The sequence below is a fragment of the Dictyobacter alpinus genome (genome assembly GCF_003967575.1).
Lineage (GTDB): Bacteria > Chloroflexota > Ktedonobacteria > Ktedonobacterales > Ktedonobacteraceae > Dictyobacter > Dictyobacter alpinus.
The window spans coordinates 1,153,428-1,384,113 of sequence record NZ_BIFT01000001.1 but is presented as its reverse complement, the minus strand read 5'-3'; the positions used below and the strand labels follow the sequence as shown (position 1 = coordinate 1,384,113).

At 49.7% G+C, this 230,686-nt stretch carries 163 protein-coding genes, 5 tRNA genes and 3 rRNA genes (2 of these 171 only partly in view); 80 read left to right on the top strand and 91 right to left on the bottom strand.

Annotated elements, in window-relative coordinates; genetic code table 11:
* From nuoL to EL633_RS05395, 6 genes are all read left to right on the top strand, one after another.
* Nucleotides 1-1,185 carry the 3' portion of an NADH-quinone oxidoreductase subunit L gene (gene nuoL, locus EL633_RS05420; RefSeq protein WP_126626206.1) on the top strand. It extends 951 nt beyond the left edge of the window, so the window shows 1,185 of its 2,136 coding nt (coding positions 952-2,136); the start codon falls outside the window, past its left edge; it ends in the stop codon at nt 1,183-1,185.
* Nucleotides 1,186-1,198: 13 nt separating this feature from the next.
* The gene (locus EL633_RS05415; RefSeq protein WP_126626205.1) at nt 1,199-2,779 is read left to right on the top strand and encodes a complex I subunit 4 family protein; all 1,581 of its coding nucleotides are present in this window, start codon (nt 1,199-1,201) and stop codon (nt 2,777-2,779) included.
* Between the two features lie 66 nt (nt 2,780-2,845).
* The gene (locus EL633_RS05410; RefSeq protein WP_126626204.1) at nt 2,846-4,342 is read left to right on the top strand and encodes an NADH-quinone oxidoreductase subunit N; all 1,497 of its coding nucleotides are present in this window, start codon (nt 2,846-2,848) and stop codon (nt 4,340-4,342) included.
* A gap of 551 nt (nt 4,343-4,893) precedes the next feature.
* Nucleotides 4,894-5,847 (top strand): hypothetical protein, encoded by a 954-nt coding sequence (locus EL633_RS05405; RefSeq protein ID WP_126626203.1) that lies wholly within the window; start codon nt 4,894-4,896, stop codon nt 5,845-5,847.
* 207 nt (nt 5,848-6,054) lie between these two features.
* Nucleotides 6,055-7,410 (top strand): FAD-binding oxidoreductase, encoded by a 1,356-nt coding sequence (locus EL633_RS05400; protein WP_126626202.1) that lies wholly within the window; start codon nt 6,055-6,057, stop codon nt 7,408-7,410.
* A gap of 73 nt (nt 7,411-7,483) precedes the next feature.
* Complete coding sequence (locus tag EL633_RS05395) at nt 7,484-8,218, top strand: SDR family oxidoreductase (RefSeq protein WP_126626201.1); 735 nt, start codon at nt 7,484-7,486, stop codon at nt 8,216-8,218.
* Nucleotides 8,219-8,288: 70 nt separating this feature from the next.
* Here the strand turns inward: EL633_RS05395 and EL633_RS05390 are convergent, their stop codons facing one another.
* From EL633_RS05390 to EL633_RS05375, 4 genes are all read right to left on the bottom strand, one after another.
* Nucleotides 8,289-9,266 carry a hypothetical protein gene (locus tag EL633_RS05390; protein ID WP_126626200.1) on the bottom strand — a complete coding sequence of 326 codons (978 nt, stop codon included), beginning with the start codon at nt 9,264-9,266 and terminating at the stop codon, nt 8,289-8,291.
* A gap of 129 nt (nt 9,267-9,395) precedes the next feature.
* A complete protein-coding gene (gene rlmB, locus EL633_RS05385) occupies nt 9,396-10,148 on the bottom strand; it encodes a 23S rRNA (guanosine(2251)-2'-O)-methyltransferase RlmB (protein ID WP_126626199.1) in 753 nt (250 codons plus the stop codon).
* A 90-nt stretch (nt 10,149-10,238) separates the two neighbouring features.
* Nucleotides 10,239-12,005: an ATP-binding cassette domain-containing protein gene (locus tag EL633_RS05380; protein ID WP_126626198.1), complete on the bottom strand. Its 1,767-nt coding sequence runs from the start codon at nt 12,003-12,005 to the stop codon at nt 10,239-10,241.
* Entirely contained in the window at nt 12,002-13,756 is a 1,755-nt protein-coding gene (locus EL633_RS05375) for an ABC transporter ATP-binding protein (RefSeq protein ID WP_126626197.1), read from the bottom strand. Before EL633_RS05375 ends, EL633_RS05380 begins: the two co-directional genes overlap by 4 nt.
* A gap of 655 nt (nt 13,757-14,411) precedes the next feature.
* Here EL633_RS05375 and mscL point away from each other — a divergent pair.
* Together mscL and EL633_RS05365 are read left to right on the top strand one after the other, a co-directional pair.
* The gene (gene mscL, locus EL633_RS05370; protein WP_246039086.1) at nt 14,412-14,933 is read left to right on the top strand and encodes a large conductance mechanosensitive channel protein MscL; all 522 of its coding nucleotides are present in this window, start codon (nt 14,412-14,414) and stop codon (nt 14,931-14,933) included.
* A 262-nt stretch (nt 14,934-15,195) separates the two neighbouring features.
* Nucleotides 15,196-15,729, top strand: coding sequence for an adenine phosphoribosyltransferase (locus EL633_RS05365; protein WP_174845158.1), 534 nt, complete (start codon nt 15,196-15,198; stop codon nt 15,727-15,729).
* A gap of 81 nt (nt 15,730-15,810) precedes the next feature.
* Here the strand turns inward: EL633_RS05365 and EL633_RS05360 are convergent, their stop codons facing one another.
* Nucleotides 15,811-16,386, bottom strand: a complete 576-nt coding sequence (locus EL633_RS05360) for a nitroreductase family protein (protein WP_246039085.1) — start codon at nt 16,384-16,386, stop codon at nt 15,811-15,813.
* 561 nt (nt 16,387-16,947) lie between these two features.
* On the opposite strand from EL633_RS05360, the gene EL633_RS05355 reads away from it, so the two are divergent.
* Entirely contained in the window at nt 16,948-18,099 is a 1,152-nt protein-coding gene (locus EL633_RS05355; protein ID WP_126626195.1) for a lipid II:glycine glycyltransferase FemX, read from the top strand.
* Nucleotides 18,100-18,524: 425 nt separating this feature from the next.
* Here the strand turns inward: EL633_RS05355 and EL633_RS05350 are convergent, their stop codons facing one another.
* Genes EL633_RS05350 through EL633_RS36490 form a run of 3 tightly spaced genes read right to left on the bottom strand, consistent with a single transcriptional unit; the run spans nt 18,525 to nt 21,351 of the window.
* Entirely contained in the window at nt 18,525-19,805 is a 1,281-nt protein-coding gene (locus tag EL633_RS05350; protein ID WP_126626194.1) for an argininosuccinate synthase, read from the bottom strand.
* A gap of 2 nt (nt 19,806-19,807) precedes the next feature.
* A complete protein-coding gene (gene argH / locus EL633_RS05345; protein WP_126626193.1) occupies nt 19,808-21,217 on the bottom strand; it encodes an argininosuccinate lyase in 1,410 nt (469 codons plus the stop codon).
* Complete coding sequence (locus tag EL633_RS36490) at nt 21,214-21,351, bottom strand: hypothetical protein (RefSeq protein WP_161981969.1); 138 nt, start codon at nt 21,349-21,351, stop codon at nt 21,214-21,216. The genes argH and EL633_RS36490 overlap by 4 nt, the downstream gene beginning before the upstream one ends.
* Nucleotides 21,352-22,444: 1,093 nt before the next feature.
* On the opposite strand from EL633_RS36490, the gene EL633_RS05340 reads away from it, so the two are divergent.
* The 4 genes from EL633_RS05340 to hisG all read left to right on the top strand — a co-directional run bounded on the left by EL633_RS05340 (nt 22,445) and on the right by hisG (nt 26,773).
* A complete protein-coding gene (locus EL633_RS05340; RefSeq protein WP_161981968.1) occupies nt 22,445-23,356 on the top strand; it encodes a mechanosensitive ion channel family protein in 912 nt (303 codons plus the stop codon).
* A 178-nt stretch (nt 23,357-23,534) separates the two neighbouring features.
* Entirely contained in the window at nt 23,535-24,188 is a 654-nt protein-coding gene (locus tag EL633_RS05335; RefSeq protein ID WP_126626191.1) for a nitroreductase family protein, read from the top strand.
* A 606-nt stretch (nt 24,189-24,794) separates the two neighbouring features.
* Nucleotides 24,795-25,319, top strand: coding sequence for a GtrA family protein (locus EL633_RS05330; RefSeq protein ID WP_161981967.1), 525 nt, complete (start codon nt 24,795-24,797; stop codon nt 25,317-25,319).
* Between the two features lie 572 nt (nt 25,320-25,891).
* Complete coding sequence (gene hisG, locus EL633_RS05325; RefSeq protein WP_126626189.1) at nt 25,892-26,773, top strand: ATP phosphoribosyltransferase; 882 nt, start codon at nt 25,892-25,894, stop codon at nt 26,771-26,773.
* A gap of 153 nt (nt 26,774-26,926) precedes the next feature.
* Here hisG and carB read toward each other — a convergent pair whose 3' ends face one another.
* The 4 genes from carB to EL633_RS05305 form a co-directional block, all read right to left on the bottom strand.
* Entirely contained in the window at nt 26,927-30,160 is a 3,234-nt protein-coding gene (gene carB / locus EL633_RS05320; RefSeq protein WP_126626188.1) for a carbamoyl-phosphate synthase (glutamine-hydrolyzing) large subunit, read from the bottom strand.
* Nucleotides 30,160-31,245: a glutamine-hydrolyzing carbamoyl-phosphate synthase small subunit gene (gene carA, locus EL633_RS05315; RefSeq protein WP_126626187.1), complete on the bottom strand. Its 1,086-nt coding sequence runs from the start codon at nt 31,243-31,245 to the stop codon at nt 30,160-30,162. The genes carB and carA overlap by 1 nt, the downstream gene beginning before the upstream one ends.
* Before the next feature lie 132 nt (nt 31,246-31,377).
* Nucleotides 31,378-32,427 carry an N-acetylornithine carbamoyltransferase gene (locus EL633_RS05310; RefSeq protein WP_126626186.1) on the bottom strand — a complete coding sequence of 350 codons (1,050 nt, stop codon included), beginning with the start codon at nt 32,425-32,427 and terminating at the stop codon, nt 31,378-31,380.
* A 27-nt stretch (nt 32,428-32,454) separates the two neighbouring features.
* Nucleotides 32,455-33,516: a P-loop NTPase family protein gene (locus EL633_RS05305; protein WP_126626185.1), complete on the bottom strand. Its 1,062-nt coding sequence runs from the start codon at nt 33,514-33,516 to the stop codon at nt 32,455-32,457.
* A gap of 962 nt (nt 33,517-34,478) precedes the next feature.
* Between EL633_RS05305 and EL633_RS05300 the strand changes: the two genes are divergently transcribed.
* Complete coding sequence (locus EL633_RS05300; RefSeq protein ID WP_126626184.1) at nt 34,479-36,368, top strand: hypothetical protein; 1,890 nt, start codon at nt 34,479-34,481, stop codon at nt 36,366-36,368.
* A 615-nt stretch (nt 36,369-36,983) separates the two neighbouring features.
* Here the strand turns inward: EL633_RS05300 and ppc are convergent.
* The 3 genes from ppc to EL633_RS05285 form a co-directional block, all read right to left on the bottom strand.
* Nucleotides 36,984-39,899 (bottom strand): phosphoenolpyruvate carboxylase, encoded by a 2,916-nt coding sequence (gene ppc / locus EL633_RS05295; RefSeq protein WP_126626183.1) that lies wholly within the window; start codon nt 39,897-39,899, stop codon nt 36,984-36,986.
* 342 nt (nt 39,900-40,241) lie between these two features.
* Nucleotides 40,242-41,861 carry an outer membrane protein assembly factor BamB family protein gene (locus tag EL633_RS05290; RefSeq protein ID WP_126626182.1) on the bottom strand — a complete coding sequence of 540 codons (1,620 nt, stop codon included), beginning with the start codon at nt 41,859-41,861 and terminating at the stop codon, nt 40,242-40,244.
* Complete coding sequence (locus EL633_RS05285) at nt 41,858-42,412, bottom strand: RNA polymerase sigma factor (protein ID WP_161981965.1); 555 nt, start codon at nt 42,410-42,412, stop codon at nt 41,858-41,860. The genes EL633_RS05290 and EL633_RS05285 overlap by 4 nt, the downstream gene beginning before the upstream one ends.
* Nucleotides 42,413-42,960: 548 nt before the next feature.
* Here EL633_RS05285 and gltB point away from each other — a divergent pair.
* The gene (gene gltB / locus EL633_RS05280; RefSeq protein ID WP_126626180.1) at nt 42,961-47,496 is read left to right on the top strand and encodes a glutamate synthase large subunit; all 4,536 of its coding nucleotides are present in this window, start codon (nt 42,961-42,963) and stop codon (nt 47,494-47,496) included.
* A gap of 205 nt (nt 47,497-47,701) precedes the next feature.
* Here gltB and EL633_RS05275 read toward each other — a convergent pair whose 3' ends face one another.
* On the bottom strand, nt 47,702-48,400 hold the full coding sequence (locus EL633_RS05275) for a DUF6062 family protein (RefSeq protein WP_126626179.1): 699 nt from the start codon (nt 48,398-48,400) through the stop codon (nt 47,702-47,704).
* Between the two features lie 97 nt (nt 48,401-48,497).
* Between EL633_RS05275 and EL633_RS05270 the strand changes: the two genes are divergently transcribed.
* Together EL633_RS05270 and EL633_RS05265 are read left to right on the top strand one after the other, a co-directional pair.
* A complete protein-coding gene (locus EL633_RS05270; protein WP_126626178.1) occupies nt 48,498-49,385 on the top strand; it encodes a J domain-containing protein in 888 nt (295 codons plus the stop codon).
* A gap of 26 nt (nt 49,386-49,411) precedes the next feature.
* Nucleotides 49,412-50,341: a dihydrodipicolinate synthase family protein gene (locus EL633_RS05265; RefSeq protein ID WP_126626177.1), complete on the top strand. Its 930-nt coding sequence runs from the start codon at nt 49,412-49,414 to the stop codon at nt 50,339-50,341.
* A 122-nt stretch (nt 50,342-50,463) separates the two neighbouring features.
* On the opposite strand, the gene EL633_RS05260 is transcribed toward EL633_RS05265, so the two are convergent.
* On the bottom strand, nt 50,464-51,519 hold the full coding sequence (locus tag EL633_RS05260) for a hypothetical protein (protein ID WP_126626176.1): 1,056 nt from the start codon (nt 51,517-51,519) through the stop codon (nt 50,464-50,466).
* A 271-nt stretch (nt 51,520-51,790) separates the two neighbouring features.
* On the opposite strand from EL633_RS05260, the gene EL633_RS05255 reads away from it, so the two are divergent.
* Nucleotides 51,791-53,938: a sensor histidine kinase gene (locus EL633_RS05255; protein WP_126626175.1), complete on the top strand. Its 2,148-nt coding sequence runs from the start codon at nt 51,791-51,793 to the stop codon at nt 53,936-53,938.
* Between the two features lie 43 nt (nt 53,939-53,981).
* On the top strand, nt 53,982-54,464 hold the full coding sequence (locus EL633_RS05250) for a response regulator transcription factor (protein ID WP_161981964.1): 483 nt from the start codon (nt 53,982-53,984) through the stop codon (nt 54,462-54,464).
* A 96-nt stretch (nt 54,465-54,560) separates the two neighbouring features.
* Here EL633_RS05250 and EL633_RS05245 read toward each other — a convergent pair whose 3' ends face one another.
* The 4 genes from EL633_RS05245 to EL633_RS05230 form a co-directional block, all read right to left on the bottom strand.
* A complete protein-coding gene (locus EL633_RS05245) occupies nt 54,561-55,820 on the bottom strand; it encodes a serine/threonine-protein kinase (RefSeq protein WP_126626173.1) in 1,260 nt (419 codons plus the stop codon).
* 138 nt (nt 55,821-55,958) lie between these two features.
* Complete coding sequence (locus tag EL633_RS05240; protein WP_126626172.1) at nt 55,959-57,248, bottom strand: FHA domain-containing protein; 1,290 nt, start codon at nt 57,246-57,248, stop codon at nt 55,959-55,961.
* 212 nt (nt 57,249-57,460) lie between these two features.
* A complete protein-coding gene (locus EL633_RS05235; protein ID WP_161981963.1) occupies nt 57,461-58,669 on the bottom strand; it encodes a protein kinase domain-containing protein in 1,209 nt (402 codons plus the stop codon).
* A 448-nt stretch (nt 58,670-59,117) separates the two neighbouring features.
* On the bottom strand, nt 59,118-60,965 hold the full coding sequence (locus EL633_RS05230) for a S9 family peptidase (RefSeq protein WP_126626170.1): 1,848 nt from the start codon (nt 60,963-60,965) through the stop codon (nt 59,118-59,120).
* A gap of 96 nt (nt 60,966-61,061) precedes the next feature.
* Between EL633_RS05230 and EL633_RS37790 the strand changes: the two genes are divergently transcribed.
* On the top strand, nt 61,062-61,184 hold the full coding sequence (locus tag EL633_RS37790; RefSeq protein WP_281275850.1) for a hypothetical protein: 123 nt from the start codon (nt 61,062-61,064) through the stop codon (nt 61,182-61,184).
* Between the two features lie 104 nt (nt 61,185-61,288).
* Here EL633_RS37790 and EL633_RS05225 read toward each other — a convergent pair whose 3' ends face one another.
* From EL633_RS05225 to EL633_RS05195, 7 genes are all read right to left on the bottom strand, one after another.
* Nucleotides 61,289-62,113, bottom strand: a complete 825-nt coding sequence (locus EL633_RS05225; protein ID WP_126626169.1) for a DUF4352 domain-containing protein — start codon at nt 62,111-62,113, stop codon at nt 61,289-61,291.
* A gap of 334 nt (nt 62,114-62,447) precedes the next feature.
* The gene (locus tag EL633_RS05220) at nt 62,448-63,569 is read right to left on the bottom strand and encodes a glycosyltransferase family 4 protein (protein ID WP_126626168.1); all 1,122 of its coding nucleotides are present in this window, start codon (nt 63,567-63,569) and stop codon (nt 62,448-62,450) included.
* Nucleotides 63,570-63,580: 11 nt separating this feature from the next.
* Entirely contained in the window at nt 63,581-64,735 is a 1,155-nt protein-coding gene (locus tag EL633_RS05215) for a glycosyltransferase family 4 protein (protein ID WP_126626167.1), read from the bottom strand.
* On the bottom strand, nt 64,732-65,901 hold the full coding sequence (locus EL633_RS05210; RefSeq protein ID WP_126626166.1) for a glycosyltransferase family 4 protein: 1,170 nt from the start codon (nt 65,899-65,901) through the stop codon (nt 64,732-64,734). Before EL633_RS05210 ends, EL633_RS05215 begins: the two co-directional genes overlap by 4 nt.
* A 31-nt stretch (nt 65,902-65,932) precedes the next feature.
* On the bottom strand, nt 65,933-66,274 hold the full coding sequence (locus EL633_RS05205) for a histidine triad nucleotide-binding protein (protein WP_126626165.1): 342 nt from the start codon (nt 66,272-66,274) through the stop codon (nt 65,933-65,935).
* A gap of 97 nt (nt 66,275-66,371) precedes the next feature.
* Nucleotides 66,372-67,628 carry an RING finger protein gene (locus tag EL633_RS05200; protein ID WP_126626164.1) on the bottom strand — a complete coding sequence of 419 codons (1,257 nt, stop codon included), beginning with the start codon at nt 67,626-67,628 and terminating at the stop codon, nt 66,372-66,374.
* A 109-nt stretch (nt 67,629-67,737) separates the two neighbouring features.
* Complete coding sequence (locus tag EL633_RS05195) at nt 67,738-70,893, bottom strand: helicase C-terminal domain-containing protein (protein ID WP_126626163.1); 3,156 nt, start codon at nt 70,891-70,893, stop codon at nt 67,738-67,740.
* 359 nt (nt 70,894-71,252) lie between these two features.
* Here EL633_RS05195 and EL633_RS05190 point away from each other — a divergent pair, with 359 nt between their 5' ends.
* Nucleotides 71,253-72,026 carry an NUDIX hydrolase gene (locus EL633_RS05190; RefSeq protein ID WP_126626162.1) on the top strand — a complete coding sequence of 258 codons (774 nt, stop codon included), beginning with the start codon at nt 71,253-71,255 and terminating at the stop codon, nt 72,024-72,026.
* Nucleotides 72,027-72,088: 62 nt separating this feature from the next.
* A complete protein-coding gene (locus EL633_RS05185; RefSeq protein WP_126626161.1) occupies nt 72,089-72,811 on the top strand; it encodes a cysteine hydrolase family protein in 723 nt (240 codons plus the stop codon).
* Nucleotides 72,812-72,868: 57 nt separating this feature from the next.
* On the opposite strand, the gene EL633_RS05180 is transcribed toward EL633_RS05185, so the two are convergent.
* Together EL633_RS05180 and EL633_RS05175 are read right to left on the bottom strand one after the other, a co-directional pair.
* Nucleotides 72,869-73,546: a C2 domain-containing protein gene (locus EL633_RS05180; RefSeq protein ID WP_126626160.1), complete on the bottom strand. Its 678-nt coding sequence runs from the start codon at nt 73,544-73,546 to the stop codon at nt 72,869-72,871.
* Nucleotides 73,533-74,291 (bottom strand): HAD family hydrolase, encoded by a 759-nt coding sequence (locus tag EL633_RS05175; RefSeq protein ID WP_161981962.1) that lies wholly within the window; start codon nt 74,289-74,291, stop codon nt 73,533-73,535. Before EL633_RS05175 ends, EL633_RS05180 begins: the two co-directional genes overlap by 14 nt.
* Nucleotides 74,292-74,790: 499 nt before the next feature.
* Here EL633_RS05175 and EL633_RS05170 point away from each other — a divergent pair, with 499 nt between their 5' ends.
* The 3 genes from EL633_RS05170 to EL633_RS05160 all read left to right on the top strand — a co-directional run bounded on the left by EL633_RS05170 (nt 74,791) and on the right by EL633_RS05160 (nt 78,055).
* Nucleotides 74,791-76,107 carry an ABC transporter substrate-binding protein gene (locus EL633_RS05170; RefSeq protein ID WP_246039084.1) on the top strand — a complete coding sequence of 439 codons (1,317 nt, stop codon included), beginning with the start codon at nt 74,791-74,793 and terminating at the stop codon, nt 76,105-76,107.
* A 21-nt stretch (nt 76,108-76,128) separates the two neighbouring features.
* Nucleotides 76,129-77,064, top strand: coding sequence for a carbohydrate ABC transporter permease (locus tag EL633_RS05165; protein WP_126626158.1), 936 nt, complete (start codon nt 76,129-76,131; stop codon nt 77,062-77,064).
* A 91-nt stretch (nt 77,065-77,155) separates the two neighbouring features.
* On the top strand, nt 77,156-78,055 hold the full coding sequence (locus EL633_RS05160; protein ID WP_126626157.1) for a carbohydrate ABC transporter permease: 900 nt from the start codon (nt 77,156-77,158) through the stop codon (nt 78,053-78,055).
* A gap of 108 nt (nt 78,056-78,163) precedes the next feature.
* On the opposite strand, the gene prfA is transcribed toward EL633_RS05160, so the two are convergent.
* Nucleotides 78,164-79,240 (bottom strand): peptide chain release factor 1, encoded by a 1,077-nt coding sequence (gene prfA / locus EL633_RS05155; RefSeq protein WP_126626156.1) that lies wholly within the window; start codon nt 79,238-79,240, stop codon nt 78,164-78,166.
* 767 nt (nt 79,241-80,007) lie between these two features.
* Between prfA and EL633_RS05150 the strand changes: the two genes are divergently transcribed.
* The 8 genes from EL633_RS05150 to EL633_RS05115 all read left to right on the top strand — a co-directional run bounded on the left by EL633_RS05150 (nt 80,008) and on the right by EL633_RS05115 (nt 94,953).
* On the top strand, nt 80,008-82,251 hold the full coding sequence (locus tag EL633_RS05150; protein WP_126626155.1) for an ATP-dependent Clp protease ATP-binding subunit: 2,244 nt from the start codon (nt 80,008-80,010) through the stop codon (nt 82,249-82,251).
* A gap of 560 nt (nt 82,252-82,811) precedes the next feature.
* Nucleotides 82,812-84,704 carry a sensor histidine kinase gene (locus EL633_RS05145; RefSeq protein WP_246039203.1) on the top strand — a complete coding sequence of 631 codons (1,893 nt, stop codon included), beginning with the start codon at nt 82,812-82,814 and terminating at the stop codon, nt 84,702-84,704.
* Between the two features lie 20 nt (nt 84,705-84,724).
* On the top strand, nt 84,725-85,708 hold the full coding sequence (locus EL633_RS05140; RefSeq protein ID WP_126626153.1) for an MBL fold metallo-hydrolase: 984 nt from the start codon (nt 84,725-84,727) through the stop codon (nt 85,706-85,708).
* Nucleotides 85,709-85,884: 176 nt separating this feature from the next.
* Nucleotides 85,885-87,042 (top strand): sensor histidine kinase, encoded by a 1,158-nt coding sequence (locus EL633_RS05135; protein WP_161981961.1) that lies wholly within the window; start codon nt 85,885-85,887, stop codon nt 87,040-87,042.
* Between the two features lie 275 nt (nt 87,043-87,317).
* On the top strand, nt 87,318-88,580 hold the full coding sequence (locus EL633_RS05130; RefSeq protein ID WP_126626151.1) for a Gfo/Idh/MocA family protein: 1,263 nt from the start codon (nt 87,318-87,320) through the stop codon (nt 88,578-88,580).
* Between the two features lie 132 nt (nt 88,581-88,712).
* Complete coding sequence (locus EL633_RS05125) at nt 88,713-89,786, top strand: SGNH/GDSL hydrolase family protein (RefSeq protein ID WP_161981960.1); 1,074 nt, start codon at nt 88,713-88,715, stop codon at nt 89,784-89,786.
* 537 nt (nt 89,787-90,323) lie between these two features.
* Nucleotides 90,324-92,783, top strand: coding sequence for a DNA polymerase domain-containing protein (locus tag EL633_RS05120; protein ID WP_174845157.1), 2,460 nt, complete (start codon nt 90,324-90,326; stop codon nt 92,781-92,783).
* A 58-nt stretch (nt 92,784-92,841) separates the two neighbouring features.
* Nucleotides 92,842-94,953, top strand: a complete 2,112-nt coding sequence (locus tag EL633_RS05115) for an ADP-ribosylglycohydrolase family protein (RefSeq protein ID WP_126626149.1) — start codon at nt 92,842-92,844, stop codon at nt 94,951-94,953.
* 96 nt (nt 94,954-95,049) lie between these two features.
* Here EL633_RS05115 and EL633_RS05110 read toward each other — a convergent pair whose 3' ends face one another.
* Genes EL633_RS05110 through EL633_RS05100 form a run of 3 tightly spaced genes read right to left on the bottom strand, consistent with a single transcriptional unit; the run spans nt 95,050 to nt 96,870 of the window.
* On the bottom strand, nt 95,050-95,589 hold the full coding sequence (locus tag EL633_RS05110; RefSeq protein WP_174845156.1) for a hypothetical protein: 540 nt from the start codon (nt 95,587-95,589) through the stop codon (nt 95,050-95,052).
* Complete coding sequence (locus EL633_RS05105) at nt 95,567-95,887, bottom strand: hypothetical protein (protein WP_126626148.1); 321 nt, start codon at nt 95,885-95,887, stop codon at nt 95,567-95,569. Before EL633_RS05105 ends, EL633_RS05110 begins: the two co-directional genes overlap by 23 nt.
* Before the next feature lie 8 nt (nt 95,888-95,895).
* On the bottom strand, nt 95,896-96,870 hold the full coding sequence (locus tag EL633_RS05100) for a hypothetical protein (protein ID WP_126626147.1): 975 nt from the start codon (nt 96,868-96,870) through the stop codon (nt 95,896-95,898).
* A gap of 150 nt (nt 96,871-97,020) precedes the next feature.
* Here EL633_RS05100 and EL633_RS05095 point away from each other — a divergent pair, with 150 nt between their 5' ends.
* On the top strand, nt 97,021-99,609 hold the full coding sequence (locus EL633_RS05095; protein WP_161981959.1) for a tetratricopeptide repeat protein: 2,589 nt from the start codon (nt 97,021-97,023) through the stop codon (nt 99,607-99,609).
* A gap of 49 nt (nt 99,610-99,658) precedes the next feature.
* Here the strand turns inward: EL633_RS05095 and EL633_RS05090 are convergent, their stop codons facing one another.
* Nucleotides 99,659-99,853, bottom strand: a complete 195-nt coding sequence (locus EL633_RS05090) for a hypothetical protein (RefSeq protein WP_126626145.1) — start codon at nt 99,851-99,853, stop codon at nt 99,659-99,661.
* Between the two features lie 1,060 nt (nt 99,854-100,913).
* Here EL633_RS05090 and EL633_RS05085 point away from each other — a divergent pair.
* Both EL633_RS05085 and EL633_RS05080 read left to right on the top strand, forming a co-directional pair.
* Nucleotides 100,914-101,456 (top strand): RNA polymerase sigma factor, encoded by a 543-nt coding sequence (locus EL633_RS05085; RefSeq protein ID WP_126626144.1) that lies wholly within the window; start codon nt 100,914-100,916, stop codon nt 101,454-101,456.
* Nucleotides 101,456-102,733 (top strand): hypothetical protein, encoded by a 1,278-nt coding sequence (locus tag EL633_RS05080; protein WP_126626143.1) that lies wholly within the window; start codon nt 101,456-101,458, stop codon nt 102,731-102,733. Before EL633_RS05085 ends, EL633_RS05080 begins: the two co-directional genes overlap by 1 nt.
* 417 nt (nt 102,734-103,150) lie before the next feature.
* Here EL633_RS05080 and EL633_RS05075 read toward each other — a convergent pair.
* The 5 genes from EL633_RS05075 to menB all read right to left on the bottom strand — a co-directional run bounded on the left by EL633_RS05075 (nt 103,151) and on the right by menB (nt 107,294).
* Nucleotides 103,151-103,222 (bottom strand) — tRNA-Trp (locus EL633_RS05075).
* 9 nt (nt 103,223-103,231) lie between these two features.
* Nucleotides 103,232-103,318, bottom strand: a tRNA-Ser gene (locus tag EL633_RS05070).
* Nucleotides 103,319-103,429: 111 nt separating this feature from the next.
* A complete protein-coding gene (locus EL633_RS05065; protein WP_126626142.1) occupies nt 103,430-104,971 on the bottom strand; it encodes an o-succinylbenzoate--CoA ligase in 1,542 nt (513 codons plus the stop codon).
* Nucleotides 104,972-105,179: 208 nt separating this feature from the next.
* The gene (gene menC, locus EL633_RS05060) at nt 105,180-106,346 is read right to left on the bottom strand and encodes an o-succinylbenzoate synthase (protein ID WP_126626141.1); all 1,167 of its coding nucleotides are present in this window, start codon (nt 106,344-106,346) and stop codon (nt 105,180-105,182) included.
* 129 nt (nt 106,347-106,475) lie between these two features.
* Nucleotides 106,476-107,294, bottom strand: a complete 819-nt coding sequence (menB, locus tag EL633_RS05055; RefSeq protein WP_126626140.1) for a 1,4-dihydroxy-2-naphthoyl-CoA synthase — start codon at nt 107,292-107,294, stop codon at nt 106,476-106,478.
* Between the two features lie 37 nt (nt 107,295-107,331).
* On the opposite strand from menB, the gene EL633_RS36485 reads away from it, so the two are divergent.
* Nucleotides 107,332-107,505: a hypothetical protein gene (locus tag EL633_RS36485; RefSeq protein WP_161981958.1), complete on the top strand. Its 174-nt coding sequence runs from the start codon at nt 107,332-107,334 to the stop codon at nt 107,503-107,505.
* Nucleotides 107,506-107,698: 193 nt separating this feature from the next.
* Here EL633_RS36485 and menH read toward each other — a convergent pair whose 3' ends face one another.
* From menH to EL633_RS05025, 6 genes are all read right to left on the bottom strand, one after another.
* On the bottom strand, nt 107,699-108,577 hold the full coding sequence (gene menH, locus EL633_RS05050; protein ID WP_218027419.1) for a 2-succinyl-6-hydroxy-2,4-cyclohexadiene-1-carboxylate synthase: 879 nt from the start codon (nt 108,575-108,577) through the stop codon (nt 107,699-107,701).
* 7 nt (nt 108,578-108,584) lie between these two features.
* Nucleotides 108,585-110,411 carry a 2-succinyl-5-enolpyruvyl-6-hydroxy-3-cyclohexene-1-carboxylic-acid synthase gene (gene menD, locus EL633_RS05045; protein WP_126626139.1) on the bottom strand — a complete coding sequence of 609 codons (1,827 nt, stop codon included), beginning with the start codon at nt 110,409-110,411 and terminating at the stop codon, nt 108,585-108,587.
* Nucleotides 110,412-110,420: 9 nt separating this feature from the next.
* Nucleotides 110,421-111,902, bottom strand: coding sequence for an isochorismate synthase (locus EL633_RS05040; RefSeq protein ID WP_126626138.1), 1,482 nt, complete (start codon nt 111,900-111,902; stop codon nt 110,421-110,423).
* Between the two features lie 1,585 nt (nt 111,903-113,487).
* A complete protein-coding gene (locus EL633_RS05035; RefSeq protein ID WP_126626137.1) occupies nt 113,488-114,591 on the bottom strand; it encodes a DUF1648 domain-containing protein in 1,104 nt (367 codons plus the stop codon).
* A gap of 14 nt (nt 114,592-114,605) precedes the next feature.
* On the bottom strand, nt 114,606-114,992 hold the full coding sequence (locus EL633_RS05030; RefSeq protein WP_126626136.1) for a GntR family transcriptional regulator: 387 nt from the start codon (nt 114,990-114,992) through the stop codon (nt 114,606-114,608).
* Between the two features lie 224 nt (nt 114,993-115,216).
* Nucleotides 115,217-115,789: a hypothetical protein gene (locus EL633_RS05025; RefSeq protein WP_126626135.1), complete on the bottom strand. Its 573-nt coding sequence runs from the start codon at nt 115,787-115,789 to the stop codon at nt 115,217-115,219.
* 547 nt (nt 115,790-116,336) lie between these two features.
* Between EL633_RS05025 and EL633_RS05020 the strand changes: the two genes are divergently transcribed.
* The gene (locus EL633_RS05020; RefSeq protein ID WP_246039083.1) at nt 116,337-117,668 is read left to right on the top strand and encodes an MFS transporter; all 1,332 of its coding nucleotides are present in this window, start codon (nt 116,337-116,339) and stop codon (nt 117,666-117,668) included.
* A gap of 98 nt (nt 117,669-117,766) precedes the next feature.
* On the opposite strand, the gene EL633_RS05015 is transcribed toward EL633_RS05020, so the two are convergent.
* Complete coding sequence (locus EL633_RS05015) at nt 117,767-118,291, bottom strand: hypothetical protein (protein ID WP_126626134.1); 525 nt, start codon at nt 118,289-118,291, stop codon at nt 117,767-117,769.
* Between the two features lie 838 nt (nt 118,292-119,129).
* Here EL633_RS05015 and EL633_RS05010 point away from each other — a divergent pair.
* Nucleotides 119,130-119,600: a lipocalin-like domain-containing protein gene (locus tag EL633_RS05010; protein ID WP_161981957.1), complete on the top strand. Its 471-nt coding sequence runs from the start codon at nt 119,130-119,132 to the stop codon at nt 119,598-119,600.
* Nucleotides 119,601-119,700: 100 nt separating this feature from the next.
* Here the strand turns inward: EL633_RS05010 and EL633_RS05005 are convergent, their stop codons facing one another.
* The 5 genes from EL633_RS05005 to rrf form a co-directional block, all read right to left on the bottom strand.
* Nucleotides 119,701-121,281 carry an ArnT family glycosyltransferase gene (locus EL633_RS05005; protein WP_126626132.1) on the bottom strand — a complete coding sequence of 527 codons (1,581 nt, stop codon included), beginning with the start codon at nt 121,279-121,281 and terminating at the stop codon, nt 119,701-119,703.
* A gap of 45 nt (nt 121,282-121,326) precedes the next feature.
* Nucleotides 121,327-125,478, bottom strand: coding sequence for a glycosyltransferase (locus tag EL633_RS05000; RefSeq protein ID WP_126626131.1), 4,152 nt, complete (start codon nt 125,476-125,478; stop codon nt 121,327-121,329).
* A 663-nt stretch (nt 125,479-126,141) separates the two neighbouring features.
* The gene (locus tag EL633_RS04995; protein ID WP_126626130.1) at nt 126,142-127,194 is read right to left on the bottom strand and encodes a hypothetical protein; all 1,053 of its coding nucleotides are present in this window, start codon (nt 127,192-127,194) and stop codon (nt 126,142-126,144) included.
* Between the two features lie 267 nt (nt 127,195-127,461).
* Nucleotides 127,462-130,377 carry an ATP-dependent helicase gene (locus tag EL633_RS04990; protein WP_126626129.1) on the bottom strand — a complete coding sequence of 972 codons (2,916 nt, stop codon included), beginning with the start codon at nt 130,375-130,377 and terminating at the stop codon, nt 127,462-127,464.
* Nucleotides 130,378-130,587: 210 nt separating this feature from the next.
* Nucleotides 130,588-130,704: ribosomal RNA gene (rrf, locus tag EL633_RS04985) — 5S ribosomal RNA — on the bottom strand.
* Between the two features lie 840 nt (nt 130,705-131,544).
* Here rrf and EL633_RS04980 point away from each other — a divergent pair.
* A 16S ribosomal RNA gene (locus EL633_RS04980) occupies nt 131,545-133,031 on the top strand.
* Here EL633_RS04980 and EL633_RS04975 read toward each other — a convergent pair.
* On the bottom strand, nt 133,032-133,211 hold the full coding sequence (locus EL633_RS04975; protein WP_126626128.1) for a hypothetical protein: 180 nt from the start codon (nt 133,209-133,211) through the stop codon (nt 133,032-133,034).
* Between the two features lie 130 nt (nt 133,212-133,341).
* Here EL633_RS04975 and EL633_RS04970 point away from each other — a divergent pair.
* The 4 genes from EL633_RS04970 (at nt 133,342) to EL633_RS04955 (ending at nt 142,306) form a co-directional block, all read left to right on the top strand.
* Nucleotides 133,342-136,302: ribosomal RNA gene (locus EL633_RS04970) — 23S ribosomal RNA — on the top strand.
* Nucleotides 136,303-136,620: 318 nt separating this feature from the next.
* Nucleotides 136,621-138,156, top strand: coding sequence for a serine/threonine protein kinase (locus EL633_RS04965; RefSeq protein WP_126626127.1), 1,536 nt, complete (start codon nt 136,621-136,623; stop codon nt 138,154-138,156).
* 125 nt (nt 138,157-138,281) lie between these two features.
* Nucleotides 138,282-139,118 (top strand): Hachiman antiphage defense system protein HamA, encoded by an 837-nt coding sequence (locus EL633_RS04960; RefSeq protein WP_126626126.1) that lies wholly within the window; start codon nt 138,282-138,284, stop codon nt 139,116-139,118.
* Nucleotides 139,115-142,306 carry a DEAD/DEAH box helicase gene (locus tag EL633_RS04955; protein ID WP_126626125.1) on the top strand — a complete coding sequence of 1,064 codons (3,192 nt, stop codon included), beginning with the start codon at nt 139,115-139,117 and terminating at the stop codon, nt 142,304-142,306. Before EL633_RS04960 ends, EL633_RS04955 begins: the two co-directional genes overlap by 4 nt.
* Before the next feature lie 46 nt (nt 142,307-142,352).
* On the opposite strand, the gene EL633_RS04950 is transcribed toward EL633_RS04955, so the two are convergent.
* Together EL633_RS04950 and EL633_RS04945 are read right to left on the bottom strand one after the other, a co-directional pair.
* Nucleotides 142,353-142,436, bottom strand: a tRNA-Leu gene (locus EL633_RS04950).
* A gap of 224 nt (nt 142,437-142,660) precedes the next feature.
* Nucleotides 142,661-142,747, bottom strand: a tRNA-Leu gene (locus EL633_RS04945).
* Between the two features lie 301 nt (nt 142,748-143,048).
* On the opposite strand from EL633_RS04945, the gene EL633_RS04940 reads away from it, so the two are divergent.
* From EL633_RS04940 to EL633_RS04930, 3 genes are all read left to right on the top strand, one after another.
* Complete coding sequence (locus EL633_RS04940; protein ID WP_126626124.1) at nt 143,049-144,515, top strand: Ppx/GppA phosphatase family protein; 1,467 nt, start codon at nt 143,049-143,051, stop codon at nt 144,513-144,515.
* A gap of 2 nt (nt 144,516-144,517) precedes the next feature.
* Nucleotides 144,518-145,102, top strand: a complete 585-nt coding sequence (locus tag EL633_RS37785; protein WP_126626123.1) for a CHAD domain-containing protein — start codon at nt 144,518-144,520, stop codon at nt 145,100-145,102.
* Nucleotides 145,103-145,296: 194 nt separating this feature from the next.
* Nucleotides 145,297-145,941 (top strand): HD domain-containing protein, encoded by a 645-nt coding sequence (locus tag EL633_RS04930; protein WP_161981956.1) that lies wholly within the window; start codon nt 145,297-145,299, stop codon nt 145,939-145,941.
* 194 nt (nt 145,942-146,135) lie between these two features.
* Here the strand turns inward: EL633_RS04930 and EL633_RS04925 are convergent, their stop codons facing one another.
* The 3 genes from EL633_RS04925 to secD all read right to left on the bottom strand — a co-directional run bounded on the left by EL633_RS04925 (nt 146,136) and on the right by secD (nt 149,943).
* On the bottom strand, nt 146,136-147,032 hold the full coding sequence (locus tag EL633_RS04925; protein WP_126626121.1) for a VOC family protein: 897 nt from the start codon (nt 147,030-147,032) through the stop codon (nt 146,136-146,138).
* A gap of 209 nt (nt 147,033-147,241) precedes the next feature.
* Nucleotides 147,242-148,531 carry a protein translocase subunit SecF gene (gene secF / locus EL633_RS04920; protein WP_161981955.1) on the bottom strand — a complete coding sequence of 430 codons (1,290 nt, stop codon included), beginning with the start codon at nt 148,529-148,531 and terminating at the stop codon, nt 147,242-147,244.
* An 11-nt stretch (nt 148,532-148,542) separates the two neighbouring features.
* Nucleotides 148,543-149,943 carry a protein translocase subunit SecD gene (secD, locus tag EL633_RS04910; RefSeq protein WP_126626120.1) on the bottom strand — a complete coding sequence of 467 codons (1,401 nt, stop codon included), beginning with the start codon at nt 149,941-149,943 and terminating at the stop codon, nt 148,543-148,545.
* A 417-nt stretch (nt 149,944-150,360) separates the two neighbouring features.
* Between secD and EL633_RS38080 the strand changes: the two genes are divergently transcribed.
* The 3 genes from EL633_RS38080 to EL633_RS04895 all read left to right on the top strand — a co-directional run bounded on the left by EL633_RS38080 (nt 150,361) and on the right by EL633_RS04895 (nt 155,074).
* Nucleotides 150,361-150,546 carry a sigma factor gene (locus EL633_RS38080; protein WP_126629342.1) on the top strand — a complete coding sequence of 62 codons (186 nt, stop codon included), beginning with the start codon at nt 150,361-150,363 and terminating at the stop codon, nt 150,544-150,546.
* Between the two features lie 1,082 nt (nt 150,547-151,628).
* Complete coding sequence (locus EL633_RS04900; protein ID WP_371865554.1) at nt 151,629-152,318, top strand: ABC transporter ATP-binding protein; 690 nt, start codon at nt 151,629-151,631, stop codon at nt 152,316-152,318.
* Nucleotides 152,318-155,074, top strand: coding sequence for an ABC transporter permease (locus EL633_RS04895; protein WP_126626118.1), 2,757 nt, complete (start codon nt 152,318-152,320; stop codon nt 155,072-155,074). The genes EL633_RS04900 and EL633_RS04895 overlap by 1 nt, the downstream gene beginning before the upstream one ends.
* A 56-nt stretch (nt 155,075-155,130) precedes the next feature.
* Here EL633_RS04895 and EL633_RS04890 read toward each other — a convergent pair whose 3' ends face one another.
* Complete coding sequence (locus EL633_RS04890) at nt 155,131-156,411, bottom strand: alkaline phosphatase family protein (protein ID WP_161981954.1); 1,281 nt, start codon at nt 156,409-156,411, stop codon at nt 155,131-155,133.
* A gap of 484 nt (nt 156,412-156,895) precedes the next feature.
* Between EL633_RS04890 and EL633_RS04885 the strand changes: the two genes are divergently transcribed.
* Nucleotides 156,896-157,768 carry a GNAT family N-acetyltransferase gene (locus EL633_RS04885; protein WP_161981953.1) on the top strand — a complete coding sequence of 291 codons (873 nt, stop codon included), beginning with the start codon at nt 156,896-156,898 and terminating at the stop codon, nt 157,766-157,768.
* Between the two features lie 88 nt (nt 157,769-157,856).
* On the top strand, nt 157,857-158,780 hold the full coding sequence (locus tag EL633_RS04880; protein WP_126626115.1) for a protein DA1: 924 nt from the start codon (nt 157,857-157,859) through the stop codon (nt 158,778-158,780).
* On the opposite strand, the gene EL633_RS04875 is transcribed toward EL633_RS04880, so the two are convergent.
* The 11 genes from EL633_RS04875 to EL633_RS04825 form a co-directional block, all read right to left on the bottom strand.
* A complete protein-coding gene (locus EL633_RS04875) occupies nt 158,777-159,709 on the bottom strand; it encodes an ABC transporter permease (protein ID WP_126626114.1) in 933 nt (310 codons plus the stop codon). The two genes, EL633_RS04880 and EL633_RS04875, sit on opposite strands and share 4 nt — an antisense overlap.
* 13 nt (nt 159,710-159,722) lie before the next feature.
* Nucleotides 159,723-160,685: an ABC transporter permease gene (locus tag EL633_RS04870; RefSeq protein WP_126626113.1), complete on the bottom strand. Its 963-nt coding sequence runs from the start codon at nt 160,683-160,685 to the stop codon at nt 159,723-159,725.
* Nucleotides 160,686-160,762: 77 nt separating this feature from the next.
* Nucleotides 160,763-162,472 (bottom strand): ABC transporter substrate-binding protein, encoded by a 1,710-nt coding sequence (locus EL633_RS04865; protein WP_126626112.1) that lies wholly within the window; start codon nt 162,470-162,472, stop codon nt 160,763-160,765.
* Between the two features lie 117 nt (nt 162,473-162,589).
* The gene (locus tag EL633_RS04860) at nt 162,590-163,771 is read right to left on the bottom strand and encodes an AAA family ATPase (protein WP_246039082.1); all 1,182 of its coding nucleotides are present in this window, start codon (nt 163,769-163,771) and stop codon (nt 162,590-162,592) included.
* A gap of 495 nt (nt 163,772-164,266) precedes the next feature.
* A complete protein-coding gene (locus EL633_RS04855; protein ID WP_126626111.1) occupies nt 164,267-165,052 on the bottom strand; it encodes an RNA ligase family protein in 786 nt (261 codons plus the stop codon).
* A gap of 113 nt (nt 165,053-165,165) precedes the next feature.
* A complete protein-coding gene (locus EL633_RS04850) occupies nt 165,166-165,615 on the bottom strand; it encodes a TIGR03668 family PPOX class F420-dependent oxidoreductase (RefSeq protein ID WP_126626110.1) in 450 nt (149 codons plus the stop codon).
* Nucleotides 165,616-165,664: 49 nt separating this feature from the next.
* Nucleotides 165,665-166,573 (bottom strand): LLM class F420-dependent oxidoreductase, encoded by a 909-nt coding sequence (locus tag EL633_RS04845; protein ID WP_126626109.1) that lies wholly within the window; start codon nt 166,571-166,573, stop codon nt 165,665-165,667.
* Nucleotides 166,574-166,732: 159 nt separating this feature from the next.
* A complete protein-coding gene (locus tag EL633_RS04840; RefSeq protein ID WP_126626108.1) occupies nt 166,733-167,707 on the bottom strand; it encodes a glycine betaine ABC transporter substrate-binding protein in 975 nt (324 codons plus the stop codon).
* Nucleotides 167,708-167,795: 88 nt separating this feature from the next.
* Nucleotides 167,796-168,449, bottom strand: coding sequence for an ABC transporter permease (locus EL633_RS04835; protein WP_126626107.1), 654 nt, complete (start codon nt 168,447-168,449; stop codon nt 167,796-167,798).
* Nucleotides 168,450-168,460: 11 nt separating this feature from the next.
* On the bottom strand, nt 168,461-169,123 hold the full coding sequence (locus EL633_RS04830) for an ABC transporter permease (protein ID WP_126626106.1): 663 nt from the start codon (nt 169,121-169,123) through the stop codon (nt 168,461-168,463).
* A gap of 36 nt (nt 169,124-169,159) precedes the next feature.
* Nucleotides 169,160-170,170, bottom strand: coding sequence for an ABC transporter ATP-binding protein (locus tag EL633_RS04825; RefSeq protein ID WP_126626105.1), 1,011 nt, complete (start codon nt 170,168-170,170; stop codon nt 169,160-169,162).
* Nucleotides 170,171-170,623: 453 nt separating this feature from the next.
* Here EL633_RS04825 and EL633_RS04820 point away from each other — a divergent pair, with 453 nt between their 5' ends.
* A complete protein-coding gene (locus tag EL633_RS04820) occupies nt 170,624-172,471 on the top strand; it encodes a S53 family peptidase (RefSeq protein ID WP_161981952.1) in 1,848 nt (615 codons plus the stop codon).
* A gap of 100 nt (nt 172,472-172,571) precedes the next feature.
* On the opposite strand, the gene EL633_RS04815 is transcribed toward EL633_RS04820, so the two are convergent.
* Nucleotides 172,572-172,949: a plastocyanin/azurin family copper-binding protein gene (locus EL633_RS04815; protein WP_126626103.1), complete on the bottom strand. Its 378-nt coding sequence runs from the start codon at nt 172,947-172,949 to the stop codon at nt 172,572-172,574.
* A gap of 487 nt (nt 172,950-173,436) precedes the next feature.
* Here EL633_RS04815 and EL633_RS04810 point away from each other — a divergent pair, with 487 nt between their 5' ends.
* The 7 genes from EL633_RS04810 (at nt 173,437) to argJ (ending at nt 180,503) form a co-directional block, all read left to right on the top strand.
* Complete coding sequence (locus tag EL633_RS04810; RefSeq protein ID WP_161981951.1) at nt 173,437-174,165, top strand: AzlC family ABC transporter permease; 729 nt, start codon at nt 173,437-173,439, stop codon at nt 174,163-174,165.
* Nucleotides 174,155-174,466 carry an AzlD family protein gene (locus tag EL633_RS04805; protein WP_126626101.1) on the top strand — a complete coding sequence of 104 codons (312 nt, stop codon included), beginning with the start codon at nt 174,155-174,157 and terminating at the stop codon, nt 174,464-174,466. The genes EL633_RS04810 and EL633_RS04805 overlap by 11 nt, the downstream gene beginning before the upstream one ends.
* Nucleotides 174,467-174,825: 359 nt before the next feature.
* The gene (proS, locus tag EL633_RS04800; RefSeq protein WP_126626100.1) at nt 174,826-176,277 is read left to right on the top strand and encodes a proline--tRNA ligase; all 1,452 of its coding nucleotides are present in this window, start codon (nt 174,826-174,828) and stop codon (nt 176,275-176,277) included.
* 44 nt (nt 176,278-176,321) lie between these two features.
* Nucleotides 176,322-176,993 (top strand): B3/B4 domain-containing protein, encoded by a 672-nt coding sequence (locus tag EL633_RS04795; RefSeq protein ID WP_126626099.1) that lies wholly within the window; start codon nt 176,322-176,324, stop codon nt 176,991-176,993.
* Nucleotides 176,994-177,003: 10 nt separating this feature from the next.
* A complete protein-coding gene (locus EL633_RS04790; RefSeq protein ID WP_126626098.1) occupies nt 177,004-178,749 on the top strand; it encodes a proline--tRNA ligase in 1,746 nt (581 codons plus the stop codon).
* Nucleotides 178,750-178,754: 5 nt separating this feature from the next.
* Nucleotides 178,755-179,249: a GNAT family N-acetyltransferase gene (locus EL633_RS04785; RefSeq protein ID WP_126626097.1), complete on the top strand. Its 495-nt coding sequence runs from the start codon at nt 178,755-178,757 to the stop codon at nt 179,247-179,249.
* A gap of 90 nt (nt 179,250-179,339) precedes the next feature.
* Nucleotides 179,340-180,503 (top strand): bifunctional glutamate N-acetyltransferase/amino-acid acetyltransferase ArgJ, encoded by a 1,164-nt coding sequence (argJ, locus tag EL633_RS04780; RefSeq protein ID WP_126626096.1) that lies wholly within the window; start codon nt 179,340-179,342, stop codon nt 180,501-180,503.
* A 96-nt stretch (nt 180,504-180,599) separates the two neighbouring features.
* On the opposite strand, the gene EL633_RS04775 is transcribed toward argJ, so the two are convergent.
* Entirely contained in the window at nt 180,600-181,337 is a 738-nt protein-coding gene (locus tag EL633_RS04775; protein ID WP_161981950.1) for an alpha/beta hydrolase, read from the bottom strand.
* Nucleotides 181,338-182,119: 782 nt separating this feature from the next.
* Between EL633_RS04775 and EL633_RS04770 the strand changes: the two genes are divergently transcribed.
* Together EL633_RS04770 and EL633_RS04765 are read left to right on the top strand one after the other, a co-directional pair.
* Nucleotides 182,120-182,698 carry a hypothetical protein gene (locus EL633_RS04770; protein WP_126626094.1) on the top strand — a complete coding sequence of 193 codons (579 nt, stop codon included), beginning with the start codon at nt 182,120-182,122 and terminating at the stop codon, nt 182,696-182,698.
* Nucleotides 182,699-183,364: 666 nt separating this feature from the next.
* On the top strand, nt 183,365-184,789 hold the full coding sequence (locus EL633_RS04765) for a putrescine aminotransferase (protein WP_126626093.1): 1,425 nt from the start codon (nt 183,365-183,367) through the stop codon (nt 184,787-184,789).
* A gap of 58 nt (nt 184,790-184,847) precedes the next feature.
* Here EL633_RS04765 and EL633_RS04760 read toward each other — a convergent pair whose 3' ends face one another.
* Entirely contained in the window at nt 184,848-185,819 is a 972-nt protein-coding gene (locus EL633_RS04760; protein WP_126626092.1) for a uroporphyrinogen decarboxylase family protein, read from the bottom strand.
* A 3-nt stretch (nt 185,820-185,822) separates the two neighbouring features.
* Nucleotides 185,823-186,095 (bottom strand): hypothetical protein, encoded by a 273-nt coding sequence (locus EL633_RS04755; RefSeq protein WP_126626091.1) that lies wholly within the window; start codon nt 186,093-186,095, stop codon nt 185,823-185,825.
* 336 nt (nt 186,096-186,431) lie between these two features.
* Here EL633_RS04755 and ade point away from each other — a divergent pair, with 336 nt between their 5' ends.
* From ade to EL633_RS04730, 5 genes are all read left to right on the top strand, one after another.
* On the top strand, nt 186,432-188,177 hold the full coding sequence (ade, locus tag EL633_RS04750) for an adenine deaminase (RefSeq protein WP_126626090.1): 1,746 nt from the start codon (nt 186,432-186,434) through the stop codon (nt 188,175-188,177).
* 5 nt (nt 188,178-188,182) lie between these two features.
* The gene (locus tag EL633_RS04745) at nt 188,183-189,151 is read left to right on the top strand and encodes an FAD binding domain-containing protein (protein WP_126626089.1); all 969 of its coding nucleotides are present in this window, start codon (nt 188,183-188,185) and stop codon (nt 189,149-189,151) included.
* Nucleotides 189,152-192,124 (top strand): molybdopterin-dependent oxidoreductase, encoded by a 2,973-nt coding sequence (locus EL633_RS04740; protein WP_126626088.1) that lies wholly within the window; start codon nt 189,152-189,154, stop codon nt 192,122-192,124.
* A 965-nt stretch (nt 192,125-193,089) separates the two neighbouring features.
* Nucleotides 193,090-194,022 (top strand): hypothetical protein, encoded by a 933-nt coding sequence (locus EL633_RS04735; RefSeq protein WP_126626087.1) that lies wholly within the window; start codon nt 193,090-193,092, stop codon nt 194,020-194,022.
* 427 nt (nt 194,023-194,449) lie between these two features.
* Entirely contained in the window at nt 194,450-196,432 is a 1,983-nt protein-coding gene (locus tag EL633_RS04730; RefSeq protein WP_126626086.1) for a protein kinase domain-containing protein, read from the top strand.
* A 27-nt stretch (nt 196,433-196,459) separates the two neighbouring features.
* Here EL633_RS04730 and EL633_RS04725 read toward each other — a convergent pair whose 3' ends face one another.
* Nucleotides 196,460-197,125, bottom strand: coding sequence for a response regulator (locus EL633_RS04725; RefSeq protein ID WP_161981949.1), 666 nt, complete (start codon nt 197,123-197,125; stop codon nt 196,460-196,462).
* Between the two features lie 41 nt (nt 197,126-197,166).
* Complete coding sequence (locus tag EL633_RS04720) at nt 197,167-199,107, bottom strand: GAF domain-containing sensor histidine kinase (RefSeq protein WP_161981948.1); 1,941 nt, start codon at nt 199,105-199,107, stop codon at nt 197,167-197,169.
* A gap of 669 nt (nt 199,108-199,776) precedes the next feature.
* On the opposite strand from EL633_RS04720, the gene EL633_RS04715 reads away from it, so the two are divergent.
* Nucleotides 199,777-200,136 carry a hypothetical protein gene (locus EL633_RS04715; RefSeq protein ID WP_126626084.1) on the top strand — a complete coding sequence of 120 codons (360 nt, stop codon included), beginning with the start codon at nt 199,777-199,779 and terminating at the stop codon, nt 200,134-200,136.
* A gap of 317 nt (nt 200,137-200,453) precedes the next feature.
* Complete coding sequence (locus EL633_RS04710) at nt 200,454-201,464, top strand: tyrosine-type recombinase/integrase (RefSeq protein ID WP_126626083.1); 1,011 nt, start codon at nt 200,454-200,456, stop codon at nt 201,462-201,464.
* A gap of 67 nt (nt 201,465-201,531) precedes the next feature.
* On the opposite strand, the gene EL633_RS04705 is transcribed toward EL633_RS04710, so the two are convergent.
* From EL633_RS04705 to EL633_RS04685, 5 genes are all read right to left on the bottom strand, one after another.
* The gene (locus tag EL633_RS04705; RefSeq protein ID WP_126626082.1) at nt 201,532-202,185 is read right to left on the bottom strand and encodes a zinc ribbon domain-containing protein; all 654 of its coding nucleotides are present in this window, start codon (nt 202,183-202,185) and stop codon (nt 201,532-201,534) included.
* Between the two features lie 174 nt (nt 202,186-202,359).
* Nucleotides 202,360-204,867 (bottom strand): ComEC/Rec2 family competence protein, encoded by a 2,508-nt coding sequence (locus EL633_RS04700; RefSeq protein ID WP_161981947.1) that lies wholly within the window; start codon nt 204,865-204,867, stop codon nt 202,360-202,362.
* Nucleotides 204,868-204,991: 124 nt separating this feature from the next.
* A complete protein-coding gene (locus tag EL633_RS04695) occupies nt 204,992-205,267 on the bottom strand; it encodes a hypothetical protein (RefSeq protein WP_126626080.1) in 276 nt (91 codons plus the stop codon).
* Nucleotides 205,268-205,999 carry a ComEA family DNA-binding protein gene (locus tag EL633_RS04690; protein WP_126626079.1) on the bottom strand — a complete coding sequence of 244 codons (732 nt, stop codon included), beginning with the start codon at nt 205,997-205,999 and terminating at the stop codon, nt 205,268-205,270.
* Nucleotides 206,000-206,295: 296 nt separating this feature from the next.
* Nucleotides 206,296-206,712 carry a hypothetical protein gene (locus EL633_RS04685; RefSeq protein WP_126626078.1) on the bottom strand — a complete coding sequence of 139 codons (417 nt, stop codon included), beginning with the start codon at nt 206,710-206,712 and terminating at the stop codon, nt 206,296-206,298.
* Nucleotides 206,713-207,143: 431 nt separating this feature from the next.
* Here EL633_RS04685 and EL633_RS04680 point away from each other — a divergent pair.
* Nucleotides 207,144-207,215 (top strand) — tRNA-Arg (locus tag EL633_RS04680).
* 370 nt (nt 207,216-207,585) lie between these two features.
* On the opposite strand, the gene EL633_RS04675 is transcribed toward EL633_RS04680, so the two are convergent.
* Nucleotides 207,586-208,293: a VC0807 family protein gene (locus EL633_RS04675; protein ID WP_126626077.1), complete on the bottom strand. Its 708-nt coding sequence runs from the start codon at nt 208,291-208,293 to the stop codon at nt 207,586-207,588.
* Nucleotides 208,294-209,047: 754 nt separating this feature from the next.
* Between EL633_RS04675 and EL633_RS36480 the strand changes: the two genes are divergently transcribed.
* The 3 genes from EL633_RS36480 to EL633_RS04660 all read left to right on the top strand — a co-directional run bounded on the left by EL633_RS36480 (nt 209,048) and on the right by EL633_RS04660 (nt 210,878).
* Entirely contained in the window at nt 209,048-209,881 is an 834-nt protein-coding gene (locus tag EL633_RS36480; protein ID WP_161981946.1) for a sensor histidine kinase, read from the top strand.
* Nucleotides 209,878-210,543 (top strand): response regulator transcription factor, encoded by a 666-nt coding sequence (locus tag EL633_RS04665; protein ID WP_126626075.1) that lies wholly within the window; start codon nt 209,878-209,880, stop codon nt 210,541-210,543. The genes EL633_RS36480 and EL633_RS04665 overlap by 4 nt, the downstream gene beginning before the upstream one ends.
* Before the next feature lie 113 nt (nt 210,544-210,656).
* Complete coding sequence (locus EL633_RS04660; RefSeq protein ID WP_126626074.1) at nt 210,657-210,878, top strand: hypothetical protein; 222 nt, start codon at nt 210,657-210,659, stop codon at nt 210,876-210,878.
* 493 nt (nt 210,879-211,371) lie between these two features.
* Here EL633_RS04660 and EL633_RS04655 read toward each other — a convergent pair whose 3' ends face one another.
* From EL633_RS04655 to EL633_RS04635, 5 genes are all read right to left on the bottom strand, one after another.
* Nucleotides 211,372-212,388, bottom strand: a complete 1,017-nt coding sequence (locus EL633_RS04655) for a hypothetical protein (protein ID WP_126626073.1) — start codon at nt 212,386-212,388, stop codon at nt 211,372-211,374.
* Nucleotides 212,389-212,431: 43 nt separating this feature from the next.
* Entirely contained in the window at nt 212,432-214,249 is a 1,818-nt protein-coding gene (locus tag EL633_RS04650) for a hypothetical protein (RefSeq protein ID WP_126626072.1), read from the bottom strand.
* A 21-nt stretch (nt 214,250-214,270) separates the two neighbouring features.
* Nucleotides 214,271-215,830: a TIR domain-containing protein gene (locus EL633_RS04645; protein ID WP_126626071.1), complete on the bottom strand. Its 1,560-nt coding sequence runs from the start codon at nt 215,828-215,830 to the stop codon at nt 214,271-214,273.
* Nucleotides 215,831-216,282: 452 nt separating this feature from the next.
* On the bottom strand, nt 216,283-217,392 hold the full coding sequence (locus tag EL633_RS04640; RefSeq protein ID WP_126626070.1) for a hypothetical protein: 1,110 nt from the start codon (nt 217,390-217,392) through the stop codon (nt 216,283-216,285).
* Between the two features lie 589 nt (nt 217,393-217,981).
* Complete coding sequence (locus tag EL633_RS04635) at nt 217,982-219,112, bottom strand: ABC transporter ATP-binding protein (RefSeq protein ID WP_126626069.1); 1,131 nt, start codon at nt 219,110-219,112, stop codon at nt 217,982-217,984.
* Nucleotides 219,113-219,499: 387 nt separating this feature from the next.
* Between EL633_RS04635 and EL633_RS04630 the strand changes: the two genes are divergently transcribed.
* From EL633_RS04630 to EL633_RS04610, 5 genes are all read left to right on the top strand, one after another.
* Nucleotides 219,500-220,966, top strand: a complete 1,467-nt coding sequence (locus tag EL633_RS04630; RefSeq protein ID WP_246039081.1) for a response regulator — start codon at nt 219,500-219,502, stop codon at nt 220,964-220,966.
* 189 nt (nt 220,967-221,155) lie between these two features.
* Nucleotides 221,156-222,799 carry a RecQ family ATP-dependent DNA helicase gene (locus EL633_RS04625; protein WP_170216683.1) on the top strand — a complete coding sequence of 548 codons (1,644 nt, stop codon included), beginning with the start codon at nt 221,156-221,158 and terminating at the stop codon, nt 222,797-222,799.
* Between the two features lie 208 nt (nt 222,800-223,007).
* On the top strand, nt 223,008-224,090 hold the full coding sequence (locus EL633_RS04620) for an ABC transporter ATP-binding protein (RefSeq protein ID WP_126626067.1): 1,083 nt from the start codon (nt 223,008-223,010) through the stop codon (nt 224,088-224,090).
* A 31-nt stretch (nt 224,091-224,121) separates the two neighbouring features.
* Complete coding sequence (locus EL633_RS04615; protein ID WP_126626066.1) at nt 224,122-225,147, top strand: ABC transporter ATP-binding protein; 1,026 nt, start codon at nt 224,122-224,124, stop codon at nt 225,145-225,147.
* A 161-nt stretch (nt 225,148-225,308) separates the two neighbouring features.
* Nucleotides 225,309-225,818, top strand: a complete 510-nt coding sequence (locus EL633_RS04610) for a vitamin K epoxide reductase family protein (RefSeq protein WP_126626065.1) — start codon at nt 225,309-225,311, stop codon at nt 225,816-225,818.
* Nucleotides 225,819-225,832: 14 nt separating this feature from the next.
* Here the strand turns inward: EL633_RS04610 and EL633_RS04605 are convergent, their stop codons facing one another.
* The 3 genes from EL633_RS04605 to EL633_RS04595 are packed head-to-tail and all read right to left on the bottom strand — an operon-like array spanning nt 225,833 to nt 228,186.
* Entirely contained in the window at nt 225,833-226,384 is a 552-nt protein-coding gene (locus tag EL633_RS04605) for an MOSC domain-containing protein (RefSeq protein WP_161981945.1), read from the bottom strand.
* A gap of 40 nt (nt 226,385-226,424) precedes the next feature.
* Nucleotides 226,425-227,216: an ABC transporter permease gene (locus EL633_RS04600; RefSeq protein ID WP_126626063.1), complete on the bottom strand. Its 792-nt coding sequence runs from the start codon at nt 227,214-227,216 to the stop codon at nt 226,425-226,427.
* A gap of 1 nt (nt 227,217) precedes the next feature.
* Nucleotides 227,218-228,186 carry an ABC transporter ATP-binding protein gene (locus EL633_RS04595; RefSeq protein WP_126626062.1) on the bottom strand — a complete coding sequence of 323 codons (969 nt, stop codon included), beginning with the start codon at nt 228,184-228,186 and terminating at the stop codon, nt 227,218-227,220.
* A 386-nt stretch (nt 228,187-228,572) separates the two neighbouring features.
* Between EL633_RS04595 and EL633_RS04590 the strand changes: the two genes are divergently transcribed.
* Both EL633_RS04590 and guaB read left to right on the top strand, forming a co-directional pair.
* Nucleotides 228,573-228,740 carry a lmo0937 family membrane protein gene (locus EL633_RS04590; RefSeq protein WP_126626061.1) on the top strand — a complete coding sequence of 56 codons (168 nt, stop codon included), beginning with the start codon at nt 228,573-228,575 and terminating at the stop codon, nt 228,738-228,740.
* A gap of 355 nt (nt 228,741-229,095) precedes the next feature.
* Nucleotides 229,096-230,598 (top strand): IMP dehydrogenase, encoded by a 1,503-nt coding sequence (gene guaB, locus EL633_RS04585; RefSeq protein ID WP_126626060.1) that lies wholly within the window; start codon nt 229,096-229,098, stop codon nt 230,596-230,598.
* A 56-nt stretch (nt 230,599-230,654) separates the two neighbouring features.
* Here the strand turns inward: guaB and EL633_RS04580 are convergent, their stop codons facing one another.
* Nucleotides 230,655-230,686 carry the 3' end of an N-acetylmuramoyl-L-alanine amidase gene (locus EL633_RS04580; protein WP_126626059.1) on the bottom strand. The gene runs 502 nt beyond the window's last position, so the window shows 32 of its 534 coding nt (coding positions 503-534); its start codon lies off the right edge, out of view — the gene reads right to left on this strand; the stop codon is at nt 230,655-230,657.

Below are 230,686 nucleotides of genomic sequence, written 5' to 3'. Positions count from 1 at the left end.
GCAACCATGGTTGCCGCGGGTGTTTACATGATTGCCCGTACTTTCCCACTCTTTGTTGAAGCTCCTGCCTTTGCGTTTACTGTTGTGGCTTCGATCGGCGCTTTTACCGCTTTCTTTGCCGCGACAATCGCATTGGTACAGTCGGACTTCAAGCGTGTGCTGGCCTTCTCAACCATCAGTCAGCTGGGCTATATGTTTGTGGGTCTGGGTGTGGCTGGTCCTGAGTTCGGTGCCGGTCCTGGTATGTTCCATCTCTTCACCCATGCTTTCTTTAAAGCGTTGCTCTTCCTGGGCGCTGGTAGTGTGCTGCACGGTCTGCACCACGCCATGCACAAAGAAGTTCAGGACGTACGCCTGATGGGTGGTCTGGCCACGAAGATGCCAATCACTGCGGCTACCTGGTTGATAGCTGTCCTGGCTATCTCCGGTTTCCCATTCATGTCTGGTTTCTTTAGTAAAGAAGAGATCATTGGTCTGTCACTGGAGCATGGTCATATCATCATTTACATCTTGACCTTGATCACAGCTGGCCTGACCGCGTTCTATATGCTGCGTGCCTTTATCCTGGCCTTCGGTGGTAAGGGTGGCAAATTCATGGGCCTGTGGGGTGGTCCTTATCGCGGTACCGGAGAGGTGCATGAGTCGCCTTTGACCATGACCATTCCGTTGATCCTGCTGGCTATCCCGTCTGTGATTGCTGGTTACTGGACTGGTTTCTATCAGTATGTGAATGTGACCGAAGAGGCTGTGCATAACCTGAGCATTCCAACCCTCGTGGCAACACTTGATACCTGGTTTGGTGTGATTGTGTCGCTGGCTGGTCTGGCGATTGCCTGGGCGATTTATGGTCGCTTTGAGCTGGTCAAGATCAGTCAATTTGTGGAGTCCAGGCCTGTGTTGCGTGCGGTCCACCGCGTGCTGTTTAATCGCTACTACATCGATGACCTGTACAACTTGATCACCAACTATGTGATCCTGGGTGGCGTTTCCAAGCTGTCGCAGTTGTTCGATACATATGTCGTCGACGGTATCGTCAATGGTGTGGCACGTGGCGTGACTGGCCTGGGCCAGGGTACCCGCCGTCTCGAGACTGGCCGTGTACAGACCTACATGCTTGGTTTCTTTGGTGGTGTGGCTGTATTAGCAATTGTCGTAGTTGTCCTGATCACAACGGGCGTAAAGTAAAGGATAAGAAAACATGTCGATTTTCGCAAGTCATCTCACATGGATTCTCCTGCTGCCCGTTATTGGTGCACTGGCAATCTATGTCGTTCCAACCAAATGGTCTCGCTGGGCGGCTCTGGCTTTCTCTGCGGCGACCTTTGTACTTTCGCTATACATTTTCTTCAACATCCTGAATAAGAGCGGGATCAACGGATTTGGCGACTTGAATCATCTGGCGGAACAGGTAAAACTTCCCTGGATTGACTTGAATGCTGGCACGGTCCACTTTAAGGTCCAGTATTTCCTGGGTGTGGATGGCTTGAGCCTGCCAATGGTTATTCTGAATGCGTTGCTGAGTATGCTGGCCGTCATAGGTGGCTGGACCAAGAAGCGTGTGAAGGATTATCTGGCCCTGATCTTGCTGCTGGAAGCAGGCGTGATGGGTGTCTTTATGGCGTTGGATATCTTCTTCTTCTTCCTGATGTGGGAGGTTGAACTGGCTCCAATGTTTATCCTGATCGGCGTCTGGGGTAGTGATACGATCAAGCATGGTGTGCCTGGACGTATCTATTCGGCCTGGAAATTCTTGCTCTACACATTCTTTGGTAGTGTGTTTATGCTGGCTGGCTTTATTCTGCTGGCCTTCACCGTTGGTAGCTCGGATATGCAGTTCCTGTCCAGTCACTTGATTGGTGGCACGACAACCATCCTGGGTATCAGCGTTAGCTTGCAGTTGTTGACCTTCCTGCTGGTCTTTATGGCCTTCGCGGTGAAGATCCCGATGTTCCCATTCCATACCTGGCTGCCGGATGCGCACACCGATGCACCAACCGAGGTTAGCGTTCTGCTGGCTGGTGTCTTGCTGAAGATGGGTGCCTATGGGCTGATCCGCTTCTGCTTTACCCTCTTCCCCGGAGGTCTGGGTGATTTCGCGGGTTGGCTGGCGGTGATTGCGGTCATCAATATCCTTTATGGCGCGGCCATCTGTCTTGTACAGAAGGATATGAAGAAGCTGATTGCTTACTCGAGTGTCAGCCACATGGGAATTATCTTGTTGGGTGTCGCTGCTGCCGCTGGTGGTGTTGGTGGTGATGTGGCCTTCCGTCAGGTTGCTTTGACTGGTGCCACCCTGCAGATGTTTAGCCATGGTATTATTACCGGTATGCTCTTCTTCTGTGTTGGTGTTGTCTATGACCTGGCCCATACCCGTGAAATCGCGGTCTTTGGTGGTATTGCCAAGCGCATGCCAATGCTGGGTACGCTCTTCACCTTCGCGGCCATGGCTTCATTAGGACTTCCCGGTCTGGCCGGTTTCGTGGCTGAGTATATGGTCTTCACCAGTAGCTTCCGCGTCTGGTCTGTGCCGACCACTCTGGCGGTCTTTACCATGATCCTGACGGCTGCGTATCTCCTGTGGATGATTAAGCGCGTCTTCTTTGGACCTTTCAACCAGAAGTGGAACTGGCTGCCGGATGCTTCAGCACGTGAACTCGTGCCGTTGTTTGCCCTGGGGGGCTTGATTGTGTTTGTTGGTGTGTATCCCGCACCTCTGCTTGATATGATTTCGAGTAGCATCACGCCGATTATCCATACGGCTGTGACCATGATAAAGTAGGGGGGACCCCCTGATCAGGCAGGGCAATCACACGGTGATTGCCCTGTCGAGGGGTAAGGAGTAATTATGTCTTTTAAGCCTGAGGATCTCTACCTGCTAGCACCGGAAATCAGTGTGATGCTGTTAGGGTTAGTAGTGATGGCCGTTGATCTTTTCACAAAAAAACGGATTGTCATCGCTGCTATCGCGCTGGTAGGTTTGATCGTGCCTGCGGTCTTTACAATCGTGCAGGCCGTTACATTTAGTGGTACCAAAACCGCATTCTCCGGTATGCTGGTGTTGGATCAATATGCGCTCTTTTTCCAGGTTATCTTTTTGATTATTGCCGCCGTGATCGTTCTGGTTTCCTATGACTATATTGGGAAATATGTGAAGGCGGACGGCGAGTTCTACGCGCTCCTGCTGTTCTCGGTAGTGGGTATGATGTTGATGGCCAGTACTGGCGAGTTGATTACGATCTACATCGCTCTGGAATTGACCAGCTTCCCACTGTATGTGATGGCGGGCCTGATTCGGTCGGATACCAAGTCGTCTGAGGCGGCTGTGAAGTATGTCTTGCTGGGCGCGATGTCGTCGGCGATCCTGCTTTACGGTTTTGCTTTGCTGTATGGCTTGACCGGTACAACCGATCTGCAGGGTCTGGCGCAGACCTTTAAAAGCTTTTCAAATGGGAACCTGATGGTAATTGTGGCGGACGTGCTGGTGATTGCGGGCTTCGGCTTCAAGATCTCTGCGGTTCCGTTCCATATGTGGGCTCCTGACATCTACGAAGGTGCTCCGACACCGGCTACTGCCTTCTTCTCAGTTGGTTCAAAAGCCGCTGGTTTTGCTGCTTTGATCCGTATTCTGATCTATGGAGGACTCTGGCAGGTTGACCTGGTACCACTGGTTATCGTCGTGTCGATTGTCGCTGCGCTGACCATGACGCTTGGTAACTTTGTCGCTGCGGTCCAGACCAACATCAAACGTATGATGGCCTATTCCAGTATCGCGCAGGCCGGCTATATCCTGGTTGGTGTGGTGGGAACGCTGAGCATGGCGCCAACGAATCGCGCTGCGGCCGCCACCGGTACTGCGGCGGTACTTTTCTTCATCCTGGTCTATGTGGTTACCAACCTGGGTGCCTTCTCTGGCATTATTGCGCTGGCAAACATGACCGGTGGCGAGAAGATCGACGATTTCCGTGGCCTGTGGAGACGTGCCCCATTGTTGAGTGTGGGTACCGCGCTCTGTCTGCTCTCACTGGCAGGTATTCCTCCAGTTGCAGGCTTCTTCAGCAAAGTCTTTATCTTCTCAGCAGCCTGGCAGCTTGGCCAGCAATGGTTGGTAATCGTAGCTTTGTTGAACAGCATTGTTTCCGTTGTCTACTATGGTCGTATCATTAAAGTCATGTTCTTTGATGAGCCACAGAGAGAAGGTCGCCTGGTTACTTCGATGGGCCTGGCAACCTCAATCACTCTGGCCTCGGCCGCCCTGCTGGTCCTGACCGTCATTGTCCAACTCGTATTGAACGCAGCCAACCCGGCCGCCTTCAACCTGTTTGCCTCACTGATTGGTCGCTAAACCACTCGCAGCCTAAACACACAAGATGGGGTCCCGACGAAACGTATATAGAGTCTCGTCGGGACCCCATCTTCACATAAAACAATATAAACGAGCAGTAGCGGCAGCCCTGGTGGCTGCGAACGCCCCTTTACGAGCGTAGCCGCTCACACCCGGATTCCACCTTCCCCCACGCCTCGCTCAGCGATACCTTCCACCTACCTACCCCTGTGATTATGTTTATGAACCTAAACGTAAGGGCAAGTGGACGGAGGTTATCGTAATGGGAAGCCAGTGGGGAGGTGAGCTCATGGTGTGAGCGGCTACGCTCGATGGGGTACGTTCGCAGCCACCAGGGCTGCCGCTACTGCTCGTTTATATTCCATTATATATTTTTTGAATGATATGTGATGTTGCTGATGGATTATAATCATAACTTTGGATGCGTGATTTTAACCATAAATGCACTTTCGTCATAACCATATAGTCTCTTCAATCCTTTACAATAATGAAGCGCGACCCTGCCCTTTAATAAGACTCCACAAATCGCTTCTTTGAAAGGAAATACCAGAATGGTACAGTCACTGATAAGTACTGAAGTTGCAACGGCTCTTACAGGTTATGTTACGCCGCAGGATCAGGCACAGCATGTGCTGGTGGCAACAGAAGTAGGAAATATCCACGAAATCACGCTCGTGGGTGAGCAGGCGCAAGTTGAGATCCAGCTGCTTGCACATCTGGATGATGCCGTGATAAATACACTGGCAGGCTATGTTACTGATGATGGTGTTCAACATGCAGTTATGTCCACCATTGATGGTAATATTTATCATATATCAGCAGGCGAGCGACAGCAGATCTTCCATGTTGACGATGGTGTCATGGTGGTGGGGCTGGCTGCATATGCTGTGAGCGGCACAGCGGGTCAGCATGCATTGGTTGCGACCAGTGACGATGATATTTATTATCTATCCTGGCAAGCGGGTCAGGAGGCTTTGTCAGAGCGGGTTGTTCATACTGAAGCCAGCGCTACCAGCATCGCTGGCTATTATTCCTCAGCAGATGCGCAACATCACCTACTGATCGCGGCCAGTGATGGCAATCTGTATGAATATACTTTTAAGGCGCAACAGCCAGCACAGCAGCGTGTATTGGACTTTTTTGATGAAAAGTTCTTTGGGATGACTGCTTATCTCTTACCAGGCGATCATTCAGGACATGTTGTGGTTGCTACCCGCGATGGCAAGCTGTACCATGTCAGTTATCCTGCTCAATCAACTCCCGTACAGGTTGATGCCCTGGCACGTTTTTATCTGGTCAGCAAAAGCGATATGATGTACTTTACATCGTATGCGCAGGCGGATGGGTTACAGCACATCATCATAGGGAGCAGTGATGGTGCGATCCACCATTTTTCATGGCGGGGTAGTCCACAGCAATTGCTCAAACTTACTCCAGATGCTTTGGAGCGCCAGCAAAAAGATGTCAACCATGAAATCATGACCACCTTCGGCGCCTTGTATTAGAGACTCAATCTACACCAGATGTCGTAGGCCCCGACCGCTAGCGTCGGAGCCTACGTCGCTAACATCCCCCCTGTGCTATTACCCCAATCCTGTACTGTACCTTTTGGTTGATTCGTAGCGTGAGTTAGTCCCCATGCGTTATTATGGACATAAGAACTAGTTGAAAATTGCCTATTCGCAGTATACTCGATAAGGAATACATACAAAATGGCATCTAAAAATAAACAGCCTCAATCCTGGGGACGTTATCCATCTGTAAAAAATAATCAGATTCTACCAGTATACTGGCGCAACGAACTGCCAGACCTGGCCTCTATCGATCAGTCAATCCTCCCTTATGGTTATGGACGTAGTTATGGTGATAGTTGCCTGAATGAAGATGGCGTTTCTGTCGATATAAGTCACCTCAAAAATTTTATTTCTTTTGATACTGAGCGTGGTATTATTCGTTGTGAGGCTGGTGTCTCACTGGCAGATGTCTTAGAGGTCGCGGTACCCCGTGGCTGGTTCCTGCCTGTGACACCTGGTACAAAGTTTGTTTCGGTTGGTGGCGCGATCGCCAACGATGTCCATGGTAAAAATCATCATGCCGCTGGAACCTTTGGCTGCCATGTGTTGAGATTTGAATTGGTGCGCTCTAGTGGCGAGCACCTGATCTGTTCTCCTGAGCAGCATAGCGAGCTTTTCCGTGCTACCATCGGTGGTCTGGGTCTGACTGGTGTGATCCTCTGGGCTGAGTTTCGCTTACATAAAATTGTGAATCCTTTCATCGACATGGAGTCGATTCGCTTTGATTCATTAGATGAATTCTTTGAACTATCGGCCGCTTCCGATAAGGATTATGACTATACCGTTTCCTGGGTGGATCTCTTGATTGGTGGTCAAAAGCTTTGTCGCGGCAAGTTCTCGCGCGGCAACCACAACCAGGATCCTGATCTGGCGAAGAAGTATAAGCCTAAGACGTTACCGTTGATGGTGCCGATTGATTTTCCTTCTTTCGCGCTCAATACCTTTACGGTCAAGGCTTTCAATGAAGCCTACTACCATGTGCAGCTGGAAAAAGAAGTCAAAAAAGTTGTCCCTTATGATCCTTTCTTTTATCCGCTGGATGCTATTCACAATTGGAATCGTATCTATGGGAAGCGTGGTTTCTTCCAGTATCAGTTTGTGGTGCCGTTTGAGAATGGCCGTGATGCTATGCACAAATGTATCCATCATATTCAGCAGGCTGGTGAGGGCTCGTTCCTGACGGTATTGAAGCAGTTTGGTCATATCAAGTCACCGGGCATGCTCTCCTTCCCACGTCCAGGCATTACGCTGGCTCTGGACTTCTCCAATCATGGTGAGCGCACACGTACATTTATGAATGAGCTGGACACTATTGTTGAGGATAATGGTGGTGTGCTCTATCCAGCCAAGGATGCACGTATGAGTGCTGAGTCCTTTAAGAAGTATTATCCCCAGTGGCAAGAGTTCGAGAAATACATTGATCCCAAATTCTCCTCAAGCTTCTGGCGCCGTGTAACGCAGGGAACCGATCGCAAGACCCCGCTGTACATCTAAATAATCACAAGACAAAGTTTCCATCGTGCAGTCGATGGTGCAATAAAACGTTAAGACGAAAGTAAGATATAAGATGAGAGTAGCAATTATCGGGGCCACATCCGCGTTGGCCCATGAAACCGCCAAGTTCTTTGCCCGTGATGGCGCTGATTTTTTCCTGGTTGGCCGTTCAACCGAGAAACTGGCCGTGGTGGCCGCTGACCTGAAGGTGCGCGGCGCTAAAGCCATTGAGACCTATACCCTGGATGTCAATCAGTTGGAGTATCACGATGAGATGTTGCAGCAGGCCATCTCAACCCTGGGTGGTCTGGATGTGCTGCTGATCGCTCATGGGACGCTGGGAGATCAGCGGGCCGCTGAACTGAGTGTGGCAGAAACTTTGCAGGAGCTGAACACCAACGCTATCAGCGTGATTTCTTTATTGACGTTGAGCGCCAATTACTTTGAGCAGCAGAAGCGTGGCTGTATCGCTGTTATTTCGTCGGTAGCCGGCGATCGGGGCCGTAAGACTAATTATGTCTATGGCACAGCCAAAGCGGCTGTTAGCACCTTCCTACAGGGCGTGCGTAACCGTCTGGCGAAATCTGGGGTGGCCGTTGTCACGATCAAACCGGGCACTGTCTCGACCCCGATGACCGCTCATATGAAGCAGGGCTTGCTCTTTGCTCAGCCTGAGGCCGTGGGTAAAGGCATCTATGAGGCGATCAAAAAGCGCAAGGATATCGCTTATGTGCCTGGTTACTGGCAGGTGATTATGCTGGTCATCAAATCGATTCCCGAAGGTATCTTTAAACGTTTGTCTCTCTAAGTTTTATAAGACAAAAAGCGCGACCGATATACACAATACCGGTCGCGCTTTTTATGTGTGGTGATGGGAATCAGGCGTTGTGGGAGTGGGAGAGGAACATGGTCAGGCCTACGATAACCAGGACGACGCCGATGCCTCCCAGGCCAAAGATGAGCCAGAGCATGCCTGGATTGCTGCCTGAGCCGCCGCTGCTGGCCGCTGTGGGCGTTGCTGCTGGCGTTGGGGTAGCGGTGGCTCCAGGCGTTGGAGTGGCGGTAGCTCCTGGGGTTGGAGTAGCCTGCGCACTGATTGTCAGTGCATTATCCGCGTTAGCCTTCTGGGTAGGATCAGTAGCTCCGGTAACATTGATACTATAGTTGCCTGCCGCTGTTCCGGCTGGAATTTCCACGTCTATACTAAAATTACCATTGGCATCTGGTGTCGTCTGGGCTGTAGCGATAGGATTACCGCCCGAGCCTGCCAGGATGGCGATGTTTAGTGCCTGCTGGGGAAGCCAGTTTTGACCGGTGATGGTGACTTTATCGCCCGCAGTGACATTCTGGCTGGACGATGTGACGGTTGGTGCTCCTACAAATGTAAAGGGCGTACCGGCAGCTGCGTGACTGCCTGAGGCGGAGGCACAGACATAATACTTGGTATTGGGTTGGTTCGCACCATCTGGCCAGGCTGCCTGTACCATAAAGCCGCCATTAGCATCGGCTTTAGCTGGCTGCTGCGGTTGTAAGGCCGCCACACCACCATTACCGGTCGCGCACTGATTGGCGTCGGTAGCGATTGAGAAACTCACATCGCTATTTGGCGGAAACCCCGCTCCAGTTAATTGAATGACCGTGCCTGCATGACCAGCTGGTGTACCACCGGTTGGCAGGGCCAGATTTAAACTGGGCGTGTAGGTCGTGGTCGTGGTTGCTGTCGGCGTCGGTGTTGGGTCGTCCATCGGTACATATGCACTTGCCAGCGCCGCCGGTTGTGTATAAATAAGGGCACAAATTGTCAGCCCGACAAGGCAGAATAAAACACCCAGAGATCTGATGAAAGTTTTGAACACTAGAATTACTCCTGAGAACACGACATTGTATTAAAATAGACGTTGCTGAATGAAATTACGTAACGGATAAGTCCTTATTATTCTTAAACGTCTATCTTTCTGTGTCGGTACCTATTTTCGTGTCGTGTCTTACTTTTTTCCACTTTGGGCTTCCCGTTGACGTAAAGCTTCATAGAGTGAAATGCTACCAGCTACGGCCGCGTTCAGGGAATTGACCCGCCCAAACATGGGTAGTTTGATCAACACATCACAATGTTCACGCACCAGGCGGCCGAGTCCTTTACCCTCATTGCCGACAACCAGGGCCAGGGGACCGGTTAGATTAGCCTGGGTATAGAGTGTTTTGCCTTCTCCGGCCAGCCCAACCACCCAGATATTTTGTTCCTTGAGCGTATCGATGACGCGTGTAATATTGGTTTCCTGCGCGATCAATATGTGCTCGGTTGCCCCGGCCGAAGTTTTAACCACAGTAGCATTGACCTCGGCGGCCCGATGCTCTGGAATAACCACTCCATGGACACCAGCGGCCTCGGCGGTACGCAACAATGAACCCAGATTATTTACATCCTGGATCGCGTCCAGGATCAGAATAAAGGGTGCTTCCTGCTTCTTCTCTGCCAGGGCCAGAATGTCATCCAGACCGGCGTAAGTGCGCTCTTCCACCTGTGCTATACAGCCTTGATGGACGGCCCCGTGGCTGATCTGGTCCAGTCGGTGGCGCGGCACCACATCAACTGGAATATGGCGTTGATTGGCCTCCTTTAAAATTGCCGCGATAGCTGGAGCGTCACGTACGCCTTCTGCGAGTAGCAAACGTTGTACATGACGTCCAGATTGTAGTGTCTCCGAAACGGGGTTACGTCCCCATATATATTCAGGCATGGTACCTCTTTGTGTAGCGTGGTGATTACTAGTAAATTTTTATCGAGTATAGCATAACCACGCGCTGGTCTCTACTCCTGGCTCAATCAGCTATTCATCTTCGGCGAGGTTACCATGCCAGAGTTGTTGTAGCTCTTCATTCTCTACCAGTAACTGGTCAAGCGTCCCGATCGCATCGATCCTGCCATTTTTCAGGACAATGATCTGGTGGGCGCGCTTCAGTACTGCTCTGCGGTGCGAGACCACCAGATAGGTATGTTCGGGTTGCTGGAACAGACGCTCCCAGAGTATCTGTTCGGTTTCGACATCCAGCGCGCTTGAGAGGTCATCAAAGACCTGTAAGGCGGCTTGACGTACAAACATACGGGCCGCGGCAGTACGCTGGACCTGGCCGCCTGAGAGCTTTACGCCACGGGTGCCGATAGCTGTTTGTAGTCCATGTTCCAGCGTGGCGATATCGCGTTCCATGACTGCTGTATGCAGCGCTTTAGCGATGCGTGCAGGCTCCTCTGGCTGGTCAAGCAAGATATTTTCTTGCAGGGTGGCGCTAAACAGGCGTGGGATCTGCGCGGTATAGGCACTATGTGGCGGCACAAAGAAGCTGGCCGGATCCTTTAGTACCTGCCCATTCCAACTGATCTTTCCTGTATCCATTGGCAGTAGTCCAAGCAGGGCCTGTAGCAAGGTTGTCTTACCGGATGCGATGCGTCCGGTGATCACGGTCAGCGTGCCGCCAGTTATGCTAAAACTGATGTCCTCGATCCCACGACCCGTATCTGGATAGCGATAGCTGAGTCCTGTAACCTGTAGGCTGTTCAGTGCCGGCGCTTCTTTTGTCGTGAGCTGGGATGCTGCTGGCAGCGGTCCACGTATATACAGTGGATAATGCGCCACCAGTTGTGCCGCTGGCGCCCCCTGGAGTAGTTCATGCATACGCTGAAAGGCCACGCCAGTCTGGATATAGTGGGCCAGGAACGTACCAAACAACTGTGTGAAATCGGTAACAAAGGCCAGGTAGTAGATAAACAGGGCCAGGTCTCCGATGCCCATTTGATGACTGCGTAGTGCCTGGGCCGCCAGAATCAAGATGAAGCCGGTGCCCAGACCAACGGTATTGCCGAAGATCGCGTTGAGTCCTTGTTCCAGGGTACGATCTTTAAGCATACTGAGGCGGCGTTTTTCATTGAGCTGCTGAAAGTGCTGTACCACCGATGACTCTGTGGCGGCGACTTTGATACCCTGGACATTGCCAAATATCTCTCCAATGGCACTGGTAACCTCGCCGGTCGCTTTACGGCTGGCACGCCGATAGCGTTCCAAGCGTGTATGCATGGCTTGCGTAATCGCGACCACACAGACTAGTGGCAGAAAGACAAAAAGGGTGATCGTGGGACTGATCCTGAACAGGATAATGATCGCGATCAACGAGAAAATTATCTGTCCAATGCTATCCAGTGTCCAGCTCACGGCATCTTCGGCTTGTCTTGTATCATCACGGAAGCGATTGATTGCTTCTCCGGCAGAGGCCGGTACAGCGCGTGCCCCGGGCCGCTCAAGGATGCGGGCAAGCATATTGCGACGTAACAGATTATTGATGCTGAAGCGATGAACCGTATCGATGCCACCGCCGACCAGGATCAAACAGACGCGGGCCAGGGTGGTGACGACAAAAAGCATAATGATCATCCAGAACTGATACGAGAGGCCGCTAGTATGTTGTAGCTGATTAAAAAATTGTTGTGCCAGCAGGCCCGGAATCACTGGAAAGACATGGATAATGGCCCAGATGATCGCATTGACCGCATACAGTCCTGGTCGATAGCGAAAGAGCCGCCAGAGGTATTGATAGGTTTTCATGCAAGCACCTCTTCTAATCCTGTTTGCAGAAGCTGATAAAAGTGTGATGTTGAATCACTGGCAAGTTGTTGACGAGGACCATATTCCAGAATATGGCCATCCTCGATGATTAAAATGTCATCGGCCCGCTGAATAGTGGCCAGTCGATGAGCAATCACGATCCCTGTGCGCTCGGCCAGCAAGGTGTTGATGGCCTGCTCAAGTAATTGTTCGGTAGCCGGATCCAGGCGTGAAGAGGCTTCATCCATAATAATCAGACCGGGATCGCGCAAGAAGACCCGCGTCAGCGCCAGCAATTGTGCCTCACCAGCCGATAAGCCTTCTCCCTCCGAACCCAGGATGGTATCCAATCCAGATGGTAAGCTGTGATACCAGTTGCTGAGTCCCAGCGTCTTCAGGACCTCAATGATCTGCTCGTCGCTGATGTCGTCCTGAAAATAGGTCAGATTAGCGCGTACGCTGGCATGAAACAGTTGCACGTCCTGGGTGACCATACCGATGTGCTGCCGGAGATCATGTAGCCTTGTCTGTTGAATGGGGATACCAGCGAGTAGTAGTTCGCCATGTTGGATCTCGTATAAGCGTAGTAGCAACCTGGCCAACGTGGTTTTCCCGCTACCTGTGCGGCCCAGGACTCCCAGGATACGACCAGCCGGCAATTTGATATTGAGTGAGTGCAGTACCGGCTCTTCTGGTGTGTAGCCAAAGGTCAAATTATGCATTTCCACTGAAAGCGCGCCAGTGGGTAAGAGGGGACCATCACCATCTAGAATGGTAGGTTGGACCTCTAACAGTTGTTTGATACGCTCAATGCCCGCTCCGGCTTCCTGCAGCTGTTGCAGCTGCGTCCGAATCTGTTCCAGGGGCGCACTCAGTAGATTGGTGTAATAGAAAATTAGATAAACGCTACCAGGAGAAAGCGCTTTTTGTCCCCACAGATAAATGGAGATTCCCAGGGCCAGTGCATTGCCAAATCCAAAGAGCAAGAGTGTACTACTCCAGGTGCTATAGCCGGCCAGGCTTGCGCGCACGTTCACTGGTAGCCAGCCCCGCAGGATCTGGTAGAAGCGGCGCAGCACATAGCCCGTGGCGCCATTGGCGCGCAGGTCCTCGGTTCCTGCCAGTTGCTCACCCAGAAAGCCAAAGAACTCGGCATCCTTCTCACGCGACTTTATCCAATAAGGCACAGCAATAGTACGCACGCGAATCAAGATAAACAGTCCTAGCAGCGCAAACAGTGAGATACTGATACCGACCAGCCATTGTTCTCTGAAGAGCAGGAGCAGGACACCAATGATCAGCAGGCAGTTCCCAAGCAGGTTTACAATTGCCTGCGAAAAGAACGAGGCCAACGTATTCACATCGCCATCGATACGCTCAATCAACTCGCCAGCGGTACGTGACTTATGGAAGGCCAGATCTAGCTGCAGACAATGCCTGACTAGATCTGTTCGCAACTGGTTCGTCGCGGTCCATGCCACATTTTCGCTGATATACGTATTCCAGACAATCAACAACTGATTGCCAATTGAGAGTCCAACAAAGAGCACGCCAGCCAGCATCAAAGGAGTGATATCCGCTCCCTGTAGCGCGCTATCGATAAACTGGCGCAGGATCTGTGGATTCGCCAGTTGCAGGATAATACTTCCCAATAATAGTCCAGCCATCAACGTAGCGCGTTTCCACTGTGGCTTCAGATACAGCATCAACAGGTCACGATAGGTCAATGAAGGTTTAAGCTGTAAGCTCATGAGAGCATCCTTTCAACATAAGGGTTGCCAGCATAGACCTCGTAGCCTTTTTTGAATGGGGCACAAGAATTTTGGGCAGCATAAAAGACCACGAGGTGAAGAGAAAAATCTATATCTGACCTTGTGGTCTTTGAGCACATGCCTGGAAGGCAACAAAAACCACGGTCACAGTCCACCCATGGTCATGCGGAGGATTGAAGTTAGATGGCCTCAACTATGCGTGTAGGCATAGAGTAAGCCGCTCAACGAAGCCAGCAGATTCTGGGCGCACTTATAGATAGGTTCCCTGGAGAGGATAAGAAAAATTCTTTGGCTGGGACGCCAATAATTGCTTCAACATCAAATGATGCGCTCCTTCTGCTCGATATAAACCGAGCATACCATATAAAAAATGATAAATCAATATGAAATACCATAATTTAAGAGTAAAGAGCAAGATAAGTTTATTACCACTAGAATTATGCTGCTGTTTTATGCTACCCTGAAAATAGCTACACTTGCAGGGTATATGTATCTGCGCTGCATACCAGTGTGCACCGCGAAAATAGATGCCGCTATACTGTAGCGGAATATTTATGTCATGCGTAATATATGCGTGTGCAACAAACAGGTAACCTTATTGTGTTCTTATCATTTTGAATGAGAAGGAGTATTCATGGCTCGGGACTTATTTGATCGAGATAATCTTATGAATTATGGACGGCGTGGTTTGCAAGGTGGATTAAGTACTCTGGGTGGTTTTCAAAAATTTCTCTTACGTGGAAACGTCGTAGATCTGGCTGTTGGCGTTATCATTGGTGCCGCTTTTAATAATGTGGTGCAAAGCCTGGTTAAAGATCTGATTACACCACTTATTGGTCTCTTTGTTCAACAGAAGAATTTGTCTTCCCTGGCTACTAAATATGGAGAACAAACATTTGCTTATGGTGATTTTATTAATGTTGTCCTTAGCTTTATCTTGACTGCTGCAGTTGTTTACTTCCTGGTAGTGAAGCCGATCAATGCTTTACACGATCGTTACGATCGCTTACGTCCCAAGAAGGAAGAGGCTCCAACCACGCGGGAATGTCCGTTCTGTTTGAGTGAGGTGGCTTTGAAGGCGACCCGTTGTGCGTATTGTACGGCGCAATTGCCACCGGCTGAGGGAACTCAAGCTCAGGCGGCGATGCAAAGCTAAGGTTATGGATGTTGATGTCCATGATCTTTGCCTCGCCAGATGAGCATTTTTCATGTGTTAGAATGAGAGTACCCGCTCTGAAATTTCTTGCATGTGAGAAATGGCTAGCGTATACTGCTAACGGAGAAAATATTGATTGTTATTCATGATCTCGTGTATACAATTAATGTTCCGTGAAGACGAGGGGCAGTCAAGGACAGAGAACGAAAACCCTGGCGGCCCCCGTGTTAGTGCCAATTTCATACAGAGGAGAACATAGCTCATGACGTCAACATCCGAGCCTATAAGATTGGAAGATTGGGTTCGCGATATTCCTAATTTTCCCCAGGAAGGTGTCCTTTTTAAGGATATTACCCCTTTGCTGCAAGATCCTAAGGCATTCCATGTTGCGATGGATCGTCTGGCCGCGCATTATGCTGGGGCTGGTATTGAAGCCGTGGTTGGCGTTGAGTCTCGAGGGTTTATTTTCGGGGCACCGCTGGCATATCTGCTGAATTGTGGCTTTGTGCCGGTACGTAAGTTTGGTAAACTGCCATTCGAAACAGTGAGTGTGGAGTATGCGCTCGAATATGGTACCAACGTGGTTGAGCTGCATACTGATGCCATTAAGCCTGGTCAGCGCGTCCTGATTGTGGATGATCTACTGGCAACTGGTGGTACGGTTTCGGCATCCATTGAACTGGTAGAGAAGATGGGCGGCCATGTAGCCGGTATTGCATTCCTGGTTGAGCTGGGATTCCTCAAGGGTCGGGAGCGCTTGCAGGGACACGATGTCTTTGCGCTAATCCAGTACTAGAGGATTTTGCTCACTCTATATAATAAACACGAGCTCTGGTGGATGAAAAAACCAGAGCTCGTGTTTATTATATGTGTAGTACTACAATCCCAGCCAGGTGGTTTTACTGGCAACTGGTTGTGGGATACGTTCGGTTGGCTGGAGAGCTGGATAACCCAGATACAGGAAGGCCACGATCTGATCATCTGCGGTCAGGCCAAACCAGTGCTTGACCTCTGGATCGTACGCGGCATCGCCTGTACGCCATACTGCGGCCATGCCCATCTCTTCGGCGGTCAGGAGCATGTTCTGAACCGCGGCTGCGGCGGCTTCAACGTTTTCAATCGCAACGATATTGCCTTGTTTTGGTGCCTCTGCGGCCACAACGATGATGATTGGTGAGCGCAGCGGTTTGTGGCGCTCCTTATCGACACTGGCTGGTGTACATAATTGAGGATTATCCTGATTGCGTTTGACGAGGGTCTGGGCCATAATTTCACCCAACTCGTTACGCGCAGTGCTGCCGAGCACAAAAAATTTCCATGGTTCGGCCTTATGGTGATTGGGAGCATGCGTGGCCGCTTCCAATACATGCTCAATCTGCTCCCGCGTCGGGACCTGCTCGGTCATCTTACCTATACTCCGACGCTTCTGGATCGTTTCAAAAACACTCGTCATCTTTTTGCTTTCTTCCTCTATGGCAGCCATGTATGGTCTCATGGGAACACTCATCTATGTTATAAATGCTTTTTGTGGTTGCATGGATGTTTGCTACATCATGAGACTTTATTATAGCTTTTTCCATAGCATTCGGAAAGGGGACCACAAATTTTCCCTTCCTTCCGCCGTCGCAGGCGGTAGAAGAGGGAAAAATGTGACAATAGTTTGGTTTTGTGGTCTATTACCTGCTTGCATGATAAACTGGTTGAGATATCGTGCCCCTGGGTAAACGAAACTGCTAGTATTGTAGATTACTGCCGTTGATTAATTGAAGATGATGGTGTGTTGGTTTGGATCAACCTTCAGCGCTGGTTCGTTCTATGGTTGTAGGCCAGACCAGTTCCATGTTATGTGTTCAACCTGGGCGGCGACACTATTTGCTGTGATCCGGCGCGATAGCAAAATACCATCTACAACACCTGAAATATACTGTTTTTGTTGTATGAGCGGGCTCAGCATATACTGTATTAGAATAAGACTATCAGCCTGATCAGGTTGCTATATGAGGAGAAGAGAAAAATGGAAGCACGTTTCATTACTGATCGACAGCAGTGGAACGACTTCGTGGCGAAGTCTCCGTATGGAATTATTACTCAGTCATACGAGTGGGGTGAACTATCTAAGGATGTCGGTTCAGGCGCTTTACGCATTGGTGTCGTGGATGAGCAAAATAACTTACATGCCGCGATGCTGATCCTGGTGGTCAAAATGCCGATGTTGCGTAGCCGCTTCTTCTATGCGCCACGTGGTCCTGTCATTGATGATCCAAATTCGCCCGTGATGAATGTCCTCTTGAACTTTGTGAAGAGTGAAGCACGTAAGCATGGGGCCTTTATGCTCAAGTTAGAGCCAGGTGCCGACGAGGGCGATGCCCGGTGGACCTCCGCTCTGACACGTCGTGGCTTCCATATTTCCTCGCAATCCTTGCATATCCGCAATGAATGGATCCTGGATATCCGTCCTGAGGAAAAAGATATTTTAGCGAATATGAAAGAGAAGTGGCGCTATAATATTCGGCTGGCGACCCGTAAGGGCGTGACTGTCCGTGAGGGCCATGGTCATGAGGATCATGAGATCTTCTATCGCATCTTGCAGGAGACCAGTGAGCGCGACAAATTCTATATTCATGATATTGAACACTTTGAATTATTAGCTAAGCTTTATGAAGAAGATGATAGTTATGCCCTGCTGATTGCTGAGCATGAAGGTAAAGCGATTGCGGCTATTGTCTTGATGCGCCTGGGCAAGTGGTGCTGGTATCGCTATGGTGCCTCATTAAACCAGGGTCGTAATCTGATGCCGAATCATTTGCTGCAATGGACTGGTATGCAGTGGGCGAAGGCTCATGGCTGTGAATATTATGATTTCCTGGGTATTCCGAATTCCTTAGAAGAGCCTGCCGCCCAGAAGGATCCTCTGTGGGGTGTCTATACTTTTAAGCGTGGCTTTAATGGCTTTCCGCGTCTTTCGATGCCTGGTTATGATTTGCCTTATAATCCTTTCCTTTATCAGGCATATAAGAGTATGCTGGACTTCAAGAATTGGCGCGATGATCGTCAGCAGAAGAAGGCTGAGGCTCTTGAGGAGAAGGGGAGTGAGTTGAAACCTTCTGTTTCTAAGTCTTCTGAGCCTAAGGTTTCTGAGAAGGTTGTGCCAACAGGTAAGGCTTAGTTTTTTCTCTTCTGATTATGTTATGGGTAGTGTTGCGTGGCCACACTCGTTCCCTGACGGGAACTTGCTTTTTTAATTATAGCTTGCAGAAAATGTGCATTCGCACATTTTCTGCAAGCTATAATTAAATGTTTGGGGAAAAATGCTTGGGGCAAAATGCTTGGGGCAAAATGTTTGGGGAAAAATGCTTGGGGAAAAATGTTTGGGGGCAAAATGTTTGGGGAAAAATGCTTGGGGAAAAATGTTTGGGGGCAAAATGTTTGGGGAAAAATGCTTGGGGAAAAATGCTTGGGGCAAAATGCTTGGGGGGGGTATGGTGGGTGTGCTATTCTATGTGCGGTAAGTGTGATGTTGGGGGAATTTGAGCAACATACAAAGGGAGCCTCAAAACTGAGTGTTTTGAGGCTCCCTTTGTATGTTAAGGGTTATGCTTCGGGGGATTTTTCTGTGGTTTTGGTGGCGATCTGGACTTTGTCTGTGTTGTGGTTGAGCAGGTTGCCTTCGAAGCCGATGGATGGGAGTAGTTGTGCCTGGGCCTGGGTTGTGAGTGGGAGGGCCCAGAGTTTGATGAAGCCCAGGGCGGCGTTGTGGTCGAACTGGTCTCCGCTGTCATAGGTGGCCAGGCCAAGGCTGTAGAGGGAGTGCTCGGATTTGCGTCCGACGATCTGGCAGCGGCCGCGTGAGAGTTTGACGCGTACGGTTCCGCTGACGAAGCGTTGGGTGCTCTGGACGTATGCGGCCAGGTCCTGGTGTTGCGCGCTATACCACTGTCCATTGTAGATCAGGCGCGCGTATTCGGCGGCGACGGTCTCTTTGAAGCGGACCTGTTCGCGGCTCAGGGTCAGGCCTTCGAGGGCGTTATGGGCGGCGTGGAGTACTACGGCGGCGGGCGCTTCATAGATTTCACGTGATTTGATGCCAACCAGGCGGTTCTCGATATGATCAATACGGCCGATACCGTATTTGCCAGCCTCGCTATTTAGCTTCTCTACCAGTGAATAGCCGGCAATTTCGTCGCCATTTAAAGCAACTGGTATGCCATTTTGGAATGTGATCTCATGATAGGTTGGCTCAAGTGTGACGCTATCGGGATCAGCGGTCCAGTCAAAGACATCTGCTGGTGGCTCTTCCCAGGGATCTTCCAGGATGCCGCATTCGATGCTGCGACCCCAGAGGTTCTGGTCAACTGAGTAGGGGCTGGCGCTGGTGACTTTGATGGGAATATTATGCTCGGCGGCATAGGCCATTTCATTGTCTCTGGTCATGCCCCATTCACGTACAGGGGCAATGATCTTGAGGTCTGGCGCTAGCGTATTGATTGAGACATCAAAACGGACCTGGTCGTTACCTTTGCCGGTGCAGCCATGGGCTACGGCGATTGCTCCTTCCTGACGGGCAACCTCGACCAGTAGGCGGGCAATCAAAGGACGTGCCAGGGCCGTGGCCAGCGGATATTGCCCTTCATAGATCGCACCGGCCTGTAGGGCGGGCCAGACAAAATAGCGTACAAAATCCTCACGCCCATCAACTACGATTGACTTGATGGCACCAATTTTGGTGGCGCGGTCAGAGATTTCCTGCATATTGCGTTCGTTGCCGACATCAATGGTTACGGCGATGACATCAAGATTGTATTTTTCTTTGATCCAGCGAATCGCGACTGAAGTATCAAGTCCACCTGAATATGCGAGTACAACGGTTGCCATGTCTACTCCTCCTCCAGAATTGTTATCTGTGATGTGCCAACAAGTTGTTGAATAGCGGTTTTAAAGGTTGTAGCGTGCTGCTGCCAGCGTTCCTGCGCGTTGCTGAGGCGCTGCCGATCCAGCTCTAGTCCGGGGTTACCGGTACCTCCCAGGTGACTGCGTTTCTTCAGGCGGGCCAGCAATTGTTCCTGGTTCTCGCCTGGTAGAGGGAGATGGTGATCGAGCTGGGCGGTCACTTCTTTGCCTACGATGCGATAGGCATCGCGGAAAGGCATGTGTTCTTGCGTCACCATATCATAGGCACGATCAGTGGCGAAAAGTTCAAACGAGCAGGCCGCGACGAGGCGCTCGCTATTGACGCTAACGTTGCTGATGACCAGGGTGCAGATCTCAATGCTGGCCTGGGCTAGCTCCAGTGCCTCCATCAGTGGCCGTTTGGTTTCCTGATAATCCATATTATAGCCAGAGGGCAGTCCACAGACGATGCCCAGGATATGTTGTTGGTGGGCCAGCATAGTCTGGGCGCGGGCCCGTACCAGTTCCATGATATCCAGATTGCGTTTCTGCGGCATAATACTACTGCCGGTACACACCTCTTGCGCGACCTGGAAGAAGCCGTATTCGGTCGTGGTAAAGAGCAGGAGGTCCTGGGCCATTTTGCTGAGGTCCAGCATGATCTGGGTCAGCGACTGCACGATCGCGGCTTCAATCTTGCCACGTGCATTCTGAACATAGATGACATTGTTCTGCACGCGCGCAAATCCCAGTAGATCGGCGACCAGCTGGCGATCGATTGGTAATGGAACGCCATAGCCGGCGGCAGAGCCAAGTGGGGATTGATCGTTGATCTCGTAGGCGGCCAGGAGCAGGCGCTCATCGTCCAGCAATGCTTCCGCGAAACTGGCTGCCCAGAGTCCGACGGACGAGAGCATGCCGCGCTGCATGTGCGTGTAGCCGGGCATGGGAATATCCATGTTACTGGCGGCAAAATCGAGTAGGGTTGAGCAGAGCTTGAAGAGTTTCTGGCTGATTTGTACCAGCTGTTCTTTGCTATACAGGCGCAAATCTACCAGTACCTGATCGTTGCGTGAGCGGGCGGTGTGGATATTCTTGCCTGCGGGACCCGCTACTTTGACCAGATAGTTCTCAATGCTGGTGTGCACATCTTCATCTTCTGGATCGATAGTGAAGGTGTGATTTTTTTCTTGCCCCAGGATCTCCAGGAGAGCGTGTTTCAGGCTTTGAAGTTCGTTCTCTTCCAGGATGCCGATCTGTTTGAGCATCGTTGCATGGGCCAGTGAGCCCCAGACATCATGGCGGATTAATTGATGATCCAGAAGGCTATTTTGGGCGGCGGCATAGCTTTCAACCTGTTTGTTGATGCTATAGCCTTTTTGCCAGATTTGTGTCATTGCGCACCCACTTTCTCTCTATCCATTCCAGCATTGCTGGATGGTAGAGTACAGGTTGCGCGTTCGCTGCTTCTTTGTTTGAGGGCACGAATGGTGCTTTTATGGAGGTTGTCCCCCTGTGTAGCGGTTACCATTGTGTAAACTCCTTCGATTGTGCTATGGAAGGAGAGGCGAGGCCATAAAAAAACCCCCGTCCCTTCCGTCAATCTTGAAGGGACGAGAGTGAGGGACCATTTGTCCGATCACGCCCGTGGTACCACCCTACTTGTTTTTCATGTTTTGCTTTGGGTATTGTTCATGAAAAACCACTTTTCCTGGTTGCTGTTTCGACATGGGAACCACCCATCTATCCTACTTGTTTACTGCTGTTTGCGGTAAACTTTCTTCGGCTAGCCGCTCATGAATGCGTTCTGAGTGCCCATCACTGTTCCGAACTTCCACTCTACTTCGGATCGCTGTTAGCTGTAAGCGCTCGTACTACTTTCGTTCAACGCGGGTCTTGTCTGGTATGTGTATCAGGATAACAGTCCTATCTTGAAATGTCAAATAGATGACTGCACATAAAATGTGGTGTGTTTAAGGTTAGTTTTCACATATGTGTGGTTTGGGGTTTGTTTTTGTTGGGGTTGTTGTGCGGTTTCCGTACGCGGGCACTAAAGTGCCCAACTTTATTTATTATGTTGTGCTCAAACATGCGCCGTGCGCATGTTTGAGCACAACATAATAGGATTACTGACAAGGGTGTGGCACTGTCCCAACGTCGTAACTGGTTTTGTGTCTGGTCGTATGTGGACTGAAGCAGCCGCAAGGGTCAATACTTTCAACTTTAGCGCACCCTGATTGAGATGCCGGCGAACAGTGGCACGTCACCCAGCGTAGCGGCACGCCCTTGTGGCTGCTCCAGTTCACGTACGACACGTCCCTGAGACATGTGGTTGTCGTGAGGCGTGCATGGCGCAACATGGCAGCCTCGGGCTTGTGCCTGATCGTACGTGAACTGGAGCAGGGGCAAGCCCTGCCGTTACGCTGGAAGTGCGACCAGGATGTGTTTATGTTGAGGGTATTGGGAGGTTGTGTGGGTGTGGGTATATCAATAGTTGTGATTTTAAAGATAGAATGACACGATTTTTAGTGTAATAATCCGCGTCTGTAACAGGTTGTCTGGCGTATGTTAAGTAGTATAACTGCATGTTGCGGATACTGCTGACATATGAAAGGAGCCAGATTGTGGGTACTGTTACCAACTGGGGGACGGCTATCTATGCATCGTTAGCCAATGCTTTGTCCCTCTTCTTTGGCTTTATCCCTAAGTTAGTTGGATTTTTAGTAATTCTGCTGATTGGCTGGATTGTTGCGGCTGCGTTGGACAAAGCTGTGACTTTGTTGTTGCGGCGTGTTGGTTTTGATCGGCTCGGTGATCGTATTGGCATGAGCCGCTTTACCCAGCAGGCAAATATTCGTATGGATCCGGCAAGCTTGTTAGGCAAAATTGTCTTCTGGTTTGTGTTCTTGATTTTCCTGGTGCCCGCTTGTAATGCGCTGGAATTAAATTCGGTGAGTTCGTTGGTTACGCAGATTATCAGTTATATTCCAAACGTTTTTGTGGCTGTAATTGTCCTGCTGCTGGGCATGCTGCTATCAAACGTTGTGGCTGATCTGGTGCGTGGTACCACGGCAAGTGCGCGTATGGCGAATCCTAACTTCCTGGCAAATATTGCACGTTATGCTATTCTGGGCTTTACGGCTTTAGTGGCCCTGGAGCAGCTCCAGATTGCGCCAGCTTTGATTACGACTCTGTTTACGGCTATTGTGGGTGCGATTGCGCTGGCCTGTGGTCTGGCTTTTGGTCTGGGTGGACGCGAAAGTGCGCAACGGCTGCTTGAGCGTAGTGAGAGCCGTTTAACCTCCGGAAGTATGGATACAGGTATTGGTATGTCGCAGCCTTTTAATGTGGCGCCGCCAATGGGTAAAAATGCGAGTGCTGAATCCACATATACAACTCCGGTTTCGCCAGAGCCTGTGACGCCGGGCCAGGTTTCCTCGGGACAAATGCAGTCTGGTCAAATGCAGCAGGGACCAACGCAATCCGGTCAAGCACGACCAGGACAGGGCCGGAATAATCAATCTCGGCGATCATAGTTGCAGTAATCTGTCCTGACTTGATATAACGAGCTGCACAAATATACTAGTAATCTTTACGGATGGCTAGTATATTTGTGTATCGAGGAATAAGTTTTTCTGTAGTCCAACTTATGTATTTATGGATAAATGTTTGTTCGCTTGCGTAAGCAAGTGTATATAATTGAGGAGAAATATTGTGACCGCTCTACATTTAAGCGCTGATGAAGTTTTGACGACAACGCGTACTGTGCGTAAGCGTCTGGATTTTTCGCGTCCAGTTGAGCCTGAAGTGATTCGGGAGTGTCTGGAGATTGCGCTCCAGGCTCCATCTGGTAGCAATCGTCAGCAATGGCAATTTGTGTTTGTTACCGATCCTGAGAAGCGTAAAGCTATCGCTGATTACTACCGCCGTGGTTATTACGAATATCGGGATGGTCCAACTGCGGCTGGCAAACTCTTTGCGGATCAGCCTGGGCGCAGCCAGGTTCAGAAACGCGTTATGACCTCTGTAGACTATCTGGCTGAACATATGCAGGATGCTCCTGTTCTTTTTATTCCTTGTTTCTATGGCCGACCCGATGGTGAACCAGCTAGCAACCAGGCCAGCCCCTGGGGATCTATTATTCCTGCCACCTGGAGCTTCATGCTGGCTGCCCGTGAACGCGGTCTGGGAACTGCCTGGACCACTCTCCATCTTGACTATGAAAAAGAGGTCGCCGAAATCATTGGCATCCCCTATGAGCAGGTCACCCAGGTCGCCCTGATACCGGTTGCCTACACCATCGGAACAGACTTCAAGCCGGCCCCACGCGAGTCACTTGATAATGTTCTGCACTGGAACAAATGGTAACTACCATACCGCTTCCATCGTTTATACAAACAGCGAGCAATCTCCCATATAGTTTTTCACAAATAAAGTTAGTATAAATTGATTGTTTGAGAAGGCCAGTGAGGCCCACCTGCTGCACGATGTTTAGCGAAACAAGCTAAGGAAAGCTGGGAGGTGCAGGAGGGCCGGCGAGGCCCACCTGCCGCATGATGCTTAACGAATAAGTCGGGAAAAGCCAGGAGGTGCAGGAGGGCCGGCGAGGCCCTTCTGCCGGGGCGCGGGGTGTCCCCGCCCACTCCCCTTCTTACTCCCATCGCAGGCAGGAGTACAGGATATTTAGCGGAACAAGCTGAGGAAAGCGGGAGGTGCAGGAGGGACGGCGAGGCCCTTCTGCCGGGGCGCGGGGTGTCCCCCGCCCACTCCCCCTCACTCCCGCCGCAGGCGGGAGTGCTGAACATCAGATAGTAGCAGATCGAGTTGATGTCCCACAGAATACAATAGTAAAGAAGTCCAGGTTTGGACCGTTTCACCTATCCGACATGCTACAATGCATAAATATATACGCTATGTTTGTAGTGCATGCTAAAAAAAAGGAGCACTCCTATTTATTCTTTCATCATTAATCTGATGCGTAAAAAATTTATACGCTTCGCAGCTATTGGCGGTATTGGAATCGTTCTTAATGATCTGGCACTGGCTGGCTTTCTGAAATTACTTAATTTCTATCCAGTTGCTTATATTTTTGCTTTCGCTGTCAGTAACGGTATCAACTTTTTCTTAAATCAACTAATCACATATCCCGAGCATAGACCCAATCGCACTTCGATATGGCTACAGCGACTCCTGAAGGCAGAACTTACCAGCGTCTCCGCACTGGTTATTTCGTTTTCATTTGCCTTACTTTTTCATTATGTCTTCCATGTCAATGAGTTTATCGCTAATCCGATCGGACTCGTTTTCTCATTTGCCTACAAATATCTGGTCTCCGATCGTTTTGTCTATCGACCACGGGAACAGGCAGCAATGGCCGGGGATGGAACACCGCCCACAGCTACAGCCGACGAAAATAACCAGGTGGTGGTCGAGCACGTTACCGATCCTATGACCCCGCCACCAACTGATGACGAGACCGTGGCCTCGATAGCTGAGTAGCTTATTCTCAACCAGCAGTTCTTGGCGCAACTCATAAGCAGTGTTGCTGGGGAATATTTGATTAAGTGCATTTTATACATACGTTAAAAGATTTTAAGCTTGTGTTTTTCCCTTGACAATGTTTCGGTCGGTTTATATACTAAAGACAAAGCAAGATAAGCGATTAAATTCGTAGCTGTGATAGCGACATAGATAGCACAGCTATGAATAAGATACAGTAGAATCCATAGACAGCAGAAAATTGAAAAGGCGAGAGATCGAGGAAGAGTAGGCAGCGGTGGTATCTACAGCGACCTGGAGTATGGTGCAAGTCCAGGGATATCAGTTGACCGAACACACCGAGAGAGCCTTGTGCGAGAGTGCTCAGAGCACAAACACACCGGATCGACTCATCCGTTATCATGAGCACCTTCTAATCTATTACTCTCCTGCAAAGGATGAACAGATTATGAGACTGAGAGTCTGTCACTATGACAGAAATGAGGATGGGACCGCGGATTTAACCTTCGTTCCTCGAATGGCGAGGAAGGAAGGTTTTTTTATGGGCATTTTGCCTAGAGGAGATGGATGGCATGGCTACAAAATTGAGCGATAATCACATTAAACTGGCAATACAGAAAGATGGGCGGCTGACCGAAGATACACATAACCTGTTACGTACCGTAGGCCTGCACTTTGAGTCCTATAAGCAGCGCCTCTTTAGCATCTGCCGTAATTTTCCCATGGATATTTTGTATGTACGCGATGATGATATTGCCGAATATGTTGCTGAAGGTGTGGTAGATCTGGGTATTGTGGGGCGTAATCTGGTAGTTGAGTCTGAGAAGCCAGTTGAAGAGATCATGCCACTTAATTATGGACACTGTAGCTTAAAGGTCGCCGTACCAGCGGATAGCGGGATTGAGCGCATTGAGCAGTTGTCCGGTTGTAAAGTCGCGACCTCCTATCCAGTTACCACCACGCGTTTCTTTGCGGAACGCAATGTGGATGTCAACGTGATTACGATCAGCGGTAGCGTTGAGATTACGCCCGCTTTAGGGGTAGCTTCAGGGATTGTTGATCTGGTAAGTACTGGCAGTAGCCTGCGCCTCAATGATCTGGTTGCTATTGATGATGTACTGGATTCGCAATCTATCGTGATTGGCAATCGTGATTCGCTGGCTAACAGTCACAAATCTGCCATCATCGAGCGTCTGCTGACACGCTTCCGTGGTGTGATTACCGCCTCCGAATACAAATATGTCATGATGAACGTCCCGACCAGTGCGCTTGAATATATCTCAACCATCATGCCTGGCCTCAAATCGCCGACCGTCCTGCCGACTGCCGACGTTGAATGGATGGCCGTACATACCGCGATCCATGAAGATATGTTCTGGGATGTCATCGAAGAACTAAAAACGCTTGGTGCCCAGGGCATCCTGGTCTCCTCGATCGAGAAAATGTTCGTCTAGTTATTTGCTAACTAACGCCATGTGCAAGTTTTATCTCTCACACCTCGCGCCTACGGCTCTCGCTTGTTTTGAGGAGGAAGATGGCGAGGCGGTCGCGACCGCCTCGCCATCTTCCTCCTCAAAAGAGTGGGTATGTGAAAACTTGCACACTAGTTAAACTAGTGTGCTGATACAATCACAATTGGTTGTGACATGCACTGTAGCTGTTTGAATCGACTGATACTCGTCCCAGGCTTTGATGGGTAGGGTATTCATGTCTTTGCTGGCCAGGGCATGCAGAAAGAGGCGTAGCTGTTTGATTTTGGTGATCAAATGGATGTTGCTATCGATGGCCAGGCGGCGCAGGATATAGTTTTGGTCGAAGTCGCGCTGGATACGGCCGGCGACGATGATGACGGCAAGATCGAAATGCTGCTGACGGAAGGCTGCTTCTACTTCACCATTCTCTTCGGAGAGCAGGGTTGCTTCGATCTGGTGTTGCTGCAAGTAGCTCCAGGTTTCCTGGGTGGCGTACAGTGGTAGCTGTAGTGCTTTGAGATCGGATAGACTTTCCTGCAGCGCGGCCAGTTTTTCATCTCCATGCAGACAGAGGAAGATACCTTTATGTGGTACCGTACCGCCAGAGGCCAGCATGGCTTTGAGGTAGGCTTCCTCCAGGTCCTGCCCAAAGCAGGCGACCTCTCCTGTGGATGCCATTTCAACTCCCAGAACTGGATCCGCTCCAGCAAGCCGTGAGAAGGAGAACTGTGGAGCCTTGAGGGCGACAAAAGATGGTGCGGGTATCTCGACCTCGGCCAGTACCTCTGGTGAGAAGACGGCATCGATAAACAGTTCCATCAGGTTAACATCGGTAACCTTTGAGATAAATGGAAATGTACGCGAGGCGCGCAGGTTGGTCTCGATGACATAGGGCTGTCCATCTTTGAGCAGGAATTGGATATTGACAGGACCTGTGACGGCGAGGGCCTGGACGATCTTGCGGCCGATCGCATCGATTTTTTGTTGCATAGCTGCGGATAGGCTTTGAGGCGGCAGGACGATGGTGGCATCACCTGAATGCACCCCGGCATTCTCGATATGTTCTGAGATGATGGCGGCCTTGACGATACCATGTTGGGCCACGGCATCAAACTCGATCTCACGGGCATATTCAAAGAATTTTGAGACGGTCACTGGATGATCCGGTGAGAGGGCCGCAGCCTCCTGAATATAGCCTTCCAGTTCATCGGGCGTATCACAGACCTTTATGGCGCTGCCTGAAAGGACATACGAGGGACGGATCAGGACGGGATAGCTGACACGCTCTGCAAAGGCGTAGACTTCGTCCAGGGTGGTGAATGTGTTCCATTCTGGCTGTTGGACATCGAGTGTGTCCAGTAAGTATGAGAATGTGTTGCGGTTCTCTGCGCGATCAATATTTTCGGCGCGGGTACCCAGCAAGGTACAGCCATAAGCTGCCAGCGCCTGTGCCCGATTGTTTGGTGTCTGTCCTCCTACCGAGACGATTACGCCGCCGGGTTGCTCAAAATCATAGATATCGGCGATACGTTCAAAGGTCAATTCCTCAAAGTATAGGCGATCAGAGACATCATAATCGGTTGAGACGGTTTCGGGATTGCTATTGATAATAATGGCCTGCTTAGCATATTTTTTGAGGGCCTCGACCGTGCTCACACTGGTCCAGTCGAATTCTACTGACGATCCGATGCGATAAGGGCCTGAGCCAAGCACGATGACGCTACTATCTGCGCCTGGCGAGACATCATGGTGTTGCGCATTATAGGTGAGATAGAGATAATTTGTTTCAGATGGAAATTCTGCTCCCAGTGTATCAATCTGGAGAACTGATGGTGTGACACCCAGTTTTTTGCGTTGCGCACGCACATGCAGCTCGTTGCTACCAAGCAGTTCAGCAATGCGCTGATCCGATGTGCCGATCCGCTTGAGTTGCCAGAGGTGTTCAGCGTTTAGCTGTGTTTGTGCTGTGATTGTTTGTTCCAACTCCACAATATTCTGGATGCGAGCCAGGAACCAGGGATTAATCCCTGTGAGCGTGTGAATAGTTGTTATATCCATACCCTGTTGGAGCGCCTGGGCGATCGCTAATGGCCGTTTAGGGGTAGGCGTAGACAGATAGTGCTGTAGCTCTTCCTGGGATGAGAAGAAGCCTGTTGGTGGCAGTGCGCCCTCAAAGTTTTGCTCCAGCATACGTAGCGCTTTTTGATAGGCCTCTTCAAAGGTGCGCCCAATGCCCATCACTTCTCCCACCGATTTCATGCCGGTGCCAATGGTTTCCTCGGCCCCCTTGAATTTGGCGATATCCCAGCGTGGTATCTTAACGACCAGATAATCAAGGCTGGGCTCAAAACAAGCTTTGGTGACGCCCGTAACTTTGTTGGACAACTCGGTCAGCCCATAACCAAGTGCCAGTTTGGCGGCGATATAGGCGAGAGGATAACCAGTGACCTTGCTGGCGAGCGCAGAGCTACGCGAGAGGCGAGCGTTTACCTCGATCACATAATACTGGCCGCTGACAGGATCAAGTGCGAACTGTACATTACATTCACCGACAATTCCCAGACTCCTGACGATCTGAATTGAGGCCCCACGTAGTAGATGATACTCTTCATTGGTCAGGGTCTGGCTGGGCGCGATCACGATGGATTCTCCGGTGTGGATACCCAGCGGATCCATATTTTCCATGTTACAGACAGTGATACAGTTGTCATGGCGGTCGCGGACAACTTCATATTCTATTTCTTTATAGTGGTGAAGGTATTGTTCAACCAGAACTTGCGGGGCAAACGAAAGTGCATGTTCAACAATAGTTTCAAGTTCTTTCCGCGTACTGGCAATCCCTGATCCCTGTCCACCAAGCGCAAAGCCCGCTCGCACCATCACCGGGAAGCCAATCTTGTCTCCCAGTTCCAGTGCCTCGGCCAGACTGGTGGCGCTCTGACTCTGTGGTGTAGGGATCTGGATACTATGTAAGTGTTCGGCGAACTTCTGGCGATCCTCAGTCAGGACAATGGCTGAAACCGGTGTGCCCAGCACACGTACATTATGTCTGGCCAGCACTCCCGACTCATAGAGGGCGATGGCACAGTTGAGGGCGGTCTGACCGCCAAAGGACAATAAGATGCCATCGGGCTGCTCACGCTGGATGATCTTCTCAACAAATTCGGGTGTTACCGGCAGAAAGTAGACCCGATCTGCCAGTAGTTTAGAGGTTTGAATCGTAGCAATATTGGGATTAATCAGGACGGTCTGGATGCCTTCTTCTTTCAGTGCTTTTAATGCCTGTGAGCCTGAATAGTCAAACTCGCCCGCCTGGCCGATCTTGAGCGCCCCGGATCCCAGTAATAATACTTTATGTAGTTGTTCCATCAAATCTTCTCCAGGAAGTAATCAAAGACCCACTCAGTGTCCACCGGTCCTGGGGCCGCTTCGGGGTGAAATTGCACCGACATGAAGGGTTGCGAGCTATGAATGATGCCTTCATTGCTACCATCGTTAGCATTGATAAACCAGGGCTCAAAGCCGTCTGGAATGTCGCTGACCACAAAGCCATGATTCTGGGTAGTGATATAGCAGCGTTGACTGTCCTTCATGATACAGGGTTGATTCTGGCTGCGATGACCAAACTTCATTTTGGTGGTGTTGCCGCCAGCTGCCAGGGTGAGCAGGTGATTGCCCATACAGATGCCCAGCGTCGGCACCTTATGCTCCAGAGCGGTACGAATAGTCTGGATTGTATCGGTGGCCATTTTAGGGTTACCCGGTCCATTGGAGATTAATATGCCATCAAAATGGAAAGGCGTGTCGCTAGCGAACAACTGATAATCCCAGGGCACAACCACAATCTCAATATCGCGTTTAAGCAGGCAACGTACAATATTTTTCTTGGCTCCACAATCGATCAAGGCCAGGGTTTTAGGACCCTGTCCATATGTCGTTACCTGTTGGGTTGAGACCTGGTCTATCAAATTCTCTTGATTGGGATCATAGAAGGGGATGTCTTGTCCAAAGACGATCTTACCGAGCATCGCGCCATGGTCGCGAATATGCTGTGTGAGCAGGCGTGTATCTTTGATCTCCAGCGCAGGAATCTTCTCCTGAAGCAGCCAATCGCCAAGCGACATGATACTTTGCATGTGTGAAGGCGTGGCAATGTAATTTGAGACAATCAACCCTTTGACCTGGATATGTTCAGCCTCCCATTGATTGCTGGCGGGCACGCCATAATTTCCGGCCAATGGATAGGTCAACACCAGGATCTGCCCTGTGTATGAGGCATCAGTGAGTGACTCTGGATAGCCCACCATGCCGGTACTAAAGACAATCTCCCCGGAGGTGCTGCCTTCATAGCCGAAAGACAGGCCCTCAAATTGCGTCCCATCCTCCAGGATAAGTTTGCCATAGTGAGTAGGAGGAGTAACAAGCTCCAAGGTAGATTTTACTTGCGTTTGCATGGATCATCCTTTCTACTTTATCCCTGCCAGGAGCAGGAATGTATAAGCAGAACATAATGACAGGTCAACCGAAATCGCCGTGCGCAACCATCAAAGTGCGTTCCCGACCAGCGGTTGAAGCCTTGCCTGTTACTAAGCTAAAAGTGTGGCCAGCAGGGCCATCTGGGCCCACATTCTGTTTTCGGCCTCGTCGATGACGATCGAACTGGTACTATCCAGCACGCCTTGCGTGACCTCGACGTTTCTACGTACTGGTAGGCAGTGCATAAATTTGCCGTCTCTGGTACGGGCCATTTTCTCTTCGTTGACAATCCAATGCTGCAAGTTGCTGCGAGCCTCTTTTTCCGCCTCCCAGTTGCCATAATAGGGAAGCGCGCCCCAGCTTTTGGCACAAACGATATCCGCGCCCTCGATAGCTTCATCCTGATCATTGGAGATCGCAAATGATCCACCACTTTGTATAGCACGTTTTTGGGCGACCGCAAGGATCTCAGGATCTAACTCCCAGCCTTGTGGATGGGCGATGACGACGTCCATACCCAGATCGCAAGCGGCCAGCATCTGAGAATTGGTGGTGGCCATTGGCAGGGCTTTCGGATGATAGGCCCAGGTATGCACGTATTTCTTGCCGCGCGTCTCGCCAAAGTGCTCTTTCATCGTGAGCGCGTCACCTAGTCCCTGGCAGGGATGATAGACATTCGATTCCATATTGATAACCGGGACCGTTGCATATTTGGCAAAGCTATTCAGCACGATATCCTGTTTGGATTCTTCCCAACTTCCTGAACTGGCACTCTGGGCCGATTTCGTGACCAGTTCGCTACAGCGAATAGCCAGGCCATCGCAATAGCGTGAGAGTACTGGCGCGACCTCTTTCACGTGTTCGATGGTCGAGCCATCCATCACCACATCATCCTGATATTCAAAGGACCAGACATTGTTGCTACTGATCTCAATGGCCTGACCACCCAGTTTAAACATGGCGGTAGCAAACGAGACACGGGTACGAACCGAGGGATTGAAGAAGAGGGTGGCCAGCGTTTTGCCGGCCAGACTCTTCTTGACTTTGCCCTGCTTTATATCCAGGGCCAGATCGATCAATGCGCTAATTTCCTCTTGTTTGAGGTCGGCTGTATTCAGGAAATTTGGCTGTGCATGGTTATGGGTTTGTGGTAAAAGCATAAAAATTTCTCCTGCATACTACTCGACCTAAGATTTTACCGCTGCAAATTGTGCTTGCTTCTCTTTGACGGTGGAGAGGTTCTTCTCAATGAGATGCAAGGTCTTAGGCATTGCATGCTGGTTGCTCTCTGCGGGCACATGGAAGTGGTTTTCCACATATTGTACGCCAGTATCATTATTGACCGCAGGACCAGTGATTACCGTGACCGGAACACCATACTGGTGCATGATTTCCTGCGCACCCCATGCTCCGACGAGATCGCCTGCGCCAACGATAAAAGAGCTAATATGCTGCTGGATGTGAGGAGATTTGAGGATATGCCCAACATTATATTCACCCAGAATGCCATCGCCAAATTCCGCGATAATCAGATCGGGATTAAACGTATTGGCTGCATGGAGAACGCTGATCGCGGCCTCAATCACCGCTTGTGGATTGCCACAGGTCGAGGGGAGTCCCGCGTCCATAAAGCCAAGGACAGGAGAAGCACCCGCATCCTGGATTTTATCAAGATCCTGGGTGGAGGCGACACCAGAGAGTTTGACACCAGCGACCTTCAGCCCCTGAGCTTTAAAGTGTTTGATGATCTTGCAGATTGCGGTAGTTTTTCCGATATTCATACACGTGCCGACCACGCCAATAATCGGGGCACTTTGTTCCAGTGTAGTGTAGTTGGGAAGGGCGCTCTGTTTAATATTGACAGGTTTGCCATTTTCGAGCAGGCTGCCCAGGATCCTGACCTGTATCGGGGCACCCCACTGCTCATTTATACCGCGAATCTCGCCGACCACTCCGCTCTCGCAAAGATAATACAGCACATCACCGACGGCGACCTGTTTGGGGATATCGCCACTATACTCGCGCAAAGCGCGGCGCTTACCGAGAACGACGGGGAGAATGTCTCCTTCGGTCAGGAAACCGATGCGGCCACTGGTGAACTCAAGTAGATTGTTTTTGCCCGCATCTGATAACGCCTCAGCTATAAGGACGGCCCCTTCTTCAGGGATAATCTGCTCACCAATCTCAACCGTTGAAGGAATGATAAGTTTGCGAACCGCTGAGGGAACCTTTGTAAGTTGCATCTGCATGTTACTGCACCTCTTCTTCCGGACTATTTTGCTCCTACAGCCTGGCTAGCCAGTTCACATGAACTGGTAGTGTGAGCTAAGAGCAAAGAAAAAGTTGGAATACAATGGAAGGTGCAAAGAGGTAAAAAAATCCTCGCCCCCTCCATTAAGGTTGAAGGGACGAGTACAGTCACGTTGGAAGCTATCAAGCTTCGCGTGGAGCTATGCCCGTGGTGCCACCCCAATTGTCACTATCCGCAACTCAGCCGTCTGCACGCCATCGTGACAAAACTGACAGTGACCACTTTTTTTCTGGTTAATAGCGTACGTGGGAACCACCCACCTGTCCTACTTGCATTGCTAACATAACAAGTTCTGCCAGCAAGCTTTCTTCGGTCAGCCGCTCACGAATGCGTTCTGGGTGCACATTCCCATTCCGAACTCTCACTCTTCTTCGGATCGCTGTCGGTAGTTGCCACCATACTATTTTCGCTCAACGCGGGTCTGTATATTTATTTGTCTTGCAAAAAGATTACCATTCGTTTTCTGAAAAGTCAACGCACAAAAGCCAAAAACGAGTGTGAGACGTGCACACTATCTATCTCCACCGTATGTAGAACTCTTACAGGCCTATGTTTTTCTCATCTTTTAGTATATTGTATCAAACAGGACATACGCGCACTATCTGGCAGAATAGACCCAGGGATTTTTAATGTTCGCCTGGAGATCGCGGGGAGATCACTAGCAGACATTATTTCAGGTATGGAGTGTGTGTGGTGCGCGGCCGCGGCCGCGCACCACACACACTCCATACCCCCAACCCGGCGCCGCAGGCGCCAAAAAGGAACATTAAGAAGCCCTGGAACAGACCAGAAAACCTTGACTTTGCAAATAGCATTATGTTATAAATTAAATAGCAAAATGTTATTAGCTTTAGCAATAGTGTCCTCTTTTTTCATTGATAATGAGGGGTGCAAACTTATATGGTCATCTTCTTGTTGGCGTTGATCGCTACCTTGATTGTTATGGCGTGTTTGACCATTGGGCGATTGGGATTTGGGCGTAAAGAGCCCTTTAAAGCCCGCTCGTTTGGACGATGGTTTCTAGGTTACTTCATCTTTAACTATGTGTTTTGTCTGCTCATCCTCTACTTCTCACGGCCCGCCTTAACTGGACCTTTCTGGGGCTGGCAGTGGGTGCTATGGCCGCTTTTGATTAGCAGTGTGCTCAATCTTTTCGCCATTGCTGGTGGGGCACGTGGTGCCTTAGAGATGGGCGTGAACATAAGCCAGGGCCAGACCTACACACCTCCGGCTAATGCTGCAGGCGTATCGCGTCGTTCGATCGCCGCTGGTATCTTTGGTCTGGTGGTGGTTGCGGTACTTGGTATTGCCGCGACCTTGTTGATTAACATTTTTACCACCTGGTTTGATGGCAATGCCAAGGCTTTGGCGGCCATCCCCCATGTTGTTAATCAGAGTACCTCTGATCTGCCACAGACCGACGCCAAACATATCGTGCTGGTCAGTCAGAGTATTGCAACCTATAAGGGTCAGCAGATATTAGGCTCAACCGGCCAGAATCTGGGCTCGGCCTACCAATTTGATCCAGAAAGTTATAATCTGCAGTCGATCAACCATCATCTTTATTATGTGGCGGAACTGAGTTATAACAATTTCTTTGTTAACCTTTCCAATCCGGTCACGCCTGGTTTTGTGATGGTCGATGCTGAAGATCCGCAGCAGCCGCCCCAATTGCACACCGAGGAAAAATCCAACATCCGTTACCTGCCAGGAGCCATCTTCAATCAGGATCTGTTGCGCCACGTTTATCTGAGTGGCTATACCTATGGCCGGCTCGTTGATCCAACCCTTGAACTTGACGATAGTTTGCATCCTTATTGGACCATTTCATTGATGCAGCCCTCACGTGGCTATACCGGTGATACATTGGCCAAAGTTTTGCTGGTGGATGCCCATACGGGCGATATCAAAGAATATAATCCGCAGAATGTACCTGCCTGGGTTGATCGCGTAATGCCAGCAGAGACCGTCTCGCAATACCTTGACTGGTGGGGACTCTACCATGCCGCGCCCTGGTTTAATCCTTCAGGTCTGGGACAACAGGCACCTTCAGGAACTCCGGAATTGCTGTATAACAATGTTGACCAGCCCGTCTGGTTAATTGCCATGACTTCGGCATCCGCGAACGACAATTCAAGTACCGGAGTCTTTTTGTTCGATACCCATAAGAATGAGGCCACCTTATATAGCAAATCCTCCGGTTTGGGTATTGGAGATAATGTCGCCAAAACCTTTCAATCGACGCGTGCCAATATCCGTGGCTATGGTGTGGCCTCGGTTCAGCTCTATCAAATCTATAATACACCGACCTGGGTCGCCATCTATGCGCAGACAACCAGTAGTGGTGATATCTTCCAGGCAGTTGGTCTGGTCGATGCCCGCGAACTCAACGGCAATAACGTCCAGTTTGATCCCGACCTTAATTCGGGACTGCGTGATTACCAGCAATGGTTGACCTCGCAGGCCAGCAATGGCAACCCTGGAGGTACTGTCAACAACCAGCCCCAAACCGCGACCGGTAAAGTACAACGTATCTCATCGGTCCAGCAGGGAACTAGTACCATTTATTACCTGCAGGTTGCAGGCCAACCCTACATCTTTACGGCCAACCTCTCACTCTCGCCCAAACTTCCATTGGTGCAGACTGGAGACACCGTAACCATCACCTATACGAGTGGTAGCGGCAACGTCATCAATCTTAAAAGCTTTGATGATACCAGCATCAATCTTGGGGCCAATGGCGTAACACCTACGCCAACCGCCACCGCTACTCCAAAAGCCAAAAAATAAGCGAGGGCACCTCAATAAGGAGCGGGCAATGATGAAATGGTATCATTGCCCGCTCTTTATTTTTCTAGCTCTCTAATGGGGTGCCATTCATTTTTTGCAACGACATGTGTTCCATCATGGACATGCTTAGGGACCTTGACGTGAAATGGATTGGACCCTGGTTCTTACGCTCATGGTTGCTCTTGCAAAAAAATGAATGATACCCTCTCTAATGCTTCAGCTTGTTTAGTTAACCTGTTGTAGTGTACAATTTATGTAGACTTAGTGTATTGATAACACCATGCGATCTGATTTAGTTAACCTAAGAGGATAAGTAATAGATTTGAATACAAATACCAATAAAAACACTTTTAATCACAAATATGGTAATGCAATCACCGTAGCTTTGTGGACCGTGGCTCTAGCGTCACATGCGATTCTTATTCCAAAGCTGATACGTGAATTTAAGCGTTAGGTTTGTTTCTTACTTTTGTTGGTGTGTGTATAGTTAGCTGCACTCGGGCGCCTCTGGCGCTCCAGGGGTTTTTAAAAGAGTGGCGTCAAAAAATGAGCAAAGCTCATTTTTTGACGCCACTCTTTTAAAAGAAGTTAACTTTTAAAAGAGGTTTGATTGGTTTAGCCGGTATTGCGTACGCCGGCGGCTATGCCGTTGATGGTGAGTAGGACGCTGTAGGTGAGGCGGGCGCGTTCTTGCTCTTCTGGCGTGGCTTGTTTGAATGCTTCAGCATCCAGTGTGAGCGGTCCACCCAGGCTACGTAGGCGTTTGAGTAGGACGATCTGGAAGTAGCTGAGTGGGTCGACATAGGGATTGCGCCGCTTGATTGATTCTTGTAAGGTGGGGGAGTTGTCGAGTAGCTTTTTGCTACCGACAATGGCGACAACCGCGCTCACTGTGCGGTCGTACTCGGCCTGTATCTCGGTTGAGATACGTTCCCTTAATGCCTGATCTTCTACCAGGAAGGCGGCATAATCATGGGCGATACTCATATCTGCTTTTGAGAGTGTCATTTGCAGATTGTCGATAAAGGTTTTGAGGAATGGCCATTGTTGATACATCTGCTGAAGCTTGGCCAGATGGCCTGGATCTTCGCGCAAATATTCCTCCATGGCGCCCCCAACACCATACCAACTAGGTAAGACATAGCGGGTCTGCATCCATGAAAAGATCCATGGGATGGCCCGCAGCTCGTCGATGGCGCGTCCAACGCTGCGGCGGGCTGGCCGTGAGCCAAGGTTGAGCCAGCCAATTTCTTTGATTGGCGTTGCCTGCTCAAAGAAGCTCAGGAAATCCGGATCATTATAGATCAGTTTGCGGTAGCGGGCAAAGGCGCTATTTGAGAGCCGGTCCATGGCCTCAATCCAGTCGGGTCTGGCTTTGGGATGAATCTGCGACTCGATGATATTTTCGTCTGGAATACTAGATTGGATGGCTCCGGCTACGACCAGTTCCATGTTGCGGATCGCGATATCATGCAGTCCATATTTGAAGGAGAGCATTTCGCCCTGCTCCGTGATGCGTAGATGGCCATTGACCGATCCAGGAGGCTGTGCCAGGATCGCCTCATAGATAGGACCACCCCCACGTCCGATGGCTCCACCTCGACCATGGAAGATCGTGATGGCGATGTGATGTTTCTGACTCAACTCGGCCAACCGGCTCTGGGTTTGATAGAGTTCCCAGCTAGAGGTCAGAATTCCACCATCCTTGCTACTATCCGAGTATCCCAGCATGACCTGTTGTTCGCGCTGGCAGTTTGCCAGGTAGCTTTGATAGAGTGGGTGGTTAAACGCTGTTTCTAGAATATCGGTACAGTTGCGTAGGTCCTCAATCGTTTCAAACAGGGGCACAATTGGTAGATCAGTAATACCCATCTCTTTGCAGAAAAACTGGACTTCCAGTAGATCACTTAGCGAGTGGGACATACTGGTGATGTAGCAGGTGACTGCCCGTTTGCCAAATGTTTCGCGTACCTGGCGAATGGTATCAAAGTTTGTCAGGATCTGCTGGGTGTCAGGACTTAGATGTAAGCCGGGACGTGTCAGGATACGTGGATCCTCAAGGAGATTTTCCAGGAGCTGAACGCGCTCCGCCTCAGGGAGACTCTTATAGTCATCCTTCCGTAAGCCTGTGACCTGGAGGAGTTCTGTAAGGGCGGAGGCATGGCGCTCACTATGCTGGCGTACATCCAGGGCTGCGAAATAGAAGCCAAAGACCTCAACCTGCCGAATTAAGGTATGCAGCGCACCTCTGGCGATTGAATTCTCGCCGTCGGCCAGTAAGCTGGCTTCAACCATATGCAGGTCAGCGAGCAGCTCTTCGGCGCTTTGATAGGCAATGCTCTTATCGCTTTTAGCCTCAGCCTGTGGAGTATTTACAAACCAGGCTGCCTGGGGGGGTAGGGGAGGGATGGTTTTTGTCTCTCCCAACCGTTTCCACATGAATGACAGTTTGGCACGATATGGTTCCAGTGCTGTCTGAGGCCCCAGTTCCGCGGCATAGTCAGGCATCTCTTCTTTATCCCTGGCCAGGGACGCCTCAAGTTCTGGTGTGATCGTGGCATGGTCAATAGATTGTGAACATTCGCGTGCCAGTTCAAAAAGTGCCCGGCGATAATGGACCAGGACATAGTTGCGTTGCTGCGAGAGGGCCGTTAATAATGTATCAGCATGGATAAATGGATTACCATCTTGATCGCCACCGATCCATGAACCTACCCGCAAAAATGGTGGAACGGTTAGATCTGGATAGTCTTTCTGCAGTAGTTCTTCTAACTCTCCATAAAGATCTGGCAGCGCATCGTAGATAATCTCATCCAGATAATAGATGCCCATTTTGATCTCGTCGAGTGGCTCTGGCCGTACCTGGCGTATCGCATCTGTACGCCACAAAAGATCAATCACCGTATCCAGATTGCGTTGCCAGCGACTGCGTTCATGCTGCGTCATCAAGGCCGCATTATCCAACTGATTCAACAGGGTCGTAATGCGCCGAGATTTGGTGATCAAGCTACGACGGGTCGCCTCAGTGGGGTGAGCAGTGAAAACCAGATCGATACTTAAATTATCAAATAGCTGTTGAAGTGTCGCGCCATCCAATTGATTGCGCTTAAAAAACTCCACCAATGCTTCCAGGGAACCCCGTTGTGGAGTTGTCTCTGGATCAATCTCATGGGCCCGACGGCGACGGATACGATGATATTGTTCAGCCGTATTTACCAGGTGGAAATAAACCGTAAAGGCGCGAATAACATCAATAGCCGTATCCAGATCACTCTCGCTCACAATCTGCAAGATCTCTTGTTCCAGAGCCTGAATATCGCGGAGCAACTGACTTTTTTCCATTGTGTCTGCCTGATGCAGACGTTCGCTATAATCTCGCAGGCGTATACAGTGGCCACGCAGTTTTTCAACTGTATCAAAGACGGTGTGCCCTTCGTGCCGTTGGATAGCCTGCCCCAGTGCATTTCCCAGGATACGGATATCCTGACGGAGCGGATTGCCTTTTTCTCGGCGATACATTTGTTCTGACATTGAATTGTCCTTACTTTAAGCACATCTTATTGGTACAGGATCAACATCGTTGCCAGCCTGTTTCAGCCCAGAGATATCCATTGGCCATCGTTGGCTCAACTAACCTCAGATACTGGCTTGATCGTATGCACCCACCCATAATTCTAGCACATATTCCCAATCCAGCCTTCTGGTCTATCCCTCACGTGCTAATCGCAGCCACCACTCGCCGCGGCATGGCTGGTACCCAATGCACCAGACGTTTACCCTGATTGCAATATATAAAAAAGGACTGAGGGCTATAGCGCCCCCAGTCTATCAAGCTATGCTATTTCTGATGACTATGGTGATAATAAAACTTGCTTAATGCACGATTGTTATAGTGTGCATGGCAGTAGCAAAATCCATATTTTTGCCAAACAATGTATTAAGTGAGATATTGACTTTACTATTACCTGAATGCACATCAATTCCGATGATGTTTGAGCTTGTCGCGAGAAAGATCGCATGATCTTCTGGTACAAAGTGAGCGGTGCTCCACGATTGCCACTGGGGGATTTTAAATGTGGTGATTTTATTATTTTGCTTTCCCGTTCTTGTATCAAGTGAGATGATACGTCCAGAAGCATCCTGCCCATAGTTTTGTAACTGTTCAATGTACATGGTATTGTCTACAATGATGGATGATCCACGAGTAGTCCAACCAGGAAAGCTCTTTTTCCAGGCAAAGGTGTTCGTGAGTGGATCCAGAGCATCTACCTCACCTTTGGTTGCATCGATAAAGTAAATCAGTTTCCCTTTATCGAGTATTGGTTCTGTGACATTACCACTGTTGATTACAGGTGATTTCCAGACAGGTGCTCCAGTCTGGATGTCGAGACCATACATATAGGATATTGGCGTGTATGGACGGCTTGTCCCCTGGTAAACAGTGCTTAGATCAGCTGGCACATAGAGAATTGATCCCTGGACAGAGACGTGTGCTATAACAGAGTGCGTATTAGAGAAACCTGGCCAGACCTGCTTTCCTTCACTAAGGATACGTTGCCAGAGTTGATGACCATCGCTGATGCGTATTGCCGTGAGTGTATTTTTAATTGGCTTTGTTTCACTGGGACTTGATGGTGTGTTTGGTTGTAATGTACATGTATATGTATACATCACACCGTTGATAATCCCTTCAATAGTGCCAATTGAGCCATAATTTTTTTTGATTGTGCCATTGGTATTGAAAGCTCGGACTTCCGTGAGAATTTGATCGTTGTTGTTAACCTTGTAACCCACATACACAACACCATCTACTATATAAGGTTGTTCTACCATAATGGTACTCAGGAGATTATTCCAACGTAATTTTCCTGTTTGCGCATCAACCGCATATATTTTTCCGGTCTTCTGCATAACAAAGTAAATTGTATTGCCACTGACCACAGGATTGCCGGTAATCACGTCTGTGTTTGGATCGGTACCGATTTGATAGCGCCATAGTACATGTTTTGTTTGCGGATCCAGTTTGACAAGTTGATTTTCAAAATTCACATAGATTGGTTTAGATTGCGTGTAAGTCGGTGTTATTGTCGCTGTAGGTAGTGAAGGCTGCCGTAGATGTAACGCAAACAGAAAGCTGGCGACCAGCAAGATGGCGGCGGTACTTGCCACGGCCAGCACTACGCGTCTATTGATGATGGGTCCACGTGGCGCATTTACTGCTATGTTCATGGGGTGATTCCTTTCACGGTGATCACGTTGAGTTGTCGAACGTTGCGCAGCGAGTAAATTCTTTTTTTGTGCTTCTATGGACATATGCAGGTGTAAGCGTTGATGAACACGTTCGAGTGCTGCATCTTCTTCGGCTTCCTCCTGGAAGAATTGCTGAAGATGAGTGTTCAGACGTGCCTCGGCCGGTTCTCCATTTGCCATCTGCGCGATATACTGATCGATGTTTTCGGGAGTCAACGACTCTCTTGCTTCATCTTGGCTCATGAACGTTTCCTCCCCTCATCATCTCGAGTATAGATCTCACGCAATAATTTGATCGTTCGTGCCAGAATCATACGTACAGCACCGTCGCTTTTATTCAGGCGTTTCGCAATCTCAGGAGAACTCATATTCTGTCCAAATTTGCAAAGCAGAATTTCTCTCTGCTGATCTGTTAGTGAGCTTAAATGTTGTTGTAGTACGCGATATTCTTCTTGTTGGATAGCTATATTGTGTGGTTGATATTCATCTTCAGCATAGAGATTGGTAATCACTAGATCCAGGGGCACCACGGGCCTTCTGGTGGCAGTGCGATGGTAGTCAAAGCATTTATTGTAGGCTACACGATAAAGCCATGCCTGCTGTTCATTATTATTTAATTTTGTAAATGTTTCGCTTTGTAGTGCAGCGATAAATACTTCAAGCATAATATCTTCTGCGTCTTCTAGTAAGTTAATCTGCCGCCGCACTAATCTTAAAATGTTCCTAGCATATTGGCGATATAATTCATCTATAAGTGCGGCATCAGTGACTTTTGACTGTGGCGACAACTTCAATGGGTGCACCCTCATCCTTTGTCAGCGATTTATCTTTTTGAGACCTCATTTACTCATCGTTATAGCGATTCTAACTGTCACACTTTTTTTATAGAGCGTGTAAATCCTCTGGTGGCGCGTACCTATGTGCAAACGTTACAAAGCCGCTATGTTGTTTTTCGTAACTCATACACTTGAACTGTGATCAGATAGGATATCTTCTGCACTTCATAGATAAGACTTGAAAAAGAGAGTCAAAAATATACTATCCTTGCGGGATCAGTATAGGCATTTTCTACATATACAAAGCTTGTTTGGATGCTTATTTGTATGCTATACTCTCACCACAAGTGGTAACGTTACATTTCTTTAAGAGCTATGACGCTCTTGTGTTCCAACGCTTTGACTGGCGTACTCCATAGTCTAAATTTCAAAAACGAAGTCCCTCTTGCGATTACCCGAAACTACAAATGATTTCGGCGGCCAACGACAGTTCGTCGAACTCTCCGGCTCCGGCGCAGGTGCCTCTTAGCATTGAGCAAGATAGTCATTAATTGGGAGAGCAATGCATGACGCACAAGCATGAAGCCATTCAATCTGCGTGTCAAATGTATCCGCTTTATGATAGCCGCATGGAACATGATGCCTGCGGTACAGGGTTTTTAGCGCACGTTTCAGGTGAGGCTAATCATTCCCTGGTTCAACAGGCCCTTGAAGCGTTAGCGCGCCTCACCCATCGCGGTGCTCAGGATGCAGACGCAGAAGTTTATGATGGCGCTGGCATACTTACACAGATTCCTAGAGCATTGCTTCTTGAGGAACTTGAGAAACAGCACATTACCGTCTCCAATCCTACTGACCTGGCCGTCGGTATGGTTTTTCTCCCCTCTCGTGGCAGTGACCGGACACAGCAGTGTCGCCAGATTATTGAACAGGTGCTTGATGAGGCTGGCCTGACAGTTTTAAGTTGGCGTACCCCCCCTATCAATTATGACATCCTTGGCGCCCGTGCCCGCGAAATCGCGCCAGAGATAGCGCAAGTGTTAATCTCGCGTCCGGCCCATGTTACTACTGAGGCTTATGGGAAAGCTTTGTACCATGCTCGTCGCGTAATCGAGCGCAAGCTTTCCGAGGCTCAGATAACCGATTGTTATGTTGTCTCACTGTCCCATACCATTGTTGTGCATAAAGGTCTGCTGGCACCGCACGATCTGGCGAATTTCTACCGTGATCTTGCCGATCCACGCTATACAAGCGCGCTGGCAGTATTCCATCAGCGCTATAGCACCAATACATTTCCAGCCTGGCCACTGGCACAACCAATGCGTTTGTTAGCCCATAACGGTGAAATTAACACGATCCAGGGTAACCGTAATTGGATGCAGGCACGTGAAGGATCAATGTCATCTCCTTATTGGAATGAGCAGATCTCGGACCTGCTGCCCGTTGTTCAGCCTGGCAATAGTGATTCAGCCCAATTGGATAATGCGCTGGAGTTCCTGGCGGCCTCTGGTCGTGGACTCTTACAAAGTATGCAGATGTTGGTCCCGCCCGCCTGGGAGCATGATGATGAATTGGATGCCGCCCAGCGTGCCTGGTGTGAGTATCATTCAGGCTTGATTGAGCCTTGGGATGGTCCTGCCGCGCTGGTCTTCACTGATGGTCGTACGGTTGGTGCCGCATTGGACCGCAATGGTCTACGTCCTGCACGTTACGTTCTGACGGCCCAGGGTCTGTTGATCGTGGCTTCGGAAGCTGGTGTTGTCTCGGTTGAGCCGCAAGATGTGGTTGAGAAAGGTCGCCTCGGACCTGGAGAAATGCTGGCCGTTGATTTAGAGCAACAGGTCTTTTTGCGCGATCATGAGATCAAGGAAGTATTGTCCCAACGTCAACCGTATCAGCAGTGGTTGGAAAGTCAGCGTTTGAGCCTCGCCCACTTGCCAGCTGCTAGCGTAGAAGAGTTCGCTGAAAATCCCGAAAACGTTGATGTATTCACCCGTCAACAGATCTTTGGGTATACACATGAGGATGTAGAGATGGTACTGCGCCCAATCCTGTCGGAGAATAAAGAGCCGACATGGAGTATGGGTGATGATGCGCCGCTGGCCGTACTATCAAATCAGCAACGCTCGTTTTCAGATTACTTCCGTCAGCGTTTTGCCCAGGTGACAAATCCTCCAATTGATCCATTGCGTGAGCGCGTGGTCATGTCGCTGGATAGCTATATTGGTCGTCGTGGCAGTTTGCTGACCGAGACTCCTGAGCATGCGCGTCTGATCCATCTGACCACCCCCATTTTAACGGAGGCCCAGTTACATACCCTGCTAACTCTGGATGATGAGCAGTTCCGCTCACGCAAATTATTAACAACCTTTGATATAACTGATGGTCAGGACGGTCTGGAGAAGGCCCTGGATCGATTGGAGCAGGAAGCGATCGCCGCCATTCAAGACGGAATTACATTGATTGTCTTGAGTGATAACGATGCATCCCTGAAGCGTCTCCCGATTCCAATGGTGATTGCTATCGGGGCGGTGCATCGCACACTGGTTGAGAAAGGTTTACGTTCTAGCGCTTCATTGATCTGTGAGACTGGTAAGGTCTGTGATGTCCATCAGATCGCCCTGGTGCTTGGCTATGGTGCCGAAGCAATTGTACCAACCCTGGCACTGGCAAGTGTACGCGCCCTGGCTGGTGAGCGCCGTCTGGAACATGTGACACGTGAACTGGCGGTTGAGCGCTACATTCATGTGATTGAAGATGGCCTGTGTAAAATCATGGCGCGTATGGGTATCTCAACCCTGCGCAATATCATCGGAGCAGGACAATTCGAGGTACTGGGTCTGGCCCCCGAGTTTGTGCAGCGCTGTTTCGTTGGTTCCACCTTCCATACTGGAAGGATTACGTACCGGCTGGTCGCTGAACAGTTAATCAAACAGGCTAAAGAGTTGGAGCAAGGGCAGGCGGCGCTGGATGCAACCAATCCAAAGAAGCGTAAACTGGCCGACCTTGGTCGCTATCGCTTCCGCCGTGATGCTGAATATCATGCCTTTAATCCCTTGATTGTGCGTGCCCTACAAAAGGCGGCCCAATCGGGTACGAAAGAGGATTATCAGCAGTTCACCTCACTGGTCTATCAGCGTCCCGCGACCGTGCTACGCGACTTGCTATCCTTTGCGCCATCTCAATCAATTCCACTGGATCAAGTAGAATCCATGGAGTCCATTCGTATGCGCTTCGTGATTTCAGCAATGTCTGTAGGTGCGTTAAGTCCTGAGACTCACCAGACGATTGCGGCGGCGATGAATAGCATTGGTGCCCGTAACAACACAGGTGAGGGTGGTGAAGATCCCGAGTGGTATCACAAGACCATCGAGGGCTATCCTGTGAGCAGTAAGATCAAGCAGGTGGCTTCGGCACGCTTTGGCGTTACGCCGGAGTATCTGGTACGAGCTGAAGAGCTTGAGATTAAGATGGCTCAGGGTTCTAAACCAGGTGAGGGCGGTCAGCTACCACCATTCAAGGTAACGCCGTTTATCGCCAAACTGCGCCATACGGCTCCCGGCGTACAATTGATCTCACCACCACCACACCATGACATTTATAGTATTGAGGATATTGCTCAGCTGATCTACGATCTACACCAGGTCAATCCGACTGCCCGCGTTGGCGTAAAGCTGGTTTCAGCAGCTGGTGTGGGAACGATTGCTGCCGGTGTGGCTAAAGGTCATGCTAATTATGTCTTGATCAGTGGCCATGATGGTGGCACCGGAGCCTCCCCGATCCAATCGATCAAGCATGTTGGTATGCCATGGGAACGTGGTCTGGCCGAGGCCCAGCAGGTGCTGGTCAAAAATGGCCTGCGCAAACGCGTCAAATTGCGTGTTGATGGTGGCTTCAAGACTGGTCGCGATGTGATTATTGGTGCCCTGCTGGGTGCCGAAGAATTTGGCTTTGGTACCTCTGCACTGGTCTCCCTCGGCTGTGATATGGCTCGTCAATGCCATCTCAACACCTGTCCAGCCGGTATCGCGACCCAGCGTGAAGATTTGCGTGCCAAATTTACCGGGCGCCCCCAGTTCCTGATCAACTACCTGACCCAGGTAGCTGAAGAGGTACGGGAATTACTGGCCCAGCTCGGTTATACACGGCTAGAAGATATCATTGGACGAGCGAATCTCCTGGAGTGTAGAGAGTCCTGTGATCTGGATGTTGCTCCTTTACTGACCTCGTTACCAGTGATCTCGGATCCTGCGGCCCAGACTACTGTGCCTCAGTCCAGGGTTGCCGAACAGTTGTTGGTAGATGCGGAGCCAGCGTTGCGGGGCGAGCAGAGTATTATTGCTCAGTATGAGATCAATAACTATGATCGCTCGATTGGTGCTGGTCTGGCCGGTGAGGTGGCGCGCCGTCATGGCAATGCGGGTCTGCCCGGTGTCAGTATCACCTGCAACTTCACTGGTTCGGCTGGACAAAGCTTTGGTGCCTTTAATGTGACTGGTATGCGGCTGATCCTGAGTGGCGATGCCAACGATTATGTTGGCAAGAGCATGGCTGGTGGACAGATTATTATCACACCACCAAGTGAATCGACCTTTGCTTCACAGGATAATATTATCCTTGGTAATACCTCGCTCTATGGTGCCACTGGTGGCTATCTCTTTGCTGCTGGACGCGCTGGCGAACGTTTCGCGGTCCGTAATAGTGGTGGCGTGGCGGTCGTTGAGGGCGTGGGCGATCATGCATGCGAGTATATGACTGGTGGTATGGTAGTTGTTCTGGGTGAGACCGGACAAAACTTTGGCGCTGGTATGTCTTCTGGTGTCGCTTACGTACTGGATCGCGAGGAGCAGTTTGTGCGCCGCTGTAACACCGAGATGGTTGGGTTGAGCCGCCTGTCTGATAATGGTGAGCTAGAGGCATTGCGTAGTATTGTTGAGCTTCATGCTCGTAAGACGCGCAGTAAATACTCTGAAGAGATTCTTGCTAACTGGGATCAAGTGGCTGGTAAGTTCTGGCGTGTGCAGCCGGAAGGGGCTTCTGTCTCGGCGCAAGATTTTGTTGAAGGTAATGATTATGCTGGGTTGTTGAGTATGTCTCACTAGTTCCAGTGAATTATGAAGAGGGGGAAAGCGAGGTTGCTTTTCCTCTTTTTTTGTAATGGCTCGCGCCTGCGGCGCTCGCTGGTTTTATAATGTTTGGTGGCCAATGGCGCTGATCGCGCCATTGGCCACCAAACATTATATAGGATAGGCGTGTTAGCGAAACACTGTAAAATGGGATGGGTGTGCTAAGGATAGACGCTTATTTCTATTGGTTCAGGATGTTTTCGCCGGTTACGAGGCCGGCGGCGCGTTGCCAGGATTTCATTTCGTTGCCTCGTTCTTCGCTTTTGAAGCGGTAGTCGTGTTTGCGGATCAGTTCTCCTAGTTGTTGGTCCAGGCGTTTTAAGCAGGTGAGTTGTGCCTGGCGTAGGCGTTGTTGCCAGCCACCGGGTACGTCGGCGGTACGTAGTTCGCTTGCCAGGCGAAAATGGTCGAGGCAGAGGCCGGTGGATGCTGAGAAAGCGGCTATAAATTCGTCATCCAGCAAGGCCTGGCGCAGGCTACGAATATGGCCTTCTTCGGCCTGCACTTTTTGTTTACAGGCGGGACAGGCAGGTTTCTGGCTGCTGTCACTTTTATTGTCAAAGAGGCGACGGAATAAGCCACCCGATGAAGATGTGCCTTGTGAGGAGCTTTGTTCCAGTTGCTCGATAGTATCCGAGAGGATGTCTCGATAAGCTTGAGCGATTGGCAATGTTGCTCCCATTTGGACCAGTTGCCAGGTGTGAATATAGCAGAAGCCCTGGGTATTGCGTAGTTCCTGGCGAATATCCACATCAGTGAAGAGCTCATATTTCCAGGAATCCAGATAGCGAAAGACACTCTCATGTACTAGATTGCAAAGGAGGCAGCCTTCCTGGTTGCAGGCGCTTAGTAAAGTTTGATATTCTCGTGTTTTTACCATATGTACAACCTTTTGATCTGTTATTCGTCTATGTACTAGAAGATACCTTGTTTTATAAAAAATTGCTAGCGGGCATGTTTCCAACGCTGATTGATAAATGAATACTTTTACTGATTACTATGAAGTGCTTGGGGTGGACTCAACTGCGTCACCAGGCACCATTAAGGCTGCGTTTAAAAAGCTGGCGCTTCAGTATCATCCCGATGTCTATAAGGGGGCTGACGCCAATGAACGTATGGCCCATATATTGCAGGCTTACCAGACGCTGAATGATGTTGAGTCACGCAGGCAGTATGATGCTCAGCGCTCTGAACATTTGCTGACAGGTCGTAATGGTTCGGCGTCTTCTACGCGTTCGTCTGCTGAAAATTTCTCAGGGATGCGCACAGCGGCGAGGAAGTCGGGGCAGAGCGAGGTTTCTCCGGGTGCGCGCCGGGATCGGCAGCGGCACTATGCATTTCCCACGCTACAGATGGGCAAGCCCGCGCTGGTGGATCTGGTGGATAGCGATTATAAACTCGCTCCACATGAGGTCCAGCAACTGGTAGAGGATGGCTTGTTGCGTGGCGTGGCGCCTGAGGCGAAGCAGCGCTATTTTTGCCATCGCTGTCATCATCATTGGCAGGATCAGGCGCTCCCACGTTTTTGTCCTAACTGCCATGCCACGGATTGGCCGGAATATCTTTTGTTGCGCTGCACCCATTGTACCGCCATCTTTGAGAGCGAGCAGATTCGCTATGAGATCGGCTCCTATTCCTACGGACAGGACAAGGCACCCAATCAGGGCGGGCTCTGTCCTCCCTATGAGCTCTTCCCTCTCTGTCCCTATTGTGGTATGGCTCATTGGTCGCCGGCTGAAGAGTCGCGTGTAAGCGAGCTACGCCAGAAGGCAGCTCAAAGGGAGCAGTTTATCCGCTTCCTCTGGATCGGGGTGCTGGCGGCTATCGTGGTCCTGATTGTGTTGTTGGCGTTGAATGGTCGTTAGGTGCGTAAGTGAGCAGGAGGATATCTATGGCGATGCAAGCAAAGCCTTTAGCGGGCGGTATCTATCCACCGGTTCCTACTTTTTTCGGACGGGATGAGCAGCTGGATCTCCAGACGTTTGAGCGGCATCTGCGCCGTCTGGCGACAAGTGGGATCGCGGGCTATGTGTTGATGGGTTCTAATGGTGAGGCGGTCCATTTAGAGGATCGAGAGCGGTCACAACTGTTGGCCGTCTGCCATGAAGTAGAAAGTGCCATGGGTGTTCATCTGCCGGTTGTCGCTGGCTGTGGCGCGCAATCTACGCGCCAGACTATCGCTTACTGTCGGCAGGCGGCCCAGTATGGCGCTGACTTCACGCTGATACTACCACCCTCATATTATCCACGCCGTATGAATGACGCGGCCCTCAGCAACCATTACCGAGCCGTCGCCGATGCCAGTCCTGTACCTGTGCTGATCTATAATATGCCCGCCAGCGCCGCCGGTATCAATCTCAGTGTTGAACTGATCTGTGAGCTGGCCGAGCATCCAAATATTGTTGGTGTTAAGGATAGTTCTGGTGATGTCAGTAAGTTGATGCAACTGGTGGCCCGAGCCACCCCGGGTTTCCGTATCTTCGCTGGCAGTGCCGATATGTTGCTTCCTGCGCTGGTCGCGGGCGCTATTGGAGCTGTGGCCGCTCTGGCCAATGTCTTTCCGCGTACAGTTTGTCGGGTACAAACCCTGTTTGAGCAAGAGAAAATCGAAGAGGCGCGTATCCTGCAGGCGCTTTTGATTCCTGCTAATAGTGCGGTTACCTCCAAATATGGTGTGGCGGGTCTAAAAGCTGCCCTGGAACATGTTGTTGGTTATGGTGGCCTGCCCCGCCTCCCATTGCAGCCCCTGACTCCACAAGAACAAAGTGCACTGCTAACCAGCCTCCCCCTGCTCATTGCTCAGGAAGAAGACAAGGCATAAAAATAAAAAAAGCAGCAGCAGCACTCGAGCACTAAAGTGCTCATACTTAAATAATATGGTCTGGTCAAATGATGCGCCTTGCGCATCATTTGACCAGACCATATTATTTGCATTTTTGTGTTTTAGGCGACCGTAAATGGAAGATGTTTGATGAGTACTCCATTGGTGCAGGCGTCTGAGCTGGCCCAGTAGACGTCGACAGAGCCTGAGCCGGTGGCGTTTGGTTTGTAGTAGAAATAAGCACTGGTCTGGGCGGGATAGGTGCCTCCAGGGGAAGCTGAGTTAACGTAAGGGAATTTTTGCTGGTTGATTGACCAGTTAAGGCAGACCGCTCCATTATATGCGGCCTGGTGAATGGTCATGGTGACGTAGATAGATTGACCGAGGTGAAATTGATTGGTAAGTTGTAATGGTTGACCCGTACGGGTATCTACAGAACTAGCCAGATTGGTCTGGTCGATATATTGGTTGGCTGAAGCGACCGTTGCTGTTGCTGCAACGGTCGGGGTCGCTGTGGCCGCTGCTGTGGTTGGCGCGGGCTGTTGGGCCTGGGCTTTTTCAGTGGCGGTTGGCGCAGGCTCGGGCGTGGTCTGAGTGAGTACAGGTGCAGGTGGTGTCGTGGCCAGCGGCGCTACTGGTAGACTCTGTGCCATGATAAATACAAAGATCATAATCAGGACACCGCTCATGAAGCAGAGTCCGGCAATAGTGAAACCCAATCTGGTATGTGGTTTGCGCTTAGGTGTAGCAGGCCGGGGTTGTACAGGTGTAATCGGCCGGGGCTGTACAAAGGAGGGAGCACCATTGCTAGGAGTTGGAACGGGTCGTGATGGTGTTGGCGATGGTGTTGATGGCATATACATCTGATTCTGGTTAGCCACGGGCGGAAAGCTGGCAGCATAAGGCTGATAAGGATTGTTCCCCTGTTGCGCAGGTGAAAATTGTCCAGGTTGTGCTGGAAATGCTCCTTGTTCAGACTGTGGTACCTGTGGCGTAGCCGCTGGCGCAAGTGTTCCCCAGGGGGCATACTGGTTATTCGCGCTATTTTCCTGGGTCGGTGACTGCGTGTTCTGGGACATAGACGATGCGCGCCCGCCTGCATTGCCACTTGGTGCGCCACACCGTGGACAACTGGTACGCGCTGGAGAGAGCGGCATGCCGCATTGTGAGCATTTCATCTTCTAGCAAACCTCTTTATCAAACAATTTATCCTGCCTGCAAACATCATTTATATGACGAAGAAGGAAGCGGTGTAGTAAAAAAAAGCCGATGGATAGGACATTCGTCATGGTTACAAGCTATCTAAGCAGATTTTTGGTGTCGGTGGACGTATACTCTTCTCTTGACACTGTCTCATAGCCCAACTAAAATATGTTAGATGGACAAAGTACGATGGATAGTAGGGTATGCCGTATTTTAGCGTGGAACGAAGCAGATTAGGAAAAAAACGTGATATTAGGCGAAGACGTAGAGCAAGTGTTACATACCCATCTCTCACGCCTGCAGGCTCGCTTGCAGCGAGCCTCTGGCGATAGCCAGGGTCCAGAGGAGGGGAGTGATGCCTGGCTTCTTCTTAATGCTCTGATTGGAAATGAAGGTGTCACCAATGAAAATCTGGCTGCCCGCTTCGAGCAGTCTGGTCGCTGGCTGGCAGAACAGGGTGGGAAGTTAGATGGGCGTTTAAACGGTTTACAGCTGTATATCGATGCTCTCTTGAGCGAACTGAAAGAGATATTGCAGGAGCAGCCGATTATGCTGGCCGAGGCAACTGCCCGCCTGTCGCAACTGCAATCTATCAGTGTGATGTCGCTGGCCCGTGGCTATCAGAGCGTAACCGATCAATACAAAGTCGAGAGTGTCCACACGACACAGCAATTAGAACAGCGTCTGACTGCGCTTCAGCGTATCAATGGTGTCAGTAATTCTGTGATGGATCTGGATCAGACCCTGGAAATTACGGCCCAGGAAGTTGCGGCTGAATTACACGTTGAGCTTTGTTCCATCTTTTTCTACGATGAATTGCAGCGTGTCCTGACGTTGCGCGCCACCAATGGTCCTCGCCCTCTAGGTGGTATGCACTATACCTTACGCCTGGGAGAGGGCTATAGCGGTTGGGTCGCCGATAAAGGACGTCCCTTGTTCGCGTCAGATGCACTGACGGATATGAACTTTGCTACCGAGGCACGCGCCTACCATACCGATTTTCATGGTTTGATGGCCTTACCAATCATCTTTTTCGGCGGTACGGAACGCTTGATCGGCGTGATCAGTGTCCAGTCAATTGAGCCACGCGAATTTACGCGTGAAGAGATAAGTTTTGTCGAGGTTGTGGCAGGCATTGTCGCCATCAATATTGAGAATGGCCGGCTGTATGAACAGACCGATGAGCAGCTGCGCCGCAAAGTACACGAATTAGCGACCATCCATCGTGTCTCATCGATCATTGCCTCCACCTTAAACCTGGATGAAGTCCTGCAGATCATTACCACGCAGGCCGTTCATCTCTCAGGGGCTGAGCGTTCCTGTATCTTTGAACTGGACGAGGATCGCCAGAAGCTGCATGTACTGGCTCATTATGGATTGAATACGAACCTGGCCTCTAGCATCCAGATTGGCGTAGGTCAGTGTTGTGCAGGACGTTCCGTGCAAACAGGCCGACCAAGTATGGCTGTAGACTGTTTCCAGGCCGATGAGACGTGTTTTATTCATAGTGATCCCTTTGTCTCATCCGAAATACACTCGGTCCTCTGTGTTCCCCTGAAGGTCAAACAGAAGGTATTGGGATGTATCTGTATCTATAGCAATCATCGACACCTGTTGAGTCCCGAGCAGATGCAACTGGTGATTACCTTTGCCAATGAAGCTGCGATTGCCATTGAAAATGCCCGTTTGTATGAAGAGGCACGGAGAGGACTGGAGTTGAAGTCGGTCTTGCTGCGTGAGTTGCATCATCGGGTTAAAAACAATCTGGCTACAGTTGCTGGCATTCTTTCCTTGCAGCGCCGCCGTACGAAATCGCCTGAGATCCGAGCCACGCTGGCTGAGAGCGTTAACCGAGTACAGGGTCTGGCCTCAACCCACGATCTGCTGGCTCATGAAGATGTCAGCGAGGCCCGTGTCGATGAGATCGCCCGTAAGATTGTAGGCGTCGCGCACTCCAACCTGTGTCCACCAGAGAAACGCATTACCTTCCAGGTGGAGCCGAGTCCGATCGTGATTCCATCACGGGCCGTTACTGTGCTGGCCCTGGTCGTTAATGAGATGATCTCTAATTCAATCAAACACGGCATGGCCACGAAGACTGAAGGTTCAATTATCATTCGAGGTATGGAAGAGGATGGTATGGTGATCGTGCAGGTCTTAGACGATGGTGTGGGACCCACCTTTGAACTGTCACTTGATGAGAACGCTGAAGGAAGTTCAGAGGGCCTGGGGCTTTCACTCATCAAACATCTGATCGCGGATCTCGATGGCAAGTTCTCCTTGCGCCGTGGTCTGGTAACACTCTCAAATCGCAATGCGCAAGATAATAATGAGCCCGTTGAGCGCACGATCTCTGAAGTGCGTTTTCCTCTGGTCAGGCGCAGCCGTAAATAGTAGATAATGTGATATGCTGGTGGATAGTAGAGGTTTAAGAAATATGTATGAAGCAACTGGACAGAGAAGGATACTTGTTGTTGAGGATGAGATGTCTATCCGGCAGGTGCTTTGTTTCTTTTTGAAGCATCAGGGCTTTGAAGTTATGGCAGCTTCCAATGGTCTGGACGCGATACGCATCATTCCAGATTTCCAACCACACCTGATTGTCCTGGACCTGATCATGCAACCTGGTTCTGGCTGGGACGTTCTGCACTGGTTGCGTGCAAATCGGTTACTTCCACATATTCCAGTACTGGTGATGAGTGCTCTGGTCCAGTTGCAGGAGCAGATGCATGGTTTTGAAGAAGGGGCCCTTGAATATCTGACCAAGCCGACTCAACCCAGCGTTATCGTTGAGCGCGTACGTGCACTGCTCGCCTTAAGTACAGAGCAGCGAACTATGTTGCAACATAAGCGTATGGATGAGCAAAGGAAAACATTGAAAAGGTTGTCATCATTCGAGATTGATGAATTTGCCTACTAATTAACAACGAAAGTGTTTTAGAGAAGAAAAAGGAGTATGATTTTCATTATGCTCCTTTTTCTTCTCTAAAAACATAGGGGACATTTACCTGTGGCGCTACATAGCCAGTGGCTGTCCACAATGAGTGCAAAAACGATTACCAATGGGATTGCGTTCTCCGCAGACTGTACATTGATTGAGGAGGTAGCCGCAGCGTGTGCAGTAGCGCATCTGAGGTTTGTTGAGATGCTGGCAGTTAAAGCAAGCAAACAGAACGTTCTGTTGGCGGTTATCCATCACTGTGGGTGTTTGTGGTATCGGTGGCTGGCCCATAGGCTGCTGGGACTGTGGTTGGCCCATAGGCGGCTGAACCATGGGCTGTTGCAGCACAGGTGGTTGGGATTGTGGCTGAAGCATAGGTGCTTGTGGCTGCGGCTGCATATGTTGAGGCATGAAGCCTGGTGCCGGTCCAGCGGCCATGGGCGATTGGTTGAAATAGCCGCCGATAGCTGATTGAGCTGGATTATTGATCATTTGCAATGCCTGATTTAATGCTTCCGCCATATCCCTGGCTGTCTGGTAACGTTGAGCAGGATTTTTGGCCAGCGCGGTTAAAATTATTTGCTCAATGGGTGGAGGTATGTGTGGATTAATCGCCCTTGGATAGGGCGGCTGTTCATAGATATGGCTATGGGCCAGCGCCGGATAGTTATCTGCCATGAATGGTGTACGCCCGGTCTCCGCTTCAAAGAGCATCGTGCCCAGGGCATAAATATCAGCACGTCCATCTACAGGACCACCCTGGCATTGCTCTGGCGACATATATTCAGGCGTACCGACCCCGGCCCCGGGACGCGTAAGATTGGTCTGGGTACTGGCCAGCACCTTGGCGATCCCAAAATCAGAAAGGATGGGACGGCCAGAACGATCCATCAGCACGTTAACCGGCTTGATATCCCGGTGAATGACTCCCTGTGCATGAGCATAGGTCAGGGCATCAGCCAGCTGGATAAAGATAGAGACCAGCTCAGCCGTGTCCATAGCCCGTTTCTCATATAAAGATCTATCAAAGCGTTGTTTTAATGTTCCACCATCTACAAGTTGCATCACAATATACAGATGACCATTTTGTTCGCTTGCATCATGTACGGTCACAATATTTGGATGGTTGAGCGAGGCGACTAATCTGGCCTCCAGATTGAAGCGCTCAACGAAACTACGGTCAGCGGCATACCAGGGTGGTAACACCTTCACGGCAACATCACGTCCCAGATTTTCCTGGTGTGCCTTATACACCCGTGCCATTCCTCCCTGTCCAAGTGTCCCCAGGATTCGGTAATTGCCGAGCGTTGTTCCAATCAGATCGTCTTGCTGCATTATGTCATAGGGCCACACTGGCCGTAACTGCTCGTTCGTTGTGCTGGCAGTACAACTGTGTGGCCCCTTTCCCTCTCTAAATGGCGCTGTTCTATGAGCGTAGTATAGACATTGGAATATTAAGCGTAGGAACGCCGCTTACTTTTTAGCAAACACGAGGACGGTTTGCCCAAGTTGGATGCGGTCTCCTTCTTGTAACGGATAGGTCTGGAATTTATTAACAAGCTGACCATTGACTTTTGTGCCGTTAGCGCTGCCTTCGTCTTTTAATGCATAACTTCCATTACCCATATTGACGAGTGAGGCATGCAGCCGTGACACTGCCAGATCTTCCAGGAAGATGTCGCTCTCGCGGCTTCGCCCCATGCTTAACGACTCTTTGCGAATCTCATAGATGCGACCAGGCTCTTTTCCTTCTTCAACGCGAACATAACCGATTGCGCCGCCCACCTGTGGAGCAGCCCCCATCTGTGGTCCTTGTGAACGCAACATGGTTTTGTCGCTATCCGCATTGCCGCCATACATGGCATTTGGATCCTGTCCGAAGCCGCCCTGATTTGACTGCCAGGAAGGAGCCGAACTAGGGTTAGCAAATGGAGATGAAGGAGTCGCATTAGGATTAGCAAATGGAGCCGAGGGTGGTTTAGGTGCTGCGCCCCAGGCTTCAGGTTGCTGTTGTTGATTCCAGGCAGCTGGTGCCTGTGGCTGTTGTGGTTGCGCTGAACCTGCAGGCGCTCCCCACTGCTGGCCTGAACCCGAGCGGGGCTGATTCCAGTTATCCTGTGTCTGTGGCGCTGGTGCTGCAGCTGATGCGGGATCCCATGGAGATGCTGGATTGCCCTGACCGCCCCAGGATGGCTGTGAAGGATTCGGCGCGCCCCATGGTTGCTGGTTAGCAGGCTGTGCTGGTTGAGCAGGATTATTGCCCCATGGATTGACCGTCTGCTCTGCCGGAGCAGGATTATTGCCCCATGGATTAGCCACCTGATCTGGTTGAGCAGGATTATTGCCCCATGGATTAGCAGGCTGTGCTGGTTGAGCAGGATTATTGCCCCAGGATGGTTGTGAAGGATTTGGCGCACCCCATGGATTCGCCCCCTGCTGTTGTTGTGGCTGTTGCTGAGGAGCTCCAGGTGCTCCCCAACTATTCTGGGCCTGGCCTGGTTGTTGCTGCTGATTCCAGTTACCGGCCGAACTTGGTGGATTCCATGCCCCTGCCGCACCCGGCTGAGACTGACGCTGCCAATCACTTGTTCCACTGACACCGCCTGGCGATTTAGCTGGCTTTTTCTTGTTACTGCGCAGAACGAAAACGGCACCAAGGATCACGAGAATAGCAATAGCGAGAATCGCTACAACTATAACTGGCGTTGAGATAAGGCCGTTCAATCCTGCGAATGCGAAGGTCATCAAATATGGCTCTCTCATAACAGTTCACCCCTCTAAGCGTAGGGGCGGCAATATACCTCATGTGATGAGATCTGGCTAACCAATGGCCGGATTCCAACTGAGGGTTTTGCCACCCGATCTGGATCAGGCACCCCTTCTGGGCACCCCTACAACTGCGGCTCAGTGCTATTCACACCACAGCGAGCGCAATGTTGCGTATTATTACTATAGTATCCGAAATTGGCCTCGAATTAACGCAATTCGAAACGTACCTCGACGCTACCAAAGCGTAGAATGTCACCGTCTTTAAGGGTACGTTCCTCGTGTGGTGTCAAGGTCACGCCATTTAAGCGAGTTTTATTTAGAGCGTTCAAGTCTTCAACTGTATAGGCCCCTTGCTGATTGCGCAAGTAGGCATGTCGTCTTCCCACCGTCTTGTCCGCCAGATTAATCTCGGGATAGATACCCAGGGTTGGATCTTGTCGACCAACTACCATTTTATCTCCATGTAAGGGAATAGTGTGTCCACTGGCAATAACCACGACACGTCCTTCCTTACTTGGGGGTGGTAGAGGTGGGGGTTTGGGCCCCTCTATTGATTTGTCCGGTGGATGTGAGGCCGTTGGTAATAGCTGAATAAGTTGTTCTAGCGCCGCAATGAAATCCTGTGGGGTTGCAAAGCGGTTGGCCGGCGATTTTGCCAGCGCCTTCTGCATGAAGGTATCCATTTCTGGAGGCAAATCAGGACGTAAGCGCAGAATCGACGGGACTTTCTCATTCAGATGTTTGATGACGATATCGACGGCCGTCTCACCCTCATAGGGAGGTTGGCCGGCCAACATCTCAAACAACACTGTGGCCACAGAATACAGGTCCGAACGGGTATCTGCTAAACGCCCATTTTCGGCCTGTTCAGGCGAAATATAATAGGCGGTGCCCATAAATACATTTGTGTGCGTCAGTGTAACAGTGTCTTGCGCACGGGCGAGGCCAAAGTCGGTAATCTTTACATTGTCCTTACTATTTATCAAGATATTTTGTGGTTTTATATCCCTATGCACTACTCCTTGCTTATATGCTGAATCTAATCCTTCCGCTATTTGTCGTGCATAGTTAATGGCACGCAATGGATCCATTGGGCCTTGATTGATCATATAGTACTTAAGGTTTTGTCCATCAATATAATCCATCACAATATAGTGCATGTTGTTATCATTTCCATAGTCAAAGATGCGCACAATATGTGAATCGCTCAGATTCAAAAGGATGTGTGCCTCTCGTTGGAAACGAGCTAGCAGTTCGCCATCACCGGATAACTCAAGGTGCATGACCTTAAGCGCGTAGATCCGGTTGTCTCCAAGGTCGCGAACAATATAGACGGTGGCAAAGCTTCCTCGGCCACGTTCATCAATAAGTTTATAGCGACCTTTGATGACACGACCTATCATGTCACCATTCATGGGCGTGAACTCCTCTAATAGTAGGCTACTGTTTGCGGCTACATTATACACCATCCATTCGCTTGTGTCATGATGTCCCTGGTTGCTGCTGGTCTTGATTCACTCTGGATTGTTGGTTGGCCGCGTTTCCCTGTTTTGAAGGACCAGATATAATTCCTTCTATAATGAGAACGGTAAGACCTGGTGACTATTTACAGCAGTGGGTATGGTGTACTATTAGTGGCCTGTAATCCATCAATGTCAGGAGTACAGGACTATGATATCCGCTCAATGCTCAGTTGCCTGACAGAACTGATTAAATATTCCTTGCTCTTTTCCCTGCTGAGGAAAAGATGAACTTCCTGAATGAGTAACGTTCACGACTCCCTTTTTTACAGTTAGAGATATGGAGAACCCATATCTCTAACGAAGTGGTTGTGATCGCGGTGACACTACAAGTGTGCCTATGTCAGTCTTCGTAACGTCCATTCAGGTAGCGGGCCAAGAACTTCTCGGCGGCGGCATAGAATTTGAGGCGATTCTCCGGTTTAGCAAAACCATGGCCCTCATCCAGGAAGAGCATGTACTCATGCTGGATACCTTTACTTTTCATTGCTGCGACGATCTGTTCTGCTTCAGCCTGTTTGACCCGTGGATCGTTCGCGCCCTGGGCTATGAGCAGTGGAATCTTGATGTTATCCACGGCGAATAGTGGCGAGCGGGATTTCAAGAATTCTTCCTCTGTATCAGCGTTACCGACGCGTTTCTGGAAAGTTGCCAGCGCGGTTGACCAGTAAGGAGGAATGGTACGGATCAGAGTGATGAGATTGCTGGGTCCGACGATATCTACGGCGCAACAGAAGAGATCCGGTGTAAAGGTTGCGCCCACCAGCGCGGCATAGCCACCATAGGATCCACCATAGATGGCGACTTTCTTTGGATCTGCGATGCCCTGTTTGACCGCCCACTCGACGCCGTCAACCAGATCATAATGCATGTTGCGGCCCCATTCTCTATCGCCAGCATTAAGATGTTCTTTCCCATATCCGGTTGAACCACGATAATTGATCTGTAGACAGGCATAGCCGCGATTGGCGAACCATTGTGCTTCAGCATCCAGCCCCCAGCTATCACGGGCCCAGGGACCGCCGTGGACGTTAACCACCAATGGTAGATTTGTCTGTATTTCGCCGACGGGTAGCGTCAAGTAGGCATGGATTGTCAGCCCATCGCGCGCGCTATAGCTAACTGGCTGCATCTGTGCCAGGGTATAATTGCTCAGAGCTGGCATATTCACAAACAGAAATTCCGCGCTCTGCTCCTTGCGATGATAGACATAGTAAGGGACCGGACCATTATCGGCGATAAAAGCCACGACCCAGTTTTCATCAGCGTTATCGCGACTGACAATCGAGAAATCTCCTTGATGGATCTCACGAATACGGTCAAAGTCCAGCTGGATCGATGGATCCAGAATCTGCCACTCCACCCGATCCTTGTTAAATGCGACCGCCTGGATCTCATAGGTATCGGGATTCGCCATGATTTCGCCAACATCATACTGTGGATCTTCGGCGATAATGCTCTGCTCGTTGGTGGTCAGATTTAACGCTACCAGTCGACCAGCGTTGGCTTCACGCGAGTCTTGTAGATAGATAGATTGTCCATCAGGAGTAAAGGAAAGTCCCCCACTGGTCAGTGCGTCGTCGGAATCCCAGCCAAGCACATGACGCCACTCACTCTCAGGATTTTCACGCGCCAGGAGATCCATACCACCATCTGGTCGGGCCGCCATCGCGCCGCGTACCTGAAATTTTGTGTCTACAATCCAGCCTGCGATATTGCCAGGATTCTCTGCCACGCGTGTCAATTCTCCGCTGGTCAGATTAAGGTTATAGACATCATGGACCTGTGGGTTCTCTTTATTCATGGCGATCAAGAGCTCATTAGGAAAATGCTTATCCTGATCGATAATCTGCACCTGTACATCTTCAAACGGTGTCAGGTCGCGTGTCTCCTGTGTTTCCAGATTGGTGGCATAGAGGCGCCAGTTTTCGTTGCCGCCCACATCCTGTATGTACATAATATGTTTATTATCAAAAGCCCAGAAATAGTAGCGAATGCCGCGCTCTGTATCCTTTGTTACTGGATGTGCATCATCACTGCCAATCGTTTCCACCCAGACATTTAATACATCATGGACGGGTGCCAGATATGCCAGACGTGTGCCATCTGGCGCTAGACGTGGACTGGCCTTTACTGGATTGCCAAATAAGATCTGACGTGGAATGAGTTCCGTATGTGGTGAAACTGTCATGAATCCTCCTCTTTTCTTCCCGGCACGTCGCTCGTAAGTGTGCCCATAAAACTATTGTACGTTCTTTTTAGTTTTACGTATCATTGAAGAGGAAAGTTGAGCGATGGTCTGGTCGATGCCTGTGGCATCAACCAGTATATGGTGTTGCAGAACGTTGTCGGCCGTGCCGACAACGTTCTGCAACACCATATACACGTGAAGCCGAGCAAGGATATGTAAGCTTTGTGAAGCCGGACAACGGCCTAAGAACAATTTAAGCTCTGTGGGTAAGAGCAAGCATATGTAAGCTCAAAATGGCTTTGAATAGTTGCTAATATGTGTTGTTAGACTGTAAGATCCCAGTTGGCTTGATCGGTGCCGGTGATATCTGGAGTAAATTGTAGGGTGAAATCGTGTTTGGAGGCTGGTACTTCATAGACAAGAAAGCCTGCCAGTGGTGAGTTCGCCGCTACCTGCCCATCCGGGGTGGTACCGGCGTCGGGATAGATGGTTTCGGTATAGTTTAGTCCGTCTTTATCGTGTAGCTTAAAAAAGAGAATACTACTCATATTCTGGGTCTCTGCTGAGGTGTTTTTCAGGCTGACATGGACGATCACATATACATTGCCACTCTTAGGTTTAATAATCTCGCTACCCGTCGATGTTTTAACATCCACCACTTTCGCCGTCCACTTATCATTGACTTTGACTTCATCCCCAACCTTGCTATTTCCCGAAGCAGTAGTGGCAGGTTTATCAGTAGACTTTGTCGTCGGATCTGTTTTAGCGGAAGAAGTTGTCGTGGCTGGTAGATCTGTAGTTGTGGCGGTAGGTGTTTTGGTAGCATTTACCATGGCGGCAATAACGCCAATAACAACACACAAAACCAGTACCCCCACAACAATTCCCACGACCATCCCCACCTTTGACTTTTTCTTTGGCTCAGGCGTCATGGGTGCGAAAGGTGGCTGACCATAGGGTGGTTGCCCATAGGGCTGCTGTGGTCCATCTGGTCTTTGCTGATAGGGTTGCTGCTGTGGATTGTATGGGTAAGGTTGAGGAGGCTGTCCTGGCTGGTTATATTGAGTGGGCTGCTGAAATGGTTGCTGTGGCTGTCCTGGTTGATTGTATTGATTCGGATCGTTAGGATAGTTTGGATTGCTCTGCATGGCTAAAATTCTCCTCGATACATTCACATACATATACTTCTTAATGATATTGAATGCAGTCTACTATGAAATTAACGCCAGAGCAAGCAATTTTTAGGAATATGAATATATTGTAATTATAGGTACAAATATTGTGTAATAAATACCGTAGCGGCAGGTCTTGTACCTGCGCCCTGTACACGTAAGTGACGTCCCTCAACCCGCGGTCATGTAATGTCGAACATAGCCAGGTGCGTACTATTTATGCATGGTAGTACGTGTACAGGTTGCAGGTGCAAGACCTGCCGTTACGAGAGTATCGTACGTGTACAGGTTGCAGGTGCAAGGCCTGCCGCTACGAGAGCGGGGAGTGTATGGCCAGGTAGGCTTCGTAGGTTTGGCGGGCTATTTGTTCCTGGGTATAGTTTTCCAGGACGCGTTGACGGCCACGTTGTGCCAGTATGGCATAGAGTTCTGGATTATCCAGGAGTTCCTGTACACAGGTGCTAAGTTCGCGGGCATCACCTTCCTGGAAGACCAGTCCTGCGTCGCCAATGACATGCGGGATCTCGCCACTGCTGGAGCCGATTACCGGGGTTTCACAGGACATAGATTCGGCCAGCACACGGCCAAATTGTTCGATCCAGTTGGGGCGTGAGAGTGAGGGGAGCACAAATACATCCAGCTTCTCCATCTCGCGTGGCACTTGATTGGTAGGGACTCCAGCTTTAAATGTGACGCGTTGACTGACCCCTAACCGTGTGGCCAGTTCTTCTAATGGACCTTTCATTGGTCCGTTGCCTATAAAGACGACCTGACAGTATTCAGGTAGATAGGTCAGGGCCTCAACCATCAGGGTCAAGCCTTTTTCTTCTTTGAGGCGTCCAATAAAGCCCAGGGTAAAAGGGGCATGCGCTGCGCGGACGGGACGTGGTGCGCTCCGTTTGTAGATGTCGGTATCAAAACCAAACTGTGGGATGATGCGTATAGGTCCCTGATAGCCCTTCCGCTTTAATACATCCGAGGCATCCTGGTTGCCGGCGATGGCCATGGCGGCATGTTTGTAATTATAGAGCTCAATCTGGCGAAATGGTGGCGGATAGGAGCGATACAGATTTTGCCAGGTAAAAAATAAAGCCTGCGCCTTTTGTTTTCTGGCCAGATACATGGCTTGTAAGGTTGCCAGATTGTATGGTTCCTCATCGATATGTACGATATCTGGCTGCACCTCGCGCATAATCTGGCCGAGTTTAGGATAGTAATGCCAGTGGAACTTGCCATTAAAAGCCATTGGCGTCACAATTATGCGATAACCATTGGTGTAGAGCCGCTCCAGTATCTGCTTACTACCATCATCGCTCTGCCAGTAAGGAGGCGTCACCAGGGTCAATTCGACCTGCGGACATTTTGCAATCTCTTCTAGTTTTCGTTGAGATGTACCACCAACCAGGGCCTTGGAAAGCATCAAAATTCGCATGGTTGTTTTCGTTACCTTTTCTTTTGTGCCAGAACCTCTTCATAGACGGCAAGGGTCTGTTGCGCGGCGGTGCGCCAGCTAAAGCGTGCCGCCTGTTGTAGCGAACGCGCACGTAGATCAGCTTGTAGCTCATCATTGCTTAGAACACTGTACATGGCATCAACCAACGCTTTTGTGTCCTCCGGATCAATGCTAATGGCAGCCTCCCCGACAACCTCTGGCAGCGAAGTACGGTTAGAGCAAACGACTGGCGCACCACAGCTCATCGCCTCCAATGGATCCAGCCCAAAGCCTTCATAGAGGGAGGGAAACACAAATACACTGGTCCCACTATAGAGCGCGGGCTTATCTTCTTCCTCAATAAAGCGATAAATAATCTGACCACTTATACCCAGTTCGTCCGCGACTGGACGAGGATCGGGAAAGAGTGGTCCCTTTTTTTTGTCGGGATTGCCAGCAATCATGAGTTGTAGATTGGGATCGCCAAGCTGTTTATAGAGCTGCGCAAAGGCACGTACCAGTTGAATGACATTTTTGCGTTGGTCCAGGCCTCCCAGGTAGAAGACATAGCGCTCACCCAGTCCATAGCGGGCCCGTGCGGCCGCCAGAGCCTCGGCATCTTTGATGGGCCGGTACTCTTCGCCAGCAGCCTCATAGATGACGCGGACACGCTCAGCGGGCAATTTGAGGGTCTCTATGATATCCTGTTGCGCATGTTTGCTGGGTGTAATGATCATACTGGCTCGTTGGGTGGAGTGGCTAATCAGTTTCGTATATGCTTTGACTTTGCCATTGGGCTGATATGCTGGCAAGCGTAACGCGATCACATCGTGGATCGTTACCACTGTTGGGGTGCGTGGAAAGAGGGGTGGAGCAAAATGCGGCACATGGTAAAGATCAGCACCGGCCTGACGTGCAGCCTGGGGGCCAGTAAATTGTTCCCATACCACTTTCTCGATATTCTCATTGCGCGCCGCCAGAGCCGGGACCGCGTGTGCTTGATAAGGATAAGCGGTTACTGGTATCTGCTCAAGTGGCCGTGGGCCTAGCAGGAGATAATCATTATGCTTATCTACTTCAGCCAGTGCGTTGAGCAGGTGAGAAAGATACTGGCCACTGCCCGTGGCTGGAAATTGAAAGAAGTGCGCGTTCACACCAATTTTCATGACACACTTGCCTCACTTGCAAAATTTCTTTGTCCTGTGCCCAACTGCTCATACACATGCAGCATTTTCTGAGCTGAACGCTCCCAGGTATAGTGTTGCGCGCGGCGATAGCCTTTCTGGCGTAACTCTTCCTGAAGATTTGTGTCCTGCAATAGTCGCATGATAGCAGCGGCTAGTTCCTCAACACTATGGGGATCCACTTGTAGCGCGGCATCGCCTACCACTTCGGGTAATGATGAGGTATTTGAAGTAATTACGGGGGCGCCACAGGCCATGGCTTCAATGGGGGGAATACCAAAGCCCTCGAAGAAAGAAGGAAAAGCAAACACGTCGGCCAGACTATACAGGGTAATCAACTCGTGGTCGCTCACACGTCCCAGAAAGCGTACCTTCTCTTCCAGATGCAGGTCGCGCACCAGTTGCTGCGTCTCTTCATACAGCCAGCCATTGCCGCCGGCGATAGCCAGCATGGCCGGACCCTGTTTCTGACGCTGAGCCTGATGGAAAGCCTTAATAATATTTTTATGGTTTTTGCGTGGTTCCTGGGTACCAACGGCCAGTACCAATGGATGTTGCAGCTTAAATTTATAACGTGTCGCATCCAGGATAATAGGATCAGTGATACGGCGGAAATAAGGCTGGACGCCATTGGGAATAACCACCAGCTTTTCTGCTGGCGTATTAAAGTGCTCGATCAGTGTACGGCGTACCTCACTGGAGACGGCCGCAACTACATCGGCAGCTTCAATCGAGGCTGGTACTACTTTGCGTAGATACTCAGCCAGAGCCGGAACCGCATATTCAGGATGCTCCAGAAAGGCAAGATCGTGGATCGTGACCACCTTACGCACCCGTTTACCCAATGGTGGCAGCGCGAAATCAGGTCCATGATAAATATCGGTAGGACCAGTAAAAAGCGTTGCAGGTAGAGGAGCGCGCAATCGATACCAGAGAATATTCAGATAGCGATCAGGAATCAATATATCCCGTCCACGAACATTCTCCGCAACAGGAAATGGACGCTCCGAACTGGCGCGTCCACTTGTTAGCAAGGTATAGCGGTTCTCAGTGTCCTGTGCAAGCATCGCGGCCACGAGGTTTCGTACATACACCCCGATGCCTGCACCCTGTCTGATCGCCGCAGTATAGTCAATCGCAATACGCATGAAATCACCTTTGTATTGATGTGGCCCCGATTTAGCCTGGAGGCCAGGTCATTGTGCGGCCACCCAGCAGGTGAAAGTGCAGATGGAAAACGCTTTGTCCCGCCTGTGGACCGACATTTGTTAGAAAGCGGTAGCCCTGATCCAGTCCCAATTCGTGTGCCACCTTACTGGCAGCCGTAAAAATACTGGCCAGGAGCGGTCCATCCGCAGGAGTCAGATCGGCCATTGAGGCGATATGACGTCGTGGAATAAACAGAATATGCTCCGGGGCTTGAGGACTCAGGTCCCGAAAAGCAAACACATCATTATCTTGATACACGACCGTACTGGGAATCTGGCCGGATGCTATTTTACAGAATATACAATCGTCCATAAAAAACCTCAAGAACCAGATGAATTATCGCCTAACTCATCTGGTTTGACCAGATAGCTGGAAAATGGGATGACTAAAGTCCCATTTTCCAGGTAGCCTATGCCTCTGCCGCTGGACTGCTGTCCGTAGTTGATGGCACCGTTTGTATTTGCGCCTCTTCTGCTGGACTACTGTCCGTAGTTGATGGCACCGTGTCCATCTGTGTCTCTGCTGGTTGTTCTGTTGTGGTACTAGTAGTGGGTTCAGCCGTAGTAGCTTTAGCCGCAGCGGCAGCCTCTTTTTTAGCTTGCAGCCGTTTTCTATGTTCAGCCAGTTCTTCCTCATGATATTTAGGATCATTATATTGAGGAAGATTCATCTCAGTGCGGATCGTCTTGATTGCCTGATAGACTGTACCAGGTTTTAGATTGAGGGTGTCAGAGATTGTCTTATGGACCCCCACTGGCGGTACTGGTAGAAATGGCTGATAGACTTCTTTGATGCGCTCCAACTCTTCCTGACTTCCTTTGTAGGTTTGAACCTCCCACCAGCTAGGGATATGTTGTCGATCGCGTAAGTCCTTGATGATTTTTTTCACAGCCTTCTTAGGAATATTAAATTCCTTTGAGATCTGTGTGCGAATACCATCAAACTCAGCGGGCTGGGCCAGCAAGGTATAGCGCTCTTCAACCTGTTTGATCTGTTCCTCGGTAGGCGTAAATGGCTCTGGCGGTGGTGTTTTCTCGCGTTTTGGCTTGGGTGCGGGGGCCGGCTTATGTGGCTTAGGTTTTCTGGCAGGTTTGGGGCCACCAGGACCTGCATTTTTCGCCCAGAGTTTAGCAGGACCACGGCCAGGGCCGGCAGGTCGATAAGGAGGCCGTTGTCCTGGAACTGTAGCCTGTGTGGTGCCATTGCTGCCCGCATAGGTTGCGGGTTCGCGTACAGGACCATTGCCGCGATTATTCTGGTTCTGGGCGTCACGATTGAAGGTACCTGTTCCACCTGAACCATTTGGACGTGGGGAACGAGCGTCTCCTGCTTCACCTCTGCGGTCTCGTTGTACAGGAGGGGATGGCAGTTTGGGACGTACAGGCGGCGTATCGGGTTCGCCAACCTTTACATCAGACAGACTGTCAAGCCATTGGTTTGTTCCGCCTTTGACTGCCTTCGGTTTGGGAGGCGGTGGAGGAGCCACCGGTCGTGGTGCCGTCGAAGCACCAGCAGCCGTAGCTTTATTTGACGCGGACGGCATATTTTTCGCCGCTAACTTTTCTTTTCTGGCTTTTTGCGTGCAGTCAGGGCAAGTGGTATCTCTAGCATTAGCCGACTGGAACCACTTGCCGCAGGTGACACAACGCATCTTTGTTTTGCTCATGCGCGAACTCCCCTGTACCAATGAAAAATTTTACTGCTTCATAATGCGTCGGAATGCACTTCATATTCTATTCTCATTGTGCGGTTCTGTCTACCCTGGATTTAATTGATCAGTTTTCTTCGGCGAAGAAACGTTCTACATCCCGGATACTTGAGCTCCGGCGTGCAGGCGGCAGAGCATTCAGTACTTGTCGCCCATAGCCCTTGGTGTGTAGGCGGGTATCCAGAATGGCCATTACACCACGATCCTCGCGCGTGCGTAAGAGACGTCCAATACCTTGTTTCAAGCGCAAGACTGCCTGTGGCAGCACATAGGTACCAAACCAGTTCTCATTAGCCGCCTTCATCTGCGCGACACGGGCCTCATGAACGGGATCATCGGGTGGATCAAAAGGGAGCTTGTCAATAACCACCAGTGAGAGCGCGTCGCCTGCGATATCCACGCCTTCCCAGAAGCTTTTGAGACCAAAGAGGACCGAGCCCTCTTCTTCGCGGAAGCGGCGGGTCAGTTCCAGGCGTGTCATATCACCTTGTTTCAAGAGTGGATAGGGGAGATGGGGTGCCATCAGCTCATAGGCACGATCCAACATACGCCGACTAGAGAAAAGCAAGAAGGCTCGACCACGTGAGAGCTTGACCAGACGATACATCTCACGCGCAATATCCACCATATAATCATCCGCGCCCGCACCAAAGGTGGGAGGTGGCAGGTGGCGTGGTAGATAGAGCAACGCCTTACTCTCATAATCAAAGGTCAGCGGTAAAATATTCTCCATCACATCTGGCCGCTCAACCGGATCAAGTCCAATCCGGCGACGGAAATAGGAGAAGTTAGGACCCTTGTCGTCCGGTTTCGCCGGATTGGGGCCGATGGTCGCCAGTGTAGCGGAGGTACTGATCACATTGCATTTATTAAACAGGCGTTCCTGCAACCATGAGGTTACATCCAATGGTGCCGCAGAGGCTTGTAGCACAAAGCCGCGCGAGACCGAGCCCTCCATGCGCTCCACATAATAGACAAACTTCTGTTGATCAGCGACCGCAAAGACCGTGCGAATATTCTCAGCCAGATTCTGAGTACGCTTGAGCAGCTTGTCGTAGAGCTGTCCCTCTTTCTCCGGCAGATCTTTTGGACGCTGTCGGCGCAGTGAGTCGCCCAGATCAGAGATAGCGGAGGCCAGTGTTAGTCCTTCTTCCATTGGACTTTCCAGGTTGACACGTCCTTTAAAGCCAGGATTCGCTACCTGCTCCAGCCGCATCCACATCAGCTGCGCGGCACGCATCGCATCATCCTGCAAGCTAAGCTGGCTGTGATCCTTGAGCATGCGTTGGGCCAGCAGGGTTTGAATCTGGCCGGGGTTGATCGTAATCGTAAACGAGCGCGTGGCCTCTTCCTCCAGATGGTGGGCCTCGTCCAGAATGATTACATCCCGTTCCGGCAGCAGGAAGCCACCGATGGCGGCATCTAGTAGCAGCAAGGTATGATTAACCACAATTACCTGGGCCCGCTCCGCCCGTTCACGCATCTGCCGTACATAGCACTCATCAAAAAAGCTACACTTGGACCAGGCACACTGATCACTATCTGTGGCGACACGTCCACGGACATCTGATGCCAGTTGAAAGCCCAGTGTCTCAAAATCACCGGTCATGCTATAGCCGTTTTCTGGATCCTGAATCATATCGTAGAGGCGCTGGAAATCACGGTTCTTGGTGAAAAACTGCATACCTACGCGTTCACTCTCAACGCGATCCAGGCAAATATAGTTATTTACGCCTTTTACCAGAGCCGCCTCAAAGTACTTGATGTATTTCTGCACAAACGGAATATCTTTATAGAAAAGCTGTTCCTGTAGTGCTTTATTGGCGGTACTGACAATGGCCACCTGACCTGAGCGCACTACCGGAACCAGATACGCCAGAGATTTACCGGTACCGGTGGCCGCTTCAATAATGGCCGGTACATTTTTATTGATGGCGCGTGAGACCAGCGTCGCCATCTCAATCTGTGCGGGCCGTTCCTCATAGCCTGGCAGGCTGCGTGAGAGCACACCCCCCTGGCGTAAATCCTCGGAGACCATCGACACCAGGCGGGAATCCCGCAGGGGGGTAGCCTCCTCATCCTCGGCCTCTAATGTGTCCAGGCGCTTAAGATCCTCTGCTGAGAAGGCAGCAACCTTTGAGCCGTTGGTCGGCACATCGCTGACAGGCAAGACCTCTTCTGCATTGTGTTGGAGCAATGTGTCCAGCATATCTACCTGCTGTTTATCCTCAACTGGCATATCCTCAGCAGGTCTGGCCAGGGCGAGCATATCCTCAGGGACCTGTTTGGCGCGGCTCTTTATACGGCGATCAGGTTCGACAGTTAAAGATGCTGGCTGGAGCGGCTCTGCGCGGCGGATGGTTGGCGTGGTGGGTACCACCGGACGTGGCGTACTGCGGATCTCCGGTGTTTTGACTGGTAGGCCCATCAGCGCGCTCAGATAGGCGTTGGCCAGGGCCTGCGTATGCGGGAAGCGCTGTTCAGGCTCCAGGGCAAGAGCTTGCAGCAGTACTTGCTCAACAGCAGGTGTAATTTTCTGATTGAGACTCGAAGGTTTAGGGAATCCACCTTGTTGCTGCTGGGCTAACAATTCTGTCCGGTCCGTAGCCTCATAAGGTCGGCGACCACATAACCACTCATACGTCATCACGGCCAGCGCATATTGATCGCTGGCCGCTGTTGGCTGGCCCTGTAATTGTTCAGGTGCCATATAAGGAATGGCGGCCTCTTCATCATCCAATGAAGGGGTAAAGCCGGGAGGTGTTAGCGCGAATCCTGTCAGCAACATCTCCTCGCGTTCCGTTTGCAGGATCACGCCGGGATGCAGATTGCCGTGGACAACATGGCTGACATGGGCATAGTGTAAAGCGCTGGCAATAGGGGAAATATAGCGTCTAACTACATCAGATGCCAGGCAGACGCCTGGTGTTAATAATTGTTGGAGGGGTTTACCGCCTGGTTGCTCAAGGACCAGATAGCCTGCATCGCCATCAAAGTTAGCTTCGAGGATCGCGACAATGGCTCGATCTTTCAATTTTTTGAGTTGTTTCGTGCGAGCTAAAAAAGCCTTTTTGTCTTCAGCGTTGGAAAAAAGAACATTCGTTCTTTGAATAAGAACAGTCTTCTTACGATTTTTTCCCAGATAAAAGTTGCTCGTAGAACTCTCGCGCAGCAGTCCAGTAATCGTATATGTGCCGATCTGCTGAAGCTCTACCTCTGCCATGTTACTGCCTCTCCACAAATATTTGAACACGTGTTTTGTTTATAACGTGCAGTATAGCACAGGCGTGTCTTTGGAACAAACTGGTGTACCCCAGGGATGCCTTCATTGCGCATGAATAATGCCCTTTATGCGCTTGAGGCTTGACAGATTTGGCTGTGTGGGGTATAAATAGTGTGTAAAGTACACTAAGTAGGGTGGTGATGAGATAAGGTAAGGCAAGTGGGAGAAGTTGCCTTCTTCTTAGTTAAGCATATAATACCCTCTGGCCTGTGAAATGTCGAGTTTGTGTAAGGTGGTGAAGTGAAGCGGTTAAAATTTCTTCTGCAATTGTCCAGTTAGACTAAAGAAGGCGAAAAAACATGGAAGAGCAAAGTGAAGCAACGGGAAACGGCATCAATAATGTCCAAAGTCTGCGTGAGGTCCCGATCAAATCTTCTGAGCATGCACAAAGGAACTCAGATGAAGCGCGCCAGTATGATGTAAATCAATATGAACGTCCATCGGTAACTGTGGATGTTTTGATGATGAGTTTGCGTCAGCGCGACCTGCAAATATTATTGATCAAGCGACGTTCATGGCCGTATGAAAATATGTGGGCTATTCCTGGTGGTTTTGTCAATATAAATGAGTCACTGGAAGCGGCTGCCAAGCGTGAGTTGCAGGAGGAGACGGGGGTTCAGGATGTGTATCTGGAGCAACTTTATACCTTTGGCGATCCTGGACGCGATCCTCGTACGCGTGTGATTACGGTTGTCTATTTTGCGTTGTTGGATTCCGAGCGCTTGCAGCTGCGGGCAGCCAGCGATGCGACCGATGTGGATTGGTTCTCCGTCTATGAACTACCGCAACTGGCCTTTGATCATCAGGAAATCATCGAGTATGCGTTAAATCGCTTACGTAATAAGCTTGAATATACCACCATCGCCTTTAATTTGTTGCCCGAGCAATTCACTCTGCGCGAATTGCAGTGGGTCTATGAGATTATTCTGCATAAGAAACTGGATAAGCGCAATTTCCGTAAGAAGATCGTTTCAACCAATATTTTAGAGGATACCGGTGCGAAAAAGATGGAGGGGACCCACCGTCCTGCGCGCCTGTATCGCTTTAATCCTGCTGCTGAACATAAGTTATAGCTTTGTTTTGAGGTGTGTTTGTCTGAGCGCTGTTTTGTCAGGATGACAGGAGTGTAAGTACCATGGTAGTACCATCTGAACAATTTTTGTCGCGGGCCAATCTTTTTATGCAATCCATTGTAGACTGGGAGCAGCAGTTAGCCGACTTGAAATGGCAGGATCTGGCCGGGATGGCCCAGGCCGGGCGCATGGCGGTTTTTAGTATTGATATGATCAATGGCTTCTGTCATAAGGGTGCGTTGTCCAGTCCACGTGTTGAAGGTATTATTCCGGCTGTTGTGGATGTGTTTCAGCACGCACACGCTGCGGGTGTGCGTGAATTTATTCTGGCTCAGGACGCCCATACACCTGAATCTATCGAGTTCACGCAGTTTCCTCCCCATTGCCAGATAGGTACCGAGGAGGCTGAGAATATTCCAGAGCTGGCTGGTTTGCCATTTGCCAATCTTTATCAGATCATTCCCAAAAACTCATTGAATGCTTTCCAGGGTACCGCGCTTGATGGCTGGCTGAAGAAACAGACAGAGCTACAGGCGGTGATTGTCGTTGGTGATTGTACCGACCTCTGTGTCTACCAGACGGCCATGCATTTGAAGCTTTATGCCAACGCGTATAATCTTCCCTTACGTGTCATTGTACCTGCCAACGCCGTCCAGACCTATGATACTCCAGTGGCGACCGCGCAAGAGCTGGGTATTTACGCCCATGATGGCGATGTCATGCATCTCTTCTTCCTCCATCATATGAGCCTGAACGGCATCGAAGTTGTACGTGCCATCAAATAAACCTTGAGCGTAGCGGTCGCAGGGACAGCCCCGCGACCGCTACGACAAATGGGCGTTTTAGCGCCTGGCTGTACAATAAGAGATCTGGGCTGCGGCCCAGCCAATGCAGTCGATGCGCGTGCCTACAGGGGTCTCTAAAAGTGTTCCCTCGTTTGGTAGGGGCAAATTGCTGGCGTGATCCCATAATGCCGGCAGTGCTTCTACGCTACTTATACGTGAAGGTGGCAGGTTGACTGGATAGAGACGGCGCAGGCAGGCATCAAAGAGATGATGGGGAACGTGCAAGATCTCGCGACGCCAGACCACATATGAATCGTCCTGGAAGGTAGGTTCGGGCAGGTCTTCGTTGGTTGTGCTGGCATGGAGGATGCCGGCGAACTGATACGATTGTTGGGGGCTGAGCGTGACGCGTTCGATATAACGATGCAGGGGATTCAGGATGGCCAGGGCCTGTGTACTATGGTGCAAGAGTTTACGCAATGGAGTTGCTAGATGGACCAGGTAGACGCCCCATTCCTGTGAAATGATGGTCTCGCCGCGCTGTTCGTGGTGGCTATGCCAGACCTGGAAAATCGTTTCTTGCGTCTTAAAATCGCAGCGACATTCTTCCCAGCTTGGATATCCACGGCGTGCAATCTCCCGACGTATATAGCTTACAAGTAGAGAGGTCGTACCTGTAACAACACCCAGGGCTGTGCCAGTCAAAAGTAGTAAGCTCCGTTTATTTGTGCTCACCTTCAAGTCTTTCAACCTCCAATATATCAAGTAGCTCTGTGAGTGAGTGAACTAACAAACAATCAAGTGTTTTTTCTGTTACTCGGTGTTCACGATCTAACAGGACCGGTGTAATGCCAACGGCGCGTGCTCCGATCACATCATTTATATAAGAGTCACCGATATGAATGCTGTAATCAGGAATAGCATTGGCGCGTTGTAATGCCAGATCATAGAGCGTCGGCGAGGGTTTGGCATGGCGGGTCGCGGCCGAAATTAACACACAGTCAAAGAATTGTGTCAATTGCATCTCACGCAGAATTGGTCCCAGCGAGATACCCCAATCTGAAATAACACCGAGCGTATAGCCACGGTCATGCAGCGTCTTCAAGGTCCCATATACATCTGGATAAAGTTGCCAGCTGGTATGCTTATCAAATTCATCGTTGATGGTAGAGGCCAACTCATAGAGGCGCTTCTCATCATGTTCTTCTATAAATGGTCGCAGAAGATGGGCATAGTAATCAATCCAGAATGTGTTGATATCCTGATTGTTTGACCAGATAAAAGGATGAGAACGGGTATGACGGAAATAGAAATCTTCCGCGTTTTCAATTTGTGCTTGAATCTGTTCCAGATCGATATGCAGTGAAAGTTGCTGACAGATCTGCTGGCAGATTTCAGCGATAGAAGGGTGAGGTTGAAGCAAAGTAAAACCAGCATCGAAGAAGACTGTACGGATAGATTGTGGTTGTTCTAGCTTCATTGAAGTGCTACCTATCTGAAGATGATACGACATTTGAAGCGAGTATAAGCATCCTGGCAGACAACTGAGATGTTATTGGCACCATGTTTCTCGCTTTCTGCCCTATATGAGCAATATAGAAAGTCTAGCATGCTAATTGCTCGCTTGTCAAACGGAGCATTTGTACGTCTGTTACAGCATATTTGTAACCTCAGGGTTTCCAATGGGTTATTTAAATGTGCGGAGTGCGCTACTGATCATATATTTGATGACTATCACTAAACAAATATATCGAGATATATCTAATATGAAATGTAGATAAAATGGCTTTCTACCTAATTAGCAATGTGTGAAAATAATGCATAAAATTATGATCATAAATACTTGACAAGCGATACTCCTTAAAGTTATCTTTTGTGATAGGCAGTTTGTTATCTGACGAGTCCATTTGTAGTCTGACTGTTTCAATGGTGATTATGGGTCAGGCTGGCACTCATCATAATGCTCTTAAGGAGGAGAGATGCCTACGATCGCGTCACCGAGCCGACGTTCCTTCCTCAAGTCTGCCGCAGGACTAGCTGTTGGTGGTAGCTTATTCCTGGATGGCTGTGCGCCCGCGTTCAACCAGGGCGCAAAAAAGACGCTCAATTTCTGGGCCTTTTCTGACACACGCATTATCTGGCAAAAGAAAGCCTGGCAACTGTACAAGCAGCAGAAAAAGCCTGATTTTGAGATCAACTGGTTAATTTTCCCCTACACACAGATGCATGATCAGGTACTGATCACCTCACAGGCTGGTTCAGGTGGTCCGGATATCGCGGATATCGAGATCAGCCAATTCTCCCGTTACATCAAAGGCGACATCATTTTTGCCGATCTGAGCGCTAAATTGCAGCAACTTAATGTGATGGACAAACTTTACCGTCCCTCTGCTACCGATCCCTGGACCTGGAAAGGTAAAATTTACGGCATTGGTAATGAGCTCAACACCTGTCTTATGAGTTATCGTTGGGACATTTGGAAAAAGGCAGGCTTAAAGGCACCAGTGGCGACCTGGGATGATTTCGCTGAACAGGGCAAAAAATTTCATGCCGATACGAAAAACTACCTGCTCGACTTTCCATTCAGTGATTGGGGATACTGGTGGATTATGAGCCTGCAGCAGAAGGGTGGTTTTTTCAACGATCAAGGGGTCCCTACCTTGAATAGTCCTGCCAATGTAAAGTCCCTGCAATATCAGAAGGATGCTATTAAGGATGGCTGGGGAACAGTACGTCCGAATGGGCAGGCATACAATACTGCCCTGGGACAGGGAAGCATCGCTACGTTGCTGGGTCCCTCCTGGAATTTTAGTGGCTTTACGCAGGAGAACTTGCCTGAGACCAAAGGCAAATGGCAGCTCCAACCTATTCCAACCTGGGAGACGGGCGGATCACGTACCGCTACCTGGGGTGGTACTGGCGTCTCGGTACTTAAAACCTCAAGCAGTGTAGACGAGGCGATAGACTTTGTGCTTTTTGAGCATACATCGACAGAGGCCCTCCTCTACGATTTCGCGGCTCGCCAGGTCTGGCCAACCTATCGACCCGCCCTGGATGATCCCACCTTAACAAAGCCGCTACCTTTCTTCAACGATCAAAAAGTTGGAGACCTCATCAAAGAAGTATCACCTGAAATCAATAAGTGGTATAACTCTCCGTTCTGGCCTGAAACGACCGGTGCCTGTGTGAACTATGGTCTTACTCCCGCTATCCAAAAGGCTGACGTCTCGGCCCAGCAAGCGTTGGATGAGGCCCAGAATCAGTGCCAGAGTGTTATCAGCTTTGAATCAGCCTAGTGCACAAGGAGGTGTCTTATCATGGCTGTCGCACAGACGAATGTTGCGGCCAGACCGCAGACGACAAACTCTGGAAACTGGTGGCGTCGCCATCAACGTAAACTGGCGCCATTTTTGTTTATCGCCCCCTTCTATCTGATCTTTATGGTGTTTGGCCTGTATCCGATCCTGTACTCCTTCTGGCTCAGCTTCTTCAAGGGCTTTGGTTTTGAGCAGAAGACCTTCTTTGGGCTTGGTAACTACATCCACATGTTTCAGGATCCTCGCTATATCAATGCGGTCTGGGTCACGACACGCTTTGCGCTCTTCAGCGTTTTTATTCTGTCTCCCCTGGCACTGTTGGTCGCACTGGCCATCAATTCCACCTTTGTGCGCTGGAAAGGTCTGTACAAGACAGGACTCTTCCTTCCCACAGTTACTTCGGCGGTGATTATCTCCGTCATCTTCTCTCGTGTGCTGGATACCAATTATGGTCTGCTCAATGCTTTGCTTGGCTGGTTTGGCATTACGCCAGTTGGCTGGCTGACCGATGTTCATGTTGTGCTCATCGCCTTTATGATTCTGGCGATCTGGAACTATCTGGGCATCAATACGCTCTTCTGGCTGGCAGGCTTGAATGGTATTGACCGTGAGCTCAATGAAGCGGCCTCCATTGATGGCGCCGGACGCGTAGAAAGTTTCTTCTATATCACCTTACCACTGTTGCGACCAATCATGCTCCTGGTAACCATTCAGGCATTGATCGGATCATACAATGTGTTTGCCGAGCCTTTCTTGCTAACCGCGGGTGGTCCATCGGATGCCTCGCTCTTCATCTCGGTTTATGTCTATAACCAGGGCTTCCAGGCCTTTAACGTGGGTTATGCCAGTGCGATTGCCTATTCAATGACAGCCGTCTTGCTGGTGCTATCGTTCTTAAATATCAAGCTGTTTGGTTTTAAGGGAGCTGGTGACTAAACCAGACTGTGGTCTGTGCTACCTTCTGTTCAGTTGAAGGTGGAGCAGAGAGCAGGAGATTGGTAGCGAAGAAGAGAGGAAGAAAAGCATCATGGCTGATGTCAATCTTACTACTGCATCAGAGCTAGAAGAGCGTCAGGACAGGCAGAGCCGACGCAACAATTCATATAAGACGCGCTTCTATGTCGGATCGACAATAATCAATGCTATCTTGTTAATTCTGTTAGTCTTGACGGTGGTGCCTTTTATATACATGATCAGTAGCGCGTTTAAACCCAACTCCGAGATCTTCGGGACGCCGCTGACATTGATTCCGACGCATTTTACGCTGGAGAATATGAGCGCGTTGCTCACAAATTTTCCGTTTGCGCGCTGGGCTTTTAATACCGCGACCGTGGCGATATTAGGGACCATCACCTCATTGGTATTAGGTTCGATGGCAGGATTTGCCTTCGCCAAGTATGATTTCCCTTTTAAGAACGTCCTGTTCACGGTTTTGCTGGCGACTATGTTGATTCCGGGGCAGGTGACGCTGGTACCGCAATTTGAGGTGATCCGTTTCCTGCATTGGTTTAACACCTATCAGGCTCTGATCGTGCCACGTGCGGTGAGTGCCTTCACTATCTTCCTGATGCGCCAGTATACACTGAGCGTTCCCAATGAATTGTTAGATTCGGCCCGCGTGGATGGGGCGACCGAGTTCAACATCTGGTGGCGTATAGTTGTTCCGCTGGTGCGTCCAGGACTGGCCGTGGTGGCAATCCTTTCCTTTACCGCACTCTGGAACGACTACCTATGGCCACTGGTCGTCACAACCGATCCTTCCATGTTTGTGATGAATCTGGGTATCTCATCCCTGGTTGGTCCTTATGATTATCAGTATGGTATCCTCCTGTCAGGAGCTGTACTGGCTGCGCTACCACTGATTATCATCTTCTTCTTTTTCCAGAAGCAGTTCCTTCAGGGTTTGACCGAGGGTGCTTTAAAGTAAAGAGAAAAGCAAAAAAAGAAGCAGAGCCAGCGGCTCTGCTTATATGACTGCCTATTCGTCGGATGTTGCTCGATGCAGAGGAGCATCCGACTTTTTCGTGCTAACGGTTTATTGGAACATACTCTGGAGCCGATCGGCTTGATCGACGGCAATCAGATTGTTCAGGAACTCGTCGATATCGCCGTTCAAGACGCCGGGCAGATTATGGCGGGTCAGGCCGATACGATGGTCCGTCACACGATCCTGTGGGAAGTTATAGGTACGGATCTTCTCACTGCGATCGCCGGTCTGAACCTGTGAGCGACGATTCTTACTCAGCTCTTCCTGGCGTTTGGCTTCTTCCAGGTCCCAGAGACGGGCTTTAAGGACGCCCATCGCCTTGGTCTTATTTTTCAGCTGAGACTTCTCATCCTGACAGGTTACGACCAGACCGGTTGGAATATGTGTGAGCCGGACCGCCGAGTCGGTGGTGTTCACGCTCTGCCCACCGTGACCGGTTGAACGATAGACATCGACACGTACATCGGCATCTTTAACATCGATATTGATATCATCGTCAGCCTCAGGCAGTACAATGACTTTGGCGGTAGAGGTATGGATACGTCCGTTGGCCTCTGTGACTGGTACACGTTGGACGCGATGGGTGCCACCCTCATATTTCATGCGGCTATAGGCGCCTTTTCCTTTAACCACAAAGGTAACATCTTTAATACCACCCTGCTCGGTATCATTGATATCGAGCACCTCGATCTTCCAGCGATGTGTATCGGCGTAGCGTGTATACATACGATAGAGCTCACCGGCAAAAAGAGCCGCTTCATCGCCACCAGCACCACCCTGGATCGTAATGATGGCATTTTTGTCATCCATGATATCCTTTGGCAGTAGGGCGACCTTTACTTCTTCTAGCAGTTGCTCTTTATGCGCGCGCTGGCGTTCAAGTTCTTCATAGGCCATATCGCGCATCTCGCCATCTTCACTGTCATACAGTTCCTGCGCCTCTTCGATCTGCTGATTGGTGGCTTTTAGTTCATCATATTTGTTAACGACATCTTCCAACTCGGAATGTTCGCGGCCATAACGTTGGAGGAGTTCAATGTCTGACAGCACCTCAGGTTGGGCCATCAGCTCATTCAATTCCTGATAACGTTTAGATAAACTGGCCAGCTTACCCATAAAATCCATGCTAATTTCCTCCCAATATCTCACGATCCGCCCGGAAGCATGTTTGTGTGTCCAGCATGAGCAAGATTATCGCTTAATATGGTGTCGACACAGGGGGGCGGACATACGAATGCTCTATAATGAATGTCTACGAATAGATTAGTGTGGTTTGTCCTCTCAAATAAAGCATGAAGATATGATTTCATGCAGAAGAGATGATTTCGAGGCAGGCTGAGGCGTCGCTACCCGGCGGTTAGCAGGTAGCGTTGATTTGTCGTATGGCGGGTATGCTGTTGTACGTGTGTGCAATACGACCGAAACATATATAGACTGGTAATAAAGAATTGCTGTAGCCTCATGCTTCCTATTATACCATGTTTTGAGGCTGATGGGATAGGTGGTTCATTTTTTGGGGTTGAGGTTAATTTGTCCCTGTTGGAAAAAAACTTTCTGGTCAGGCGTGGATATTTTATAGACTTTATTTCGTATTACTAATAACTTGCATTGTGTAATTTTTGTTAGCTTTGCTATCTGGTGCATGCGGCCTGGCGTCCACGGCGCTCAGCGATAAAACGAGAAGGTGTGGGAGCAGGGTTGTTGCGATGTTTTATCAGGAATAGAATGATTTGAATTTATGTTATCGTAAGTAGATTAGCAATCTTTAACTATGAGTGCTAGACAAGCAAAAAACTCATGTGTTATAATCAATATTAGCAGTCACTAAACAGCTTTGCTAGAAATGCTACATGTGGGAAGCCACAGAAAATAGAGTGAGGAGCCTAGAAGACATGAAATGCGAACGGTGTCAGAAGAATCCTGCCCGGGTACGTGTGGAACAGATGATTGATGGTCGTCGTGAGTCCCACTTTCTCTGTCAGTCATGCGTTGATGAGATGATGAGCGCAATCGGTCAGCTTGGCGACGTGGACGGCCAGGGTCCTACCAGTGCTCCGATTGGATTTTCTGCCAATAATACTTCGAATAATAAATCTGGTTCTGGTAACGTCAATACCGCGACTGCTGAGCGCCACAATAAGAAGCATAGCAAGACGCCCACGCTCGATCAATATGGTCGGGATCTAACGGATGAGGCGGCTGAAGGTAAATTGGATCCAGCGGCCGGTCGGGCGCGTGAATTGAGACGCGTGATTACAGTTCTGGGCCGCCGCCAGAAGAATAATCCTGTGTTGATCGGTGAGCCGGGTGTAGGTAAGACGGCTATCGTCGAGGGCCTGGCGCGTAAGATTTATGCGGGCGATGTGCCTGCAACCCTGCGGGGTAAGCGCATCGTTACCTTGAATATTGGTGGTATGGTGGCCGGAGCAATGTTCCGTGGCCAGTTTGAGCAGCGTATCAAATCGATCCTGGAAGAGTTACGCCAGGCACCTGAGGTGATTGTTTTCATCGATGAGCTCCATACAGTGGTAGGTGCAGGCGCGGCCGAAGGTGCGGTCGGTGCGGCAGATATGATTAAGCCGGCGCTGGCCCGTGGTGAGCTACGTTGTATCGGTGCTACCACCCGCAATGAATACCGCAAACATGTCGAAAAAGATGCCGCTCTGGAGCGTCGTTTCCAGCCCATTGTGGTCGATGAGCCCAGTATTGAAGAGGCCATCGCCATGCTACGCATTATACGGCCCAACTATGAGTCCCATCATGGTGTGACGATTACTGATGAGGCCGTGGATGCCGCAGTGAAATTATCTGATCGCTATATCAACGATCGTTTCTTGCCAGACAAAGCCATCGACCTGATGGATGAAGCGGGTTCAGCCCTGCGTTTAGAGGCTACCGAAAAGGGTATTATCAGTCCTACAACCATTGCAGATCTAGAGAAAGAGCTAGCCGAGATCCAGGCTCAAAAAGAGGCGGCCGCCAATGCTGAAGATTATGAGCATGCAGCCATGATGCGTCAGAAAGAACTGCTCGTCCTGGGAAATCTGGAGAAGGCGCGGTCCGACAAGTCCAATACCATCTCCTTGATTGTGACCCCTGAACATATTGCTCAGGTCGTAGAGATGTGGACCAGCGTACCGGTAAGCCAGATGTTGGAGAGCGAGCGCCAGAATCTACGTGGTCTGGAAAATGATCTGCGCAAACGTGTGATTGGTCAGGACGAGGCGATTGGAGCCGTTGCCCGTGCCATCAGGCGTTCACGCGCGGGACTAAAAGATCCGCGTCGGCCGATTGGTTCCTTCTTGTTCCTGGGTCCAACCGGTGTGGGTAAAACCGAACTGGCCAAATCGCTGGCCGCTGAACTCTTTGGCGGTGAAGATAACTTGATCCGTCTGGACATGTCGGAGTATATGGAACCCCATACCGTGTCTCGGCTGTTTGGTAGCCCTCCAGGATATGTTGGTCATGACGATGGTGGTCAACTCACCGAGCAGGTACGCCGTCGCCCATATAGCGTCATCCTGCTGGACGAGGTCGAGAAGGCCCATCCTGAAGTCTTCAACTCCCTGCTACAGATCATGGACGATGGCCGTTTGACCGATGGTCAGGGTCGCACAGTAGACTTTAAGAATACCGTGGTGATCATGACCAGTAACGCTGGTAGCGCTGATCTCAAACGCGCGATCAATATGGGATTTGTGCATAAAAAGGGAGATGATGACCTTGATGAGCAGCATGAGGCAATGCGCTCTAAAGCCATGGATGGACTTAAAAAGATCTTCCGACCTGAATTTATCAACCGCATTGATCAGGTAGTAGTCTTCCATTCACTGGGTCGAGACGAGCTGTATCAGATCGTTGATATGTTACTGAATCAGGTGCGCAGTCGCCTGGCAGAGCAGCATATTGAACTGGGTATCAGCAACGAGGTGCGCGACTTCCTGTTAGATGAAGGCTTCGACGAGGAATATGGAGCTCGTCCATTGCGCCGAGCAATCCAGACCTATGTTGATGATGCGCTGGCCGATGCCTTACTGGCCAACGAACTGGCTAGCGGGCAGGCCGCCCTTCTGACCATGAAAGATGGCGTTGTCGTAGTTGAAGCTCAGCAGCACATACAGATCCAGAATTCTTAAGCCCGAATACGTATAAGCAGCCATGTCGCAAGTAATCGCGGCATGGCTGCTTTTTTGTGTATCTATGACACTAAATTGCTCACCATCCTTTTTTTATGGATGTGGTGTGTTTCATGCTGCGGGTACCCGCAGCATGAAACACACCACATCCATAAAAAACACGAGCGCCGTAGGCGAGAGGTGTCAGCTAGCAGGGCAGAAAATATTGGGATGAGGGATTGCACTCTATACTTTAGGTAGTAGAAATAGCTAATTGCTGGTAGCAAGAACTTTGTACTGAATACATTGAGTGACGCATCTATTTGGGAAGATTAACCGTGTAAATACTAGAGCTTGACCCACGCACAGAGCCCTTTTCAACTTTTTTTGGTAGGTCTGACGACCATACCACACAATTCTATCTATCATCAGGATAGTATCAGGACTGAATTGTTTTCTGTCGTGCAACTTAGAGACAGTAGATATATAAAATTCCTCTGATTTTCTCAATAGAAGAGAATGTTCAGTATCTATAGCGATGTAGCTATGGGGAGAAGCTAATAGATAGTCGTGTGATAATAATGAAACGTAAAGACAATATTTATTCTGAACATCCGCTAGCAGCTATGGATGTCCATGGTGAACAGCAAGGACTACCAGTCTGGAAGCACGCAACTATGACACCTTATCAGCAACTCCTGGAGCATGCCGCACTTGGTATTATTTCTCTCAATGCTGGTGGCTATTGGCTGTATGCCAATCAGCAGTTCTGCGCACTGGTTGGCTATACTCAGGAAGATCTGCTCCAACACCGCTTTCAAGATATCATCCATCCAGATGACTGGGAAATCAGTCGAAACATGTTTCAGCGCATCATCAAAGATCGTGCAGCTAGTGAGACAGCAGTGATACACTATCTGCGACGTGATGGTTCCGCCATCGCGACAAAAGTCACCCTCTCCTCATCAGGTGATAAAGCAAGTCAGGATTATGCATTATTGGGCTTTGTTGAAGCTATAGAGGACAAGCAAGCTGAAAAAAACACCTCACCCCTGGCCGCTACCCCCCATAATGAAGCGCCATCCCCCACACAAAATGGTCCTGATGATGATAAAATAGGATTGCACACACAGACAGTTGCGCAAAGCTGGCTGGAAAAGACCGCACGTCTGCTGCAGTCATCCACGCTCGCGGACGATACCAGGACCGTTAGTCGTGAATTGGCCGCGCTGACACAGAACATGCTAGACTGTGCGCGTGTAGGAATATATCTCGTTGAGGGCGATAAGTACTATTTAAGCTTACAGGCAGCCGTAGGACTTTCGGAGGAGCAGGAGCAAGTATGTATGCAGCGCTTAGCCTCTGAAACCATTAGCCTCTCAACCTTGTTACCGCCAGCGATGCTGGCATCTTTATTGCATAATGAAGTGTTAGTCGTTGATGGGCGTTTGTCAGAATTCGCTCACTGGCAGCGCCTCTATCCCGTTGAGAATTTGTTAGTGGTACCGATGATGTCCGGGGAAGGTTTGTTGGGAGTGGTCATGTTAGATTATGGCATACTGCAACACAACTATACATCCAATGAACGTATCCTTGCCAGTGCTATTGGCAGTGTGGTCACGGTCTTACTTGAGCGTCCACGCTTCCTGGCAGAGCGGGTTAAAGCTGAGGCTCGTGTGCAGACATTGCAAGAGGCCCGGGTACGGATGGAAGATTTTCTCGGTCTGGCCAGCCATGAACTGCGTACGCCGCTGACAACGATCAAAGCCAATACCCAACTGGCCATGCGCCGTTTGAAGAGTCTGTTACAGCGTTCCGAGTTACTGCCAGAAGGATCTCAGGGTAAGGTCAAAGCTTCCGTTGAAATGCTGGAGCGTGTTGATCGACAGATCGGAGTCCTGAATCGACTGGTTGGTGATATGTTGGATATTTCACGTATCCAGGCTGACCGCTTGCAAATGCATATGCGTCAGGAACCATGCGAGTTGATAAGTATTGTCGAAGCTGCACTTCAAGAGCAACAAAAAGCACTGCCCGAACGTAATATTATCGTGAAGCTTGCCAGCCATGATCCAATTATGATTATGGCTGATTCAGAGCGTATTAAACAAGTACTGAATAATTATCTGACAAACGCATTTAAGTACTCTGAGACTGATCAGCCGGTTATTGTAACCGTCCAGCTTGAACCGCACACAACTGGTAGTTGTGATGTGCGTGTAACTGTTCAGGATACTGGAACAGGTATCGCACCGGAAGAGCAGCCCCATATCTGGGAATGTTTTTATCAGTCGCAAACAAATAAAGGCATGGGGGGCTTTGGTGTAGGTCTGGGCCTTGGTCTGTACCTCAATCGGACGCTCATTGACAAACATGGCGGCCAGGTTGGTGTGAAGAGCATCCAGGGTCAAGGATCACAGTTCTGGTTCACTCTGCCGCTCTTACCTATAGAGAAAGCGACTGCCGAAAACTAATACATGTAGAGGGAATATTTATGAAGCTACGTAACTGGTTAACGCTAGGAGGAATGACACTTGGTTCACTGGCAGTGGCAACTGCCGTCAAAAGTTTTCTCCCCAGGCCCTTTGGTACGGATCAACTTTATGAGCGGCCTGTCGAGGTAACACCGTCTCCTCAGCACCTGCCAGACATCGAGATTACTTTCTTGCGTTGTGGAAGCGTTGTGCTGCCAGAATGCATTGCGATACGTGGCTCTTTTTCCCTGACCCCACGGACGATTTCCCATAGTGCAGTCCTGATCCAGCATCCTAAAGCAACTTTTCTTTATGATACTGGTCTGTGTACCGACATTCCATTATTTTTGTTGGATCAATCTTTCTTATTCAACAATACACTGGGACGTTTTACACTGGAGCAATCACTGGGACATCATCTAGAACGGCTTCAATTGCAGCCCTCTGATCTGGACTTCGCCATCTTATCCCATCTCCACTGGGATCATGTGTCCGGAATTCCTGATCTGCCTGATGTCCCTTTGCGGGTCAACCGGCTTGAGTATGACTTTGCCAGTCAGGGCCTGCTAGAAAAGAATCAGGGTCTAGTACGTCGTTTATTATCGAATAATCCGGTCAACTTCCTAGACTTTTCCGGGCCAGCCTACGAAGGATTTCGTAGTAGCTATGATCTCTTTGATGATGGATCTATCGTACTGGTGCCGTTGCCAGGCCATACACCTGGTCAGATTGGTATGTTTATTAATCGAGCCCACGGCCCACGCGTCTTTTTGATTGGAGATGCGGCCTGGCTCTCAAATAACTATGCCGAGCCGGCTACCATGCATCCCGTCCTCTGGTCGATGGTCACGAGCGATGACGCGATGGCCAGGCAGACGCTGATAGATTTACATCATTTTTCTCGGCGGCATCCGGAAATACCTATAATTGGCATGCATGATGGACAGTTGCAAGAAGCATTTATGGCAACTGAACAGCAGCGGTTACAGGTCCATACGGCCTGAACATGCGTGTAAGTAATCAGGCAGTGTTTTAAACAGCTACCGGCCCACAGTAGCGGTAGTAGAAGAGAGACATGCCCAATATTCTGTTGATCTGGTTGTGAGAGGAAGTGGAATAAAGCATGAGAGTAGCTCATGGTGACATATATACTGACAAGCGAGGAAGGCGTTATCGGCGCATGACATTAGCACAGCAGTCACAATTACGGAAAGACTATATGGCTAATGTCCCCAAATGGCGCTATCCATTCATTGGTTACCTGGTCACTATACCTGTCACGGTGTTGGTAGTGCTTTGTACTATCTATGTTGCAAAAATGTTTGGGCAATTCTTTTTTCCCAGCACTTTCTGTGTAATCTCTATTTTATTTGTTGCCCTGTTCTGGGGTGCTGGACCGGCTATCTGGTCGATCTTGCTCAATTCGGCGGCTCTCTACTATTTCTTTATCTATCCTACTATTGGTTATGATATAACGAACTGGCGCGATGCCCTGCAATTATTGCCATTTATTGGCTCTGGCCTGATCATCGCCTTGATTACCGCACAGCGTGAACGGGCCCGTTTTCAAGCCATGGGCGCTGAATTAGAATTACAATCATATGCTCGCGAACTAGAGGAAAGTAATCGCCAACTTGAAGATGCCAATAAGATGAAGGATCGCTTTCTGTCGATTGCTTCCCATGAGCTTAAGACGCCTGTCACGACGATCCGTGGGCAGGCACAACTGATGTTACGACGCATCTCCAAGCAGAAAAAAACCTCAGATCTGGATGGGGTCGCGACGACATTAGAACGTATCAACGATCAGACCGGGCGCCTGACTATCCTGATTGATGAATTGTTGGATGTCAGCAGTATGCGGGCCGGCAAGGTGGTACTCAACAAGCGGCTCTGCAATTTAACCTCGCTGTGTCAGGATGTGGTTGATGATCACCGGATGCTTTCCGAGCGGCGCATTATCTATGAAGCGCCATCTGAGCCCGTTTGCATTAAGGTGGATGTTGATCGCCTGGCTCAGGTGATGACCAATTTGATCAGCAATGCCCTTAAGTACTCGCCTGATAATAGCACAGTTGAAGTCAAGCTTCAGCCAGAGCCCACCCACGTTCTGATCTCTGTGCAGGATCGTGGAAAAGGGATTGCGAAGGATCAGCAGGAGCATATTTTTGAGACCTTTTATCGTACTCCGGATGCACAATCCTCGACCAAGCGTGGTCTGGGCCTGGGTCTAGCGATCACCAAGGATATTGTTGAGCGCCATGGGGGGCGTATCTGGTGTGAATCTGAGCCCGATCATGGTAGTACCTTCCTGGTTGAATTGCCATTTAGTGGCTGATTCATCCCCTATTTATTGACAAAATAAATAATTAACAGTAGCGGCAGGGCTTGCCCCTGCAACCTGTACACGTACTAAACCATAAAAGCATAAATATGATATCCAATGCATAATAACATCATTGGAAATACTTAGTGCGTGTACAAGTTGCAGGGGCAAGCCCTGCCGCTACTGTGTTTTATTCTGCGATTGATGTTTCATTTATACTTGAAAAACATGTTATGATAAATGCAGCATGTTGGATATGTTTGACGCTCACAAATGGAGGAATCAGCATGAGAAAAGTGACGATAGCTTTAATTGGTGCCGGCCAGCGCGGAATGAATTGTTATGCACAGTATGCGCTGAAATTCCCTCATGAGGTTGAGTTTGTGGCGGTTGCTGATGCGAAGCCCGAGCGGCGTGCGAGTTTCCAGGCGTTACATGGTCTGGCTGATAAGGATTGTTATGCCGACTGGCGTGAGTTGCTGGCACAGCCCAGGCAAGCCGATGCGATCCTGGTGTGTACGCAAGATGCTATGCACTATGAGCCGGCGATGGCGGCCTTGCAGGCGGGCTATCATGTCTTGTTAGAGAAACCGATGTCGCCCAATCCTAGAGAATGTCTGGAAATGGGCGCCTGTGCTGAAAAGCATGAGCGCATCTTCTCAATCTGCCATGTGTTACGCTTTACCAATTTTTTTACTACCATCAAACAGATCCTGGATCAAGGAGAGATCGGCCGACTGATCTCGATCCAGCACAACGAAAATGTTGCTTACTGGCACTACGCCCATAGTTATGTACGCGGCAACTGGCGTAACTCGCAGTTATCCAGTCCAATGATTCTCGCCAAGTCCTGCCACGATATGGATATCATGCTCTGGCTGGCCGGAGCTGATTGTGAGCATATTTCCTCGTTTGGTTCCCTGACGCACTTTATCGCTGAAAATGCGCCCGCCGGTGCGCCTGAGCGCTGCCTGGATGGATGTCCCGTGGCTGATAGCTGTTTATATTATGCCCCCAGACACTATCTGAATGAGCACATTGGCTGGCCTGCTACGACGATTAGTGACGACCATAGCTATGAGGGGCGCTATAAAGCCTTGCAAGAGGGACCATACGGCCGTTGTGTCTATCATTGCGATAACAATGTGGTGGATCATCAGGTGGTCAATTTGGAGTTCGCCAATCAGGTCACGGCCGTCTTTACCATGTGCGCCTTCACCGAGAACTGTGAGCGTACCATCAAGTTGATGGGTACCAGAGGCGAGATCCGAGCGGCTATGGAGAAGGGTGAGATAGAAGTCACTGATTTCGCGACCAAAGCGCGCAAGGTGATTACGCTACCGGATGTCGAGGGGACATCGGGCCATGGTGGCGGTGATTTTGGTCTGATGCGGGACTTTGTGCGTCTGGTTCAGTATGATGGACAGCAGGTTGGGCGGACCTCTGCGGCCACTTCGGTACAAAGTCATTTGATGGCCTTTGCCGCTGAAGAGGCTCGTGTGAGCCGGCAGACGATCTCGCTCGCAGACTTCCGACAGGCGCTACAGTAAGTACCACATATACCCTATATATGCTAGAGCACCTGGAACTCTCTTGGTATTTTTGCGCGTATTATGTAGTGAGCGGTGGGTACAATGGAAGAGAGATGCCGGAGCAAAAATAGAGAGGTCGGTGGTGGTTTTATGTTGCTGAAGTCAATGCGACGTTATAGTATGGTTGGACTTGTCGTCGTGGCGCTGATTCTGGCGATCATTTACACATTGTATGCCTGGCAGGGACAGCATCCCTATCAGCCGGGCATAAAGCTCTTGCCGAAGAAGATTCCTCCCATCAGCACGGACATTAAATATTATGGGCGTTGGGATAATAAGGATCGCCAGGAATATGTGAGCTACTGGGGAGGAGCCTATTTCAAGACGGCCTTTACTGGTCAGCATGTCAAGCTACGACTGGGTGAGAAGGCTGCACTCTATGCCAGCATCGATGGGGGTCCGGATATGCCTTACCATGACGTTGATGGCCTGGTGAATCTGACACCGCAGCCATTGGCGCCGGGTAAGCATACACTACGTGTGGCCGGTGGATCTGAATGGACCACAATACATTTCCAGGGACTGGTACTTGATCCCGGTGCCAGGAGTGTGGAGCCTACCGTCTCGTCCGATATGATCGAGTTTATTGGCGATTCCATTACCGCTGGCTTCTCCGATAGCAGGAATGATCTCTCTAGCTATGCCTGGTTAACAGGTGAGAAGTTAGGGGCAGAGCATGTGCAGATTGCCACGTCAGGTATCTGTCTTAGTTCGACCGCACCTTCCTGTGCTGGCATGGATACACAGTTTTTCAAGTTACAGACCCTTCAATATCCCGATTCCCCCCTCTGGGATGCCAAACGCTATACGCCCGATGCCGTAGTAATCAATCTTGGCACCAATGATTATAACCATGGACAGTCTGCCGATGCCTTTGAATTATCATATCTCGTCTTTATCGCGAACCTGCGGCTCCGTTATCCCAACACCGCCATTTACGCCATGCGAACCTTCTCAGGATACATGGAACTACCGACCAGAGCAGCCGTCTACCTGCTCAACGCGGCTGGCGATCACAACGTCTTCTATGTTGATACCACCGGTTGGCTCACCCCTGGCTCATCTGATTTTACCGACGCCATCCATCCCAGCGATAGCGGCCAAAGCAAAGCCGCCACCTTCCTGGCATTCCTGCTCCAACACCGCCATGCAGGAGAAATATAAAATGTATGTATTATGTGCGCAGGCACGAGGACTACTGGCGGGTGTCATGCATTTTTTGCAAGAGCGACCTTGAGCGGAAGATCGGAGGCCCAATTCATTTCACATGAAGAGTGTCGCCCGGAACAGAGAGACCGAATCGTGTTGAAGCAACCGAATCGAGAGGGGAGGAGACGGCAACCCGCAAGGGGATTGCCCTACACGAATCATTTCCAGGTTACTTTATCATATCTTTCAAGCTTGAATATTTATTTTATCTTCAAGAAGCATAAAAGAAAAATGATAGATGTAGGGCAATCCCCTTGCGGGTTGCCGTCTCCTCGCTCCATGTCAAAGCGCCTGTTTACGATCATGATCGCCGTCTCCTCGCTCTGTGTGATGTTGGGCCTGAAAGGTCGCTATGTGAGACGTATTGGGCACGAGGGCTGCTGGCATTGTGCTTGCTATTGTTCGCTTGCTCATGTTATGATTAGAACAAACGTTTTTATGCATTTTATGGTGCGAAGGTGAACGTATGATAGCAGGAGTGCATATTTAGCTATGCAAGCACAAACTGATCCTATGCCGATTGCGACTGAGGATGAATATCTCTTTGGTTGGAATCCTACGCCGGGTATTGTTTCTGTGTGGGCTCATCGGGACGGGCGGGCGCTGGTGTGGCGGCGGATTGGGGAGAAGGTTGTGCGCTCAACTGAGCGTTATCGACCGTGGGTGTTGGCGACCTCTTTGCAGGATGTGAGTTATCTTGGGGCGGCTTTACAACCTTATAATGAACATGTTGGGCATAAGGTTACTTTGCGCTATCGCGAGTTGGAGGGGCCTGCATCCGCGTATCGCTATCTGCTGTTCGCGCGCGATTCGCGTACACTGGAGCGCGCGATCCTTGAGGGGGCTGGGCATCGTTTGCGGCGTCCCTACAATACGATTGGTGAATTGGGCGATGCCTATTATCGTGTGGGGCCGGTCGAGCAATATTTGATGAGTAGCGGCAAGGTGTATTTCCGGGGCATGGTCTATAATGATCTGCACCGCCTGCAATTTGACCTGGAGACGACCGCGCTTGATCCACATCGCGGTCGCATCTTTCTGGTTTCGATCCATGATAATCGCGGCTTTGAACGTATCCTGGAGGCTGCTACGCCTGAGGAAGAGGCGCATCTGATCTATGAGTTGTGCGCGCTCATTCGCGAGCGGGATCCTGATATTATTGAGAATCATAATCTATTCGGCTTTGATCTACCCTTTCTGGAGCATCGGGCGGTCGTGAACCGCGTTCCGTTGGAGATTGGGCGTGAGGGCGGATCAATGATCTTGGATAGTTATCAGGAGACGCTGGCGGTTGGTCCTGAGGCACGTAAGCGTAATCGTTATAGTGTGGCGGGCCGCGAACTGATCGATACGCTGGATGCGGTGCGGCGCCACGATTTTGTGGTGCGTGATATCCCCAGCTATGGTTTGAAGGAGGTCGCCAAATATTTTGGGCTGGCCTCGCCTAAACGCGTCTATATCGAGGGTGCTGAGATCTTTGAAACGTACCAGACCAATCCTGAGCGTGTGCGGCGCTATGCTATGGATGATGTGATTGAGGTCGATGGCCTCTCACAGCGGCTGCTGGGTGCGCCCTTCGCGCTGGCTGGCATGGCCCCCAGGCGCTATGAGCGGCTCGCCTCGGCGGGTCCCGCTATGGGTATTCTAGAGCCGATCCTGGTACGAAGCTATCTGAAACGTGGGGCGGCCCTACCCTATCGGGCGGCCCGGCAGAGTGCCGAGGATGGCCTGCATGAAGGCGGGGCTGTCCACCTCTTCGCCGCCGGTATTGCCGAGCAGGTCGTCAAAGCTGACGTGGCCTCGCTGTATCCTTCGATCATGCGTACCTTCCAGATCGGACCCTCCTGTGATCGACTGGGAATCTTCCTGAATATTCTGAGTCGCCTGACCGATCTACGGCTGGAACATAAGGAGCAGGCGCGCCGCTCGCGTCGAGGCTCGGTGGAGTCCAATCATCATGGCGCGACCCAGGCAGCCATGAAAATATTGATTAATGCCGCCTATGGCTACATGGGGGCAGGCACGATGGCCCTTTTCGCGGATGGTAAGGCGGCGGGCGAAGTCACCAGTCGCGGCCGAGCCATCCTTGGTACTATCCTGGAGGCCCTGCGGCAGCGAGGGATGGCGCTGATCGAAGCCGATACCGATGGCGTCTACTTTGCGGTGCCTAAAGGTTGGAGCGAAGCGCAAGAACTGGCGCTGGTCAATGAGATCGCCTCCACGCTCCCCCATGGAATCCACCTGGAGTATGAAGGGCGTTATCGAGCCATGCTCAGCCATGAAGTAAAAAACTATGCCTTGCTCACCTATGATAATCGCCTGCTGGTCCATGGTGTGGCCCTGCGCTCCAGTCGGGCCGAACCCTATGGGGAGCGCTTTTTACGGCAGGCCCTGCCATGCGCGATGGTCGGCGATATTATCAGGGTGCGCAAGCTGTATCTGGAGACCGTCTCGGACCTGCGTAATCGGCGCCTGCCGGCCTCTGATCTGGCTACGCGGGTCAAGCTCTCTAAATCTCCCGAAACGTATCAGGCCGCCCGTAATGGACATCAGGAGCCAGCTTATGAGGCTCTGCTCAAAGCTGGCCGTACAAACTGGCACGTTGGAGAGCGCGTGCGCTTCTATCGTACGAAACGCGGCTATGTCTGGCTGCCAGAGGAGAACGATGAAGCTACGGTCGTCGCCAACTGGCGTGAGCAGACCGATAGCCAGCCTGCCGTCCAGAAAAAGAATATTGTCATCACCCATCATGATATCGCCGAGCGACGCGACTATGATGTCGAGCACTACGTCCAGGTTCTACGCACCTCCTACGCGGCCCGGCTCAGCAAGGCCTTCAGTAAAGAAGCCTTCGAGCAGCTTTTCCGTACCGAACAGCAACCCAGCCTCTTTGATGATGATCCACCTGTAGAAAGCATCCAGCCCTTATGGATCCGGCATCAGGAAGTATAATAGGATAAACGCTACCCAGCGTACTGTTTGATAATGAAAGCTACGAGGGCTATTTTTTATGCTACCTACGACATTGCCGCTTGATTATGCGGAGCGCGTCTATGCTGGTGTACTGGGAAAGATCATCGGTGTTTATCTGGGGCGGCCATTTGAGGGCTGGACGTATGAACGAATTATGCGGGAACTGGGCGAGATCCAGTATTATGTGCATGAGCGCTTAGGCATGCCGCTGATCGTGACGGATGATGATATCTCCGGCACCTTTACCTTTCTGCGGGCGCTGGCCGACTATGAGTATACACCAGAGCTAGCGGCGGCCCAGATCGGGCAGACATGGTTGAATTATATTATTGAGCAGCGAACCATTTTGTGGTGGGGTGGCCTGGGTCATTCTACCGAGCATACGGCCTATCTGCGCTTGAAGGCGGGTATTCCTGCTCCGCGTAGTGGGTCGATTGAGCTGAATGGGAAGGTGGTGGCCGAGCAGATCGGGGCGCAGATCTTTATTGATGGCTGGGCTATGATCTCGCCTGGTAATCCTAAGCAGGCGGTCAGGCTGGCCGGAGAAGCCGGTCGCGTCAGTCACGATGGCGAGGCGGTCTATGCGGCCCAGGTGATTGCGGCCATTGAGGCTCAGGCCTTTGTTGAACATGATATCCAGCACCTATTGGATACTGCCCTTGCGTATATCCCTGAGGATGCGCTTATCCATCAGGTGATCCAGGATGTGCGTGGCTGGCATCGTGAGGAGTCGGATTGGCGCCGGACGCGAGAGAAGATCGCTGAGAAATATGGCTATCATCTTTATGGCGGGGGCTGCCATGTGATCCCGAATCATGCATTGATCATTATGGCTCTTCTCTATGGGGAAGATGATTTCCAGCGTTCACTGATGATAGTGAATACAGCGGGCTGGGACACTGACTGTAACTCGGCCAATGTTGGCTGCATACTGGGTATCAAAAATGGCTTGCCGGGTCTCGATGCCGGTCCTGACTGGCGCGGACCGGTTGCGGATCGTCTCTATCTACCGACCGCCGATGGTGGACGGGCCATATCGGATGCGCTGACCGAGACTGATTATATCGTTAAAGCTGGCTCGCTTCTGGCTGGTCATGAGTATATGGCCCCTAAGGATGGCGCTCGCTTCCATTTCTCCTTGCCGGGCTCGGTCCAGGGTTTCCAGTTGGATAAGCAGGATGCTGGAGCTGTGCTACGCAATGTCAGCCATCCTCACAGGCTGTCCGAGCGTTGGCTGGAGCTTGATATTAGCAGCGCAGCACAGCCGGTTCGTGTGTTGACCCCAACGTTTGTACCGCAGGTCGCTCTTGAGATGGCGGGCTATGATCTGCTGGCATCTCCCACTCTCTATCCTGGACAGAAGGTACGTGCCGCTGTAATGGCCGGACCGGAGAATGAGTATCCCATGCAGGTGCGACTGGCGCTCCAGGTTTATCACGAGCATGACCAGTTGCGTGTGGTAGACGGACCGACGGTAGAACTGGCTCCAGGTGAAGAGAAGGTCCTGGCATGGACCGTGCCGGATACGGCTGGACAGCCAGTGGCGGCGGTTGGTCTTGAACTGGGTGATCAGCAGGCGGGCAAGCTGTATCTGGATTATTTAACCTGGGATGGGACACCCACGCTCCAATTGGTCAGGCCTGCGACGGCTGGGAAGGCCTGGCAGCGTGCCTGGGTCAATGCTGCCGATCAGGTAGATTTTGGTGGGGGCAATCCCTATCGGGTCATCCAGAATCATGGTCGTGGTCTATTGATCCAGGGCACACGTGAATGGCGCGATTATGCGGTCAGTGCCAGGATCACGCCGCATATGGCCGAGGCGGTCGGGATCGGTGCATGTGTGCAGGGCTTGCAGCGCTATTATGGACTCTTATTGAGCAAGGATGGTCGAGTTCGATTGGTCAAGCTTTTGGATGGAGAGATCGTGCTGGCCGATGCCGCATATAGCTGGGAACTGGATCGCCAATATACATTGGAGCTGCATGTGCACGCTAATATGCTCCAGGCCAGGATTGATGGGAAGGTACTTTTCAGTGTTGAAGATGCTGTAAAGCCGCTGCTGACGGGTGCAATTGCCTTGATCAGCCAGGAAGGTCGACTGGACTGTGAAAGTATCAGCGTACAGCCCTTGAACGCTTACGAGAGGTAGGTAAGTAATAGGGACAGGACCGGGCCATAGTGGGATATGGCTCGGTCCTGTCGTTACAACCAGAAAGCACAGGGAGGACATAGGGAGGTGTATGAGTTAGCGCCTTCCGGCAACAACTTTGCGTGATTCCTCGTATTCTTCTTCTTCTTCCGGTTCGCCGGTCACGAGCAAGATATAGCCAGTGGCCAGGATAGACGAGATGTCCACGTTGAATGAACGTATCTTGAGGCGAGTACGCGAGAGGGCGCAGCGCACCGGTCGCATCTCTTGATCCCAGTTACCTTCAGCCATCGCTTCTTCCAGGTGTTCACGGGCCTTCACTATATCCTCTTCATTGGCTTTGCCGCCAGCATAAAAATGGGCGTACAGGACCTCGTAGGGACAATAATAAGGGAACAGTTCGAGGAGCGGCATCAAGACGCTCAACTCTGTATTCGTAAATTGTTCCTGTTTTAAGAGGCGCGGGATGTTCATTTCATCGCAGGCCAGATAGGACAGGGTCCCAAAGTGCGTATTCAGGACCATGATATGGCCGGCGGGCAATGAATCCTGTAACGAGAAATGTAATATTTTGTTTTGCTGCTGGCTCGTATAGTCTGCTGTTGCTTTGGGTTTACGCAGGTAGACTTTCTGCATGGTGATACTCCTTCATAGCAGGTCTTTCAGTAAGGCCCGCCACTCTCAACCGCATCGCCACTGTCCCGCGTGCACCAACCGTGGGCGCCTCTCGGCTAGTGGAGCGATAACTCTGCTCTCCTTGCGCTGCGATGCGCGCAAACGTGTTACTACGTGTTCTACTCTCTTGAGTATACTGCATAGTATGCGTTTCAGATGAGATGCCAGAGTTCGCAGCCGTGACGACAAAGCGCACAGCGATGATTAACCGGGTGTTAATGGGACGATTTAGATGAATACGATGTACATAAGTTGCCATAACGCTGTCTATATCCCCCAGACTGTTTGCAAGAGTGAGACTGGCACTTGATGACTCTGGGTGGAATGTACGACTTGCAGGAGATAACTGAAGCCGACGCCACCGAGAATACCCAGGATGACCAGCGCCACTAGAAAGAGTAAGAGCTTATCCTGTTGCAATTGCTGGAAGTGCGTGCGGAGCGGAGACGGCGCGCCAGGTGTACTGATCGCGGCCACTTTTCCCGTCTCTTCTGCGGGCACTGGTATATGTAAAGAGAACTCGGCAACTGGCAAAAATGGTGCCTCATGCTCTTTTTCGACCAGCGCCACGGTCGTTCGTGCGCGCACTTCACGGATTCTCTGCCCGCCTCTGATGGAACCATAGGCGGGAAGCCGGTCTAACGGTTCTGTGACACGAGGAGTGAAAGGACGTTCAGCCAGCATTGTCTGGCTGGACCTGTATTCAGGTCTCCCAACTGGTGAGAATTGACCGGAAGGCCTGCGTAAGTTAGCAACGGCCACTTCAGCCATGGCGCTATGATACGTTTCCCCCTTCGTACCATCGTCAGTCTGCTCATAGCTGTTCCAGGGACCAGTAAAACTGGTGACAGGTGATTGCTCAATCACCGTACGCAAATCAGACTGAGGCTGAGGTCCATCAGAGAAAGACGGCCAGGACGGCGGATTTCCCTGCTGGTGTAACGCCTTATGACAGGTCTCAACCATCGAGTAGACGGTAAAGCCATGTCGGCGTGCCCATAAGCGTAGTCGTTCATTGCCCTCTATGACCAGAACCAGGCGTGCATTGTGCTGGGCGGTAGCCTGTTGTAACTCACGCAAATCTCCCGGACGCCGAAAAACGGCATCTGGCGGCAACACAACGACGACCGGCTGTTGATAGCGCTGGCCCAGATGGTAATAGAGCCAGTTCATCACAGAAGTACGCTCGTCGGTCGATTCGATCACCAGGGTGATGATGTCGTTTATCTTCTCGTGTCTCATGTCCCGTCCGTATCTTTGCTTGCATTTACTCACTACAAACTTTTTCTATGCTAATTATGCAGCAAAATGAGGTATACTTTTAATGACAGATTTATCAAAACCATTTATCATATTTATCATTTTTACGTGATTAGGAAGAATGGTGAACAGATGCCAGCTTTAGAGACGCCCCATCAGCCGCGTATACGCTTAACTGAAGCGCGCATCAGCTATAACCTCTCACAGCAGGAGGTTGCAGACGATATAGGCACAACCTATGTCAACGTCAGTCGCTGGGAACGAGGGATTACCAGACCGAATCCTTATTTTCGGCGTAAACTCAGCGCGCTCTTCAATAAAACCGAAGCCGAACTGGACCTGCTACCAGCCAAATCCGAGCGTGCCAGCCGGACGACTGAGGCGGCCGCAGCGGTGCCCATCGTCCCTGTTCCAGTGGTGCCACAGACGATTTATGATCCTGCAATTCCCTTACTACCAGCCGTCCAACTGGTTGGCCGTGAAAAAGATATGGTTTTGATCAAGCAGCGGCTACAAGGTAGTGGGAATAGCTCCCTGACGGCCCTGAACGGCCTGCCGGGTGTAGGGAAGACCGCGCTCTCGGTGGCCCTGGCCCATGATAGTGAGGTGCGAGAATTCTTCAAAGATGGCATCCTCTGGGCCGGCCTGGGACCGCAGCCAAACCTGCCAGGTATTTTTAGTCGTTGGGGTAATCTGCTGGGCATCTCATTCGCTGAAATGACCAGGATGAGTAGCGACGAGGACCGCGCCAAAGCCATCCGTAACGCCATCGGTGAGCGGACCATGTTGATCGTGATTGATGATGCCTGGAAGCTAGAGGAGGCCCTGGCCTTTCGCGTTGGCGGCGTACATTGCGCCCACCTGTTTACCACGCGCTTTCCCCATATCGCCGCGCATATGGCGCAGGACAGTGCCATCATGATCAAAGAGCTAGGGGAGAGCGAGAGTATTCGCCTGCTCAACCAGCTGGCCCCGCAAGTCATCTACCGTGAACAACAAAAGGTTCATGACCTCGTTCACGCCGTAGGAGGGCTGCCACTGGCCCTCACCCTGATTGGCAGCTATCTACGCAAACAGGCCTATAGCGGTCCAGCGCGCCGCATCACATCCGCGCTGGATCGACTCAGCAAAGCCGAGAACCGGCTCAAACTCAAAGAGCCGCACATTCCAGCTGAGAGCCATCCCAGCCTGCCCGACGCGCAGGCGCTATCCATGCAATCCATCATCGCCGTCACCGACCAGCTCCTCGACGAAGAGACCCGGCGCACCTTCTACGCGCTCTGCGTCTTCCCGCCCAAGCCCAACACCTTCTCAGAAGAGGCCGCCATGGCCGTCGTCGCCTGTAGCACCGACGAACTCGACGCCCTCTCCGACGCCGGCATGCTTGAAAGCAACGGTGAACGCTACCAGCTCCACCAGGTCATCTCCGACTACGCCCTGCTCCAGATCCCAGAAGACCAGCTCAGCGCCATCCAGGAACGCCTGGTTGACTATATCGCCGACTATATCGAAGAGCACAAAAAAGACTACGACCAGCTAGAAGAGGAAAGCGACACCATCGAAGCCGCCCTTGAAATCGCCAACGAAATAGGCAAAGGTCCCGAATTCGTCAGAAGCGTCTGTGCGTTCGCCCCCTTCCTACTTCTGAGAGGCCTCTATCGGCAGGCTGAACACTATCTCGAACAAGCCTATGAAGCCGCCGTTGAGCAAAATGACCAGAGCCGTCAAGCCCAGGCTTTACTTTACCTTGGAGAGACAGCTCAAAAAAGAGGCGAATCGCAAAAAGCAGAGACATATCTTGTGAAAGGTTTGGAGATAGCGCGCGATATCAAGGATGACGAGCAGATATGCGCTTTTCTAAGTAATTTAGGAGATATAAGACGTAAGAAAGGAGATTTTGAACAGGCTGAGGAGTATCTAACCGAAGGGTTAACTTTGGCGCAACAAATTGGCGACATTGAGAGAATGAGCAATTTGTTAAAAAGTTGGGGTCCAGTAGTCACTGGTCAAGGTAATTACCAAAAAGCTATTGATTATTTGAAAGAAGGCTTAACTTTAGCTAGACAGATTGATAGTCCAGAACAAGCCTGTATTATTCTTAGTAATCTAGGAGTACTATCGGGTATGATGGGTGAATATATACAGTCAGAGCTTTACTTACAAGAAGGGTTAACGATAGCTCAACAAATTGGACATAGGGCGCAAAATTGTATATTACTACTAAATTTAGGAGCAGTATATGCTGGTAGAAAAGATTATCAGCAAGCTAAAGCTTCTTTTGAAGAAGCTTTGCGGATCAGTCGGCAGATGGATTATCCAGAAGGAACAAGCATGTCACTGCTTAATTTAGCAGAAATTGCTATTATTGAAAAAGATCATATACTGGCAGAAAAATATCTGGAAGAAACGCTGATATTAGCAAGACAACTTGGGCGACCTTTGATTATTGCTAGAACAATGAATGAATATGGAAAGCTGCATTTGCAACAATTAGAGATAGAGTCAGCTGAAAAAGATTTTCGCGAGGTGCTTAATAATGCTCCCAAAGCAAGCCAGGATTTAATAGCCATGGCTAATTATGGTTTGGCTCAAGTGGCGGCACTTAATAAAGATGTAGATCGGGCTATTATACTTGGTAAGGAAAGTCTGGCCATGTTGGAAGTTATGGGCGATAACAATGCTAATGAAGTAAGAAAATGGTTAAAAACAATAGGTGGTTAAAACACAAAAATGGCACGAAGAATTTAATTCTTCGTGCCATTTTTGTGTTTTAATCGAACCAGAAGTAGTTTGGGGAAACCTTTTTTGATGGTGTGGTTGTTGGTGTTGTGATCGGAGTCGTGGTTGGTGATACTGTTTTCACGCCAGCTGCGTGGCTGAAGATGGCAGGTCCTAGTACGAGGACGGTAGCCATAATGAGAAGTGCGAGAATAGGTAAGATCCAACGAAGATATTGTTTACGCATGATGATCCCTTTCCTGTGCCCGGGAGTGCAGGGCCGCTTCTGTACGGTCGCTCTTTACCGTCATGCCTGCATGTCTGGGGCTTACTACATTTTTTAGAACTTATAAATGTTGAACTACAGTAATAGAGTTGTCACAAGTGGCATATGCTCTAACCTCTAGAAGGCGCGCTCGACCAAAGGCTGGGTCAATGTCAGGGTGGATCCCATCCCACCGCGCTTGTGAATCGGGCAGGTAGTCGGAATGTGTGCTTGTCCAATCTTCCTATCTACCGTTCCGATGTTGACGATCCTGTAGGAGCATAGACTAATTTTTTCGGTAGAAGACATTTATACGCATTTCTTCTACCTGTCGAGCGCTTCGCTCGTGTTTGTCTTATACCGGAACAATATCATCAACAAGATCTAAGGTATAAGATTTTTCGTAAATCATCATTATTGCCCTCAACCCCTACCAAAAAAGTACTACGCCATAGGACAAAGTTGACGGCCATAGAGTAGGGCCGCATCAGGAGCGCATCCACAGGCATTTGGAGCCGACATTTACGGTGTATGAATGAGAAATTTGTGGTGAAAATGGCTATTAAGATTCTATAAAGATTATTTGAGGTACCAGAAATTTGGTACGTGGGAGTAAAAGGTCTTGATTGCGAAGTGCTAAAAAGGCGAGAAAAGATGTACAACCCATGTTATACTGATAACAGGTGGCCTGGCCCCAACGGTTTGAGATGGCCGATATTTCCCAGGCTGCCCTGGTCCTCTTTCTCTCCTCCCCTATCATTTCTCCTTGTATTCATGCCATGTACATTAGTAGCGGCAGGGTTTGTCCCTACTCCTGTTGCACGTACGACCAGGCACAAAACCGAGGCTAGACGTGTCTGGCCATGCTCGCCTCAACACGATCACGTGTCTAAGGTACCTTTCTTACGTGAACTGGAGCAGGGACAAGCCCTGCCGCTACTAATGTACATGGTGTGACTTTTGTGGGTGGTGGTGAAATGCTGTTACAAAGCGTGGGTGGGTGCGAATATATTGGTGAGATCTCAAACTGTGGAGTTAATGAATGTATCACCAATCATCAGCCCGGGTACCAGAGCCGATGGATTTATATGAGCGCTATGCGCCTGCCGTGCTGGCCTATCTGTTGCGTCAGGTTAGCTTGCGGGAGGATGCAGAGGATCTGCTGCTAGAGATATTTCTGGCGGTGGTGGAGAAAGGCGCCGCGCTCCATCAAGATGAGCAGCTTGTACGCGCTTTTATCTGGTCGGTGACGCGTAATAAGGTCGCTGACCACTATCGTCGCTACAGCCGTAGAGCGAGTATTCCATTGGTGGATGTCGAGGAAATGATCTATGAGCGAGATGACCGTGAGCCAGAGCAGGTGGCCTTGCGCCGTGAGGAATATGCTCAGCTTCACAAGCTGATCAACGAGTTACCAGAGACGCAGCGCGAAGTTGTGCAGCTGCGCTATGGCCATGAACTCAGCTATGGTGAGATCGCTCAAATAGTCTCTAAAAGCGAGAACGCAGTACGCATGATTGCGCATCGAGCTTTAAATATATTACGCGGCGCCTATAGTGGCAAGCCAACAGGGAGGAGCAAGTAATGGCTGACAACGAAAATAATACTTTCTCGGACATGACAAATCAACAACCGGACAGCTCTACTGACTCCTTTGAGGCCGTTGATGCCAGATTACGCGAAGACATACAGCATGGCTATCGCTCATATAGACAAGAGAACCAAGCATCGCTATCACGTGTCCAGGGACGCCTGGAGGCGCGTTTACGGCAAGCGCCAGACCAGACAAATATTCACTCTTTCGAGAAGTTTTATCAACAACGTCAGAAGGAAAATAGCATGGATGAAAAGCCAGTGCAAAGAGGACGGAGCCGCCTGGTACGCACCTTAAGTATCCTTGTGGCAACCCTGGTCGTTATTGCGGTAATCAGTAGCGCCGCATTATTATTCAATACTAGAAGTCACCTGGTTGTCGGTATTCCAACCGCAGGAACTATGACGCCAACCGCGACAGTCAGGCCAGACACAAAGCCGAGTCCTACGCCGACCGCTGCCATTGATGAGGCCGCATGTTCTTCTTCAGCTGATCCAGGCGAGCAATATCTGTGCTCGGCAGGTCAGGAAAAGCAGCTTAATATCTCGACCATGGTGGGCAAAACCCGCTTTACCATACAAAGAGGCTATGCAGACTCACAGCGTGTGCTGCTGACAACTGTATCTACTATTAATGACAAAGAAAATATGATAATAGGGATTGATCGCCTGACTATCCAGGGGGGAATAGTTCTATTTGGAGGAACCGGGGGCGGCCCTGATCTTAGAACAAATCAATGGTATGGTTTAGGTTCTTTCGACGCCAGCAAGATACCTGCAGGTACTAAGGAGCTACAGATAACAGCTCACCTTAGCAAAACTGCAGTAAAACCACCTGTAGTGAGGGAAGATGCAGGAACGGTGCAGTTGACACTGCCATTTCATCCTGAGAAGCGTGTAGCGACACTCAATCAGACTATAAATGTCGGTGGAACACCTGTCACACTTGATCATGTCATTGTGACACCGAGTCTTACCAGGGTTTATATTAAGAGTACGATAATTGCCCGTAATGGTCTCGCTCAACCTGAAGATATGCGTTTATCTGTAGATGGCGAAAATTCAAAAGATCTGGCCTCTTTGGGAGGTGGAGGGACATGGACCCCAACCGGAGATAAATATGGTACGCCGATCGGCTGGGTCAGCAATTATACCAATCCGCTCTTTGATCGGCAGGGAACATGGACATTACAGATTGCCGCCAGCGACCTTGGTAGTAGCAGTCCCGAGCCCATCACTTTTAATTTTACCGTGCCGCCCGCGCAATAGGTTTATTATGCGGACAACACGAATTAGCAGTAGTATTAACAAGAGCGATCCTGTCCCGGAGCATAGTTCTATGCGTCGGGGCAGGATCGCTGGCATAGTTAAAGGTGGGTCATTCACTTTTTTGCAAGAGCAACCATGGACCCATCCCCTCATACATCTCCCATCACGATAGGTCATCTTTAACATGATCATGATGAGGGAAGTTCACGTGGGGCGAGGAGACAGTGATTATGATCGTAAACAGGGACGTTCACGTGGGCCGTCCCTTCGCTCCACGTGAACGTTCCCGATCATGATCATGTCCACGATGGTATGGATGTCGTTGCAAAAATTTGTATGACACACGCTATTTAAAAAGGTTCTGTGAGATGAAAGGAACGAAAAAAAGCCTCTGATATTACTCAGAGACTTTTATGACAGGGGAGACAGGACTCGAACCTGCAACAACACGTTTTGGAGACGTGGACTCTACCATTGAGCTACTCCCCTAGAACCGGGCGGAGAGGGAGAGATTCGAACTCTCGGAAGGGTTACCCCTTCAGCGGTTTAGCAAACCGCCGCACTAGGCCACTATGCGACCTCTCCTTAGTGCGTTCTCGAAACGGATCCATTGTTTTCAACGCTGGCTGATAACTCATGAAACCGTCGCTTGCAGAATGATAATAACATACCACATCTATCCTGTCAACACTTTTTTCAGTGTTTTTTCGGCATCTTAGCAATGAGATAGTTTGGGAGTTCGCGTCTGAGTAATTTCCCCGCTGAATTGCGTGGAAGCTGGTCAACTATATGTATAGCTCGTGGTAGTTTGTAGCGTGCAAGTTTTGGGGTAGCATAAGCTAGTAACATGTCGGAAGAGAGTGAACTGCCAGCTTTGAGATGGACAAAGGCGATCGGCACCTGTCCCCATTGAGGATCGGCTTGCCCACAGACTCCCGCCTCTTCAACCTCTGGATGTGCCAGCAGGATGGCTTCAATCTCCGCTGGATAGACATTTTCACCGCCTGAGATGATCAGGTCGTTGCGCCGGTCGAGGACATAGAGATAGCCCTCTTCATCCACATAGCCGATGTCTCCGGTCGCCAGCCAGCCATCGGTGATGGTCGCGGCCGTAGCCTCTGGCCGATGATCATAGCCTGTGGTAATGCTTGGACCCTTGAGGCAGATGATGCCGGGCTGATGGGGTTGGGCGACCTTCTCTTCGTCCATGATGTGTAGCTGTACGGGGAGCAAGGGGCGACCGGCCGAGCCCAGCTTACGTAAGGCATCACCTGGAGCCAGGGTTACCGCTTGCGAGCAAGATTCGGTCAGGCCATAGGTTTGCACGACAGGCACATGGCGGCGCGCGCACTCTTCAAGGAGCGGCCGTGGCGCGGGACCTCCACCGAGCAGGACACAGCGTAACGTGGTTGGATAGTGTTGCTGCCGGTCATCCAGGTCTGCCAGCATACGTTGAAGCATCACAGCTACTACTGAGATAATCGAGACGCCTTGAGCTTGAATGGCTTGATTTATGCTACGGGCATCAAACTTCTCATACACTATAATGCGGATCCCATAGATCACATTCTTGAGCAGAATCGAGAGGCCCCCAATATGGAACAATGGCATACAGAGCAGCCAGCAATCGCTCTCGGGATGATGTCCCAGATTTAAAGAAGATCCCAGCGCATTCCACCACTGCATCTTATAGGTGATAAGCACGCCCTTTGGAGTTCCTGTGGTGCCAGATGTATACATAATCGCCTGGATCGCCTCTAGATCGATTTCATCTAAGAGTGGTGTGTGCAGATCTGGTGCAATATTTTGTAATGTGACCTGACGATCAGCGAGATCGAGTAGCAGTCTAGCCTCAAGTAGAGCTGGGAAGGCCTGCTTGAGTTCGCTGGCCCGTGTATGATACTGCTGATCACTGACGAGAGCCAGAGCATCCACATCGCGCAACAGCCAGACCTGCTCCTCAAGCGTCAGGCGCACATTCAAAGGAACCAGGATCGCCCCCAGGCGCATCAGTGCGTGTACACAGACAACAAAGGGCAGGCCATTACTGGCCAGCAGAGCCACCCGGCTATTCTGCCTGACTCCTAACGCCGCTAATTGGCGGGCCAGTTGGATCGCCTGCTGATTCAGTTCAGCAAAAGACCACTCGATCTCCGGTGTACTTACCGCGATCTTTTGTGGAGTATTTTCAGCACTACGCTGTAACCAATTTGGTAGCTGAGATCCTGGTATATTCATAAATTGTCTCCAATAATGAGTGATAATGTCATCATATGATAATAATTGGGTATCTCTCCCAGAGTAGCGGCAGGGCTTGTCCCTGCGCCAGTTCACGTACGACACGTCCCTGAGACACGTGGTCGTCGTGAGGCGAACATGGCCAAACATGTCAACCTCGGGCGTGTGCCTGCTCATACGTGAACTGGCGCAGGGACAAGCCCTGCCGCTACTGGGCTACCCTATCGAGATGGACGCCGAGGCCAGGTGCGGTTGGGACTGTCAGGAAGCCTTGTTGGATGGGTAGGGTTTCCTGGATCAGGTCATCGGCTAGCATGGGTAGGGTGGCGAGACCACATTCCAGTTGGATTTCGGGTGAGGCTGCGGCCAGGTGCAGTGAGCTGGCAAGGCCGATGCCGCTTTCGATGGTGCTGGTAATCACACACTGGAGGCCTGCGGCTGTCGCGGCCCGGATGATCTCACGGCTACTGCATAAGCCACCAGCGAGCTGTGGCTTGATTACCAAGATATCCGCCGCCTGCGCCTCCAGAACCCGCCGGGCACTGGTCAGATCGGAAAGTACTTCATCGGCCGCGATGGGAATGCTGGTAACGTGTCGCAGCGCGGCCATGCCTGCCAGATCGGTACGGTGCAATGGCTGTTCAACATATTGGATAGCGTATGGCTCACAGGCTGTCAACATCGTTCTGGCCTGCTCGAAATCCCAGGCCTCGTTCGCATCCAGGCGTAGATGCGGCTCTGGACCAAGCGTGCAACGGACCGCCATCACCAGTGCTTGCGCCTGCTCAATGTCCTGTCCTACCTTTAGCTTGATGCAGCTGTAACCATTGGTAATAGCTTGCAGGGCCAGCGTTACCGTGGATGCGATGCTCTGTGATCCGACCACCGTATTTGTCGCTACCCGCTCGCGTAGACGGGCCTGAGCAGATTGCAAGAGGGCAGGCGTGGGAGCTTCCGTTAGAGATGGCAGTGCCAGCAAGGTTGCCAGTGAGCATTGATAGTGTTGTCCCAGGGCATCCAGGAGCGCGGTCTCCAGGGCGCAGATAACGCTTGTAGGCAGAGTTGCGCCATGCTGGTAGATCAGCTCAAGAGCCGAGGCGAGAGAGCGTCCCTGGATGAGTGGAGTGATCAGCGGAAAACTTGTCTGGGCATCTTCGATGGTGCCACCACTAAACTTTGGCAGGGGCGCACACTCCCCGAAGCCGATAATGCCGGTGCTGGTCTGTAGTGTAAGGATAAAACCCTGACGTGTAGCCAGTTCTTCATGGGCACTGGTAAAGCTGGCAGGCAAAGGAATCCGATAAGGATGCCAGTCCAGATCGCGCACAAGCGGGATAGGTGATCTCTCTATTGAATCCTGGCGATTAGTACTCAACGTTCATGCTCCAGACTTTTCAAACAGATCTGCTTTTGTATTCAGACACGTACATATCTTGAGAAAAGGAGAAAGGCTCCCGCGCACGCTAAGTCGCCGGAGCCTTTTAAGGGATATGCTAATGAATGCCTATGGCAGGCGAGGGAATTTTGAGAAGTCAGGTTTGCGTTTCTCAAGGAAAGCATTCTTGCCTTCACGGCCCTCTTCGGTCATGTAGTAGAGCATGGTGGCGTTACCAGCCAGTTCCTGGATACCGGCCAGGCCGTCTGTATCAGCATTGAAGGCTGATTTCAGGAAGCGTAGCGCAACAGGGCTCTTCTCCAGAATCTCCTGGGCCCACTGGATCGTCTCTTCTTCCAGTCTGGCCAGAGGAACCACGGTGTTGACCAGTCCCATGTCCAGGGCTTCCTGGGCGTCATACTGACGGCAGAGGTACCAGATCTCACGAGCCTTCTTGTGACCAACGATACGGGCCATGTAGGTTGCGCCCCAGCCAGCGTCAAAGCTACCGACGCGTGGGCCTGTCTGGCCGAAGCGGGCATTGTCAGCGGCCACGGTCAGGTCGCAGAGCATATGCAGGACGTGGCCACCACCGATGGCGTAGCCGGCGACCATGGCGATAACTGGTTTGGGAAGGTATTTGATGACTTTCTGCAACTCAAGGGCGTTTAAGCGTGGCACACCATCGTTGCCGACGTAGCCACCATCGCCACGGACGCGCTGGTCTCCACCGGAACAGAATGCTTTATCGCCCTGACCGGTGAAGATGACGACACCGATCTCGGGATCTTCACGGCAGAGGGTGAAGGCTTCGATGAGTTCGTCGAGTGTTTGTGGGCGGAAGGCGTTGCGTACCTCTGGGCGGTTGATGGTGATTTTGCCCATGCCGTCGGCTTTTTCAAAAATAATGTCCTGGTAGTCGCGTACTTTTTGCCATTCAACTGACATGTGAGTCTCCTTTTATTCTTTATATGTTGTGGAACATATGACAGATAGTTTTTTTTTCTCTCTCTGTGACTCGCCGCCTGCGGCGGCGGTCGAGATGCTGGCGAACAGTGGCACGTCACCCAACGTAACGGCAGGGCTTGCCCCTGCTCCAGTTCACGTACGACCAGGCACCCTGGTCGAGCTGCCGGCAACCGCACGTCACCCAGCGTAGCGGCAGCCCTTGCGGCTGCCCCAGTGCACATACGACCAGGTACAAGCCCGAGGCTGACATGTTTGGCCATGCTCGCCTCATGATGACCACGTGTCTCAGGGACGTGTCGTACGTGCACTGGAGCAGGGGCAAGCCCTGCCGCTACGTTGGGTGACGCGCTCAATGGGCGGCAGCCCCTAACTATCTTACTTTATTATTGCACAGAATTTGTGAAGTTTCGAACCAGTGTTTCGAAAGCTTCTGGTTGTTCGAAATGGACGGTATGGCCGGCATTGGGAACAATCTGGTGTTGTGCCTGTGGTAATTGGGTGGCCATTTCACGGGCGATGGCGCAGAACTTTGGGTCGTCCTGGCCTGTGATGAGCAGGACTGGGACGGTGATTTCGTTCAGGCGTTGATGGAGCGCTGGCTGTATGCCGGTGCCGACGCCACGTAGGCTGTTGGCCAGGCCACGGGGTGTGTTGTGCAGGCGCTGCTCGCGTAGTTTGGCGCGTTGCGCGATGGACAACTTTTCCTGGCTGGCAAAGAGCGGACGACTTTCCCAATAACTGACAAAGGCTTCAAGACCATAATCCTCAATGCAGGTTGCCAGCGCTTCATCGCTACGCTGACGCTGTTCGCGCTCTTCGGCAATGGCCAGTCCTGGTGATGCACTTTCAAGTACAAGCGCCCTGAAATAGCCTGAGAGAGCCGTATAGAGGGCAATGCGCCCACCCATGGAGTAGCCAAGCAGGATAGCTGCGCCAGGGGCGATATGGAGCGCCTGTAACGCGGCCAGGATATCTTGCTGACAATGCTCCATGGAATAGCGCGTGGGATCCTCAGGAGCGGACGAGCGACCATGACCGAGCATCTCTAGTGAAATGACATGCATATCCTGGCCCGCCAGATGTTCCAGTAGCGCCCCCCAACTGGTCGCATTGCCGGTAAAGCCATGGATAAATACCAGTGTGGGCCTGAGCTTAGCGGTAGCGGCGGTTGGCTTACCAAGTTCCACCACACCCATTTGTACCCCATTAATAGCAATTGTGCCAATTTCGACATCTTTATAGTTGAGGGGTTGCATTCCCATTATCGATTTAGTCCTCCTGGTTACGGAGTGCACTCCCTACCACCTGCCATAACTGGCGATGCATAGTCACATTACTTGTGCGCTCAGTGCGTAGTTCAATAACGTGGAGTCCGCTCGTTTGAATATCCTGTTGAAACACCCGCCGAAAAGTTGTCCAGTCGGCAGGTCGTTGATAGCTGCCGCCATACATGCGTATGACCGGCTCAAACTCAAGTCCGGTTGGGGTGCCAAAGACCTGCTCAAAGTGCTCCGGATAGGCGGCCTGCGGCAAGAAAGAGAAGATGCCGCCACCATCATTATTAATCAAGATGACCACCAGATCCAATTGATGCAGGCGCGCCGCCAGCAAACCATTGAGGTCATGGAAAAACGAAAGATCGCCGATGACCAGAACCGTTGGGGTGCGTGCATGCTTGCCCGCGCTCACTCCCAGCGCGCTGGAGATCACACCATCGATGCCGTTCGCTCCACGGTTCCCGACTGTCTCTATGCTATGGGGAGCACCCCAGAAAAAGGTATCCATATCGCGTATCGGCATACTGTTGCCCGCGAACAAGGTTGATCCCGCTGGTAACAGCTCGGCCAGCTCGGTAAAGACGCGTCCCTCAAATAGCTCTGGAAAATCCTGGATCGTCGTATGCAAGGCCTGGCGTGTCAGGCGCTCTGCCCGCTGCCACTGTGCAAGCCACTGCTCATCGCGTGTATAGGTCTGGGAAAGCAAGCTACTGAGCTGCTCACAGAAAGCGACCGGATCAGTATGGAGCATTTGAGAGGCGAGCTGGGTGGGCTCATGCCAATCATTTTGCGCATCAATCACGATCTGTGGACAATGCGCGTAGCGCTTCATGTAGAGCAGGAATGGCTTGGCGACCGGCATTGGACCGAAGCGCAGTACCAATTCAGGCACATGCTGGTCCGTAAACGTGTCCAGGCGCAAAAAGGCATCGTAGCTACTGAGAATCAGACTTTGATCGTGTGGACCACCACGCAACTGTGAGAGCGGATCCGCCAGAATAGGATAGCCCAGCGTTTGTGCGAGTTGTAAGAGTGGCTCGGTCAGCGCGGGGTTAGCCAGGGGTCCAACCACAATTAAGCCATGTTTGTGGTCTTGTAGCTGTGTGGCGATCTGCTGGAGCGCCGCCGCTGGCAATGTTCCCAACGGGGCATCTATCACACTCACATAGGGTTGATTGGCGGGCCGTCCCTGCCAGGCAAGCGGGTCGCGTTGCTCGGGAGGGAGGAGGGGCTGATTGGCCAGCGCGGCAGGCGTGAGCGGTTCGCGAAAAGGAAAGTTCAGGTGAACCGGACCAGCAGGCACGGCACTGGCCAGTGAGGCCACGCGATTGGCTAACGTGCGGATGTAGCGCAACGCTTCATTTGTCGCTTCAGGGAGCGCGACTTCAACAAACCATTTGGCGTGTGTGCCATATAAGCGATTCTGATCAATGGCCTGGGGGGCACCGTTCTCGCGCAATTCATGGGGGCGATCAGCCGTCAACACCAGTAGCGGTACATGGGTTAGATGAGCTTCTGCCACTGCAGGCAGGAAATTAGCCGCCGCCGTACCCGAGGTACACACCAGGGCAACCGGGCGACCCAATTGTTTGGCCAGGCCAAGCGCGAAAAAAGCTGCCGAGCGCTCATCTACATGCATCCAGGCCTTGAGCTTTGGATGGGCCACAATCGCCAGCGCCAGCGGGGTTGAGCGCGAGCCAGGGCAGATCACCACATTGCGTACATCCGCCCGTTGCAATTCATCGATAAAAGCATACACATATGCATACGTAGGATTTTCAGCCTGCGCCCCGTACTGTGCATCATTCACATCTACCATAAGACCTTCTCACTTCTCTCCACCGAGACCACGCAGCATCACCTGCAACTTCAGGCAGGACTCCTGATATTCACTTTCTGGATTTGAATCCGCCACGATGCCGCAGCCAGCGAACAGCGTCGCCTGCCGACCTTCAACCAGGCCAGAGCGTAGCGCCACCGCGAATTCTCCATTACCGCCCGTGCCAATCCAACCCACCGGCCCCGCATACCAGCCACGATCCAGATGCTCATCCGCGCCAATCGCAGCCAGAGCAGGTAAGCGTGGATAGCCGCCGACCGCTGGAGTAGGATGCAGATCTTCAATCGCCTCCAGAATACTGTGTCCGGGTAAAAGATCGCCCATGATGGGAGTTTCCAGATGCTGAATATTCTTGAGTTTCAGCAAGTGTGGAGCATCCGCCACCCAGACGCGGGAACAGAGAGTGGATAGCGCATCGCGAATGGTCGTGACCACAAACTGATGCTCACCTTGATTTTTCTCACTGTGTAGCAACTCGTTCCCAAGATGTTCATCTTCCTCTGCAGTTGTGCCACGAGGAGCCGAGCCGGCCAGAGCCATCGTTTGAATTTGTCCATCCTCGCTACATACCAGGCGTTCAGGTGTTGCACCCATAAAATAGCGCGATCCGCGTTGGATAGCAAACACATAGGCGCCTGGATAAGACTGGCTCAAGCGTTGGAGCGTAGCATCTACATCAAACGGGTTGGCCTGCTCAACCTGTACAGCACGAGCCAGGACCACCTTCTCAAACTCGCCCGCCCGAATCTTCTCCACGGCCTGTGCCACCTGATTTTTCCACTGTTCAGCGGGCAACAGATTATGGGTGATAAACTCTTCATTTGTTGGCGCAGGCTTTTCAGTTGACGGCGCGGAGGTGCTCTGCAATGCATGTGACAACCGCTGTAACGTCTCAATCACCGCATTGGCCCGCTGCTCATAAGCATCCGTCGCATCGACCAGAGCATTAATCGTCAGGCCGGCCTTATCCTCATCCGAATGAAAGAGCAGATAAGGCAAGATCAACAAACCATCCGGAAAATTTTGCCAGAGATCAGTACGGGGTGTCAGGGTATCAAAAGTAAAGCCACCCAACAGCACCGGACCAGACGTATAGGCGGGCAAGTCTGTTGAAATCTTCTCAATGATCGCATCGCGCCGGAGTTCACGCCACGCAGTTGCCGCGCTCGATACACGCTCAGGTCCCGTCGTCTCAATTGCCGCCGCTTGCCCTACTCCTACCAATGCTCGTGCATCGACCGAGCGCGACCAAAAAAAACGATCCCCAAGATCAAGCTGTTGAAAAAGCGTAAAAAGCCATTGAGGATCATGCAGGGCAATGGGGAGTGTAATACTCACAAGAATCTGGCGTCCTAACTGGTTGGCGCGCTCCGTAGCCAGCCGAAACGTCCTTACAAAGTGGTCTCGGTCGTAAAGATGGGACCCTGAATTATTCGTACTACGCGCATTATCAGTAAAAGCTATATCCATTTATCTCACCAGAATTATGAATGTTTTGTATATTAAAAGCAACCGTGTGCAATCATAGCGGAATATCGTATTTTAGTTGACAACTTTCTATCTATCCACCGGATCACCCACCAATCATGCTCAGCGTGAATAGCTAGAAGTACACAATACGTCACAGAAGTATGATTAGGCGGGGCGACATGCTGCGGTGGTGGGTTAGCCAGATGCCAAAAGCAGTGCCTGTAGTATTATAGCACGGGATTGAAATTCGTACCAAGAGCCTGAAAAAGTGAGAATGTATAGAACCATAGCCATGGTGCCTCTGCTTAGCCATATTTTTCCTGTACAGCTATTAAACCTATCAATGAACATTTTCCCGGAAAATTATCATTTGTATTCTGTTGTCTGCTTATGAATTTCACTATAGGTGCTAAAAGGCGCTACAATCGATTTCTGAGACTTTTGGCAATATATACCTCCTGTCATGCTCTCTTCACTCCAAAGTCTCCCTACGTTCCTTACAAGCGCAAATAAAGGCATTGTATGCCTAAACATAAAATATATTATCATAAGAATTCTATAGCTATTGAAAATAGTAGCAGGTACAGAATATCTGAACGTATGTAAAATGCAAAATGATTATTAGATGAAATAAATGAGCAATAATAGTTTATAGATGCAAAAGACAACATATCTTACGGCTCACCGTCCTTCAAGGTTCCCGATCATGAGCAGCTCCTATTGAGTGCGTCTCCATGACCATCACCTGCTTTCGTGCATGGATGGTTCTCCCTCAGGAGACGGAGAGCTTATCTCACGTCGAGATATCGGGCGCCCATGCCTGATTTGTTGGAAAAAAGCTGACTGAGTTCGACAACTTAAGACATTTAAGAACTTAGACACCAGAGACATGTGCAGAAATGTCTTAAGTTATGGCGCAAAAAGGTGTTTGAGCCTGGCAACTTAAGACATTTAAGAACTTAGACACTAGAGACATTGGCAAAAATGTCTTAAGTTATGGCGCAAAAAGGTGTTTAAGCCCGGCAACTTAAGACATTTAAGAACTTAGACACTAGAGACATTGGCAAAAATGTCTTTAGTTCATTTAGGAAATCTGTTATTTCAGTGAATCAGGCTGTGCAAGAATGGAGTGGACTGTCTTGGACATTTACATTCTTCATTTCAGGTTACACTTACGTATGTATGTTATAATAATATATTTATATATATAAATATATTATTATATATATTATTAATAAATTAATTAAAATAGAAGAAAGATAAATTTCCCATAAAAAGAAAATGAAACGCTTTCATACCATATTTTTGCAATGTTAAGACATTTCTGCACATGTCTCTAGTGTCTAAGTTCTTAAATGTCTTAAGTTGCGAGCTAAAAACTAGATTTAACCAACAGCTTAAGACATTTTTGCCAATGTCTCTAGTGTCTAAGTTCTTAAATGTCTTAAGTTTGCCTGGGAATGGGTTTTATAGATATAAAATTGGGTCTATGTGGATAGCATAAATAGGCTAGTGATGATGCATACCCTCAGATTGCCAGTGTATTTTTGGATGGCGAGGTGAGGGTATGCCTGGATTTTTAGGGTTAGCGTACAAACAGGGTGATGCTAACGATTGCCAGGATGATGGCTATGATGGCGATAATAAAGGTTTTGCCCCATGGATTGGCCATATTGACGGTCCAGCCGATACCGATACGTTTATCGATCCAGAGGGCAGGATCATCGGGGTTGTAGTAGAACATGCCGCCGATCCAATAGCGGTCGTCGTCCCGGGCGACAAATTTGGGATTGTTTTGTGCCTGGTACTGGTGTTGATTTCTCTGGATGATTGTGCGAGTCAGGTAGACCAAGGTGCCGATAATGACCAGTAAGAGAATGGTGACTATCCCGATCAAGACGGCGTTGGCGTTACTTTCAGGGATGGCGCCAAAGATGAGCAGCGAGACAGCTAGAAAGACCAGATTGGTGACGGTGGCCAGCACAAGCAGGATCTGGCTGGTGCGATGGCGTAACTCATGCTGGTAGGCGACATCAGCTTCAGGATTGGCAGGGTCCACCTGCTGACGCGCGGTGGGTATATAGCGGGCCAGTCCTAGCAATAGCGCGGTCGTAAAGATCGCAGGCAACGGTAACGTCCATAGCGCCACCAATTTGTCGGTCCACTGATTGGGCTGTCCATCGGCCCCGAAGTGGGTAGGAATCTGAGCCGGCAGGACTGGATAACGTACCAGGGCGATGACAACCATGGCGACAATGATGGCTAGCGCAGGTACGTACCAGAGAAAGGGAATATGATATGGGGTCTGGTTGGTGCTGATATCAGCCATCACTACCTGGCGCAGGCCGCTATACCAATTGCCGCGCTGTTTGGCCTGGCTAATACGGCGGCGGGCACTATAAAAGTTCAAGTAGATCAAGAGCATCGTGCCGAAGAGTCCGGCGATATTGACAAAAAGCAGAGAGCTATAGCGGCTAAAAAACCAGCCGATGGCTGCGACCAGCAGCAAAATGACCAGCAGGCCAGCATGGTAATCGCGCTTCGCATGCTGAATGACCGGCTCATTGACACGATCGGGAGGGATACGCACCCCAAAAGGGAGCGTCCGGGCCATCAGCGAGGTCCAGAACCAGGCAAAGATTATCAACAGTAATGATGCCATACTCAAAAGTATATAGGTAGCATTCATCAGTCGCTCCAATCCTATGAATTGTTGGAAAGTTTATGCTGTGCAGCAAACTCTCCCAGAATTAATTGACAATGTTGTAAAATTTCAGCGGAAGAAACATCTTTTGCATAGGCTTCAGCCATGAGCGCCTGTAAGCGTTCATTCCAGGTATCAGACAATGTCCCCGAAACCTGCACGACAGCGCCAGTTTTGCGCCTCAGCTGAATAAATCCCTCGCGCTCCAATAGATCATAAGCCTTATTGACGGTATGGAGATTAATGCCAAAGTCGGCCGCCAGTTGCCTGATCGATGGCAGGCTGGTTCCAGCCGGAAGCTGTCCACTGGCAATGCCTTCAATGACCTGGTCACGTATCTGCATATAGATGGGCTTATCGCTATCAATCTCAATCATCAAGAACATGGCATACACCTTTCAGTCATTTGTTCTATATAAAATATAACAAATAGAACAAAGAATTGCAATATGTTATATGACCAGATTTCAAAAATCTGGAAAACACACATGGATTTCCGGTCAAACGGATAGATAGCATGGGGAATTTGAGACTGACAATTACAGAGTAGTGAAGAGAGGATTCAGCGGGCGATTGAAGCAATTCAATTGCCCGTACTGGACAGGGAATATTAAGAGCGTTTAATCGTTAAAACACTCAAATCTTCAAGTTCGCGTAGGATGATCAGGATCTCACGGATATGATCCTCATGAGGATAAAGAATAGCCGCAATTTTACCGACCGTCCGTACACCATCCACCAGCACCAGGACACGCTTCATATGGCGCGGGAAACGCTTCAGAATTTCAGAATTGATGTTGACTAATCTTTGAGGCACAAAATTTGAAGCTGGATGAGGATTCGAACCCTGGCCAATATAGGATCGAGAGATAGCAGGGAGATAGCCAGACGTATTTTGCCGAATCGCAGGCAGGCGTGGACTTGTTTGTATATATTCCTGGACCACAACCCAATTCAGCACGCCCATATTTGAAACCAGACTCATCGCCTCCTGTCCCGAGAGGACCAGTTGACCATACGCATTGACCAGATTGCAAGCAACAGCGCTACCTTGAACCATATCGATAAAGACGTAGCCACCTTGTAAGCCAAAGATACCAGCCGGCAACTGGGCGCGCAAGCGTCCATTATGCCGATACCCCTGTAAAAGCTGGAGGAGAGACGATTGACCGATATTATACATCGTAAACCCTCAAAAATAACAATCCCGGGAGAGCCAGGCCCTCCCGCTGCGTAAAATAATGCGCCGTCCTTAATTGCATATAGTTTAAATAGAGTAACAAGGATAGTCGCCGTGTATATCCATGTGATCTTTTGAGCAAGCAAGGTGGCATCAAAATGGTAAAGGAACAACCCATCCAGCATTCCAGACTGGAAAATACAAAATAAGTATTGAAATGAGAAAACAAGTCAGGAATCGGGCGTCAAAAACCATGTCTGGAGGAATGACCAACATATATGATCGAGAATGATTCCATGCATGAGTATTGTAACACAACTCATCCAAAAAAAGTTGTGTTTATCCTATAGTAATGGGGATATTTTTCAAATCTGCTTGATTGTCAATGGGCAGTTAAGGCTTTTGGCCTGGCGTGACGTAATAGTATAGAAAGACACATTGTTTTCTTATATTCTTAAATAATGTAATACGATTTATGGTATAGTTGCTAATAGAGTAATCTCCACAGCCAAAATTCCACATTTGAGTGAACTAGTTAAGAGGTATACACGTGAGTCTTGTCGACAAGGATGATCAGCAACCGGATTCTGCACTTACTGAAGCTTCACCACCAGTCCAGGTTCATAGTTCCAGGCGTGCCCATGATCCATATCAGGCCATGCGCTATAGTGATTTCCGTTTATTATTGATCGGTTCGTTTATTGTATCGATGGGTGAGCGGATGCTTGAGGTGGCCTTAGGGTGGGAACTCTATGAGCGCACCAATTCAGCACTGGCATTGGGAGGCGTTGGGCTCGTCTTAATTATTCCCGTTATCTTATTGTCGCTGCCTGCCGGGCAGATTGCCGATCGCTTTAACCGTAAAGGCATCGTCTTAATTTCGCAGATCGTAATGGTGCTGGCTTCGCTCGCCCTGACGATCCTATCCGTGCTTCATGGTTCGATCGCTTTTATTTATGTCTGTCTATTCGTGATTGGTACCGCCAGCGCCTTTCTGAGTCCAGCTAGTTCCGCGCTGGCCGCCCAGACTATTCCTGAAGAGGCCTTTGAAAACTCAGCGACCTGGAATAGTAGCTCCTGGCAAATGGCATCCGTCATGGGACCTGGTCTGGGCGGCATGCTGGTCGCTTTTTTTCATAGCGCGACCCTCGTCTATGCCTTGAATACGCTGGCCATCTTTATTTTTGTGATCCTGCTGTTCTTTATTCAGGCACGCTATCAGCCGGTCTCGAAAAAAGCCCTGGCAGAGAAGGCCAGTTGGAAGTCAGTCTTTGAAGGTGTACATTTCTTGCGGCGCACGCCAGTATTGTTAGCGGCGATTACGCTAGACCTGTTTGCGGTCCTTCTGGGTGGAGCCACCACGCTACTGCCAATCTTTGCGAAGGATATTCTGCATGTTGGGCCAACCGGTCTGGGCTGGCTACGGGCGGCTCCATCGATTGGGGCGCTCTGTGTCGTATTGATCTTAACCCATCGACCGCCATTTAAACATGCGGGTCCCACCCTGTTGATTGCGGTCGCGGGCTTTGGTATTGCTACCATTATCTTTGGGCTCTCGCATTCTTTCTGGCTCTCACTGGCCATGCTGTTCTTGTTGGGTGGGTTGGACGATGTCAGTGTCGTGATTCGTAGCTCGCTCTTACTGACGCGCACCCCTAATGAGATGCGTGGTCGTGTTTCAGCGGTCAACTCACTCTTTATTGGAGCCTCAAACGAACTGGGCGGCTTTGAATCTGGTTTAACCGCCCAGTTATTTAGTCCCTTGCTTTCCGTCGTAGGAGGTGGAGTGGGAACTGTACTGGTTGTTATCTGCGTCGCCCTGTTATGGCCCGAAATGCGCCGTCTAGGAACCTTGAGAGAGACAGAGAAGCAACCTGTATAGGTTAGAACATTCCCTGTCATTGCACAATTTGACGGCTCCCGGACGGCGCATAGAAAAAGATTATGGCGAGTGAAACTCGTGCAAATAATTGCCGGCTGCTATTCCTGAGTATCAGGCGTAGCAGCGGCGAAGGCCAGGGAGACGGCTACGCCATCTTCCGCGAGCGCACAAATGAAATCTGGTAATCCTGTAGCTTCAGGGACAATACTACGATAGGTCGCGCCAGCCAGTGTGCCGATAACGGCTCCCAGTCCGCCACGTATAGCGCCAGGGAGGAGGGGCTGCTGTAGACGTTTACACAGTAAGGCACCTGAGAGCGCACCTAGCGCGATTCGACCCATAAACGGGCCCGACTTGATGCGGCTCGGCGTAAGCGGTAATTTATCCCCAATAATTTCCCCGACCGCCAGAAATGCGGTCACATTGCGCAACACTGGTGGCGTACTCTCACTGGTCCAGGCTAACGCGGCCAAAGGAGTCATTGAGCGCAAGCCAGCCACAATACCCAGGCGTGACGCCTTCTTCAGGGCATCGGCGGACTCCACGGTATCTCCCATTAGCCTTAATCCAGGCCTGCCGCCAGCTAAATATGTTTTATCTTTATCAGTACGTATCGCGCTCATTTCTACTCTACCTTTCTATCGCACAACTTCCTCTGCTTTCATCGTACACGTCTCAGCGAAATTGTTTGATACAAATAAGGCAATCAAAGGTCACATGCTACGATTGACGAATAGTTGAAATTGTACGATCCCACTTTATTTTCATGATTTTATTGATAGCATTATTTGTTATATACGCCTTACACGTGCCAGCCCTGGAAAAAGTTGTGGGCTTTTCAGGTGATGTGTGGCATGCAATAAAATGAATAGTAAAAACAGGATTAATACATGCTTAGTTTTCAAAGATTAAAAATGTGTAAAGAAAATTATGAAACCATAAAAAGATAGTTTTTGGGTGTGATAATGGTTTACAATGCTATAGTTGGATGCGTGAATAGTCTTCATCTGGCGCATCCTGATCAAGATGTCGGCGAACAGTGACATGCTTCCCAACGTAACGGCAGGTCTTGCGCCCAAGACATCTCATGTAGGATTTGTTGCCTGGACAGAATCATGTTGAAGCAACAGAACCGTGTGGCGAGGAGACGGCAACCCGCAAGGGAATTGCCCTACATCTCTCGTTTTTCTTGTTTCATGGCTTCCGGATGGAATGAAATATCTATGCCGTAAATCTATGATAAAGGAACCTGGAAATGACTATTGTAGGGCAATCCCCTTGCGGGTTGCCGTCTCCTCGCTCTACGTCAACGCACCCAACCATAATCATGATTGGGTACGAAACATCGCAACGTTGAAAGACTTGAGGACAAGACCAGCCGTTACGTGGGGATACGTCTCAATAAGAGTGGGCACGTTGGTTGCCGACAAGTATCCAGCAGCAAGAAAAGGGGAGAGTGGTATGAAGCAAGTAGTGGATCCAACTATGTTATTTGGTACATGGATCCTGGTGGCAGTTGAAATACGCTATAGTAATGGTGATGTGAGCTATCCATGGGGGATTGAGCCTGATGGACACCTGGTGTATGCCGCTGATGGATATATGTCGGCCGTCATTAGCGCTCATAATCGAGAGCACTTTACAACGAATGACATCCTGACTGGAAGTATGGAAGAACAGGCCAGGGCGGCCCGCTCTTATATCTCTTATGGAGGTCCCTATGAGCTGCAAGGTAACGAAGTCACCCACCATGTCGCGGTCAGTTTATTTCCCAACTGGATTGGTCAGGCGCAGAAGCGCTTTATAGAATTGGTTGATAGTGAGCGACTAATACTGCGTTCAGCGCCCCTGCTGGCCTCTGGTAGAGAAGGAATAGGCTACCTGATCTGGCAGCGCAGAGATCAAGACTTAGATAGTTCTACGCAGCTATAGACTTTAAAATATTGATAGTGTGTAGAGGAGAAATAGTGCACAAATGCGTACTCTTTTCTCTACACGCTATCAAAGAAGTATGCGCCCTCTAATGTTCGCTTTAGGGGAGCCGAACCTGCTTAAGGCTGGTAAAGTTGCCCTTGCCTGGCGTCGCCTTGTGCCAGAGATAGTAGTAGCCGATACCAAAGGAATTCTGGAACTTTACTTTGCCCACAAGATCATAGTTTTTCGTGGCCGCCATTTGCTGAGCGATGGAACGGGCCTGATAAGGTTGATAGTTAAAGCTGAGCTCAACCACATCAAAGTAGCCATCATCGATGGCTCTGGTAAAAGCATCATTGCCACTAAATTGCTTGTTATGCGGATCAGTATAGTAGAGGAAGTTGACGCCGTTCCATTGCCAGGAATCGCTGACATCCTCCGCGTAATAGCGTGCCACCTCAATATCTTCAGAGAGATAGCGACCGCTACCGGCGCGCAACTGTGTATGGAGTTGATAGCTCAGATTCGTTGTATCAGCCCAACCAGCATAGATTGTCTGTGCCTGCTGTGTTCCGATCGTGAAGACCAGCAGTACGATGGCCAGACCCGCCAGCCAGTTGCGTCCAAGCGAGAAGCGCTGCTGTGTATAGCCTGAAACTTTAGATAGGGTATAGCCTACCAGAGGCATAACATAGAACAGACTAAAGGCCAGGTGCTTATCCAGCGAGACATACTCCTGTTTGTACATATGATAGGCAGGAACCAGTAACGAAGCGCCAAAGAGGACCAGGGCTAACCAGCGGGAACGCTTTTCTCTAAACATCAGATAGAGGCCCACAATACCAAGCGCATAAGCTATACCGCCCAGTTGCAAGACATGGATCAGTAGCTCCAGAGGAGAGCGCTGCACAATGGCTACGCGGTTGGTTGTGGTCAGACTTAAGCCTTTCAGGACATCTTTATCCATCAGCTTATAGGCCATAACTCCCAGGATTGCGATAGTCACGATCACGATGGCTACGCGCAGCAGCGTGCGCCACCAGCCCTGTTTCTCCAGGCTAAGTACAATCAGGATACCCAGTACCGGCAGCGCCAGCAGCAAGGCCGCATATTTGGCTGTCACGGCCATAAGCAGCAGTGGCCCGATCCAGACAGCCAGCCACCAGGATTTACGGGCAAGGCTCGTCTGGTATGCCAGGATGGTCGCAATGCCCAGTAGTAACAGACACAACGCATCATAGGTCGCCAGCCGACCCATAAACAGGACTGATGCCAGGCTCACATAGAGTGCGGCCGCGAAAATGGCGGCATTGCGGCTGAACACCTTTTGGGTCACCGAGTAGACGCAGGCCGTAACCCCCATCATACATAGCAAGCTAAACCAGCGCGCCAGTTCTACCCCACCAAGCTTATCAAGGATACCAGCAATCACCGGGTAGAAGTAGGGATAGCCCGAAAAGTAGATGGCATAGGGATCCAGTACCGGTGGACCCCCAAGCCAATGGTTAAAGATCTGCTGACCCGCATAGAGGTACAACGCCTCATCCTGGAAAGCAGTATTACGCAATGTCGTAACCGAGATGATCATCTGGAAGGCCAGGATTACCAGTAAGGGCCAGCGAGCCATAAGGGCCAGCAGCGTAAACTGTCTTTTGGTAATGTAGCGCGTTTCAACTTTCGGCGCTGATGTCGCTATCACGATTTCATACTCCTATTTTTCTGCACTTTCACGTACAGCTACTTCTTATCGTTTCAGTGTTGTCGCAATTTGCTGCATCACATGGGTCGAGGCAGGATCAGAGAACATCGACCACTGATCATTCTCTTTCACCGTGCTTTTAAGTGCGGGAGATGCATCGTGATAGATCAATGCGTAAATGTCGTGTGTCTGTTCAACAGTTTTTCCTACCTTTTGAAGCCAGGCCGCTTTTTGGGCCGCATTGCCAGCCGCGCTGACCTCCAGAATCACCGGTTTGTCAGGATAGCGCTGCACCACCGCATTGACCGCCTTTTGGGGATCAGTCCACTTCGTTTTAGGATAGCTAATCATACTCAGCAGTACGGCATCGATAGTTGAGGCCGGCGGTGCATATGCCTGATCATGCGCGGGATCAGCCGGCGACCAGACCCAGGAAACATTTGTGGCCCCTTGTTGTTCAAAGACACTCTGTACATGCTTCCAGGCACGCGGTGCATCCTGTGGAATACCTCCATTGGCCACCGCCGATGATAGCGACCAGTTGCGATCAACGTGCAGGAGAATAGTGATATAGACCGGCTTATTGTAGGAGCGGACCTGCTGTGCCCAGCGTTTCAAGGCATCATCATGTAAGCCATTCGCAATCGATAGCAGACTGGAATTAGTAGCAGGCAAGCCATTAGGCTGGAACGCACCAAATTGTAACGTAATCCAGGGGCTACTATGCTGTGCAGCCAGTTGGTCTGCCCAGGGACGATCAAATTGATCATTGATCTCCTGCGTCCGACCAACAATTCCCAGATCGGTGCCCAACTTTTGTTTGACCAGCGCAGGTCTCTGTTTGACCAGCGTGACCGGTAGAGAAACACCTATATATGGGGCTTGTCCTGGTGCCAGTCGGGTTGTAAATGGCGTAGCCGCCGCGCCAGTTGCATGGAAGAAGGTACTAGCAAAAATCAGGCCAGCCAGGGCCAGGGCTAAGGCACTATTCCAGGCTGCACGCATACCCTGCATACGTTGTGGCGTACGAGCTGGATAGTCAAAACTTCCCTCTTGTAGCGGCGCGTTAGCCGACTTCTGCTCAGACTTCTGCGCACGCCAGTCGCAATAGCAGAGCCACAAGAAACTACTCAGCATCGCAATGGCATAGATGACCCAGAGCACACTGATCAACATCGAAACACGTTGCTGCACATTCGCATACAGGGAATAGGCGATAGCCGCGATACTGGCCACCAGGAACGTTAGATAGATCCAGATGTAAGAGTTTGAGTTTTTCGAGCCACGTTTCTTGGAAGTAACGGTAAAACCGACCTTACGTTTAAGGATCACCGCCACCAGGCTCTCAATGAGTACCGGGAAACAGCCGAAGCCGATAATAATACCGCGCAAGCCGGTGATACCCCGACCCGCATACCAGAGCACGGCCGCGCTAGACAGGAAGTAAGGCACGAAATGCCAGATGAAAGCATCCAGAGTTGAGCCCCGGACAGCCGGAATACTGGTAAAGATGAAGAGCAGAGGACAGATCAGATAGATCAGATCGCGAATGCCACACAGATAGTGCGTACAGGCGAGGAAGTACTGAATACGTTGTCCCAGGCTCAAACCACCTTTTTTCGGCAACAGAATATCGCGCCAATGTTCGCGCATCACCCCCAGTGTACCAATAGCCCAACGGCGCTGCTGCTTCAAATAAGCAGGCATATCCATTGGACCCAGGCCAGTGGCCAGCACATCTGTCAGATAGATACTTTTCCAGCGTGTATGCAAAGAAATCGAGGCCGCGAAATCTTCCGTCACAGAGTCCTGTGGCAGCCCGCCGATCTCGTCCAGGGCCTGGGTGCGCAGCACCACATTTGTGCCACAGATAAAGGCAGCATTCCAGGTCGCCTTACCAGGGCAGAGCAAGTTGTAGAACATCGCCTGCTGATCATCCGCCCAACGCGTCACAGGGTTGTCCAGATTACGATAATACTGTCCCGTCTGGACCCAGCCCACACGTGGATCGGCAAACGGAGGAATGGTTTTCAGCAAGAAATCTTCTTTCGCCACCTGGTCCGCATCGAAGATGATCATCAATGCGTTGCCAGTCGCGCCCAATTGCTGACGCGCATTCTCGATATTACCCGCTTTAGCACCGCCCGGCTGCCTGCGCGTAATACAGATGACCCCCATCTGTCGGGCCAGTTCTTCTGTGGCCTGCCAATCAGGGGCTTTCGCTACATAGCCATCATTACACAAAACGATATTGACTTCACCATGAGGATACTTCTCCAGATAGCTCTTGCGAGCACCTAGAATACCATCCAACGTTGGCTTAAGGACGGCGACCCCTTCATTTACCGTAGGGATAAAGACAAAAACCGGATACTGGGTAGGATCTTCGGTCCGTTTTAGCGATAGCTGCTGACGTGGCCAGAGCGTAAACTGCAAACCTACCGTATGAACGGCGCCCAGTGTCTCCGCGAACAGCAACGGTACAGCAATCCACCAGCCAGCCCAGTTAGTAACCTCAAAGCGCCAGCTCACATAGTCCATAAATGAGATACCGACGGCAATCGCCAGCAGCATCGTAATGATCTGGTGAAAATTGGTCTTCTTATAGGATGCCGTCAGTGAAATGCTCAGACCAAAGAAGAGGGCCGCAATAATCACCCAGGCATTGGGCAAGGCATAGCTCGTCAGGCCCAGTGCCATATAGCCGATCCACCCCAGCGCGATCAGCACCAGGAGCGGGACCAATAGCGAGCCAAGCTTATTTGTACGGGTAGATTTTCTGGTAACTGTGCGACCCAGTCCAGAAGGAACGCTCGTAGTCCTTACCGTTTGTCGTTGGGCAATGCTATCAACCTGCGTTGCGGATGTCGTCTTGACCATATTAGGACGTACAGCAGGAATGACAGAGGTTAGTTCCTGATCGACCGAGACCAGCGAGTTAAATTCATGCAGCTCATCTTTCTCACGGCGTGGTGGGAAAACGAAGCGATTTAAAAGTCCCAGGTTAATTAAAGCCAGAAACACAAAGATAAAAATGCTGAGAGGATTCCAGAAGCTGGTTGCATATGGATACACAAAGTACATCGCCAGCAATGCTATAACATTCAACAGGATCAGTGCGCCCAACTTCCAGACGCGTCCGGCAGCAGGCACCTCTTTAAATAAGCGTCCCATATGCTGCAATGCCCACACACCTTGCTGGAAGTCAGCTTTACTCTCGCCATGTTCACGTTGCTGAAAATGATACGGAACCTCCGCCAGACTTTGCCACTGGCAGCGTACCAGGATCTCTAACAGAATCTTATAGCCAATCGGACGTAACGTCACATCGTTGAGCAAAGAACGTTTGAGGAGAAAGAAGCCGCCAAGTGGATCTGAGACGCCTGCCAGCTGGGAAGGGAAAAGAATCTTAGCCACCCATTTAAGACCAACCGAGAAGAAGAGCCGGCTCGGTCCAGCCAGACCACCGGGGCTACCTCCCTTGATATAGCGACTGGCTAACACCAGATCTACATCTTGTTTGACCGCCTCATCATAAAACACGCGCAATTGTGCTGGTGGATGCTGTAAATCCGCATCAATCACCGCTACATAACGAGCTTGAGCCACATGCAGACCCAGATCAACCGCTGTCGCCAGTCCACCTTTGCGTTCAGGACCTTTGACCCGATGCTCAATATGCACATGAAAATCCGGAGATCCTAACGTTTGCGTGGCCTGTTTTACGACTTCCGGAGTATTATCATCGCTATCATCAACAAAGATAACCTCGACCCGTATGCCTGCCAGAGCAGATTTCAAGATCTGCAGTAACGGTAAAACGTTATCTCGTTCATCGCGGGTAGGTGTAACCACCGATAAATCATAGACGCCAGCTTTAGAAATAGTTGTCTCGGATGAACGCTTCGCAGCCGGTATGGCTGGAGACGTTATCTCGTTCTCAACCGGAGATGTATCAATATTGGAGGACTTCACTGCAGGTATTTTATGTGTATTTTCGTCAACATCAATTTTAGCAGAGGGTGTATTAGCTGAACTATTAATTGTAGCGCCAAAGTGGTCGCCGACAGCATTAGAAGTGAAATCAATTTGTGGGGTAGATAATGGATCCTGGCTGTCTGCATACCTATCCTGTTGGATCGACCCTGGCTTCTCATCTTGTGATTTTCCAGAAAAGGAAGGGATTTTTTTTAGCATTTATAATCCTTTAAAAAGGTAATATGTGCATACGAAAAGGTCAGGAATGTCCAACGTGTTAGCTATACTTTCGTATGCAAAAAAAGTTATAAGACTATAAAGATTTAGATGTATACTGAACGCTCCAGAAAAAAGAGCGCAAAGAATCCTGGCTGAGCATCTTTAACACAGCAAAACATCTAAAACGCGATGAGCTTATAATAGCGTGTGTAATGAATACATAGGCTGCAATGCCGAGGAGTAGTGGCCGGTGCATCAAAACTCTCAATGCGGATTTGGCAACGGCGCCGGGGAAAAGTCATTATAATCCATAAATAGCATTCAACTGGCAGCCATGCTAGTTGAGCGGCTAAGCACTTCACAAAGAATAGAGTAGAAAATACATTCTCGTTTACTGCTACTATTGGATCCACTGGCTGCACATAGATTACATCTAATTTTGTGAACTTACATATAAGTTTTTTACCATGTAGAGTGAAAAAAGTCAATAAGACAATACTATCAGTAATATATTTCTTTTATCGATAGTACAATTTACTAGAACACGGCGCATCCATCCATTACATGCCATTGGCAGCTAATGGGTTAAATACATCAAATGAAACGAAAAGAGTACGCGCCATGATAAATATAGTTCTGAATATTTTCTCGGTGTGTATCAGCTCATTGTTTTGGTTTATACTGCTCTATCACAGTACTAAGCGCCTTGATTTGCGGATATGAGGTACCGGTGGTTGGATCAATCATATCGAGTGAACCATTACCCGCACCACTTGCCAGATCAAACTGGTTAGAAATAGTGACGCCTGCCTGGATAAGTGCCTGGAGTGAGGCAGTCGTAAACTGCCGCATATAGTCATTATCGTGTGGTGTCTGGCCAGGTTTCCAACTATAGTTCCATTCTGTAATTGCCAGAGGCAGGGATTGACCGATGGTTTGTTTCATCTCCGTTTTCACCTTTTGTACAGCGATGGTGTAATCACCGATATGCTGAGGGCAAGCAGTAATAGCTACATCGGTACAGGGATACGTATGATAGCTTATGGCATCGGGCAAGTTACCAGCAGCCTTTGTTTGTTGTAGAAAGCTATGGATATACTCAAGATTGGCAAAGGATACCGCTGGTCCAATAAAGGCGGCCTGAGTGTTAATCAAACGGAGAGTGGGAATCGTTTGATTCCAGGAACGTGTGTAATCATTGACATTAGGCCCACCATTATCTGGCTCATTCTGCCACTCATAAAGATTGCAGCGCTTCCCCAGCATATGCACAACCTGTGCGGCATCCTCAGGATGCAAGACACCCAGACAGGTAGCGCCCGCCTGCTCTATGGCAGTCACCCGCTGCAGCGCATCGGCGCGTGTGAGCGGTGTACGAATAAGCGTGATACCAGCTGCCCTGACGGTAGCGCGCACCGCTGAATTATTGCCCATATTCTGCTTCGACCAGTCCCAGGATGCATCGTTGGACCCAAACATAAATGAAGAAACCCCTGACCAATTCTGCACGCCCGGTAATGGCCGTGGCTGGTAGGGCGGACGTGATGCCAGGGGCGTGGGTGGAACATACGTTGCAGCAGGCGCAACAGTAGGAGTTGTATCTTTGCTTTGAGGTTGTACCTCAGCCTGCTGCACACTTTGACAACCGGTCAGCATCAGTGCCACCATAATGGTAACAGAGAGAAAGATCAACAGTGACTGTTTTCTTCTGTCCATAGTATTTTGTAATCCAATCGTTGATGTGTTTTCTCTTAATTGGCCCATATATGCAATTTATGTTCCACAACACAAAAGAGTCGGCGCTCAAAAAACTGCATATAGTATGAATTAATAGTGCTGGAAACCTTCAAAAATATAATCTCTATCTCAATTCAAGATAGAGTCAGAATCTCCAGATAATGAGAAAACAATGGCTATTGTTTTAAATAAAGGCGAAACGCCATAAAAATTCATATCTATCATACACGAAGGGATGAATAATTTCTAGCATGGAATTATCCCTTGCTTCTGGCAGAGATAGCGGATATCACAGCTCTGACAAACCGTTGCCTGTGGTGGTGTCCCGACATTGAATTGTTTAGTAAGAATCTGGCTACTGATAGTATCAAAATAACGATTAACCTGCTCAAGATCCTCTTCATGAAATGGAATCTCCATCAGCGCATCCGCTTTATTCTTTTCGGCGGTCCAGTAAAGATAGAGATGAGATGGTAATTTTTGCGTACGCCGTTCCAGTGCATAGGCATACAAATAGAGTTGTTGGATATAATTATTAAGCAAGGCCGCATTTTTGTCAGGTCGAGGACCAGTTTTAAAGTCAATAATCTCCAGTCCCTGATCACCCTCCACCAGAAGATCCATTTTTCCAGTCAGAATATAATCTTCCTTCTCAATCTGAAAGCTATGTTCCGCATCATAAATACGTCGAAGCATGCCTTGATTTTGATCAAAATAGCGTAATAGTTGTACCAGCGCCTTGTTTTTTGCGCTGTGATCCAGAGGCGTCATGCCGGTACAGGTCAGGAAATAAAAGGTCTGCTCAAACAGATCCACCAGTAGATCCTCATGTATAGAAGAGACAGGCCGCTCTAAGGCCAGGCGATGAAGCCCCTCTAATGTCTGGTGGATCAACTGTCCATAAAAAGTATTGGCCGAGTGGGCAGGTGTAAAGTTATACTCGCGTAAAAATTCAAACTGGCGAGGACAAGTTGCGTAGAGGGCGATATGGCTGGTCAGGCTTAGCCGACGTTTTGGGGGTTCATGCATACTGACCGGATCCGCGGGAGGCATCTGCATTAATTCCCGATAATGGTATTCCAGGGCACGCGTATTATGCCAGAGCAGGGCAAACTGTGCGTGTGGCTTCTTAGGAGCACTGAGGATCAAGACCTGCCGCGCTCGTGAAAAAGCCACATAAAACAAGCGCCGTAAATCAAAGGCCGGAATATACTTCTCCGGCTCAATCGGCTTACGATGATAATAATCCCGCAACGCCCGATCTTCATTCCCGCCCTGTGGAGGAGCTTTATCCAGGCGGCCCACAATCACCACCGGAAACTCCAGTCCTTTGGCTTGATGAATAGTCATAATCTGCACATGATCGAGAGGGACCAATTCGTCAGGATGTTCAAACTGATTAACGCCATCCAGGTGAAGTAGATAGAGAAACGTATGAAAGAAATCATACTGAATGGCGGCCAGCGTGCGATTCGTAATCGTCGTATGTTGAAAACTGGTCAAAAAAATCTTCAGGTGTTGTGAAAAAATGACCAGATTAGCCATGGCCAGCTTTTCAGCACGGAAGTCCTCAAAGGCCGTGGTAAAGATCAGACGATAAAAGTAATCTGCCAGTTGTTTCTCTGCCGTCTCCACATACTCTTCAGCCGACCAGATCTCTTGTTGGATGGCCTGCAATTCACGGTTAAAATCGGCATGCTGACGACAGGATTGTATAAGTAGTCGTTGGCAGAGTTGCAGATAGTCCACAAAATTGGTTTGTTCCTGCGTAAAATCAGCATCCTGTAAATGCAGCAAACGCGCGAAGCAGCCAATAAGTAATTGAATTTCAGGTTGCTCAAAATAATCGCGTGCACGTGGGCAGTAAGCGGCAATGCCATAGTTTTTCAATGCTTCAATATACGGATTACTGAACGCTGAGCGCACGCTATGTAAAAGAATCGCCACCTGACTGTAGTCCTGGATTCTTCCTAGTTGTTTAAGCTCACTGATCAGACGTGCAAACTGTTCTGCCTCAGCATATATATCTTCAGTGGCCAGTGTAATCACAGCCGGATAAGAGGCCGTTGGCTCAGGCTGTAGTGCCGGACGGATCACCTTTTCTGTACGAAAGACATTGGCAAATGCACTATTCGTAGTAGGGAAGGTGGCGGCTAGTGAAGCCATCCACTGATTGCAGGTATCGATAATTGTGGCATGTGAGCGATAATTAGTCGTCAGTTGAATCTGCTTACAATCGGGAAAGGTATGAACAAATTCAAGGATATTACGAACGGTCGCCCCCCGAAAGCGATACAGGGACTGATCCTCATCTCCCACTACGCACAGATTCTGTTCTCCCGTGGCCGAGGCTAATAAGCTCAGAATTTGTTCCTGAATATAATTCGTATCCTGATATTCATCCACCAGCACATAGCGAATGTCGCGTGCGATTTGTTGAAAAGCAACGGGCTCTTTTAGTAAATCATATGCGTAACGCTGGAGATGAGCGAAATCCACATAATTGGCATTTTGTAACAGGGCAATATAGTTTTGGTAGATATGTGGGAGCAATGACGCGATCGTGTGTTGATCACTGGCTGCATCAAACTGTGGCTGCGGAAAACGCTGTAGAAGTTTTTCAGCAATGAGTTCCTCTGCTATTTTATCAAACAAGAACTGTAGTTTTTTGCTGATCTGCCAGGGACTGCCCCATTGTTCGGCGAAAAAAGCCAGCATTGGAGGTGTACAAAGATCATCTAAATGTTGATAGATCAATAGTTGCTGAGAAAATTGATCTAACGTCTCAAAATTATTTCCCAGCGGAGTATGGTGAAGATGACGAACAAGAAACTGTTTACAAATACTATGGATGGTCCCGATTTTAATTTGCGACAGGTCGGTCTGGTAATTGATTGTGCGAGCAATTTGCATGAGCCGATCCTGCATTTCATAGGCCGCCTTTTGGGTATAAGTACAGAGCACAATACCTTCAGGCGTGGTATGCCCACATAAAAGCAAGTTCATCGCCAGCAGTGTCAGGCTATAGGTCTTCCCTGAACCTGGTCCTGCAATGACGCGCAGTGGACCTTGTTGATGAGAAATAATCTGGATCTGCTCATCATTCATCGCATAATGGTCTGACAGATGAGGAGAAATGTGGCCGTAGGATTCTATCGTCATCTACGCATATGCTTTCTATAGAGTATTTGCTGGATGAAAATTTCAAGCAGCAAGCAAGCAAAAGCGTCTGCCCATGTTTTTCTTGCTCATAGATAGATATACGTATAGAGGCTATTTCTTTTAACAATTTTGGCAAATGGATCTAAAGAGGCTAAAATTGGTGCATAGGATCTAGTTGAAGGCAACAAAAAACACCCATGTGGGCGGGTGAGACGGCGACTTCCTATTTTCCCACGCAGTTGCCCACGTAGTATCATCGGGGAGGAAGAGCTTAACTACCGTGTTCGGGATGGGAACGGGTGTACCCTCTTCGCTAAAGTCACCAGCTCACCTGCACATACAGGTGTTCTTGACAAAACGAATAATACTACGGCTAAAAACTTTTGTCAACCCCCTCTTCCGCATCCTGCTTGAACGCTATCAGCTCGAGACCAAATTATCGCCACAGCAGGCTTTTCAGGTTACAGAATCACCTTATTAGGATTATCGAATATGACATTTGTGCGTGTAACCTTTTTACGGTAGAGAAATCAGGGTAGCAATTTTGTGGTCGAGTTAAAATAAGTATGAAAAGTGCTTGACAGAGTTAATGGAGTTATGGCATAATCACTGAGCTGTCGAAACAAGACAATCACCCGCTTCTGCATAAAGTATGTATCGAGTGCTCCTGTCCCTTTCGCTCCATGTGTGCCACGTTAAGGTGGCTCCTCCGAGATGGCATGTATCTCATCACTTGTATCAACAATAGGTTGTGTCAGTGGGAGTTCTAGCTCTTTTTCTCAATGGCTCATCTGGCTTGCCAGGCGGGCGGGTAAGAAAAAACGAACTTTCGGAGTCAGTCAAAAATTGGTTGAAAAACCGCTTGACAAAGCCCAATGGATCTGCGATACTACAGCACGTGAGACAAGCAAACGAAAAACATCAAGCGCTTGTTGCACATGAAACAAACGTTTCATATGGTACCTTGACAACTGAAGAGTGGAAAGCAGAACAGCAACTGGAACACATGAATAAGTTTCACGTTCCTGTCAATTCGATCCCGAACGTTCGCGTTCGGTGATCACACAATAATCTGCGAACAAATTACAGCCAATGTTGTAAAACTTGGCCTTGATCGCAATTCTCATGCAATATAGCGTTACTCGTTGAGTAACTCTTTTATAAAATTGGATGGCGAGTTTGATCCTGGCTCAGGATAAACGCTGGCGGCGTGCCTAACACATGCAAGTCGAACGCCCTACGCAAGTAGGGAGTGGCGGACGGGTGAGTAACACGTGGGCAATCTACCATCAGGTGAGGAATACCGGCGAGAAATCGCCGACAATACCGCATAGGCTCTTTCGCGAGGAAGAGCAAAGCTCGCAAGGGCGCCTGAGGATGAGCCTGCGCTCGATTAGTTTGTTGGTGAGGTAATGGCTTACCAAGACTGCGATCGATAGCTGGTCTGAGAGGACGATCAGCCACACTGGGATTGAGAACGGCCCAGACTCCTACGGGGGGCAGCAGTGAGGAATTTTCGTCAATGGGGGCAACCCTGAACGAGCAACGCCGCGTGCAGGATGAAGGTTTTCGGATCGTAAACTGCTTTTCTCTGGGACGAGAACGGACGGTACCAGAGGAATCAGCCCCGGCTAACTACGTGCCAGCAGCCGCGGTAATACGTAGGGGGCAAGCGTTGTCCGGATTTATTGGGCGTAAAGCGCACGCAGGCGGTCAGATCAGTCTGGGGTGACAGTCGTCGGCTCAACCGACGAAGTACTTCGGATACTGTCTGACTTGAGGGCTTCAGAGGGACACGGAATTCCGGGTGGAGTGGTGAAATGCGTAGATATCCGGAGGAACACCGATGGCGAAGGCAGTGTCCTGGGAAGTACCTGACGCTCAGGTGCGAAAGCTAGGGGAGCGAACAGGATTAGATACCCTGGTAGTCCTAGCCGTAAACGATGACCACTAGACGTTGGGGGTATCGACCCCTTCAGTGTCGCAGTTAACACAGTAAGTGGTCCGCCTGGGGAGTACGGTCGCAAGATTAAAACTCAAAGGAATTGACGGGGACCCGCACAAGCAGCGGAGCGTGTGGTTTAATTCGATGCAACGCGAAGAACCTTACCAAGGCTTGACATGGATTTGCACCAGCCGTAACTGGTTGTCCCTTCGGGGCGGATCCACAGGTGCTGCATGGCTGTCGTCAGCTCGTGTCGTGAGATGTTGGGTTAAGTCCCGCAACGAGCGCAACCCCTGTCGTTAGTTGAATTTCTCTAGCGAAACTGCCATTTTAAAATGGAGGAAGGCGGGGATGACGTCAAGTCAGCACGGCCCTTACGCTTTGGGCGACACACACGCTACAATGGTCAGGACAAAGAGTTGCGAACTCGCGAGAGGGAGCCAATCTCGTCAAACCTGGCCTCAGTTCAGATTGGAGGCTGCAACCCGCCTCCATGAAGTTGGAGTTGCTAGTAACCGTAGGTCAGCACACTACGGTGAATACGTTCCCGGGTCTTGTACACACCGCCCGTCACACCACGAAAGTTGGCAACACTTGAAGCCGCTGGGCTAACTCGCAAGAGGGGCAAGCGTCGAGGGTGGGGTCAGTGATTGGGGTGAAGTCGTAACAAGGTAGCCGTACCGGAAGGTGCGGCTGGATCACCTCCTTTCTAGGGAGCTTTGACATCGGTCATGAGTGATTGTGACCACCATGATGTCACACTTCCAGGTCGAACAGGACGACGAAAGTATTCATCCAGCAGTTGGGCTGGTTTCCACTCTCCAGATGTTGGGGTCAACAGGGCCACGCTACGGCGTTGTACCTGCCAGCATCGCACCTTGACAACCAAATACCGTATATCTTCAATTTTGCTGAGCCATGATAGGTCAGCCAGAGTTGAAGCAGAGGATCGCTGTTCTTTCTCGCAAGAGAGGGAACGGTAAACAAGCATTCACAGAACAAACATGATGAAGAGAAGAGAACAAGCTACACAGAGTACGAGGTGGATGCCTTGGCGCTAAAGACCGAAGAAGGACGCGGAGACCGGCGAAACGTTTGGGGGGAGCTGCATACAAGCCATGAACCCCAAGATTCCGAATGAGGCAACTCCTCCAGAGTGATGTCTGGAGACCGCCTGCTGAACACATAGGCAGTGACGGGGGGCAGCGGGTGAACTGAAACATCTCAGTAACTCGACGAAAAGAAATCAACCGAGATTCCCGTAGTAGTGGCGAGCGAACCGGGAGGAGCCCAAACCAATCATCTTTCGAGATGGTCGGGGTTGTAGGACCGATAACAAACAATTTTTGCTTACTTGAATATGTTGGAAAGCATAACCAGAGCGGGTGAGAGTCCCGTAGAGGACGAGCGAGAAACGTGGATCGGTATCCTGAGTACCACGAGGCACGTGAAACCTTGTGGGAAGCTGGGGGGACCACCCTCCAAGGCTACACATCTTTAGCGACCGATAGCGAACAAGTACCGTGAGGGAAAGGTGAAAAGCACCCCGAGAGGGGGATGAAACAGACCCTGAAACCACGTACTCACCAGCAGTCAGAGGCCACTGTTCCGTTGCGGAACCAAGGGCTGATGGCGTGCCTTTTGTAGAATGATCCGGCGAGTGCATCGTCGTAGCCTGGTTAACCAGCGTTAAAGCTGGGGAGCCCCAGGGCAACCGAGTCTGAACAAGGCGACTGTTGCGGCGATGCGACCCGAAACCGTGTGAGCTATCCATGAGCAGAGTGAAGCGGATGTGACAGTCCGTCGAGGCTCGAACCCACCAGTGTTGCAAAACTGGGGGATGACTTGTGGATAGGGGAGAAATTCCAATCGAACACGGAGATAGCTGGTTCTCCCCGAAATGTATTGAGGTACAGCTGTATGAAACACTATCCTGGAGGTAGAGCACTGAATGAGCTAGGGGCCAAGTGCTGGTTACCAAACTCAACCAAACTCCGAATGCCAGGACAGCATGCATGCAAGTGAGACGGCGGGGGCTAAGCTTCGTCGTCAAAAGGGAAACAGCCCAGACCATCGGCTAAGGTCTCAAAATCCTTTCTCAGTGTCAAAGGGGGTCACAACGCCCAAACAGCCAGGATGTTGGCTTAGAAGCAGCCATCATTTAAAGAGTGCGTAATAGCTCACTGGTCGAGTGTCGTGGCACCGACAACGTATCGAGGCTTAAGAGAGGTACCGAAGCCATGGAATCCATCCTAGATGGATTGGTAGGGGAGCGTTCTGGAGCAGAGAAGCCAGACCGTGAGGACTGGTGGAGCGATCAGAAGTGAGAATGCCGGAATGAGTAGCGTCATGTCTGTGATAACCAGACACACCGAATGCCTGAGGGTTCCTGGGCACCGTCAATCGTCCCAGGGTGAGTCGGGTCCTAAGCCGAGGACGTCATAGTCGTAGGCGATGGCAAGCAGGTTGGACATTCCTGCACCGGAGAAATTTGTGATGAGCAATGGGGGGACGCGGTAAGGAAGGTGAGCCCATCGATTGGACAGGATGGGTCTGTACGGCGAAGTGCGAAACCGAGGAAAATCCCGGTTTCCTGTGCATGACACGTGCAGCGAGCGGACGCAAGTCTGCGGAAGTCATTGGCCCCTACGCCGCCGAGAAAAGCCTCTCGCCAGAATCTTCTCCGCCCGTACCGCAAACCGACACTGGTAGGCAGGGGGAAATCTCCCCAGGTGATCGAGCGACCCTCTGTTAAGGAACTCGGCAAATTGACCCCGTACCTTCGGAAGAAGGGGTGCCCTAGTAGCGATATCTTTCGGGATGGCGTGAGGGGGTTGCAAGAAATTGGCTCAACCGACTGTTTACCAAAAACACAGGTCTCTGCGAACGCGAAAGCGGAAGTATAGGGGCTGACTCCTGCCCAGTGCCGGAAGGTTACGAGGAGCGGTGCACGTAGCTGCGAATCTAAGCCCCGGTGAACGGCGGCCGTAACTATAACGGTCCTAAGGTAGCGAAATTCCTTGTCGGGTAAGTTCCGACCCGCACGAAAGGAGTAACGAGTTGAGCGCTGTCTCGACAGAGGACTCGGCGAAATTGAAGTACCCGTGAAGATACGGGTTACCCACGACAGGACAAAAAGACCCCGTGGAGCTTTACTACACCTTGACCTGGAAACGAGTTGAAGCGTGCGTAGCATAGGTGGGAGTCGGAGAACCTTTCCCTTTGGGGGAGGGGGAGACAACAGTGAAATACCACTCTCGTTGCGGTTTGTTTCTCATACGTCACCGTGAGCCGGGACGTAGACAAGATCAGGCGGGTAGTTTGACTGGGGCGGTCGCCTCCCAAAGAGTAACGGAGGCGCCCAAAGGTTCCCTCAGGGTGGATGGACATCACCCGTAAGAGTGCAAAGGCAGAAGGGAGCTTGACTGCAAGACGGACAGGTCGAGCAGGGACGAAAGTCGGGCTTAGTGATCCCACATTCCCGAGTGGAAGGAGTGTGGCTCAACGGATAAAAGCTACCCCGGGGATAACAGGCTTATCTTGCCCAAGAGTTCACATCGACGGCAAGGTTTGGCACCTCGATGTCGGCTCGTCGCATCCTGGGGCTGGAGTAGGTCCCAAGGGTTGGGCTGTTCGCCCATGAAAGCGGCACGCGAGCTGGGTTCAGAACGTCGCGAGACAGTTCGGTCTCTATCCGTCGTGGGCGTAGGAAAATTGAGGGGCGTCATCTCCAGTACGAGAGGACCGAGATGGCTCGACCGCTGGTGCGCCAGTTGGCCCGCCCGGGCCAGAGCTGGATAGCTATGTCGAGAAGGGATAAGCGCTGAAAGCATCTAAGCGCGAAGCCGCACCCAAGACGAGTTTTCCCACTTTCTTCGGAAAGTCAAGATCCCAGGAAGACGACCTGGTAGATAGACGACACGTGGACACCTGGTAACAGGCGCAGCGAAGTCGCCCTAATGATCGTACGGCTTGTTTCACATAGTATCTTCATCGTGGACCTCGCGTGAGTGCTTCTCAGCTTCAATCATGGCTGACCAGTGACTCGGCAAAATTGAGGATATACAGTATCTGGTTGTTGACAAAGGTACAGCAAAGAAAAACACTTCAGGATTCGTTATATATATATAACGAATCCTTTTTTTGCGCGCAAATTCTTCACTCTATCTATCAACAGTTGTTTCCCTTTTCGCTTTTTCGAGTTATCATAATGTAAAGCGTTTGAACTATTCCATACCCTTATTTGCAAGCCTTTTAACCCTGTACCAGTTATTTTAGTGAAAAGGGCGTAGGTCTTCATGAAGGTAAACGATGATTTTATCGGAACGATCCTGGGAAATTATACCCTCGAAAGAATTGTTGGCTATGGTGATTGGAGCACCGTTTACCTGGCCAGACAACTACATCCCGGGCGTCTGGTGGCTGTAAAGGTAGCGCAATCGCATCCTTCAGTTGACCGTGATTCAAGCTTAAAGTTCTCCCATGAGATCGTGAATATTACGCAGTTGGATCATCCAAATGTGATTTCTTTGCTGGATTACGATGATTGTAATCAACAGGCCTATCTGGTGATGCCATATATTGGCGGTGGTAGTCTTGATCAAGCTTTAAAGAGGTATGGTAAGCTACCAACTCAGCAAGTTCTCTCATATTTGCTCCAGGTCGCGTCCGCCCTCGATTATCTGCATGCCCGGCAGATAATCCATGGTAATTTAAAGCCAGCAAATTGTCTGCTTTATCCTGATGATCATCTGGTACTGACTGATTTCGCGGTCATGTCTATGTATGATGCAGGAAGTGGTGGCGATCGGTTGCTGGATCAAACTACTATGCCACTATACATGTCCCCTGAAATGGTTCAAGGTGAGCCATTGACTATATCTTCTGATATCTATCAATTAGGCATTCTCTTATTTCAAATGTTATGCGGCCATGTGCCATTTAAAGCGGATGGTACGTATGCTATTATGCGCCAACACCTTCAGGAACCACTGCCTTCGATTCATACACTGAATCCTGACCTGCCTCTGGGCATAACCAGGGTGTTACAGAAAGCAACCGCCAAGAAATCTGAAGAGCGTTATCAATCGGCCGGTGAACTGGTCAGAGCGTTTGCTCTGGCACTTACGTCAGTGGATAGTGGACAGCAGCATAGAGCGCATCATATCCATCCAGCAGAGCCTATACTTGTTCTGGCCGATCCTGGTATACCTGAATACATTTCCGCACCTGCGGCAACGCTTCCTGCCCCGATCCCAGACACTGCCACACCAGTTATGATTGAAAATATTCCCGATATGAAGATTAGCGGATTCACGGCTCCTCAAAAGAGAATCTATCTACGTGCATCTACCGTTTCCCGCAAGTCTCATGTGCTACAATTTTTGTTGTTGAAGTGCACGCCACTCATCTTGCTAGTTGCCATTGTAACCCTCGGCTTTCTCCATGTTCTCGGAGCTTTTGCCAGTCCTACATTAACCTCTTCGGAACAGGCTGGCATGCTCATAAATCAGTTTTATGAAGACCTTAATCAACATAATTATCAGGCAGCTTATGCACTATGTAGTCCAGGATTTCAGAAACACATGAGCTATGAGCAATTTGTGTTGAGCTATCACCAATTCCTGCATAGCGACATTGTGGTGCGTCAAATGGTAGAGCATTCCAGGAGCGATGTAGGGATTACCCTGAACTTACAGGTGCGCGAGCAAGGATATCCCGCTAAGGTCGTGCAATATTATCGCTGGAATAGTAGTGTAGATAGACAGCCAGATGGTTCATGGAAAATCGAACAGGCAGACCTCTCAATGGATCGTACGCTACAACCAATTTAACAGTTATACCTATCCATTTTTGCCTATTGTACAGCAAAAATAATATATGCTATTATAGAACATACAATGCAATCACTTAAATTAACTTTGTACAATGGCTTCCACTAGTAAAATGGATGCTTGCTATGACAGCGCCTTTTGTACAGACTGACAATTTTGACAGTGATGTTCATCATTATCGCGTTTATGAACCTGAAGTTGAAGAAGATAAAGAGTGGTTGTACCCCATTGCAGAAGAATATGTAAAGTTACTGACCCATCATGAAGCTCCATTAAAAAAAATCAAGCTCACTACTGATGAGAGCGTACTGGATGTTACCAGCATCCAAAAATATGTACGCAAAGCCAGTATCCCAGGCTACAAAAAAGGAAATTTCAATGTTGTGCGCAGCGATTTTGGCGAATTACTCTGTTATATGTTATTAGAGAAAGAATATAAAACGTTATTCGGATCCAAAAGCATTTTTTCGCGTGAACTGAGAGATACTCCTGGACGAGGTATCGATGCAATCGGCATCGAAATGGGTGATGTGCTCACGTTAGTATTGTGTGAGGTGAAAGTTTCTGATGAGAAGCCCTCGCCTCCACGCGTGGTTGATTATAATGAAGATTGTTTAAGCAAGCAACATCGTTATCATTTGGAGCATCTAGCAGAGGCAACTAAGGATAAAATCTGGCGTACCGCGCTGCGGACACGGGACGAAGAGGTGGCAGAGTTATTAATGGCCGCAGCTATCTATCTGGAAGAGAACCAGTTTGATAAGCTCCGTATAGTTGTGTGTAATGTACTTGTACGACCCAAATCTAAATATACCAAAGCCGACTTTGGCAGTTTCCGTGCCCAGCCCGTTCAATATGGTCCTGCTGACATTCGCTTTCTTATTGCTTGTGTACCCAATAATGTAGATGTGATTGTTAAAGAATGGTATGACGTCATCCAGAATATAGAGGTGTCAGCTTGAATGGCTCTATATTGAAAAATGCCCTTAATGATTTAAAGGTGCCTGCATATATACAAAACGCGGACAACGTGACTCTGGTTAGTATGTTAGCAAGCGAATATAGTGATGCGCTTGAGCAACCACACCCTGAGCGTCTCTCGCGTTATGGCCTGATTTATGAGCGTCAGGGACTGCGCTTAGTGAAACGAGCCATTTTGGAGCGCGCACCTGTCCTTAAGGAAGAGATCCAGGCTTGTTTTCAAACAGCCTATACCTGTTGGAGGGCGCTGGTCTTCCTTCCACATGAAAATGCTTCTTCATCAACGGTTTCGGCACAGGGACTTGCCCTGCTCGTTGCTAATCCGGCAGATGATCTTTTGTCGGCTGAACTGACCCTGGCTTTCCGGCTAAGTATTGCTGGATTGCTGGGATCGCGCACAGCTGAAACACGCCTGGATCTCAAGAAGTTCCAGCTCTCGACTTCTTCTGCTGTAGAGAGTGGCTGGAGTGAGCATGTGGCCCTGCATATTTTTAGTGCCTTTGTACGGCTTGTACGCAAGGATAATGGTTGGGATGATATCCAGCAGGCCATCCAGAGCATAAAAGAGTTGCGAGCGATGCAGCAGCATTATGAGGGAGCATATCTAAAGAGTCTGCGCGATCCTGTGCGCCAATCGCTGGCAGCCCTGGAATTGACTGGCCTTTATTACCTGGCCCAATTGATAATCGTGACTGGAGAATACTTACAATCCGGTTCGCCTGATTATGAAGAAGTATTGGATCAGCTCAACAATTACTACATGCGAGCCCTGAATGTATTGGAAGAGGAGCAACTGGCCGATGTGGCACATCTGGCGGATCTCCTATGGGCTGGTTGCTGTGAGTTAACCCACAATGCGATCTGGACGCATGTGAGCCATCTAGGGGCACATGTACAGCAATATGTGCGGCTACTCACCTCAGCGGCCCGAGATCAGCCTGTGATTGAATTGTGGCCCAGTCAACAAGAGGCTTTCCGGCGTCATGTGCTGGATGCATATCAACGGGCGATTTTAGTAGAAATGCCGACCAGCGCCGGCAAGACATTATTGGCCAAATTTGCCATCGTCCAGACAAAGGCATTGAATCCTCATGGTTTAATCGTCTATGTGGTTCCAACGCGCGCATTAGTTAATCAAGTAACCAGTGATCTACGGATGGATTTCCGGCAGTTACTAGTGGTTGAGCAAGCTGTACCGGTCTTTGAATTAGATCCAGCCGAAGAGCGTTTGTTGAACAGCCATATTGATGTTCTGGTGACCACGCCAGAGAAACTGGACCTGCTGGTACGGCGCGAGCATCCTGTTGTCAATCACATTATTCTGGTAGTCGCGGACGAGGCTCACAACATCAATGATGAGAGGCGTGGCGCGCGGCTTGAACTATTACTTGGCACAATCAAGCGCGATTTTGCGACCGCTCGCTTTTTATTATTGTCCCCATTTCTCCCGAATCCTCAGGATCTGATGCAGTGGTTGGGCGATGGGCAGGCATTGCCACCGATCTCAATCGATTGGAAGCCTAATCGCAAATTGGTTGGAACCGTACAATCCAGGAAAGATATGGAGGCATGGAACCTGGAATTTGAGACGTGCCAATCCGCCCATGCCATGGATGTGCAGGCAGATATGAAGATTGTGATTGGAGACTGTCCGGCTCGTCTCTCAACAATTTATGCACTCTCAAAAGCAACGATCCATGCCTTGATCAAACGTGGCTCCATCCTGATTCTGTGTAAAGGCCCCGGTACAGCGGCCAAGCGTGCCAGGCAAATAGCCGAAGAGCGACCGTTGCTGGCTAGCGGTGAGGTGCTGGATGCAGTCTGCCATTACATAGAAGCTGAACTGGGCTACAACTGTGAACTGGTCTGGTGTTTGCGCCATGGTGTAGCCTATCATCACCGTGGCCTGTCGCATGAGACACGCTGGCTGCTAGAAGTGCTCATTCGAGATGGTATTGTCTCGATTGTTTGTGGTACGACCACGCTGGCACAGGGCATTAATTTTCCCATTACCACCGTGATTATCGAGACGCTCGGCAAAGGTCGCTCGGCCAAACTGACTTTTCAGGATTTCTGGAATGTAGCCGGTCGGGCTGGTCGTACGCTGGTGGATTCTTTAGGTGTGGTTATTTTTCCCGCGCCTGAAAAAAGCAAGCGCGACGAGGTAACCGAGTTCCTAAAATCTGATGCCCAGGAGATCGCCAGCCAGCTAGTAGAACTGATTGAGCGCGCTGAGACTGTCAGTACCGAGTTCAACCTGCAATCCTTACGCGAACATCCACAGCTCTCACCATTATTGCAATTTCTCGCCCATGCCATGCGTGTCGCAGGCAATGCGAATCTGGCTGTAGAGGTAGAAGATATCTTGCAAGATAGTTTGATCTATCATCAGATTCAGAAGCAAGATCATGATGCCGCGCAGCGCCTGGTGCATATCTGCCAGTCCTATATGGAGCAAACAGTTCAGCATCGCAATATTCTCAAGCTCGCCGATCGTACCGGTTTTGCTACCCCTAGCGTCCTCTCCTTGCTTCACCAGAGAGGGCAAAGCCTGGAGCTTTCCCAGATTGAGAACTGGCTGCCTGAACGTTTGTTTGGTGAAAATCTAGAACCCTTGATTGAACGTCTACGTGTGGTGGCCGCGTTGCCTGAGATTGATTTTGAGCAGGTGGATCAGCGCTTCGAGGTGAGACGGACCGCGGAAATACTGCGTGATTGGGTGAATGGGGAGACCGTTGAGGAGATGGCGAAGCGCTATGGTGGTTATGTGCGGGACAAAGATAAGCAGGTAGCGGATTTCTCCAACTATCTCTTCTCCATTTTAAATCGAGCCTCCTGGGGTATCAGTGCATTGCAAACGGTCAGTCTGGCCCAGGATGAGCCGATTAATTGGAATGAAGTAGGCTATGTACCATCGATGATCTTTTTTGGGGTGCGCCAGAAGGATGCGATCTGGTTACGTATGGTTGGTGTACCACGCATTGTCGCCAATCGTATGGCATTTCTCTGGCAGCAGCGCATGATCCTTGAGCCGGTCAGCTATGATATGGTTCGTGAGTGGGTAGCCGGCCTCTCAGATCAAGATTGGCAGGAGGTTATTCCTACTGATACGCCGCTCACTCCTGGTGACATGCGCATCATCTGGCAGATCTTTTCTGGCCGGCGCTAAAAACAAAACCGCCTTCCACTGGAAATCAATGGAAGGCGGCCATGGGTGCCGAAGGGGGGACTCGAACCCCCATGCCCTTTCGAGCACAACGCCCTGAACGTTGCGTGTCTACCAATTTCACCACTTCGGCTTGGAATGGATATATCTTACAGGATTTCCCTCTCCTTGTCAATGAGATATTTCATGCATTATCCTCTTTTTTTACTCTCTTTTCCAACGCTCGCCACAAGAGTTGGATGTTGCTGGCATTTTTCTGGCCAACCTGCTCTTTTATGGTGATAGCTTGAACATCTGCGGACATACTGGCAGGGAACACAAAACCGCCTTCCACTGGAAATCAATGGAAGGCGGCTATGGTGCCGAAGGGGGGACTCGAACCCCCATGCCCTTTCGAGCACAACGCCCTGAACGTTGCGTGTCTACCAATTTCACCACTTCGGCTTAGGATGGGTATATCTTACAGGATCTTGCTCGTACTGTCAATAGTTTTAGCTCTATAATTTTTAGCTGACGTATTTCAGATCAGCTTGCTTTTGCTGCTATGGTCTGGACATCCTGAATCGATTTTCTTTACATTTACATAAACTCAACATTATAGAAAAGCCAGATTCATGTTATAATAGCATTGATGTTTCCCCAAGGAATTAGCCTGGGTCGTTGTGTGCTTAGAATACTGTTTGCTCGATATACTATGAATTGATGCATACATATTCTATTGGATGCTAGAAATGTGGAGCCTTTTATGCAAGAACGAACCGCAACTATATGTGCTGCAATTGATATTGGTAGTAATACGCTGCGTGTTGTGATTGCCCGCTGCTCTCCCTCTGAGTTCCAGATTCTTGATGCTGATGAAGCATTGGTCCGTATTGGTGAAAGCGTTAATGCTACGGGGGCTATTTCTACTGAAAAGCAGGAACATGCTCTCTCAGTGTTAAAGAATTTTCAATCTTTAGCTGAAAAGCATTCCGCAGATGCTGTACTGGCTATTGCCACTGAAGCGATTCGCAAAGCTACCAATAGAGATGCTTTTTTGCAAACAATTAAAGAGCAGACTGGTATTGATGTTCACTGTATTGGTGGTGATGTCGAAGCAACGCTCACATTCTATGGGGCTACTTATGAGATAAGTAAGCAGGCAGAGCCGCCGGAGCGGATTGCCGTGATGGATATGGGTGGTGGTAGCACTGAACTGGTGTTTGCCCAGAATCTGGATATCTCCTGGCATACATCTTTACCCATTGGTTCTGGTTGGCTGCATGACCGTTATCTATCTGATCCGCCAAGCGAGGCCGATGCGATGACGGCGCGTGCATTCCTGCGTACCTACCTTGGAGGGCTAAACATCAAGTCTTTTCCTCCCTTTCTCCTGGCTACGGGTGGCAGTGCAAACTCATTGCTCCTGCTCTCCCAGCGAGCCTTCAGGCTGGACCCGCAGCGCGCCACACTCACGTATGATGACCTGTTACGCTGTCAGGGATTACTCTGGGCATTGTCTGCTGAAGAGATCGCTGAGCGTTATCAACTGGATGTCAAACGTGCTCGTATTATTTCAGCGGGTGCCTTGATCCTGAGTGCTGTGCTTGAGACTTTTAAATTGAAAGAGCTGCAAATCAGTACCCTGGGTATTCGTGAAGGGCTGGCGCTGGCTTATGCCCGCAATGGAGACCAATGGCTACAGCGTGCGGAACAGCAAGCCAGGCAAGGGTCACAGTCTTCTCAGCAGCTGATCAAGGATAGTGTGGCGGATTTCGCCCCAACGCTGAAGCAAGAAACCTTTGGTGAAGCTGGTCGCAGGATGTTTCGTGAGCGGGCTGAGATCATGATCAGCTGGCACGAAGAGGTTCTGCGCCATGAGGATATCGAAGCGGTCCATAAAATGCGCGTGGCCTCGCGCCGATTGCGGGCGGTTATGGATGCCTATCAGGCCATCTGTGATCCTAAACGTTTCAAAGCTGTCTATCGTCAGGTAAAAAATACTGCCGATATGTTGGGTCTGGCACGTGATACAGATGTAATGATCGAAAACATACGCCGGCAAGGGGCAAAGGGTTCTTCAGCTGAGCAGGCTGGCTGTAACTGGCTGATTGAACAATTAGATAGTTATCGTCAGCAACATCAGAGACAATTGGAGAAGTATTTGCAGAATCTCGATTATGAAGCATTTCTGCAAGAGCTTGATGCGTGCTTACCAGCAGAGGAGGCATAACGATGGCAAAAGCAAAAACTGTCACAGGCCTGGATATGCAATCTCCTGTCGGAGTGAGCGCGCGCAAAATTGCCAGAATACGTCTGGAAGAAATGTACAGTTGGGATTCCTATGTGGATAATCCCTATGAAGTACTGAATTTGCATAATCTGCGCATCGCCTCCAAGCGTTTGCGCTATACCCTGGAGATCTTTTCAGAAGCATTCCCCGCAGATAGTGGAAAAATTCTCAAAGAAGTAGAACAAATCCAAGAAGAATTGGGCTCATTACACGATGATGATGTCATGATCGCCTTGCTGCGTCTCTGTCTGGGTGGACAGGACAGTGGATCGGGTTACGAGCATGCGCTCACCACTGTTGCTCAGCATGCTGACAAAGGACATTTGATGGTCAATCCAGCGCTGGTTGAACATTTGCTACAGCCTTCGTCAACCCTCAATGCTGAGCAGCGAGAAGGATTAGAATTGTTGCTAAGCCAACTGCAGCAGCAACGTGAGTCTCAGTACGAAACGTTTCGCGACCACTGGTATCGACTCAAAACGCAGAATTTCAAGCGGCAAGTTCTGGATATGCTCAAAGATGCATAGCTAGAGTTTTTCTAATAATACAATAAAGCCGTCGTGCTATCTTTCGACTTTATGAATAAAAAAGAAGATAGTGACCGCGGTCATAGCCGGTTCGTGTAATGAGTGAAAAGATGAGAATGTTGAGGATGAGGGGCACTTTTTGCGGTCCATGGGGAAGACCTGGATATAGACTGTATCTTTGGAGGTAAATGCGCATGATAATGCAAGATTCGGTTGAAATATTGAGTTGGATGAGACATGATCAACCGACAGCGGATGAGCTTCGTTTAAGTGGTGGCTTGCAAGTTGAGGACTGGCCCCATGCTCGACAAGTGATGCATCTCTCCATACAGTTGTTTGAAGCAACTCGGCCTTTACATAAATATGGTAAGCGTGCATTGAGTTTATTAGAGCGTGCAGCTTTACTACATAATACCGGAATGATGGTGGAAGCACGTCGTCACCATAAGCATTCCTACCGTTTGATTAATGCCACACCGCTGCCCGATTTTTCAGAGAAGCAGCGCCATGAGATTGCCTGTATCGCTCGCTATCATCGCCGGGCCTTGCCTAGCGCTGAACATGAGGAATATGCGGCCCTCTCTGCCTCTTCGCGCAAACGTGTCTCGGCCCTGGCCGCCCTGCTGCGCATCGCCGATGCCTTTGATTATAATCATGATGGTCGTATTCTCGGGGTAGCGGCCGATCCTGCACATTGTACCGATAAGCATTGGACAATCACTTTACGGGTGCGCCCATTGGCTGATATCGATGAAGAATTAGAACATGCGCAAGAAAAGGCCGATCTCTTTGAACGGGTATTTGATCGCAAGCTGCACTTCGTGACCCTCAATGATTAACCACGAAGCGCCTGCTATGCTTTTTTGATAGGTGCTGGATATTTAACTAACGCCAGGTGCAAGTTTTCCACATACCCACTCTTTTGAGGAGGAAAATGGCGCGGCGGTCGCGACCGCCGCGCCATTTTCCTCCTCAAAACAAGCGAGAGCCGTGGGCGCGAGGTGTGAGGGATAAAATTTGCACATGGCGTTAACTAACTTTCCTGTAAGACGATTAGCGCGCCAGAGGTTTGATCTGGACCTATCCATAGCGTTGGCTGCTCATCCTGTAGAATTGTGTAGCTCACCTTATGGATGTCCAGATAGTGCTGGCTCGTGGCGAAGTGCTTTACACCAAGTGTGATGCGATACAGACTTTCTCCAAAGGTGTGTAGATGAGTTGCCAGTCGGGCTTCTTCTGGAAGCTTGACCTGCAACTCTGCCGTTGGAGCGGAAAGCTCCAGACGTTGTTGTTTATCTGACAGCACAAAGCTAACCACCTCTGCGCCCCAGGCGGTTGTTTGCCGTGGTGTAGAGGGGGCAAAGCCATAAATACGCTGGAAGCGCTGGCTGGCCTCTGACAGATCCGAAACGGCCAATGTTGCGCTAAGGACCTTTTGTGCTCCCAGTGGATGGCTTGGAGGAGGATTCCCGCCTGCCAGCCTGCGCTGCCTCTCCTCACCGCTACTATCATGCTGGATAATGAATGGATAATGTTGTGTCAGATCAGGCCTTTCAACATCCGTACGTTGCCAGCTCCGGGAGATGCCATTGGCGCTCTTCAATGATCCTTCATTTGGTCCTATCACTTTGACACCGCGCTCAAACATGGCCCGACTATCGTGCTGGATATCATCAGAGGCCAGCACAAAATTCATATAGCCATCACCCTGAGCCAGCCGTGTCAGCATACTTTGTTGAGCCTCATCCTGAGCCCGTACAGCAATCAACTCCAGATACGTATCGCCAATTACAATGATGCGATTAGCTGTGCCTCCACTGGGATGATTCCCACCACCACTACTGATTAGTCCCAGACGCTCAGCAAATATCTGATCAGCTTTTGGCAGATCATTAACACCAATAATAATATGATCGAAGGCAGTCAACATCCTTTACTTACTCCATTCTATAGTCAGACTTAGCAATGCTTGTCATTTACATTGCCGTTACAATCAGGTGGCCCTGCAGGCGCGGCGCTTAGGTCCCATAAAAAAAAGAGCCGATTAACATGCATTGTCCATCGTAGAGGACACACATGTCAATCGGCTCTAGCCGAACTCGCGCTTGAGAGGACAGCGGCTATAGAGTTCTAGCGAGTTTAGCCACGGGTCTGGGCCAGTTCACGAACCTCGCGCTCGCGCTTCGGGCTGTATGGTTTCTGATCACGGTTACGTTGCAGGTATTTGGTACCCAGTTCGCCTTTTTCCCAGATGACCAGCATCATACTGGCATTGAAGATCGAGGAGTAAGTACCACTGAAAATACCAATCAGCAAGGTCAACGTAAAGGTATGGATATCGGTGCCGATACCCGTGAAGAGTGTCAGTGCCAACAGGGTAAAGAGCACTGTCAGCGAAGTATTCAACGAACGAGCCAGCGTCTGGATCAGGCTGGCGTTGACCACCTCTTCAAAGGTTTCAATTGTGCGATGCTGCATATTTTCACGGACGCGGTCAAATACCACGATCGTATCATGGACGGAGAAACCGATAACCGTCAGCAAGGCAGTGATAAACAGAGCATCAATCTGCATCCCGAAGAATTTACCCAGGATTGAGAAGACACCCAGCACCACCAGTACGTCGTGCAGCAGGGCAATGATGGCACAGACACCATAGCGCAGAGCGCGTGGGATTTTACGGAACGAGAACCAGACATACAGTAGGATCAAGAACGAAGCTGCGATTACAGCCAGGATCGACATCTCTACTGTACGACCAGCCACGGAAGCGCCCACCAGCGAGTTACTCTGGACCAGGAAGTAGGGTCCACCATGCTGCAAGAAAGCATTCTGAACCTGGTTCAGATCGACCTTATTGGCATCGTTACCCGCAGTACGACTAATCGTAGACTTGGTCAGGATATCGATAGTCTGACTGCTATTGCCAACCTGTACATCCTGGATTTTGGCTGATTTGCTGGCATCGCTATTGGTAGAGATCTCGCTCAATGCTGTTTTTATATCCTCAGCTTTTGGTAAATTTTTGAACTGAGAAAAGACCATCAGCGTATAAGGTTTTTTATCAGGAATCGTATTGAAATCAGTTTGCAGATTTGTCTGGTTATATTTTTTTGCCAGCGCATCTGAAAATTTCTTGACGCCTGTTTTATCAATCTCTGAATCCAGGCGTACCCAGGCGGTATTGGTTCCTGCTTTAGAATCTGTTCCCAGTACGACCTGTTCGCTTTCCAGGTTAAATGGCTTGAGTAGATTGCGTACGGTATCCGCATCGGCAACTGCATGTTGGGGACGTAGCGTAACCGTTGTGCCACCAGCGAAATCAATACCAACGTTTAGCCCGAAAAGGATCAAAGAGATAGTACCTGGAATGATCACGATCAGTGAGATCAACAGAAACAGTTTGCGATATTTTACGAGATTTAACACTGCTGCCTCCTCTACACCGTGCTATTGCGCCGTGCAGCCACTTTTGCGCTGGGCAGAGCATCGGCAGGTAATCCAAACAGTGCAGGGTGATTGATAACGCCCGTCGGCACTAGCAGATTCAAGAATGTGCGCGTGACGACAACGGCGGTAAACATACTAATGATAACGCCCAGGAACAGGGTGGTAGCGAAACCAACGATGATTGTGGCACCAAAGTTGCTGCCAAAGGCGTACAAGACGGCGCAGGTAATCATCGTTGAAATGTTTGAGTCGCGAATCGAGGGCCAGGCGCGTCTCCAACCAATATCAATAGCGTTCTCTAACAAGCGGCCATCGCGTAGTTCTTCTTTTACGCGCTCAAAGATGAGCACATTTGCGTCTACCGCCATACCAATTGACAGGATAAAACCAGCGATACCGGCCAGCGACATCGTGACGCCGATCAGTTTAAAGATCGCGAAGGTCAGAATGGAATACAGGATCAACGCGATGTCGGCCAGGAAGCCAGGCAGGCGATAGTAGATCAACATAAAGAGCGCGACAATGCTGAGTCCAATCGCACCGGCCAGCAGGCTGCGATTAATTGTCTCCGCGCCGAGGGTACCACCGATAACCTGTTCGCTGGTCTCTTGCAGAGCAACCGGCAGCGCGCCAACCTTAAGAATGTTCACAGTCTGCTGGGCCTCGTTCAAGGTGAAGTTACCTTCAATTGTACCAGGGCCAGTGATGGCACCGTTGATAACTGGTGACGTTACAACCGTTCCATCCAGGGTTACTGTCAGATAGTGGCCAACATGACTGGCGGTAAACGAGCCAAAGCGGGCGGCCGGTCCATTATTTTTCATCTGGAACTGGATCAGGTAGGCATTGGTCTGCTGGTTCTGACCCACACTTAAGCTATTGGGATCCAGATCATTACCGGTGAAGAGTGGCTTCCCACCGGGATTGTATTGTGCATATTGCTTAGGATCGAGTCGCTGATTTTGTTGAGCTGTAGCCGTAGTACCAGTATCCCAGAACTCCAGTTTACCGGTTTTTAGCAGGGTACGCAGTGTCTCTTCCTGGTTACCACTAAACTTTGGCATGTCAACCACGATACTGGTGTTGCTGCCAAAGCCCTCTTGTAAGCGCACACTTGGCTCTTTTACACCGGTGGCATTGACACGGGTTTCAAGCAACTGGCGGGTGGTCTCCATATTATCGTGCGTAATCGGACCCTGGTTCGGTGCTGGCTCAAGCTGGATACGGGTGCCACCCTGTAGGTCCAGCCCTAAGGTTGTCGTAAAAGGATTGTTGATACCGTAAAGGGGCTTACCATTGCCAGAGCCAGAGTTGGGCCAGAAGACGACAAATGATGCGCCCGCGGCTAACAAAATAATAAAGAAGAGGAGTCCAATTGTTCCTCGCCGCATAAATATTTTCCTCTCAACTGGGTGGGTTCAAATCTTTCCTGGGAGCGCCTGGATGGTGCTCCAATCTTCTTCCCATTGGCGCATCTTCAATAGTATATTTCTAGACAGGAACACGGAATGCGCCACACTTTTCAGAGCAGTATAGCATAGTTGACCACAGTTGCATATCCTGTTCATTTATTTATAGCTGCATACGCGGGCGTATACAGCGGTTTTTTAGGATATTTGTGGACCTTTGCGGCACTTGTGTCGTAGTCACTATGGAATAAAATCTCTATTTATATTATACAGAAGAAAGAGTACTGTGGAAACGCTACGTGACGAACAGTTTAGGATGGACATGCTAACACATACTGAGGAGCCCTAAATGCACTTCATAAGTACTGTTATGAATCCCTACCCGTCTACCTCTATCGCATAAGGCATAGGGAGCATCAACCAGGTGAAGATGCCATACAAGAAACATCTTTACACATAATGCAACATAGTGAAAACCAGCCAGGCCATGCTTGTAAACGCTGGCTCTATACTATTGCTACAAATATTATACGTGAATACTTCAAGATTGTTGTGACTGGCTTAGCATTAATGAGATTCTACTAGCAATGTTACCATGCCTCACCCGGCCCAGCAGACGCCACACCTTCCAGCCAACAGCGCAACTACCTTCAAATCCCTCTCCAGCACGGATAGCAGAAGAGTACCAGAGTACTATGCATGGCGATCATGATTGATGATCTGGTCTTGGATCGGAAAATGGGTGAAGTGGACCGAGCGTACGTCGGATGAGCGCCACAGTGCATGCATCATGCCAGGCTATCCATCTGAGAAAGAAGTTACGCATGGCATTAATATAACCTGATACAAAGCTCTGTCGTATCTGTATATAGAATAGTACAGTTGCACTTATGCTTCAGCTTGAATGAGGGTTTGATTCCCACTCTCATCGAGGAGCGTGCAGCCAACCGCACTCGGGCCCTAAAGGACCCATGCTTCTTTTAAGTGTGGTGTCAAAAAATGAGCAAAGCTCATTTTTTGACACCACACTTAAAACCGTTGGAGTGCCAAAGGCGCGAAAAAGCGATAAGCAGGTCATGGATTTCATGCGAATCAATCACTATCTGAGTGAGAGTTTGATTCCCATGAGCATCGCACCAGGTTAACTTCAACATTGTATTTGATAGTGTGTCGCACCAAATGCTTCCAATGTTTTATTCAAGAGTATGTCGTACCACGATCTCTCTATTTTATTCTATGCTGCAAAAAATGTGCTGTGCACATTTTTTGCAGCATAGAATAAAATAAGCAAGTTCCCGTCAGGGAACGAGTGTGGGGGCAGCGAACCAAACGCGGCAGAAAGAACAACCAGACCCTTCCCAAAAAAGAAGAATCAAAGCTGCAATTGGGCAGCAGCACCACTAGCATCTGTAAGAAAAGTAAATATCTACCCATCTCTTTTTTTACGTGCTATGCTACGAAGCGGTACTCATTGGCGACTACCTCTCAACAGGTGAAATCTCCTTGACCCGATTCCGCGGGTGCTAATGTCACTTGTATAGAAAAGATATATCGTTTCAAAATCTATTATCCTGTATAAAAGGAGAGCGGTTGCTTCCATGGATGAAATAGTCACTCAACAACAGACGGCGCCAGAGCAGGTCTCTGTGGCGTCGCGCAAAATAGTTATGGATGTGCGAGATATTACCAAAAGTCTTCCCCTGGGAAGAGAGCGGATAGATATTCTTAAAGGTATTAGTTTTCAAATTCTCAGTGGAGAATTTGTCTCGATTGTCGGCCCTTCTGGCTCGGGTAAAAGTACTTTGCTGGGTATCATCGCTGGCCTGGATAATCCTAGTAGCGGCCAGGTGCTGGTGGATGGGATCGATATTGCGCGGATGAGTGAGGGGAAACTGGCCGCCGTCCGTAATCAGAAGATTGGTATGGTTTTTCAGGCGTTTAATCTAATTCCAACCCTGACGGCGCAGGAAAATGTTGAGGTGCCGTTGTATGTTGGTAAACATAAAGGACTACCATCGGCCCGCGCTAAAGAGTTGCTGGCATTGGTAGGTCTTTCGCACCGCCTGGACCACCGTCCCAGCCAGTTGTCGGGAGGTGAGCAGCAGCGTGTGGCGATCGCCCGTGCGCTCTCTACGGATCCCGCGATTGTGATCGCCGATGAGCCAACCGGTAACCTGGATGCTCGTAACGGTGAAAATGTGCTGAACCTGATCGCTGATTTGCGCGCCCAGACCGGCAAAACCTTTATTATCGCCACCCATGATCCAAATGTGGCCAGGCGTGCTGATCATGCGATCCGTATCGTTGACGGTCTAATCGGGGAGCTTGATGTCGCGAGCGGGAGCATCACACAATAATGAAAGCCTCAATGTATTTTAACTATACCTCGCGTTCGCTCATTCGTGGCGGACAGCGCACCCTGCTGGCCATTTTTTGTGTGGCCGTGGGCGTGATGGCGATTGTGGCTCTGCAACTGGTTGGTCTGATGATCAACAATGCCTTTAACGGCAATGTACGTGATGCAAACGGTGGCGATATCGCGATCCGCTCGCAGCAGCCCTTTAGTCAGGATGATCTCAAGCACTTTGATGCACTGAAAAAAGATGGCAGCATTACTGATTATGTGCCTGTGATTACCACACAGGGCTCAACCGGAGCCCAGGCCTCAAAGCGCCAGACCTTTAGTATTCGTGTGGTTGATCCAACACATTATCCTGCCGATACTGTCACGCCACCAACCTTTACCAGCCCCAATCGGGGTAACCTGATGGATCTGGTGAAGAATAATGGGGTGGTGGTGACCCAGGCCTTTATTGATCAGTATAAAAAGAAACTGGGCGATCCCTTTGATATTACCATTGGCAGTGGTATCAGCCGTAATGGTAGTCTGACCGGACAGGGTGGCAGGGTTATCCATGGCAAAATTGCTGGTATTGCGACAGAGACAGGTGTGCTGGCGCAGTCTGGTAGTGTTGTTCTGCTCTCTATTAATGATTATAAAGCGGCGGCCCCCAAACAGGCGATCACCTATGATACCGTAGATGTGACGGCCGAGTCCGCGAAAGTTGATAGCGCGGCCAAAAAGATCCAGCAGCAGTTCCCGATTGCAACCACGCAGACGGCGGATGACGTGCTCAAGCAGCAGCAACGCGTTATCGATAATATTCAGAAGTTTCTGGAGATTGCTGGTCTGCTAGCCTTGCTGATTGGTGGCGTAGGTATCGTCAACACGATGCAGGTCCTGTTGTCGCGTCGACGTACCGAGATTGCGATGCTCAAGACCACCGGCTACCGACGTTTTGACCTCTACCTGCTGTTTGGCCTGGAGGCGGGCCTGCTTGGATTACTTGGAGGTGTGCTTGGAGCCCTGGCTGCCACTGGCATCAGTTATCTGGTACGCAACCTGGTCGAGCAGAACTTTGGCTTGAACGTGCCCTTTGTCTTTAGCTGGTTTACCTTTTTCGGCGGTATCGTCATTGGTGTGGCAACCGCATTGATCTTTGGCCTATTGCCCATTGTCCAGGCAGCCAATATTCGTCCGCTCAATGTCATTCGTGAGTTGCCCGAAGGTCGCCGGGCTGGCAGCATCATCCTGACCGGTCTCCTGTTAATTGTGCTCTCCATCTTGTTCTGCGTGCTCTCCATTGTAATTCTCAATGGCGATATTCGACTGGGTGCGATCTCAGTATATGGCATCTTCATCTTCCTGGGCCTGCTCAGCCTGTTCCTGAGTTTGCTGGTCCTGCTGGTCAGTCGACTACCCGTGCCGGAACGTTTTAGCTTCTGGCATCTATTACTGGTCGTGGTAGTGGCTGCGGTGGCCTATGGACTCTATCGCGTGGCTGCACCGTATGGCCTGATCTTCCTGGGTTTTGCATTGCTGGGACTCCTGGTGATGTTCGTGCCACGCAGTATGAAGGCAACGGCCAAGATGGCCCTGCGAAATCTGGGACGGCAGCGGACACGCACCACGACGACGATGCTGGCACTCTTTGTTGGTATCTTCACGATTGGCCTGATTCTGGCGCTGGGCCAAAATTTGCGCACCCAGGTCAATGATGTGATTTCGCATACCCTCAATTATAATGTGTATGTGATTACCTCAAACGATGATAGCCAGAAATTGCACGATTTGCTGCCTCGTGTTCCTGGTCTTGGTGCGTATCAGCAGCGGGATCTGGCCTCGACGGTCCCTGTCGCCATTAAGGGTCAACCGCTTCAGACCTATGTTAGTGGCAATAACGCAACGCAGGTACGGCGCCAGATAAACTCCTCCCTGAATGGAGTTGAAGGTTATGATGTTGGTAACAATCAGTTGCCATCGCTTAACTTGGTGGAGATCAAGGCCGGTCGTAACCTTACCAGTGGGGATGCGGGCACCAATAATGTGCTGGTACTCTCTTCTCTGGCGGAGGTGCAAGGCATAAAGTTAAAGGTTGGCGATAAGATTACGCTACTTGGTGTAGATCAGGTGAGCCGCAAGACTATCACCGTCGTTGGATTTTATGATGCCAAAACCCTGGGTTCAAATCTGGAGCCGATCCTTAGTACTACCGATACGGTTAAAGCGCTTTCACCTTCAGGCTTGTCGCAGACGGCTTTCTACATGAAGGTGGATCCAATCAAACTGAATAGCGCGGTAGATCTCATTGGGCAGACGGTTCCCAAGGCATTTCTCTTGAATCTGGCCAGCCTGACAGACTTTATCAATCAGCTCTTGAATGATATCCTGTTGACCCTGACCACTATTGCCTCGTTGACATTACTGGCAGGACTGATTATTATCGCTAACGCGGTCGCCCTAGCCATGTTAGAGCGCCGTCGCGAACTCGGCATCCTGAAGTCCGTAGGCTATACCAGTGGTACGATTTTGAGCGAAGTCATGCTCGAAAATGGACTGGTTGGGGGACTTGGAGCCCTGGTTGCAATATCTCTGGCCTCGCTGGTCACCTGGATCCTTGGCAAACAGGTCTTTAGCGCGGACTTTGCCGTTGATACTCCTATCGTGCTGGGACTGGTGCTCGGCTCGGTGGTATTGTCGATGGTGATCGCGGTCTTTGTCGCCTGGGGAGCAGTGCGTGTTCGTCCTCTGGAGGTGTTGCGCTACGAATAGGTGCTACATTAATTTAATAGCAGTATAATACGCAGAGATACCACTTTTGTTGCCTATCAAAGATTTAGCAACAAAAGTGGTATCTCCATCTCTTCAGGTGTCAGACCGCCATGGTGACCCTGAAAGTGCATGTTAAACTTGTTTTCCTCATACCACCAGACCGTCTCACGCTTATAAGGCAGGATCACCACATTCCCGACGCGATCCAAAAAGGTCCGTGAAGGAGCCTCCAGGCCAAAGAAATTCTGTGCCAGTAGTTCTCTGGTCAGATACACCTCTGCCCGATTGACCAGACGTTGCTTTAATTCTGCCACCGTAGTCGTCAAATACTCCTCTTTAATATGCAAGAACATATCCCGAGCTGAACCCGCCGGAGCCAGGACGCGACCATGGCTATTGGTCTTTAAATAGCGATTGATGATCGGCATCTGCTGATTCAGATAATAGGTATTATAAGGACTTACCTCCACTTGTCCATGATCAGCAGTCATCATGAACAGTGTCTTGCCTGCTTTATTGCGTGTAGCCTTCAGGAAAAGCTCATCCATTTGTTTGAAGCAGGAATCGACCGCTTCATCCAACTGTTTCGACGAAGGACCATAATTATGGCAGGTTGTATCGATACGATCAAAATAGAGGAAATAGTAGTTTGGCCGTTTCTTTGGAGTTTTGAGCATGGTACTTAAATCGGTGAAGGCCTCTGAAATAACCCGATAGGGATGGACCTCCGCTCCGCGAAAGACAATGTCCGAGTAGGTTGAGGGCGTATAGGCCTGATATTGCAGGATATGTGAATCGATACCCTGCTCCGCCAGCGTCTGATAGAAAGTTTTGCGCGGGAAAAATTCCGTGGGCGCAATGCCCGAGTGTTTAATTGTGTCGCGGGCAAATTTATCGCCGGCAAACGAAAAGGTCAGTGGTGAGATAATATCATTGACCAGCGGCTCATAGTAGCTCCATTCGTAGACGCCGCTCTGACCTACATTGAGACCCGTATGGATACAGGTCACGTGGGCCGCAGTCGTAGAAGGAAACTGTGAGGTTAGCTTTGAGACCACCCCCTCGTCGACGATCGTCTTGAGAAACTCATACTTCTTCGCATATTTCTCAAAGAAGCGCCAGCCAAAAGCATCGATGAAAAACAACACCACCGTATCATACCGTGTGGGTAGATCTCCAAACACATCGAGTGGCAGTGTGCTTTGGCCGTTACCTGTGAGCAGAAACTGAATCGTCGAAGGGATATTGGAGAAGCAATAGGAATCATAGCGTGGACGGATAAACCGTTGTGAAAATCGCGAGCTATTAACTGCCTTCAGTGACACTGAATTGAGCATCTTGTTCCTGCTTCCTAGATAGGGAGGTTGTATTTTAGGGTCAGCCATACAATCGTATAAACGAAGCTAACCGCAAGCGAGCGGCAATTACGGTTGATCCAAATAGTGTAACGAAGCTAGCTGCAAGTGAGCGACATCCACACATCCTTAGTGAGTGTTTGCATTGTGTGCCCATTCACCAGTAAGTATATCACGGAACGTTCGGGAAGCAGATATATTTTTTGGGATTGCAGATTGGCAAACACTCAGATTGGCAAACACAAAATACTATCTTGCTTAATACTTATAGAACGAAACATATCGATATTGTGTTTCAGCTCCCGCTGACCAGCACCAGCCTCAGGTGAAGCAGTCGGGAAAGCCCTGTGTCGAGGATAAGTTTTCTGTACTTTTAGACGCTTTTATTGTATTATGAATGTATATAGATGAGCATTAATTGTAGATAGGGATGGGTGGAGAACAAGAAGGGATAAAACGTACACGTATGAGCTTGAGACACGGTTTTTATGCCGCCCAGGGGTTGGCAGAGGATGAATTGGCGGCGATCAAAGCACTGGCCGAGGAATGTAATCGCTATGAGGCATTAGATCTTAAGTTGAACTGGTCGACGTTGAGAGGGCGCTCCAGGCAGGAGACCAATGATTTCCTCTATTATGATCATGGGACGCTGATCGGGTATCTCCCCATCTTTCACTTTAATACCCAGGAAGCAGAGATTAGCGGTATGGTTGCTCCACAATGGCGCCGACGTGGTATTTTTACAACTCTTCTTGAAGCCGCACGTAAAGAATGTCAGCGGCGTAATGTACCCAGCTTGTTGTTTATCGTCCAACATCAATCAGCTTCAGGGCAGGCCTTTGCAGCGGCCTTGCATCCTCAGTATGATCACTCGGAGTATAAGATGAAGTGGGAGGCGGCGGCAATGCCTGAGTCACTACCATCCTCATCCATGCATTATCGTCAGGCCGGGGTTGAAGATCTGCCTGACCTTAAATCCATTACCGCGGCCGCTTTTCAGATGCCGGTAGAGGGTGTGGATTGGTATTCAGAGGAGGCGATCAAGTATTCCAGCCGTACCTATTATCTGGCCAGTATTGATGCCAGCATAGTTGGTAAGATTGATGTGCTCTATGATGCTGAAGAAGCTTATATCGCCGGCTTTGGTGTGTTGCCTGAATATCAAGGGCGTGGGTATGGGCGCCAGATTTTGAACTGGACGATCCAAGAAATTTTGCGCCGTGGTCAGTCGAATATAGTTTTAGAAGTCTCTGTAGATAATGCACATGCTTTAGGCTTATATACATCGTGCGGCTTCAAACAGCTGAATAGTGACGATTACTACCGCCAGACAATCTAATCCTGCTTCGGATAGTATAGTTTGAAGGAGTTCGTTTGCGGGATGCGCCTGCTTCAGACTATCCATAAGTGGGGAGGGTCAAACAATTATGAGTACAGTACAACCGGTCTGTAAAGGCTGTGGGCAAGCTATCTGGGGCAACTATCTCAGAGCTCTGGGCGCTACCTGGCATCCTGAGCATTTCCTCTGCGCCGGCTGTGGACAGGCTATCCAGGGAACCAGCTTTCAGGTTCATCAAGGCTCTCCCTACCACGTGGAATGTTATCGCCGCCAGATTGCTCCCCATTGTGTCTATTGCGATAAGCCGTTGATGGGGGAGTATCTGGTTGATTATTGGGGACAGAAATTCTGCCGTGAACATGAAAAGCAGTTCGCCCACTGTGCCTACTGCGGCCGCCTGGTCTCTCCCGAGCAGCAGGAAAGTGGCGCTCAGGCTGTGCGTTGCCCCATTTGTCGCAGTACGGCTATCGAGACCTCCTCCGAAGCAAAACCTTTGTTCTCGCACGTTATTCGCTGGATGAACGCGCAAGGATTGATGTATAACAATCTTAAATTGAGCCTGGACCTGTGTGGGCGTGCCCATCTTGCTGATCTTTTGCGCGAAGGAAATGTTGGTCACTCGCTGGGTGCCACGACCAGCGCCATGTATACCCAGAATGGCCGTCTGGTGCGTACCGAGATCAACGGGATTGCTGTTCTGCAAGGACTGCCGGCCATTCTTTTTCAGGGTGTGACGGTTCACGAACTTGGTCACGTCTGGCTGATTGTCGCGGGCGCCCATGATCTGCCACCCTGGGCCGAAGAAGGCTTCTGTGAACTGCTCTCCTACCGCTATTATGTTGAAGCTAATACGCCAGAGAGCAGATATCACAGTACCAGCAAAGAGCGCAACCCTGATCCTATCTATGGCGAAGGTTTTCGTCGTATGCGCCAGTTAAGTGATCGTGTGGGCTTTCCTCGCCTTATCGAGTCATTGCGCACCACGGGAAACCTGCCGGTTGTAAGAGGCTAGCGCTCAGTCATCTGTGGATCCAGCGCATCGCGCAGGCCATCGCCGACCAGATTACAGCTTAAGACGGTCAGGAAGATCAAGATGCCTGGAATCAGGATCAACAGTGGCGATGAGTCAAAATAGTCGCGCCCCTGATTGATCATGCTACCCCAACTGGCAACTGGTATACTGACGCCAAAGCCGAAAAAGCTCAGGACCGATTCCAGAATAATGTTGCTGCCCACCAGCAAGGTAGCGTTAACAATAATGGGACCGGCGGCATTGGGCAGAATATGATAGAACATCAGGCGCATCCCACGCGCGCCAATCGTGGCCGCGGCCTGCACAAACTCGCGCTGCTTCAAGGCCAGGAATTCTCCCCGTACCAGGCGAGCCGACGTGGTCCAGCCGAAGATCGCGATCAAGAAGATCACGCTGGCCGGCGTCCCATCAGCAAAAGTAGCTGAGAGTACAAAGAGGAGTAGATACAGCGGGATCGTCAGGATGGTATCGGTGAAGCGCATGAGAATATTATCGATCCAGCCACCATAGTAACCGGCCAGCGCGCCGATGACTGTTCCCAGCAGGATTGAGATCAGCATCGAGCTCAGCGCCACCAATAGCGAGATGCGGCCCCCGATCATCGCACGGGCAAACGTATCACGTCCCAGATTGTCGGACCCAAACGGATACTGCCATGAGAGACCAGAGAAGGGTCTGGTTTGTCCGACCGCATCCGGGGTTGTATGGCCGGGAATGAATGGAATCAGCAGACAGCAGAGCACCAGGATTGCTAGAAAGATTGCTCCCGCCGTCGCCACTTTATTGCGGACAAAGCGATCAAAAATGATCCGTCCCTGGCTCCGTCTCTTCTGAGTCAGTTCGGCCGTCAATTCGTGGGGAAGCTCAAAATCTTCCTCGGGCACCTGGACTTGTTCGGATGTATCCATCACGCTCCCTCCTTTACGAATAACGAATGCGTGGGTCCATCACGCCATAGAGTATATCGGCAAGCAGATTAAAGAGTATGACGAAGATGGCGCTTAACAATAAGGCGGTCAGCAGGACAGGATAATCGCGGCGATTCAACGAATCGATAAAGAGTTGTCCCATGCCCGGCCAGGCAAAGACACCCTCGGTAATCGCGGCCCCACCCGCCACCGAGCCAAAGTCGATCGCCACAATCGTAATCAGCGGGATCACCGCATTACGCAGCGCATGCTGTAGTAGCAGCCGTCCAGGGGCCACCCCCTTTGCCTTGCCTGTGCGCATATAGTCCTGTCTGGTCACATCGATCATACTCGTGCGTAGATAGCGACTCCAACGCGCCGTAAAGGTGACCGCCAGCACAATCATCGGCATAACCAGATGCATCAGATGATCCAGAAAAGCATTGAACGGACTAAACGTATAGCCCAGCGTCGCCGTGCCAGAGGGGGGAAGCCAGTTCAAGGAGGAGGCAAACACATCCTGCATCAACAGTCCCAGCAAAAAGATAGGCATAGAGATCCCGAAATATGCCAGTGAGGTAAGAGTATAATCGAGCGGCTTCCCCTGATAAGCTGCCGAGGCCGTACCCAGCACAACCGTCATAAGTAAAGACAGCACAAACGCAGTGAGAAATAATTCCAGGGTAGCAGGGAAGCGCTGGGCCAGGACCTCTCCTACCGGCTGGCTGGTGTAGAGTGAGTTCCCAAAGTTTCCATGCAAAGCATTGCCGATCCATTTAATGTATTGTATTGGCAAAGGATCATTGAGGCCAAAGCTGGCCCGCAGCGCCTGGCGACCGGCCGCATCCAGGTTGGGATTATCATACACAGCCTCAGGTCCACCTGGGATGGCATGGATTAATAAAAACATCAGTATTGATGTCAATATCAGGAGAGGAATCGCTTGTAGTAGTCGTCGTATCAGATATTGTCCCATAGACACTATCCTTCCTTCTTACCACCGGCGGCGGTGCGTGAAGGCTGGGGCGAGCGCCCCAACCTTTTTCAACTCATTTAACCTTTAGCGGGACATTTTCCGTTGTCGCACCACCAATTCATAATATTGACGGTTTCAGAGGCCACAAAAGGACCCGGTTGATAGTTGTGCGTGCCCTTGATCGCTACAGAAAGATCATTGGGACTGAACAGCGTCGCCGTGGGGAAATCTCTCAACAGGATATCGTGAATCTGGTTGAAGATCTGCTGGCGTTGATTGGCGTCGGTGGTCTGCTGCTCCTTGCCAAACAATGTATCCAGTTCAGGATTGCAGTACCAGTTAAAGTTGGATTTTCCAACCTGGTCACAGGCAAAATTGGAGGCATCGTTGGCATCATAGTTATAGCTACTTGACCACTCGGCCAGATCGTAGGTACCGGGTTTGCCTCCACCCAGGAAGGTGCTGAAGAACGTTGAAGCGGGATAGTTCTGGATATTGACCTTCACACCAATTTTTTGGAAATTGGACTGATTGATCGTTTCATCCTCTTCACGCCAGGCATTATTCGCGGTAGTCGAATACTTGAATTCCAGCCGCAAGCCATTTTTCTGGCGCACCTTATCCGCGCCTAATTTCCAGCCCGCATCATCCAGCACTTTATTGGCCGCATCGATGTTAAAGTCTGGACATTTAGCATCTTCCTGATAACCAGGCTTATAGGCGGCACTATGATCCGTACAGATCGGTTGGGCGGCCCCCTGACGAGCAATCTGGATCAACTGCTGTCGGTCCACCGCCATCGCGATAGCTTTCCGTACATTCACATCTTTAAGCGCGGGATTATTCTCATTAAAGTGGATGGCCTCGTAACCAGCCGAGGTCGTCTGGAACAATTCATAATTGTTCAACTTCTTATAGGCAGGAATCTTTGAAGCATCCAGGAACCAGGCTGAATCGATGGCGCCAGATTTCAGATCCTCCAGGACAGTTGCCTGGCTACCAACGGCGCGAAACACCACTTTATCCAGGTGCGGCAGCTTTTCCGCGGCCCGATAATATTTAGGATTACGTATGACTGTATAGTGATCACCGGGTTTACTTTCAGACATCGTGAAAGGACCACTGACCACGCTCGGCGAGCGATTATCGCTGGACTTCTTAATCTGATCCGGTGCAATACTCTCAAAGTGATGTTTTGGCAATGGAGCATACCCTCCATCTGTCCAGGTTGTCAGGAAAGGAGCAAAGGCATCTTTGAGATGGAATGTGATTGAGAGCTTATCGGATGAGACCTCCGCGGACTGAATATGGTTAATAATCGAGGTATTGGAGGCAGCGAAGGCAGGATTTTTCCAGAGCTGCCAGGTAAAGTAGACATCATCCGCGTTGAGTGGTTGGCCATCGGACCAGACGAGATTTGGACGTAAATGGAAAGTCCATGTCTTCTGATCCTGGCTGATATCGCCATTCGCCACAGTAGGAACACGGGTCGCAAGACCCTCGTGAATCTGTCCTTTCGCATCTCCGACAAAGAGGGGAGCATAGAGGGCCTGCATCACCATTTGTGCGAAGGTTTGGACCGTCGCATTAGGAATAAATGAATCCGGTTCATTGACCAGATCATCGATCCAGGTGCCTCCATTGGTAATCTGATTAGGTGAGGTGGTATCCGATGGTCTGTTGGCAGTGCCTGCTGGCGTACAACTGCTCAAGATAAGTGCCAGCATGGTGACACAGGAAAAGATAAGAATGCTGAACCGATAACGTTGTCGAGTTTTTGCGAGCATGTTTTACTCCTCAAATATTCATCCTGCCAGCAGAAGCATCTGGCTGGTTTGCCAGTAAAGTAGCTTCTCGCCAACTGATGAGGTGATAGTGACACATGTCGAACCACTTTTCCGTTGTCAGGTCGTAATCCACTCAACCTGATGGGCTTCAGTTATATCTGGTACCTCCAATTTTCCTGCTAACTTGCTAATAACAGAAGAGGGCACACTGGCGTGCCTTTCACTGTTCCTCTTTAATATGACGTCATAAGGGGCTTGAAGATATACAATATGGGTGCGGGCTCCATAAGATATAAAAAAATCGATCAGTTGACGGCGCAGTAAACGTGTAACATTCGTGCCATTCCAGACAAACGATTGGTTTTTGCGCATATATTCGCGTGCCCGTTCACGGGCCAGTTGAATGACATGTCCCTGATTATCTTCGGCCGTGACTCCGAGTTCGCGTCGAATACTATCCAGCGAGATCACCGGCCAATCCGCATATTTGTGTTGTAGCCAGCTATCTTTCCCGACGCCGGGCAAGCCTGCCAGCAAGACGACCTCAAAGCGTGTATCATCATATGCCTCATAGTCAGGATATCCTTGTTCGCTATGAAAATAGACGAAACGACTATACTCTGAAGGAAATGCACGCGGCTCAGTATAACAATGTTGCTCCTGACACAGCAGACGAAAAAGTTCAACGCGCTCCAGCAGTTCCGCCTGATCGGCACAGATGCGCCCACGCACATCTGCTTCAGCCAGCAGCGCCAGATGATCCATACGAATACTCTGGCTGGCCTCGATGACCGCCTTCTCCGGTTGTGCGCGATTTAAGAATTGCAGCGGCAGTCCATGCCAGCGTACCAGGCGAGCAATATACTCGCGTTGCGCAAATGGCACAGGTTGTGCTAGTTCCTCGCCCAGCCAGAGCATACGTCGGGCCATAAACTCGCCCCGGCGGCTATGTCCACGCGACGTAATCAACCCATCGGACTCAATTTTCGTGCAGGCTGGTTTACCCACATCATGTAACAGTGCCGAAGCAAACAGCAAACTGCGCTCTTCTTCTGGCAGATTGCGCCACTCATTCAAAGCCACCATAGCCTCCACCACCAGATGTGTATGGATCAACACATCGCCTTCCGCATGATACGCAGGATATTGAGGCACTCCATCCATCACCTGTAGCCATGAAAATTGCCGCTGCAGCCCCTCCCAATCCAGAAACCATTGCTGCTCCGGTCGTGGACAAAATGGAAACGTAATCATTCCATTTTCTGTCGAGTTATCAAGCATATAAGGTATACGTGACATAGTGCCCCCATCTTAAGTGTCATTTTTAATTTATATGGGAAGGACATGGCGAGCAGGCGCTCCGAAGCGCCTTCTCGCCATGTCCTTCCCACATAAAAAACAGGCGTGAGGCGCAATACATCTCACTTAGCGACCATTCAGACCCAACATGGTCATGCCCAGAAACCTTCACATAGAGCGAGGAGACGGCAACCCGCAAGGGGATTGCCCTATAATAGTCATTTCCAGGTTCCTTTGTTCTCTATTTCAATTATGAACGTTTTTTACACCTTGAAGCAATGAAACAAGAAAAACGACAGATGTAGGGCAATCCCCTTGCGAGTTGCCATCTCCTCCGCCCACGTCAATGTCCCTGTTTACGATCATGATCGCCCTCACATCGACACGTTGTTCGGTTTGCTTCACCGGAATACTGTCCATTCGTTCCAGGTGGAAGCCTGAAGTAAGATGTATTGGGCGCGAGATATCAGCAAAAGAAGCTATATACCGCCATAACTAGAAGAGAGTCGCATCTTTGCGTAAAAGGTTAGGGATGATCGGACGATTCATCCAATGACTTTCCGAGCCAGTGAGCGCCTGCTTAAAACTGGAGCGCACATATTTCCAACGCTCACTGACACTAGCCTCATCCTCCACTTTCAGGTACAGACCCTCCATCAGGATGCTGGGATCCGTCTCTTTAAGCGCGAGATCGGCGCGTAACTGTTTCTGCTGACATATTTCCTGTAGTCTTTCAAGGTGGCGATCACCAATATAGGGTGATTGCGTCAACAGGTCTTGAAGTTGTTGCAGGCTTTGTAGCTGTCCCTGATAGACGATTCTGGCCGAGACTACAAATGGTAGTTGATCTAGCAAGTTACGGCGTTGTGCGGTACTTAAAAATGTCTCTGTCTGCTTATCATAGATATCAAATTCCAGAAAATAATGGGGGAGTTCGGTATAGAAGACGGTATGTTTGGCGTAGAGCCATTCTCCATAGAGAATGTAGCGCTCACCTAGCACTTCCCAGAATTCAGCTGTATGGCTGTAGGCCCAGGTTTTCAAGAGCTGGAATTGGGCTTCGCGTGGCCCGCCGGTCAGATAATGTCCACGACTCTGGAGCAGGAGTTGACCACTGGTATCCAGGCTGATGGCACTATTGGCTCCATCAACTTTTTCCTCGATGACCAGTTGCTTACCCAGTAAACTACGAAAGGGCAGGATCGCCAGATCTTCGTCTCCTTTTTGCAAGCCAGAACCCTCCAGGTGTGGTGTACGCGGATATTTATAGATCGCAGACATAGATGGACCTCCTGAAGCTTTAGCTGTTCTGGTCAATAAGCCAATCTATTATGCATCAGTAAAGCTTCGACGTCAAACTGCTATACTTTGCCAGCTGCGTTGGAACTGTGTAATTATACCTGTTGTGCGGGAATACCCCAGGAGCGGATGCGCTGTGGAACGAGGTGGATAAAGGGAGCATCTTCGAGTTTCATGTCTCGATATTGTTGGTAGCGCTCACGTAGTAAGATTAGGGCTGGTGAGTGAAGGGGATGATCAGGATAAATAAGTTCGGCGTAGGCATAGATCTGCACATAGCCGAGCTGGCTCCAGTCGTCACTATATTGATCGATCAGGAGGCTGGCTTCATGGCGTGCCGTAATATTGTGAACACGGCGCAATTGCGTGCCAGGGACGCGCTTGGGCTTCTGGTCCAGTGGCGTAAAAAACGAGGAGCCATCGAAGGCATAGCAGACAGGCACCAATGTCGGGCTTCCATGCTCATCTGAGGTTGCCAGGCGGGCAACCCGTAAGCGTAACACGAAATCCTTTTCAGTGGCGCTCAATTCTGTCCATGTGGCCATCGATGGCTCCTCCTTAGTATGTGATTACAACTAGAGTACGTGATTACAACTAGCGACCGGCTACTTTGATCTTTTCTACTTCAGGTACAATGCGTGTGGCCAATAGTTCAAAGGGTTCTGGATCGGACACGTTTGGCATGCTGAAGATTGCCTGATCGATGCCCTGTTCGGCCAGGCTGGCAAACATGTCGATCGCGGCATTAGGAGACAGCGTGTTGTCGCGGCCATCTTTGGTTAGATGGATAACATCCAGCGTCGTCTTTTCGATGTCTGTATAAGGACGACCAAGGGTCTGGCAGTGATTTTGTAGCACACCGAGTTTGCGCTGGAGCTCATCTTTACCAATACGAGCAAAGATGTTACAGGCATCTCCATACTGGGCTACCATACGCAGTGTCTTCTTTTCGCCTGTACCACCAATCAAGATTGGAGGATGAGGCTTTTGGATCGACAATGGAGAATTTAAAGGGCGCTCCAGTGTATAGTGGGTGCCATTAAATGCTTTATCATCACCGGCCCACATCTGGTGCGCGATCTGTAGGGTTTCCTCCAGGCGTTCAAAGCGCTCTGCCAGTGGAGGAAACGGTACGCCCAGGCCTTTATGTTCTTGCTCATTCCATGCGGCCCCGATACCCAGATAGGCCCGACCGCCTGAGAGGACATCCAGGGTGGTTGCTGTTTTAACGAGCAGTCCGGGATGGCGATAGGTGACGCCTGTGACCATCGTACCCAGTTTGATATGGTTGGTGCGACCAGCCGCGAAAGCCAGCGCGCTCCAGCCCTCCAGCATCTCATTTTCAGCTGGTCCAACCATCTGAATCTGGAAGAAATGATCCATCACCCATAAACTATAGAGACCTGCCCGCTCCGCTCGCTGAGCGATCGTGGCAAACGTATCTCCCAACGCGGCCTGATTCTCTGACCAGGTAAAACTTGGAACTTGTAATCCTAAACGCATACGACACTCCTGTATTACCTTGCTTAAATAGACAGGAGTACAATGATCATTCTTCGTCATGTACTCCGTTAATATACAACCACTGAACCGGCAGAAACATTCCCAAAAAAAGATCGCCCTCTAGAAAGAGAGGGCGATCCGGATTGAAATGGGAATAGGTTATTTACAGCCGTTTTTACAAAGACCCTGGTCTTTCAGGAACTTTGTGGCGGCTTCCGTGATGGCTTTCGCCTTGGACATACCCTGAGCGGCATTGGTATCGACATCCTTCTGCAATTGCAGGCTGGCCTCGGTCGTGATTTTTGGAGCCAGAGCATTCAATGCATCCTTGATAGCAGGAGATTTTTGCAAGACACTATCACGCACGATTGGAGCAGGATGGTAGGCTGGGAAAGCGTGCTTGTCATCCTGTAATGCAACCAGTTTGTTGATGTTGATGCCATTATCGCTGGAATAGCAGAAGGCGGCATCCGCCTGTCCGCCAGCAACCTCTTTGAAGCCGATAGCATAGTCAACTTTGTGGGTCGCTTTAAAGCTATCCAGGGTCAGACCATACTTGGCTTTCAGGTAATCCATCACATAAGCACTATCGCTAGGCAGATCAAAGGTAATCTGCTTGGCTTTCGATGACAGATCCGAGATGCTCTTCAGTCCCATGCTGTTATCGGCTTTAGCGCAGATCGCGTAGGTATCATTGAGTGGGGAGTAATCCAGCCAGTCAATCTTGAACTGATCTTTAAAGCCAGCTTTTACGGTATCATAGTCCTTCTGATCATCCAGCGTAGATGTCTTCTTTAAGGCATCCAGTCCAGTGGCCGTAAATTCTGGATACAGATCAATGGCGCCGCTTTTAATGCCCTGGAAGACAATTGTGTTATTACCAAAGGCTGGTTTCTCATTTACTTTGAAGCCCTGATCGCGTAGGACAAGGGTATAGAGTTTGGTGAGCAACTGGGACTCTACATCCAGCTTACCGCCAACGGTAAGAGAGACGTTAGCGTTGGCGTTGTTGGCGCCACCGGTCGTGGTGCCGCCACCATTACCAGCATTGCCACAGGCGGACAAGAGCAATAAAGGCACGCAGGCCAGGGCAAATAAAGTTTTAACTCGTAATGAGCGTAATAATGAAGGCATGTTTCCTCCTGAAAATGTAAGACAACACAATGAAAGTCAATGGACCGGCTGCGCGTCACAGGTGGCACACACGATGTCCAAAGAGAATTTAACTGGCTTGAGCGACTTTCCTTAATCCTTTTGGTGTCAGGATACGTTGTAGCCAGCTCATAAACAACTCAACAATAATGGCTAGTAGCGCTACCGGAAGAGCACCAGCCAGAATCGAGACATTATTTAATCTGTTCAAGCCATCAATGATATATTCACCGTAACCACCAGCACCAATAATGGCGGCCAGCGTGGCCGTAGCGACAATTTGCACCGATGAAGTGCGAACACCAGCGGCGATAATTGGCAGAACTAGCGGTGTCTGAATTTTGCTAATAATCTGCCATTGGGTCATCCCCATTCCACGTGCCGCATCGATCATGGCAGGATCAATGCCACGAATACCTGTATAGGTATTTAACAGAATTGGTGGAATACCCAGGACGATTAATGCTACCACAGTTGGCGTGAAGCCGACTCCCAGATACGGAAGTGCGGCGATCAAAAAAGCGATCACAGGTACGGCACGCATCAAGCCGCTTAAATTTACAGCCACGAATGCAAGAATGGCATTACGTGCAACCGCCACGCCCAGTACCACCCCGATGATGATCGCAACCAGGATCGAGACGCCACAAATCTTTAGATACGTCAATGTATGGTCTGCAAAGGCGTTGCCTGGATCATTGATAAAATGCAATAAATCACTCATGGTTTCTTCTCCTATGCAACCGCGGTCGCGCTACGTCCTCGGCTCAGGAGTATCTGGACTCCCAGCAGGATCAGGTCAGCAAGAACGGCGAACAAACTCATGAGGATTGCTCCGGCAATGATTGCCTGTTCATCAAAACTGGTCAGGTTTTTGAAGATCAGATCTCCTAATCCTCCCTCATCAACCAGCGAGGCCAGTGAGGCGGTACCTACCGTGGTTACAGTCGCGATGCGTATACCCGCGATAATCACTGGTAGGGCCAGCGGCAATGTGACCCGGCGTAGCAACTGCCAGCGGCTCATGCCCATGGCTTTTCCGACCTCCAGCAGCAATGGATCAACGCCATTAATCGCTGCGGCCGTATTGCGGATTAATACCAGTTGTGTATAAGCCACCAACGGTACAATAATCGTCGCAATACTCAATCCAAACATAGGAACAGTAATCAGCAAAGCAATCAAAGCGATACCTGGAATACTATAGAGCACACCGGTAAACGTGATCACAGGTGTGTAGAGCCAGCGATTACGCGCCACCAGGATGCCTACCGGGATCGCGATAATTAATGAAATTAACATCGTCAATCCAACCAGATAGAGATGCTGCAAGGCCAGATTAGGAATGCTGGTCGGATCGCTCAAATCATAGTTATAAGCACTCAGCAAGTACTTCATAAAACTCCTTTAATCCAGGGCTAAAACCAATTATGTCTAGATTCTGGATTCAGCACGTGACGACTGCTCTCCACGTAACTGGGAGATTTCTTTATTGATGCTGGAAAGTGTCACGTATCCTGTACGTTGCTGGCTTTGAGGATCTTCGGCGGCGAGGGCTGGAGCATTTGTTTCGAGGAGTTTCAAGAGGGCATCGAATAGCGTTGCCTGATTTGAAATCGTCGGAACGTCTCCCCAGTGGGCTGAAGATACCGCCTCCGGCCGGTTATCCAGGGTACCATCAATAGGTAGATACTGTAATTGGCGTACAATATTATCGGCCCCAACCAGCTTGCTGACAAATTCATTGGCGGGTCTGGCCAGCAGCTCAACCGGTGTCCCCAACTGGATTAGCTTGCCCTGAGACATCACGGCAACCTGGTCACCCAGTTTAAAGGCTTCTTCAATATCGTGTGACACAAACAAGATGGTTTTATGTACGTCGCGTTGAATGCGCAACAGTTCATCTTGCATACGTGCTCGTGTAATCGCATCCAGAGCCCCGAATGGCTCATCCATCAACAAAATGGCAGGATCAGTCGCCAGCGCACGGGCCAGGCCAACACGTTGCTGTTGTCCACCCGATAACTGGCGCGGGAAGCGCTTGCGATACTCCGAAGGAGGAAGACCAACCAGATCCATCAATTCATCGATGCGTTGATTAATCTTTTGCTTGTCCCAGCCGCCCGCGATATCGGCTGTGATACGAATATTTTCCGCGATAGTCATATGCGGAAAAAGACCAACCTGTTGAATTACATAGCCGATGCGCCGACGCAATTCTATTGGGTTTTCGTCCAGGACATTCTTGCCTTCCAGCAGGATTGCGCCAGAAGTTGGTTCAATCAAGCGATTGACCATACGTAACAACGTTGTTTTTCCTGAACCGGAGGTGCCTACCAGCATGCAGGTGCTTCCCTCAGGTACCTCAAAACTAACATTGTCAACGGCTGGTGCCTCTGTACCCGCATACCGCTTGGTAATCTCGTTAAAGACGATTGTGGCCATGCCGTGGCTTTTCCTCTCAAAAAAATACAATGATGAGCTTCAATTATACGCCATGGCAAATTTTTTTGCCTGCATACATGTTACGGCTCAACTATTTCTGGGCATTATCTATAATACGATATGTTTGCTTGATTCGTCTCGTCTACTTGCATCTAACGATCTGTCTTCTTTCCCCTTTCCTCCAACCCAGATAAAAAAATGTAACGACAGTTACTTATTTTATTCTACCGTAAAAATCAACTAAATACTAGCCATTTTGGTTGCTTTGCTGCAAAAAACTCAAAGCTGCATTTCTGGCACGTTTATTCTCATGAATAGCAACCTGCTCTTCTTTAATACCTGTCTTTTATTGTTGTAGCGCAGCCGCTGCCCATAGTTAACGGGTGCATGCCTATAGACGCGCTATGAAGACATTTAGTGTAATGTATGTTTTTTTGTTTTCAGGAGCAATGGATGAAACATCGATTAATACAAATGCTCTGGTTGTGGGTGGTTGCGGCTGTTGTCCTGGGCGCAGGACTTGTTGGAATGTCGGTGATGGCGTCTGCCCAGACTAATCAGCGGGTACCAATGGTAGGACAGACCGTCCCACTGGTAAAGCAGGCTAAAAAGGTGGGAGACATGCAAGCCCAGCAGACTATGAAGCTCTCGGTTGGCTTGAAGTTGCAGCATCAAGAAGAGTTGTCACAGCTGCTACAGGATATCTATAATCCCAGTTCTACTCACTATCGTCAATTTTTAACGCCACAGCAATTTGCCGAGCGCTTCAGTCCAACGCATGAACAGCAGCAACAGGTGGTGGATTATTTGAACAATCAAGGATTGACGGTGGATAATGTTGCGCCTAATGGTCTGTTGATAAATGCCCACGGGAGCGTGAAACAAGTTGAGACCACCTTTCAGGTGCCACTGCATACCTATCAAGTTGGCAAACGCACCTTCTATGCCAATGAACATGCACCATCGATTCCTGCATCATTATCTGCGCTCATCCTGTCCGTAGGAGGATTGGATAACAGTGTGCAACTGCATCCATTATCCCAGCGCGTTCCTACGCCACGAGCTGGCTTTGCCCAGCCTGAACTGGCGGGAGCCTATGATATCAATCCTCTTTATCAGGCTGGCATCCAGGGAAAAGGCCAGACAGTGGCTGTGTTTGAACTAGATGGCTATCAGCCCGCTGATATCAGTCAGTTTGCTACCAAACATAATCTGCCGCAGCCGGATCTGACCAATGTGCTGGTGGATGGCTTTGACGGTTCCGCGGGCGCGGGCGCGATCGAAGCCGAGCTAGACATCCAGGTAATCAACGAGATTGCTCCGCTAGCCAAACAACTAATCTACGAAGGTCCCAACAGTACCGCAGGCGTTAACGATACCTATAATCGCATTGTGACTGATAATCAGGCCCAGCTTGTCTCGGTCAGTTGGGGACAGTGTGAGGCCCAGTCTGGAGCAGCGGAACTGCAAACGCTGGACGGCATTTTCAAACAAGCAGCGGCGCAGGGTATATCGATCTTTGCCGCTTCAGGAGATTCTGGTGCCTATGATTGCAATGACCAGACACTCTCGGTTGACTCGCCTGCTGGTGATCCTTATGTTACCGGCGTAGGTGGCACTAATCTCCAACTTGGCAACGGAGGCACCTATGGGAGTGAGTCTGCATGGAGCGGCCCCAACGATACCCAGCGTAGCCCCAATGGAGCCGGCAGTGGTGGTGGTCTCAGCAATACTTTTAGCAAACCAGCCTGGCAGGTAGGACCGGGAGTAGATAATCAGTATAGCAACGGAATGCGCCAGGTACCAGACGTAGCCGCCGACGCGGATCCACAGTCCGGTTATGCCGTTTACTGTACCGTTGCGGCCTCAGGCTGTCCGACATCGGGCGATGTAACCATCGGTGGAACCAGCGCGGCAGCCCCCTTATGGGCTGGCAGTGCCGCCCTGATCAATGAATTTTTGCAGCAGCATGGACAGCAGCGTATTGGTTGGGCGAATCCACTACTCTATCAGCTTGCCAACAATACGCAAACCTATGCGCCATTCCATGACGTGACCAGCGGCAATAATCTGTATTATTTTGCCGCCGCCAACTACGATCTAACCACAGGACTTGGTTCGCCCGATGTCTATAACATTGCCCGTGATGGTATCAATGGTACAGCCACCACCGGTAACGTGCCCCCCTCCGCAACCCCAACCCCAACCGGGACTCCTACTGTGCCTGTTCCGCCGATCGCGACTCCTACTCCGAGCGTGACACCGGTACAATCTCCTGCCAATGTCGCCAGCCAGCCATAGGGTCAGGTGCAGTAGGGGAAAATATCCTGTAGCCATATAAAAATAAGGAGCAATCTCTCATAAAAGAGATTGCTCCTTAGATTATGTGTCGCGCTCGGGCTTATTTGACCACGACAGACATCTTCATGCCAGGATGTAACGTGCAATAAAGCTGAAAGGTACCGGCAGTATTGAATGGGCCTACGGTGCCGCTGCCATAACCATCAACCTGAATATTTGTTTTGGGTGCACCCGCCTCAACTCCTGGTTTCTGAGTCCCATCATTCCAGGTCCCATTAACGACAGTATGCGGTGAGGCGCCATCATTAATAAAAGTAACGACTTCACCTTTTTTGATCGTGATTGAGAGCGAAGTAAAGCTCATACTATCCATATGTACTGGATTAGGGCCGGTCGCCGTATTTCCGCCAACCGCGCAAGCAGAAATAATCACGGTAAAGAAACTGAGAACTATAAGGACGCCAAACAACTTTTTCATGTTTGCGAATATGCTCCTGAATAGTACAGGTAAAGATAGCCCGCATCGCTTACAGCAGATATACCTGAGCTTATAGTGTAAAGATGCACTATCCTTGTCTGTCTGTAATAGATCGATAATTCTGTTCCTATTATAGACTCAGCAACAGCAAAATACTACCTGATTTTTTATCAGGGAAACTCCTGATGGGTGTCATTCATTATTTGGCAAGCGCAGCCATGAGAAGAAAAACCATCCTCCAGTGATCCCGCTCCTCATCACGAACACGTTCCCGTAGTTACGACCCTCAGTGGTCGTTTGCCACCCGCCGCAGCGTGGTGGCAAACGACCGCTGAGGGTCGCAGCTACGTGGTCTTTTCCATGGGGCGCATACCTGTGCAAAAAAATGAACTGCACCCCGTTACCTTTCTATTCTTCTCTTCGTCGTAATGGTATCAATATATTTTATGGCGTTACGTACTGGTTACCGACGAGAGGAAATGTGGCTATGTCAGAAACTGATACCATCAGGAATACCCTTGCGGCGCAAACTCCTGTCAATTTTGGGTATGCTGGCGCACTGGCTGGAATGAAAAGGGCATTGCCATTGGCGATTGGTGGTTGCGTTTATGGCCTTATATTTGGCATTCTGGCCCGTCAAAGCCATCTTAGTATGCTCGAAGTTTTGTTAATGAGTGGACTGGTCTATGCTGGTTCTGCCCAATTCGCGGTTCTCAGCCTGTGGAATATGCCATTTGCCTTTGAAGCCATCCTGTTAACGACTCTGCTGGTAAATGCACGCAATCTCCTATTAGGGATAACACTTCATCCCTGGCTCTCGCGTCTACCTCCGTTTAAAGTTGCGCTCACCGTTTTTTTTCTAGCTGATGAAAATTGGGCTTTAACCATGAACGAATTCGCGCGTGGAGGCCGTGACGCTGCCTTTCTGTTGGGGAGTGGTGTGGTTCTTTTTGTGGAATGGCTCATTTCTACTTCGCTAGGATGGTGGATAGGAGAAGGGATTACTGATCCGGCACACTGGGGACTCGATTTTGCCTTTACGGCGGTCTTTCTCACCTTGCTTGTTGGTGTCTGGAAAGGCAAAGCGGATAGTCTTCCCTGGATTGTGGCGGCGCTAGTTGCAGTGGTGAGCGCGCACCTGTTACCTGGAACGTGGTATATCCTGCTGGGCGCGTTCGCTGGCAGTGCTGTAGGAGTCATACGTCATGCAGACTAATCTAACATCAGTTCTCACCATTCTGGGGATGGCTTTAATTACATACGCGACGCGAGCCGGTGGGGTATGGCTTATGAGCTCTTTGCCACTATCAAAGAAATTGCAGGCATGGGTGAATATCCTACCAGGAACCCTGCTTGTGTCCATTGTCGCACCCACTGTATTTACTGCGGGCTTTGCTGAAGTAGGTGCTTCCCTGGCAACTATATTTATCGCCATACGCACACGCAATATCTTGCTCTCGATGCTGATTGGCGTCGGGGTCGTGGTGGGATTGCGATGGGTACAGGCTTATTTCTGAACAAGCTAAACCCTTGCTTGACACGCATGGGGAGATAGTGTATGCTGGGCATAACTAAAAAGAAGATCTTAACGCGCTGACCAGGACTAGTAGGTGTTCAGGGGATCAAACAGCGAGCCGGGATAGTGGAAGCCGGTAGATGGAGCCTGCATCGAACCCACCTGAGAGCGTCAGTATAAAACCTGACCGGGACCCCTTCGCCGTTATCAGAAGGTGCGGTTTCTATTGACTGCATAAAGTGGAACTGTTTGCCATACAGTTCAAAAGAGGTGGTACCACGGGTTTATCGACTCGTCCTTTCGGAGGACGGGTTTTTTTATGCTCGTTTGTTGCTAAGTGAAAAAAGGGGATGCTCTAGTATGGTCAACGAAGAAAAATTTGTGGAGGATATCGTAGATCAAGACGATAACTTCTCAATGTGGTACAACCAGGTTGTGCGTAAGGCGGAACTGGCCGAATATGCTCCTGTCCGTGGCTGTATGATTATCCGCCCGTATGGTTATGCTCTCTGGGAAAACTTGCAGCAGCGCATCGATGCACGCTTTAAAGAACATGATGTGCAAAATGCCTATTTTCCTTTGCTGATTCCACAGAGCTTTATCCAGAAAGAGGCTGAGCATGTTGAGGGCTTTGCGCCCGAACTGGCCTGGGTGACCCGTGGTGGTGGCGAAGAATTGGAGGAGCCGCTGGCCATTCGCCCTACCAGTGAGACTATCATCGGCTACAGTTTTGCTAAATGGATTCATAGTTACCGCGATCTGCCCTTGCTTATCAATCAGTGGGCCAATGTGATGCGCTGGGAGAAGCGCACCTCCCTCTTCTTGCGTACGTCGGAGTTCTTATGGCAGGAAGGCCATACCGCCCATCGTACCCTGGAAGAGGCCGAAGAGCGCACTCGCTTGATGCTCGATGTGTATCGCGCCATCGCTGAGGAAGATGCCGCGATTCCCGTCATAGCTGGCCGTAAGAGCGAAAACGAGAAGTTTGCTGGAGCGTTACGTACCTATTCGATTGAAGCGCTGATGGGTGATGGCAAGGCTCTGCAATCTGCTACCAGCCATAACCTGGGTGACAATTTTGCCCGTGGCTTTGATATTCAGTTTCTGGATGCCGATGGTCAGCGCAAATACTGTTCTACCACCAGTTGGGGGATGAGTACCCGCATGATTGGCGGACTAATCATGGTCCATGGCGACAAATCCGGCTTGATCCTGCCTCCACGACTGGCGCCTTATCAGGTGGTAATCGTGCCGATCTGGCGCAAAGACAAAGAGCAGGAAGCCGTCAACGCACTGGTCAATCGTGTTGAGAAGATGCTCAAGGGGAAGATTCGGGTTAAAGTAGATCGTAGCGAGAACACTCCCGGCTGGAAATACAATGAGTGGGAGATGCGTGGCGTGCCGGTGCGCATGGAGATTGGTCCACGCGATGTGCAGAATAATAATGTCATGCTGGTGCGGCGCGATAATCGTGCCAAAGAACCTGTTCCGGTCGAGGCCCTGGAAACGCGCCTGCCAGAGCTGCTGGAGGAAATTCAGCAGGCCCTGTATCAGCGGGCACTGGCTTTCCGTGAGCAGAATACCCATAGCACCGAGAGTTATGCTGAATTTAAGGAGATTATCGCCGGGAAGCGTGGCTTTGTGCGTGTGAAGTGGGCCGAGGATACAGAGGCCGAACTGGCTATCAAAGAGGAGACAAAAGCAACCTTACGCATTATCCCGTTTGATCAGCCTGAAGGTGGGGTACAGGGCAAATGTATCTATACCGGTAAGCCCGCTACCTGTGAAGCCATCTTTGCCCGTTCATATTAAGTTCTCTTCATCAAGTCAGCACGGATAAGAAAGGCAGGACTTCTATGTTACTACAGCTTGATCCCGGCTTACGGGAACGCATTTTTGGGGTACGCTTTGGTTGTGCGACCATTAGCGGAATCGCTGTGCGTGATCGTGATGAGCAGATCTGGCAACAGATGCAGTCCCTCGGCCAGCAGATGGCGGCTGACTATACATTGGAGCAACTGAGTGAGCAGCCCCAGATTGCGACGGTACGCGGTATGCAGCGCGCCTTCGGTTTTGATCCGACCCGTTATCGGCCTTCATCTGAAGCCTTGTTGCGCCGGGTACTTAAAGGACAGGGACTACCTCAGGTCAATACCGCGGTCGATATCAATAATCTCTGCTCATTAGAGTTTTTGCTGCCGATGTGTATGTATGACTTGCAGCATGTCAAAGGGAGCGTAGAAGTGCGTATTGCCGCTGCCGGTACCGCTTATCCTGGTATTGGCAGGCAGACCTTTCAAGTCGAGAACAAGGTCATCATCGCGGATGACGATGGGGTAATGGGGACTACCGTCTCGGATTCGGAGCGCACCAAAGTGACGACCGAGACAAAACAGATTTTAGCGGTAATCTATGCGCCGGCGGAAAGCGATCTCACCACGATCGAGCGCCACATGGCCCTCACCGCGCAACGAATGATAGATTTTCATGGTGGGCGGGTCAATGATATGGCCGTACTCACCGTTTAGGAGCAATTAAATGCGGATCTCACAGCAATTAACCACCACCCTGCGTGAAGTACCACGCGAGTCCGAGGGTGTTAATCAGGAATTATTAGTGCGCGCTGGTTTTATGCGCCAGCTCACCTCAGGTGTGTATAGTTTTCTGCCCCTGGGCAACCGGGTTATTCAGAAAATTTCGACCATTGTACGCGAGGAGATGGATCGTGCTGGTGGACAGGAAGTGATCATGCCAGTGATCCAGCCCCGCGACATCTGGGAAGTCAAGCCTGCCGATGGTGGACCTTCACGTGCTGAAGGCGTTGATGTCCTTTTCCAACTCAAGGACCGTAAGGGTCGCAACATGGTACTGGGTCCTACCCATGAGGAAGTGGTAACCCTGTTAGCCAAAGAATTTGTGCGCAGCTATCGTGATCTGCCACAGCTCGTTTATCAGATTCAGGTCAAGCTACGCGATGAGCCACGTCCTCGTGGTGGTCTGCTGCGTACCCGTGAGTTCTTGATGAAGGATCTCTATAGCTTTGACGCTGACGAAGCGGGTATGGACAGAAGTTATCGTGCTCTCAGCCAGGCTTATAGTGCTATCTTCAATCGTTGTGGTCTGCGCTTCATCGTCATCCAGGCCGATAGTGGAGCCATAGGTGGTAAAGATTCACAGGAATTTATTGCCATTACCGATGCCGGTGAAGATGATGCCGTTGAATGCGATACCTGTGGCTATGCCGCTAATACCGAGAAGGCTGAGTTTGTACGTAGCGAGCTGGAGAGTGAGTCAGAGGTCGCTTTAGAAGAGGTACATACACCCAACGCTTCCTCGATTGAAGATCTGGCCGCGTTCTTAAAGATTCCAGCAGCCAAAACCATGAAGGTGGTCTGCTATGGTGCTGGCGGCAAAATGGTCCTGGCCGCCGTACGCGGGGATCTTGAGGTCAATGAGGTCAAGTTGACCAACGCACTGCGCCGGGCCGGTATTGCCGCCAGCGACCTGCATCTCGCTACTCCCGAAGAGCTACAGCGCGCCGGTATTGTGGCCGGCTTTACATCGCCGCTCAACAAGGACAAAGACATCTTCATTATGGCCGACACCTCACTTAAGTCCGGCAACAATTTTGTCGCTGGGGCGAACAAGGTTGATTATCACGTGAAGAACGTCAATTATCCTCGTGATTTTCGCGTCGATGCTTGGGAAGATCTGGCTTCCGCCTATGATGGCGCACGCTGTGCTGTCTGTGGTGGCACCTTACATGTCGTACGCGGTAGCGAGCTGGGACATATCTTTAAGCTCGGCACTCGCTATAGTGTGCCTTTTGGCGCGACCTTCCTGGATGCTCAGGGCAACGAGAAGCCACTCTTGATGGGTTGTTATGGTATTGGTATTGGTCGTTTAATGGCCATCGCCGTTGAGCAGAGCCATGACGAAAAAGGCATCATCTGGCCCTTTGGCATCGCGCCCTATCAGCTTGCTCTGGTGGGACTGGACCTGGACAAAGGCGATAATGGTCAGTTGGCGGAACAACTGTATGAAGATCTGCAAGCTGCCGGCGTCGAAGTCCTGTTCGATGATCGTATTGAGAGCGCCGGCGTCAAGTTTAATGATGCGGACCTGCTCGGCCTGCCCTTGCGCGCAGTATTGAGCAAACGCTCCATAAAAAATGGCGGTATCGAGCTCAAACTGCGTAGCCAGAAAGAGAGCCGGATCGTGCCTCTTGCCGAGGCTGTCCAGGTTATCAAGAACGAGATTCAACAAGGACTCAAACAGGACTAAAAACCATGGGGGATATCACTATTCGTGAAGCGCGCATGGAGGATAGTAGTGCCATCACTACTATCCTCCGTGACTTAGGTTGGACTGAACCTATCCAGAAGGAATCCTTTACAGAGACGCTGGCACAGATTCAGGAACGACTGGCACGCTCAAATCGCGAGCAAGAACATACTATTCTGGTGGCGGAACAGCGGCAAGAGGGGACGCAAGAGCAGGTGGTTGGCTATCTCGCCGTACACTGGTATGCGCATCTGATGCGTGGAAGCGAGGCGTTTGTCTCAGAGCTGTTTATCCATCCAGACCAAACCGGACAGGGCATCGGCAGCCGGCTCCTGTCCACTATCGAAGAGCAGGCGCGTCGACGTGGGTGTACCCGTTTACTGCTCATGAATCGGCGCATCCGTGCATCCTATGCGCGCAAATTTTATATGAAAAATGGTTGGGAAGAACTGGGCGACGCTGCTTTTTTCTCCCGCACCCTGTCGGCACCGGCTCGGTAGCCGATCACCCGGACCTGGGGGAGCCCAATGCTGTACCCCTCCTGGCTTATTCAGAAAAATTGCTTAGTTGTAATGGGAGGAAGGGTATCTATGCAGTCGCTACCATTCTATCCAAAGGGTTTTCGCTCATGTGCTAAAAATGTGGGTATCAGGGATACTACACTTGATTTTACCGTCATTGCCTCGGATGTACCGGCGGCGGCGGCGGCTATGTTTACGCAGAGCCGTTTTTGTGGGGCCGCGATTACCGTTGGTCGTGAGCACATTGTCGATGGTCAGTTGCAGGCGTTTGTTATTAATAGTAAGAATGCCAATGTAGCTACCGGTGAGCAAGGGCTGGCCAATACCCGTGATATTGTCCAGCTGGTCGCCGATGAGCTGCAAATCGCAGCCAAAGATATCCTGCCCTCCTCGACCGGTGTGATTGGCTGGCAGTTGCCCATGGACAAAATGCGCGTTGGTATCCAGGGTATCGCCGCTGAAATGCGTCCAGAGCAGCTTCATGTCTCGGCCCACGCGATCATGACCACTGATACCCGACCCAAGATGCGTGCCTGCCGTATTGGTGACGCTGTCCTGGTAGGAATGTGCAAGGGCGTAGGCATGATCGAGCCCAATATGGCAACCATGCTGGCATATTTTATGACAGATGCCCAGCTTGCTCCTGATCAACTCAAGCAATGCCTCAACGAAGTCGTCAACCTGACCTTTAACATGATCAGCGTTGACACTGATACCAGTACCAGCGATACCGTCGCGATCATGGCTAATGGCCTGGCCGGAGAGGTCCCCCTGGCGGATTTCAAGCAGGCGTTCCTGGCCATGGCTACCGATCTGGCGCGTGACCTGGCCAGTGACGGGGAAGGTGCAACCAAGCTATTAGAGGTAACGGTAGAGCAGGCAGCCTCCTTTGAGCAGGCGAAGACCGTTGCCAAATCCATCGTCAACTCGCCCCTCGTCAAGACCGCCATCTTTGGGCTGGATCCAAACTGGGGCCGTGTCGCCATGGCGATCGGCAAATGCCAGCAATATACTGATATTTTGCCTGAGAAGGTCTCCATCGCCTTCGGTGATCTACTCGTTTATCAGGGCCAGGCGCTTGGTCAGGACAAGCTGGAACAACTGACCGCCTACCTACAAAACTCCGAAGTCGCGATCCGCGTCTCCCTCGGTACCGGAGATGCCAGCGCCACCGTCTGGGGCTGCGACCTATCCTATGAATACGTCAAGATCAACGGCGAATATACCACATAACCCATACAACATTAACCGAACGTGAAGGAGCCGGTCCTGGATTATACTTTCTACTCCAGTGCCGGCTCCTTTATATGTATATATGGAATACAGGTTTTATTGGATTTGCTGTAAGAAGCTCAAAGTATGATTGAGGATCTGTGTGCGGGCATCGTCACGAGAGATTTTGGGGTCACCATCGCCTGATTGGTGACCATACTCGCCAAAGTAGCTGTGGATGCTACCCTGGATCACGACATACTGGGTGTTGGCGGGTAGCAGGGGTTTGTTGACCTTGATTTTAGCGGGCGTGGCCAGCCCGTCCTGACTGCCAGAGATTGATAGAACACGGGTATGGGGGAGTTGCTGTGAGATATTGGAGGCAGGATAGGAAGCATAAAGGACAAGGCCCTGGACCTGATTGGCGTGTTCGGCGGTAAAGATACTGGCGCTTACCCCTCCCAGTGAATGTCCCCCCAGCACCCAGTGTTTGATTTCTGGATGGGCGGCAATAATACTCGCGGCACGCTCATTATCGAAAAGAGCGAAACCAAAGGGCATCTTTACAATGAAGGTTGCGATCTGGTGCTCGGCCAGATTGTGCATGTAGTAGGCATAGGCGTCTGGATCCACGAGAGCGCCAGGGTAAAAAATATAGCCTGTCGTTGCCTGTTTCGCTGGCTGAAAGGTGATGGTATTACTATCGGTCGAAACTGTGACACCTGTACTGCTATGCATGGCAGCCAGAGCCGGCTCAGTTGCTGGTAGAGGTTTAAAGTAGTACAACAGGTAAGCTAGCGCCAGTACAATCAGGATTAAGCCGATGCGGCCAGCATTACGAAATATTTTATGCATGATGATGCCTTTTGAAAGGTTAAGGATTGACATCTATTAATAGTCGTAGATTCGATACTAGTAAAATTATCATAATTGAGGAGCGCTGACAAGATACTGTATTTAACGACGAATTATGCTATAATTATTTTCAATTAGTTACTACCATGTATAGTTTTTTGTTAGCACTTCGTGTCTGCGAGGTTCGCTTATTTTTATGTGTAGACTTATTGTAGGTAGTTGTGATCGTTCACAATAAATCGATACATAAAAGCATTGCTACTAAAAACTTGTATCGTACGTTAACTGCAAAAAATTATGTTCTTATTTTTATTGCAAGCAGTCTAGAGGGGAATAATGCGATGTCCTGGAAAGCAAAGTATTCCTGGTTTACACTTATATTGATAGTGTTAACTGCGTTTTTATGTCTCGAAGTTGCACTGCTTTTTGCCACCGATTATACTGCGATTGTAACCGGTCATCCGGCCTACGAAGTAAGTTTAATTGTAGTGGGCGCCGTTTCACTGCTGACATTCTTTGGTCTCCTGTTACGCCCTAATCGATCCCGAGTTTTACCATCTAGCCGGGCTACCCAGCAGCCAAAAAAGCTTCCTGGCATATAAATCAGACGACTAAAAACAGGTAAGTGTACTGGCTTACCTGTTTTTATGTATCTATTCATGTCTAATCATACGTACTACACATGAATATCTATGTCTGGCTGTCGTCTGGTAACCCCGATTATGTAGTTTACCTGCTTTGCAATGATATTATTTAAATCTACAAATTTTTAGGATGATATTGTGACTAGTTTACAACTTGATGGAGTAATAATCGTTAATCGTTTGCATGCCATTGACTTTAATGGTTTGCTAGAGGCTGAGATTCCAGCAGCCAGAATGTACACCATTGCTGGCGTTAATGCAGCAGGAAAGATACAGATTACTTTTAATCGTGGTCAAATCGTGGCCTGCCAACTCTGGGTGGGTCCGAATCAAGGATCGATCGCCTTGAATCGGATTGAAAGCATCCTGAATCTCGCTGGTGTGCTGGAATGGCAAACGTCTACGATGAGTCCACAAAATACAGACCAGATCTCCAGGGTTTATCTCTCTTCACAAACGGCTCCATTAGCGATATCACCACAAACATCGTCGGCCATACCCGCGGTTATGCCGCTGACCTCATCAGCTATTCCATATCGGATACGTGAAACCCCACTCAATCAATTTCAGGATGCGAGTACACGCAAAGTCTATCAATTGATCGATGGACAGCGTACCGTCGAACGAATTGCCCAACTCTGCCGGCTTTCAACCGAGACCACCATGTACATCATCCAAAAACTGCGCGCCCAGGGAATCCTGAGTTTTTCACAATAACGTTTTCACGTTTCGTTTTCACAGGGCTTTTTCATTTTCAGCCGGGAGTAACTGTCAGGCAAATCATATACAGAGTATTTCTGGTCTGGTGTGTGTTCTGTGGGCGGCCGCGGCCGCCCACAGAACACACACCAGACTCCGGCGCCGTAGGCGCCAGGAAGAGGAAAATTTAAAAGCCCTGTCGTTTTCACATGACGCTTGCTTTATTCGGGGTTGTCAGCTATACTAAGAAATAGAAAATTTTACCAGGCTCAATCTCGAAGAACGGTGTCTTATGAAAAAAGCACTTGCCTCTAACCCACATAAAGGTGGTTATATCCCGAAATTCTATGTCTTTCGGGGTTTTCACCTGTCTACTTGCTACCCCTGAGCAACTCTCCGCTCTGTTTTCTGCTATCCAGTTAGTCAGGTTTTTTAACTAATCTCTAGCGAAAACCGTGTATCTCTATGCCCTCTAATGGGTAGATGCACGTTTTATGGTGTATTAGCTTAAAATAACGTCAGCAAATTATTCTTGTCCTGCTCTATTCACTCCTATCTTCAAGGATAGGTATCTCTCTACCCACAAGCACTAGTTGCTTACAAGCAAGCATAGTGGTGCTGTCAGATGTATGCGGATCGACCGTGGCAGAGATTGCTTTTGCCGCATTCCCGGAAAGGATTTATATGAGTTCCGATGGTTTACTAAAGGCCCTTAATGACTCCCAGCGCTATCTTGATGTTGTGCACAAGCCCCAGCTAGGAAAAAGCGAGGCTGAGTGGCTGGTGGAGACCACGGTTGAGAATTTTGCCAAATATTATAACAGTGGATTTATCGAATATCGTAAATCGGTCGCGGAAGCAGGTGATTTTGCTTCGGTGGAATGGACTGGCCGTGGAGCAACCTTCAGAGATGTGATGGGGAAGGAATATATCGACTGCCTGGGTGGCTTTGGTGTCTTTAACCTGGGCTGGGCACATCCTAAGGTCATAGGGGCCGTACAGGCACAGCTACAGAAGAGTCCGTTACCTACACAAGAGTTATTAGATCCTCTACGTGGTATGCTGGCACATCTGCTGGCAGAGATTACTCCTGGCGATATCCAGTATAGTTTCTTTGTTGGTAGTGGTACCGAGGCGGTAGAAGGTGCCATGAAAGTTGCCAAGCTGTATACACGTAAGAGTGGTTTTATCGCGGCTGTGCGTGGTTTCCATGGGAAGACAACTGGCTCGCTTTCGTTAACCGGAAAATCAATCTTCCGGCGGCCAGCGATGCCATTGCATAACAATATCTATCACGTGCCCTTTGGGGATGCCGAGGCGATTGAGCAGCAATTAAGTATTGCCAAAGAAGTGGGCAATGACATTGCAGCCGTTGTGCTTGAGCCGATCCAGGGTGAAGCGGGCGCGATTGTGCCGCCAGATGACTACTGGCCAAGGGTGCGACAGCTCTGTGATGAACATGAAGTTTTACTGATCGCGGATGAAGTACAGACTGGACTTGGACGGACTGGCAAGTTGTGGGGGGTTGATCATTGGGATGTGGCGCCAGATATTATCACGTCTGCCAAGGCTCTGGGTGGTGGTGTCATGCCGATTGGGGCTTTTATGGCCAGTCCAAAAATCTGGAGCGTGTTTAATAGCAATCCTTTTATTCATACCTCCACCACTGGTGGCAATCCATTGGCCTGTGCCGCTGCCATTGCCGCTATCAATGTCACGCTTGAAGAGAATCTGGTCGAGCAGGCTGCTGAGAAGGGCGAGTATTTCATCAAGCATTTGAAAGAAATTGCCGCGCGCCATTCAGACATTTATACCGATATTACGGGCAAGGGACTGCTGATCGGACAGCATTTTGTTAATGATGATATCGGCTATGAGATTGCTTCAGGCCTGTTCAAACGTGGAGTGTTGATTTCAGGTACCTTGAATAACTCCCGTGTGATTCGTATCGAGCCGCCACTGGTCATGACCATGGACGAGATCGATACGGTCTTGAATCGTCTTGAAGATACTATTCAGTCTTTGCATAGCACCACTTCAGGTACAGGTGCCGAGCTACCGAAGGTGTCTCTCCTATCCGATGACACCAAAAGCCACATTGTGGCCTGATTGCTAGCTTGATGGATGTGTGCTCCATATAACATGATGGAGCACACCCATATCTCCATTAGTGTAATTGATCAAGCAGCCTACGTGCGATCTGTAGTGGCCGTTCCGACACATCATCAGGAATTGAGCAGCCATTAGCCAGAATCAAGCGATGGCCTTTCGTCTGCATGATTGCCCCCAGCATCTCATTCTCAATCTCAGTCTCGCTACCATGGGTCAATGGACCCCGCTCCCAGAGACCACCCATCAGACATTTATCGGTCAGTTCCAGGGCTTCACCCAGGCTTGGTCCAGTCAGGCGATCACTCCAGCTCAATACCTGTACTGGATAGTCGGTGAATAGATCAAAGTAGACCTGATCCTCTATCTGACTGGGATCCGCATGGATATGGACAATATTGAGCCAGCCGGCCTGCGCACCCTTGAGCGCTTCCAGATCATAAGGACGGCCGAAGCGTAGATATTCTTCACGGCTAAAATCCGCATTGGTAGCTCCCATACAGGAAAAGAAAATACCACTGGCACCGGCAGCAATGGCAGCCTGCATCAGGCGCTGTAGATTGTCCGCGACTATCGCCAGTCCTTTTTCTATTGGAGCAGGATTACTGCGAGCTCCTGCCAGGATGAGATTTTTTCCGGTGAAGTCGGCTCCCATAAAGTTAAAGAGGTAGGTGAGTGGACTAAACAGGGTCAATATTAAGGGATAATCGGGGCCTAGTTGCTGGCGCAACAGGCGTATGCAGAGTAGTTGCTCTTGAAAAGCCGGTGTCTCTAGCTCCAGGCGAGGCAGAAAACGCAGCTGCTCCACCTCCTGAATACCTTCTACCGGCTCAGGATAAGGCAGATCTGGCATAATCTTAACGATATCCAGTTCATACTTCGTTTTAAAGAACTCAAAGGTTGCCGCCGCCAATTGTTTGCCAGAGCCTTGTGGTCGAAAATGATGCCAGAAACAGAATGGCACCCGATCCACTGTTTCTCCTCGCAAGGCGGCACGCACCCGTTCGCCCGGCGTCATCTGCTGAGACATATATTATAGGTCCTCTTCTTCCTGATACGCCTGATAATCTCCGTGCTCAATTTTGATGATGCGTGTTTCATTTTTGTTGGTACTTCGCTCTTGCGCAGGAATTTCCCGCGAGCTAAGTCCCTGTGCATAGCGGGCCTTGTCAAAATCTGATCGTTCATGAGCGATATCACTCAGTACCTTATCGAACCAGTTGGCAAGGATTGCGCCAGCGATCGCGCCGCCGGTCAGGGCAACGATCTTGACGATCGCGCCACCAACAGTATTATTATTTTCCATTCTGGTTATCCTTTCGCTGCATGCGCAGTGGGTATTAACAACCGTCTGCTATAGAGTATACGTTAGAGAGGTCCCGCGGGATGAAAATCTGGTTTTAAATTGGCTTCTTATGATATTGTGGCTTAAATCTGGTACCCATGTACACCCATAATGGTTATCGTGTCGGCTGAATTAGAGCAAAAGTAAATCTATGTGTTAAAATCTGCTACTGAGTTCGATAGAAAATGGCTTTCGCCAGAAGAATAATAAGGTAGTATTTGGGAGTGGATGCATAGTTAGAAGGTGGCGAGTTGGGTTCTTTGGATGCAGCTATTTGCAGCAGAAGTGAGGATATTGATGGATGAATTACGAAGGCATATTCGGATCGCACGTGGTGAAGAGCCAGCAGATCTGTTGCTGCGTAATGCAAGGCTGGTGAATGTCTGTAGCGGAGAGTGTTATCAGGCAGATATCGCGATTGCGGATGGTATGGTGGTGGGTGTACTGGCTCAAGATGATAGTGCACACACACCCTATACTGCCCATGAGGTGCGTGATTTGCAAGGTCGCTGGTTAGCTCCTGCGCTGATTGATGGTCATATGCATATCGAAAGTACGATGTTGACCCTGGCCGAATTCGCGCGTCTGGTGGTTCCGCGTGGCGTGACCACCGTTATGCTTGATCCCCATGAATTTGCCAATGTCCTGGGCCTGGATGGCATTCGCTATGTGCTAGAAGCAGGCCGCAACGTGCCTATGGCCGCCTATGTAATGTTATCATCCTGCGTGCCTGCATCCAGCTTTGAGAGCCCTTATCGCACGTTATTAGCCGAGGATCTCATACAGTTGTTGGGTGAAGAGCGTGTGCTGGGTCTGGCCGAGATGATGAATATTCCTGGTGTCCTGGGAGCGGACTCCCAGGTGCTGGCAAAGATTCAAGCCACACAGCAACACCGTCTGGCGGTGGATGGACATGCTCCTGGTGTTAACGCACGCGATTTGAATGCGTATGTTGTGGCAGGCATCCAGTCAGATCATGAGTGTACAACAGTAGAAGAGGCGCGACAGCGTATTCGTCTGGGCATGTGGCTGATGATTCGTGAAGGGTCGGCCGCCCAGAATCTCGATGCGCTCCTCCCGTTAGTCAAAGAGCTACATCCTCCCCGTGTATTTTTTGTGACCGATGATCGTGATCCTGCCGATATCATGACCCGTGGGCATATCGACTCGATGGTGCGCCGCGCGATCGAGCTGGGACTGGATCCGGTTGAGGCCATACGTCTGGCATCATATAGTACCGCTCAATATTTTGGTTTACAGAATCGTGGCGCGATTGCCCCGGGGTATCGCGCGGATCTGGTCGTTCTGGATGATCTGGCTACATTTCAGGTGGCGGAAGTTTATAAAGATGGTGTTTTGACTGCGCAGGCTGGCTCTTTGCTGGCTGAAATTGTGGAAGAGCCCTCAAGTATCACCAACATCACCGGTACTGTACATATTGGAAATGTTACTGAAGCTGACTTGCGCATCGCCGGAAAACCAGGGCTGGTGGAAGTTATCGGTATCGAACCTGGACAGATTACGACCAGGCACCTGCGCGAAGAGGCTCCTTTGCGACAGGATGAGATTGTGGCTGATCCTGAGCGCGATCTGTTGAAACTGGTAGTGATTGAGCGACACCATGCCAGTGGACGGGTAGGGCTGGGCCTGGTTAAAGGCTTTGGCCTGCGAAAGGGGGCCATCGCCTCCAGTGTCGCTCACGATGCTCATAATATAGTAATTGCGGGCGCGAGTGATAGTGATATTCTGCTGGCTGCATATACATTGGAAGAGATGGGAGGCGGTTTTGTCTGCGTCGTAGATGGGCAGATCAAAGCGCGTGTCGCGTTGCCGATTGGTGGTCTGGTCTCACCACTACCAGCGGCCGAAGTGGTGCAACAATTACGTACACTGGATGCCGCTGCCGCTGAACTGGGATGTTCCCTGGAGCATCCTTGTATGACCCTGAGTTTCCTTTCACTTTCAGTTATCCCGTCACTTAAATTGACGGATCAAGGCTTGATTGACGTTGAAACGTTTACTCGCATCCCTCTACAAAGGTAATACGCATGCTACTGGAGCTGATTGAATATCATTGGGCGGAGGATATCGATGATGTCCTCCTTCTGCTAGGCCGTCTGGATGTGAAGACCGTGCCACTGGCTGGTGGAACGTATCTCCTGGGTATACAAGATGACAGTATTGAAGCTGTTGTGGATTTACGTGATCTGGAACTGGCCTATATTTCTGAAGATGCGCGCGGTCTGCATATCGGCGCGATGACTACCCTGCAGCAGTTGGTGGAATCCCCCCTGCTTAAAGACTTTGCTACAGGGTTGCTGATGCGGTCAGCCTCTGCCTCCTCTTCATCTCGTCTGATTCGCAATAGCGCGACCATTGGTGGAACGATCGGAGCCGGCATCAAATCGCATGCCGATCTGCTGACCGCACTGGTGGCGCTGGATGCTGAGGTCCTGGTGCGCTCAGGCTCAAAAACGCAGGTAGATCTGAGCGGTGGCACCAACGAGCGACCAGGGCTGTCCCTGGCCGGTGTGGTCTACAAAGGCAAGCAAGAGCGCCGTATCCCATGTCGTGAGGTAACGATTGAGCGCCTCCCTGGTGAATTGATTATTGAGGCTATCGTGCCTCGTCCGAGTTTAAGTAGTGGGGCCTCATTTATGCGTGTCAGTCGCACTCCTGCGGATGTGGCCCTCTTAAATGCCGCGGCGGTAATTGAGATTGAAGGCAATAGCTATCGAAAGGTGCGTCTGGCTATGGGAGGAGCCTCAATGGAACCGGAGCGCCTGCTCGCCGTTGAGCGGCTGCTCGAAGGCACACCCGTCATGAATCCACTCAATAGTCAGAAGCTTCTCTCCTTGTTGCAGGAAGGTATGGCGACATTTCGTCCACCGGCAGATCTCCGTGCCAGTAGCAGCTATCGGCGTGTAAGTGGCATGGGGCTGGCGTATCGTGCGCTGGAAGAGGCGATGAATATAGCCAATTGGCGCAGCATGGTCACATCGGAAAGAAGAAGCTAGATGGAACTCGAATTACGTATTAATGGAGTCACTGAGGGTATCGAAGCTGCCCCCAATGAGTCATTACTTTCTTTATTGCGTCGTCAGGGATATACCAGCGTCAAGCATGGCTGTGAAACGGGTGAATGTGGCGCTTGCACCGTGCTGGTGGATGGTGTGCCGCGACCCAGTTGTGTGATGCTGGCAGCCCAGGTTGGAGGATGTAGCCTCTCAACCGTGGAAAATCTGGGCTCTGCTGAGAAGCTACATCCTTTGCAGTCTGCCTTTATTGAACTGGGAGCAGTCGGCTGCGGCTTTTGTACTTCTGGTATGTTGCTCTCGGCCCAGGCCCTGTTACAGAGTAATCCCACACCTTCGGAAGAAGATGTGCGTGACGCTTTGTCAGGTAATCTCTGCCGCTGCACCGGTTATGCCAAACCTGTACAGGCAGTTCTACGTGCCGCGGCCCTTATGCGCGGCGATAAAGCCGAGCCCGTTAAACATGCCATTATTTCAGCCGATGAGCAGCATGTGGGCCAGATGGATGGTGATACTGATAAGCAGCCAGGCCTGGTGTCCAGTGGCACGACGACCAAGATCGGAGCCGTTACCACCAAGATTCCAACGTTGACACCACAAATGCTGGCGGCAGCCAGCACGGCAGCAGCGCCGGTTGTCCCGCGCCCGCGCATCCCGCTGCAAGTAATGGGGACCGCGACCCCGGCCAGCAATGCGCTCAAAGCTACAACTGGCAAGACGATGTTTGCCGGAGACCAGACATTGAACCGCATGGCCTATGCACGTATTTTGACCAGCCCGCATGCCCATGCCGTCATTCGAGCGATCGATGTCTCACACGCCCAGGCCCTCTCAGGTGTCCTGGCAGTACTAACATATAAGGATGTGCCGCGCGTACCCTATTCCAGCATCGAGCGTATTGGGAGTGAAGAGCCATTGCGCGATCAGTACTGTCTGGATTATGTGATGCGCTATGTTGGAGATCGTGTGGCCGTCGTCGTGGCGGAGACCGCCGAAATAGCCGAGCAGGCGCTAACGTTAATAAACGTTGAATATGAGGCGCAGCCAGTCATTCTGGATCCGCGCCAGGCTATGGCTCAAGGAGCCGCAAGAATCCATGCTGAAGGCGAGTCGCATGGTATTTTAGATGCAACCCGCAACATCGCTGCCAGGGTACGTACAGAAGTTGGAGATGTTGAGAAAGGTTTTGCGGCCTCCGAGCATGTCATAGAGACAGAATATCTGGTGCCACCAACGCAACAGGCACCGCTTGAGAAGTATAGCGTTATCACCTATTTTGATCCTGAAGAGTATCTGGTCGTACGCACAAATAGTCAGCTGCCACATTATTTACGGCGGACCCTGGCTCAGGTGATTGGTTTGCCCATGCGCCGCATTCGGGTTGAGCAGCCAGAAATTGGTGGTAATTTTGGTGCGCGGCAGCATATGGAGGGCGAGGATCTTTGTGCCTTGCTCACCATGGTCACCAAACGTCCCGTCAAGTTAGAATACTCACGGGCTGAAGAGTTCCAGCATAACCATATGCGGCAACAATATATTTTGCGTATGAAAACAGGCTTCCGACGTGATGGAACCCTGGTGGCCAGCCAGATGGTGGTCCTGGCAGATACAGGTGCATATGCTACCCATGTGCTAACTAATGCGATCCAGGCCGTTAATGCTCTTGCCCTCTATCCCTGCCAGAATATGCGTTTCCTGGCTGAAGTCCTCTATACTAACCATGCGCCAGCCAGTTCATCCCAGGGGTATGAGTTACAGCATGAGTATCTGGCCCTGGAGAGTCATCTGGATGATGTGGCGCGTCAACTGGGTATAGATGCGTTGACGCTACGTCGCCGCAACTGCCTGAAGGTGGGCGACCGCTATCCATTACCGCCGACCGTGGGCGGAAGCAACGGTAGCAATATTGTGATCGAGAATTGCGAGCTGGCCGCCTGCCTGCGCCAGGTTGAGGAGAAATTAGGCTGGAAGGCCAAACGTGGACAAAAAAGCAATGATCGCTATCGACGCGGCGTAGGTATGGCTATCTCCTTTTATGGCGATGCCGGTATCGTTAATAGCACCAGTGGAGCCAGTATTAAACTAAATGAAGATGGTTCCTTTGATCTCTTTGCTGGCCGCAGCGAAAATGGGACTCAGTTGAACACCTTCTTGAGCCAGATCGCCGCCGAAGTACTGGGTGTTACTAGCAGCGACATCCTGTTGCATAATGCTGATACCAGCGTGGCTCCCTTTGAAAATAGTGCCAATGACGTTGCGGCCTTTTACATGGGTGGCAATGTCGTCAAGAAAGCGACCGAGCAGATCAGACGCCAGATTATGATGGTGGCTGCCCGTATGCTCGGTGTAGTACCCGAAACCTTGAAGATCAATAACGGCATTATTCGGGGTGCACATGGTGCGCAGGTCACCATGGCCCAGGTTGCGATGCAGGCCATGTATACCGAGAATCGTCAACTTATGACTACTGCCTCCTGGAAGGCTCAGCAGATGCCACTGACCTTCGCTGTTCAGGGAATAGAAGTCGAAGTAGATATCGAGACCGGTGGTATTCGCATTGTAAAAGCCATCACGGCTATTGACGCCGGTCGCCCTATCAATCCCGCGCTCTTAGAGGTACAGGTTGAAGGAGACGTGGCTCAGGCCCTGGGAAGAAGCATCAGTGAAGAGATGTTCTATGATGCTGATGGTGTGCCACTGATTACCAGCTGGCAGGACTCCCATCTCTTCTCCGCTATAGAGATGCCGGAGTTGCAAACCTATCTGATTGAATCGAACGATACCTCTGAACTATTTGGTGCCCGAGCTGTGGCCGGCATTGCCCTGTATGGCATTGCTCCCGCCATCTCCAATGCTATTTTCGATGCTGTGGATATTCGTATTCGCCAACTCCCCTTTACGCCTGAGCGCATCCTACGCGCGATCCACGCCTATATGGCCAGGCAAGCGAGCTAAAAGCGTATCCCTACCAAAACAAGAGAGAAGCTCAGTACCAGATGTGCTGAGCTTCTCTCTTGTGGTCTTCTCAATAACGCCATGTTCCTCCTCAAAAGAGTGGGTATGTGGAAAACTTGCACATGGCGTTATTTAGCTTCCTTATGCATGGTTCAGAACGAGCTTGAAAGGATGTGACAGTTTGGAAAGTCAAAGATCATCCTTATCAGGCTCAAAAACCTTTTTTTATGGCCTGGCACTACGGTTCAAAGTGTCACAATGATTTGAACGATGCTTAAGAAGTCCGAGATTCACCGAGCATTGTTTTCGCGCCTCTGTGCGCTTCAACGGTTTTACATGTGCTGTCAAATGGTGCGCTTTGCGCACCATTTGACAGCACATGTAAAAGAAAGATGGGTGCTTTAGCACCTGCGTGTGGCTGGCTGTACGCTTTCCAATGGGGGTGGGCTTCATTAGAATATGTTTATTTCTGTAGTACTTATGATGGAGAAGGGAGAACAATTCGCAAAGGATGATGTCTGGAAGGGGGGGGAGGAGAATAGTCCTTTTTGCCTACTGTTTTGTCTATCAAAAACCTGCCGTCTGGCCGAATAAATAAGTAGATAATCCTCTGTTGCGCATCTTACATAGAGCTGACATGACATGTCATTGTGCGCTTATAAGAAAGGAGGTAGAGTAGATGAAATCAGCAGCACTAGATGTATTGATACAAGATGATGCCAAAAGGAATAGGTACTCTTTTTTACAGATAGCCTGGAATGATTGCCTGCATACTTTTTAGTATATACAGGTACTATTCCTATTTTGATTGATAGTTCTTGCCGTCATTCCCTGCTATAATGCGTGTGGGATAAGACTAGTTTAGATTGGAGTCGTTCATGGCTCGTCGTTTTCATCCAAAAAGCACGCCAAGAGAAAACCTACATATCTTTTTTATTTCCATACCATGGAAATTAATTGTAATATTGCCCATTATGATCGTCCTTGCGGTTCCTACTTTTATCTATGGTGCCCATGCGGGGAGTGGCGTCCTATCATCTGTGACCAATATGTTCTACACGTTGTCGAATGTCTCCAACGAACCAACACCGACCCCCTTGCCAGCCTTCCCAACTGTCTTGCCGCGCGTCGGTGTCATTGAGCATACCATTGGGGAAGGTGATAACTGTGACGCCGTTTTAACCTATAAGATGAATATGCTCGGTGCAAGTGAGATATTCAGTGATACGAATCCTTCAACTGTACAGCAGCTTGGTAAAGATGTGGGACTGGATTGTCATCGGCTACAGCCGGGTATGACTATGCATCTCTCACCGCAATATCCGTTGGTCGCTCTGGGAGGAGTTTTGCTCAAGATCGAGCCTGCCACGGCTCGTGAAGTTTTGCCGACACCATTGATCAAGGTACAATCAAAAGAAGAGTATGCCCCCGATTGTTCCCATGGTTGTCTGTTAACTGTGCGCATCACACCAGAAGTCAAGGTGCGCCTGACGGTGCATACCACCCTTTCACTCCATCCGGGTGCATGGATCTGGACCCAGGCCAGGCTGGCTCGTAAGGCGATTCCCAACTTCCCGAATTATCCTTATGCTGATCCAAATGCAAGCTTGAATGGTATGGCATTGCAGGCCTGTGATTTTCAAGCTAATGATACCCATGATGATGACTCGTTAGCCTGTAGCCAGTTGGATCCCAATAGCATTGATACGGATGGTGGATCCTGGTTATTCGGGGTAGCTGGATCGAATGCATTGGACCACTGGCATTATAAGATTAAAGCGCCAGCTGGAACGCAGATCCTGGTCTGGCTACAAGAGCATGGAGGGCGTTTGAGTTATCATGCCGGTGATCCCATTTACCGCTATGATCCTGCGACACGCCTGTACGTAAAACTCTAATGTAGTATAGCCAGGCACAGATGCACCTGACACATTGAGGAAAGAGACCGGTTCGTGATATAGTGAGGCATACACTTGTGTAAGGCAAGGTTTGCCTCACTATTGTATTGTGAACGTAGTTTTTCGCTAAAAAAGATTTTGGAAGCGCATTATTCATTCCCTTCATCTCAATCAAACAAACACAAACAGCATAAAGGGGTGGTCGTGATGGTCACCGGTGCGTCAACAGACCCTCTTATCATGACGCATCTTTTTTTTGACTGTACGACATCCTTTATTTTTATACACACATTTCGTTGTATCTTTATGATAGGGAATCTCAAGATATAGCAACGAAACGCATGTAAGATCGTTTTATATCTTGTATGTATCAAAAAAAATGGCAGCAGGCATAATCTGTTTGCTTTTGGGGTTATTGGAGTAAGTTATGGCAGACCTGGAGGGAAGAACCCTCGATCGGTATGAATTACAGGAACTCACAGGACGAGGTGGAATGGCAGATGTCTATCGGGCATATGATCCTCACTTTGAGCGTGAAGTTGCTGTAAAGGTGTTTAAACGCGAGGATGAAGATCTGCTCAGGCGCTTTATTCGTGAAGCCCAGTTGATGGCATCCCTCCACAATCCGCATCTGATGCCTGTCTATGACACAGGAACCTGCCGTATTGATGGCATGAATGCATATTATATCGTGATGCCATTCATGGACGGTGGAACGTTACGAGGCCGTGTGCGCCGTTCGGCTCTTTCACTGAAGCAGGCCTGTAACTACCTGCGTGATATCGCCGATGCTCTGGATTATATGCATGAGCAAGGTATTATCCATCGTGATATTAAATCTTCCAATGTGCTTTTAGATGCCGATGGACGCTGTTACCTGGCTGACTTTGGTATTGCGCGTACGGCCTCGGATTCCACACAGTTAACCAGTACCGGTAATGTGCTGGGAACCGTTGATTACATCGCGCCAGAACTCTTTGAATCGAATTATCGGGCCGATGCGCGTAGTGATTATTATTCTCTGGGTGTCCTGCTCTTTGAGATGGTGACGGGCCATCTGCCATTTGTGGCGGAGAACCAGATTGCTGTGGTAGCGATGCATGTGAATAAATTGCCGCCATCCCCACGTACATACGTGCCTGATCTCCCCGTTGCCGTTGAGAACGTTGTCTTGCGAGCGTTGGAGAAACGGCCAGAAATGCGCTATGGTACTGCCAGTGAGCTGGCTACTGCTTTCTGTCGGGCCACCACCGCTAAAGCAACCGCGGCCCTGCCCGTTGCTACTCCCCAGCGGCGGCAGCAGGCTGATGCAGTGAGTGCGGCCTCGTGGCAAGGTGTACCACCACCAGCCTCGTATCCACGCACCAGTCGGCCCATGCCCGCCGTTTCAGCGCCAGCTACAGGCTACTATGGAGCGGCCCCAGGTGCGTATCCTGAACCGGCTCCATATTATCCGCCACCAGTTCCGCAGAAAAATCGGACCGCCCGTAGCCAGGCCTGGATTGTCACCATTATGGCTCTACTGGCTTTACTGATTATGGGTGTCTTTATTTCCTATGCAGTAAATAATAATATTAATCATCGCGCGACCGTTACTACTCCTACGGTCCCGACTGCGACGCCGAATCTGCAGGCGACCGCCCAGATCGGCACTTCGACGGCTCTGGCCCAGGCTAACGGTTCAGCGACCGCGGTCGCTAATACTACAGCGACCGCGGTGGTTAATGCTAAAGCAACGGCAACCCAGAAAAAACAGGCGACCGCTACAGCCAAAGCCAATGCTACAGCCACAGTGCAGGCCAATGCCAGCGCCACAGCAGGAGTTATCCAGACCGCCACGGCGGCCCAGCCTCTTTATACCGATCCATTGAACAATAAAGACAATGCCGATACCCAGGCAGCGCAATGGGACGAAAATGCTGTAAGCTGCACGTTTCAAGATAATGGATATCTTGTGCGGGCCTCGCGCTTGAATGCGTTTGCGCAATGCCATGAGGCGGCAAAGCAATTTCAGAATTTTGCTGTTCAGGTTGACGTCTCAATTCAAAGCGGCCATTCAGGTGGACTCTTTTTCCGCATGGGGACGACGCCGTTGAGTGGATATCTCTTCGAAATTGATGATAAGGGCAATTATAAAATCTCTGTCTCTAAGAATTATGACCTGGGATCGATGAATGTGTTGCGTGATTGGACCAATACTACGGCACTAAAGACAGGGACGCAGAAAAATCGCTTGCAAGTAATTGCTCGTGATAACACCATTCTCCTGTATATCAATGGCGTCTATCAACCGGCACCGATTCAAGATGATACGATAAATACAGGCAATATTGGCTTTTTAGCCAGCCTGGATAAAGGCGATGCCACTAAAGTTCTGTATAGCAACCTCAGTGTTTACCCGCTCGCTTGAGCGGATAGACACCGGGTTGGAGGGGCATTAATTATTCTGCCTGCGTGGCGTCGTTAATTTATGCTCGACTGCGTATGCGGCAGCCTCGCTACGCCGGGAGAGGCCAAGCTTCTCCAGGATATGGCTGACATGGTTGCGCGCGGTTTTCTCGCTCAGGTAGAGCGCTTCGGCGATCTGTTTATTGGTATAGCCGCGCGCGATCAGAGCAAGGACTTCGCGTTCGCGCTCGGTTAAATCATTGCCTGGAATTGATGTTGAGTGGGAGGCCAGCGAATTCATCTGTGTAATGGCCTTCTGACTGGACTCAGGCTGGAGCAAGGATTGTCCAATGGCAACCTGCCGTACGGCTTTCAGTAATTCTGTGCGGCTCACATTTTTAAGCAGATAACCACTGGCACCGGCTAGAATCGAGGCGGTGACAGCCTCATCGTCTGGATAAGAGGTAATCATCAACACGGCAATCTGTGGATGCTCGCTTCTAATCTCACGGCAGGCCTCAATGCCGCCCATCTTCTCCATTCGTACATCCATCAGGATGACCTCTGGCATCAGGACTGAAATCTTGGCCAGAGCTTCGGCGCCATTACTGGCCTCACCTACAACATGTATATCTGGTTCAAGTTCAAAGGCGGCACGCATACCCAGGCGTACAACTTCATGATCATCGACTATCATCAAACGTATTCGGGCCATGGCAAACTCCTTTTTGGCTGGCTAAAGTGGTTCTGATCTGGCTAAAGTGGTATGCTTGCTCGTATTGTCGTGCCGCCAGTAGCTGGCGATAAGACACTGAAATCCCCCCCAAGCTCGGTTGTGCGCTCCCGCATCCCACCCATGCCGTGTCCGGATAGGATGTGTGGTTCTTCAATGGCCTGCTGGGGATCGTTGGAGGCTGGCGTGGGAAGTCCACGGCCGTTATCACATATGTCAACTTCAATATGGTCGGATTGATAGCGTAGGTAGACATCCAGCCGAGTTGCATGGGCGTGTTTATAGGCATTGGTGAGCGCCTCCTGGACAATGCGAAAGAAGGTGGTCCCAATCTGTGCATAACGGCGTGAGCGCAGACGTTGTTCCTCATAACTGGCATCAGACCCCTCGACCGTTAGATGGGTGGGAAGGTCGCTGATAGCCTGGAATTCACGTAACTGGTTACTGAGCATCTGTGTCAGGGTAGTCGTGCCACTCATCAAAGGTTTGAGTGAGAACATATAATTGCGGGTCTCCCACAGAGCCTGTTTAGAGATCGTGACCATCTTGCCCAGCCGCTCCGCCAGCGGCGCGAGCAATTCCGCATCCTCTTCGGAAGCCTCGATAATACGTTGGGCCTGGGCCTCACATGTCTCAGCTTGAAGACTGAGCATATAGGTGAGCTGCGCAATGCCATCATGAATATCGCGGGCAATACGACCACGCTCAGCATCGGCGGCCAGTTGTACCGTTTGTTCTGCCAGACGGATATTTTCTAATGCCACCAGAAGCTGTGTGCCAGCGATAGTCAGGAACTTCTCGTGTTGTGGTCTAAAAGGAGTCATCCTTATGCTCTCAGCCGCCAGTACCAGTTGTATGTGACCATCTTTATGCAGCGGTAAATACAAGCGGGCAATGCCGCTATGTTCATTTTCCAGTGGTTCAAAGCTCATGAACTTTTGCCTGGACCGCAGCACCTTTTGTAACAAGCTTTCACTATCATGTGGCAACTGTTCTGAAGGCAAGGCTGTCTCGGTACAGGTAATCATATTGGACTGAGTTGTGCCCACTCCAACAGGGGCATCTTCATGTTGTTGCAGATCGATAAGCACAATGGTCAGGCGATCAAAGCGACCGTTTTGGATGGGCTTGATACTGCGCTGTAAGAGCTCCTGACGATCACCAGTGCTCTTAAGTAATGTTTCACCAATGTGCACCAGCGCAGCCTGTGTACGTGCGTTCTCGCGTTCCAGACGCTTACTACGGGCATAGTTCTCCAGCAGATTGGATAGATACGCTACCAGAATGGCTAAGATGGGAGTATCAATTAATGAGCCGACGACATCAACCGCGTTTGGCGTATAGGGGACCGCGCCAGGAGCATGGACAAACATACCGAGCAGTGCGAACAGATCATAGCCTAGAGCCGCAATGAGTCCGCCTCTGTAACGGAAGGCCGCGGCGGCGGCAAATACAGTCGACATACCATAACGATAAAAAGGTGAGCCAAGTCCGAAGGGTGGATTAGAAAACGGTCCACTATAATACATGATCAGGCCACAAATAATAACATCCGCACTATAAATAGCAATATTCCAATAGTGGTTACGTGTCTGCATAAATGGAGGAAGGATCTCGGCGTCATCCTCAGCTTGTTGATGTAGCCGTTCCAGTTGCTCCTGCTCCTTGCGTTGCCTGGATGCGCTGGAAAGCAGGCGTGGAAACACAATCTGCAAAACAGGCGCATAGAGTGTCACGATGAGCGTTTCAATAAACGTAATCGTTAACAGCAGGGTCGCCATCGATTTATAATTTACAGCTGGCGTATCGATGTAGCTGGGTTGTGAGAAAACGATCACAATGAAGGCGTAAAGCCACATACTCCAGCGCCAGACCAGGAAAAAATAGCTAGGGATAACCCGAAGTCGTCGCAGGGTTGCGCGTGGCACATTACGCGCCCGAAAAAATTTTCCAGTTTGGCTCATCGCATTTGCCACCTCCATTAGTTTAAAGATGTATGTACCGCAAGCGTACTATTGTAGTAATTATGCATGTGCATATTGTTGAGCGTCAATGAAATAATACCATTCTGTTTGTATTTGTTTGTCTTTATGGAATGTGTGGTGGGGGCGGAATTGTTCTCTATAATAAGACGATGGAAATGATCGGTTTTTCTCTCATTAATTATCCGCATCTACCCATCTCAAAAAGAAATAGATATCATATAGGTGTATAAATAAAAGTGTTTTTGAACGGTTCACATGGAACTATGCTATTTCTTTCAGTGCTAAGCGCGACTATACGTGGTATAATTTTAGCAGAGCTTCCCTGATAAACGGATAGTTTAAGCGAAATCGTTCAAGAACTCTCGTAAAGTTGATAAAAGCTAGCAAGTTATTCGTGAAAAATAAAAGGGGAGCAGCAGATATTTACTATCTGCTGTAAAAGTATTCGACGAAATCCTAATTTGCCTTTGAATTACAGAGAAAAGCGTGGTATCATTAGGCAACTAGGTGTTCAGGTTTATGAGTATCCCAAAAAGGATGCCAAAGGCCGGAGATACGAGATACAAGTCTCTCCACATTAATTATTGGAGGTGCTTCGTGGGATCAACAACACTTATAGCCGTTCTGGACGAGCTGAGAAACCGACCTTTGCGTGTCCGCCCGGTACGCTACATGGGTCGCGAATGGTGGGCTATTGACACCGAAGATATCTGGCCCGGAATGGTAATGGACCTGCGGCGTCTGGGATTTGAATCTGTGGCTATGGAAGAGAACGTTTTAGTGCGAGAAAGTTCTCCAACTCCTGAATTGCAGATGGCTGGCCCCAATGCGCTTGAAGGGTTAAAGCCTTTTCCAACGATTCATCCGACAATTCAGATCCGCCGCGAATCGTACTTAACCGACTATTCGAATATGGATGAACTAACTGAATTTGAATACAATGAGGATGAGGACGACAACGCAGATGAATGGGAAGAAGAAGATCTGGATGTGAGAGAAGAAGAGTAGCTCCAGGTCTGCTTCTCATACAAAAATAAAGCTATCTTTAAAGCCATCCTGTGCTTACAGGATGGCTTTGCTTTTTTGCAAGGCGATACGCTAGAGAGACGCATTTTAGCTAAAAAGGGATGCTTTGCTATCTTCTAATGTTCTGCTATAATGAAATACATATGTATGTCACGCGCAGGAGTGACGGAATGCGGATCAACATGCGCATTGCCGCCGAGCCTGACCAGCCATCGGTCCGGGTGGTGAGGCGTACATAACATGCGTTGTGCTGAAAAAGAGATTGCAAAAAGAATATAAAAAGTAGTGAGGAGCTAACAATGCAGAAGGATTCTGAGCAGGAAACACAGCCTATCGCGGTACAGACTGAAGAGAAGATGGTTGAACAGGATAACCTTTTTGGAACTCCCATTGTGCTTGATGATGAAGGAGATGAGCCTGAGGCTCCGGCGTCTCCACCTGAGCATATAGCATCACTCACCGATCAAACAAGTTTAGCCGCTTTTATTGAGCCGTATCGAAAAGAATTGGTGCTGCGTGGCAAATCCAATTATACCGTGACATGCTTCCTCTCGGATTTAAAGATGCTAGTTAAATTTATGGGAGCGGATCTGCCGGTTGGCCGTGTGACGAAAGATATGGTAACTGACTGGCTGATGAATTTGAAGTTTGGGACTCCCGGTGTGACGCTGGCCCCTAAAACGATGGCTCGGCGTGTCACCTTCCTCAAGAATTTCTTTACCTGGTTGGAGCGCGAGAACATTATTCGCGAAAATCCATCTTCAAGTTTGACCCTGGAGCGTCCACAGCCACCCCTGCCTGATGTGTTGACGTATGATGAGGTACGTAGTTTGTTAAAGGCAGCTCAGGAAGATGCACGTTGCCATTGTCTGGTCTACTTGATCTTACGAGCAGGACTCAAGAAGGAAGAAGTGATGGGCTTGAAAGTGCATCATATTGATTTGATTGATCCTCTCACTCCACTGGTCTCTGTGCGTTTTGCCGCATCAGCCAATAAGCAGCATCGTGAACGTCGTATCGCTCTACCTGCTGAATTCACAGATATCTTCCGCCGCTACCTGCAAAGCTATCGGGTAACGGATGTTGTTTTTCCCTGCACTGATCGCAATTTAAACTACATCCTGGCTCGTGCAGTCAGTGCCGCGGATATCAAGAAGCGTGTGACGCTGCAATTGTTGCGTGATACCTATGCTGTCCAGCAACTGCGTGCCGGAACCTCACTGGATGGTTTGCGCGAAAAGCTTGGTCTGTCCGATGAAGCCTGGCTGGAAGCCCGAGAAAAATATCGTCGCCTGGCATTTCCTAAGTAAACATATTTCTGATAGTTGATAGCGGCAAGAAATTTTTTTCTTGCCGCTGCTTTTTTTGGGGGAAAAATTAGTGGCGCTGTGGAGGTACTGTCATTCGTTGTGGTGGCTGTTGAGGGGTAATCACAAAACGCGTAGCTTTGCGATTGATGGTGCTGTTAAGTAAGACAATATTTACAATGATCGCCGCGATAACCAGTGGTCCCAGGCAGATTAAACCCAGGCCGAGCGTAAAGAGCGTACCCAGAATCACTAATGGCCAATAGATCAGGAAGCTACAGACAAGTAACGCCACGCCCACAGTTGTTTCCCGTGACATCAGCCAGCCAATCCCAAAGATGCCGAAGAGGGAGAAGATGATTTCAGTGATCAAGGGCGTATTGTCCTTATGGGTCACCGTGAATGTACTATTATTGACGCCTGGAACATAACCTGGAGCATGCGCCTGATAGGCGGGTGGTGGTTGATATGGTGGTGGCGAGGATTGATAACCATTGCCATATGGTTGATGAAAAAGATGCGGATTGTCCTGTACCGGAGGCACCTCGGCCACCGGTGGATAGTTGCGTGGCTGCTGGTTTACTGCTGGTCGTACCGGTTCTGCATAGGAACTGTAGGACGTATGTGCATGCTTGTTGTGAGGCCTATGCCTGACAACACTGCCACATGCGGGGCATATTTTTGTTGATTCTGCAATTTCTTTTCCGCAACGTTCACAAAACATGGCTTGCCGATCCCTCTGATCTCAATGGTTACGCAAATACTACGACTCTTTGAAACGCTTCTTTCTGTTAGAACTGTTGAGCAGGTAGAAACAGTTTCAAAAAGATAGGTATGTTACTTACTTGTACGTACTGAGCAAGCATGGGTTGTAGCTAGCAGACTATCTTGCCACCTGTTATGGGATGGGTTGGAGGTGCCACCCGGCTTGATTGCCGGTGATTTCGATGTTCCCTTGTTGTTGAATGCTCAGTATATGGGTGGTTGAAAGTAGTGGAGGGAGGTGAATTGGTTGAGATTTGGTGGACGTGGTCTGAGACTGGCGCTGGCTGGCTGGAGGAGTAATGATCAGCAGGGTAGGCTGGACTTTTTGCAGGAGGGTAATCAATGCGCTTGATAGTGTTTTGCCTGGATCGCCTACAATTTGTATGATATTGGCCTGGAGGGCGCTCTTCGCCGTGTAGGTAGTTAACTGAGTGAGTGCATAAGGACTCTGGGCGGCCGCTCCCAGGAAAAGTATGCGTAGTCCTGACATGTTTAAACGTGTGATGAGCGTATTGTCGCGTGTTTCGTTGCTAATGTGGAGTTGCGTCGTGGGCCAGAGTATCTGTAGCTGTGTGTGTTGATCAAGGGTAATATTTTGTCCCTGTGAGACAGTGTGATATGGTTGACCCTGCTCCTGGATTGTGCGCCGCCAGCGTGCATAGGCCGTGGATGGATGAAGCATTCCGGCGTCGATAATAGAGTTAATACGGTAGCGTGTCACCACATCTTGTAGACCCAGGAGGTGTTCGGCTCGGGGGACTGTCAACATCACCATATCCAGGTTACGTTGCCAAGATGGTAGGCGGCTATCCAATGCTTGAGACAGCGTACCAGCGTCGAGTCCACCATCGATTAACAGCGTTTTATTTTCTGCTGTACGTAGCAAGATGGCTTCTCCCTGTGCTGGTTTGCTGATGGGACCAACGCGTAGGAAGGTGAGCGAGAATTTTTCGCGGGCCTGAGATTGTTGAAGTGAGACTATACCCGTTACGGTGATAATGAGCAGCGCCAGACCCACATAAAGCCAGCGCTGGACACGTTTGGTAATAACTTTTTTACGCTGTGTGTGTTCGCCAGTTAATTTGGCGTGAGGCCAGCGGTAGAGCAAGTATACCAGGGTACATGTCAGAGGCACATAGTACAGCCAGGAGATACGATTATCGACGGCCGTAACGGTAATATACGCACCGGGCAGGGCAGCACAGAAAAGAATGCTCTGTCCCATATACCATAGCAGTGGCCATGCCAGCCAGCCTCCTAACATTCCCAGTGGTAAGAAAAAGAGTCCCAGCAGGCAGATCAGGAGCCCAAGCGTAATGCTTAGACCGAGTAAGGGCACGGTTAGCATATTGGCAATGGGAGCGATAAATGAGATTTGCTCAAACGTAATGGCGAAGATTGGCAGGGTAGCGAGCTGGGCCGCCATGGTGACCGCGCATGTCTCCGCCAGGAAATAGCCACCAGGAAACTTTGCCAGGGAACGTAATGGATATTGTATATAAGGGGTAAACAGCACAATGCCCAGCGTACCCAGGAAAGAGAGTTGGAAGCCCGTATCCCAGAGAACTACTGGATCAAGTACACTCATGCCGATGGCGGTAACAGCCAGCGCGGTATAGATATTATAGCTACGGCCGATACGCGGGGCGAGAACCAGCAGGCTACCCATGACACCAGAACGAATGGCGGCCGCGCCAGCGCCGCTGAGGACCGTATAGACGGCGATACTTAGCAGTACGATAGCGGTACTGAGCCAGCGTTGCCAGCTACGTTGGGGAGATCCTGGCAGATAGTCGGCGATACGACCCGTGTAGAGCCAGCGTGTACAGCTCAACATTAAGCCAGCAAGAACAGTTATTTTAAATCCTGATGGCACAATGAGGTGTGCGGTCCCAGTAACATTGAAGGCCTGAGATAGTGGGGCCAACTGTGGTGTACGTAGTCCGAGAACGATGGCAATCAATAAAGCTGCATAAGGTTGAGGCAATATCTGGCTCAAGATGGTCGCGAAGCGGACCCGCCAGTGATAGAGAAAGACGATAGCCGGATTGCCACCATGCTGATTGACACTGATTCGTGGGAAGGTCATCTGGGCCTGGATATCCGCCGGCCCATGAGGCTCGGGCGTGACCAACTTACCCTGAACGGTTACTATATCTCCATAGTTCGCCCCATACATATCCTCAAGCGTCGTACCCGGTGTCTGAACCTCTAAAATACCACGGACCACCTGCCAGTCCTTTGTGTCCAGACGATTAAGAGCACTGACCGCTATCTTTAACTGACGAGCCCGGCCTGCAAGTTTAGGGGCGTCGCTGACCATGCCCTTTACTTTGACCACCTGCGAGCCAATTGCATGGACAATGGACTGAGGATCATTGGCCGGCTGGATGATGGTGTAGCGCCACGCTCCCAGGATCAGACATAATAGCGTGATAAACGTAAGACGGCTGAGGGGTAGCCGGCGTGCCAGGAATATAGCCACTACTACTACGCCACTGCTACAAAGTAGGAGGAAGGGGGGCAGTACAAGCCAGGAGGCAAGCACAATGCCCATTAACCAGGCCGTAGCCAGAACCACAATAGACATACCTTGTAACTGCAATAGTGAGTCACTTTGAAATCCTGCTACCTTTTTCATCACGCCACCCCTACCCATCCCCACTAGTATCAAAATGCAGCAGTATGCAATGATCTGCCAGGGAAATCTTTATTATGTTGTACGCAAAGCCCATTAGCGAGAGACACTATCCAGAGAAAAACTGTCAATGAGTAGTTAATTGTTGTGCTGCCAGAGCTGACAACTGAGTCGCATAAAAGATCGCGCAACCAATGCCTAGCATGACACCAGCAAAGGTCCCTAGACGCTTACCCAGGCGCCCCCCTTTGGAGATATTAGCATCCAGAGAGGTTGCTATCATCCAACCCAGTAGCGTTCCAGACCAGCGACCCACCAGGGTGCCCAGACCCATCCCTAATGCCAGACATACAATCCAGGCCACAACCTGTAGCACAACTATAATCTCATGTGGTATTGTCATCTACACCGTTACCTGATCCTTTATCTTCGCATAAATTGTTTTACTCACAACCTTTGCTAATGTATCTACGGATGTGAATAGACCATGTTGTAAACGATAGTTGATAATAGTTTGTGCCGACTTCGTACTTAATTGAAGTCCCTGTCGTAATTCATCGGCGCTGGCAGTATTAATATTGATCTTTGTCGTTTCGCTATCAGCGTTTGTGGGCTCAGGAGTCTCATTGGCGTGCAATACATAAATTTGCTGTCCATCACTCAAATGTGTCGCCAGATTTAACGCCGCCAGATTGGCTCCTGGCTGTGGACCGCCTGCGGCCTGGAGTAACTGATAAACACGTGACTGGCTGGCTATAGTATAGACACCAGGATGCTGGACCGCACCCGTAATATAGACCTGAATATTACCATCTGCCGAAGTATCTGAGTTAGTTACATCCGCCGAAGCAGTGGCCGAACTTGTCGAAGCTGTTGTAACTTGAGGAGCCGAGGCTGCAGAAGGTTGCTGCCAGAGCCAGACAATAGCAGCGATTAGAGCCAGAACTAAGCCCAATGCGAAAGCGCGCGAAAGATACTGCTTCCGCTTTAATTCAGCTGCTACCGGAGCAGCATCGGCTTCTATTGAGGGATCGACAACATCAACCTGCGCCGAATAGGGTTGAGTTTGTTGTTGAGTAACATCATACAAGGCCAGTGTATCATGAGGAGTTGAATGAGGTTCAAATGGTATCATAAGTTGCTCCCTTCTATCCACACCACCAATCGTCGTCGCCCACACAGAATACCACAAGCTTTGATATATATCAATAGATAAAAACAGCAATTTCAGAGACCTTCAGAAAATTAGTAATGTATGGATAGAGCACCGGTTCTGCTGGTCGAAATTTCTGAAATTATTGATGTTTCAAGCTAGTATTGTGAAGAACTTCTATGTACAAAAAAAACCAAGCTATGTGCACTTATAGAGCACAAGACTTGGTCTTTTTTTGCTCTAAATCTTTACTACAACCTTGAGCAAGCCATTATTTGTTAGTCAGTCATAAGAATTAGTGCCTCTCTCCTCCGATAGGCGAAATAGAGGCTGAAAACACTGATGAGAACAAGGATTAGTGTCATAATACAGGTTGCTCCTACAACGGCTTCAAAGACGAGCAAGGTGTGATAGCTTTCATCTGCACGACGTACCAAGTCGGCTCCTGCCCCGGGAACTCCTGCACAAATCAAATAGTTCCGACTGGTCACGCTTGCCAATACGAAAGACCAGATACCTCCTACAAGCGTACTTCCTATTAAAAGTGCATAACCAAATTGTTTCAATGAACGCTTCTGCCAGAAGATCAAGCTTGCTGTGATGATGAGCACGACGCCACAGAAAGTAGCCTCTTGCCAAAGGGTCTCGAAAGAGGTAGGAAAGGCACACATTGCAAGAATCAAAACTGATGCCATACAACAAATTCCTTTTTTATCCTAGAGACAACATTTGAGCTATTCTATCATGTCATTCTCATTTTAACCACTGCCTATTCACTCACCATGCTGTTCAAAAATGTCTGTACCTTTGCTTTTCAGGCATTCATGAAATGACTTTAGACAAGGGGAAGGGTTCTTCTCGAACAGGTCTAGCGCGAATGCGTTTCTATCGAGGTCTTTCCTGGGCGAAAAGAACAGACGCTTAATTAAGTCCCACCCTTCAGAGCTAGATGCATACGCATAGAGCTTTTTACCTTGATGTCTGGATACTGCTCACAGTTTACGTCACAAGACATTCTAGATTTGCCAGTAAAACGAGCTATAAGGGGTTTTCCTATGATGTGGCGTTATGCGGCTTGTGGAGCGTATTGAGAAAGTTTGACAGGTGTGTTATAATCTTCTATGAAGTTCCCGTAGCTCAGTGGATAGAGCACCGGTCTCCGGAACCGGTGGCGCTGGTTCGATTCCAGTCGGGAACACTCAGCAATATAAAGCGGCTCCAGAAGCCAGGTTAGCCTGAATTAGAGTAATACAAAAAAGCTCTAATCAGGCTATTTTTTTGCCAGGTCTTGTTGCGATCAAGCCCAATTCAACACGACAATTCATAGAACAATTGCGTGTTTTCAATTATCATGTATATTTTTTTAATCTTTTACTTGATTAATAAGTCTAAAGTTACAAATGCTGAAGGCTTATCTTGATCTAGATGCGCAAACATCAAATTAAGAAGCGATAAAAGCATGAAGCTGGTGTAGAGATAATATTTGCGGCATTATCTCCACACCAGCTTCATGAAGTGCTATACCTTTAAGCATCAAATGTGGATCTTTTATTGCACGAGCCTGATTACTAATTGTGCAATTGCTGGGCATGCTGTTGTTTGATCTTTTGTAGCGCAGAGCGATTTTTGTAAGCGTAGTATAGTGAGAATGCTGCGCCACCACCAATAATTGCTACATTCAAGATCGATCCGAGCGCCACCACCGTAGCCACCGATAGAGTCATTACAAGTAAAACCTGTAGCGCAACATGGGCAACCATTAAGAATCCCCAGAAGCTGGTCAGGACGCGGTAGAAAGTGCGGACCTGGGGATACTCCCAATCGGTATTGAAGTTTGTGATTAGCTGGGCATCATTATGGCAGCGTAGTGAACGCATCACATAGAAGAGTAAGGGCTTCTGGAACAGCAATGAGATCAGGAAGATGAGGCCGAACAGACCCGAGACAACGGTTGATTGCAAGAGCAAAAGCCTGGGACTATTGAAGATGTAGGCGGTGGCAGCGGTCAACACAAAACCCAGTACAATTAACACTCCCATCATGTCGACGCGACGTTTTCTGATCAGTTCAACGGTGGTCATCACCAGCGGTACTGCACTGGCCAATAGCAGAGCATTTACAGTGGACATATGTGATGAAGCCAGGCTATAAATCAGAAAGGGAGCTCCAGTATTAATCAACATACCTGGCAACATCTTCAATAACATAGATTTTTGCGATAGACCATTATGCTGTTTCTCAATAACTTGAGTGAGAGGTAAAGTATTGGTTGACATTGTGGTTCTCCTTCTTGTAATGAGCAACTGTATAAATAAAGATTGCTAGCAACAGCTTTCTCTCGTTTGATTTCTGTTTCTTCAGCAGTTCGTGCTTACATGGGCAAGTATAGCTATATAGTGGGGCTAATACATCGGAGTCAGGTTTGATATTGGGTTGATCTTTGCGGGCCCATTTTCTCCACCCTGGAGTGGATGAACTTTCCTGCCAGACAGGCTATAATTAGAGCAGAAGAGAGGCAAAAGAATATATCAAAGGGAGAGAGTGTTTGATGTGAATATATTAACAAACCTCAGTCTGTTTGAGCCAGCGGATGGGATAGGAGGGTGGAGGAATATGCGCACTGTGATCGCGACAAGATTCTTTATGAGGGGTCTTATGCTTGCCGCTGACTGTGTTGCTGCATTTATAGCTGTGCAAATTATTCTTATCGGACTACATTCTTCGCTAAGTCAGACGATAGTGATAGAGTGCTTTTTTCTGACGATAGCCCTGCTCCTGATAATTTCGCGTGCACTCAAACAATTTCTGCTGCTCGTTGCTATCTATTGGATTTGCCTGCTACTCAGCCTGCTTCTTAGCATATCCTTTGCTGGTAACTGGGGATATTTTAGCATATATATGATTTGCAGCATAGCTTTTTATCGCTTTCCCTTAAAATGGTCTTTACCACTACTGTCAGGCTGCATGCTTGCATTAATATTGACCAATGGATCAACCCACTTTTTACTCTCACATCAAGTAAAGGATTTGATGCCCAACACAATATTACTCCCAGTAGCTATTGGTGTCAGTTGGGTGAGTTGGACACGGCGCATAGAATTTCTCCTGATCAATAAATTACAAGAAACCCAGGAGCAATTGCGAGCAGAAATAGCCCGCTCAGAAGCATTGGCCGCCGAGCGCGAGCGCACACGTATAGCACGTGACATCCATGATGTACTCTCGCATACCCTGTCAATTCTCTCCATACAGGTACAGGCCGCCCGCCATCTGGCCACACGCGATCCCAATCGCCTCTCAATCAAGCTGGACGATATGGCAGCCTTGATCCGCGAGAGTATCGCGGAAAGTCGACGCGTGGTGGGCTTATTAAGAGAAGTACCGAGGACTCCTATTGATCAAGGTCGCCTGACGCTGAAATTGAATCGTGCTGCCACAACCTTTGGTGAACGCACTGGAATCCACTGCTTGTTTACAGAAGAAGGTTTGCCACCCGCCCATGAAGCGCTAAGTATAGTTCAGCAGGAAACGCTGCAATATGCCTTACGCGAGATGCTCACGAATGCCAACCGCCATGGACACGCTCAAACGATCTGGATCACACTACGTTGGCGCGAGTCAGCCTTGACGCTGCAGGTGCGCGATGATGGTCAGGGGAAACAAGCGCAAGCCAGTGATGAGCCCGTACATAAGGCAGACAACTTACATGCATATGGTCATCATGGCTTGCAGGGCATGCGCGAACGTGCGGTAGCACTTGGCGGCGAGGTCGAAGCAGGACCACTGGATGAGGGAGGCTTCTCAGTCACCTTGCGTATCCCATTCATTGCTACCGGCCTACAAAAAGCAAGAGGAATAGTATGAATATACAACAGATCCGGGTGCTCATAGTGGATGATCAGCGACTGATGCGCGAAGGATTGCGCATTATCCTGGAAGATGCAGACGATATTGATGTCATTGGTGAGGCAGAAAACGGTATGCTGGCCATACAACTGGCCCTGGAAAAAGAACCCGATGTAATCTTGATGGACATACGCATGCCAGTCTGTGATGGGATAGAAGCCACCGAGCGCATTCGCAAGCAAGCCAGCTCATCCAGGCCACGCATATTGTTGTTAACCACCTTTGATACTCCTGAAATGGTCATTGAAGGTATGCGGGCCGGGGCCGCAGGCTATCTACTCAAAGATTGTAGCGCCGAAGAGGTGAGTGGTGCTATCCGCACCGTAGCCCGAGGGCAGATAATATTGCAAGCGGCCAGTGCCGCCCAGCTGCTGGCTGGCCTATCCGCTCCAGCTGCTCCACCGCTCCCAACTCCCCAATTGGAGACCAGTGGCCTGACCACACGCGAGCTGGATGTAGTTAAATTGATCGTCAAAGGGCATAACAATACCGAGATTGCTTCCGCCCTCTCGGTCAGTGATTCTACTATCAAAACTCATATCAATCATATTTTTGCCAAACTGGGTGCCCGCGATCGAGCCCAACTGGTGGTACTGGCCTACCAATTGGGTATTGCCTGATGGCTATTTTATTTTTGCAACATTTTTACGTATATCTGTATATATAACTAAGAATATAAATGATATGCACTTGCATTAAGGTATAAAAAACTAGCATATATAAGGAGTCTATAATGTTTCTACTGGTGATATTATTCGTGATTATACTTTTCACCGCTCTGGGTAGCCTGTTCAGACCCAGACGTTGGATGAGCTATGGCTACTATCGCCCATATCGCAGACCCTTTTTCTTCCGTCGCCCCTACATGCGTCGAGACTTTTATGGTGGGGATTTCTATGGTCGTGAACATCATCACCACCACCATGGCCACCATCATCACCACGGCGGCTGGTAGCAGCAAAAGTAAAGAGATAAGATGAAAAAGCCCACTTGCAAAGACAAGTGGGCTTTTCAATTATGTCCTAAAATCTATGAGATGTTTGATAAAATTTAGGTATATGCAGATGCTTATATGGATAGGACGAGCTACAGTGCATGCCACACACGTACTGTCTTAATGCGCACAGCCTGGTTCCGGTCTATCTTTGATAACTATGAGGCAAGAACAGTCATGTCGATTAAGAGCGGCATAACTTTCTGGATGTAATGGATAATCATCCACCATAATCTATCTTGCTTTCTCTTTTATTTAAATATTGGAACTACTTTGAGATAAACATCTTTTATTAATAATGCCAGCTAATAATTAGTTTCGTTTCTCTTGAAATATTATAGCTTAATTTTATTCATTTATCCAGGAGCCAATTTTCAACATATATCTTAAATAGCAATTATTGCTATGTAATACAAAATCGCACAACAATAATTGCCGTTGAACCTGTGATCAGTTAATGAGACGAACCGTCGTTTCTTTGACGCTGGTTGGGTCTGTTTTGATTGATATCTGTAACGTTCTGATCAATCAGGCGTGGTTGTTGGGAGGATCGCTGCTGTAAGCGTCCATTAATTAGCTGTTTTATTTCAGGATGCGTGTTGATAAAGCCAGCTATCTCTGGATGTCTCTGTAGAATTTGGGTTGGAGTAAAGCCTGTCTCGATCTCCATCACAAAAAGCGAGATAATATAATTTTCCATTTCGCTTACGATGCGCTCGTTTAGCTTTTCTCCACGTTGGAACGATTGTTTTTTTGCGTTCTCGCCCAGGCTGAAATCCGTATCACGAGATTTTTCCTGACGGTTGTACATAGCTTCCAGGCTCTGGATGTCGGCCTGGGTGCGCACTTTCGTCTTTTGGATTTCAGCCTGACGTTCAATAGCCAGCATTTGTTGTCTTTGCGCATCCCAGTTAATCATGGCATGTGTACGTATGATCCAGAGACCTGTACGGCGTCCCTTCATATTTTTATTGGCGGCGTATTCAAAATCTCTTTCTTTTATGCGATCGTGATCATTCTCGCGAGCATAGCGTTGGAAGGCTTCCTCGATGCCCCTTTTCATAAGGCCCAGCGGATCCAGGTTTTGGACATAGCATTGTAAAAAGGCCTGTGGATTGTTTATACGCAACATCACAGTGGCAGTATAGCTGGGATTATAGCGATCTTTGGTAGTGAGACGTGCGCTTAATTGCAATTCCTGGGGGCCGAGGTTCACATAATGAATGACATCTCCACTGCGTAGTTTGGCTTCTCCTATGCTTTGAGGAGTATCCTGGCCCATTCCCTGGTCGGTAGTACGTAATGAGCAGATGAAACGGCCATCTCGGTAAACTTCCATACTAAAACCTTCAACTGCTAAAACGGTGCGATCAAAAAAGCCAAATACAGGTTCAACCGTTTTTCTGATGATCATGTTGTAATAATTTGTGAGTACATTTGATCCCTGGTTCGAATTGTACGATGATGACATGGTATCAACCCCTCCTTGGCATGTATGTAGAATAGATCTGCTTTTACCAGTCTGCTTGTTGTAAGATGTGTCGCGCTAACATCCCGATACTTTTTGATTGTCCTCCACCCTCTTGTAACCAACTGGTCAATCTATTTTCGTAAGCTTGTAAGGCCAGAGCGTAGTGACCACTTTTGTCCGGCTGGTCATGTTGCCAGCATTGCAACATTTTGCCGAGATTAACCATAAATTCTACAAAGTGTGTATAGAGCTCTTCCGATTGATCGTTTGATTGGCTCAGAATAATAGAGGCCCATTGATGTAATAGATCAATGGCTGGTTTACTTTTCCCTTCAATGATTGCTGCACAAAGCAGTATAGAGAGATTTTGACGCCACTGGTTTTCGTTTATTGCGAGAATTCCCGACAGTAATGTGTCTTGTTTATTTCGATCAGGAAGTGTTGGTTGTTCAGGAAGAGACTGGTGGATATTGTATGGGATGTTAATCGTTGGATTTGATGTAGAAAGTGATGAAGCGGCGATAAGAAAAAAAGCATCAAAGATTATGTTGAGCACTACTTCTCTTTGCCGTTTTTCTTGCAGATAGGAACTGATTTTTGTGGATGGTTGATGATGATGGGTGAGCTGTTCCGCCTGGGTTGCCAGGGCATCTAATACGCTACGGATATGTCCTGCTAACGAGATTGTTACATAGGCTGAAACGATTGCGGAAGCCAGTTCACTCGGAAATGCATCTACATTATTGATGGCCCTATGTGTGACATTCCTCTGTGGAATGTTTTGTAATTGCTCCAATCCCTGAAGAGCTTTCAATGGCAAATGACGTCCAATTAAACCATAAGTGTACGCGGCAGCACACCCTACGCGTGGGTTAGTTGATTGTATCCAGCGCTCGGTCCATTGGCTTAATAAGCGTAATAGCGAATCGACGAGAGCATCGGTGTTTTTGCTTTGTGTTTTGCTGACGTTGGTTTCATAAGCTCCGGCCAGAAGCGAGGCAGCTGTACGCCAATCACGGGCAGTTTTGCGATCAGCCCAGGTATTGGCGACACGCCAGAGTTGGTTGATATTTTGATATGCTAAAATTGAGCCGAGCGCACGTGCAGAGCGGCGAGAATTTTCACCATTTAATCCTTCCGGCCAGCTTTGTAGCATATCTATAAAGCTCTGACCGGGCTGGGAGCCTGGCCATTCTACTGATTCTTCCGCAATAAAATGTAATATACGTGGACCTAATTCTGGATTTTGCCAGAATATACGAGGGTCACCACCTTCTTGTACAAGCGTATAGGTGCGTTTTCTGAGCCTGGAAGCTGATCGCGCTGAAAGTACTTCTCCGTTCGACATGCTGTGATACAGTTCACGAGCCTTTTTTGTGATCTCACTGGCTGGACTACCTTGTAGCATAGCCACAGTAATTACATAATACCGCTCGTACTCATCCAGACTATCGTAATACCAATCGTCAATATCTGCTGGCATAGCATTTGGATCGGCGGCCCCGGGTGCATCTTTTATAGATATCTCATTTTCAAAGATACCATCCTGAAACTCTTGTTCAGCCATGGCGGCTGCATATTTCTTGCGCTCATATGTCTGATTGGTAGTAAATGCCTGGCTCAAGGCGGACGGATCAAATGGATGACCTGGATGATAGTTAAGCATCATCATTTGAAATACCTTGATAGTGTCATTCAGGCTGAGCCCATTATTATTGACCACACTGCCGTAGTTGGTGCCAAGGACAGAGGTATCAATGTGCTCGGCCTGCACGGAAGCGTTGGTGTCTTCCGTATCCTGTGTACCTTGCGCTGGATCATCTGAGAAAGCTTCTTGTTCTTCAGTCTCGTCTTCTCGCATTATTACCTTGCCTTCACATTTTTATGCGTGTTGAGGAAGTAATCTGGCCTCAAGTAATCCCCATAGTAATTTGATCGCATTACCCATGGCGTAACGGCGCAGAAGTCCATTCCCAATGTTATCAAGCTCTTTTTTGGCTTCATCCCCATTATCGGAGATTGCACGTAAGACTAATGTGTTCTGCGGCGAAGTTTGTTCATAGACGGTAGCCATGAGTCCCGCAGCCTCCATTTCGAGGGCGAGGTATTTACGGTCATGTGTTTTAAGCCAATGCTGGAATGCCTGGCTGGCTCCTATAATGGGACCAGAAGCAATATGGCCCTCGATAATTTGAGCTTGTTCACGTAGCAATCCAGCCTTAATAAGTTCCGTGTATTGCGCTGCTAGCAACTGCTGTTGCGCAACTTTACTTTGGTCCTGCCAGGACTGGAAGAGTGTGGGAGAGCTAAATTCGAAATGCTGTACGGCCTTTATCAATGAGCCGGTTGCACGGTAGACACTGCCGCTGAATTTCAACTCATAACCCTCTAGATTGGCCATCGGAGCTGCTTTCGCATTGTCCAGATATGCATCTATCTGATCAGCAATGATGACATCTCCAACTTTGGCATCCGCATTGAGTGATGCTGCGATACCCACCATCACCAGGGTGGAAGGGTGCCAGCGTGTGATCATCTTCTGGGTTTGTAATGTGGCTTTGACTGGCCCCATATTGCCGATAAAGGTAGCTATACAACGATATGGGCGCGTATTTGCCCTGCTAGGGCGCTCAAACTGATAATAATATTCACCAGTATCTATATCGTTGATGGCTTCACAACTATTAGCGATGTCCGCATAGAGAACAGCGAACTCTTCTTTTAACGCGATGATAATTCCTATATCCATTATCTCGTCTTGTTGGAGAGAGTTTGAGACGCGAAATTCTCTTGCCTGTGTGCCTCCATTAGAAAAGTTAGAGCCATGATTATTGATGATCTGGCCATAGTTATTTCCAAAGACGGATGCATTAATGACTGGAGCTGGATTAGTATATGAGTTGCCTTTTTTCTTATGCTCGGACGATGAAGTTAGTGTTGCCCTGGCTTGATCCGATTGTGAGGGTTGGGTGTGAACTTCATTGGCACTTCTTCGTTGCTCTATGATAGCGCGAATTTCCTGGGAGACCTGACGCATAAGTTTATCAGGGTCGGTGGCGCTGGCAATAGGATTATGGTCGAGTGGAAGAAGCTGTATATTCTCCAGATCTGCATCTTCCCATGAGCAGTGCCGCAATAGGATAGGGATAATAGTGACCGACTCTTTATCCTGCTGTTGGCGCATCAATGCCTGTTGATGTTGTTGCATGCACCTTGAGTCGGAAAAATAATCTGCACTCAGTAAGAAGAAGAATATGTGTGCCGCTTGTAGATGAGTATCGATCTCTTGTTTTATATTCTGCCCGGGTTTGATGTCTTGATTGGCATTCCATAGCTGGATATTATGTTTGGCCGTATACGGGGTCAATTGGATCTTCAAGTTTTGCCATAACAACTCATCTTTATCTTTACGGGAGCAATTCACAAAAACCTTGATGTTCATATAATAACCTGGATTCAAGCTTGACTAAGTCCTGGTATATTAGTCTCATAGATATGGCTCCTTCCCAGAATATGCACCAGTCATGTGAGACCTCTAGTTCCAGCACCGGAATAGTGTAAAGTAGCGTACTCGCAAATTAGGAATAAGTATAGAACGCAAAAATTGATCAATTTTTGACGTGAGACCAGCCTTTTAATATAAGTATAAACATCTGTAAATTTTATAGCAAGAAAGAAGTTGCTGAATATTACTATTAGTGCATTATAGGTTTGAAGCTTAGTTTGAAGAGCTGAGTGGGTGCTTGAAAAAGTGGATTTGTATGGATTGTTGGCTACACATAAGAAATAAAGCAGCGCTTTATTTCTTATGTAGCCAACAAAGAAGGCGATTATGACTGCTTTATTGCTTCCAGGTCCATACAACAGTTGCTAGCAAAAGTTTTTCGTCCAGTATTAGTTTCCGTAAGTAACGACCATCGGTGGTGGATCCATAGCTAGAATTTCTTGTGGCGTCATCAAGCCAGTTGGAGCTTCAAGTCGATAGAAGATTTTAAAGCCACCATACTTGAAGTTATTGTATTTATGCATATCATCTTTGACCCATTGACTGTATTGCAGTACTTTTTCCTGGTGATCGCCGGGAAAACCACCAACGCTATCCACGTGCAGGACCACATCAACCCTGGGGTCTGAAAATAGGTTTCGTTTATCCGCAATTTCTGCCTGGCCCGCGTCAAAAGGAGTTGCCAGTGTATCGCCATCACCACGATATTGATGGATGATCAGAATTTTGCGTGGCACATGATATTTCATTGGCAGTGCGGCCAGTTCTTCAATGGCTGGGTTCAGATCGGTTGCACGTACGTTACTCAAATTTGTGCCTGGAATACCATCATGGCGTGGAAACATCCATTCAGGATCGATCGCCATATGCACAAATGTGTAGTGTTCCAGATAAGGCATAAAGTAGGCCAGTTCATCCTTTACAACTGCCTGCCCAAAGTTGAGGTCTAGGAAGAGCAAAAGATTGTTATTCTGACAGAAATCAATATAATGCTGGATTGTATCGTTATCTACATGATGGCTATAGGTGTGATCTGGCCCGGGATAGTTGTCCGGTACACTTACAACCAGATCAATCCCCATTTTTACCGGGTGCGTTGCATCTAATTTTTCATAGGCATCGCTTTGTGCCTTTAGCTTTGTCAGCATTTGGGCATCCGGCGCATAAGCGGGTCCGGTTACCTCAGCACCTGGAACCGCATAGAAGGCTATCACCCTGTAGTTTGGTAGTATCGCTCCAACCGCAGGATCAAACGGCGTAGGCGTAGGTGTGGGTGTTGGAAGTATCCGTGTTGGTGTTGGCTTCCTGGTTGGTACATTGCTCAATTGTGGATTCGTAGATGTCTGAATGAATGGAAAAAATATAAGTACACTAATAACAAGCAGAACAATTGCAGCAATTATCATTGCCAGACCAAGCCGATATTTTTTATTCGGTGGTTGTGGCCGAGGCGTGTCGTTGGTCAACGGCAGCGGCATCGTTTTATCTGGATCGTACATGTAGTAATCCTTACTAGCAAAAAATAGGAAGTATAAAAAATTGTTATAATCAGTAGAAAAAATACGGCCATATGTATTTTACAACGTTCTCTTTAGTTGAAGGTTACTAGCAGCCAAAAAATCTCGTTGCCTATTTCCAATAGGACTATCATAACTTTTTTTAGTAATCATCTATAAGCATAAACGCGTACCGCAAGTGAGAAGCCTCAGAAAAAAGCTACTTTTTATCATCCATTATTATGCGGTAAAGAAGGCTGATGTCAGGTATAATTAAAGGAGAATATACTATAAGAGTACCAGGTTCTCTGATCCTGACTAAAAGGGGAAATCGGATGGAAAATCCCGGCCGAAAATGGGCAATTTTAAGTGGTATATGTTTCGCTTTTGGACTATTAACCCTATGTACTGGCTACGGAGGCATTGGTGTACTCATTGATACTTGCGGTTTTATCTCCCTCATGATGTACCTCAGAACGCTCTCACAACAGAACGAAGAATGACCTCTCCACATCAGCGCTGGAGGGTGGGATGCCATACTCTCTTGATGTGGGTAGGCATCAAACACGCTCCAGGCAAAATAGTTCGTGGCTTAGAGATCTGAAGGATAGATCAGGGCTTTAGTTTGAGGATTGAAGAGATAAATGTCGGCTGGATCAAGGCCGATCGTAATGTAAGAACCTACCGTGGGCGCAGGTTGTTTGCTATCTTTTAGTTCCGCCCTCAGTGTTGTCTCTTCTCCAATATTCAACTGAATGGTCAGGTAGCCCATCAATAAATCGACGCTAAGCACGCAGGCTGTGAGCAGTATATAGTTGCTGGTATTGATTGACTTAAGAGCCCATTCAAAGTTGATTGTGCCAGGCCGAATGCCAAGAATGAGCTGATTTTGGTCCTGAATGGGAGCCAGCACGGCTTGCCATCTGGCATCTAATACCATCTTTAATGCGCCCGCTTGCACTGTATAGCCGGTTTCAATTGCCTGGATGGTGCCGGTCAATTGGTTTAGAAATGGCTGGTTAAGAAATTGGGCTACAAACAGGTTGACGGGCCGAGTCAATAATGTATCAGTGTCGCCGAGCTGCTCAATGCGTCCCTGATTGATGATAGCGATGCGACCCCCAATGGCAAACGCGTCGGCTGGATGATGGGTAGCATAAATACTCATAGCTGTTTTAAGTTTATGGACAAGCAGCATTGCTTGTTGGATGCGATAACGTGTATGTGGATCTACTTGAGTGATTGGATCGTCGAAAAGATAGAGATCAGCATTGCGTACCATCGCGCGAGCAATTGCTACTCGTTGTACTTCGCCGCCCGATAGCGTTCTCAAGATGCGCTGCTGAAGCTTCTCTAACTCTAACAGTTCCAGAGCAGCTAACACATGAAGTTGTAGCTCTTTTTTTGTAAGGTGCCGGAAGCGTAATGCTTGAGCGATATTGTCATAGACACTCAGTTGAGAAGCCATACCATACTTCTGTGAGACCAATACCACATTGCGTAAGGTTGCATATCTATGTGTAATATCAAGAGCATCCCAATAGATTTTCCCCTCATCAGGCTGGTCCAGTCCAGCAATCATCTGGAGGAGCGTTGATTTGCCACTATTAGAGGGACCGAGCAGTGTTAAAAATTCGTTATCGGACAAGGTCAGATTCAGCTGATCCAAAGCCAGCGTGTTGCCAAAACGTTTCACGACTTCTTGTACTTTCAGCGTATTCATCCCGGTAATATCTCCATCGATATCTATACGTGCCGTGATCCAAGATTGATCTCATCTATAAAAAAACTCCTCAATACAGTTCTATTAAGAGAATATATCAAAAGTGTACAGAAGTGAATATGAAAAAGCCCTGAGCAGAATATTTTCGCAAAGGTCTAAGGTACTAAGGTACAAGCCCATATTAGCTATTTTGGATGCGAGATTTCACAGGATGATAGGACAATGATATCGTATTCAGAAATACTCACTGCGTATTTTCGCCGTTTTATGGTGGTGAGTCGTGGCGTCAAGAGCGTACATGTAAGAACGTAGAAACTGTTGCAGGTTGGGTGTAAGCATATTCAGGCTATTCTCCTGCTATATTTATAGACACATTATGGATAATCAATGATGGATGAGAATATTACCCACGAGTTGACTGGGATGCTTGTTTTTGATGAGGAACGCAATCACTTACTGCTGGATGGTCATGAGCTGTCATGTGATGAACAAATAGAGATCCGTGTCTTTGGTTCGTGGGTGCCGGGGCAGGTGGCGATGGACTCTGCTGGCTGGTATCTGATGACGCTTGATCAAGTGGGCATTCGCCTGCAAGGAGGCCTTCCCGCCCGCTCATCTGAATTTCGCGTTTCACCGCAAGCTGTGTCACAATCCATAGATCAAAAGACGCGTCCTACTATTTTAATCGTTGATGATGATACCGCGCTCCTGAGCGCCCTGCCACGTATGCTAGCCTTACGTTTGCCAGATATACAGGTAGATACTGCCCAATCTGCCCGCATTGCGTGGCAGTTGTTGCGTGAGAAGACGTATGCGGCCGTGGTCAGTGATATCAAGATGCCTGAAATAGATGGATTGACCCTGCTGACCAGGATTCGCGAGGCTCAACCTGATACCCCGACTATTTTGATTACTGGCCATGGTGAGCATGATATCGCTATCCAGGCTCTGCGTGGTGGTGCCTATGATTATATCCAGAAGCCGATCGAGCGCGATAACTTTGTCGCCGCTCTCCTTCGAGCCATCCAGACCTTTGAACTGCGCCGCCAGGTACAGGAGCAGCAGCAAGCACTGGAACTCTACACGCGTTCCCTGGAGTTGCTGGTGCAGCAACGTACTGATGAACTGGCTGAGGCTCACGCGACCAAAGACAAGGTTGTCAGCCTGGTTTCTCAGGAACTCAATGAGCCGGTGACGCGTCTGAAAAATTTAACCCAGCTCTTGCAGCAGAAATTGGGGAATAGTGAGCTTTCAGAGATCGTATCCAGGAGCTTTGCGGATATTGAAGATTCGCTTGAGCGTACCGAGCTCCTGGTCCAGGAACTGTTAAGCACCTCCGACATTGAAACACAACGCTTTATTTTGCATCGTCAGCGCTGTGATCTGGCTCAACTATGTCGTAGTATCCTGGAAGAAGAGACCGCTGATACCTTCCTGAAACTAGATTATCAGGGATTGAATGAACCACTGGAAGTCGAAGTAGACGAAAGTCAGATTCGGCAGGTCTTATCGATGCTTTTGGATAGTACGCGGTCTTCTATGCATCAGGAAAATTCCACTACCATTATGCTGCAACAAATTGGCTCTGAAGCTATGATCACCATCCGTGATCAGGGTGTTAGCTCGTTAGGTGCCGGCTTTTACATCTCGCGAAAAATCGTCGAGCGCCATAATGGTCATTTAGAGATACAAAGTTTCCCAGATGAGCGTCGAGCCCTGTTTATTACTTTACCACTCTCCCAGGAGTATAGAGAATCTACCGAGCAAGCAAATAATGATTTTGCTCAGGTGCCGCATACCCATGCTATCTGGACTATTACCCATGATGCCCAGGCTGCCATTACTGGCAAATAAAGCCACTTGCACACAGTTGTACTTTAGTTCATCCATTTTTCAGTATCATTCGTTCCCTATAAAGAGGCATCCAATGGTCTGGTTTAGCCAGTGAGCAAAGCTGACCATGCATGACCTTATGCGCTTTGTTCGCAACGTTGCAAGCAATCCAATAGCGCAGCACATTATTGATGAATGGACATGACGAGGATGATCAGAAGAAAGAGTACGCGACAGCTCGAACGAATTACCCGTGAGAAATTTGGTTATGAAGAGTTGCGACCAGGGCAGGCAGCAGCTATTCGCTCGATCCTCGATGGAAACGACACCATCGCGATTTTGCCCACCGGCCTGGGAAAATCCTTGATCTATCAGGTGACGACGCTCCTTCTCAAGGGACCTGCCATCATTGTTTCGCCTTTGATTGCGCTACAACGTGATCAGGTTGAATCGATTGCAGATTTAAATCTCGGCAAGGCTGCCCTTATCAACTCAACTATGCGTGAATCTGAACGTCAGAAAGTCCTGGCGCAACTTAAAGACGGAACGTTAAACTTTCTTTTCCTGGCACCCGAGCAATTTAATAGCGAGGAACTTATTACCCAGCTGCAGGCAGCCCGACCAGCCCTCTTTGTCATCGATGAGGCTCACTGCATTAGCGAATGGGGCCATGATTTCCGACCAGAGTATCTGCGCCTGAGTTCAGTCATTCAAGCCCTTGGCCATCCAACCGTGGTGGCTTTAACGGCGACCGCTGCCCCGCTGGTACGCGAAGAGATTATCGAACGGCTGCAACTAAAAAATCCTCAGATGATCGTCCAGGGTTTTGATCGGCCTAATATCTGGCTGGGTGTTGAAAAATTCAATAGCGAGGCCGACAAAAAGAAAGCTCTGCTCGAGCGCGTATTGGAATCTGAGCGACCTGGCATCATCTATACCGCCACCCGCAAACATGCTGAAGAGATCTCCAATGCTCTGCGTATGTTGGGTGTTGCAGCGGCCTTCTATCATGCGGGCATGCGTGCTGGTGAGCGTGAGCAGGTCCAGCAGCAGTTTATGGATGATCGGCTTGAGGTTATCGTTGCGACTGTTGCCTTTGGTATGGGCATAGACAAACCCAATGTACGTTTTGTCTATCATTATGACATCAGTGATTCGCTGGACTCCTATTATCAGGAAGTCGGCCGTGCCGGACGTGATGGTCTGCCATCCCGCGCTATCCTCTTCTATCGCTCTGAAGATCTACGTATTCATCGCTTCTTCGCCGGAGCAGGCCGTATCGACATCGACCAGGTTGAGTTAGTCGCCCGTGTTATTCAAGAGCAGATCGATCCCGTCACATTGCAAGAACTGGCTGAAGTGACCCATCTTTCGCGCTCAAAACTGACTGAGGCCCTGACACGCCTGCAGGAGAGCGGAGCAATCAAGACCTTGCCCAATGGAGAAGTTATGTCCAATGGCGTCATCGATAATCTCGATGAAGTTACTCAGGAGGCCATGGCCGCGCATCTCTCACGACGAGAATTTGATCGCTCCCGTATTGAGATGATCCGTTGCTATGCCGAAGTGGGCGATTGCCGCCGTGAATATCTCTTGAATTACTTTGGTGAGAATCTGGAGGAGCAGCCCTGCCAGAATTGTGACAATTGTGATGCTGGCATTCTTGTGATTGAAGATATTACCAGTTTGCCTTTTCCAATTAACACCAAAGTTATCCATAAAAGCTGGGGTGATGGACTGGTCTTGCGCTATGAAGGCGATAAAATGGTCGTCTTGTTTGATGAGGTTGGTTATAAAACCCTGTTTGTAGACCTTGTCGTTGAGCGTGGGCTCCTCCTGGAGTCTTTATCCTGATTTGCTAGCAATTCTTCATCTTTTCAAACCTTCTGGCGTCTATTAATGATAGTAGCAAGTTTTTTGCTCCTGGCTACCTTCTGCACCGGGCAGACAACGTCAATAGTGTAATATAGTGGATAGAAGTGTGGAATAGGTGGTGGCCTGGCAATTTCCGTCTCGATCCCATTGAACGAACTGAGCATTTTCAGCCAAAGGAGATGAGAATTTGAAGGAATATCTGCTAGACGTAAAGGATTTAAAGACCTATTTTAAGACGCGGAGTGGCTATGTACACGCAGTCGATGGGGTTAATTTCTCGGTGGCCCCTGGTGAAAAGGTGGCGATCGTGGGTGAGAGTGGGTGTGGCAAAAGTGTAACGGCCCTCTCAATCATGCGTCTTGTCGCGCAGCCACCCGGTGAATATATTGGCGGCGAGATCAACTTTGCTGGCCAGAATCTGTTGGACGTCTCAGAAAAAACCATGCGTAGTATACGCGGTGGTCAGATAGGCATGATCTTCCAGGATCCGATGGCCTGCCTCAATCCAACTATGACCATTGGCAAGCAGATCGCTGAAGGACTAAAGATCCATCTTAAACTTGGCCACCGTGAAGCTCGTGAGCGGGCGATTTCTTTGTTGGAGCAAGTAGGTATTTCAGCTGCGCGTGAGCGCATCGATGCCTTTCCACACCAATTTAGTGGTGGTATGCGCCAACGTGTTATGATCGCGATTGCCCTGGCCTGTAATCCGCAATTGCTGATCGCGGATGAGCCCACCACCGCCCTGGATGTAACTGTACAGGCCCAGATCCTTGAGTTAATTGATGGTATCTGTAAAGAACTGGGTACCTCATTGATTTTGATTACTCATGATCTTGGTGTCGTGGCTGGCATCGCTGACCGTGTCATCGTCATGTATGCTGGCAAAGTCGTAGAAGAAGCACCAACCGACCAGCTATTCGCGCATCCAACCCATCCCTATACCCTGGGACTCCTCTCGTCTGTGCCGCGTCTGGATGAAGATCGCCAGCAGGAGCTCAACACCATTGAAGGCTCGCCTCCTGACCTGCTACATCCTCCTACTGGTTGTCCCTTTATGCCTCGCTGTTCTTTCGCCCGTGTAGACTGTCAGCGTATGCCCGCGCTGGAGCCCCTTCCAGGCCAGCCCGCTCATCGTAAAGCCTGTTGGGCCGATGTCAATGATCCCAAACAGCAAGCGATAGCGCAACAGCGCCAGCAATCACGCCGTGCAGCCTTGCAGGAAGCCCTGAAGCCAGTTGGAGCCAGAGCCGCGCGAGATGATTCCTAAATCTGAGAGAGACACAGAGGAGGCAGTTATTATGGCCGAAACACTCGTCAGCAACCAGCTTTTGTTGGATGTTCGCAACTTGAAAATGTATTTTCCTGTCACGCGTGGCATCATCTTTCAACATACCGTTGGTAATGTACAGGCTGTGGACGATATCAGTTTTAGCATTGAACGTGGGCAGACGCTGGGTCTGGTTGGTGAAAGTGGTTCCGGTAAAACCACTATCGGTCGCACCATTGTGCGCCTCTACAAGCCAACCGCTGGCCAGATCCTCTTTTCTGGTCAGGATATGGGAACTATCCAGGACGATGCACTCTGGCAGATGCGCCGCCAGGTCCAGATGATTTTCCAAGATCCCTTTGCTTCGCTCAATCCCCGCTTCACTATTGGTTCCCTGATCGCTGAACCCATGCATATTTATAAAATGGGGACCAGGCAGGAGATTCGTGCTCGTACCGAAGAATTGCTAAGTGTGGTTGGACTGCGACCAGAATACATCGACCGCTATCCACACGAGTTCAGCGGTGGCCAGCGGCAACGCATTGCCGTTGCGCGTGCTCTCGCCCTTAATCCCGAGTTGATTATCGCTGACGAGCCAGTCTCAGCTCTAGATGTCTCGGTACGTGCGCAAGTATTAAATCTACTACGAAGACTGCAACGCGAGTTCAACCTGACCTATCTTTTTATCTCGCATGATCTCAGCGTTGTACGCCACGTTGCTGATCGTGTTGCCGTCATGTATCTGGGTAAAATCGTTGAGATTGCTGACCGCGACGAACTTTATCTTGCACCCAAACATCCCTACACCCGAGCCTTGCTCTCAGCAGTTCCCATTCCTGATCCGCAGATAGAGAAAAAGCGCCAGCGTATCATCCTTAGTGGTGACCTACCCAGTCCAATGAAGATACCCACTGGATGTCGCTTTCATACACGTTGTCCGATGGCGCAGGATATATGTCGGCAGGTTGAACCAGCCTTTGAAGCTAAAGAGGGGCATGAGCACTATGCCGCCTGCCATTTTTCCGAGCAAGTCACCTCGCCCATTGCAAAGCTATAACGGCCTGGCTATGATGAAGCATGGTGAGCGGTGACACAAAAAGACCATATTGACATGAAGTTTATTGACAGTTTGTGGAACTCAGCATATGCTATCTACAGAATGACGAGTGGCGAAGACTGTCTTGATGCTGAAACATACAGACAAAAAAAGAGGTACGAATGACGGATTTGCGTAGGTTTGGTGCTCAATTCACCTATCTTATACTATCAGTAATCGGCGTAGCGATCTCCATCTATTTAACCATTGCTCATTATGACAAAGTACCGGTTGTTTGCTCGACGAGCGGTGTGATTAATTGTGAGCGTGTTCTCTCCAGCTCCTTCTCGGTGGTACCCGGCACCTCGATTCCTATCTCGGTTCCGGGACTTCTCTGGTTTGTGGTGAGTGGTACGCTGGCCGTGCTGGCCTGGAAAGTCTGGCCTGAACGCCGCAACCTGAAGATTATCGAGACCGCCTGGTTCGGCCTTGGCGTATTGACCGCGCTCTACCTGGTCTATGCAGAGCTTGTCTATCTGCACAATATCTGTGCCTGGTGTACCGCGCTCCACGTGATCATGCTTGTCATGTTCCTGTTAGCGGTGTTCCAATTGATGCAGCCTGAGCCATATGAGGAAGAGTACGAAGAAGATGAGCTAGAAGTATCCCAGGTCAGTAGCCGCAGCAATTAAAATCTGTGCCATATTTACGGGAAAAGTTGTGGTTGTGTGAGCGCTGTGTCTGGTTGGATGCAGATCTGATCGCCAGCGCGCACACGTCCACCGCGTAAGATGCGGGCCATCATGCCAGCTTTAAAGCACTTTTTCCCTTGCTCTTTCGTTGTGACCGCCTGTAAGAGTTGTTCATGCATGCCGTTCAACTGCTTACACGGCGTCCGCACCTCTGTGATCTCAAGTAATGCCTCGCCAACCGACACATGTGTGCCCAGGGGCAACTGCATGACTGCCAGCCCCTGGACCGTAATATTCTCTCCCATCGCGCCCGGTCCTAACTGGATATCAACCTCAGCGATATCAGTATAAGACTGGACATCGACGAGTAGTACCTGGCGTTTATTTGGTCGATTGGGATATTTCCTGGCCAGATAGCGGTGGCGTACCAGTTTGCCTGCATGATAATCACCCTCGACGCCCCAATTGGCCTGTAGCATGATCTCATCCACTACTGGTTTGGGAAGTCCCGGTTGCTGATTACGACAGACGGCGACCACCGTCCCCGCCTCTGTACTACGCGTCATAAAATCCATCCTTACCCGTTCATCCTACACAAAAGATTCGTTACTCCCACTTAAACGTACGCATTGCCACAATCAGAATCACTACGGCCCACACTGCCAGCAGTATCATAGGATACACTGGAAGTGTTCCCCCGGCTGTCATGGTCTGTTGGAGCGCCTGCGTGAGCGCTGAGGCTGGCAAAAGTTGTGCCACTGCAGCGATTGGAGCGGGTAGATGCTCCAGTGGCAAGATGCCTCCACCCAGCAGGATGAAGACCAGGAAGAGCGCATTGGCACCAGCCAGTGTCATTTCGGCGCGTAACGCACCAGCCATAGCCAATCCAAGCGCTGAAAATGTAACGGTTCCCAGGGCCAGTGAGAGTAGCGCAAAGGGCAGTGAGCCGACTGGACGCCAGCCATAAAAAGCCACGGCCACCCCGATCAGGAGTAATACCTGGACAATTTCCAATACCAGAATTGAGATGATTTTGGCGATGATCAGTCGACTGCGCGATAGTGGAGAGCTCCCCAGGCGTTTGAGTACCCCATAGTAGCGTTCATAGGCGGTAGCGATACCCAGATTTACCATGCCCGCTGCCATAATCGCGATTGCCAGGATGCCAGGCAATAGAGATGTTGCCTTACTCTCGCCCTGCTTGACCGGAATAATATTGAGGGAAGCAAAGAAAATCAGGAGCATGACAGGAATAATCAAGGTGACCAGTACATTCTCGCCGCGCCTGCTGGTCAATAATAATTCATATTGCGTCTGCTTAAGAATCTGTCGTCCCGCTGATGCCGGAGTATTCCGCCGTGGCGCCGACTCAGTTGTTAAAGGTGTCTGTGTAGCCATGTTAGTCCCGTACCTCTGATCCAGTTAAGCGTAAGAAAAGATCTTCTAGAGAGCCATGGCCTACCCGTAGCTCCGATAGCGGAATAGCTTGATCCCGTAGCCATGTCGTCAGTTCGACGAGCAAGGTAGGAATATCGTCAGTCTCTATGAGATAGCTACCTGCCCGTACCTCTTCAGCCTTCTTGGCGGCAGGCAATGCCGCTAGCTTCCGGCAATCCAGGCCTTCTGGCGCCACAAAGCGCACGACATTCGCATTCTGTCCACCAGTCAGATTTCCCGGCGTATCCATGGCAATCAACTGGCCATGATCGATAATCGCCACTCGATCAGCCAGACGCTCCGCTTCATCCATTAAATGGGTTGTCAGCAAGATCGTCACGCCATTACGCTTTAGCTCGCGTACAATCTCCCATGTTGTCTGACGAGCCTGGGGATCCATACCTGCTGTCGGCTCATCCAGGAAGACCAATTCAGGATTACCCACCAGAGCCACGGCCAGTGCCAGCCGACGTTTCTGGCCACCCGACAAACGGCGGCAGCGCGTTTTAGCGGAATCGGTTAGTCCCACACGCTCAAGGAGGGCATCAACATCCTGAGGTTGCTCATAATAGCCCGCAAAGAGGCTCAGCACCTCACGAGCCGTCAAGGCTGGATACAGACCATCCTGTTGCAGCATTACCCCAATTCGTGGCTTTAACTCCTCAGCCTGCCGAACAGGATCAAGTCCAAGCACCCGAATTGTTCCCATATCAGGAGAGCGATAGCCCTCCAGCGTCTCGACCGTGGTTGTCTTACCCGCACCATTAGGACCGAGCAGAGCCAAAACCTCACCGGGTAGAACATGAAATGACAGCTTATCCACCACGCGGTGCGTGCCATAACTTTTACTAAAATTCTCAACGACAATGGCCGCCAGATCATCAAGAACCGCCTTAGCCGCCGCTGCCGTTGTCTGCGTATCAGCAGACATAAGAGTTACTCCTTTATATATAAAACCATTCTTTAAAACTAATCCTTAAAGTCATCCCTTGCCACCAGCTAAAATAAATCCCATCCAGAACCTGGAAACAAGAAATCCAGTAATCCTTTGTTAATAAAGTACAGCAGTTTTGGCAAGATGACAAGCTATAGCATTTCCAGAACGTGTGCCCAGCCAATCCCTCTCCTTTTCACAATGTAACCCATGTGAATGCGATTGGTTTTGTGCCTGATTATATCGCCATGCACACGCCGGTTCAGTACATCTATTTTGGTTAGCTATACGTATATATACTAGTTATATAATTAGCGTTCCTTGATAGACCGACGCTAAAGGTATTATTGTTTTTTGAGCCATTTGTCGAAGGAGATAATATCATGGTTGGTATTCTTTGGGCAGTCGTTGCCGTCCTCGTTGTCCTCTGGTTACTTGGATTTGTCGTCCTGCACGTTTCCAGCGCTTTGATTCATATCCTGCTGGTCATCGCCGTTGTTGTTCTGATCTACAACCTGGTGGTGGGTGCTCGCGGCCGCCGTACTTTATAAATAAAGGCTGGCGTTCCGGCATACCGGTAACGGATTAAAAAAAAGGTCCTCTCTGTTATATTAAGAGAGGACCTTTTTTTATATGTTTCTATGAAAGACATCCTGGTTATGCACCTTCTTATATCCGCAAAGGTCCTCCCAAAAAGAGATGCTAGAACGTAGATTTCGTAAGAATAGGTGATTGTGAGTGCATCTATTTGACGCTGCCCAATGCTAGATGTTACACTATCAGGAATTCTTAAATCGATTTGTCTCATAAATTGTCCAGGCGTGAGCCTGTTTTTAATCCAATGAAGGACCAGTACACGTTTTTTTGATGTGTGCTGGTGTTTTTTTAAGGAGGAAGTCTAAAACCATGTCTCTGGCACAGAATCCGGACTCCTTTGCCCAGAAGTTTGCTAAAGAAGGCCTCACATTTGATGATGTGCTGATTATACCAGCAGCCTCTTCTGTTCTTCCCCGCGAAGTCTCCACCCAAACACGTTTTACGCGAGAGATTAGTCTCAATATTCCTGTTGTTAGTGCCGCTATGGATACTGTTACCGAAGCTCGCCTGGCGATTGCTATGGCGCGTGAAGGTGGTATTGGCGTCATTCATAGTAATGCATCCATTGAATTTCAGGCGCAAGAAGTTGATAAAGTTAAGCGTTCTGAGTCTGGTATGATCACTGATCCGATCACGCTCGAACCTGATGCCGCCTTGAGTGAGGCGTTAATGGTTATGAAGCGCTTCCATATCTCTGGTATTCCTATTACTGAGCATGGTAGGCTGGTGGGTATCCTCACGAACCGTGACCTGCGCTTCGAAAACAATCCCGAGCGTCCAATTGTTGATCTTATGACCCGCGAAAATCTGGTAACCGTTCCTGTTGGCACAACTCTGGAGCAGGCCCGCGAAATTCTCCACCGTAGCAAAGTTGAAAAACTTCCTGTTGTAGACGACAATGGCATGCTCAAAGGCCTGATCACGATGAAGGATATTCAGAAAAAGATTCTGTATCCAAATGCGTCCAAAGATGAATTTGGCCGTTTGCGTGTTGCCGCCGCCGTCGGTGTTGGTCCAGATTCGCTGGATCGTTGTGCCGCTTTGGTTGAAGAGGGTGTTGATGCACTTGTTGTAGATACATCGCATGGACATTCGCGAATGGTTATTGAGCGTGTGGCCCAGATCAGCGATCGTTTTGGTAAAAAAGTCCAGCTTGTCGCTGGTAATGTCGTGACCGCCGAGGCTACTGAGGCTTTGATCCAGGCTGGTGTTGATGCTGTGAAGGTTGGTATTGGTGCAGGCTCTATTTGTACCACACGTATCATCTCAGGCGTTGGTATGGCCCAGATTACAGCCATCTATGATTGTGCCGCCGTTGCTCGCCGCTATAACATTCCGATCATCGGTGATGGTGGTATCCAGTATTCGGGTGATATCGCCAAGGCTATTGTTGCTGGTTCTGACACCGTTATGTTAGGTAGCCTGCTGGCCGGTGTTGATGAGAGCCCGGGTGAACTGATCATCTCACGTGGTGAGCGCTTCAAAGACTACCGTGGCATGGGATCAATTGGTGCTATGAAACAGCGTAGTTACAGCAAACATCGCTACTTCCAGGGTGAAGTGGATGAAAGCGAACTGATCGCCGAAGGTATCGAGGCCCGCGTCCCTTATAAAGGTATGCTTGGACCCCTCGTTTATCAACTGGTAGGAGGCTTACGTCAGGCTATGGGTTATGCTGGTGCAGCCACCATCAAGGACATGCAGGAGTATGCGCAGTTTACGCGTATTACCAATGCCGGTCTACGTGAGAGTCATCCACATGATGTCATGATCACCAAAGAAGCCCCGAATTATGGTACTAAGAATCGTTAAGTTACTAAGATGGAAGAGAGGCATCCACTGGATGCCTCGTCCCTTCTGTTTACGTACTATTTAAGCGTGCTCGGACAGCTCAGAAACG

Coding starts and splice junctions, on each gene's coding strand:
- EL633_RS05415 (WP_126626205.1), top strand. CDS start 1,199: ATGTCGATTTTCGCAAGTCATCTCACATGGATTCTCCTGCTGCCCGTT.
- EL633_RS05410 (WP_126626204.1), top strand. CDS start 2,846: ATGTCTTTTAAGCCTGAGGATCTCTACCTGCTAGCACCGGAAATCAGT.
- EL633_RS05405 (WP_126626203.1), top strand. CDS start 4,894: ATGGTACAGTCACTGATAAGTACTGAAGTTGCAACGGCTCTTACAGGT.
- EL633_RS05400 (WP_126626202.1), top strand. CDS start 6,055: ATGGCATCTAAAAATAAACAGCCTCAATCCTGGGGACGTTATCCATCT.
- EL633_RS05395 (WP_126626201.1), top strand. CDS start 7,484: ATGAGAGTAGCAATTATCGGGGCCACATCCGCGTTGGCCCATGAAACC.
- rlmB (WP_126626199.1), bottom strand. CDS start 10,148: ATGCCTGAATATATATGGGGACGTAACCCCGTTTCGGAGACACTACAA.
- EL633_RS05380 (WP_126626198.1), bottom strand. CDS start 12,005: ATGAAAACCTATCAATACCTCTGGCGGCTCTTTCGCTATCGACCAGGA.
- EL633_RS05375 (WP_126626197.1), bottom strand. CDS start 13,756: ATGAGCTTACAGCTTAAACCTTCATTGACCTATCGTGACCTGTTGATG.
- mscL (WP_246039086.1), top strand. CDS start 14,412: ATGGCTCGGGACTTATTTGATCGAGATAATCTTATGAATTATGGACGG.
- EL633_RS05365 (WP_174845158.1), top strand. CDS start 15,196: ATGACGTCAACATCCGAGCCTATAAGATTGGAAGATTGGGTTCGCGAT.
- EL633_RS05360 (WP_246039085.1), bottom strand. CDS start 16,386: ATGACGAGTGTTTTTGAAACGATCCAGAAGCGTCGGAGTATAGGTAAG.
- EL633_RS05355 (WP_126626195.1), top strand. CDS start 16,948: ATGGAAGCACGTTTCATTACTGATCGACAGCAGTGGAACGACTTCGTG.
- EL633_RS05350 (WP_126626194.1), bottom strand. CDS start 19,805: ATGGCAACCGTTGTACTCGCATATTCAGGTGGACTTGATACTTCAGTC.
- argH (WP_126626193.1), bottom strand. CDS start 21,217: ATGACACAAATCTGGCAAAAAGGCTATAGCATCAACAAACAGGTTGAA.
- EL633_RS36490 (WP_161981969.1), bottom strand. CDS start 21,351: ATGGTAACCGCTACACAGGGGGACAACCTCCATAAAAGCACCATTCGT.
- EL633_RS05330 (WP_161981967.1), top strand. CDS start 24,795: ATGCGTAAAAAATTTATACGCTTCGCAGCTATTGGCGGTATTGGAATC.
- hisG (WP_126626189.1), top strand. CDS start 25,892: ATGGCTACAAAATTGAGCGATAATCACATTAAACTGGCAATACAGAAA.
- carB (WP_126626188.1), bottom strand. CDS start 30,160: ATGGAACAACTACATAAAGTATTATTACTGGGATCCGGGGCGCTCAAG.
- carA (WP_126626187.1), bottom strand. CDS start 31,245: ATGCAAACGCAAGTAAAATCTACCTTGGAGCTTGTTACTCCTCCTACT.
- EL633_RS05310 (WP_126626186.1), bottom strand. CDS start 32,427: ATGCTTTTACCACAAACCCATAACCATGCACAGCCAAATTTCCTGAAT.
- EL633_RS05305 (WP_126626185.1), bottom strand. CDS start 33,516: ATGCAGATGCAACTTACAAAGGTTCCCTCAGCGGTTCGCAAACTTATC.
- EL633_RS05300 (WP_126626184.1), top strand. CDS start 34,479: ATGGTCATCTTCTTGTTGGCGTTGATCGCTACCTTGATTGTTATGGCG.
- ppc (WP_126626183.1), bottom strand. CDS start 39,899: ATGTCAGAACAAATGTATCGCCGAGAAAAAGGCAATCCGCTCCGTCAG.
- EL633_RS05290 (WP_126626182.1), bottom strand. CDS start 41,861: ATGAGCCAAGATGAAGCAAGAGAGTCGTTGACTCCCGAAAACATCGAT.
- gltB (WP_126626180.1), top strand. CDS start 42,961: ATGACGCACAAGCATGAAGCCATTCAATCTGCGTGTCAAATGTATCCG.
- EL633_RS05275 (WP_126626179.1), bottom strand. CDS start 48,400: ATGGTAAAAACACGAGAATATCAAACTTTACTAAGCGCCTGCAACCAG.
- EL633_RS05270 (WP_126626178.1), top strand. CDS start 48,498: ATGAATACTTTTACTGATTACTATGAAGTGCTTGGGGTGGACTCAACT.
- EL633_RS05265 (WP_126626177.1), top strand. CDS start 49,412: ATGGCGATGCAAGCAAAGCCTTTAGCGGGCGGTATCTATCCACCGGTT.
- EL633_RS05260 (WP_126626176.1), bottom strand. CDS start 51,519: ATGAAATGCTCACAATGCGGCATGCCGCTCTCTCCAGCGCGTACCAGT.
- EL633_RS05250 (WP_161981964.1), top strand. CDS start 53,982: ATGTATGAAGCAACTGGACAGAGAAGGATACTTGTTGTTGAGGATGAG.
- EL633_RS05245 (WP_126626173.1), bottom strand. CDS start 55,820: ATGCAGCAAGACGATCTGATTGGAACAACGCTCGGCAATTACCGAATC.
- EL633_RS05240 (WP_126626172.1), bottom strand. CDS start 57,248: ATGAGAGAGCCATATTTGATGACCTTCGCATTCGCAGGATTGAACGGC.
- EL633_RS05235 (WP_161981963.1), bottom strand. CDS start 58,669: ATGAATGGTGACATGATAGGTCGTGTCATCAAAGGTCGCTATAAACTT.
- EL633_RS05230 (WP_126626170.1), bottom strand. CDS start 60,965: ATGACAGTTTCACCACATACGGAACTCATTCCACGTCAGATCTTATTT.
- EL633_RS05225 (WP_126626169.1), bottom strand. CDS start 62,113: ATGCAGAGCAATCCAAACTATCCTAACGATCCGAATCAATACAATCAA.
- EL633_RS05220 (WP_126626168.1), bottom strand. CDS start 63,569: ATGCGAATTTTGATGCTTTCCAAGGCCCTGGTTGGTGGTACATCTCAA.
- EL633_RS05215 (WP_126626167.1), bottom strand. CDS start 64,735: ATGAAAATTGGTGTGAACGCGCACTTCTTTCAATTTCCAGCCACGGGC.
- EL633_RS05210 (WP_126626166.1), bottom strand. CDS start 65,901: ATGCGTATTGCGATTGACTATACTGCGGCGATCAGACAGGGTGCAGGC.
- EL633_RS05205 (WP_126626165.1), bottom strand. CDS start 66,274: ATGGACGATTGTATATTCTGTAAAATAGCATCCGGCCAGATTCCCAGT.
- EL633_RS05200 (WP_126626164.1), bottom strand. CDS start 67,628: ATGAGCAAAACAAAGATGCGTTGTGTCACCTGCGGCAAGTGGTTCCAG.
- EL633_RS05195 (WP_126626163.1), bottom strand. CDS start 70,893: ATGGCAGAGGTAGAGCTTCAGCAGATCGGCACATATACGATTACTGGA.
- EL633_RS05190 (WP_126626162.1), top strand. CDS start 71,253: ATGGAAGAGCAAAGTGAAGCAACGGGAAACGGCATCAATAATGTCCAA.
- EL633_RS05185 (WP_126626161.1), top strand. CDS start 72,089: ATGGTAGTACCATCTGAACAATTTTTGTCGCGGGCCAATCTTTTTATG.
- EL633_RS05175 (WP_161981962.1), bottom strand. CDS start 74,291: ATGAAGCTAGAACAACCACAATCTATCCGTACAGTCTTCTTCGATGCT.
- EL633_RS05170 (WP_246039084.1), top strand. CDS start 74,791: ATGCCTACGATCGCGTCACCGAGCCGACGTTCCTTCCTCAAGTCTGCC.
- EL633_RS05165 (WP_126626158.1), top strand. CDS start 76,129: ATGGCTGTCGCACAGACGAATGTTGCGGCCAGACCGCAGACGACAAAC.
- EL633_RS05160 (WP_126626157.1), top strand. CDS start 77,156: ATGGCTGATGTCAATCTTACTACTGCATCAGAGCTAGAAGAGCGTCAG.
- prfA (WP_126626156.1), bottom strand. CDS start 79,240: ATGGATTTTATGGGTAAGCTGGCCAGTTTATCTAAACGTTATCAGGAA.
- EL633_RS05150 (WP_126626155.1), top strand. CDS start 80,008: ATGAAATGCGAACGGTGTCAGAAGAATCCTGCCCGGGTACGTGTGGAA.
- EL633_RS05145 (WP_246039203.1), top strand. CDS start 82,812: ATGAAACGTAAAGACAATATTTATTCTGAACATCCGCTAGCAGCTATG.
- EL633_RS05140 (WP_126626153.1), top strand. CDS start 84,725: ATGAAGCTACGTAACTGGTTAACGCTAGGAGGAATGACACTTGGTTCA.
- EL633_RS05135 (WP_161981961.1), top strand. CDS start 85,885: ATGACATTAGCACAGCAGTCACAATTACGGAAAGACTATATGGCTAAT.
- EL633_RS05130 (WP_126626151.1), top strand. CDS start 87,318: ATGAGAAAAGTGACGATAGCTTTAATTGGTGCCGGCCAGCGCGGAATG.
- EL633_RS05125 (WP_161981960.1), top strand. CDS start 88,713: ATGTTGCTGAAGTCAATGCGACGTTATAGTATGGTTGGACTTGTCGTC.
- EL633_RS05120 (WP_174845157.1), top strand. CDS start 90,324: ATGCAAGCACAAACTGATCCTATGCCGATTGCGACTGAGGATGAATAT.
- EL633_RS05115 (WP_126626149.1), top strand. CDS start 92,842: ATGCTACCTACGACATTGCCGCTTGATTATGCGGAGCGCGTCTATGCT.
- EL633_RS05110 (WP_174845156.1), bottom strand. CDS start 95,589: ATGCAGAAAGTCTACCTGCGTAAACCCAAAGCAACAGCAGACTATACG.
- EL633_RS05105 (WP_126626148.1), bottom strand. CDS start 95,887: ATGGCAACTTATGTACATCGTATTCATCTAAATCGTCCCATTAACACC.
- EL633_RS05100 (WP_126626147.1), bottom strand. CDS start 96,870: ATGAGACACGAGAAGATAAACGACATCATCACCCTGGTGATCGAATCG.
- EL633_RS05095 (WP_161981959.1), top strand. CDS start 97,021: ATGCCAGCTTTAGAGACGCCCCATCAGCCGCGTATACGCTTAACTGAA.
- EL633_RS05090 (WP_126626145.1), bottom strand. CDS start 99,853: ATGCGTAAACAATATCTTCGTTGGATCTTACCTATTCTCGCACTTCTC.
- EL633_RS05085 (WP_126626144.1), top strand. CDS start 100,914: ATGTATCACCAATCATCAGCCCGGGTACCAGAGCCGATGGATTTATAT.
- EL633_RS05080 (WP_126626143.1), top strand. CDS start 101,456: ATGGCTGACAACGAAAATAATACTTTCTCGGACATGACAAATCAACAA.
- EL633_RS05065 (WP_126626142.1), bottom strand. CDS start 104,971: ATGAATATACCAGGATCTCAGCTACCAAATTGGTTACAGCGTAGTGCT.
- menB (WP_126626140.1), bottom strand. CDS start 107,294: ATGTCAGTTGAATGGCAAAAAGTACGCGACTACCAGGACATTATTTTT.
- EL633_RS36485 (WP_161981958.1), top strand. CDS start 107,332: ATGACAGATAGTTTTTTTTTCTCTCTCTGTGACTCGCCGCCTGCGGCG.
- menH (WP_218027419.1), bottom strand. CDS start 108,577: ATGGGAATGCAACCCCTCAACTATAAAGATGTCGAAATTGGCACAATT.
- menD (WP_126626139.1), bottom strand. CDS start 110,411: ATGGTAGATGTGAATGATGCACAGTACGGGGCGCAGGCTGAAAATCCT.
- EL633_RS05040 (WP_126626138.1), bottom strand. CDS start 111,902: ATGGATATAGCTTTTACTGATAATGCGCGTAGTACGAATAATTCAGGG.
- EL633_RS05035 (WP_126626137.1), bottom strand. CDS start 114,591: ATGAATGCTACCTATATACTTTTGAGTATGGCATCATTACTGTTGATA.
- EL633_RS05030 (WP_126626136.1), bottom strand. CDS start 114,992: ATGTTCTTGATGATTGAGATTGATAGCGATAAGCCCATCTATATGCAG.
- EL633_RS05025 (WP_126626135.1), bottom strand. CDS start 115,789: ATGTATAATATCGGTCAATCGTCTCTCCTCCAGCTTTTACAGGGGTAT.
- EL633_RS05015 (WP_126626134.1), bottom strand. CDS start 118,291: ATGAGCGCGATACGTACTGATAAAGATAAAACATATTTAGCTGGCGGC.
- EL633_RS05010 (WP_161981957.1), top strand. CDS start 119,130: ATGAAGCAAGTAGTGGATCCAACTATGTTATTTGGTACATGGATCCTG.
- EL633_RS05000 (WP_126626131.1), bottom strand. CDS start 125,478: ATGCTAAAAAAAATCCCTTCCTTTTCTGGAAAATCACAAGATGAGAAG.
- EL633_RS04995 (WP_126626130.1), bottom strand. CDS start 127,194: ATGGACAGAAGAAAACAGTCACTGTTGATCTTTCTCTCTGTTACCATT.
- EL633_RS04990 (WP_126626129.1), bottom strand. CDS start 130,377: ATGACGATAGAATCCTACGGCCACATTTCTCCTCATCTGTCAGACCAT.
- EL633_RS04965 (WP_126626127.1), top strand. CDS start 136,621: ATGAAGGTAAACGATGATTTTATCGGAACGATCCTGGGAAATTATACC.
- EL633_RS04960 (WP_126626126.1), top strand. CDS start 138,282: ATGACAGCGCCTTTTGTACAGACTGACAATTTTGACAGTGATGTTCAT.
- EL633_RS04940 (WP_126626124.1), top strand. CDS start 143,049: ATGCAAGAACGAACCGCAACTATATGTGCTGCAATTGATATTGGTAGT.
- EL633_RS37785 (WP_126626123.1), top strand. CDS start 144,518: ATGGCAAAAGCAAAAACTGTCACAGGCCTGGATATGCAATCTCCTGTC.
- EL633_RS04930 (WP_161981956.1), top strand. CDS start 145,297: ATGATAATGCAAGATTCGGTTGAAATATTGAGTTGGATGAGACATGAT.
- EL633_RS04925 (WP_126626121.1), bottom strand. CDS start 147,032: ATGTTGACTGCCTTCGATCATATTATTATTGGTGTTAATGATCTGCCA.
- secD (WP_126626120.1), bottom strand. CDS start 149,943: ATGCGGCGAGGAACAATTGGACTCCTCTTCTTTATTATTTTGTTAGCC.
- EL633_RS04900 (WP_371865554.1), top strand. CDS start 151,629: ATGGATGTGCGAGATATTACCAAAAGTCTTCCCCTGGGAAGAGAGCGG.
- EL633_RS04895 (WP_126626118.1), top strand. CDS start 152,318: ATGAAAGCCTCAATGTATTTTAACTATACCTCGCGTTCGCTCATTCGT.
- EL633_RS04890 (WP_161981954.1), bottom strand. CDS start 156,411: ATGCTCAATTCAGTGTCACTGAAGGCAGTTAATAGCTCGCGATTTTCA.
- EL633_RS04885 (WP_161981953.1), top strand. CDS start 156,896: ATGAGCTTGAGACACGGTTTTTATGCCGCCCAGGGGTTGGCAGAGGAT.
- EL633_RS04880 (WP_126626115.1), top strand. CDS start 157,857: ATGAGTACAGTACAACCGGTCTGTAAAGGCTGTGGGCAAGCTATCTGG.
- EL633_RS04875 (WP_126626114.1), bottom strand. CDS start 159,709: ATGGATACATCCGAACAAGTCCAGGTGCCCGAGGAAGATTTTGAGCTT.
- EL633_RS04870 (WP_126626113.1), bottom strand. CDS start 160,685: ATGGGACAATATCTGATACGACGACTACTACAAGCGATTCCTCTCCTG.
- EL633_RS04865 (WP_126626112.1), bottom strand. CDS start 162,472: ATGCTCGCAAAAACTCGACAACGTTATCGGTTCAGCATTCTTATCTTT.
- EL633_RS04860 (WP_246039082.1), bottom strand. CDS start 163,771: ATGTCACGTATACCTTATATGCTTGATAACTCGACAGAAAATGGAATG.
- EL633_RS04855 (WP_126626111.1), bottom strand. CDS start 165,052: ATGTCTGCGATCTATAAATATCCGCGTACACCACACCTGGAGGGTTCT.
- EL633_RS04850 (WP_126626110.1), bottom strand. CDS start 165,615: ATGGCCACATGGACAGAATTGAGCGCCACTGAAAAGGATTTCGTGTTA.
- EL633_RS04845 (WP_126626109.1), bottom strand. CDS start 166,573: ATGCGTTTAGGATTACAAGTTCCAAGTTTTACCTGGTCAGAGAATCAG.
- EL633_RS04840 (WP_126626108.1), bottom strand. CDS start 167,707: ATGCCTTCATTATTACGCTCATTACGAGTTAAAACTTTATTTGCCCTG.
- EL633_RS04835 (WP_126626107.1), bottom strand. CDS start 168,449: ATGAGTGATTTATTGCATTTTATCAATGATCCAGGCAACGCCTTTGCA.
- EL633_RS04830 (WP_126626106.1), bottom strand. CDS start 169,123: ATGAAGTACTTGCTGAGTGCTTATAACTATGATTTGAGCGATCCGACC.
- EL633_RS04825 (WP_126626105.1), bottom strand. CDS start 170,170: ATGGCCACAATCGTCTTTAACGAGATTACCAAGCGGTATGCGGGTACA.
- EL633_RS04820 (WP_161981952.1), top strand. CDS start 170,624: ATGAAACATCGATTAATACAAATGCTCTGGTTGTGGGTGGTTGCGGCT.
- EL633_RS04815 (WP_126626103.1), bottom strand. CDS start 172,949: ATGAAAAAGTTGTTTGGCGTCCTTATAGTTCTCAGTTTCTTTACCGTG.
- EL633_RS04810 (WP_161981951.1), top strand. CDS start 173,437: ATGTCAGAAACTGATACCATCAGGAATACCCTTGCGGCGCAAACTCCT.
- EL633_RS04805 (WP_126626101.1), top strand. CDS start 174,155: ATGCAGACTAATCTAACATCAGTTCTCACCATTCTGGGGATGGCTTTA.
- proS (WP_126626100.1), top strand. CDS start 174,826: ATGGTCAACGAAGAAAAATTTGTGGAGGATATCGTAGATCAAGACGAT.
- EL633_RS04795 (WP_126626099.1), top strand. CDS start 176,322: ATGTTACTACAGCTTGATCCCGGCTTACGGGAACGCATTTTTGGGGTA.
- EL633_RS04790 (WP_126626098.1), top strand. CDS start 177,004: ATGCGGATCTCACAGCAATTAACCACCACCCTGCGTGAAGTACCACGC.
- EL633_RS04785 (WP_126626097.1), top strand. CDS start 178,755: ATGGGGGATATCACTATTCGTGAAGCGCGCATGGAGGATAGTAGTGCC.
- argJ (WP_126626096.1), top strand. CDS start 179,340: ATGCAGTCGCTACCATTCTATCCAAAGGGTTTTCGCTCATGTGCTAAA.
- EL633_RS04775 (WP_161981950.1), bottom strand. CDS start 181,337: ATGCATAAAATATTTCGTAATGCTGGCCGCATCGGCTTAATCCTGATT.
- EL633_RS04765 (WP_126626093.1), top strand. CDS start 183,365: ATGAGTTCCGATGGTTTACTAAAGGCCCTTAATGACTCCCAGCGCTAT.
- EL633_RS04760 (WP_126626092.1), bottom strand. CDS start 185,819: ATGTCTCAGCAGATGACGCCGGGCGAACGGGTGCGTGCCGCCTTGCGA.
- EL633_RS04755 (WP_126626091.1), bottom strand. CDS start 186,095: ATGGAAAATAATAATACTGTTGGTGGCGCGATCGTCAAGATCGTTGCC.
- ade (WP_126626090.1), top strand. CDS start 186,432: ATGGATGAATTACGAAGGCATATTCGGATCGCACGTGGTGAAGAGCCA.
- EL633_RS04745 (WP_126626089.1), top strand. CDS start 188,183: ATGCTACTGGAGCTGATTGAATATCATTGGGCGGAGGATATCGATGAT.
- EL633_RS04740 (WP_126626088.1), top strand. CDS start 189,152: ATGGAACTCGAATTACGTATTAATGGAGTCACTGAGGGTATCGAAGCT.
- EL633_RS04730 (WP_126626086.1), top strand. CDS start 194,450: ATGGCAGACCTGGAGGGAAGAACCCTCGATCGGTATGAATTACAGGAA.
- EL633_RS04725 (WP_161981949.1), bottom strand. CDS start 197,125: ATGGCCCGAATACGTTTGATGATAGTCGATGATCATGAAGTTGTACGC.
- EL633_RS04720 (WP_161981948.1), bottom strand. CDS start 199,107: ATGAGCCAAACTGGAAAATTTTTTCGGGCGCGTAATGTGCCACGCGCA.
- EL633_RS04710 (WP_126626083.1), top strand. CDS start 200,454: ATGCAGAAGGATTCTGAGCAGGAAACACAGCCTATCGCGGTACAGACT.
- EL633_RS04705 (WP_126626082.1), bottom strand. CDS start 202,185: ATGTTTTGTGAACGTTGCGGAAAAGAAATTGCAGAATCAACAAAAATA.
- EL633_RS04700 (WP_161981947.1), bottom strand. CDS start 204,867: ATGAAAAAGGTAGCAGGATTTCAAAGTGACTCACTATTGCAGTTACAA.
- EL633_RS04695 (WP_126626080.1), bottom strand. CDS start 205,267: ATGACAATACCACATGAGATTATAGTTGTGCTACAGGTTGTGGCCTGG.
- EL633_RS04690 (WP_126626079.1), bottom strand. CDS start 205,999: ATGATACCATTTGAACCTCATTCAACTCCTCATGATACACTGGCCTTG.
- EL633_RS04685 (WP_126626078.1), bottom strand. CDS start 206,712: ATGGCATCAGTTTTGATTCTTGCAATGTGTGCCTTTCCTACCTCTTTC.
- EL633_RS04675 (WP_126626077.1), bottom strand. CDS start 208,293: ATGTCAACCAATACTTTACCTCTCACTCAAGTTATTGAGAAACAGCAT.
- EL633_RS36480 (WP_161981946.1), top strand. CDS start 209,048: ATGCCCAACACAATATTACTCCCAGTAGCTATTGGTGTCAGTTGGGTG.
- EL633_RS04665 (WP_126626075.1), top strand. CDS start 209,878: ATGAATATACAACAGATCCGGGTGCTCATAGTGGATGATCAGCGACTG.
- EL633_RS04660 (WP_126626074.1), top strand. CDS start 210,657: ATGTTTCTACTGGTGATATTATTCGTGATTATACTTTTCACCGCTCTG.
- EL633_RS04655 (WP_126626073.1), bottom strand. CDS start 212,388: ATGTCATCATCGTACAATTCGAACCAGGGATCAAATGTACTCACAAAT.
- EL633_RS04650 (WP_126626072.1), bottom strand. CDS start 214,249: ATGCGAGAAGACGAGACTGAAGAACAAGAAGCTTTCTCAGATGATCCA.
- EL633_RS04645 (WP_126626071.1), bottom strand. CDS start 215,830: ATGAACATCAAGGTTTTTGTGAATTGCTCCCGTAAAGATAAAGATGAG.
- EL633_RS04640 (WP_126626070.1), bottom strand. CDS start 217,392: ATGTACGATCCAGATAAAACGATGCCGCTGCCGTTGACCAACGACACG.
- EL633_RS04635 (WP_126626069.1), bottom strand. CDS start 219,112: ATGAATACGCTGAAAGTACAAGAAGTCGTGAAACGTTTTGGCAACACG.
- EL633_RS04630 (WP_246039081.1), top strand. CDS start 219,500: ATGATGGATGAGAATATTACCCACGAGTTGACTGGGATGCTTGTTTTT.
- EL633_RS04625 (WP_170216683.1), top strand. CDS start 221,156: ATGATCAGAAGAAAGAGTACGCGACAGCTCGAACGAATTACCCGTGAG.
- EL633_RS04615 (WP_126626066.1), top strand. CDS start 224,122: ATGGCCGAAACACTCGTCAGCAACCAGCTTTTGTTGGATGTTCGCAAC.
- EL633_RS04610 (WP_126626065.1), top strand. CDS start 225,309: ATGACGGATTTGCGTAGGTTTGGTGCTCAATTCACCTATCTTATACTA.
- EL633_RS04605 (WP_161981945.1), bottom strand. CDS start 226,384: ATGACGCGTAGTACAGAGGCGGGGACGGTGGTCGCCGTCTGTCGTAAT.
- EL633_RS04600 (WP_126626063.1), bottom strand. CDS start 227,216: ATGGCTACACAGACACCTTTAACAACTGAGTCGGCGCCACGGCGGAAT.
- EL633_RS04595 (WP_126626062.1), bottom strand. CDS start 228,186: ATGTCTGCTGATACGCAGACAACGGCAGCGGCGGCTAAGGCGGTTCTT.
- EL633_RS04590 (WP_126626061.1), top strand. CDS start 228,573: ATGGTTGGTATTCTTTGGGCAGTCGTTGCCGTCCTCGTTGTCCTCTGG.
- guaB (WP_126626060.1), top strand. CDS start 229,096: ATGTCTCTGGCACAGAATCCGGACTCCTTTGCCCAGAAGTTTGCTAAA.